The following is a 228,760-nucleotide window of genomic DNA, read 5'->3' as shown; positions in this document are numbered from 1 at the left end:
CACGTCCGGCAACATCGTCGGGGTCGCGATCGTGTCCGGGCTGTACGCTCTTGTCTCGCTGATCTGCACCCTTCTCCTGCTCCGCCGTACCGGATACAACGCGAGCGAGCTCTCGACAGCCGAGCAGGCGGACTTCGACGAGCTCGAACTCGAGAACACCCTTGCCGGCAGCGCGAACTCGTCGAAATCTGAAGCAGGTGAAATTACTTCAGGTCGGGCAACCGTCTAGGCCAGCGACGGCAGCGCCTGCTCGGACAATTTCAACACTTCGAGAAGAGCCGGTCTGTCGTCTCCCTCTCGCCAGGCGATACGCAGTTGAAGAGGAGGAGGTGGATCCATGACGGGGACAAAGACCACATCCGGGTTCACGATGCTGTGGGCTACCGAGGAAATGGTCAACGAGCATCCGATTTCCGCGGACACCAACGCGATCAACGACATCGAATCCGGTGCCGTCTGCACGATTCGAGCCAGGAACCCTGCGTTTTTCGCCGCAGTGAGCAGAGACTCACGGAGAATCGACCCTGGTTCCGCCGGAAGCGTCACCCAATTCTCGGACTCCAACTCGATCAACCGAACCGATTCCCTCGACGCCAACGGGTGGTCTTTCGACATGGCAACCAGAAAGTCTTCCTCGGCGATCAACCTCGACGTGATCCCGAGCGGCGGGACGGTCCACCGCACCATCCCGATGTCGAGTCGTCGATCGAGCAGCATCAACAATGCCTCGTTCGCGAAAGCGGAACTGTCGAGAACGAATTCGATACCGGGATTCGTCTTTCTCACCAATTTGGCCCACCGCCCGACGAGCAGATGTGATGAGGTTCCCGCAAAACCCAGGCGAACGCGACCTGTCGTTCCCTTGCCCGCCGCGGACACCGCGATCTCGGCCATCCGGCACGCGTCCAGAATCTCGCGCGCCGGTAGCAGCAGCGCTTCGCCGGCAGCAGTCAACCGCACAGTTCGAGTACTTCGATCGAACAACGACGAACCGAGCTGTTTCTCGAATTGCCTGATCGTTCGACTCAGTGGCGGTTGCGCAATCCGAAGCCGCTGCGCCGCACGGCCGAAATGTAGCTCCTCAGCCACCGCGAGAAATGCGTTGATCTGATGAATTTCCACCCGACATTGTTGCGCCACGCCGGCCGACCCTGTCAAGTTTCCGAAACCGACCGAGTGCGCGAGAACGCAAGAAGAGGTACACACGTGGACAAGACCCTCTCGATGAAAGAAGCCGTCGGTCGATACGTAGGAGACGGCATGACCGTTGCGCTGGAGGGATTTTCGCATCTCATTCCCTTTGCCGCGGCACACGAAATCATCCGGCAGGGCAGGAAGGACCTCACGCTGTGCCGGATGACGCCGGACATCGTTTCCGATCAGCTCGTCGCCGCCGGCTGCGTCCGAAAGCTGGTTGCTTCGTTCTTCGCCAGCGGGTCCGCGGGTTCTCTGTACGAGTTACGCAGACGAATCGAGAACCAGGACCCGCTCCCCCTCGAGGTCGAGGAATACAGCCACTACGGCATGGTCTGCCGGTATCAGGCTGGAGCCGCCAGGCTTCCCTTCTTCCCGCTACGGTCGTACGCCGGGAGTGATCTGCCCGCGCTCAACCCACAACTCAGACTCGTCGACGACCCGTACGGCGGCGGGAGCGTCTACGTTGTGCCGCCACTGAATCCGGATGTGACGATCATCGGTGCACAGCGAGCGGATACGTCCGGGAACGCACAGATCTGGGGCATCGCCGGGGTACAGCAAGAAGCCGTGTACGCCGCGAAGAAGGCGATCGTCGTTGTCGAAGAACTGGTCGACGACGAGGTCATCAGGTCCGACCCGAGCCGAACTCTGATTCCCTCGCACGCAGTCGACGCGGTTGTCGTCTGCCCGCGCGGCGCGCACCCGTCGTACGCACAGGGATACTACGACCGCGATTGCGGCTTCTACCGACGCTGGACCGAAATTTCCAAAGATCCTTCACTGCTGAGAGATTGGCTCGACGACTGGGTGTACGGACTCGACAGTCACAGCGAGTATCTCGCCAAACTCGGAGCAGAATACTGGTCAGATCTCGAGGTCGGATCAAAACTCTCCACACCAGTCGACTACGGGAGCAGACTATGACCACCACGATCGACACCGGTACGACCACCTCTACCGAAACCATCGTCGCCGTCGCGGCACGTGAATTAGCGGGTAAGCGCCGAGTCTTTGCCGGAGTCGGGCTACCAACGCTCGCAGTCGATCTCGCGAGGCGAACGTCGAATCCGGATGTCGAGCTGATCTACGAGTCCGGGGTGTGCGGCGCGCACCCGTCAGCCATGGCCGAGGGTATCGCCGACTCCGTGGTTGTCTCCGGTGCCGAATCCGTGCTGAGCATGGCCGCGCTCTTCGGCTATGTCCTGCAAGGTGGCAACGTCGACGTCGGATTTCTCGGGGCCGCTCAAATCGATCGAACGGGCAGTCTGAACACGAGTTTCATCGGTGACTGGAAGAACCCGACGGTCAGACTGCCCGGAGCGGGCGGGGCTGTCGAGATCATCGCGAACGCCGCCGAAATCTTCGTCGTGATGCGTCGCCACGACCTCAGTTCCTTTCCGGCCGAGCTCGACTTCTGCACCTCACCAAGCCCTGCCCGCGCCCTCGCCAGCGGAAAGGGCATCATGCCGGCAGGTGCAGGAGTGACCAAGGTATTCACCAACCTCGGCGTCCTGACACACCAGGGCCCTGGCGGCGAACTGGAGTTGACCAGCGTCCACGAGGGAATATCTGTCGATCAGGTACGGGAGTCGACGGGATGGGACCTGGCCGTCGCCGACCATGTCACCGTCACCACCCCACCGTCGAGCACGGAGATCGATCTGCTCCGTAACACGATCGACAAGGTCAGGCTGTACCTGCGCTGACACTGTCCCGGAGCCTGCCGACGGCATCGACCAGCACGGCTTCGGGATACGTCGCGAAACACAGTCGAGCGCTTCGGCTGAGGTCCGCTTCGACTGCGAACGCCGAACCTGGGACAAAAGCGACGCCGTATTTCAGTGCGACCCCCAGGAGTTCGGTGGTGTCGACGTCGTCGAGAAAATCCATCCAGCAGAACATGCCGCCGCGGACCTCGGAAAAGCGTGCACGACCACCCAATTCCGTCTCGGCCGCCGTGACCATCGCCTTCGCTCTGGCTCCGTACCCTGCCCGGAGCCTGTCGAGATGCGCGTCGAACCACTCGCGGTCGGAGAAGAGGTCAGCGGCGATCTGCTGAGTGAGCGAAGAACCGCACAGATCGGCGCCTTGCTTGATCAGCTCGACGGCCTCGCAGACTTGCCGATCGCCGTGCAGCCAGCCCACGCGTAGCGCCGGCGCCAGCACCTTGGAGGCACTGGACAGCCGAATCACCCTGTCCGACAGAGCCGCCAGCGGTGCGGGCGGCGGGTCACCGAAGTAGAGTTCGCCGTACGGGTCGTCCTCGAGAACCCAGAATCCATATCGGTCGGCCAGCGCAGCCAGGTGCGCTCGGCGCTGTGCGGAGAGCACCGCGCCGCGTGGGTTGTGGAAATTGCTCACGGTGTGAACAACTTTGGGCCGAAGACCGGCATCGAGTTTCGCCTCGAGCGCGGCGGTGTCCATCCCGTGCTCGTCCAGCTGGACCGGAACGAGACGGGCCTGCGCCGTCCGAAAGACCTGCAGCGCACCGGTATACGCCGGCTCCTCCACGACCACAACGTCACCGACGTCGAGGAGCACCTGCGCGAGCAAGCTCAAACCTTGCTGAGAACCGTGTGTGATCACAACCTCGGACGCGTCGAGCGATCGCTCGATTTTCGTGGATTCGCGCTCGGCGATCACCTCACGGAGGCGCCGCAGGCCGGAGGTCTCACCGTACTGGACGGACGAGGGGTCACCGAGTGCGTCGTGTGCCGCCTTCGAGATGCGTTCCCGCGGAATGAAATCGGGGTCAGGTAGTCCGCCGGCCAAACTGATGACGTCGGGTTGGGCAGTCAGGGTGAGTAGATCACGAATTGCAGAACTACGGAGTCCGTCCATGCGAGCGGACAGCGCGGCGTGTGTCATGTGAAGCTCCCAGGCACGCAGAATGAAGGTCAGAGGAATAACACCCTGAGCCGTCCTGGGTCAACGGGGCGGGAGAGCGCCGAGATACCGACCCTTGATTCGGTCGGTATCTCGACTATCTCACCAACGCTTCAGTATGTGAAACCTAATTCCCACATTGTAAGAAGTTTCGTTCATCAGAGGCTCTTGACTGATCTCAGTCCAGGTCGTCGTGACGCATGAGCTGACGAGCAGCTTCGGTGATCGACCCGGTCAACGACGGGTACACCGAGAACGTCTGAGCCAGGTCGTTGACCGACAAGTTGTTCTGCACGGCGATCGCGATCGGCAGGATCAGTTCCGAAGCGGTGGGTGCGACCACAACACCGCCGATAACCACGCCGGTAGCCGGGCGGCAGAAGATTTTCACGAAGCCGCGACGCAAACCGGACATCTTGGCACGCGGGTTGGTATTGAGCGGCAACATGACGGTGCGAGCAGGCACCTCTCCGTTGTCGATCGCCGCCTGCGAAACACCCACCGTTGCAATTTCGGGGCGCGTGAAGACGGCCGACGCCACAGTCTTCAGCTTGATCGGGCTGACGCCTTCACCGAGCGCGTGGTACATCGCGATGCGTCCCTGCATCGCAGCCACCGAGGCGAGCGGAAGCAGCCCGGTGCAGTCACCTGCTGCGTAGATACCGGAAACCGTGGTGCGCGAAACCCGGTCGACACGCAGGTATCCACCCTTGTCCAACTCGATGCCGACCCGCTCCAGGCCGAGACCGTTGGTGTTGGGGACGGAACCGACGGTCATCAAAGCGTGGCTTCCTTCGACCGTGCGGCCGTCGGAGAGTTTGACGATGATGCCCTTCTCGGTGCGCTCGACGGCGTCCGCGCGGGCATGCTTGACGAGGGAGACACCGCGCTCGGCGAGGGCGTCCTCGAGTACGAGTGCGGCATCGGCATCCTCGCCGGGCAGAACACGGTCACGACTGGACACGAGAGTGACCTTGACGCCCATCTCGGTGTACGCGGAGACGAACTCGGCACCGGTGACACCGGAACCGACCACTACCAGGTGCTCGGGCAGCTCGTCCAAGTCGTAGAGCTGACGCCACGTCATGATTCGCTCACCGTCGGGCTCGGCTCCCGGGATGATGCGGGGGCTGGCGCCGGTGGCGATCAACACGACGTCTGCGTCGATGGTCTTCTGCTCGCCGCTTCCGAGCGTCGCGCGAACCTGGTGAGCCGCCATTCCGAGGAGCGGATCGGTCAGTTCGGCGGTACCGGAGAGAACCTCGACGCCAACCGTCTGCAACCGTGCGCGAATGTCCGATGACTGGGACAACGCGAGACTCTTGACTCGGGAGTGGATCTTCGGCAATGAAACCGAAGCCTGCTCCGGATCCAAGGTGATGCCGAGATCGGATGCACGACGCATGTCGGTGCGGATTCCGGTGGACGCGATGAATGTCTTCGACGGAACACAGTCGAACAGCACACACGCACCGCCGACGCCGTCCGAATCGACCAGGGTGACCGTGGCCCCGTGCTGCGCGGCTACCAGTGCCGCCTCGTAGCCGGCGGGTCCGCCACCGATGATCACGATCCGGGTCATGTGTCCTCCAAGTCCTCGCGTGGCCGGCAGGGGTCTCCCGTCGACCAGTGTCACGCTATTCGAGCACCACGTGTCGCGCAGTGCTTGTACCAGATTACTTGCGTCCGGTGGTCCGCTTCGCCACACCCTCGGACCACGGTTTAGGCTTGCGCCCGTGTCGATTTATGCCGCCTACGGTTCCAACATGCATCCCGAGCAGATGTTGTTGCGCTGCCCACACTCGCCCATGTCCGGGACAGGGTGGCTGCGAGGCTGGCGCCTGACCTTCAGCGGCGAGGACATCGGCTGGGAGGGCGCTCTCGCCACCGTGGTCGAAGATCCCGACTCCAGTGTTTTCGTGGTTCTCTACGACGTCCCGGAAGAGGACGAAGTAAGCCTGGACCGCTGGGAAGGCGCCGAACTGGGTCTGCACCGCAAGATCCGAGTGCGAGTCGACACGGCCGGCGACGCGGTTCTCGCGTGGCTCTACGTCATGGATGCGTACGAAGGCGGACTGCCGTCGGCCCGCTACATCGGCGTGATGGCCGACGCCGCCGAGATTGCCGGAGCGCCGGCCGAGTACGTGCGTGAACTGCGGACGAGAAACAGCCGCAATGTCGGTCCTGGTAACGGAGTTAACGATTAGGCACGGTAACGGAGTTACCGACTAGATAGCTGTCCTGCTCAAAGCAGCAGGAAATACGCGAGCACCGCGAGTGCAGCGAGCACCACCACAATCGCAATGCCGACGAGTACGCGCTTGGAACTGCGCGACTCCGATTCGCCTGCGAAAACTGCAGTTTCCGGGTCGGCTGTTGCCACCCCGGCTGCAGTTTCAGCCGCCACCTTCTCGCGTCCCAGGGTGTCGAACACCTCGGTCACGTCATGTGAAGGCGGCAACCCGATCGGCACGATCGTGTGCGACGTCGAGGTGAATCCGGCAGCGAGGATCGCGGCTCCCAGCGCGGCCGACTGCTCGGGTCCGGGGCCGAGTTCACATCTGACGCCGAGCTTTTCGGCAATCCCGGCAGCTATGGACATCATGGCCGCTTTGTCCGTCGCCGGTTCTCCGTCACCGGTGACGACTACGGCGTCCAGGTTCTCCGGCATCCAACCGAACGCGCCCAGTGCCGTCGCGAGGCGTGAACTCGGCGAACTCCCGTCGCCGGCAAAGCCGAATGCGCGGCCCGCGGCGACACCCGAACGCACCAGTGTGACCGCGGCCCCGGTGTCGTCCACGTGATAGATGCCGATGAGCGTGCCGGCGAGTGCCGCGATTTCCGACTCGAACCACGCCGACACCGCCTCGGCGTCCGAGACGAGTGTGACTCGTTCGAGGCCCGCGTAGACCAGAGAATCCTGCATGAGGGCAGCAGTGGACGAGTCCCAGCGCGACGGGTACGTGGCGACGATGTCGGGGGCTCCCCCGCTTCGACCACCGCGATCGGGCAGCGGCTCGCATTCCTGCAACAGACAGCGAATCGAGGTCGCCACCAAATCCTCGGCGCGGTAACGAGTATCGGCCGTTCCTGCGACGCCGCTCGGGTCCCCGACGCGACCGACAAAGCCCGACCAACTCTCGGCGAACTCACGACCGGCACCCAGTTGCTCGGTGCCACCGAGCACCGTCGTTCCGTCCTTGCGTTGATTGAGGATCGTGTCCCGAACCAACACCACCGGATCGGCCGAACCCGGATCGTTCGACGCAACGACAGCCGTCGACACCAATGTGCCGATTCGCACTCCCACACCTATGGACATGCCCGTACCTTCACTCGAACGACACGAAAAACGGTACCCCCGACGGGAACCGGAACTATCCCAGAACCAGGCTCGTGAGAACCTTTACACCGACGCCGAGTGCACGCTCGTCGAGATCGAAAGTGGGTTGGTGGATGTCGAGCTGATCGCCTTCACCCGACCACACTCCGAGCCGCGCCATGGCACCCGGCACGGTTTCGAGGTACCACGAAAAGTCTTCGCCACCACCGGATTGCGGGGTGTCTGCCAAAGCATCTTGTCCGACGGTCGCGATGGCGTCCTCGAACATCCGAGTGGACACCTCGTCGTTGACGACCGGTGGCACTCCGCGACGATAATTGAGTTGGTAGCGAACGCCGGTGGGTGCGAGCAGTCCGTGGACGATTTCTTCCACGAGCGGTTCGAGCAACTCCCACGTGTCGTGATCGCCGGTACGTACCGTGCCCGTCATCATGCCGGTTTGCGGAATCGCGTTGGGCGCCTGACCTGCACTGACCGCGCCCCACACCATGACGGTGCCGGTACGCGGATCGATACGACGGCTGAGCATTCCCGGCAGCCCGGTCACTACGGTGCCGAGTGCGTAGATGAGATCCGTGGTCAGGTGCGGCCTCGACGTGTGCCCACCCGGAGAATCGAGGACGACCTCGATGGTGTCTGCAGCAGAGGTGATCGCGCCCGGACGCATTCCCACCTGGCCTGCCTCGAGTCGCGGATCGCAGTGCAGAGCAAAGATTCTGGACACACCGTCGAGCGCGCCGGCCGCGATGACGTCGAGTGCTCCGCCAGGCATGACTTCCTCGGCAGGCTGGAAGATCAGCCGAACCCCGACGGGAAGTTCGGGCAGTGTGGCCAGAGCCAATCCGGCGCCCAGCAGGATGGTGGTGTGGGCGTCGTGCCCGCATGCATGAGACACACCAGGGACCGTGGACGAATACGTCGCCCTTGTCGCCTCCTGCATTGGCAAAGCGTCCATGTCGGCGCGAAGCGCGATTCGTGGACCCTCCGGTCCGATGTCGCACGTGAGGCCGGTGCCACCGGGAAGGATCTTCGGCGACAACCCAGCGGCAGTGAGGCGGGTCGCGACGAATTCGGTGGTCGCGTATTCGCGGCGAGCCAACTCCGGGTTGGCATGGATGTGTCGACGCCACGCGACGAGGTCGTCGGTGTGCGCGTGAATCCACGTATCGATTGCCGCGTTCACCGGCGATCTACCCCTTCCAACAGACGGGCGCGTTGTTCTGGATCGGACGCTACCCGGACAGCAGTGCGGGCCAACGCAATTGCACCGTCGACTACCGCTCGATCTGCGGAGGTGGTGATACACGCCGCCGCAAACTCCGGCTGATGTGTCACTGCCCCCGATGAATCCAAGCCTATGACCGGGTGAATTCCCGGAATCACATTGGTCACATTACCCATATCCGTACTACCCAGCGGACGGGAGCGCTCCCATTCCACTGCCAGTGGCACCCGCCCGAGATCGACGATCTGTTCACGGTACGCCGCCGCCAGCCACGGATCGGGGGTCAACTCGGTGTAAGTGGGCGATACCGTGCGGATTTCGTGGGTGCATCCGGTGCCGAGTGCGCCCGACGCGAAGCAGGCGCCGGCGCGCTCGGACAGATTGGCCAACGACGCGGCCGTCTCGGCACGCAGGTAGTAGAGCAGTTCGGACCGAGCCGGCACGATGTTGGGAGCCGTGCCGCCGTCACTGACGATTCCGTGAATCTGCTGGCCTGGCTGCAGGTGCTGACGCAACAGTCCGACCGCCACCTGCGCGAGCGTCGCTGCATCGGCGGCATTTCGACCGAATTCCGGCGCAGCAGACGCGTGCGCCTCGCGACCGTGATAGCTCACGGCGATGTCCGCCAAGGCCAGCGAGGTGGCACCGATGATGTCGATCGGTCCTGGATGAACCATCATGGCCGCGCCGACGCCGTCGAATGCACCACGCTCGAGCATCAAAACTTTGCCGCCACCGGTTTCCTCCGCCGGAGTACCGATCACTCGGACGGTGATCCCCAGTTCATCGGCTACGGTAGCCAACGCGATGCCGGCTCCGACCGCGGCTGCGGCAATGATGTTGTGCCCACAGGCATGACCGATCTCGGGCAGCGCGTCGTACTCGGCGCAGATCGCGATGACCAACTCTCCGCTGCCGTAGGTGGCATCGAAAGCCGTCGGCAGATCGACGATCCCGCGAGTGACCGCGAAACCGTGCTGCGCCAGCAGGTCCGACACTTTGGCAGCGCTGCGGAACTCTTCGAAGGCGAGTTCCGGGTCGCTGTGAATCGAATGCGACAGCGCAATCAGATCGGCCTCTACAGACCTGACTGCGCTGTCGACATTCTGATTCACGCGATCATTGTCTCACCCGAAGGAGAAGTTGCTCTTGTCAGTCACCTGAGCGAGGTCCGCAAGTGCATCGCGGTGGATGCCTGCCTTGATTCCCGCCAAGTTCTTGCCGTGAGTCGACGTCAGTGCCGACGCCTTGGCCACTGCTGCCGCGAGCACTCCGTCGCCGTCGACCGTTTCCTGCACGATGCCGGCAGCAAGCGCGTCGGCGCCGCCGAATCGACGCCCCGTCGTCATCGCGTCGACCGCCGTCTGCTTGGGCAGACGACTGTTCAGCAATGCAGACATCCCGACTGTGAACGGCATGTTCAGTCCGACCTCGGGAAGGCAGTAGAAGCCGCGGTCCGCGCGCATGATCTGGAAATCGTGCGAGGACGCGAGCATGGCGCCGGCGCCGAATGCGTGCCCCTGCACGGCCGCGACCGTGGCCATCGGGAAGGTCAGCAGCCGGCTGTAGATGGTGTGGACCTTGTCCAGGTAGCCGGGAAGACCGTCGAGATTGCCGAAGATCCACGTCGTGTCCAGGCCGTTCGTGTAGAACTTGCCCGTCGCCGTGGTCACCAGGGCTGCCGGCCCCTCGCGCGCTTCGACTTCGTCCAGCTTGCTGTGAACAGCGTCGATCCACTCGGGGCCGAAGCGGTTCTCGTTGTCCGTTTCGCCCTCGTTGCCGAGGTACAGGATGAATACGTCGCCGTCGCGTTCGAGATAAGGCATGGATGGGAGAGTAACGCCCGCCAACTCACCCGGCGAACCGACCCGACTCCTCAGTAGGGTTGCTCACATGGGAACGATCGCCGAGGCCGCCGCCGCTGCTCTGTCCGCCATGACGGGTTCTTCGTCACCGTCAGTCGCCATCGTGCTCGGGTCGGGGTGGACCGACGCCGCAGACGTGTTCGGCGACGCCGGTGCGGACGTGACGGCTGAAGTCTCGATGGCCGATCTGCCTGGCTTCGCCCCACCGTCGGCGCTCGGGCACGCGGGCACCATTCGTTCGGTGCGCGTCGGGAACTCCGAAGTCCTGCTGCTGCTCGGGCGCGCGCATGCGTACGAGGGCCACGATCTCGCCACCGTCGTCCACCCGGTCCGGACGGCCGTCGCCGCGGGCGCCGACACGGTCATCCTCACCAACGCGGCCGGCGGTATTGCTGAAAACTACGCCGTCGGCCAACCGGTGCTGATCAGTGACCACCTGAACCTGACGGCCCGGTCCCCGCTCGTCGGCGCGGAGTTCGTCGACCTGGTCGACGCCTACTCGCCGGAACTGCGCGCGCTGGCTCGCTCGATCGACCCGGGCCTTGCCGAGGGTGTTTACGCCGGGCTTCCCGGTCCGCACTACGAGACTCCGGCCGAGATTCGAATGCTTCGTACACTGGGGGCCGATCTGGTCGGCATGTCGACGGTTCACGAGACCATTGCAGCCCGCGCGCTCGGCGCCCGCGTTCTCGGCATCTCGATGGTCACCAACCTGGCCGCCGGAATCACGGGTGCCCCGCTCGACCATCAGGAGGTGCTGGCGGCAGGCCAAGCGTCGGCAGCCCGGATGGGAGTGCTGTTGCGTCAACTGGTCGAGCAACTGTGACACCTACCCACGTCACCGAGTGGATCGACGCCGATCCGGACCCAGTCACCCGCGCAGAACTGACAGCCCTTTCGGAACATGAACTGGCCGAACGCTTTTCCTCACCACTGGCGTTCGGCACCGCTGGGCTTCGAGGGCCGGTGCGCGGCGGCCCCAACGGCATGAACCTCGCGGTCGTCATCCGGACCACGGCCGGACTGGCGGCCTGGCTGACAGCTCGCTGCCAGGGCGGCTCCCGCGTTGTCGTCGGCCGCGACGCTCGGCGCGGTTCCGAGGAATTTGCTCTCGCCGCCGCTGAAGTCATGGCGGCAGCCGGGTTCGAGGTGACCCTGCTCCCCCGTCCATTGCCGACACCGCTGGTGGCGTTTGCGGTGCGCAGGCTCGGGGCAGCGGCGGGTATCCAGATCACCGCCTCCCACAATCCTGCTGCCGACAACGGCTACAAGGTGTACCTCTCAGGTGGGGCGCAACTCGTCTCCCCCGCCGATCGTGAAATCGAGAGCGAGATCGCCCGCATCGGTGGCGCCGCCGACGTCCCTCGAATGCCGGTGTTTCCCGTCGACGATTCCCTGGTCGAGGAGTACATCGCGCGCATCGCGACCCTCCCGCACGGCGACGCCCGCTCGATCCGGATTGCGCTCACGGCAATGCACGGCGTCGGCGGCGAGACCGCGATATCAGCTCTGCGAGCAGCGGGATTCGAGGATCTGCACGTCGTGGCGGAGCAGTTCGATCCTGACCCCACGTTTCCGACCGTCGAGTTCCCCAATCCCGAAGAGCTCGGCGCCGCAGACCGCCTGCTCGCACTCGCCCGACGTGTCGACGCGGATCTGGCGATCGCACTCGACCCGGATGCCGACCGCTGCGCCGTCGGAGTTCGCGACGGTGATCAGTGGCGCATGTTGCGCGGCGACGAAACCGGGATCCTCCTGGCCGACCACGTGCTGAGCACGGCGCCCGAAGATTCGTTGGTGGCGACGACGATCGTCTCCTCGACTTTGCTCTCGAAGTTGGCGACAGCCCGCGGAGCGCGGTTTGCGCAGACACTCACCGGGTTCAAGTGGCTCACGCGCGCCGGCGACGGTCTCGTCTATGCCTACGAGGAGGCGATCGGGCACTGCGTCGATCCGGATGTGGTGCGAGACAAGGACGGCATCTCGGCTGCCGTACTGGTGGCCGATCTGGCTGCCACCCTCGCGGGCAGCAACAGAACCCTCTTGGATGTTCTCGACGACTATGCCGTCGAATTCGGACTGCATTGCGGGGACCAAGTATCCCGCCGCGTCGAGGATTCGAGCGACATCACCGAAATGATGGAACGGTTACGCGCCGATCCGCCCGGTCAACTCGCGGGTGAGTCCGTCACCATCGAAGACTTGTCCCTGGTTCGCGGCGGTATGCGCACCGACGCAGTGATATTCGACGGACCGTCGATCCGCGTGGTTGTGCGACCGTCCGGCACCGAGCCCAAGCTCAAGTGCTATCTCGAAGTCGTGGTCCCGGTGGCGAACCGCGACGACCTCACGATCGCGCGCGAGCAGGCGAAGGCTCGGCTGGCCGAACTCCGAACCTTCGCCCTCTCGCTCTAGCGGGGTCCGAACTGCCGATCGCCGGCGTCACCGAGACCGGGGACGATGAAAGCGTTCTCGTCGAGTCCGTCGTCGATGCTCGCGATGACCAGACGCACCGGGTGTCCGGAGGCTGCCAGCGCGTCGACGCCGGCCGGAGCAGCCACGACGCACACTGCCGTGACATCGGTCGCGCCACGCGCAACCAGCAAGTCGATGGTGTGCACCATCGAACCACCGGTCGCGAGCATCGGATCGAGCACGAATACCGGGATACCGGACAGATCCGCGGGCAGGGATTCGAGGTACGGAACCGGCTGATGTGTCTCTTCGTCACGAGCCATTCCGACAAAGCCAACGCCGGCCGACGGAATCAGTGCACTGGCTTGTTCGACCATGCCCAGGCCGGCGCGCAGCACCGGTACCAACAACGGCGGCTTCGCAAGCCGAATGCCTGTCGTCGCTGCTACCGGGGTGTCGACCGGGAACTCCTCGACCTCCGCGTCACGCATGGCCTCGTAGACCAGCATGTGCGTGAGCCTGCGAAGTGCTGAACGAAACGTCGCGTTCTCACTGCGTGCATCACGCATTGTGGTCAAGAGGGCCGCCGCGAGCGGATGGTCGACTACGTGCGTTTGCATGACAATCAGAATAGTTCCTCTGGAACCGAAGCACCCCGCGCGGCGTCCAAGAAGGAGTAAGCGCAACGGGGGGAAGACAAGTTGACAAATCTGGATCTACACACCGAAGGCATCGCGGAGTTCGCCGCGCGGTTGGGCACTGTTGCCGACAACGTCGCGCAAGCGCGACAGGACGCGGCCGGCGGCGATCACACGGCTCTGTCCTCGGTGCTGGGGCTGATCGGTGGAGACTTCGTTGGCGTCGCGGGCCGAGCACAACAAGCGCATGTCGACGACATCGATCGACTGTCCGCCGTGATCGTGGGCGTCCAGTCCGCCACGCTTGACGCCCACGCCACCTATCTCGACTCCGAGGAATCCGTACGAACGGCTCTCGCTGAAGCTGCACGCTCATGATCGACGTCGACGCTCTCGCTCGACCGATCATCGATCTGGTCGACACTGTCGGGACCGGTGTCGCCGGCCCGGGCGGACCCGACGTCGGAATCCGAATCGCTTCGGACGCCCTCGAGATCGCCTACCAATTGGGAAGAGCCGCACTGAGCGAACTGGCGCCCTCACAAAGTTCGGATGCCCTCACCGCCGCGGTGACCAAAACCGAGCAGGCGCAGACGTCGACGCAAAACCTCGCCGATCGCGGGAGCAACATCGCCGGCGTCGTGGACGAAGCCACAACGTCCGTGTCCGCGGGAATGACCGAACTCAGTGAGATTCTTCAGTCCTTTCTGACCCTCGCGATCAAGGCCGGGCCGACGCTCGCGACGCCGACGGGGCAATTGATGTTGCTGTCGGCCGCGTTGGAGCACCTCGCACGGGCGGTGTCGGTAGTCGAGCGGGTACGCGGCGAACTGGCCGGATCGACCGACAAGATGTCCGCGCTGATCCCACCCGTACCGATACCGGAGTCCGCTCCAGGAGTCTCCGGTTCGCCGGGCGCCTCCGGTTCCGCAGGTGGTTCCGGTTCCGCAGGTGGTTCCGGTTCCGCAGGTGGAGTAGAGGTCGAACTTCCCGACGGCTCGATAGCCACCGCACCGAACGCCGAGGCCGCTGCCGCCGTACGCAACGCGCTCACTCAACAGGGCGTCCCATACGCGTGGGGAGGCACGACACCTGGAGTCGGGCTGGACTGCAGCGGGTTGACGCAATGGGCGTACGGCCAGGCCGGAGTCGATATTCCGAGGTTGGCCCAGGAACAAGGAATCGGGAACCAGGTCGATCAGAACAATCTGATGCCGGGCGACCTCGCGGTCTGGGACGGACACGTCGCCATGGTGATCGGCAACGGCCAGATGGTCGAAGCCGGGGACCCAGTCGAAGTCAGTTCCATTCGAACCACGAACAGCGGCATGGGCTTTCACGGCTTCTACCGTCCGACAGAATGACAGGAATCATGTCCGAGACCATGCGGGAATCACCGTCGATCATCACAGCCGTTGCCGTCAACCGCGCCGGAACCATCGCGGTCCGCGCCACGGAGCACGCCGTTCCCGTGGACCTGCGGATCAGCCAGGGTGAACTGCGGTACGGCGGCGCACGGTTGGCGCAGCAGATACTCGCGCTGTCCTCGAAGGCGGCAATCGAAGCCGGTGTCCGCCATCGTGTGGAGCTCGAGGAGACCGGCGTCCCGGCGGCGATCCTCGATCGACTCGGTCTCGCGACCCGAGACGAACTGGCTGATGTCGACGCCACAGAGGACCAGAGCCTGCCGTCGAGCTGGATGCGTTCGATATGAACGAGATGGATCGAATCATGGAGTTGGCGAAACACCGGACCGGGCTGTTGCAGGACGCCGTCGACGGGGTCAACGCTCTGCGGGCAGTCGTCTCGGGCGACGGTGGGATAGTCACAGCGACTGTCGACGGGCTGGGCGCTCTGGTCGACTTGCGGATCACCGATGCGATCACCGCCATGGATTCGCGCACGGTCGCCGCACTGACGGTGGCAACCATTCACCAGGCAGTTCGGCAATCCAATGATGAACGAGAGCGACTGGTGGGTGAGCTCCGTGTGTCGCTGAAACAAACGTGACCAACCCCCGCTATGCCTTTCGCTCTGCGGTGGATAGGCTTCCGCCCATGGCTGGAGACATCGTCCCTATCGAAATCGGACTCACCGACGGAGACCTCGTCACTTTGTGGGCACCCCGCTGGCGCGAGGGCGACGACGAGTGGGAAGCGTTCCTCGGCCATGAGGAAGACCTCTACGGGTTCTCCTCCGTCGCGGAACTCGCGGCCTTCATCCGCACCGACTCGGACAACGACCTGGTCGAGCATCCGGCGTGGGCCGTCGTCTCCGGACTGTCGGCAGCCGAACTCGAGCCGGAAGAGAACTTCACCTTCGACTTCGTCGGCGTGCCCGAACTGGCTGCAGGTGACCCTGAGGCACTGGTGGTCTCGGAACTCGAAGACACCCTGAACATGGCTCGCAACATCGGTGAGGTGTGCGAACTCGACGCGGTCATCCGCTTCTTCAGCGGCCATCCGGTACTCGGCGCGCTGGCCACCGGCGCCGGCACCTTCGAAGGTCGCGAAGGACTGGAGCTGTGGGATCAGGTCGGCGCTGCAATCGTCAAGGACTGGGACGCCGTCCTCGACGCCATCGACAAGGTGGTCACCTCCCCGAAGGTCGACGCTGCCGCCGTCGCGGTCGCCGAAGCTGAACTGCTCGCCGCTGCCGAGAACACCGTCGACGCCGACGATGTCGCCGAGGAGGGCGAGGACGAGGAATTCGACGAGGACGACCTCGACGAGGAGGAAGACGAAGTCGAGACCTTCTGGGGCGAGGTCGGTGTCGACCCGATCCGCATCATCACCTCGGCCGAGACGTTCTACACTCTGCGCTGCTACATGGGAGATCAGGCGATCTTCCTCGGCAAGGACGGACTCATCACCGTCTTCCGTAGCGAGCGCGCGCTCGCTCGCTATCTCGCCGACAACCACGAACACGATCTCTCGCAGGTCAGCACGTACGGCGAAATTCAGAATGCTGCCGTCGACGGTTCACTCGAAATCGAAGTCACGGACGAGAACGTCTACGTTCTGCCCGGCATCGCCGACGACCTCGCGCAGGGCCCGGACGTCGTCGACGCCGAGCAACTGGAACTGGCCGTCGAATTGTTCACCGATGCAGCGGATTTCGCCGCCGACGACTCCACCGAGGAAGTTCTGTCCGCATCGAACGAGCTGGGTTGGTACGTCTCGTACCTCCTCAACCCCGATCCGTCGCGGATGGCTCCGAGCGCACCGTTCACCAAGGAATCCGAGACCTGGCGCGAACTCGAGCGTGAGTTCGAGACCCGGCTGCGACCCGAGTAGACGGGTGAACGGCCTCTAACCGATGAGCACGGCGTAGCCCGGCTTGATGACGTCGTCGATCAACGCGAGACGCTCGTCGAACGGGATGAAGGCCGACTTCATAGCATTGATGGTGAAGCGTTCCAGATCGGTCCAGCCGTAACCGAAGGTCTCGACCAACGCCGCCATTTCCCGGCTCATGCTGGTGTCGCTCATCAGCCTGTTGTCGGTGTTGACGGTCACTCGGAAGCGCAAGTCCGCCAACAGTCCGAACGGATGGTCCGCCAAGGCGGCTACGGCTCCGGTCTGCACGTTCGAACTCGGGCACAGTTCCAGGGGAATGCGCATGTCACGGACGTAGTTCGCGAGTCGGCCCAGTTCTGCCCCACCTTGGCCGCCTACGTCGATATCGTCGACGATCCGCACACCGTGGCCCAACCGGTCCGCTCCGCAGAACGCGATCGCTTCGTGGATCGACGGCAATCCGAAGGCCTCACCCGCGTGGATCGTGAAGTGGGCGTTCGCATCACGCATGTATTCGAAAGCGTCGAGATGCCGGCTCGGTGGGTTTCCGGCCTCGGCGCCGGCGATGTCGAACCCGACCACCCCGCGGTCCCGGAATCGCACGGCGAGTTCGGCGATCTCCCGCGACCGGGCGGCATGCCTCATCGCCGTCAGGAGACACCCGATTCGGATCTCCCGTCCGGCGACCCTGGCAGCGGATTCGCCGGCTCGGAAGCCCTCGAGCACGTGCTCGACGACCTCGTCCAAACTCAGGCCCTGTTCCAGGTGCTGCTCGGGCGCAAAACGGATTTCGGCATAGACGACGTTGTCGTCGGCCAGATCCTCGGCGCACTCGCGCGCGACCCGTGCAAGTCCTTCCGGGGTCTGCATCACGGCGACTGTGTGCGCGAACGTTTCGAGGTAGAGCTCGAGTGATCCACTGTCAGCGGCAGTTCGGAACCATTGTGCCAGTTCGGATGCCGAATTCGCCGGTAGCTCGTCGTAGCCACACTGCTCGGCCAGTTCGAGAACAGTCTCGGGTCGGAGCCCTCCGTCGAGATGGTCGTGGAGAAGAACTTTGGGTGCGCTGCGGATCGTGGTCAACTCCGGTGCGTTCATTCGCCAACGCTAACGCGAATCACCCACAATTCGCTCGATGAGCAGCGGCCGCGAAACGGTGTCGGGTTCGGTCCCGATCGACCAGCCACCGCCGAGGCTCCGACGCGCTGCATCAAATCTCTCGGGAGTGTCCGTGTGCAGTGTCATCAGCTTCTGCCCGGCGCGGACCACTTCGCCGGGCTTTGCGTGCATCTCGATGCCGGCACCGGCCTGCACGGCTTCACCCTGCCGTTCGCGTCCGGCTCCGAGTTTCCAGGCTGCGACGCCCACCGCCATGGCGTCGAGTCGGGTCAGCACGCCGTCTCGATCTGCGGTGACGACGTCGCTGTGCCGGGCCACCGGCAGTACTGCGTGTGGGTCCCCACCTTGTGCGCCGATCATCGCGCGCCATCGGTCCATGGCTGTGCCGTCGGCAAGTTTGTCTGCCGGGTCGATACCGTCGATCCCGGCCGCGGACAGCATTTCCCGAGCCAGAACCAGGGTCAGCTCGACGACGTCCGACGGACCACCGCCGGCCAGCACCTCGACGGATTCTCGTACTTCGAGAGCGTTGCCGGCCGTCAATCCCAGCGGAGTGTCCATGCCGGTGATGAGGGCGCTTGTGCGCACACCGGCGTCGTTGCCCAATTCGACCATCGTGCGCGCCAGCTCTCGGGCGTCGCCGAGGTCCTTCATGAACGCCCCGGAACCGACTTTGACGTCGAGCACCAGGGCGCCGGTCCCCTCGGCGATCTTCTTGCTCATGATCGAACTTGCGATCAGCGGAATGGATTCCACCGTTCCGGTCACGTCGCGCAGCGCGTAGAGCTTTTTGTCGGCCGGGGCCAGGTTCGCTCCGGCAGCGCAGATCACGGCGCCGATTTTCGGGTCCGAGAGAATGTCGACCATCTCCGCCGCCGTGAGGTCGGCGCGCCAACCCGCAATGGCCTCGAGCTTGTCGAGTGTTCCACCGGTGTGGCCCAGTCCGCGTCCCGACAACTGCGGGACTGCAAGACCGCACGCAGCTACGAGGGGCGCGAGCGGAAGGGTGATCTTGTCCCCCACTCCACCGGTCGAATGTTTGTCGACGGTGGGCAGCGGCAAGTCCGAAAAGTCCATCCTCCCGCCGGATTCGATCATCGCCTCGGTCCATCGACCGGTCTCCGCCCGCGACATTCCGCGGAAATAGATCGCCATCGCGAGCGCCGACATCTGTTCGTCGCCGACGACCCCCTGCGTGAACGCCTGAACTATCCAGTCGATCTCGGTCCCAGACAGTTCGCGGCCGTCACGCTTGGCGCCGATGATCGAAACTGCGTCAAACATGGCGGAGCCCCTCTGCTTGTTCCGGCCCGAAAGCATCGGGCAACAGCTCGCTCAGCGGCCTGAAGCCGCTGCTCGTGTCGACAAGCATCTCACCCCCGCCATGCTCGAGAAGAAGCTGCCTACACCTGCCGCAGGGCATCAGAATCGAGCCGTTCGCGTCGCAGCACGTGAAGGCCAGCAGCCGCCCACCCCCGGTGGCGGCCAAGTTACCGACGAGTCCACATTCGGCGCACAGACTCAAACCGTATGAGACATTTTCCACATTGCATCCTGAGACGATACGACCATCGTCTACCAGGGCCGCTGCACCAACCGCATACCCCGAGTACGGCGCATAGGCCTGCCGCATGACCACTTGCGCGTTGTGCCGCAACAACTTCCAGTCGATGTCACCCATGGTTCGCTATCCAATCACGCTGACTGAATGGATGCAGAAACCACGCCGTAACCGTCTCCCGGAGATTGGAAAGGCAAACCTTACAAAGAGTTTGGCACGCGTACGAATCCCGCATCTGATTAGTTCCCGGTTTCACATAGGTTTAGAGTCTGAGTCAAGTCGGTTCAGGATCCCGTCGAGCCCGGGCTGAGGTACATCGAAGCTCTCTGCAGGCTCGACGCGTCCACCAATGACGTTGGAGGCACAGCACTCGATGAGTACTACGACTGAAGCCGCTCCTCAGAAGGAGCGCACGAGGTCGCTTTACCGGGGCGACCCCGGAATGTGGTCCTGGGTTCTACACCGGATCACAGGCGTCGCTACTTTCTTCTTCCTATTCGTACACGTTCTCGATACGGCACTCGTTCGGGTCAATCCCGATACGTACGACGCCGTCATCGACACGTACAAGAACCCCCTCGTCGGCCTCATGGAGATCGGCCTCGTCGGCGTAGTCCTTTACCACGCCCTCAACGGCGTGCGCGTGATGTTGGTGGACTTCTGGTCGAAGGGCCCGAAGTACCAGCGCGTCATGCTCTGGACCATTCTGACGATCTGGTTCCTGGTGATGATCCCAGGCGCCGGACGCATCCTCATCAACATGTTTGCGGAGCACTGACATGGCGACTACTCACGGACCCGAAGCCAAGAGCCTGGGCACCTCATACGATCGTCCCGCAAGCCTGGACAACCCGCGGTCCCCGCGTGCGAAGGCTCGGAACAACTTCGAGTTGTACGCATGGCTGTTCATGCGCTTCTCCGGCGTCGCCCTGATCGTTCTGGTCCTGGGCCACATGTTCATCATGCTGATGCTCGACGGTGGCGTACACCGTCTGAACTTCGCATTCGTCGCAGGTCGCTGGTCCAGCCCGTTCTGGCAGTTCTGGGACTTGACGATGTTGTGGCTGGCACAGCTGCACGGCGGCAACGGCCTGCGCACGGTCATCGCGGATTACTCCCGCAAGGACTCCACGCGCTTCTGGCTGACCACGATCCTCGTTCTCTCGATGATCCTGATCATGGGCCTGGGCACGTACGTCATCTTCACCTTCGACCCCAATATCTCGGCGAGCTAGGGGAGCACAGACTTCATGCAGGAACATCGTTATGACGTGGTCATCGTCGGCGCCGGCGGCGCAGGCATGCGTGCGGCAATCGAAGCTGGCCCCCGTGCCCGCACGGCCGTACTGACCAAGCTCTACCCCACCCGCAGCCACACCGGCGCGGCACAGGGCGGCATGTGTGCCGCACTGGCGAACGTGGAGGAAGACAACTGGGAGTGGCACACCTTCGACACCGTCAAGGGCGGCGACTACCTCGCCGACCAGGACGCCGTCGAGATCATGGCCAAAGAGGCCATCGACGCGGTGCTCGACCTCGAGAAGATGGGTCTGCCGTTCAACCGCACGCCCGAAGGCAAGATCGACCAGCGTCGATTCGGTGGCCACACCCGTGACCACGGCAAGGCACCCGTCCGCCGTGCGTGTTACGCAGCCGACCGCACCGGTCACATGATCCTGCAGACGCTCTACCAGAACTGCGTCAAGCACGACGTCGAATTCTTCAACGAGTTCTACGCGCTCGACATCGCCATCACCGAGACCGAGGACGGCCCGGTTGCCACCGGTGTCATCTGCTACGAGCTCTCGACCGGCGAGCTGCATATCTTCCACGCCAAGTCGATCATCTTCGCGACCGGCGGCTCGGGACGCATGTACAAGACGACGTCCAACGCACACACCCTCACCGGTGACGGCATGGGCATCATCTTCCGCAAGGGCCTGCCCCTCGAGGACATGGAGTTCCACCAGTTCCACCCGACAGGACTCGCCGGTCTCGGCATCCTGATCTCGGAAGCTGTCCGTGGTGAAGGAGGCATTCTCCGTAATGCCGACGGTGAGCGCTTCATGGAGCGCTACGCCCCCACCATCAAGGACCTCGCTCCGCGTGACATCGTGGCTCGTTCGATGGTCCTCGAAGTCCTCGAAGGCCGCGGCGCCGGCCCGAACAAGGACTACGTCTACATCGATGTGACGCACATCCCCGAGGAAGTTCTCGACGAGAAGCTCCCCGACATCATGGAGTTCTCGCGCACCTACCTCGGCGTGGACCCCGTCAAGGAGCCCGTGCCCGTTTACCCGACGTGCCACTACGTCATGGGCGGTATCCCCACCAAGATCAACGGTGAGGTTCTGCGCAACAACGACGAGGTCGTCAAGGGCCTGTACGCCGCCGGCGAATGTGCCTGCGTCTCCGTGCACGGTGCAAACCGCCTCGGCACCAACTCGCTCCTCGACATCAACGTGTTCGGCCGCCGCGCCGGCATCGCTGCCGCCGAGTACGCGAACTCCACCGAGTTCGTCGACCTGCCGGAAACCCCGGCTGCGATGGTCGAAGACTGGGTCGGCGTCATCCTGTCCGATCACGGCCACGAGCGCGTTGCGGACATCCGCACCGAACTGCAGCAGTCGATGGACAACAACGCCTCCGTCTTCCGCACCGAAGAGCGCCTCACCCAGGCACTCGAGGATGTGCGAGCTCTCAAGGAGCGCTACAACCACATCACGGTCCAGGACAAGGGCAAGCGCTACAACAGCGACCTGCTCGAGGCCATCGAGCTGGGCTTCCTCCTCGAAATGGCAGAGGTCACCGTCGTCGGTGCCCTCAACCGCAAGGAATCGCGCGGCGGCCACGCTCGCGAGGACTTCCCGGATCGCAACGACGCCGAATACATGAAGCACACGATGGCGTACAAGGAGGGTGACGGCCTGCTCTCCGACATCCGTCTGGACTACAAGCCGGTGATCCAGACCCGCTACGAGCCGATGGAGCGTAAGTACTGATGTCTGCGCCTGCTGTAGATGCACCCAAACTCCCCGCTGTTCCCGAGGGGGCCGTCATGGTCACTCTCAAGATCGCGCGGATGAACCCTGAATCGGGCGAGGGCCAGCACTGGGATAGTTTCCAGGTTCCGGCACTGCCCACCGACCGTCTGCTCAACCTGCTGCTGTACGTGAAGGGCTACCTCGACGGCACCCTCACGTTCCGTCGCAGCTGCGCACACGGAGTCTGTGGATCGGACGCCATGCGGATCAACGGTGTGAACCGTCTGGCCTGCAAGCTGCTGATGAAGGACATGCTCCCCAAGGACGGCAAGCCTGTCACCATCACGGTCGAGCCCATCAAGGGCCTGCCCGTCGAGAAGGACCTGGTTGTCGACATGGAGCCCTTCTTCGACGCATTCCGCGCCGTGAAGCCGTTCCTCATCACCAGTGGCAACGAGCCCACTCGTGAGCGCATCCAGAGCCAGCACGACCGTGCTCGTTTCGACGACACCACCAAGTGCATCCTCTGCGCATGCTGCACCACGTCGTGCCCCGTGTACTGGAGCGACGGCAGCTACTTCGGTCCCGCTGCCATCGTGAACGCACACCGGTTCATCTTCGACAGCCGTGACGAGGCCGCTTCCGAGCGTCTCGACATCCTGAACGACAAGGACGGCGTGTGGCGTTGCCGCACCACGTTCAACTGCACCGACGCGTGCCCTCGCGGCATCCAGGTGACAAAGGCTATTCAGGAAGTCAAGCGAGCGCTGCTCTTCGCTCGTTAGGCCTTCGGCCTGTGCGCGGTTAGGGAGTCTCCGGACTCCTTGACCGCGCACAGCTATGTCGGGGGCATGTTGAGCGGAGTCACGACCTGAACCGGTGACGTCGTAAAGCCGAAGTGGGCGCCCATGGCACCGTGTTCTTTCATGACCACCTGACAGGCAGTGCGAAGATCCGCCCGCAGATCGTGGTGGAGTACCGCCGATATTCGCCTCTCCCCCAGCAACTTTCGATTGTCTCCGTCGAGATCGTGGGCGACGAAGACGGAGCACTCCCGGTTCGCTTCGTCGAACGCGTCGACCGTGGCCAGGTTTCCACCACCGATCGAATACACAGCCCGGATCTGCGGATCGGATTCGAGCGCCGCCCGCACCAGTTTCCTACTCGTCTGATCCAGACCGTCACTGTTCGGAATGTCGATCAAACGTCGATGCGGAGCCGAGACGCGCATGGCGGAGCGAAATCCCATCTCCCGTTCTTCCTCCCCTCGAAAGAACCCGCTGCTCATGCTGACCAGCACGTTGCCGTCCCGATCCCCCAGCCACTGATCTATCAAATACGCGGCAGTGGCTCCGGCGGCTCGGTTGTCGATGCCGATGTAGGCGGCTCGCCTGCTGCCGGCAACGTCGGTCACCAATGTGACGACCGGAATCTTTGCCGCTACGAGCCGATCGATCGCCGCCACGACCTCCGGAGTGTCGGGAGCCTTGACGATGACACCGTGGGACCCGCGTCGGCGAATCTTGTCGAGCGTCGATGTCATCGCTTCTACCGAACCGGTTTCACGAAAGTGGAACCGGGACCGCACCACAGCGGGCGCAAGGGTCGGCAGTTCGGCCTCGAGCGCGTCGCGGACGGCGTCGGAAAACCGTGCGGGAGTTTGCAACACGACGTCGACGATGAATGTTCGACCGACCAGTTTCAGTTGCGAGCGTTGACGTTCCAGGTCCGTGATCGCCTGGCGAACCTCCGATCGTGTGCCCTCGCGAACTCCAGGACGGTTGTTGAGCACCCGGTCGACGGTGGCCTCACTCAGGCCCGACTGTTGGGCGATCTCTCGCACTTTGAATCGATGCGCCACAACTACCTCACAATGATGGATATTTGATGGTTTTTCGCTGTTGCTCGAGGTCTTCGTCACAGCCAGACTAAACCCATGACTTCTCCGCCGGGCGTAATCAGGCCCGCACTCCTAGCCGACACTGTCGTACTGGTCAGTGGTGGCTCACAAGGCGTCGGTGCCGGCGTCGTGCGTGCCGCTGTCCGTGAGGGCGCTCAGGTGGCTTTCACCGGCCGACGCCCGGACGTCGGAAAGACTCTCGAGGCAGAACTTCCAGGAACCCACTTCATCGAAGCCGATGTGGCGCAAACGGATTCCGCGCTCGCCAGCGTGGCCGAGACGATCTCACATTTCGGCCGCGTGGATGCCCTCGTCAATTCTGCCGGGCTCACCTCGCGCGGCACGCTGCTCGACACCACCGAAGAACTCTTCGACCAGCACATCGCTGTGAACCTTCGCGGTCCGTTCTTCACGATGCAGGCAGCAGTCAAAGACATGCGCGAGCGTGCGGCCCCCGGGTCCATCGTCAACATCATCTCCACGTCCGAACTCGGTGGGCAGCCGTATCTCGCGCCGTACGTGGCAGCGAAGGCCGGGCTGGCGGGGCTGACCCGCAACGCCGCCCATGCGCATCGCTGGGATCGTATCCGGATCAACGGTCTCGACATCGGGTGGACACACACCGAGGGAGAAGACCTCACGCAGAGAGCTTTTCACGACGCCGGTGACGATTGGCAGGAACGTGCGGGCAGCACCCTCCCCATGGGCAAGCTCGGACAGGTCGACGAAATCGCCGACTTCGTCGTCTTCCTGCTCTCCGATCGCAGCGGAGTCGTGACGGGTTCGATCATCGACTGGGACCAGAACGTCTTCGGAGGGCTGGACTGATGGGCGCTCGCATCGGAGTCATCGGGCTCGGAAGAATCGGCAGCTACCACGCCCGAAACCTGCTTGCGATGGACGGCGTCGACTCGCTGGTGGTCACCGACGCCGACGCGCGCCGAACCTCGGACGTGGCAACCGAACTCGACGTAGAGTTCGCTGCCGATCCCGACGCACTGTTCGCTTCAGGAGTCGACGGCGTTCTGATCGCCGCGTCGTCGAGTTCACATGCCGATTTGATCGAAGCCGCTGTCCGCCGAGGAATCCCGACGTTCTGCGAAAAGCCGGTCGCCGACTCCATCGAATCTTCTGTTCGTGTACTCGAGGCTGTCGAGCAGACCTCGGTACCGGTCCAGATCGGATTTCAGCGCCGCTTCGATCCGTCATTTGTGGCGGCGCACGACGCGGTTCGATCCGGAGAGCTCGGTTGGATCCACACTCTCCGATCGACCACCCTCGATCCCGCTCCCCCACCGATCTCCTACATCGAACACTCCGGCGGCATCTTCCGCGACTGCTCGATCCACGATTTCGACATCGTCAGGTGGGTCAGCGGCCGCGAAGTCACCACGGTTTTTGCCACCGGCTCGAACCAGGGTGATCGCGCGATCGCCGATGCCGGTGACGTCGACACCGCTGCAACGGTTCTCACCTTCGAAGGCGGGACCATCGCGGTCGTGTCGAATACTCGCTACAACGGCCGTGGCCACGACTGCCGGCTCGAGGTACTCGGCTCGAGAGACTCCGTCGCTGCGGGACTCGACGACCGTTTGCCGCTCCGCTCGCTCGACCCCGGAATCTCGTTCCCCTCGAAGGAGCCGTACACGTTCTTCATGGACCGCTTCACCTCCGCCTACCGTGGGGAACTCGAAGCATTTCTCGGCGTTGTCGCCGGGCGTCGGGAATCACCGTGTACGCCGGCAGATGCGGTCGAGTCGGCCTGGATTTCCGAAGCTGCAACGTACTCACTGCGCCAGGGTAGGCCCGTGGCGATCACCGAAGTCAAAGATCTGTTCCTTCACCACAAGAATGAGGCACACACATGAGCACTCCCCGCATCGCCGGCGCGCCGATCTCCTGGGGTGTGTGTGAAGTCCCGGGTTGGGGCTACCAGCTCGACCCCGCGCAGGTTCTCCGTGAAATGCGCGAAGTCGGTCTTGCGGCAACGGAAATCGGCCCGGAGGGCTTTCTGCCGACAGCACCCGCCGACATGGCCAAGGTGCTCGCAGATCACGACCTGAGCGCAGTCGGCGGATTCGCACCGGTTCTGCTGCACGATCACGATCATGATCCGGTGCCAGGCATCTCCCCGATCCTCGACGGTTTTGTCGCCTCGGGTGCCGAGGTTTTGGTACTCGCTGCCGCGACGGGTTCCGACGGCTACGATTCACGTCCGGAATTGGACGAGCAGAGTTGGAAAACCCTGCTGCACAATCTCGATCGGCTCACCGATGCCGCGGCAGAGCGTGGCATTCGAGCAGTCGTCCACCCTCACGTCGGAACGATGATCGAGCAGCGCGACGAGGTCCTGCGCGTGCTCGACGGCTCGGCCATTCCGCTGTGTCTCGACACCGGCCATCTGTTGATCGGCGGGACCGATCCGGTCGACCTGGCGCGTCAAGCTCCCGAGCGCATTACTCACGTACATCTCAAGGACGTCGACGATGCCCTTGCAACACGCGTTCGCAGTGGCGAGCTCACCTACACGGACGGCGTCAAGGCGGGAATGTACCGTCCGCTCGGTGGTGGAGACGTCGACATCGCCGGTGTCACGGCCATCTTGCAGCGACACGGTTTCGACGGGTGGTACGTGCTCGAGCAGGACACAATCCTGACCGAGGCGCCATCGGACGAGGGACCGGTGCGCGACGTGCGAGCCAGCGTCGAGTATCTGCGGTCGGTTCTGTGACGCCTACCCCGCTGAGAATAGGCATTCTGGGAGCCTCACGTATCGCCGAGAACGCGATGATCAAACCTGCAACGGCCACCGGGCACCGCCTGGTGGCCGTTGCCGCACGCAATTCCGAGCGTGCCAGAGGCTATGCGGCACAACACGGGATCGAGCGGGTGGTCGGTTCGTACGCGGAACTGATCTCGGATCCGGAGGTGGACGTCGTCTACAACGCACTGCCCAACAGCCTGCACGGACCGTGGAATCTCGCCGCCATTCAGGCCGGCAAACACGTACTGACGGAGAAACCGTTTTCGAGCAACGCAGTGGAAGCACAGGCGGTAGCCGAGGCAGCACGCGTGAGCGGAGTGACGCTGCTCGAGGGTTTCCACTACCTCTTTCATCCGGTGAACCGGCGCCTGCTGGATCTGGTTCGGAACGGCGTCGTCGGCGAGGTAACTCGGGTGGAAACGGTACTGCGGATGCCGACCCCCGCCGAGACGGATCCGCGGTGGGAACTCGCCCTGGCGGGTGGGTCGCTGATGGACCTGGGCTGTTACGGATTACATGCTTCCCGGATGCTGAGTGACGTGTGTGGTGGAACGCCGGTGGTGACCGAGACACGCCACGAGGAATACGTTCCGGGAGTCGATTCGTGGTTCGACATCGAGCTCGAGTATCCGGGCGGCGCTGTGGCATCCGTGGTGACCACGATGTTGGACGAGCGGTATCACTTCACCTTCCGAGTCTTCGGGACGGAAGGAGACGTCCTGGTGCACAACTTCCTGCAGCCGGACGTCGACGACCGCGTCTCCGTCACGGCAGGTGGGCGCACGATCGTCGAGCATCTGGGTACGACGTCGTCGTACACCTACCAACTCGAGGCCCTGGCCGATCATCTGGCCGGGGACTCGACACTTCCCATCGGCCCGGCCGACGCGGTCGCCAACATGGCGATGATCGACGAGGCGTACATGCATTCCGGCCTCGGGGTTCGGCCGACTACCACCCTCTGACGAAACGACTGCTGCCTCGGTTCGAATCGAACCGAGGCAGTAGTCGTGAGGATTTGATCTAGCGGCGAAGCTCGTGGGTCAGTGTCTCGAGCTCGTCGCCGCCTGCCATCTCCTTGGTCAGTTCTTCGAGCGAGATGTCGTCGTACTTGGCGTCGAGCTTCTGCCGTCCTCGGTTGAGGAGTACGAAGTGATCGCCGACCATGTACGCGTGGTGTGGGTTGTGCGTGATGAAGATGACGCCGAATCCCTGTTCCTTGGCAGCGGTGATGTAGCGCAACACCATTCCTGATTGCTTGACGCCGAGCGCTGCTGTCGGCTCGTCGAGAATCAGCACGCGCGCGCCGAAGAAGATGGCGCGGGCGATGGCAACACACTGGCGCTGACCGCCGGAGAGGCTGCCGATCGGTGCGTCGACGTCGGGCAGTTCGATGCCCATCTTCGACAGTTCCGAGAGCGTCGTCGCACGCATGGCGTTGGCATCGAGCGACTTGATGAAGCCGCCCTTACGCAGTTCCTGCCCGAGGAAGAAGTTGCGCCACACCGGCATCAGCGCCACGACGGCGAGGTCCTGATAGACCGTCGCGATGCCTTTGCCGAGGGCCTCTTTCGGAGAGTGGAACGTCGTCGGTTCGCCGTCGACGAGCAGTTCACCTTCGCTCTGCTGGTGCAGGCCGGCGATGATCTTGATCAGCGTGGACTTGCCTGCGCCGTTGTCACCGAGCACGCCGGTCACTTCACCCGCGCCGACGCGCAGGTTGATTCCCTTGAGCGCGATGATGTTTCCGTATTGCTTACCGACGTCCTTGAGCTCGATCAGTGGCACGTTGCCTCCCGAGTTCGAGAGGGCGGGAACTTCAGCTGTGGTACTCATGTGTCACCTTTTCGCAGCGTAGTTGCGGAATGCGTTGTTGGCGATGACCGCGAACAGCAGCATGGCGCCGAGGAAGAACTTGAACCAGTCCGGGTTCCAGCCTGCGTAGACGATGCCCTGGTTGGTCATGCCGAAGATGAATGCGCCGATCGCAGCGCCGATCGCGGTTCCGTAACCGCCGGTGAGCAAGCAACCGCCGATGACTGCGGCGATGATGTACAGGAACTCGTTACCGACACCCTGACCGGACTGGACGGTGTTGAACGAGAACAGCAGATGCATGCCGACGAACCAGGCAGCAAAGCCGACGGTCATGAACAGACCGATCTTGACTGCCGTCACCGGCACACCGATCGCGCGTGCGCTGTCCTGATTGCCACCGACCGCGAAGATCCAGTTGCCGATCTTGGTCTTGAACAAGATGAACGTGGCAATCGCGGTGAACAGCAGCCACCACACGACGGTAATCTTGACGGACACGCCGAAGACCGAGAAAGACGACGCGAATACCTTTTTGGCGGAATCGAATCCGGCCATGTCGGAGACGCTTGGTGTGGCCACCTGACCACTCACGAGCTTGGTGACGGCCAGGTTGATGCCGGTCAGCATCAGGAACGAACTCAAGGTGATGAGGAAGCTGGGAATCTTCGTCTTCATGACGAGGTAACCGTTGAGGAATCCGACCGCGAGCGAAACGACCAGCGCCAGAATTGCGCCCACCCACAGATTGAGGTGCAGGTTGTAGGCGATCATGGACGCTGCCAGCGAGGATGTGGTGACAGCGACGCCGGCAGAGAGGTCGAACTCGCCGCCGATCATGAGCAGGGCGACCGCGCAAGCCATGATGCCGATCGTGGAGCTGGAGTAGAGCACTGTCGCAAGCGCTTCCGGCGTACGGAACGGTGCCGCGACGATACAGAAGAAGATGAAGATGGCGATGGCGCCGACAAGTGAACCCATCTCAGGGCGGAGCAACAGACGCTGAATGCGCTTCTGCTCCTTCACCCGTTCATCGGTCACGACTTTGTGGGCGGCAAGGTCGAGATCTGCCTGAGTGGACATGATTTCCCTTCCGTGCTGGACAGGCGCACGGCGGGCGGATTCTCAGCCCTCCGTGCGCCCGGATCAGCGAGTTCCGTTCTTGGCGTACTCGGCGACCGAGTCGATGTTGGTGTTGTCGATGAACGCGGGTCCGGTCAGGGTCGGCAAGCCGCCGCCGATCACGTTGCCGTTGTTGAGGTAGAGCCACAGCGAATCGATGGCGAGGTAGCCCTGCAGGAAGGGTTGCTGGTCCACTGCCCACTGCACGTCACCGGATTTGATGGCGTCGACGAGGGCCGCGTTGGTGTCGAAGGTGACCACCTTCGCCTTGCTGCCTGCGTTGTCGACCGACGTCACGGAGGTCAATGCAAACGGCGCACCGAGAGCGAGGACTCGATCGATTGCCGGGTCCTGCTGAAGCTTCGCGGTGATGGTCGACTCCACCGACGGCATGTCCTTGCCGTTGACGTTGAGAATCTCCGTTGTTCCCTTGAACGACTTCTTCACACCGGCACAACGTGATTCGAGGCTCACGTTGCCCTGCTCCTGAATGACGCACAGCACCTTGGTCGCGCCTTCGGTGTTGAGTCGCTCGCCCGCAGCTTCACCGGCAATCGACTCGTCCTGACCGAAGTACTCCTTGACGCCCATGTCCTTCCAGGTTTCGAGGCCTGAGTTGAGGGCGACCACCGGAATGCCCGCGGCGGTGGCACTTTGGACCGCTGCAACCATGGCGTCGGGCTTCGCGAGGGTGACGGCAATCCCGTCGACCTTGCTGTCGATCGCACTCTGAACCAGGTTTGCCTGGTTGGGTGCCTCGGGATCGGCGGAGTACCGAAGTTCGATGTTGTCCTTCGCCGCTGCGGTTTCAGCGCCCTTGCGCACCAGATCCCAGAACGTGTCACCGGGAACTTCGTGGGTGATCATCGCAATGGTGGCTCGGGGCGTGTCCGCCGTACCCGCGCCCATTCCGGATCCGGAGGAATCCGGCTTTCCGCCGGTGCTTGAACAGGCGGCCAAACCCAAGACCACGACTGAGGCTCCGGCCAGTACGGCAACGCTCTTGCGTCCCGTGAGAAACGACATGTGAACTCCCTCTCGACATCAACCAACGGCCCGCGAACGGATGGTGCTCGGTTGTATGTGAAAGATGTAATACCCGTCACAGTCGAATGTCAATAGTTTGTTCTGACATTAGGACTGCTTATCAAAGATCGGACGACCGAATGCAGTGGAAACGCCAGGTCAACGCACTGCCGGTCCAGTTGAACCTCGAACCACTAGTTGTGGCTGCGCGACTATGTCCTTGCCCAAGAGTCCACTTCCGCCGTCGAGACGTTCGGAGATCCGCTCCACCGCTGCGCCGCCCAGAAACGCCGTGTCCTGCCCGACGCTGGTCAGCTCGATGTGCGCCAAGCCGGCCAATGCGCTGTTGTCGAATCCGATCACGGAGACGTCGCCAGGCACCGAGACCCCGGCACGCAGGAAGACGTCGAGAACTCCGAGCGCGCAGCGATCGTTGAAAGCGAAGACCGCACTCGGAAGCCGTTGTTCGACCATCGACCGCGCGGCATCTGCGCCGAACTCCTCCGTGAGCCCGCCAGGAAGGATCCGCGGTTCCAGGCCGGCCGCCCACATGGCTTTCCGGTAGCCCTGACGCCTCTCCTGAGCGCCGGGGCCGCGCCCGCCGTCGACATGAACGATCGAACGGTGCCCGAGCTCGACGAGGTGATTCACGGCCATCACGGCGCCCGCCTCGTCGTCCGTGCGGACAACGTCCACATGCGCTGACAGCATCTTCCGCGCGAGCACGACAACGGGAACCTTGCCGGAGAGGTCGACGATCTCCGATTCCGGTGCCTGTGAACCCAACAGCAAGATCGCCTCGCATCGGTCGTCGAGCAGGGTGCGCACTGCACGCAAGCCTGGCCTGCGGGCCGAGACGGCACTGAGAACGACGTCGTAGCGCAACCGTTCGGCTGCGTCGTAGATCTCGTCGAGCAGTTCCGCGTGAAATGTTTGCGCCGCAACGTAACTGACGCCGATCAAGCGGCTGCGATGTTGACGCAGCAGTCGCGCCGCGTTGTCGGGTCGATAGCCGAGTCGGTCCGCGGCCGCCTTGACTCGTACACGCGTCGCATCACTGGCCCCTGGCACGTCACGAATGACGATGGACACCAATGCGCGTGACACTCCCGCCAGATCGGCAACATCCTGCAAGGTCGGGCGTCGACTGTTCACCTCAACAGACTAGATCGTTCCAGCCAATACCTGCACAAGCGTTGACGCGCGCCGCAACCGGCGCTTTACTGGCACTACTAGAACGATCTAGTTCATCATTCTCACTCCGAACGGAGCCCCCATGTCTGCCTCTGTTGCAGTCGGTCTCATCGGCGCCGGATGGATCGGCCGTTTCCACGGCGAGTCCGTCGCGCTGCGCGTCCCCGTTACCCGTCTCGTCGCCGTCGCCGACCCCGCCCCGGACGCTGCGGCGTCATTGATCGAGCGCGTCAGTCCTGGCGCTCGCGCGTACACCGATGCCCTCAAGCTGATAGCCGATCCGAACGTCGAAGCGGTGCTCATCAGTACGCCCGCACCAACTCACACCGATCTCGTGGTGGCCGCTGCGGAGGCCGGCAAACATGTCTTCTGCGAAAAGCCGATGGCCTTGACGCTCGAGGACGCCGATCGCGCAATCAGCGCATGCGCCACGAACAACGTTGCGCTGCAGGTCGGTTTCAATCGGCGCTTCGCCGCTGATTTCGCGGCGGCCCACGAAGTGATCACTGCCGGCGGGATCGGGACCCCGCAGCTACTGCGTTCTCTGACCCGCGATCCGGGCATCACCGCCGACGTCGCTGCTCGGGTCAAGCCGTGGACCATCTTCAACGAGACGCTGATTCACGACTTCGACGCTCTGCTCTGGCTCAACCCGGGGGCACGCGTCGTCGAGGTGTTCGCGCAGGCCGATGCTCTCATCCATCCGCAGTACAAGGAGGAGGGGTACCTCGACACGTCGATGGTTCAGTTGCGCTTCGACAACGGCGCCCTCGCGTCGGCCGAGGCCAACTTCCAGGCCACCTACGGTTACGACGTACGCGGCGAAGTTTTCGGTTCCGGTGGAATGGTGAGTGCAGGCGAGGTCACGCGGACCGCGATGCGCCATTACAGCTCACCGGGCGTTCTGGCCGACACACCTCGGGTGAACATCGAACTGTTCCATGACGCTTATGTCGCCCAGCTGGAACACTTCGCCGATTGCGTCCGCTCTGGTACTGCGCCGTCGGTTGGCGGTCTCGATGCCCGCAATGCGCTGAAAATTTCCTTGGCTGCAAAAGAATCCGTAGAAACCGGGCTACCGGTGTCGTTGCTGTCGGTGTCGCGGTGAGCCCCTTCGACTTGGCGGTCTCCGCCGAAATGACGTTCACCGAACTCCCGGTCGTCGAGCGTGTTCGGCGGATCTCGGAGGCGGGGTTCGCGGCTGAGATCTGGAGTTGGCAGGACAAGGACCTCGACGCTCTTGTCGCCACCGGAGCTCAATTCTCCTCGATGACCGGCTACCTGCACGGCGATTTGTTCGACGAGGCGGGCAGCGCCGAACTGGTACGCACGGCGCAGCTGTGCCTCGCTCCGGCAGCGAAACTCGGCGTTCCACGGCTGAACTTCCATACCGGTGAGCTGATCGACGGGCAGGCCGCGCGCCCGCAGTATCGAACTACCGGAGCGATGTGGCTGACCGCCGGCCGAGCGCTCGAGAAGATCGCACGACTGGGCGAAGACGCCGGAGTTGTCTTCTGCCTCGAGAACCTCAATACGATCGTCGATCACCCCGGTGTACCGATGGCCCGCGCCAAAGACACTCTGGCACTGGTGGAATCCGTCTCACACCCGAACCTCAAGATGATGCTCGACCTTTACCACGCGCAGATCGGCGAAGGGAACCTCATCGAACTCGTGCGGCGTTGTGGTGACAACATCGGAGAGATTCAGGTGGCCGATGTACCAGGCCGCTGCGAACCTGGAACCGGCGAGATCAACTACCCCGCCATTGCACGCGTTCTCGCCGACCAGGGATACACCGGCACAATCGGTTTGGAGGGCTGGGCGTCGGGAGACAGTGACACCGCACTCGCTGCCTTCCGGAAGGCCTTCACACTCTAGGCCTCCCCAGGGAACGTGATCCCTACCTGACGGCGGATCTCGTCGAGGATGTCGAGCGTCGCAACAGCCGCGTCGAGCGGATGGACCGGCGAGTCGACATCCCCGGCGGTGATCCTCCGCGCGGCCTCGGCAGCCTCGAACGCGAGACCGCCGACGTATCCGTCGACCGGGTCGTCGTAGCGCGCAGATCTTCCGTCACCGAACCGGACTGTGAACGCGCCGGGACGATAGAACGTCGAATCCAGAACGATCATCCCCTTGTCACCGCAGATCGACGCAGTGTTGGGTGTGTCAGCGAGGATTGTGGTGCTCAAACTGGCCTGAGCCACACCGGCCCAGGAGAGCACCGCGGAAATCTGGCCGTTCACTTGGCCGGTCGCCGGCTGGCCGAGCGCGAAAACCGTACTCGGAACACCTAGCACTCGATGCGCCAGACTGACCGGATAGGTCCCGAGGTCGAGAAGTGGCCCGTCCGCAAGCGCCGGATCGTAAATACGGTGATCGGTCTCGAACCGTTCGCCGTGATCGGCCAGAACCGTACGTATGGTTCCCAGAAGTCCAGCATCAAGGACCTGGTCGATCACGTCGAACTTGGGCAGGAACGCCGTCCACATCGCCTCCATACAGAACAATCCGAGCGCCGTTGCCCTCTCCTGAATGGCACGCCCCTGCGCTCCGTTCAAGGCAAGTGGTTTTTCGATCACGACATGCTTGCCGTGATCCAATGCCGCCATCGCACAATCGAAATGGGCTGTGTGCGGCGTTGCTACATAGACGACGTCCACCTCCTCGGACGCAAGCAAAGCGTCGTAGCTACCGTGAGCGCGTCGGATTCCCCACTGATCCGCGAATGCCTGAGCACGGCCGAGTCCGCGCGAAGCAACGGCCGTCACATCTTGAGTCGTGTTGGTCTGCAGGGATTGCACGAAGCGCTGCGCAATCCAACCCGGCCCGAGGATCCCCCACCGCAAAGTCGGGGCGTCGATCGGATCGGGGACCCGGGTGCGCGGGAGTTCCAGAACTGTAGAAGAAGTCATGCGTCGAACTGTAGAGTCGAATCTCGAAATATGTAAGGACATTATGTTGTCCAATTAAACTCTCTGGAAGTAGGAACGCCATGTCGATTCGTGTCGGTGTGATCGGAACCGGCGTCATGGGCGCCGACCACGTCCACAATCTGCATTCCACGGTCTCTGGGGCAACGGTCTCCGTGGTCGCAGACCTCGATCGGGAGCGAGCAGGATCGGTAGCGTCGGCAGTCGGAGCACGGTGGGTGACCGATCCGGTGAAACTGATCAACGACACCGAGGTGGACGCCGTAGTCATCGCTTCCCACGATTCGACGCATGCCGACCTCGCCCTTGCGGCGATCGAAGCCGGAAAGCCGGTTCTGTGCGAAAAGCCTCTCGCAGTGACAGCACAGGACTGCCGACGCGTCGTCGCGGCCGAGAACCCCGAAAGTCCGCTGGTGAGCGTCGGATTCATGCGTCGATTCGATCCGGGATACGTGGCGCTGAAGGCCGAAACACATTCAGGTCGTATCGGAAACCCACTGATCGTGCACTGCTCGAGTCGGACAGTCAGCGCCTACCCGGGTGGCAGTTCGGAATCCACGGTGACCAACTCCGCGATTCACGAACTCGACATCGTGCCGTGGATCTTGAACTCCCCCGTCGTTGCGGCCAGTTGGCACTGCGGACGTTCCAGCTCGCTGGTGACCGATCGCCAGGATCCACAGATGATCATGCTGCGCACCGCCGACGGCGTACTCACCACGGTCGAGGTCTTTCTCAACGCGCGGTACGGCTACGACACTCGGTGCGAGGTCGTGGGCGAAATCGGCGCAGCTCGTCTCGCCGAACCTGTGGTCATCCACACCGACGCGGATCGATCACACTCGTACGTTTATGCGGCGGATTGGATTCCGCGTTTTGCCGAGTCGTATCGGCGCCAACTTCAAGAGTGGATCGACGCGTTGAGCGCCGGAAGACCGTCGACGTTGGCCACAGCAGCGGACGGCCTACGGGCAAATCTCGTGGCAGCTGCCGTGATCAAGTCGATGTGCTCCGAGGGAGCAACTGTCTCGGTCGAGCCCGTGAGGGACAGTTCCTGAGGGCTTTTTGATGGATTTCAGGGGTAGTTTCGATGGCTTCGCCTTGGCAGTCTTTGAGGTACCACGCCTTGTGAACCCGCAGGAAAGGTCCCCGAATGACTCAACCGCTGACCGACCACACCGTGCCTTTCGCGGGTAGGTTGCACCGAGAAGACTGCAACATCGACGACTTCGCCGCTTTGGTCGCGCACGACACAAACCTGGCCGATTACCCATACGCCCATTCAGTGGCCGACGGCGTACTTCTGTACCGCTCGCAAGCACTGGTCGAGCAATCGTCGAATCCTGAAATCCGGGCCGAGATCCAAGACGAGATCGCCCGGGCGTTACTCACCGGCCCCGGAATCACAGTCTTTCAAGGCGCGTTCGACGCGGAGATACTGGATCGCGCTAACGCGGTCTTTCGTGAACTCATTGCGCGCCAACACGAATCCGGCGCAGTGCCTGGAGATCACTTCGCCAAACCCGGAGCCAATGACCGAATCTGGGGCGCACAGCTGAAGTTGGCGCTCGAAGATCCCAGTGCCTACGTCGACTACTACTCGAACAGCATTCTCGCTTTGGCTTCGGAAGCGTGGCTCGGCCCCATGTACCAGGTGACGTCGGACGTCAACGTCGTCAATCCTGGTGGCGCCGCCCAGAACCCGCATCGCGATTACCACCTCGGCTTCATGTCGAGCGACGTCGCTGCGAAGTTCCGGGCGCACGTTCACCGTTTGTCCCCTGCCCTCACCTTGCAAGGTGCAGTCGCACATGTGGACATGCCGGTCGAGACGGGGGCGACGAAGTATCTGCCGTACTCCCAGCAATTCGAATCCGGATACCTCGCGTTCGAGCGTCCCGAGTTCAGGGAATTCTTCGAAGCCAACTACGTCCAATTACCTTTGGAGAAAGGAGATGCCGTCTTCTTCAACCCTGCACTGTTCCACGCCGCCGGCCACAACAGGTCTGCGGACGTTCTGCGTATGGCAAATCTTCTCCAGGTGTCGTCGGCTTTCGGTCGCGCCCTCGGAACCATCGACCGGGAGGCGCTCGTCAACGCGATCTATCCGGCACTGGTAGCCCTCAGCGAAGCAGGTTCCGACGAGTCCGTTCGTTGGGCCGTCGCCGCCTCCGCTGAGGGCTACGCCTTCCCGACCAATCTGGACCGCGACCAACCGATCGACGGCCTCGCGCCTCAGACGCAGGCTGAACTTGTGACAGAGGCGGTTCGCGAGCGGATCGCACCTGGTCGACTGGCCGATCTACTGAAGGCACAGTCAGAGAGACGAATGAGCTGAGGGACGGCAGCGCTGAAGAGGCGTGGGCCGCTTAATGCCGGTCAGTCGGTACGCTTGTGGGCATGGGGTGGGACTTGTTAGTACTGTTCGCCATGTTCGGCCCGTTGGCGGTGTTCGGTTGGGCCGCTGTTCGGGCGAAGCGCCGCGGGCTCGGGGGCTCGTTCGTCGGGCCATTTCAGGAGATGTTCGATCCCGGTGCTGCGCGAGCCCAGACCGTCATCGAACAGATCGCGGAACTGCCGGATCCTGCGGACTCCGGCGACCCGGACAACGACGACGACGTGCCGTACACAGTCACCTACGAGGGTGTTCGGCTCCACATCAACCCTGGTAAGGCTCGAGAGCGCGGAGGCGGCGGGGCCAGCAAGCGAGCTGAGTAAAAGTCGCACCGGATTCAACATGCCCTATCTGTTTTTGGACGTGCAGCACAGGGAACTTACTGTTCGACAATGTGGGCGAGGGAGAACTGGTTCAGTCAGGGCCGGCGCAGTTGATAGGTGACGCCGTTCTCCAACTCGTCCGAGCTGAATGACTTCGGAGAAAAGTGGCCCAAGCTCACCTCGTAGTTTCTCTGGTTTGCGGGGATGGCATCAAAATGTGCGGTGTAGGAGCAGCTGCTCATTCCGTCAGGAAGTTGATCGATTGCCTCGACCTCGAGTGTCGACCTAGCGGACGCAGCGCCACTGCCCCCGAAGATTTGAATCTGGTCGTTCGGAGCCACACGGATCGTGTCGATCACGCACTCTCCAGAGCCGGCCTCGATCTGCTCTGCCTGACCGGTCACCGTCAATGTGGCGGCAAAGGTTTTCGGCACATCGACATTAGTGGTACAGCTTGTCAGCATCAGCGCTCCCACAGAGCCCGCTGCCGCAGCCGCAATCTGTGCAGACCTTCGCCTCATAGTCGTCAACGGTAGAGCGTCCGAGGCGTCTCTGTGCTCGGTTGCCGAAACCGAGGAGTCACGCGCGCTCCCTCGCTGGCCGACCGAACCACTTGGACAGCTGAGTATCCAACTCCGCCTGCATATCCCCGACCCATGCCACATGACCGTCCGGTCGAAGCAGAACGGCCGGAGCGTCCAATTCAGCGCTGGTGTCGACGACGTAGTCGACACGGTCGTTCCAACCGTCGACCGACAATTGGCCACCCTGGTCGAGCAGAAGTCCACGGCCGGTGCGCATCAGGTCGTACAGGGTGCCGCGCGTCAACGCGATGTCCCGCAGCCTTCGACCGAGTAGGTCGTCGCCTTCGCCGAAGTCGTAGCGAATCGAGATCGCAGTGATCTTCTCGGTCAGATAACGCTTGACGTCCTCGAATTCCATCAACTCGGAGACCAAGCGACGGACAGCTTGCGGGCCGGCGGCGGCGGAGATCAACTCCGCCTGCGCACGCGTGTTGTCCAGTACGTCGGCAGCCACCGGACGCCGTTCCGATTCGTAAGTGTCGAGCAAGCCCTCCGCGCCCAGCCGTTGATCTCGGCGGCAAGCTTCCAGCCCAGATTGAATGCGTCCTGGACACCGAGATTGAGGCCTTGACCACCCACCGGTGGGTGGATGTGAGCGGCATCGCCGGCGAGGAACACCCGGTGACCCCGGTAGTGCTCAGCCAGACGGGTGGCGTCACCGAAGCGCGAGAGCCACCGCGGCGAGTGCACACCGAAGTCGGTGCCGGCAATGGCTATTAGCTGTTGCTTGATGTCGTCGAGGGTGTCGGAACCGCGCGACCGTCGGCAACTTCGGCCGCGGGTATGACGGCCTACGAGGTAGCGCGCGTGAAGTGTTGTGCCGTCTGACAATTCCGCTGTGACGTTGTCACTGTCTTGACGGATTGCGGCGACGCGCTTCCCTCGCTGAAGGTCCGCGCCGACGTCGGTGGCGTGTTCGGCAAGCATTCTGTCGATCTCGGGCTGAGCTATGCCCAATACGTATCCGTGCCCAGTATCGAGGTGAGCGGGTGCTGGTTTGCTGATCCCCGCGAAGAATCCGCCGAGCGGGTACTTGCGGCCATGCACTAGGAATCTGTCCAGCAACCCGCGCTGTTCCATGATTTCGATGCTGCGGACGTGAATGCCGAGGGCACGGACGAACCGGGTCGGCTCCTCGTCCTTGTCAACGACAACGACGTCGACGCCGTGTAGCCGGAGCTCGCCTGCCAGCATCAGTCCAGTTGGTCCGGCACTTTATCGGCGCTCCAACACCGCAGCGCCTGTACCGTGCGGGAGCCGCCAACTCTCGATCACCGTCAGCACCAGCATGAGTCCGAGAACACCCAGCGTCAGCGAAAACGGCACTCCTCCGCCAAAATCGCCGGACTCGGCCAGCGGTGTACAGAGCGTGATCACCAACGCGGACAGCGCAATACCCAGACCGGACGCCAGCTCCTGCAGCGTTGCATGCAAGGTATTGGCATCGGTCAGCTCCCCCGAGTCGACCTCGGCGAACGCCAAGCTGTTGTACGCGGTGAACCCGATGGATCGCAGAGCTCCACTGAAGAACAACGCGACGGCGATGACTACGTGCGGTGTCGACGACGAAATCAGCGCCAGCGCAGCGAAGCACACCAACGACAGAACGCCGTTTCCCACCAGAACTCGTCTGATCCCGAACCTGCGCATGAGCGGAGTGGTGAGCGGTTTGATCGCGATGTTCCCCACAAACAGAGCCATCACCAGCAGACCTGACTTGAACGCCGACATTCCGAATCCCACTTGGAACAACAACGGCAGCACAAACGGCACGCCCATGATCACGAGCCGGTACAGCGAGCCGCTCGACGCGACAATCCGAAACGATCGGAGCCGGAGGACCCCGAGCGCAATGAGCGGGTGATCCGACCGGAGGAGGTGAATGACGGCCAAGCTCAACAAGATCAGAGCCGCAACGATACCGAGGCCCACTCGAATCCAATCGGTCCCGGAACTGAGCACGCTGTCGAGTGCCACAACGAGTACAGCGACGCCTGCTCCGATCACCACCAGACCCAGCCAGTCGAGGCTTCGTTTCTGCGCTTCCCGAATATCGGGCACCATGCGCAATGCCAGGAGAAACCCGACGATCCCGATCGGAACGTTGATCAGGAATATCCAGCGCCACGACGCGATCGACACGATGGCTCCACCCACAGCGGGCGCGAGGACCGGCGCTGTGAGCGCCGGCCACGTCAGGTAGGCGATGGCCCGTACGAGTTCCGCTTTCGACGTCACCCGCAATACTGCGAGCCGCCCCACCGGCACCATCATGGCGCCGCCTACCCCTTGTAGTGCGCGCATTCCCACCAGCATCGGGAGGGACGTACTGAGCGCACATCCCACCGATGCCACAGTGAAAACGGCTATGGCAGAGACGAACACCCGCCGCGTTCCGAATCTGTCGGCCATCCATCCGCTCGCCGGAATCAGGACTGCCAACACCAAGAGATACGAAGAAACAGCGACATTGACGTCGACGGCATCGACTCCGAAGGATAGGGAAATCGACGGCAGCGCCGTTGCGAGAATCGTCGCGTCGAGCATCTCCATGAACAGCGCTGCTGCCACGAGCAACGCCAGCCCTCGGGGAAATGTCACTGCACCAGAGCCTTTCGGAGGAACTGTCGATCAGCCGAGAGTGATCCAGCCGCCGGAGGACACCGAGGCGACCATCGCGTCCAGAGCGTGCGCCGACGCGACTGCATCAGCGATGGTCGCTCCCTGCGGCGCTCCGTCCACGATCGAGGAGATGAAGTTGCGGGCCTCGATCACTTTCAGGTCGTCGTAGCCCATCGCGTTGGCCGCGCCAGGCTGGAAGCGGCCGAACTCACCCGACTCGGGGCCGACCAAAACCGTCGTGACGGATTGGTCCTGGTACTTCGAGCCGAGGCTGGTGCCCAGTTCACCCATTCGGCGGTAATCCCAGAACACGGCACCCTTCGTGCCGTGAATCTCGAATCCGTAATTGTTCTGCTCCCCCACGGCGACGCGGCAAGCTTCGAGAGTGCAGCGGCCACCCGAACCGAGGCGCAGCAGTGCGCTGACGAAGTCTTCGTTCTCGACAGCCCCCATCTCCCCGCCGCTGGCCCGTGCATGTCCACTGGTTGCGGCGGACGGACGCGCACGCTCCGGGATGAAGATGGCAGTATCCGCAACAAGGGCGTCGACGTCGCCGAGTAGATGACGGATGAGATCGATACCGTGCGAAGCCAAGTCACCCAGGACGCCGGCGCCGCCGCGCTCGCGTTCGTATCGCCAACTCAAAGCGCCTTCGGGATGCGCCGCGTAGTCGCTGAGGAAGCGAAATCTCGAATGCGTGATCGTACCTAACTCCCCCGACTCGATCAGGCTTTTGGCCAGGGCCACGGCCGGCGCATTCCGATAATTGAAGCCGACGCTCGACTGCACACCGGCCTTCGAGACAGCCGCAGCAACAGCTTTCGCGTCTTCCGTGGACAACCCGACGGGCTTCTCGATCCAGATGTGTTTGCCGGCCTGTGCCATTGCGACACCGATTTCACGATGCAAGAAGTTCGGGGCCGTGATGCTCACCGCGTCGATCGCCGGATCGGCCGCGATATCGCGCCAATCCTGGGTGAAAGCTTCGAAACCGAATTGGTCCGCCGCTTCCTCCCCTCGGCCCGGCACCTCGTCGGCGACGGCAGCCAGACGGATCACGGGCAGCTGGGGATAGTGCTGCCGCAGACGCAGATACGCCTGCGTATGCACGCGGCCCATCCATCCGAATCCGGCAACTGCTACAGAAATGCCTGTCATGAGGCTCCGTTCGGGTCAAATGATCGAAGGATCGCAGAAATTCTGGGGTCACAAATCACCCCCACTGACTCAGTCAGGCGGGTACTCGTGTCACCGGGATCGGGATCTAGCGGTCGACCACAGTGGTGTCGAAGTAGTAACGCGACGCTCGGTAGCAGTGGCTGCCGTACTCGACGGCACTACCTGAATCGTCAAATGCAGTGCGGCTCATGGTCAAGAGGGCAGCGCCCACTTTCTCGTCGAGCAATCCTGCCTCTTCGCGAGTCGCCGCCCGGGCGCCGATTCGCTGGCGCGCCACACGGATGTGAACGCCGCGAGTCCGCAAGGTTTGGTAGAGCCCCTGCGTCTCCAACTCCTCGGGATCGGGTGCGATGTCCACCGGAATGTAATTGGTCATCACTGCCAGCGGTTCGCCGTTGGTGCTCCGCAGTCGCCTGATGGTGGCCACCTCGGCGTCAGGTTCGAGGTTGAGTTCCGCGGCTACGTCCTCGCCGGGAACTCCTACCGTGAACTCGAGTAGCTTGGTCGTCGGCGCCTGGCCTGCCCTCGCCAGGTCGTCGAACAGACTGGTGAGCTCGACAGGGCGGTGCACCGGACTCTGCACCACCTGAGTTCCGACTCCCCGCTTGCGAACAAGTAGGCCCTTGTCCACCAGTTCCTGGATCGCGCGTCGTGTGGTCGGACGCGAGAGATTGAGCCGTTTCGCTAACGCAAGTTCGTTCTCGAAGCGATCGCCTGGGGCAAGGTCGCCACCGAGAATAGCGCCCTCGATTGCCTGGGCCAGCTGAAAATACAGCGGCACCGGGCTCGAGCGGTCCAACTCGACGGCGAGTGCTGCGACCACGGTCAACTCCGATCTCCGACTTGGGAAGGCGCCGTATCGACGCTACTTCTCTCGGCAGTGTATGCGAACACTAACATTCACTTGACGGCAAGTCATAATGTCCAGACAAACTATTGACAATCGCTGTGTCGCGGCGCACAGTTTCAGTCATACATCGGTGCCCTGCGTGGGCAACCCACCACGAACTCTCGGGAGTCAGTCTTGACAAGCATCAACACTCACCAGAGCGGGTCACACATCCCTGACGCACCCTTCGACGTGCTTGCCATCGGCCGATCGGGGGTGGACATCTACCCACTTCAGACCGGTGTCGGACTCGAGGACGTCGAGACGTTCGGCAAGTTCCTCGGCGGCAGCGCAGCCAATGTCTCGGTGGCGGCCGCGCGCCTCGGTCGGCGAGCAGCATTGATCTCCGGCGTCGGCAACGATCCCTTCGGGAAGTTCGTCACACGCGAATTGGCACATCTCGGTGTCGACAACAGGTTTGTCGTCACCAATTCCGAATACCCGACACCGGTGACGTTCTGCGAAATCTTCCCCCCTGACGACTTCCCCCTGTACTTCTACCGCAAGCCGCATGCGCCTGATCTTCGGATCACCCCGCAAGACATCGACCTCGACGCCGTTCGAACAGCCTCGCTGTACTGGTCGACTGTGACGGGGCTGTCCGAAGAACCGAGCCGCAGCGCACACTTCGCCGCCTGGGAAGCCCGCGAACGCCGCCCGCTGACAGTTCTCGACCTGGACTACCGCCCGATGTTCTGGTCGACGCCGCAGGAAGCGACCACTCAGGTACAGCGCGCCCTCAAACACGTGACGGTAGCCGTGGGAAATCGTGAAGAGTGCGAAATCGCGGTCGGTGAGACCAACCCGAACAAGGCTGCGGACGCACTTCTCGACCTCGGAGTCGAACTGGCCATCGTGAAGCAGGGCCCGAAGGGTGTACTCGGCAAAACGCGAAAGCAGTCGATCACCGTGCCGCCCAACACCGTCGACGTGGTCAACGGACTGGGAGCAGGCGACAGCTTCGGCGGATCACTGTGCCACGGACTGTTGGCGGGGTGGCCGCTGGAGAAGGTACTGCGCTACGCCAACGCGGCCGGCGCGATAGTCGCATCTCGGCTCGAATGCTCCACTGCGATGCCGACCGCCGAAGAAGTCCACGATCTCGCCGAAGCAACAGCCACGGAGGCAGTCAATGTCTGACAAGCTCGCCGCCCGCCCCCTCGCCACCACCTACGCCGAAGTGACGGAACTGCGTGCGAGCGATCCGCAGATCATCGAAAAGGCCTGGGCAGCAAGAACTCCTCGCGCCACTGTTCGAGGCAACGGCCGACTCATGATCGTCGCTGCCGATCACCCGGCGCGTGGGGCGCTGTCCGCCGGTGGCAAGCCGACAGCGATGAACAGTCGTACCGATCTCCTGGACCGGTTGCGCACTGCACTCGACAATCCAGGAGTCGACGGTGTTCTCGGCACTGCGGACATTCTCGACGATCTGCTCCTCCTCGGCGCCCTCGACGACAAGGTCGTCTTCTCGTCGATGAACCGCGGCGGCCTGGCAGGCGCGAGCTTCGAACTCGACGACCGCATGACGGGTTACACAGCGGCCGGTACCGCAAAGTTCGGCATGAACGGCGGAAAGATGCTGCTGCGCATCGCACTCGACGACGCGGGCACCTTGCCCACCATGACGGCATGCGCCGAAGCCGTGGACGAACTGGCCGCGGCCGGACTGATCGCGATGCTCGAGCCGTTCCTCTCCAGTCGCGTGAACGGCAAGGTGGTCAACGATCTCAGCCCCGACGCCGTCATCAAGTCCATCCATATCTCCCAGGGCCTCGGCTCCACCTCGGCGTACACGTGGATGAAGTTGCCAGTCGTCGACGAGATGGAACGGGTCATGGATGCGACGACTCTCCCGACGCTCCTGTTGGGCGGCGATCCGCAGATCGCGCCGGAAGAGACTTACGCAAAGTGGGACGCTGCCCTTCAGCTGCCATCCGTGCGCGGATTGATAGTCGGGCGCGCCCTGCTCTACCCACCTGACGGTGACGTGACCGCGGCCGTCGACACCGCAGTCAAGCTCGTCCACTAGAACCGACCTGGCAGGAGCAAGATGTTCAGCAAGTACTACGTCCCCGCCGAATCTTCCGCCGACGGTGATTTCACCACAGTGGTCACGCCGGAGTCCGCCGGGTGGACCGAATCCAGCTTGTGGACACTCGAACTCACCCCTGGTGCGAACGTCCACCTGCAGTCCGGCGAGAACGAGATCATCGTCGTTCCACTGGCGGGTTCGGCCGTGGTTGTTGCAGAGGGGACGGAGATTCCCCTGACTGGCCGCGCATCGGTTTTCGACGGTCCGAGCGATTTTGCGTACGTAGGACGCGACGCCGACTACTCGGTCAGCAGCACTGACGGAGGTCGCTTCGCTCTGTGCGGAGCCCGCGCCGGCGCCAAGCTTCCCCATCGATACGGTCCCGCTTCAGGAGTTGCAGTCGAGCTCCGCGGTGCCGGGAACTGCAGCCGACAGATTCACAACTTCGCCACCGCAGACACCTTCGAGGCCGACTCCATCATCGCGTGTGAGGTCATCACCCCCGGCGGGAACTGGTCGTCGTATCCCAGCCACAAACACGACGAGAACAGCGACGTCGAATCGGCCCTGGAAGAGATCTACTACTTCGAGATCGACCGAAGCCCTACCGGCACCGAAGGATTCGGCTACCACCGGGTTTACGGAACCGCCGAGAGACCTATCGAGGTGCTCGAGGAAGTCCGCTCCGGCGACGTCGTCCTCGTGCCGCACGGCTATCACGGCCCGTCCATCGCAGCTCCGGGGCACCACATGTACTACCTCAACGTCATGGCAGGTTCGGGCGAGATCCGGGCGTGGAACATCTGTGACGATCCGCAACACACCTGGCTGCGCGGAAGCTGGGATCACCAGGACATCGACCCTCGACTGCCGTTGCAGTCCCACAACTGACGGAAGTGAAAGCTGTGGCACCCACCAACAACACAACCGGCAATCGTCTACCTCGCGACGAGCCGACCGTTCACCTCACCGTTTCCCAAGCTGTCGTCCGCTTCCTCGCCAACCAGTACACCGAACGCGACGGCCAGCGCACCAAGCTGTTCGCCGGCTGCTTCGGAATCTTCGGGCACGGGAACGTCGCCGGGTTGGGGCAGGCACTCTTACAGGCCGAGATCCAGGACCTCGACGCCGGCCGCGAGCCGACACTCCCCTACGTGCTCGGCCGCAACGAACAGGCGATGGTGCACTCGGCAGTCGCCCACGCCCGCATGAAAGACCGCCTGCAGACGTGGGCAGTCTCGTCCAGCGTCGGCCCGGGCGCCACCAACATGATCACCGGCGCGGCACTGGCCACCATCAACCGTCTACCTGTATTACTCCTGCCCGCAGACACTTTCGCGACTCGCGCCAGTGCCCCGGTCTTGCAGGAACTCGAACTCCCGTCGAGCGGTGACGTCACAGTCAACGACGCTTTCAAACCGGTCTCGCGCTACTTCGATCGGGTATGGCGCCCGGAGCAGTTGCCGAGCGCTCTGTTGGCCGGCATGCGAGTTCTCACCGACCCCGTCGAGACCGGCGCAGTCACCATCGCCATCCCGCAGGACGTACAGGCCGAGGCGTTCGACTGGCCCGAGGCGCTCTTCGCCGAACGAGTCTGGCACGTGGCCCGCCCGCTCCCCGAGCGATCGGTGATCGAACGCGCAGCCACGATCATCCGTTCGGCCCGCAAGCCACTGATCGTCGCGGGCGGCGGCGTGATCTACAGCCAGGCCACCGAATCTCTGGCAGCGTTCTGCGCGCAGACCGGAATTCCCGTGGGGCAGAGCCAGGCCGGCAAGGGTTCGCTGGTCTACGACCATCCACAATCCGTCGGAGCAGTGGGGTCCACTGGCACCACCGCTGCAAACGCACTGGCCACCGGGGCGGACGTCGTCATCGGAATCGGTACGCGGTACAGCGATTTCACGAGCGCATCCCGCACCGCCTTCACCAATCCCGACGTTCGCTTCGTCAACATCAACGTCGCTTCATTGGATTCCGTGAAGCAGGGCGGTGTCAGTGTGGTCGCCGACGCCCGTGAGGCTCTCGACGCCCTGGCGCTCGCGCTGAGCGACTACCGGGTGGACGACGAGTACGCGTCCAGGATCGGTGAACTCGCTCGCGATTGGGATGCTGTCGTCGAATCCGTCTACAACCCGGCCGAACCTGCGGCCGACGGCTCGCTGAACCAGAATCAGGTGATCGGCCTGGTCAACACTCTGTCCGATCCACGTGACGTCGTGGTGTGCGCTGCCGGGTCCATGCCGGGTGACCTCCACAAGCTTTGGCGTACTCGCGATTCGAAGGGCTATCACGTCGAATACGGATACTCCTGCATGGGATACGAAGTTGCCGGCGGCCTGGGCGTCCGGATGGCCTGCCCCGATCGCGACGTGTTCGTGATGGTCGGTGACGGTTCCTATCTGATGATGGCCACCGAATTGGTCACCGCTGTGCAGGAACGCCTGAAGGTCATCGTCATCCTGGTGCAAAATCACGGATTTGCCTCCATCGGTTCGCTGTCCGAGTCGCTCGGTTCCCAGCGCTTCGGCACGCAGTACCGCTACCGCTCGAATGACGGACGTCTCGACGGAGGGGTTCTCCCGGTCGATTTGGCCGCGAACGCCGCCAGCCTCGGCGTCGACGTCATCCGCGCCAACACCGCTGCCGAGTTCGCCGACGCAATCAAGGTTGCCAAAGCAAGCGAAACCAGCACGGTCATCCACGTCGAAACCGATCCGCTGATCGGCGCCCCGGACAGCGAATCCTGGTGGGATGTACCAGTATCGGCCACCTCCGAACTGGAGTCCACCAAGAACGCACGGACAACTTACGAGTCCTGGAAGAAGATCCAGCGACCGTACCTACGCCCATCCGACTGACCACACCCTCAGACTTTGCCCGCGAAAGGAATCTAGACATGAGCGCGATTCGCGTTGGATCAGCCCCCGACTCTTGGGGCGTGTGGTTTCCGGACGATCCTCAGCAGACCCCTTACACACGATTCCTCGACGAGGTATCCGCCTCGGGATACGAATGGATCGAACTCGGCCCGTTCGGATACCTTCCGACCGATCCAGCCAAGCTGGCTGACGAACTCGGCGCCCGCGGCTTCAAGCTTTCGGCCGGTACCGTTTTCGAACACCTGCACCAAGACGATTCCTGGGATGCCGTCTGGAATCAGATCAAGGACGTCGCCAAGTTGACCGCAGCCGTCGGCGGAAAGCACGTGGTGGTCATCCCTGAGATGTGGCGCGATCCTTCCACCGGAGCGGTACTCGAAGACCGCAATCTGACTCCCGAACAGTGGCGTAAGAAAACCAACGGCATGAACGCTCTCGGGAAGGCGATGCTCGAGGAGTACGGCGTCATGGCGCAGTACCACCCACATGCCGACAGTCACGTCGACATCGAGGACAACGTCTACAAGTTCCTCGAAGGGACCGACGAGCGTTTCGTGAATCTGTGTCTCGACACCGGCCACATCAGCTACTGCGGCGGCGACAATCTCGCAATTATCGACAAGCATCCGGAGCGCATCGGGTACCTACACCTCAAGCAGGTGGATCCGGCGATCGTCGCCAAGGTGGAGGCCGAGGACCTGCCGTTCGGCGAGGCCGTCAAACTCGGTGCCATGATCGAACCGCCGCGCGGAATCCCCGACATGCCACCGCTTCTGGAGGCCATCGAGAAGCTCGGTATCGACGTGTTCGCGATCGTCGAGCAGGACATGTATCCCTGCCATCCCGACACACCGCTGCCCATCGCGCTGCGCACCCAGAAATACCTGTCCACCTGTGGCGTCCCCGCCGTCCGTTTCAGCTGAGCAACACAATCGAGGAGTACCACCGCATGTCTGACAACCAGGATCTCCGGATCGCAGTGCTCGGCGTCGGCATCATGGGGGCCGATCACGTCGACCGCATCACCACCAAGATCGGCGGAGCCCGCGTTACCGTCGTCAACGACTACTCGCTGGCCCGCGCCGAGGAAATTGCAGCACTGACGCCAGGGGCGCGCGTCGTCGTCGACCCGTTCGATGCCATCGCAGCCGAGGACGTCGACGCCGTTGTTCTTGCAACCCCGGGCCCGACCCATGAGAAGCAGGTTCTTGCCTGCCTCGAAGCGGGCAAGCCTGTTCTCTGCGAAAAGCCGCTGACCACCGACGCGGACAGTTCGCTGGCGATCGTCAAAGCCGAAGCAGCGCTGGGCAAGAAGCTGATCCAGGTCGGCTTCATGCGGCGATTCGACCATGAATACACCCAGCTCAAGGATTTGATCGACAGCGGCGATCTCGGTCGCCCGCTCGTGGTGCACTGTGCGCATCGCAATCCTGCGGTTCCGAAGGGTTTCGACAGCGCGATGATCGTCAAGGACTCACTCGTCCACGAGGTCGACGTGACACGTTTCCTGCTCGACGAAGAAATCACCTCCGTCCAGATCATTCGCCCGGCGGCGAATTCGCTGGCCCCCGAAGGTATTCAAGATCCGCAGATCGCGATCTTCGAGACCGCGTCCGGTAGGCACGTCGACGCCGAGGTTTTTGTCACCACCGGCGTCGCCTACGAGGTGCGCACCGAGGTTGTCGGCGAACTCGGCAGCGCGATGATCGGACTCGACGTGGGGCTGATCCGAAAGACCAAGCCCGGCAACTGGGGTGGGCAGATCACCCCAGGATTCCGCGAACGCTTCGGGCAGGCGTACGACACCGAGTTCGCCCGCTGGATCAAGGCCGTCAAGACCGGCGCCGACACCGGTCACTACATCGACGGCCCCGGCGCCTGGGACGGCTACGCCGCGGCCGCCGTCTGCGCTGCCGGCGTGAAGTCACTCGAGTCGGGCCAACGCGTCGTTGTCGACATGGTTCCGCGAGCCTCGTTAGCCGGAGCGTAAACGATGAAGGTCGCGCTCGATCCCACACCGTTCCACCACGATTACTCACTGCTCGAACTTCCTCGAGTTGTTGCCGATCTCGGGTACGAGTACCTGCAACTCACTCCGCACGTCGACATGATCCCGTTCTTCAATCACCCGAAGGCTGACGACGCGCTCGTCGCCAAGTTCCGGAAGGCCTGCGCGAGCGCGGGAGTCGGCATCGCTTCGGTGCTCCCGGTCCTTCGCTGGTCCGGCCCGGACGAGGACGCCCGCGAAGCAGCAGTGCGGTACTGGAAACGCGCCATCCAGATCACTGTCGACCTCGGCGTCAACGTCATGAACACCGAATTCTCCGGCCGCCCCGAAAAGGCCGAAGAGTCCGAGCGTGCGTTCTATCGTTCGATGGAGGAACTGATTCCGATCATCGAACGCGAGGGCATCGACGTCCTGATCGATCCACACCCGGACGATTTTGTCGAAGACGGACTTGCCGCGATCCGCACGATCCGCGGCGTGAACTCCAAGAACCTCGGCATGGTGATCGTGGCGTGCCACCAATTCCACATGGGTGGGGACCTTCCCGCCATCATGGAGGCCGCCGGCGACATGGTCCGTCTCGTTCATGTGGCGGACACCATGGATCATCACCGATCCCACGGACTGCGCTACATCACCAACCCGCCAGGCAATGCCGTTCGAGTGCATCAGCATCTCAAAATCGGTGACGGAGATGTCAACTGGGACGAATTCTTCGGTGGTCTCGGCAAACTCGGCTTCTACGAACGTGACAACACCGTGATGGTGTCGAGCGTCTTCGCCGAGAACGAAAACGCGCACGAGGTTTCCCGGTACCAACGCGAGACGATGAACGATTACGTCGCCAAGTACGCCTCCCCGAACTCCTGAGCCACCAGACCACTAGGAAATACCATGACCATCACTGATACTCGTGTCATCGCGCACTGGTTGGACGGCAAGCCGTTCGCCGGAACATCCGAGAACACCGCCCCCGTCACCAACCCCGCCACCGGACAGATCACCGGCCGACTGGCCCTGGCGAACCTCGAGGACGCCCGCGCCGTCATCGACGCGGCTGCCGCGGCCTTCCCCGCCTGGCGTGACACCTCACTGGCCCGGCGCACACAGATTCTGTTCAGCTTCCGCGAACTCCTCAATGCTCGCAAAGGTGAACTTGCCGAGATCATCACAGCCGAGCACGGCAAGGTTCTCTCCGACGCCCTCGGCGAAATCGGCCGCGGACAAGAAGTGGTCGAATTCGCTTGCGGAATACCGCATCTCCTCAAGGGCGGATACACCGAGAACGCCTCGACGAAGGTCGACGTCTACTCCATCCGCCAACCCCTCGGCCCAGTCGGCATCATCTCCCCCTTCAACTTTCCCGCGATGGTCCCGATGTGGTTCTTCCCGGTCGCCATCGCCGCTGGGAACACCGTGATTCTCAAGCCCTCGGAGAAGGACCCCACCGCCGCTATCTGGCTCGCCGAACTCTGGGCCGAAGCCGGTCTGCCTCCCGGCGTCTTCAACGTCCTCCAAGGTGACAAACTCGCCGTGGACGAACTTCTCGAAAACAAAGCAGTCAAAGCGATTTCGTTTGTCGGATCCACCCCTATCGCCCAGTACGTCTACGCCACCGGCACCGCCAACGGAAAACGCGTCCAAGCACTGGGTGGCGCCAAGAATCACGCCATCGTTCTGCCGGACGCGGACCTCGACCTCGCCGCCGACGCAATGGTCAACGCCGGATTCGGCTCAGCGGGCGAACGATGCATGGCGATCTCCGCCCTCGTCGCAGTCGGCGACATCGCCGACGAACTTGTCGCCAAGATCGTCGAACGCACCACGCCCCTCGTCACCGGCGACGGCACCAAGAACTCCGACATGGGTCCGCTCGTCACCAAGACCCACCGCGACAAAGTCGCGTCCTACGTCGACGCCGGTGAGAAGGACGGCGCCACCATCGTGGTCGACGGACGCACAGTTCAGGCCGATGGTGGACCGGACGGCTTCTGGCTTGGGCCCACCCTCATCGACCACGTCACCACCGACATGTCGATCTACACGGACGAAATCTTCGGACCTGTCCTGTCCGTCGTGCGTGTCGATACCTACGACCAAGCTCTCGAACTGATCAACAACAATCCGTACGGTAACGGCACCGCCATCTTCACCAATGACGGCGGCGCTGCCCGACGCTTCCAGAACGAGGTGGAGGTCGGTATGATCGGCATCAACGTCCCCATCCCGGTTCCCATGGCCTACTACAGCTTCGGCGGCTGGAAGAACAGCCTCTTCGGCGACACCCACGCCCACGGGACCGAAGGTGTTCATTTCTTCACGCGCGGCAAGGCCGTCACCAGTCGCTGGCTCGACCCCAGCCACGGCGGTATCAACCTCGGCTTCCCCGAGAACAGCTAGCCGGCAGGACATTTGTGGCCGAGACTCTCGAAGAGGCTCGGCCACAAATGTTTTCGACAGGGCTACGCGACCGTGGGGTGGTATGTCAGTACCTGCACTCCGGATTCGTACCGACGATCGTCCTTCAACTCGTGGACGATCTTGTCGTCCGATTCGGGGAATACCCTCCCGCCGGACCCGAGAATGACCGGGAAGACCATCAGGCGCAGCTCGTCGACCAAACCGGCCGACAGCAACGCGTGGACGAGCGTCCGACTTCCCGCCACCAGAATCTCGCCGTCGACCTGCTCCTCGAGCTTCGGGACGGACTCCTCGATGGGACCGGTGAGCGCCGTCGAGTTGTTCCATTCCAGCGGCTCGGTCGAACTCGTGACGACGTACTTGGGCATCTCGTTCATCTTGTCCGCGAAGCCTTGGTCGTCCTCGCGCTCAGGCCAGGCACCGGCAAAACTCTCGTAGGTCCGTCGACCGAGTAGAAGCACGTCCGCAGCGAGGGTTTCGTCGAGTTTCAACGTCATCTGATCGCCCTCCTGGTATGGAAAGACCCATCCCGTGTGCGCATAGCCCGGTTCACCACCGGGCGCTTCCATGACCATGTCCAAAGACACGAATTCCGTCACCACGATATTGCCCATACCGATCCTCTGCCGTCAGTGCGTGTGCGCCATTCGAGTAGTCGACTACCCCACTGTTACAGACTCTGTGTGGTGGTGGAACTCATCGGCGGCGATCTTCGATCGTCAGCACACAAAGACGTCAGCACAAAACCCAGGCGCCGTTCTCTTTGATCAAGGTGATGTCCTCGCGCATCGTCGCGGACGGATCCTCGGTGCTGTAATGGCGAGTGTTGGCCGTCGCCGAATCCCCGTTCACCACGATGTTCTCCACACCGTCCAGTCTCAGACTGGCAAGTGCGTCGTCGAACGGCGACTCTTCGACACGGGGGCTCTCGCTGCGCATCGACCTGCATTGAGTGCTGTCGACTGCCTCCCAGTCCCTTTCGGCCATGAATTCGAAACTCTGACCGACGACGGCAGAGATTTGGCTCTCGGCCGACGGTTCCGAATCGCCGGAACATCCCACGACAGCGGCTGACGTTCCGATGAGTGTCAACGCCGCGAGCGTCCGGCGTCCACGTATGACTGCGAGGTTCATCCGTCCACTATGACCGACGTACAAACCGAATCGCCTGTTTTTGATCCCGCGCTTGCGTGGCGATTCGGACGTTCCCTCGCGTTCGCATACCCTCGTATATCGATGATGTGGCGTCGAAAGTGTGCAGTGGCAGTGGCCGGAACAGTGCTCTCAGGGAGCATTGCGTTTTCCGGCGTCGTTGGTAGCTCGGGAATCGCCGGCGCCGAACCGGCCCTGCCGCCGCCGACCACCACCGAGGCTCCGTTCACAACACCCAACACGGACAGCTGCCCGTTCACGAGTAGCCCGGCACCGGCGATCGATCTCTCCGAAGCACCCGCGCCCGGATCCACGGTCCCAACTGCTGTCCCGATCCCGGAAAGCCCAGTCGGTGGAAACAAGCTCGGCGAGTGTGGTGTTGTGCTCCCAGACGGCGCTCCCGTGCTCCCGGCCGACATCGCAGCATCCGGATGGGTACTCGCGGACGCTGAAACCGGTGAGGTCCTCGCCGCCAAAGATCCGCACGGTCGCTACCGCCCGGCCAGCACCATCAAGATGCTGTTGGCTCTCGTTGCGCTCGACGAACTAGATCTCGACACCGAAATCACCGCAACGGCCGAAGACGCGGACGCTGAAGGTAGTGCCGTCGGCATCGGCAAGGGCGGTAAATACACCAATCGGCAGCTGATGCAAGGTCTGGTCATGGCGTCGGGAAACGATGCCGCGCATGCTCTTGCCCGCCAACTCGGCGGTGACGCTGCAGCCGTGTCGAAGATGAATGCCCTCGCCGCCGACCTCGGCGCCCTCGACACCCGCACGGCCACTCCGTCCGGACTCGACGGCCCGGGGATGAGCAGCTCACCGTACGACCTGGCCGTGATTTTCCATACCGCACTGCAGAATCCGACCTTCGCCGGCCTGATCCATACCGAGACCGTCGAGTTCCCCGGTTTCCCCAAGGACCCGACAATTCCCGATGATCAGGACCGGCCCGGATTCACTCTCGCGAACGACAATCAGCTGCTCTACAACTACGACGGCGCATTGGGCGGTAAGACCGGCTTCACCGACGACGCCCGCCACACGTACGTGGGTGCTGCGGAGCGCAACGGCCGGAAACTACTGGTGACATTGATGGGCGGCGAAGCCAAGCCGATCCGTCCGTGGGAGCAAGCTGCCCGTCTACTCGACTACGGATATGCACTCCCAGCGCGGACGACCGTCGGCTCGTTGACGGACCGTTCGACCGACGACGCCACTCCCGACGTCACCCGCACACCGTCTGCCGCTGCACCTGGCTCGATCTCGGCAGCGCCAACCGCCACCGACAGCGAGTCGGACACCACTGACCGCATCCTCATCGGCGCGGTCGGTGGAGTGGTGGTGATCGCGCTGGTAGCGGGCGCAGTTGCCCTGAACCGTCGACGGCGCTAACGCGGCCGACGACGCAGGAAGCCCGAAAGACCCAGGCCGGCAACCGCACCCGTTGCGATCAATGCAACAGCACGCGACGGCGAGGCACCATCACTGACAACCACGCGCGGCGAGATCACAGCGGGATCGGGCGGAGGAACGAAGGCCAGAGCCATACTTTCCTTCGTCGTCGCCGCCCACGCCGTGCAGAACAGCAGCATCCTCGACGCCGTGAACACGAATACGAGCAAACCGATGATCGGGCCGAATGCCACGCCTGCCGGACCGCCGGTGACGGCAGCGAGGTAGATCGCACCCACCTGCTTGAAGATCTCGAACACGACCGCGGCGATGAGCGCTGCCTGCGCGGCGCTGCGCAGCGTGACAGGCTCGCGCGGTAGCCGGGCGATCACCCACAGGAAGACCGCCCATGTCGCTAGCAGTGACAGCAACAGTGAAACGATTCTTAGCCCCACACCCACGCCGGTGATGTTCTCGAGGTTTAGCCATTTCACGATCTGAGTCGCAACCGGCCCGCTGCTCAGCGCCGACATTCCAAGCGAGACGACCATGGCGAGGGCCAGACCGATAAGGGCCCCTGCGTCACCGAGTTTGGTACGCACGAAACCCTTCGGCTCGCGCTTGCTCTCCCACATGGCCGTCAGCGCGTCGCGAACATTTGCCATCCAACCGAGACCCGCGTAGGAGGCACCCAGGAGACCGAAGATTCCGACGCTGGCGCGCGAATCGATAGCCGAATCGATCAGTGTGTTGATGGTGTCACCCAAGCTGCCCGGAATGCTCTTTGTGATCTGCTCCTGAATCGACTCCAGGTACTCGGGATGGCCGGCCAATACAAAACCGGCCACTGCGAACGCGACCATCATGATCGGAATCAACGCCAGAACGCTGAAGTACGTGATTCCCGCGGCGTAGTAATCGCCCTTTTGCTCTTGGAACCGTCCAGCGGCGCGAACCAGATGATCGAGCCAGGGTCGCGCTGCCCGTTGCTTCTCGAGAAAGCTGGGTGCGTCGTCGTCCGTGTCAGCCATTGCCGTCCCCCTCATGTTCGGTCAGGCGTCGTGAGTCCGAATTCGCGTCGGTCAGCCCTTCGGTGCCAGGAATCCGACCTTGTCATAGACAGCGGCGAGAGTGCGTGAAGACACCTCGCGGGCGCGGTGCGCTCCGGCCGCGATGATGCGATCCAGCTCCGCCTCGTCGGCGAGGTAACCGTCCACCTTCGCTTTGAGCGGGGTGACGAACTCGGTCAGGACATCAGCGGTGTCGGTCTTGAGGTCGCCGTACCCCTTACCTTCGTAGCCGGCCACCAGAGTCTCGATCGGTACTCCGGAGAGAGCCGACTGAATGGTGAGCAGGTTGCTGACGCCGGGCTTAGCCTGCGGGTCGAAGCGAATCTCGCGCTCGTTGTCGGTGACGGCCGACTTGATCTTCTTCGCCGACACCTTCGGATCGTCGAGCAGATTGATCAGTCCGGCTGCACTGGCAGCGGACTTGCTCATCTTCGCGGTCGGATCCTGCAGGTCGTAGATCTTTGCCGTGCCCTTGATGATCTGCGGTTCAGGAACGACAAACGCCTTGCCGTAGCGGGTGTTGAACCGGCCTGCCAGATCGCGTGCGAGTTCGAGGTGCTGGCGCTGATCCTCACCCACCGGGACTCGCTGCGGGCGGTACAGCAGGATGTCCGCGGCCATCAGAACCGGATACGTGAACAAACCGACACTGGCGTTGTCGCTGCCTTGCTTGGCGGACTTGTCCTTGAACTGCGTCATACGACTGGCTTCACCGAAACCGGTGATGCAGTTCAGGACCCACGCCAACTGCGTGTGCTCAGGTACCTGACTCTGCACGAACAGCGTCGCCCGATCGGGATCAATACCCACTGCGAGGAGCTGAGCCACCGCAAGCTTGGTGCGACGACGCAGTTCCTTCGGATCCTGCGTCACCGTGATGGCGTGAAGATCCGGAATGAAGTAGAAAGCATCGAAATCGTCCTGCAACGGAACCCACTGCTGCAGCGCACCCAGGTAGTTGCCAAGGTGGAAAGAATCCGACGTCGGCTGGATTCCGGAAAGCACGCGAGGCTTTGCGGTGGGCTTCTGTTCTGCAGGGGTCGACATGGTTCCGATCTTTTCACGAGTGGAAATCAGTGCAGTGGCGTGGTGCCCGGGTAGTCGAGTTCGACGAGGTCTTGACCGGTGGCGCCGAGGTCGTCCTCACCGAACTGGTAGACGGTCCGAAAAACGACGGGTGCCCATTCTTCGGCGTAGAAGTCCATAGTTCCGCGGAACCACTCCAACTGATCCTGTTGCTCGGACAGTAGAGAACCCGCGCCTCGGATCACAACTACATATCCGGCGCCCAATCCGAGTACATCGTCGAGATCGCGCATGACGTCGTCGAAAGCATCCTTGTTTCGCCCGAAGTGGGACGGAAACTGGAAGGCCGCCGCGAACTCGTCGAAAACCTGAGCCGTGGTCCGCATCGTCTCGCCACGAACCACCCGAACGACAAAATCCTCGACACGGAGTTCACGCGCAAGATCATCCGCGACCGCTTGCTCGCCGCGCAGGGCCACCGAAGCCACGTCGGAAGACGGATCCAGCCACTGCGGCACGCTGACGGTAGACGAGTCGGACATCAGCGAATCCTCACAAACGTGCCGTAGTGATCGAGGGTATACCACGCCGAACCGTCGTTGCCGGTGACGATTCGCTCGGCGTCGCGGCCTTGGCCGTTCTTCTTCGCGTTGACGTCCCATTCCTGATAGACGACCCGTCCACCGCCGGCACCGACAGCGGGTAGACGCCCCTCGCTGTTGCGGAAGGTAATGCCGCCCTTGGTGCCCGGTGCATTTGCAGAATCCGGCCACCTCCCGGCGTCGATCTCCACCAGCGTGGCGAGAACTCGCGCCGGCGCATCGTTGTTTGTCTGCTGCGTTGTCTTGGCAGCAGAACTCGACGGGGCAGCCTTGGTGGTGGCGCCAGGCTTGGCTTGAACACTCGAGGACTGAACGCTCAAGGACTTGGTGACCGACGACGTCCCGGACGACACCGACGACGCCGAGCTGTCGGAATCGCGCGAAGAAAGCGTCACCGCCAGCACAAGCGCCACCACGGCAACGACGACAGTGATGATGGCGTTGCGCGTTTTCGCGCTCGGCATCTTCAGACCTTCAGACATGCGCGTTCCTACCGGTACGAGACGGTGACAGGTGCGTGATCCGACCAACGGAGGTCGTAGGACTCAGCGCGTTCCACAACCGCGACCTTGGCCCGCTCGGCGTAGCCGCGGGTGGCAACCTGGTAATCGATACGCCACCCCGAGTCGTTGTCGAATGCCTTGCCGCGGTAGGACCACCACGAGTAAGGGCCATCAACACCAGGGTGAAGGGTGCGGAAGACATCGACCCATGTGGAATCCTCCGCGAACAGTAGGTCCATCCATGCACGCTCCTCGGGGAGGAATCCCGAAGACTTTTTGTTGGTCTTCCAGTTCTTGAGGTCGAGTTCGGTGTGCGCGATGTTCCAATCGCCGCTGACCACCACGTGGCGATCGGCAGCCTCGGCCGCTGCGGCGGTGGAGGCGAGGTGAACCGCGAAGGACGCCATGAAGCGTTCCTTCTCCTCCTGCTTCGGCGTGAGCGCCTCACCGGAGGGCAGGTACAGGCTCGCGACGGTCAGATCGGCGAAGTCGGCTTCGATGTATCGACCGGCGTCGAGAAATTCGTCGTCCCCGTGACCGATCCGCACCGCGTCAGGCTCGATGCGTGAGAGCACCGCGACTCCGTTGCGTCCCTTCGCGGACGGCTCGGCGGAGACCAGGAACCATCCGTTGCCGAGTGCTGGTTCGAGGGTCTCACGAAGCTGATCGTCCGACGCACGCGTTTCCTGAAGGCAGATGAAATCCGCCGAGGTCTTCTCCAGCCAGTCGAGCATGCCCTTGCGGGCAGCTGCTCGAACGCCGTTAACGTTCACGGACGTGATGGTGCGGGGAGCAAGAATGTGGGAGTCAGCAGTTTGTGGCACGGCAAGCACCGTAGCCGATTCCACCGACGCGGATGGGCGCCCACCTCAGCGCACGGCCCCACGCTGCAGAATCACTGCAATCGCCAGCACGACAAGACCCGCGACCGCCAGCAAAGACCCCACTGCCGCCGGCGCCGTGTACCCGTAACCGGCCGCGATCACGACGCCGCCGATCCACGCTCCGAAGGCATTGGCGATGTTCAGCGCGGCGTGATTGAGAGAAGCAGCCAGGGTCTGAGCGTCCTCGGCGACGTCCATCAACCGTGTCTGCAGACCCGGAACCATCGAGGACCCCGCGAGCCCGATGAGGAAGACGAAGATCAGTGCCGTGTACGGATTGCGCACGGCCACCACGAAGACAGCGAGGATCACCACGAGGGATCCCATGGACAGGAACAAGCCCTTCATCAGTGCGCGATCCGCGAGGTAGCCGCCGACGAAGTTGCCGGCAACCATGCCCAGCCCGTAGAGCATGAGTGCCAGGGGAATGAACGAAGCGCCGAGCCCGGACACGTCGGTGAGCGTCGTACTGATGTAGGTGTAGACGGCAAACATGCCGCCGAACCCGACCATGCCCACGATCAGCGTCATCCACACCTGGACGCGGCCCAGCGCTCCGAGTTCGGTGATCGGATTTGTCACCGGCATGCCGTCCAACCGCGGAATCCAGACGAAGAGCGAAGCAACGGTTGCCACGCCGATCACGGCGACCAAAGCGAAGGCGCTGCGCCAGCCGAGTGCCTGACCGATCCAGGCGGCGACCGGTACCCCGATCACGTTGGCCACGGAAAGACCCATCATCACCATCGCCACGGCCTTCGCACGTTTGCCCGGTTCGGCCAGGTGAGCTGCGACCAGCGCGGCGACTCCGAAGTACGCGCCGTGCGGCAATCCGGCGACGAAGCGAGCCATCATCAGCGTCGTGTACGAGGGCGCGAAAACCGAAGCGGCATTGCCGACGGTGAAGGCGACCATGAGTGCGATCAACAGCGTGCGGCGCGGTACCCGTGCGGTGAGAGCAGCAATCAGCGGAGCACCGACGACAACGCCGAGCGCGTAGGCGGAGATCACGTGGCCTGCGATGGGTTCCGAGACACCGAGCCCGGATGCCATTTCCGGGAGCAATCCCATGGCGACGAACTCGGTGGTGCCGATACCGAAACCGCCGAGGGCGAGAGCGAGCATCGCCGGACCTCTGGCGGAACGAACCCCGGGTGTCGAGGCGTCAAAACGGGAGAGGGTAGACGAAGTCACTGATCAATTGTGATCTCACATCTGGTTGAACTTCCAAGTGAGAGCGGGTGAGTTCACTCACGTGAGACCGCGAACACAAATGGGACGCCCGGTTTCCCGGACGTCCCATTCGAAAGGTGAAGCGGTGAATCTACTTCGCGGCCATGGCCTTCTGCAGGTTCACGTCGAGCGCGCCGAGGAACTCCTCGGTGGTCAGGTAGCCCTGATCGCCGCCGACCAGCATCGAGAGGTCCTTGGTCATCTGGCCGCTTTCGACGGTCTTGATGACAACGTCTTCGAGCGCCTGCGCGAAGCCGATGACCTCGGGAGTGCTGTCGAGCTTGCCACGGTGCTCGAGCCCACGGGTCCACGCGAAGATGGACGCGATCGGGTTGGTCGAGGTGGGCTTGCCCTGCTGATGCTGACGGTAGTGACGCGTCACGGTGCCGTGAGCAGCCTCTGCCTCACAGGTCCGTCCGTCCGGGGTGAGCAGAACCGACGTCATGAGGCCGAGCGAGCCGAAGCCCTGGGCCACGGTGTCGGACTGGACGTCGCCGTCGTAGTTCTTGCATGCCCAGACGTAGCCGCCCTCCCACTTGAGTGCGGAAGCGACCATGTCGTCGATGAGACGGTGCTCGTAGGTCAGACCCGCGGCATCGAACTCAGCCTTGAACTCGGTCTCGTAGACGTGCTGGAAGATGTCCTTGAAGGCACCGTCGTACGCCTTGAGAATGGTGTTCTTGGTGGACAAGTACACCGGGTAGTTCTGCTGCAGTCCGTAGGTGAGCGACGCGCGAGCGAAGTCACGGATGGACGTGGTGAAGTTGTATTGCCCCTGGACGACGCCGCCCTCTTCGGGGAAGTTGACCAGTTCGTGCTCGATCGGTGCGCTGCCGTCCTCAGGCGTGTAGGTGATCATCACCTTGCCGGGGCCGGGGACCTTGAAGTCTGTGGCGCGGTACTGGTCGCCGAATGCGTGACGGCCGATGATGATCGGCTTGGTCCAGCCCGGAACGAGTCGCGGAACGTTGGAGATGATGATCGGTGCGCGGAAGATCGTGCCGCCGAGAATGTTGCGGATCGTTCCGTTCGGGGAACGCCACATCTTCTTGAGACCGAATTCCTCGACACGTGCCTCGTCCGGCGTGATCGTGGCGCATTTGACGCCGACGCCGTGCTTCTGGATCGCGTGCGCTGCGTCGATGGTGACCTGGTCGTCGGTCTCGTCGCGGTACTCGATACCGAGGTCGTAGTACTCGAGGTTCACATCGAGATACGGATGGATCAACTTGTCTTTGATGAACTGCCAGATAATGCGCGTCATCTCATCGCCGTCGAGTTCGACGACGGTGCCCTCAACCTTGATTTTGGACATGGGTGCTTCGCGTCCTCCTAGGAAGTTTCCCTGGTTACACGGTTGCGGTCACACTTTGTGAGTGGGTCCGCGAACGGTTCGATTATCAAACCTAGACGGTGTGGACTGATCTCGGGAGATGAGTCCCAAACAAGACAAGCGTACTGCTAACCCGTGAGGCCGCAACCGGCAGGTCCACCCATCGGTCTCTACTCGCGAGTAACTTTTGCCTGCTAGTGGGCTGCGTCGCTCTGCCTCGCGTGCGGTTGCGGCTCACATTTCGCCCCGTGTCAGGACTGCGCTCACTTCCCGGTAGAATCCGACTTGGTCATGAGTGCCAGCGTCAAGCCCCGGCTCGCTGGACGGCAACCCTCCAACCGCGGTGGGGTGCCCCGGGTGATGACCAGGTTTCCCGACGTGGATCTGCTCGCGCAGTTCCACCGCAATTCGGGTGACAAGCGCGGGTCCGACAGGGACGGACCCCAGACCGGGCCGAGCCCCACGGAGGTATTTCAGTATGTGTCGCACTTGTAGATAGACCCCAGCACGGGGCGGCGATCCTTCGCCCCCGTCCGACATCTATCCGTCAGACCACTGGAGTGAACAAATCATGACCGACAACACAACCGACGCCGCAACAGCTTCGGATCCGACCGCGAACTGGTCGTTCGAGACCAAGCAGGTGCACGCCGGGCAAACAGCGGACACCGCCACCAATGCGCGCGCTCTGCCGATCTACCAGACCACCAGCTACGTCTTCGACAGCACCGATCACGCTGCCGCCCTGTTCGGCCTCGCCGAGCCCGGCAACATCTACACACGAATCATGAATCCGACGCAGGACACCGTCGAGCAGCGGATCGCTGCCCTCGAAGGCGGAGTCGCCGCACTTCTGCTCTCCTCGGGTCAGGCCGCCGAGACCATCGCGATCCTCAACATTGCCGAGGCCGGCGACCACATCGTCTCGAGCCCGTACCTGTACGGCGGCACGTACAACCTCTTGCATTACACCCTTCGTAAACTGGGCATCGAAGTCACATTCGTCGAGGATCCTGACGATCTCGACCAGTGGCGCGAAGCCATTCGCCCGAACACGAAGGCGTTCTACGGCGAAACGATCGCCAATCCGAAGAACCACATCCTCGACCTACCCGGCATCTCGTCGCTGGCCCACGAAAACGGTCTTCCGTTGATCGTGGACAACACCGTGGCGACGCCGTACCTGCTCCGCCCGCTCGAACACGGCGCCGACATCGTCGTTCACTCCGCCACGAAATACCTTGGCGGACATGGCACCGCGATCGCCGGCGTCATCGTCGACGGTGGCACCTTCGACTGGACGCAGGGTCGTCACACGAACTTCACGACGCCTGATCCCAGCTACCACGGCGTCACCTTCGCAGACCTGGGCGCGCCGGCGTTTGCACTCAAGGCGCGCGTCCAACTTCTGCGCGATCTCGGCTCCGCCGTGGCGCCGTTCAACGCGTTCCTCATCGCGCAGGGCATCGAAACCTTGAGCCTGCGCATCGAGCGCCACGTATCCAATGCACAGAAGGTCGCCGAATTCCTCGACGGCCACGGCGAGGTGGCCTCTGTCTCCTACGCGGGCCTCCCCTCCTCACCATGGTTCGAACGTGGAAAGCAGCTGACGCCCAAGGGAACCGGCGCCATCGTCACCTTCGAGCTGCCCGGCGGTATCGATGCGGGCAAGAAATTCGTCAACGCCCTGACGCTGCACAGCCACGTCGCCAACATCGGTGACGTTCGCTCACTCGTCATCCACCCCGCGTCGACGACGCACTCGCAGCTCACACCCGAAGAGCAGCTCGCCTCCGGTGTCACGCCCGGACTCGTCCGCCTCGCTGTCGGTATCGAAGGAATCGACGACATCCTCGCCGATCTCACCGTCGGCCTGGCTGCGGTGGCAAACTCGTGACCGTGAACGAATTGCAGCCCAGGATCGACCTCCTGCCCCCGGCCGACGGTCAGGTGGGGTTCGTCGACATCGGCGCCCTGGAACTCGAAAGCGGCGCGGTACTCCCATCCGTTTCGCTCGCCGTTCAGCGGTGGGGTGAGCTGTCCCCGAACCGCGACAACGTCGTACTCGTCGAGCACGCACTGACCGGAGACTCGCACGTCACCGGACCGATCTCCGCGAATCAGCCATCCCCCGGCTGGTGGAACGGGATGGTCGGCCCCGGCGAACCGATCGACACCGGCGAATGGTGTGTCCTCGCAACCAATGTCCTCGGTGGTTGTCGCGGCACGACCGGTCCCAGTTCACTGGCCGACGACGGCAAGCCCTGGGGCAGCCGCTTCCCGGAAATTTCCATCCGGGATCAGATCGCGGCGGAGAAGAAGCTCCTCGATCTCCTCGGGATCGACCAGTTGGCGTCGGTGGTCGGCGGGTCCATGGGCGGCATGCGCACCCTCGAATGGGCAGTTACCTACCCGGACAGCATTCGGTCCGCGTTGGTTCTCGCAACCGGTTCACGGGCCACCGCAGATCAGATCGGCACCCAGACGACGCAGATCGCGGCCATCGTCTCCGATCCCGACTGGCAAGGCGGTAACTACCACGGATCGGGTCGGGCACCGCGCGCCGGACTCGGCATCGCTCGTCGCATCGCGCACCTGACGTACCGCACCGAGTCCGAACTGGACGCACGCTTCGAGAACTCCGCTCAGAACGACGAAAACCCTTGGAACGGTGGACGATACGCTGTGCAGAGTTACCTGGAACATCAGGCGGACAAGCTCGTCGACCGCTTCGACCCGAGCACGTACGTCCTCCTGACCGAGGCTATGAATCGGCACGACATCGGCCGTGGACGCGGCGGCGTTGCAGCGGCGTTGGCATCGATCACGGCACCGGTCGTAGTAGGCGGCGTGGATTCGGATCGGCTGTATCCCCTTCGTTTGCAGGAGGAGATCGCCGACGGAATTTCCACGTGCAGCGGCCTCGAGATTCTCAAGTCCAAGGACGGCCACGACGGCTTCCTGACGGAGGCGGACGCTGTCGCCGGACTCCTTCGCCGAACGATGGAGTTCGCACGCACGGCTCGCTGATCCGGCACAGAGCCACATTTTCAGGATTCGTCAATGTCGGGAAAACCACAGCTGATCTGCGGGTTTTCCCGACATTTTCATTGGCCAACGCGAGCCGGCGCGGCTAGCATCGGCGAACGTGAATCAGCCATGCTCGACGCGCCTGCAGGCTACGTACATTCCCGAGCACATGTCCTTCGCGTTCTGGGGTGACGCAGACCCGGCAGCGCGACTGTCGGCACTGGGGATGCCGGCCGGGTCGCCAGGCGTGTGCAGGCTTGCGATCCCGGTCGACGAGTCGATCACAGCAACCGACGTCGAAGCACAACTGCTCGACCTCACCACCGCGATCGATGCGTTCCACAACCTCGATGCAGGTCGCGGCGACCTCGGACCGTCGTTGCTCGCGTGGAAGCGCGTCATCGAGACCGGCGCACATGACATCCCGACCGCAGCGCATGCAGCGATCGACCGCGACGACACGAAGATCCGAAGCGCCCGGTCCACAGTGCGGTTGTTCACGGCTGCGCGTACAGCCGTGGACAGCCTTCGCCGAGCGAAGATTCAGGCGACTCTGCGCCCGTATCAAGTGCAGGGAGTTGCCTGGCTGACTGCGCTGTCGGGTTCGGGCGGTGGGATCTTGGCCGACGAGATGGGTTTGGGTAAGACACTGCAAGCGATTTCGATGATCGCGATCCGCGCCGACGACGGTCCACATCTGGTTGTGTGTCCCACCTCGGTGATCGGAAACTGGCGCCGCGAGATCGAGCGCTTCGCTCCGCATCTGCCACTGCATGTTCATCACGGGACTGCTCGCGCACTTCCTACTCGTATCCCCGCCGGCACCACGGTTCTGACCAGCTACAGCGTCTTGCGTTCCGACGCGGCCCAATTGACCCCGATCCACTGGAGTTCGGTGATCTTCGACGAGGCGCAGCAGATCAAGAACCCCGCTTCCCTCGCTGCGAAAGCGGCAATGCAGTTGTCGGCCGACGTCAAGGTGGCGATGACCGGCACGCCGGTGGAGAACCGCCTCGAGGAGTTGTGGTCACTCTTTCGCGTTGCCAATCCCTACGTCCTCGGAACTCGCGCACGTTTTCGTCAACGCTTTGCCGTACCGATCGAATCCGGTCGATCCGCCACTGCGGCGACCAGGCTTGCCGCGGTCATCGATCCTTTCATTCTGCGCAGAACCAAAGACACGGTGGCCAAGGATCTTCCGCCCAAGCAGTTCGCCACCGTCTCGTGCACTCTGACGTCGGAACAGGCGCGCATCTATCGGTCGGCAGTTGCCGATGCTTTCGACACCGGATTGGGTACGGGAATTGCCCGGCGCGGCAACATTCTTGCGCTGCTGACCACCCTCAAGCAGGTATGCAATCACCCCGCGCAGGTCACCGGCGATACGGACGACCTCTACGGAAGATCCGGAAAGCTCGACCGCGCAACGGAAATGATCGCCGAGATCGTCGACGACGGCGACCGCGCGTTGATATTCACGCAGTACCGGACGATGGGCGAGATGCTCTCGCGGCACCTGGGATCCGAATTGGGAATCGGTGCCGTGCCTTTCCTCCACGGCGGCCTGAACACCGACAAGCGCGACGGGATGGTCGACGCGTTCCAGAACGACACGGATTCCCCGCCGGTTCTGATTCTGAGCCTGCGCGCCGCCGGCTTCGGCCTCAACCTCACCCGCGCGAGTCACGTCGTGCACTACGACCGGTGGTGGAACCCAGCCGTCGAAGATCAGGCAACCGACCGGGCACACCGCATCGGCCAGAAGCGCACCGTCAACGTCCACACCTTGGTGACGGGCGGAACCGTGGAGGATCACATCGCAGCGATGCACGAGTCCAAACGAGCTGTAGCCGATGCTGTTTCCGGGAACGTCGAGGCCGCCCTGGCAGATCTTCCCGACACCGAACTGCGTGAACTTCTCGAACTCGACGGCGCGGTGATCATCTGATGGCCAACGAATTCGGTGTCACCGCGTGGGGTCGAGCGTGGCTGCGCACGGTGGAGCGGACCGCGGCATCCGGTCCGAACCCGTCACTGCCGACGGCTCGTACCCTCGCACGCAACGGGTCGGTGGACTTCACCGTGGTCTCATCGGGGTCCGTCGTAGCCGAGGTGAGCACCAAAGCAAAAACCTCGTCGGTGACAATTAGTGTCCCACTCTGGACCAAATCCGAAATATCTGCGGTGAAGAGCCTTCTCCGCTCGGCGGGAAAGGCCAATAGGTCCGTCTCCACCGGCGAACTACCGGACAGCGTCGTCACTGAACTGCAGGCTCGAAATATCGCAGTAGCCGTTGATCTTTCGGAGTGCACTGCCAGCTGTAACTGCTCAGGTCGACGCTCGCCGTGCGTTCACCATCTCGCAGCGATCTACGCCCTGGCCGGGCGGATCGACGAGGAACCGGTCCTCGCAGTGACGCTGCGGAGTGCACCGGACAAGGCCGGAAAGAAATCGGCATCCACACAGTCAACGGAGTGGATCTCATTGAGCGACATCGACATCCGCTCGTTTTACGGGGACTGACCTTCTCAGTCGGTACCGAGCGGATCGATGGTCAGGGCAAGCGTCGCGATCAATGCTCCCATGACGCCCATCGCCGCAGTGTCGAAAACTCTTCCGCGCACGGCAAGCAACCCCACACGATTCTCGGGAACGAACCACCGAGCGGCAGCACCGATGATGACGGCAACACCGAAGACGAGGGCACCGCGGCGCCACCGGTCGGCCAGCACGAGAACAACAGCTGCCGCGATCACGGCAAGGACCGCGAGCATGGGCAGATTCTTCTTCGCGAGGCCGACCAGTGAGGACATCGGTCTCAGACTCCGGCCAGAACCCGCTCGGCGCGCTCGACCACGTTGGTGATCAGGAACGCGCGGGTCAGCGGCCCGACACCACCGGGGTTGGGTGAGACGAAGCCGGCGACCTCGTTGACGTCGGCTGCGACGTCGCCGCGCAGGCCGTCGTCGGTGCGACTGACGCCGACATCGAGGACCGCTGCTCCGGGCTTGACCATGTCCGCGGTGATGAGACCGGGAACGCCGGCGGCAGCGACGATGATGTCGGCGCGGCGAACCTCGGCTGCGAGATCGCGGGTGCCCGTGTGGCAGAGCGTGACCGTGGCGTTCTCGCTACGACGCGTCAGCAATAGTCCGATCGGGCGACCGACCGTGACACCGCGTCCGACGACCACCACGTGTGCGCCGGCAATCGGCACCTCGTAACGGCGCAGGAGATGCAGGATTCCACGCGGGGTGCACGGAAGGGGCGCTTCCTTGCCCAACACCAGTCGACCGAGGTTGACCGGGTGCAAGCCGTCGGCATCCTTGTCTGGGTCGATGCGCTCGAGGGCCGCGTTCTCGTCGAGATGCTTGGGAAGGGGCAACTGCACGATGTAGCCGGTGCACTCGGGATTGGCATTGAGCTCGTCGATCGTGGCATTGAGCTGTTCCTGCGTGATGTCGGCAGGCAGGTCGCGTCGCAAAGAATTAATACCGACCTTGGCGCAGTCGTTGTGCTTGCCGCGCACGTAAGCAGCGGATCCGGGGTCGTCGCCTACCAGGATGGTGCCCAAGCCGGGCGTGATGCCCGCTGCCTTCAGAGCGCTCACCCGCACCTTCAGGTCTTCGAAGATTTCGTCGCGGGTAGCTTTGCCGTCGAGGATCGTTGCAGTCACGGCGACCATTGTTCCAGGTTAGGGTCGATGAGTGACAACGGCTCCGGAACTACGCGGCCCGAGAGTGGTCCTCTCCCCCGTCGCGCCCGATCATCACGCCCGTCTGCGGGCAATTCACCTGCACCCGGACGTCGTGCAGTGGTGGCAAAATCCCGACGACGACTGGCCTGCGGCGCCAGAAGCCGGCACCACGCGCTACAGCATCTTCTACGACGATCAACTGATCGGCTTCATCCAGTGGTACGAAGCTGAGGACAACCCCGACTTCCGCCACGCCGGGCTCGACTTGTTTCTCGATCCCGACTTCCACGGTCAAGGGTTCGGTCGCGAATCGATTCGGGTGCTGTGTGCCCATCTGGTCGACGACCTCGCATTCCACCGTCTTGTCATCGACCCCGAGGTCGACAACTCCGTCGCCATCGTGTGCTACCGATCTGTGGGGTTCAAGGACGTCGGGGTGATGCGCGAGTACTCACGAGATCGCCACGGTGTGTGGAAGGACGGACTGCTGATGGATCTGCTCGCACGGGAATTCATCCGCTGATCGACAGGAACTCGCCCGAAAGGACAGACATCATGTTGCTGGACAAGGAATTCACGGCCACCTTGCAGAAGAGCGACGCCAAAGGCGGGTGGACTTATGTGATCTGGCCGGAGTCCGCCGAGTTCTTCGGCACCCGCGGCCTGGTCAAGGTGCGCGGGACGATCGACGGACATCCGTTCCAGAGTTCGTTCATGGCGTTGGGAGACGGCAACCACAAGCTGCCGGTCAAAGCCGACCTGCGCAAAGCTATCCGCAAGAAAACGGGCGAACTGGTGACCGTGCGACTCGAGGAGCGCTTGCAGAGCTAGGCGCCACTACTTCATGTCGACGACAAGACCGTGCGCCGACGCGTACGCCACCGCCTGCATCAACTCGATCTGCGCGTTTCCGACGGACGCGGATGTCCACAGGCTCGGATCGATCCGCGCACCGCGCAGGTCTGCACCTTCGAGTTTGAGTCCACCCGTGCGAGCACCCGATAGATCCGCCGACGCCAGCACCGCGCCGCGCATGTCGGCTCGAACCAGGTTCGCTTCACGGAAGCGGCATGAGGTGAAGTCGATCTTCCTCAGGTCCGCCCCGCCCAGTGAAGTCAACGAGAAGTCGACTTCGTCGAGCGTCAACGGCCGGATGCGGCAACCGTCGAACGTCGACCCGAGCAGACTGCAGTTTCGGAACGTGCTGTGCCACAGGCTGGTCCGCGCAAAATTGCACGAGCGGAACGCCGTTCCCGTATGTGCGGACTCGCCCAGATCGGTGCCGGTGAAATCGCAGTCGGTGAACACCACCGACTCCGTCGTGATTCCGGTGAGGTCGGCGTCTCGGAAATTGCAATTGGTGAAAGTGCGCTGACGCCACTTCTGCCCGGCCAGTCGCGCGTCTGAATAGTCTTCGCCGACGACGTCGTCGGATTCTTCGGGGAGCATGCCGTCCATACTGCCCCGCCGCACCGACACCGTTTCGACCGCCTAGGTCTCGCAGGCCACGCCGTCACCGTCACGATCGAGCTTGGAAGAATAGCCGGGATCGCCGCGGTAGATCGGGGCAGCACCGGCCGCTCGCACCGCCGAGCAGTTGGCGTAATAGACCCCCGCATCGGGCACCTTGGCCGGCGGAGGAACGTAGGCGGGTTCCGTTGTCTTCGGGGGCGTGTAGGCCGGAGCGGGCGGAACATACGGCGTTGTCGTGGTCACCGGAACCTGCGGCACCAGCGGCACTATTGCCACGGTTGTGGTCGTGGTCGGCAGCCTCGTCGCCGTAGTCGTGGTCGGCGGGACGGAAGACGTTGTGGTCTTCGTGGTCGACGGGACAGTGCTTTTGGTCGTCGTCGCCGCAGCTGTCGTCGAAGAGGTCGCGGCAGGCGTCGTCGATTCTTCCGACCTGCCCGCTCCCGTCGCCGCAGCGATGGCAACCAGCCCCACGACTGCTGCGCCGGCGATCCACGGCCACTTACGCCGCTTGTTGCCTTCTTCGGCGTTTGCGTCCGGCGCCGTCGATCCCGGTGCACCGAAGACCTGCGTCGGAGTACCGAATGCTTGAGTGGGTGCGTCGACGCCCTTGGGCCGTGTCTGCGCGGTCCACTGCTGACCGTCCCAGTAACGGTCGATCGTGGGGTCGAAGGGGTCGGGGTTCCAACCTGCGGGAGGGTTCATGAAATGTCCGTTCTGAGAAGAGTGCCGGAAATAGATTCGCACGGACTGGCCGGTTTGTTACCAATTTGCCCACACTTCTCGACTGCTCTTCTCGCCCACGCGGGCATCAATTCGCCGCCCGGTACAGTTCCTCGGGTGTTCCGAGTGATGTTCCACGAGCCCCGCATCCCACCCAACACCGGAAACGCGATCCGCATGGTCGCAGGTACCGGTTGCGAACTCCACCTGGTCGGCCCTCTCGGGTTCGACTTGTCGGAGCCGAAGCTCAAGCGCGCAGGCTTGGACTACCACGATCTGGCGACTGTCACGGTCCACGAAAACCTGACCGCTGCCTGGGAAGCCGTCACCCCGGCTCGTGTGTTCGCCTTCACCGCGCACGCGACCACGTCGTATGCCGATATCGCTTACCAACCCGGCGATGTCCTGCTGTTCGGGCCCGAACCCACCGGGTTGTCCGAGGAAGTGTTGGCCGACGAACACATCACCGAGCGCCTGCGTATCCCGATGCTTCCCGGACGCCGATCCCTCAACCTGTCCAACGCTGCCGCCCTGGTGACGTACGAGGCCTGGCGTCAGCACGGATTCAAGGGCGCCGTCTGATCGACGTCAGTAGACGTCTCGGACGTAGCGCTTCTCCGCCGAAAGAGCCTTCACATACGCCTCGGCACTACGAGGGGCCAGTTTTCCGTGTTGAGCAACTACCCCGTTGAGGGCGTTGTCGACGTCCTTGGCCATCCGGTTGGCATCGCCGCAGACGTAGAAGTGTGCACCCTTCTGCAGCCACTCCCACAGCAGCGCACCCCGCTCACGCATCCGGTCCTGCACGTAGACCTTGTCGGCTTGATCCCGGGAAAATGCGAGGTCGAGTTCGGTCAGGAAACCGTCTTTCCGCAATTCTTCGATTTCTTCGCGGTAGTAGAAGTCGGTCGCGGCATGCTGTTCCCCGAAGAACAGCCAGTTCGGACCCGTGTGCCCCAACGCCCGGCGCTCGTGCAGGAAAGCGCGGAACGGCGCGATGCCGGTCCCTGGGCCAACCATGATCATCGGGGTCTCGGGATCGGACGGAGGCCGGAAGTGAGTCGACTTCTGCACGTAGATTCCGATGTCATCACCGTCAGCATGATCTGCGAGATACGTCGAGCACACTCCACGGCGTGGGACGCCCGCGACGTTGTATCGGACGGCGGACACCGTCAACTGCACTTCACGTGGGTTCTCTTTCGGACTGGAAGATATCGAATACAACCGCGGCTGAAGCGGTTTGAGTAACGAGAGCCATTCGTCCGTCGAAGCACGAACGGGCGACTGCGCAAGTACGTCGACGGACTGTCGTCCCCACGACCAGTCTTTGAGCGTGGAGATGTTCTCCGGCTTCATCAACTCGGCCAGGTCCGCATCGCGAGTTCGTTGATGCACGAACCGAAGCATGTCGCTCGAGATTCGAGTGATCTCCAGGCGTTCGGTGAGCGCGGTACGCAAGGCCATCTCACCGTACTGCCCCAGTTCGACGGTCTCCTCACCGTCGAGGCCGGTAAGGGTGAGCCACTCGTCGACAAACGGGGAGCTGTTTCGCGGCCAGACTCCGAGAGCGTCGCCGGCTTCGTAACTGACCGTGTCGTCCGGAAGGTGGAAGCCCAACTGCCGCACGTCTTTGGAAGAGCCTGGCCGGTTGAGCACGACATTGCGCGTCAAAGCTGTAGTCAGTGGCGCCTTCTTGTTGTACTGCGGTGGCACCGCTACCGCCGATGAAATCGGCGCGGCCACAGCAGTTATGCCGGAATTCTTCTTTGCAACGACGACGTCGGTCGTCCCGCCAGCCGCCGCGCCCTGCAGTTCGGCCGTGACCGCGTCGAGCCATCCAGCGGCTGTGTCTTCGAAATCGGGCTCGCAGTCGGCACGATCGACAATACGACTGGCTCCCAGTTCAGCAAGGCGGGCGTCGAGTTTTCGTCCGTGTCCACAGAAGTCGTCATAGTTCGAGTCACCGAAAGCGATGACTGCATACCGTGTTTCGCCCATCCGAGGCGCTGTGTCAGCAACCAGGGCATCCCAGAAACCGCTGCCGTTGTCCGGGGATTCGCCGTCACCGGAGGTACTGGTGATCAGCAGGACCTCTCGGGCGGCCGCCAGGTCGGCGGCCGGGAACTCGTCCATTGCGTGCATCACCACGGGTAAGCCGACTTCCCCGAGACGAGCAGCGCAGGCCGCGGCAAACTCCTCCGCGTTTCCGGTCTGCGACGCCCAGAGCACGACGATCGGCGCCCGCTCGGAGGCAGTGTCCATACCCGATGACAACGCGGGGCCGTCAGTGCCAGGGAGTGAGGTCCGTGAGTACAGGCCGGCCAAGACACCGTCTACCCACATCCTCTTTTCGGCATCGAAGGGTGCAGCCGGAGGCAAGGTCGGCACCCCGGCAGTGCGATCGGCATCCGCACGCAACGCCGCGAGAAGACCTGCCAGGTAGCTCTGCTGGAGCGGATCGAATACCACTGCGGGTGTTCCTGTTTGACCGATGACATCAGCGAGGACATCGGTTCGCGACAAAGCCCGATCAGCCGCCACGGGAGCCACCCGCGGCGATTCGGCGAGCTCTGTTTCGGGTGTGTTCACGGCGACCTTCGTCATAGTGACGGCACAGGCCTTGAACTCCGGTTGCTGGGAGGCAGGGTCAATGGCGTCGTTGGTGACGGCGTTGATAGAGAGGTACTCGCCGAAGGCGTCGTTCCAGTGAAACGGTGCGAAGCAGTTTCCCGGACGCACTCGGTCGGTGACCACGGCCGGGAGCACTGCGCGGCCACGGCGTGAGGCGACCTCGATCGCGTCCTTGTCGACGACGCCGAGTCGAGCGGCGTCGTCGAGATGGATCTCGACAAAGGGCCCGGGGTTGAGTTTGTTCAGCTTGGCCACCATGCCGGTCTTGGTCATGGTGTGCCACTGGTGCGCAAGACGACCGGTGTTGAGCAGGAACGGGTAGTCGTCGTCGGGCATTTCGGCGGGAAGCATGTGTGGCCTGGCGAAGAACATCGCGCGGCCGGTGGCGGTGGGGAACGCGAGGCGCGGAGTGCTGCCGTCCTCTCGGACCAGAAGCCTCTGACTGACGCCGTCATTGAGGTACCGGATGGGATGACGGTCCTGATTACTCTCGGGCGGGCATGGCCACTGGATCGGTGACTTGCGGAGGCGCTCGTAGGTGACGCCGCGTAAGTCGTAGCCGGTCTTCGGATTCCAGAACTGCTTGATCTCCTCGAACACCTCTTCGGCGCTGGTGTAGGTGAACGCCTCGGCATAGCCCATCTCGCAGGCGATTCGGGCGATGATCTGCCAATCAGGCAGCGCCTGCCCGACCGGATCCAGTGCCTGTTGGAAGAGCGTCAGGTTGCGTTCGGAGTTGATCATCACTCCGTCGGACTCTGTCCACAGTGACGCCGGCAGCAGGATGTCGGCGTATTCGTTGGTCTCGGTACCCAAGAACGCATCCTGGGTGATGACGAGGTCAGCCTTCTCCAATCCGTCGATGACGGTCTTGCGGTTGGCAACCGTCGCAACAGGATTGGTGCAGATGATCCAGCACGCCTTGATTTCACCCGCCGCCATTCGGGAGAACAGGTCGATGGTCCCACCGCCGGTTTCGGTGCGCAGCGAGCCCGCGGGGATCCCCCATCGCTCCTCGACGAAGTCGCGATCGGCGTCGACCATCACGGCACGCTGACCTGGCAAACCTGGCCCCATGTAGCCCATTTCACGCCCACCCATGGCGTTCGGCTGCCCCGTCAACGAGAACGGACCGCTACCAGGCGTGCAGATCGCACCAGTCGCCAGATGAAGGTTGCAGATGGCGTTGGTGTTCCACGTGCCGTGGGTGCTCTGGTTCAAACCCATTGTCCAACAGCTCATCCAGTTGTCGGCCTCACCGATCCATTGTGCTGCGGTGCGAATGTCGACTTCGGGGATGCCGGTGATCTCGCTGACCTTCTCCGGTGTGTACTCCTCGAGGAAGCTGGGTATAGCCTCCCAGCCTTCGGTGAATTCGGCGATGAAGTCCGGATCGGTGTGCCCGTTCACGACGAGCAGGTGGAGAAGTCCGTTGAGTAGTGCGAGATCGGTGCCGGGAGCGATCTGCAGGAACAAGTTCGCCTTGTCTGCGGTGGCGCTGCGTCGAGGATCCACGACGATCAACTTCGCGCCGGCCTTGACCCGCTCCTGCATTCGAAGGAAGAGGATCGGATGGCAGTCCGCCATGTTCGCGCCGGTCACGAAGAACACGTCAGCATGTTCGAAGTCCTGATAGGAACCGGGCGGTCCGTCGGCGCCGAGCGATTGCTTGTATCCGGTGCCGGCACTGGCCATGCACAGCCTGGAATTCGATTCGATCTGATTGGTGCCGATGAAGCCCTTGGCCAGTTTGTTCGACAGGTACTGGGCTTCGAGAGACATCTGCCCGGACACGTACAACGCAAACGCGTCGGGGCCGTGCTCGTCGATGATTGCCCGCAGGCGGTGGGCCGTTTCGGTGATGACTGCGCTCATGTCCGCAGCTTCGATCGCCTCACCTCGGTGCGGGCGCCGATACGCAGATTCCATGCGCCCCGGTCCGGCGAGCATGTCCGCCGTCGTGGTGCCCTTGGTGCACAAACGTCCGAAATTGGCGGGATGTGTCTTCAGACCGGACGACTTCGCGGCCTTCCGACGCCCTGTCTCCGGATCGGTGATGATGTCGAGGACAAGACCACAGCCCACCCCGCAGTACGCGCAGAGGGTGTCGACACTGGTGGTAGTGAGTTGAGCGCCCATCGATTCATGCATCCCTTCGACCGAGGATCAAGGTCGACTTCTATCTTCGGATGCAGTTGTTTCGGGAGTTCATGCCCGATGTTGCGTATCAATCACTCTTTCCTCACCGCGGCCTTCGGACTGATGTGCGGTCCTGGAACCAACAGTCGTCGACGGGCCGGGATCCGCGAATGCCCAGTTCTACGCCCTGCCGCCGAATCGAGCGATGTAGTGCCAGACCTTTTTGACGTCCTGCGGATCGTAAGAGCCGCGCCGGGCGAGACCCAGGACGGCAGGCGTCAGTCGACCATCGAGCGCAACCTCTCGGGCAATGTCGACGACGGTAGCTCCCCGATAGTCGGGATGTTCGGCGACCTCGTCGGCGTCGACCGCGTAACCGTCGTGCCACAACACCGGGCACGTGAGCGAGTGGGCGATCTCTTCGATCCGTGTGCCCCGGTAACTCGGATCCAGAACGAGCGCCTCGACGTCCGTTCCGATGTCGACGACGCCGTGAACGTGTGCCTCGATGTAGTGGTCGAGCGGATCCTCGAACTCGGCGGCTACGGCGGCGTCAACCAAGCTCATCGCTTCCGCCGTTCCGAAGAGGCCGGGCTCGAAGACGCTGTCCGGAAAGCAGAAAGTGGTGCGGTCGAGCGTGTGCTCGGCAAGCCGGAAGTAGGACGAGCCGAACCGAGGAGATGCCCCGTACAGATCGGCGGAAAAGTTCAATGATCCGTACTTCGGCCGTTCCGACGGCTCTCGCTCGTCGTAGGCTCCGCCGAAAATCCGACTCTCCCAACGCCAACGGTCGCCGCCGTGGTGTGCCGTCAGTCCGCCGTTGCTCGTACGAGTCTCGAACTGGGTCACGTAGGTGCCTTGACGTGCGATCGAGGCCAGTGTCAGACCACTTTCGAACGGGAAGTCTGGATGAAAGTGCAACGTCACCCGGTGATTTCGATCCAACGGGCCACCCTTCGAGAGACCGCGCACGTGCGCAATCGCGGCAGACGCGGGAGTGGAATCGACAGGCATACGCCCATTATCCGGATACGGAAGCAGCACCGGTGAAGAAGTCGACCAGTGAGTGCGGTGCGCCTTCACCGAGGCAGAGATCAAGGATCACGTGTGAGTCCGCGCATTCCTCACGACCGTCGCCACGCGGTGGGAAGAACTCGACTCCGCGAAGTACTCGTTCCTCAATCAGGTGACAGCACAACTGCGCGACCACGACGACCGCGAGCAGTTTCTGGCAGGCATCAACCTCATCCTCGCGGGGATCGACACCGTCAGATAGCAGCCGCAGCCGTCAGCGTGAATGAACAGCGGTGTTGGAACCGAGCGCGATGTCGAGGAAATCTCGTGCCGCACCGCGCAATCCGCGATCGGGATCCCAGACGGCCTGCAGTCGCCGCGGCATCCGCAAGCCGTCGACGTTGACCGCGACCAGTCGGCCGTCCGTCAGGTCGGCCGCAACTGCCAGCGACGACAGAACGGCCGGGGCGTTGCCTGCCACCACCGCAGCCTTGACGGCGGTGCACGAGGTGAGCTCGAGCAACGGCGGCACACAATCGGGAACAGCATTCTCGAGCGTCAGACGCGTCCCGGACCCTGACTCGCGCTGAATGAGCGGTGTGCGCGCGAGATCCGCGACCGGAACAGGCACTCCGTTCGCCCAGTCATGCCCCGGCGGCACAACCACGACGAGGTGATCACGCGCCACCTCGCACGACGCGAGCGCTGACGGCACATCCGGCCCTTCCACAAATCCGATATCAGCCTTACCTGCCTGGACTTGAGCAGAGACGTCCGAGGAATTGTGCAAACTCACCGACGCCACGACGTTGGGGAACTTGTGGCGCATCGCAACCGTCCACCCGGGGACCAGATACTCGGCGATGGTCATGCTGGCCGCGACCGTGACGGCAGCGTCGCGTTCACCGCGAAGAGCGGCAACTCCCGATGCCATTTCCTCGGCACTGACGAGGATGTGGCTGGCCCATTCGAGAATCAGTCCACCCTCGGCGGTGGGACGTACACCCGTCGCAGCTCGATCGAAGACCTTGATTCCGAGCTGACGCTCGACCGAACGCACGCGCGCACTGACTGCCTGCTGACTGAGCCCGTGCTCCCTGCCGGCAGCACCCATGCTGCCCAGACGCCCTACGGAAAGCAGGACGTCGAGGGCGCTGAGTTCCGGCACCCGAGGAGACAACGACATAGACCAAGATTAGACCCACAAGGCGGATTTGTGGGCATTCAAGGACAACCGGTCTACCGGTACGAACCGGATGAGACGACAGTGAAATACATGACCACCACAACGAGTCCCACCTTCGCCCACATCACCCCGAACTGGTTCGCGGCCGCGATGGGAACGGGAATCGTCTCGGTGGCCGCCGCTTCGCTCGAACCGGAGATCGAGGGCTTGAAGCTGGTCTCGGAAATCTTCTGGGTTCTGGCGGTTCTCGTACTGTGCGCCTTGATCGGCGCATTTGCCCGCCATTGGTCACAACATCGATGTCAGGCCCTCGCCTACCTGCACAGCCCCGCGATGTTCCCGTTCTACGGAGCCGTCGCCATGGCCCTACTGACCGTGGGATCGGCAACCGGCATCACCGGGCCGGACTTCCTCGGCCACGACGTGGCGATCACCGTCTCGCTGACTCTGTGGATACTCGGCACGGCACTCGGCCTGGTCACCTACGTCGTGATGATGATTCGTCTCGTTCGAGATGCTGGGATGGCGACGGCAATGCCGTTCTGGCTCATGCCCGTCGTACCTCCGATGGTCTCGGCCACCACCGGCGCAGCGGTCAGCACCCACATGCCCGAAGGCGCTCCGCGCATCGCGGTACTGATCTTCTGCTACATCCTGTTCGCTCTGGCACTGACCGCCGCTATCGGCATTCTGATAGCCGTCGCGAGGCAGTTCGCACGCAACCGCTCGGCCGGCGTTGATGTGATCCCGTTCAATGCCATTCCCTCGCTGTGGATTCCGTTGGGCGTGATCGGACAGTCGATCGCAGCATCCAACCTGTTGGCCGCCGCCTCACGGCATGCACTCAGTACCGAGCACGCCGACACCCTGCACGAATTCGGAATCGCATACGGAACCGTCGTCGGAATCATCGGCGTCATCGCATTTGTCACCGTCACCACCGTGACCATCCACGCACTGCGCCGCGGCTTGGACTTCTCGCTCGGCTGGTGGAGCTTCACCTTCCCCATCGGAGCATGTGCAGTCGGAGCGAATGCCTTCGGAGTCGCCACCGGTTCGACGCTGATTCTGGGAATCGCACTTGCCCTGCTGACCGTGCTGATCCCCATCTGGGCAACCGTCGCGGTCCGGACCGTCCGATCGATCCGCAGTGGAGCTCTCCCGGCGGCTGCATGAATTCGCACCGATGAGTTTTGCCTCGCCGTACGGTCTGTACTCACGTAGACCATTGTCGAGAGCGGGAGTACACGGTGAGTCAGTTGTTACGAGTGCAGAATTTCAGCATTTCCAGTGACGGAATAGCGTGCGGTCCGGACCAAAGCTTCGAGAGCCCGTTCGGCCTCGACCACGGTGAAATGTTTGCGTGGGCGGGAGCTACGGCCAGCTGGCCCAATCGCACCGATCCCGGCGGCAGCCGAGGCCTCGACGACTACTTCACCCGGGACTTCTCCAACAACATCGGTGCCGAAATCATGGGCCGCAACAAGTTCGGCCCTTACCGCGGTCCGTGGGAGAATCTCGAGTGGCAGGGCTGGTGGGGCGACGAGCCGCCGTTCCACACCCCGGTTTTTGTCTTGACCCACCACGTGCGGCCCTCGTTCACGCTCTCGGACACGACATTCCACTTCGTCGACGCCGACCCGGCGACGGCTCTCGCGCAGGCACGCGAGGCAGCACAAGGCAAGGACGTTCGGCTCGGTGGCGGAGTCAGCACCATCCGGCAATTCCTCGACGCAGACCTTGTCGACGCCATGCACGTGGTGGTCTGCCCGATCGAATTCGGATCAGGTCTGCGGCTGTGGGAGTCACCCGACGAGTTACGAGATCGCTTCAACCTCGAAATAGTGCCGAGCCCGAGCGGCGTGACGCACCACTTGTTCTGGCGAAAGTGACCTGTTGGGGCAGCTCCGGAAAACTGAAGCTGCCCCATCGGTCACGCCCTAGGCTCCGGTCTCGACCTGGCGCCCCGACTGGTACCACGCCATCGTTCCACCGGCCACCGAAACCGCATTGATGCCGCGAGCCTGCAAATACTCTGCCGCTTGCAAGCTACGGCCACCGACAGCGCAGATGACGTAAACGGTTTCGGCGTCTGGAATCTCGCCCACGCGAGCGACGAACTCGCTGAGCGGAATGAGCGTCGCACCCGGAACTCGAACCTGAGCGAACTCGTCGGCCTCACGGACGTCGATCAACGGCTCACCCGCTGCCAAAGCCGTGTCCAGTGCATTCAAATCGACTTCCAACATTTTTTCTGCGCCCGCCTTCATGTTCGCTGCTGTCCGAATAGACGGTACTCGCGCGCGTTCCTCCGACTCCCCTTGCGATCTGACAATGACCAATACCGTCCCCGGAAAGTCCGGTTTTCGGCGTCGTCCACGGTGTGGAAAGTGCTCCTGCTGATCGCCGTCTACCTGGCCTTCTATCTTGCGGTCGGGCAGGTAACCTCCCGTGTTTTTGCAGAGCAGATCGAGACGGACAACGTCGTCGCGAGCGCCTCCAGCATCATCATCGGCGCCGCAGCCGTCACCTCTCTACTCACGGTCCGCTTGGTCGTCTTCGGGGTAATCGCCATCTTTCTCATCCGGGATCGAATCGGCGAAGAACGGCCCACACGCGTCTCGGCCTGACCGACCACGACCGTACAAGACATACTTGTGCCCATGCCTTCTCGAACCACATACTCGATCGCCGTCGTGACTGCATCGTGTGTACTGGCGCTCTCGGGTGCCGTCACTCATGCCACCGCGGGGGTTCCGGCTACTCCCGACGTGTCTGCGACCGAGACCGTCGTACAGCAGTCGGTCAGTGAGATATTCGCGAATACCGGTTCCCACGAGGTCACCGAGGAATCGGTGACGGGGTATCAGCTCTTCTATCCCACCGATATCGCCACAGTCGAGGAACGGCATCCCGTCGTCACCTTCGGCAACGGCAGCTATGCGACTTACGAGGAGTACGAAGCGCTCCTGCAGCATCTCGCTTCTTGGGGTTTTGTCGTTGTGGTGGCCGACAGCAGCGTCACCGGCGACGGTACCGAGATCTTGGGAGCTGCCCAGTACGTCGTCGATCAGGACACCAACGCGGAAAGCATCTTTCACCAGCGGATCGACACTGACAACATTGCCTCGGTCGGGCACTCCCAGGGCGCCGGTGGCGCGATCAACGCGGCAACCCAGTCCGCGAATCTGATCACCGCCACGGCGGTACTCGATTTGCCTGATCCGTGGTGGGCCTCGCGACCTGTCGACGTGATCGACGTGGCCCAGTTGACCGGACCGACGTTCTTCATGACCGGCGCCGACGACCCGGTCTCCACCGCCGATCCGCAAGCTGAGTACTTCGACAAAACCACTGGGCCGGCCGTCCGCGGCAGACTGCTTGGAGTCAGCCACAATTGGGCCGCAGACGGTGAAGGATTTCGTGGCTACCTCACCGCGTGGCTGAGGTTCACCCTCAGCGGTGACCAGACTGCGGCCCAGGCATTTGTCGGCGACTCGGCGGAAATTCTCACCGATTCCCATTGGGACCGGCAAGCCGTCAAGGGTTTGTGATGACGATCTTGCCGTAGGCCTGCCCTGATTTCTGTTGCTCGAACGCGTCAGCGAGGCGGTCGAGGCTGTAGGAAGAATCGATGACGAGGCTGTGGACAGAGCGTCCCGTGATCACATGCCAACTGCTGACTACAGCCTCAGCCCGCCTGGCACCTGGATTCGGTTCACAGCCCGGCCTCGAGTTCCGCGGCCCTCCGCAAGTCATCAGCAAGTTCCGGTCCACCGATCCCCGTCTGCCCCACACGAACCAACAGTTCTCGGGCCAGATCCAGCTCACCCTGGCGGACCGCCACGTCGGCCCGCAGCACCAGTAACTTCACGAGCTGCACGGCAGTCGGCTCCTCGTCGCTGCGATGAAGTGCCCGGTCGAGGACCTTCACCGCCAGATCAAGGTCCTGCTTGGAATCGGCGAACAGAGAGCCCATATGAATCGCCCGATCGAACGTCTCCTGCGGCAACGGCCTGTGCCGTTGATCCTCACTGATCGGCTGGGCGATCTGGATGGTGTTCCCACCGGGATCGGTCATTAGGAACTGACGGACCCCGTAGCTCATATCCTTCAACGCACCCACCCGCGGTACCCCCTGCGTGGGCACTGACCCGAAGGTCTCCTCCAGTCCCTGTATGAAGATCGCGTACAGGTAGTCGACGTCATCGGTGTTGACCAGGCAGCCATGCGAGGAGGACACCGGATTGAAATCTTTGTCTCCGTAGAAGTTCAGCTCGATACCCCCACGCTGCACGGTCAGAAACTGGTACGGCGCACTCTGCCGGAACGTGATCTCAAACCCCAAAGCAGTGTAGAAATCGGCCACCGGATCAATCGAGCGGGCCATCAGCGCGGGAATCGTCTTCTCAGTCATGCACCCGACGATAAGGATCGAATCCCCCTCGCGCACATAAAAGTGAGAACCCCAACTTTCCCTGGTCATCCGCTGATCAGCGCTATCTAGAGGACTCCGGTAGCGCCGACCACTACATCAACAATTCGTCGATTGGCAGCATCTGTTCGGATTGGTACGTAGACCAAGAGATTTGGTCGGATATCCTCGGGCAGAGCGTGATCCACAGGTTTCAGGCCGCCGGTTGCTGCGTCGAATCGCCTCACCGTTGGTAGCTGAATTCGACGGATTACTGGGGGTTCCCCTGCGCCGCGAGATATGCGGCCCAACTGGTGTCCGCATACTGGGCCCACTTGTGCGCCGTCTTAGGAGCGATACCGAAGAGATCGCTGACGACGACGGCGTCGAGGTGGGTGACGTTGGCGATCATTGCCGAGTTCCGAGCAGCGCGGGTGGGCAGCCCGTGCTGTTTCAGCTGACGCCACAGAACTTACATCAGATGCTTGTCACCGCGCCTGTCGAAATTCGTGAGAAGTACCGGCAGTTGAAGGAGAAGAAGCTGTTCACCGCCCTGGCGATGTGTCGGCCTGCCGCCAAGAGAGGCATCGGCGGAGTGGTACCGACTGCCCTGAAATACCTGGCAAAGCGGCATCAGTACCTCACCGCTCAAGCAGAAGACGTGCTGGTTCAGATTCGGGACCTGGTCGCGGCGGCGAATCCGACGTTGTTGTTGGCGAAGGGGGTCGGCCCCTCGACGGCGGCGCAGTTGCTGATCACTGCGGGTGGCAACCCGGAGCGGCTTCGCAGGGAAGCGTCGTTCGCTGCGTTGTGTGGGACTGCTCCTGTTCCGGCGTCGTCGGGAAAGACCGTCCGCTATCGGCTATCTCGTGGTGGTGATCGGGATGCGAATTGCGCGCTACACACGATTGCATTGGTGCGCATCGTACTCGTGAGGTCGTTGTTGCCCACCGAGCCAACGGCAGGCAAACCTCCGGACTTATCCGGATTTGAAAGCGTGCGATTGCGCGGGAGGTCTTCCAGCATCTCAACCATCCATTCGCCGTTGCCGGGATTGATCCAGCGCAACACCTTCATTCGGAGGTTGTCGTGACGGTTCCGTGTGCGACGAGGATCGCTGTGCTCATGGAGTTCCCGTTCGAATCGAAAGCGCTTTGGGTTCAGCGCATTTGGGTCCGCGGCCATGTTCAGCCGCGACATATTCACCAATGAGGCAGCTGACGGTCGCTGCGGTTGGTGAATCGATCGCCACTCAAGCGACAACATTAGGGACGATTGTGACCCGCGCCACATGTTCGGAGGTCAGAGTTCGGTCTCGCCTTTGTCCTCTCGGCACAAAACTGTCCTTGTCCTCTCGGCACAAATCGGTGGCCGGAATCCGGCGTTAACGGAAGTCTCGCGATTTGGCCGTGACTCGCAGATCCATCAGCTGCATCCGGTCTGCCACGACGGTGACAGCGCCTTCTGCATTTTGCACCTTTCCTCGAATAAGCAACGCCGGCGCCGTATTTGCCAGTTTTCGATACTTTGCCCACAACCCCACCGAACACACGACGTTGACCATGCCGGTTTCGTCCTCGAGGTTGATGAACGTGACGCCCGCAGCTGTGGCCGGACGCTGCCGGTGTGTGACAGCTCCCCCCACCAGCACACGGTCACCGTCCGGGATGTCGAGAAGTCTCGAAGCCGGCACCACGCCGAGCGCGTCCAGCTGTGGGCGGAGGAATTGTGTCGGATAGGTGTCGGGAGATACTCCCGTCGCCCAGACATCCGCCGCCGCCAATTCGACGTCGCTCATGCCGGGCAAGGTGGGAGCTGTGACCGACGCACCGATACCGGGCAAGCGGTCGGGGCGCTCCCCCGCCGCAGCGCCCGCTGCCCACAGCGCTTCTCTACGTGAGATACCGAAGCTGGCTAGCGCACCGGCGGTCGCCAGCGATTCAGCTTGTGCGGTAGTCAGTTCCACCCGCCCGGTCAGATCGAGAAACGACGTGAACGGTCCACCGAGGTCGCGCTGTTCGACGATCTTCTCGGCCAGTGCATCGCCGATGTTGCGCACCTCCCCCAATCCCAGCCGAACCTCGAATCCACCTGCCTCGACGGTGGCGTGTGCGAGGCTGACGTTGATATCGGCACCGTGTACCTGCACTCCGTGCCTGCGCGCATCGGCAACCAGGGACTGTGGTGAGTAGAAACCCATGGGCTGCGCGCGCAGAAGCCCGGCGCAGAACGCAGCGGGGTGATGGAGTTTGAACCACGAGGAGTAGAAGACCAGCGCGGCGAAACTCTGTGAATGGCTTTCCGGGAAACCGAAATTGGCAAACGCATAGAGCTTTTCGTAGATCCGGTCGGCAACCTCGTCGCCGATGCCGTGTAGGTCTCGCATGCCCTGGTACAGCCTCGCCCGCAGTTGCTCCATCTTCTCGGTCGAGCGTTTCGATCCCATTGCCCGACGCAATTGGTCGGCCTCGGACGGTGTGAAACCCGCAACGTCGACGGCCATCTGCATCAACTGTTCTTGGAACAGCGGAACTCCCAGCGTGCGTTCGAGTGCCTTCTCGAGCGATGGATGGTCGTAGGACACAGGTTCGAGTTTGTTGCGCCGACGAATGTACGGATGCACTGATCCGCCTTGGATCGGCCCCGGACGGATGAGCGCGACTTCGACCACCAGGTCGTAGAAGTTTCGAGGCTTCAGACGCGGCAGTGTCGCCATCTGCGCACGTGATTCCACTTGGAACACCCCCACCGAATCTGCCCGCTGCAGCATCTCGTACACCGCTGTTTCCGACAGATCGAGTTGCGCCAGATCGACTGTGATGCCTTTGTGCTCGGCCACGAGATCCATCATGTAGTGCAAAGCGGAGAGCATGCCGAGGCCGAGCAGATCGAACTTGACCAGCCCAGCGGCAGCACAATCATCCTTGTCCCATTGCAGGACACTGCGATTGGCCATCCGCGCCCACTCCACCGGGCAGACGTCGGCGATGGGACGATCGCAGATGACCATGCCGCCTGAGTGGATGCCCAGGTGCCGCGGATAGCCTTCGATTTGCGCCGCCAGTTCGAGTACCGGACGCGGAATATCGGTATCCGCGTTCTTGTCGATACCACCCCACCGGCCGACCTGCTTACTCCACGCATCTTGCTGGCCCTGCGAAAAGCCCAGCGCCCGAGCCATGTCCCGCACCGACGACTTTCCTCGATAGGTGATGACATTGGCGACCTGCGCGGCGTACGTACGCCCGTACTTCGCGTACACGTGCTGGATCGCCTCTTCCCTGCGGTCGGACTCGATGTCCACGTCGATGTCGGGCGGGCCGTCACGTTCGGGCGCAAGAAACCTCTCGAACAGCAATTTGTTGCGAACCGGATCGACATTGGTGATGCCGATCGCGTAACACACCGCCGAGTTCGCGGCGGAACCTCTTCCTTGACAGAGGATGTCGTTGTTCTTACAGAACGAGACGATGTCATGTACCACCAGGAAGTATCCGGGAAAATTCAAACCCGCGATGATGGCAAGCTCGTGTTCGAGTTGTTTGTATGCCTTCGGTGCACTTTCCGGTGGACCGTAGCGTTCCATTGCCCCCAACATGGTGAGCTCACGCAACCACGACGCCTCGGTATGACCGGCGGGAACGTCGAACGGTGGCAATTTGGGTGCAATGAGCTTGAGATCGAAAGCGCACTCGCGTCCCAGATCGGCGGCGCCACTGACTGCCTCGGGATAGAGCGAGAACAGTGTCGCCATCTCCGCGCCGGACCGCAGGTGCGCTCCGCCGGTAGGGGCCAACCATCCGGCCGCCTCGTCCAAACTTTGACGCGATCGCACAGCTGCCATCGCCATGGCGAGGCGTCGACGCGGCGGAGCGGCGAAGTGCGCGGCGGTGGTCGCCACCGTACGTAATCCACGCTCTCTCGCCAGTTCGGCCAGAACTGCATTGCGCTCGTCGTCCTCCGCCAACCCATGATGGGTGAGCTCCACCGACACTCGCCCTGCCCCGAAACGCTCGACCAGATCCTGCAAGGCCTCCGCCGCAGCTTCGCGACCACCCGACGTCAAGGCTTGCCGCACATGACCTTTGCGGCACCCGGTCAGGATCTGCCAGTGCCCACCGGCCGCTTCGGTCAGCACGTCGTAGTTGTACTGCAGTTTGCCCTTCTCACCGCCGGCCAAATGCGCGGTAGCGATCTCCCGAGAGAGCCGGCGATACCCTTCCTGCCCACGGGCAAGTACCAGGAGGTGCGTTCCACCGGGATCAGCCGACCCGGTTCTGGGTACCGAATCCAGAGACAACTCGGCCCCGAACACGGTGCGCATTCCCCATTCACGTGCGGCTTCCGCAAACCTCACCACGCCGTAGAACCCGTCGTGATCCGTGACGGCGATAGCTTCGAGTCCGAGACGCACTGCTTCCTCGACCAGCTCTTCCGGCGGCGATGCGCCGTCGAGGAAACTGAAGGCCGAGTGAGCGTGCAACTCTGCATAAGGAACCACGCCGGTGCCACGGGTGAGCTCACCTGCGTGGTACTCGCCGCGCTTTCGCGACCAGGCGGGGCTGTCACTTCCATCGCCGGGGAACAAATCCTCATGTTCCACGCGGCCGGGCCGCCCTGAAAGCACCCGTTCCATCTCGGACCACGTCGGCGGCCCATTTCCCCAACCCACACTGACCTCGCACCTGATCGAGCCGGCCGTCACGGACGACCGACTGCTCGAGGATGCCGAAAGGGAAGACGCACCACATGCATCGAACTGATGTTCGATGCAGATTAAGTCTGACAGGTCACTCACTCGCAGTCAACAGAGCGAATCTCAACCCTCACCGTCTCGTCACATTCAGATGTACGCATGTCTGCACTCCGTTCACTTTGGAACCAGACCATTAGCGGCGTTCATCATCTCCATCCACACTGTTTCCAGGAGTGCTACTAGTATGTCGTTCTCGCGCAACACACGTAGGTTGACGGCCGTCGCCGGCGCCGTCGCCGTTCTGGCCGCTGCCGGCTGCAGCAGCAGTGCCGACGAGGCCACAGGCTCGAACGGCACGACCGTCGATCGCGCCTCGACCGGCGAACTGTCCTCGAACGGTGGTGCTCGTCGCATCGACGGTGATCAGTCGGCCGCAGTGCGCGACGCCGTCAACGCTTCCGGCGCGAAGAACGTCATTCTCTTGATCGGCGACGGCATGGGCGACTCGGAGATCACGGCCGCGCGCAACTACGCCGAGGGCGCTGCCGGCAGCTTCCCCGGTCTCGACGCCCTGCCGATCACCGGCCAGTACACGCACTACGCACTGACCAAGGACGGCAAGCCCGACTACGTCACCGACTCCGCAGCCAGCGGATCGGCGTGGTCCACCGGCACCAAGACCTACAACGGCGCGATTTCCGTCGACATCAAGGGTCAGGCCCAGTCGACCGTCCTCGAGATCGCCAAGGCGAACGGCAAGGCCACCGGCAACGTCTCCACCGCCGAGGTGCAGGACGCCACCCCCGCAGTGCAAGTCGCGCACGTCAGTGGCCGCAAGTGCTACGGACCGGAGGCGACGTCCAAGTCCTGCCCGGAGAACGCCCTCGAGAACGGCGGCAAGGGATCGATCAGCGAACAGCTCCTCGACACCCGCGCCGACGTCACCTTTGCCGGTGGCGCCAAGTCCTTCGCCGAGACTGCAAAAGCCGGTGACTGGCAAGGCAAGACGCTCAACGAGCAGGCCGCAGCCCGCGGCTACCAGCTGGTGAAGAACGCCGCCGAGATGAACGAGGTCGGCAAAGCCGATCAGGATGCGCCCGTGCTCGGCCTGTTCGCCGAGGGCAACATGCCCGTCCGCTGGGAAGGATCCGTCGCCACCCGTGACGGCTACCTGCAGCCCGCCGAAACCTGCGTCGACAACCCCAAGCGAACCTCCGACGTACCGAAGCTCGCGGACATGACTCAGAAGGCCATCGATCTACTGAAGGTCAACGACAACGGTTTCTTCCTCCAAGTCGAAGGTGCCTCGATCGACAAGCAGGATCACGCAGCCAACGCGTGCGGCCAGATCGGTGAAACCGTCGACCTCGACGAAGCGGTGCAGAAGGCACTCGAATTCGCGAAGACCGACGGAGAAACCCTGGTCATCGTCACAGCCGACCACGCTCACACCAGTCAGATCGTCACCAACGTCAGCGCCGACGACATCGCCAGCATCGCCAAGGACCAGAACATCCCGGCCGAGCGCGCCCAGGAAATCGTCTACCCCGGCCTGACCCGCAAGCTGACCACCAAGGACGGCTCGGAGATGACGATCAGCTACGGAACGTCCGAAGATCCGGCCGTCGAGTCCGAAGGACATACCGGAACTCAGTTGCGCGTAGCAGCTTTCGGCCCCCATGCGGCCAACGTCAGTGGCCTCACGGATCAGACCGATCTGTTCTTCACGATGACCGACGCGCTGGGTCTCGACCGTTCCAAGGTCGCAGCGCACTGACCTGAGAAACACCCGACCCGGTAATTCCTGGGTCCAGTCACACCAGAGCGGCCAAGGCGCGCACCCGATCTTCGGGTGCGCGCTTCGGACAACTGGTGCACTTGCCTTCACCGGGCACCTCGTAGATCAGGCAGCACGACGCCCGCTGCGTGAATCTGCGCCGCCCGGATGCCACCGTCATCAATGGATTACCAACGCGTACAACACTTTCGTTGCGGTCGACATCGACGAAACGCGGTGCGGGAATGCCCGGGTTCTCACCGCGGAGAACATCGATCAGACCGGCAGCAAATGCACTTCCGCGCTCCCGCGCGCTACCGGCTGCGTCAAGGCTGCGATTGGCGATGGAGTCCGTCGTGATCGCCCACAGCGCCTGCTGCCGAACGCCGGACACGTCGGCGAGTACCTCGATCACGGGACCGAGCGAGGCGAACATCGCGCGACCCAACTCCGCCACACTCTGCGAGATCGGGATGACCGAACCGGCAGCAAACCCGCCCAGATAACCGTTGTCACGCAGGAAGATCCGTCCACCATCCAGCGACGGATCGGCCGCGAACCCGGTAACCATTCCGGTTCCGATCGGAATGCCAGTCAACGTGGAACTGGCCGAGTACCACCACAACGTGCCGTTCACTCGAACGTCCGCACTCCCCCATCGCCTGGCCGTGTCGGCGACGCGAGCTGCCAACCACTGGGGGTCGGTCATCAACACCGCGGGCACCGTATCCGGATATGCGGTCAGGTCGTCGAAGAACGGCACAGCTGCTGCCATACGGGCGTAGATCCCGGCTATCGATTCCGTCATGCCAGCCCCAATATCTCCATCCGCGGGCGTACTCCGCGTTCGACTCGCGCCCTGATACCGAAAACCTCGGCCAACAACGGCTCGTCCAACACCTCGACGGTAGACCCACACGCGCGGAGTTCACCATCGGTGAGCACGGCAAGGTTGTCGCAGTACTCGACTGCCAACCGTAGATCGTGCATCGTGACCACAACCGCGATCCCCGCCGAAGCAAGCTCGGCCAGCAGTTCCATCACGATCAGCTGGTGTCGAAGATCGAGATGATTGGTCGGCTCGTCCAACAGCAGAACCTTGGGCTCCTGAGCCAACGCGCGAGCTATCGAGACACGTTGCCGCTCACCACCCGACAGGGTCGACACGTCTCGTCCGGCAAGCTCGACCAAACCGACCTGTTCGATGCACCGATCCACGATGGCGGTATCGCGCTCCGTGCTTCGGTCCAACCAGCTGCGGTGCGGAGTTCGTCCGAGTGCGATCGACTCACGAACCGAAAGACCGGCCGAGACAGTAGGTTCCTGGACGCTCGCCGAGATGGTTTTGGCGATGTCCTTGCGCGAGAGCGTCGTCGAGTCGGTCTGATCGATCAGAACTGCGCCACTTGTTGGCGTCAAAGCGTTGTAACAGCAGCGCAGTGCCGTCGTCTTGCCACTGCCGTTCGGCCCGACCAAGCCCAACACTTCTCCGGGGGAGACCGCAAAAGTAATGCCGCGCAAGACTTCGCGGTTGCCGAGCCTCGCCCGGGTCTCGACGAGCTCGAGCAGAGGCGCAGCTTCGGTGCCCTTCGTGAGTGTCACTGTTCGAGCCTCCGATACTGCCGATAGAGCATCCAGACGAAGATCGGCGCACCGACGAGGGCAGTGATCACCCCGACCGGGACTTCAGTGGATTGCGCTACTGACCGCGCAGCGGTATCTGCGGCAACCATGGCGACAGCGCCCAGCAGAGCTGCGGCAGGGAGAAGTCGAATTGCTCTGGTGCCGACGATGAAGCCGGCCAGATGTGGGATCAGCAGACCGATGAATCCGATTCCACCGGCAACGCTGACTGCCGCGCCGGCCAGTACGGAGACCGCAAGCAAGGACAACACACGGAACCTTCTGACGTTCATACCGAGCGCAGCAGCCCCGTCGTCACCGGTCTGCAAGACGTCCATCCATTGCGAACTGAACAGAAGCGCGGCACCGACGACGACCAGCGCCATCGTCGGGAAGATCAGCGTCGACCATCGCGCATCTCCGAATCCGCCGGCAATCCAGTGCATCACCGACGTCACGTGCCGATCATCGGCCAACACCAGGATGCAAAAGGTGATGAGCGCCGAGAATATCTGGGCGAGCGCGACACCCACCAAAATGATCGCGGTCGGCTGCGGATACCGGCCGCCGATCAGCAGCGCGAGGAACAACGGGATCATCGCCCCGACGAATGCTGCGACCGGAATCGTGAAAACCCCGAGGAGGCCGGCACCGAAACCCAGCACCGACACAAGCACCACCATGAATCCCGCACCCGACGAAACTCCGAGCAGATACGGGTCGGCAAGAGGATTTCGTGTGACAGCCTGAGCCACAGCCCCCGACATCGCCAAGGACGCACCCACCACCGCAGCCGTGAGAGCACGCGGTAGGCGAGAATCGATCACGATCGACTCCCTCGCCGCGGTCCACCACGTCTCGAAAGTCCCTGGCGCCAAACGGGCTCCGACTATCGCCCAGACATCACCGACGGGAATGCGAACCGATCCCAAAGAGACTGCCAACCCCAGTACGATCGCCAAGGCGACGGACAAGCCGACGAGCAGGGCACTGTACCCGTAACGCGTGCGAGTCACTTCGCCGCGTCAGCGCCCGGATGGAAGGCCGTCGCGATGGTCTGTGCCGAACGCACCAACCGCGAACTCTCGAACAGGTCCGCGAGAGGAACCACGACGAACCGGTTCTGCTGCACAGCAGGGGTGGTCGCCATCAACGGCTGGGCACGGAGGAAGTCGATCTTCTGCTCGGCTGTCTTGTCGCCGTAGTCGATGACCACGATCGCCTGGGGTGCACGCTCGGCAACAGCTTCCCACGATGCGTCGATGTAGGGCTTTGTCCCTTCGGCGAAGATGTTCGAGACACCGGAGTATTCCGCGACCAATTGACCGACGCCGACTCCGCCGATTGTCGTCGGAACCTGGTCACCGCTGTCGTAGAAGAAGGTCGGCACCGGCGCTGCGTCCCCGACCGAAGCGCGGACGGAATCGAGACCACTGCTGATCTCCTCGGCAACCTCGCGGGCCGAATCTTCGACGCCCAGGAGTCGACCGAGTTGTGTGTAGTCGTTCTCGAGCAATCCGATGTCGGGGAAACCGGTGCCACAGTATTCGGAGAACAGGAAGGTGTTGATTCCGCGCTCGCCGAAGGCGTCTCGTGAACGCCCTTGCTTCTCGTTGAAGGCACTGGTCATTCCTCCGACCACGAAGTCCGGATCGACGTCGAGGACCTGCTCCATGCTGGGGAAGGTGTCGGACAGGCTGGGAATCTTGTTGAACTGATCGGCGGTCTCCGCAGTTGGCGGGTTGTCGCTGTATGCCCGACCGACAATCCGATCACCCGCGCCGATCTCGATGAGGGCTTCGGTGACGTGTCCGTTCAAAGACACGATGCGCTGCGGCGGCGAATCGAAGGTCATCTCGCGATCGCAGTTGGTCACGGACACCGACTGTGCGAAGGATTCCGCAGCAGACGCGGACTCTGATTCCTGACCTTTGGAACAACCTGCCGAAACCAAGGCGACCGCTATGAGAACGGCGGCGGCGCGGGACGGGGAGAACTGAAGTGACACGGGGACCTCGTAAGGGCTCTGAGCCACGAATGAGAATCCGACAGACAACTCCGCCCGCACGCTGATCCTCGGCCAGAGCTCCTGCTGGACTTCCTTTTCGTAGACCACGACGAATGGATGTCGCACACCGCGCGGTGGGTAATCGGGCTTGCCGACGCTCGGCGACTACCGAGAATCGACCTACCGTTGCGGGTCAGCGCCGGATTCGGACCGGCTTCCCCCACACGCGTGGCTTGCAAGTGCTTCGAGCAGTATGCATGACGTTTCCGATTCAAGACCAAACGCCCACTACAGTCGATCTGGCCAGACGCCCCCACACACCGGAGTTGATACATGACACGCTGGGCCCAAACCGTCGTCGCCCGGAAATGGTGGGTACTGAGCCTCTCGGTTCTGATAGTTCTCATCAGTGGGGTGTGGGGACTCGGAGTGTTCGGCAAGCTCAGCCAGGGCGGATTCATCGATCCGGGCAGCGACTCCGCGAAGGTCGCCGACATCATCGAAGACAATCTCGGCCCACAGACCCCGGACATCATCGCGATCTATTCGCCCACAGGCGGTAACACTCTGGACGACATCGGGCCGGCAGTGACGGCCGCCGTCGACCAGTTCAAAACGGAAGTGCCGACGGCGTCGGTGAAGTCGTATTGGGGAACGGACGCGGCAGCCAAGGCGAGCCTGCTCTCGAACGACGGGTCTATGGGCGCCGTTGCGATCACGTTGGCACCGGACTCGGGAGTCACGCCGGCCACTTTCGCCGATCTCTTGCCGAAGCTCGAAGTCGAAGGCGCCGAGGCACAATTCGCGGGTAACACCGTCGTCGGCGTCGCTTTCAACACCAAGCTCGAGAAAGACCTGGTTGTCGCCGAGGCCATCGCCATTCCGATCACTCTGGTGCTGCTGGTCTTCATCTTCGGAGGCATCGTCGCCGCCGCGGTTCCGGTGTTCGTGGGTGTACTCAGTGTCCTGAGTGCATTGGCGGTTCTCCGAATCCTCACACTGATCACCGATGTGTCCTCGTTCTCGATCAACGTCGCTTCACTTCTCGGGTTGGGACTGGCGATCGACTACGGGCTGTTCGTGGTCGGTCGGTTCCGAGAAGAACTGAATTCGGGCTCGGATCCGGGAGCTGCTGCCCAGCGAACGGTTCTGACGGCAGGTCGTACCGTCATGTTCTCGGGTCTACTGCTGATCTGTGCGTTCAGCGGCATGCTCGTTTTCCCCCAGGCCGTCATCCGGTCTCTGGGCTTCGGCGCGATCGCTGCGGTACTGAGCGCGGCCGTCCTGTCGCTGACCGCTGTGCCTGCGCTGCTTGCCATCCTGGGTCACCGCATCAACGCCCTGACGTGGCGCAAGGACGCGGCACAACGCGGCGAGGAACGCTCGCGCAAGTTCTGGGGCCGCGTCGTCACGTGGGTGATGAAGCGTCCGGTGGCGGTTTCGGTGACGATCGTCGCCGTGCTGCTCGTGATGGCCTCGCCTTTGCTCGGTGCCCGTCTCGGAGAGCTCTCGTACACCGCTCTGCCGGACAACGACCCCGCTCGCGTCGCGATGGACACGTTGGTCAGCGACTTCCCACAGACCGGAAACGGTGCGACGATGATTTTGCAGGCCGAGGATGGCAACACTCTCACCCCGGCCGAAGGTGCAGCGATCGCCGAGTCCGCCGGTCAGGTCGAGGGCATCGGTCAGGCAACCGTCGTAGCGAGCACCAATCAACTCATCGCGGTTCAGGCTCTGTACAGCGAGGGTTCCACGCCCCAATCGCAGAGCGCCGCAGTCACGGATCTGCGCGCGATCTCTGCTCCCGACGGGACGGAATTGCTTGTGGGCGGCGGCCAAGCCATGGTCGACGACGGCAACAACGCCGTCCTGCACTGGCTACCGGTGATGGTGCTCATCATGGTCGGATCGACCTTGATCCTGTTGTTCCTTGCGTTCGGGTCGGTGGTCCTGCCCATCAAGGCGGTGCTGATGGCAGCCCTGAGCCTCGCGACCACCTTCGGCGTCCTGACCTTCGTCTTCCAGGATGGACACGGCGTCGAGCTCCTCGGGGTCAGTCAAACTCCTCTGGAGGCGACGTTTGTCGTGCTCATCCTCGCGGTCGTCTTCGGATTGTCCACGGACTACGAGGTTTTCCTGATGTCACGGATGGTCGAGGCCAAGAACGCGGGTGCGACGACAGAGGAAGCGGTCAAGTTCGGAACCGAGCGCACCGGCCGCATCGTGACGGCTGCCGCCTTACTCCTGATCGTGGTGACCGGAGCCTTCGCGATGTCCGGGCTGTCGGTGATGAAGTTCCTGGGCGTCGGCATGATCGTCGCACTGATCGTCGACGCGACCATCATCCGCATGTTGCTCGTACCCTCACTCGTGAAGTTGATGGGCGAAGCAAACTGGTGGGCTCCCGCGTGGATGAAAAAGGTTCACGCGAAGGTCGGCATCGGCCACTGATCTCGGGCCACTGATCGCGCACTAGTGGATTTCCCTGACCGGGCAGTCGTCCTCGAGGATGACTGCCCGATCGTCAGAATCGCTCCGCAGGGCGATGTTCTCCGAAGCTGATTTCGTCAGACTTGGAGCATGACAATTTTCGAATGGATCCTTGCAATCCCCGCTCTTGCGCTTGCCGTCGCGTTCTTGTTCTCCGGAATCATCACCGCGGGCATCGACTTCGACGCCGAGGACGGTGTCATGACGCACTGATGTTCGTTTCCCTCTAGCCGCCAATCTTACTTTGGAGTAAGTTACCGACTATGGCCACATACATCGTCACTGGCGGTACCGGATTTCTCGGACGAGCTGCACTGCCACTCCTGCTAGAGCGTGATGAAACTGCTCAGATCCACGTGCTGGTCAGAGCCGGTTCCGTCGCCAAACTCGAAGAACAGGTGTCGGCAATTCCCGGCAGCGATCGCGTGCATCCGCTCATTGGAGATCTGACCGAGCCTGGGCTGGGCATCGACTCTCCCCCGCTTGCCGACCACGTCCTTCACCTCGGCGCGATCTACGACATCACCGCCGGAGACGAGCAGGCTTCGACGAATGTCGAGGGCACACGCTCCGTGGTCGAACTTGCCGCACAGCTGGGAGCCACCCTTCATCACGTGTCATCAGTCGCAGTTGCGGGCGACTACCCGGGAACCTTCAGCGAAACCGATTTCGATTGCGGTCAAGGCTTTCCCACTCCGTACCACCGAACCAAATTCGAGGCGGAGAAAATCGTTCGAGAACGAGAAGGCCTCACCTGGCGTGTCTATCGCCCGTCGGCCGTGGTCGGTAACTCCGTCACCGGAGAGATGGACAAGATCGACGGTCCGTATTACTTGTTCCCCGGGCTGGCACTGCTCGCGAAACTACCCGCAGCACTCCCCGTCCCGATCCCCAACCTCGGCGCGACCAACGTGGTGCCGGTCGATTACGTGGCCGCCGCCCTCGTCGAATTGATGCACGTGCCCGGCCATGACGGTGAAGCATTTCATCTAGTGAATCCGAAACCTCAACCGGTACGCGAAATTTATGCCGGACTCGCCAAGGCCGCCGGAGCGCCGCGGCCCGCGCTCAGCCTGCCGGGCGTGATCGCCAAACCCTTCGTCTCGCCGTTGCCGATCGATTCGGCAGAATCGGCACGAAAGGTCTTCCTCGATCGCATCGGCATGCCTGCAGCATTACTCGACAACATGACGATGGCGCCGACATTCACCTCCGCGAGAACCGTTGCCGCCCTCGCCGGATCAGGACTGACGGTCCCCGAGTTCGGGTCGTACTCGACTGTGCTGTGGAAGTACTGGCGCGCAAGCCTCGATCCCAATCGCGCACGCCGCAACCATCCCGAAGGACCACTTGTCGGTCGGATAGTTCTGATCACCGGTGGCTCGTCCGGAATCGGCAAGGCCTCTGCCATCGCCGCCGCCCAGAAAGGCGCCACCGTTCTCCTGATCGCCCGGCGGGCCGACGAACTCGACGCCGCGGTACAGGAGATTCGATCAGCCGGGGGCAAGGCGTTCGGTTATCCCTGCGACATCACCGACGACGAGTCCGTCCAGCACACGATCAAAAGCGTTCTGACAGAACATGATCACGTGGACATGTTGGTAAACAACGCCGGCCGATCCATCCGGCGCGGCATTTACCACTCCACGGATCGTTTCCACGACTACGAACGAACGATGGCCGTGAACTACTTCGGCGCTGTGCGATTGGTGCTCGCGTTGTTGCCGACCATGCGTTCTCGCCGATTCGGCCACATCGTGAACATCAGCAGCGCGGGAGTTCAGGCGGCGACGCCCCGATTCTCGGCCTACGTGGCGAGCAAAGCTGCCCTGGACGGTTTCTCGGACGTAGCCGCCTCCGAAACCCTGGCGGACGGAATCACTTTCACGACCATCCACATGCCGCTGGTCGAAACGCCGATGATCGCTCCGACCGGCGAATACAACAACAGCCCGATCACCAGCCCGGAAAAAGCTGCGGCAATGGTGATCCGCGCACTGATCGACCGCCCCAAGCGCATCGACGTGCCACTAGGGACTTTGGGCGATCTGGGAACTCTGTTCGCACCGCACACCAAGGACCGGATTCTCAACCAGATGTACCAGGCCTTCCCCGATTCTCCGGCGGCAAAGGGGCAGGTAGACAAGGAAACTCCGGCAGACGATCCGGCAACACCGGCGCGACAGCACCATTCGCGCTCGCGCATCCGCAAACTCGGCCGACGTGCTGCCCGACTCGTGCCCGGGACACACTGGTGACAGGTGGTGTGACTTCGCCCCCGGAGCGCATTGGCAAGAGGAACGGACAAGAGGAACGGATCTGTGGGTTCAGTCGGCGAATCCTCACCGGGGCCACGCTGACGAAAGCAATCAACCACCAGTTGCACAGGGTTGCGTATCGGTGCCTGATCCCGGGACCACCAGACCAGACTCGTAGGCGATGACGACAGCGTGCGTCCGATTCTGAGCACCGAGCTTTGCCAGCACATTTCCAACGTGCGTCTTCACCGTCTCCAGGCTCACCACCAGAACCTGAGCAACATCCGAGTTGGACAGCCCGGTGGCCATCAACCGCAATACCTCTTCCTCCTTTGCTGTCAGCGCTGCATTCGGGAACGCCTCAGCGGAAACCAATGGGCGGGGCGTAACCATCCGGCGTAGCGCGGCAGGGAACAGGATCACTTCGCCCGCCGCCACCACACGTACTGCCGCTGCGATCTGCGGGACTGGGAGCCGCTTCAGCACGAAGCCACTCGCGCCCGCACTGAGTGCGGCCGTGACGTAGCCATCGTTTTCGAAAGTGGTGATTACCAAGACTTTCGGCGGTTCGGTGCACTCGACCTGGAGGTGCCGAGTTGCCTCTATACCGTTGCGCAGCGGCATCCGCACGTCCATCAGCACCACATCCGGACGAAGTTGCCGCGAAAGCTCGACTGCTTCGATACCGTCGGAGGCCTCGCCTACGACCACAATCCCGGGCTGAGCCGCGAGCAGCATACGCAGGCCGCTGCGGGTAACGTCGTCGTCATCCGCAATCAGCAGTGTGACTGGCATGCTTGCAGGGTTGGACGCGTCCTCGCTCCAATTGGCTTCAGTCATCGTGCCGACCGTACCGGCAACTGAACACTCAACCGCCAGCACTGGGCTCCGTCCGGTCCAGCCTTGAACTCGCCGTTCAAGAGTCGTACACGCTCGGCCAGACCTGCCAAGCCGCGCCCTGATCTTCGAACTACGTCTGCGTTTCCCTCGGTCCCCGCCCCGATGCTGTTGACCACTCTGAGCTCGACACTCTCCAACGCGACTGCCACCGTGATGTCGATCGGCCCGCTGCCCCCGTGCCGCAGAGCATTGGTCGTCCCCTCTTGCAGGATCCGGTACGCCGCGCGAGAGAGTGTCCCCTGGATCTGTGAAAGGTCACCCGACAGGTTCACCTCCACAACCGCCCCCGCATGCCGTAACCGGTCAATTAACTCGGGCAAGTCCGACAGCGTCCGAGAAGGTACAGCCCCAGGCCTCTCCTCGCGAAGTACGCCCAGTACGTAGTCCAGGTCCTCGAGCGCTGCCCGTGTCGACTCCTCGATGCTACGCATGGCGGCCCTAGCGGCGGCAGGATCGGAGGCGAGCACCTCGCCCGCCACCGCCGCCTGGATCGTGGCGGCGGTGAGCGTGTGCCCGATCGAGTCGTGCAACTCGTGAGCGACCCGATTACGTTCGGCCAGTTGCAGTTCACGTTCTTCCGCCAGCGCGAGCCGTTCAGCCGTGGACGGCCCCAACAGTCGTGGCGCCAGCCATCGCAGCAGTGTTGCCACCAGGACACAAATTCCTACCGCAAGCAGGATGCAACCGGCCGCCACGACCCAGGTCCATCCACCCGTCACGTCTACCGACGTATCGAACAGACTGATTCGCGCCGTGCCGCCGAGCCAGTTCCCCGGGAGCGAAATCCCCATGATGAAAAGGACGATGGTCGCGAGCGCCGCCATCCAGCCCACCATGACATGCAGGACAATCCAGAGCGGGGCACGCCAACGATCAATGTCCGAGAGGTTGGGAGTACGGTGTCCGAGCGCTGGGCTCGGCAGCGACACCTGCAGCAGTCGGCGGGCGGACACGATGAGCGCGCGTCGCACAGGATGCGCCAGGCCGAGTGCTCCTACCAGAGTCACCCATATGAGCAGGACTGAAAACACCCGAACGAACTCGGGTGTGGATTGCCACGCGAGAGCAGGCAACATCGCAACCACTAGAAGTGGCAGGCTTGCCAACACACCACCAAAGGCGAAAAGCACAGCAGAGTATGTAGAGCCCCGCATCAGCGGTCGTAATCCTGTGATCATGATTCGACAAGTATGACCGGGCCGCTCGGCGATGGCCTCCCCCAATCGAGGGAGATAGTTTTCCCGCGTCGGAGCGATGCGCGACCAATCCTCCTGCAGACAGGATCGTGTCCAGACCGATCAACCTCTCCAAGGAGTTCTACTGATGCGTCGCCACAGTCGACAGGGCCAACCTCCCTCACCTCAAGAACGAAGCCGGAAACGGCACCGCGCCCTCTGTTCCGTCGCAATGACTCTCAGCATCGTCACCCTCGGTGCGTGCTCGTCGACCGCCGATACCGCCGCTGCGGGACACGATACGGTTCAACGCTCCCTCGACGCACTGGTGAGCGAGGACGGACTACCCGGCGCTCTCGCAAGCACCCAAGACCGAAACGGCAACTCCCACAACTACACCGCAGGAGTCGGTGACCTGACCACCGGATCAGAGGTACCCCACAACGGCCAGATACGAATCGGCAGCAACACCAAAACCTTCACCGCAGTAGTGGTCCTGCAACTGGTCGCCGAAGGAAAGATCGAACTCGACACCCCCTTCGAGACCTACCTACCCGGACTCGTCCGCGGAGAAGGGATCGACGGCCACAACATCACCATCCGCCAACTCCTTCAACACACCAGCGGACTCCCCAACTACAGCAACTACCTGGAAGACGAAGTCCGATACTACGACCCACGCGAACTTCTCGACATCGCGCTCGAACATCCCGCCGACTTCGCCCCAGGAACGAGTTGGAAGTACAGCAACACCAATTACATACTCGCCGGCCTACTCATACAGAAGATCACCGAAAAGCCCCTCACCGAGGAGATGGACCGGCGAATCATCTCGCCAATCAAACTTCAGCACACCTACTTTCCTGAACCATACGACGAGAAGATCTCGGAACTCCACCCCCGCGGCTACTACCGGGAGTCATCGGACGCGCCTCCGGTCGACGTCACAGAGATAGACCCCTCGTGGGGATGGGCCGCGGGGCAATTGATCTCCACCACCTCGGACCTCAACCAGTTCCTCCACGCACTCCTCGACGGACGACTTCTCCCCGCAGCCCAACTCGACCAGATGCGCACCACCGTCCCCGCGGAGGAAACCTTCGGGCCCGAGGCTCGCTACGGACTTGGACTGGTCAGCCGTCCGCTACCGTGCGGCGGCCTGTCCTGGAGCCACGGCGGCAGTTTCCCTGGCTACGAGACACGCGGGGGCGCTACCGACGACGGACGTGAAGCGAACATCGCGGTCACCATGCAAGTCGCCGACGATGGCACCCGGAGAAAACTCGAACATGCGGTGGATATCGCCCTTTGTCGCTGAGTCCTTCCTGTCACCCACCAAAAGCCGCCTACTCCGGAATAGCTCGTCAATTCGACAGTGTCTGCCACGAGAGGCCGGACTCCGAGGTGCAGCCAGCTACACCTCGTACGCTCCGGCACGCACCACCGAGAGACTGCACTTCGCACCATGGAGGACGCGTACGCACGTCAATACTGTTCTCTGCATGTGGAACTCACCATGAGATCCGACGAACAGGAGACCACAACCAATGACCACCCTTCGACGTCGCTCCCTGCTCACCGTGTTTCCGGCAGTCACCGCTGCAGCCCTCATCTTGGGCGTGAGCGGATGTGGTGACGCCACTGATTCCACTGATTCCACTCGGCAAAGCGACGCTGCCGTGCAACAGGCGCTCGACGGCGTCATCGAGCAGGGGATCCCCGGCGCACAACTCGTGATCTCCGACCCGTCACGGGGCACGCGCGTCCTTCGTGCGGGAATGGGAAACATCGCCACCGGCGAGCCTATCCCCGATGATGCGCGGGTCCGAATCGGCAGCAACACAAAGGCCTTCGTCGCGACCGTCGTCATGCAACTCGTCGACGACGGACTGCTCGACCTCGACATGAGCATCGAGCACTACCTGCCCGGAACCGTCGTAGGCAACGGGAACGACGGCAACCGAGTCACCATTCGAGATCTCTTGCAGCACACCAGTGGACTGACGGACTACCTCGCCGCCGGCGGAGCACGGCCGGCAGACATCAAGCCCGGCCAGCTGCTGGTGGGGACAAGCGCACAACCATCGGAGCACTTCTCCCCCACTGAACTGGTCGATATCGCGATGTCCCTTCCACCCGGCCCGGCCGCCAAAGACAAGGCTGTCTATTCGAACACGAACTACATTCTGCTCGGGATGCTCATCGAGAAGGTCACAGGACGCCCTGCCGCGCAGGAGATCACCACCCGCATAATCGATCCGCTCGGACTGACGGACACGTATTTTCCCGCCTCCCGCGAGACACAGATCCGCGGTTCTCATGCACAGGGCTATCACCCGATCGGCGGTATTCAGGTCGATGTCACCGATGGCGACGTGTCGTGGGCCGACACCGCAGGCGCGATGGTCGCAACCGGCGCCGACCTCAACACTTTCTTCACGGCTTTGCTACGCGGCGACCTCGTCTCGAATGACAGGCTCGCCGAGATGAAACACACCGTTCAGTTCGACAGGAGCCCGCAGGACAGCTACGGACTCGGACTAGTCCGCGTGAACAGCTCCTGTGGGAAGGAGATCTGGGGTCACGGCGGCGGAATCCCCGGCTTCGGCACCTCGGGCGGAGTCGATACCACAGGACGCGCTGTGACTCTCACCCTCAATCACATCCCGATGAGCGAGGACGCCTTCGTAGCAGCACAGCGAGTTGTCGACGCAGCGATGTGCGAGGAGTGAAGGAAACATATTCGTGCACGACTTCGCGCGCAACATCGAACAACGATTCTTCCCGATCGAACGATGTCCCGACCCCTACCAATCCTCAGGAGTTCTACTGATGCGTAACAATATTCGAAAGGGCTTCGCTTCCTCAGATCGTCGGCAGGACCGCAAACGGCACCGGACCTTCTCGGTCGTTACCGCGATGGCCCTCGGTGCCATGACGCTGGCGTCCTGCTCGCCGTCATCCGCCCTCAGTCCCGATACCGTCGGTTCTTCCTCCACCGAGCCTGACGCGGTTCAACGCTCCCTCGACGCATTGGTGAGCGAGGACGGACTACCCGCCGCTCTCGCAAGCGTCCAGGACCGAAACGGCAACTCCCGCAACTACACCGCAGGAGTCGGTGACCTGATCACCGGATCAGAGGTACCCCACAACGGCCAGATACGAATCGGCAGCAACACCAAAACCTTCACCGCAGTAGTGGTCCTGCAACTGGTCGCCGAAGGAAAGATCGAACTCGACACCCCCATCGAGACCTACCTACCCGGACTCGTCCGCGGAGAAGGGATCGACGGGCACAACATCACCATCCGCCAACTCCTCCAACACACCAGCGGACTCCCCGAGTACGGTATACACGTCAATGACGAAGAGATCAGATACCGATACGCCGACCCCCACGATTTGCTCGACATCGCCTTCCAGCACCCCGCCGACGCACCGCCCGGAGCGAGTTGGGGGTACAGCAACACCAACTACATTCTGGCCGGCCTACTCGTACAGAAGGTTACCGGCCGCCCCCTCGCCGAGGAAATAAATCGACGTATCTTCGCGCCGATCGGCCTGCGCGACACCTACTTCCCGCCGCCGGGCGACATGACCATCCGGGGACCCCATCCCAAGGGCTACCACCGCACCGCACCAGACAGCCCACTGAGTGACGTCACAGAGATGGACCCGTCGTGGGGATGGGCCGCAGGGCAGCTGATCTCCACCACCTCGGACCTCAACCAGTTCCTCTACGCGCTCCTCGACGGACGACTGCTCCCCGCAGCCCAACTCGATCAGATGCGTACCACCGTCCACGTCGGCGGACCCACCGGACTCGAGTACGGCCTCGGGCTCACCAGCAGGACTCTCTCGTGCGGCGGGGTCTACTGGGGCCATGGCGGCGACATAGTCGGTTACGAGACCCGCGGCGGCATCACCGACAACGGGCGCGCCGTGAACCTTGCGGTGACTGCTCTTCCCTCGACTGCGTCCGCCACGCAACAAGTCGTAGACACCGTGGACAAAGCTTTGTGCAGCTAAAGCTCTGGTGACAGCGTCACCCGGAATCTCACCCGAGTGACGCTGTACTGACCGACGAAACATTCGGTCGGTTATTGGCCGAACGGACCAATGCGGCCAACGTGTCCGCTGCCACACTTCATCAGTCCATGCGGCACAACGCAATTCAGGAGGCATGATGAAGTCGGAACGCGCCACAGTTGAGGAACCCTCGCATAGCGGCGGCAAGTCGATACAAAACATATTGGACAACAAGTCAATTCGTCGAACAACGACTATGACTGTTGGGCTGCTCAGTACGATCTGGATGATCGACATGATCGATCGCGTGATGATCGGGCTTGCACTGCCGATGATCGGAGACGAATTCTCCCTCAGTAATACGCAATTGGGCGGAGTCGTGTCGATCTTCGCCATCTTTTACATGCTCGGGCAGGTCCCCGGCGGCATGCTGGCCGACCGATTCGGACCCCGGCCACTGTTGATCGTCGCCTTGATCCTGTGGTCGGTGTTCACCGCACTGACAGGATTCGCCTGGGGACTCGTCTCACTGATGGTCATGCGTGCGATGTTCGGGCTCAGCCAGGGTCTCTTCCCAGCAGCGTCGTTCAAAGCTCTGGCTGAGCGAACCCGCCCGAAAACCCGCGCCACGGCCATGGGCTTCATGATCGGTGCAAACAACCTGGGCCCCGGCATCGCACCACTGATCATCGCCCCAGTTCTCATGGCCGTCGGTTGGCGGGACGCATTTTGGCTGGTGGCCATAGTCGGCGCCGTGATCGGCACAGTCGTCTGGTTGGTGCTCCCGGCGCCGTTGGACACAAAGATCACGGAAGATCCGGAGGCTGCACTGCAACCGCTAGCCAGTGAACATTCACGCGCCGCGGTGTTCAAGTCCGTTTCGGTCTGGAAGTTCGCACTTCTGTTCTGCCTGGCCAACATGGCCGGATACGGGCTGTTGACCTGGGTGCCGAGCTACCTCCTCAACGAAAAGGGGCTCTCGCTGATCGATACGGGAATCTTCGCCGCGATCCCGTTCATCGTCACGGCATTGGCCATCGTCGTCGGTGGACGTCTGGTGGACAAATACTTCCACGACAGCGCGCGCATCCTGCTCGTTCCGTGCATGGCCACCTCCGCCATTCTGCTGTTCTTGATGACTACCACCGATACCGTCGCGATGTTCACCTTCTATCAAACCCTCGCGATGGGCGTAAGCGGACTGTGCTCGATGTCGATCTTCGCCCTCCCGTTACGGGCATTGCCCGCCGAATTCCTCGGTTCCGGAATGGGTTTGATCAACGGTTGTGGACAGCTTGCCGGTTTCATCACCCCTCTCGTGATGGGATGGATGGTGGACCAGTTCTCGTACATGGCCGCGTTCGGAGTCCTGGTCGGAGCGACGGCTGCGGCGGCGTTGGTGGCCATGATCGTTCCGCAGACCCCGGCGAAGTTCTGAGGACTGCCATGTGGTCCGGCGAAGTGGCCGCTGAAGGCCGATCCCAGCAGTGGCCACTTCGCCGATCCGGACCTGACCCCGGTGCTAGCTCGTCATCTCACTGCATCGAACCCGTTGCGCGAGCGCCGAAGTGCACGCCCTGCCAGTTTCCCCGTCGGCACCCCGTCCGACAGTGCCGGTTGCCCATTCACCAGAACGTGCCGCATTCCGGTCGCATACACTCTTGGGTTGTCGTATGTCGCAAGATCCTCAACCTGAGAGGGGTCGAAGATCGCCAGATCGGCGTATCCCCCTGGCGCAATGTAGCCCCGCTTCGACAAACCGAAGTTTTCAGCGGGAAGGCTGGTCATTCGGCGAACGCATTCCTCGACTGATAGCCCGCCAACGCCGCGGGTGTAGCGGCTCAGAATACGGGCGAAAGTTCCGAATGAACGGGGGTGGACGGGTTGCCCCGCGAAAAGAGTCTCCATGCTCTGAGCATCGGCATCGGAACCAACCGAAACCCAGGGACGCTCGAAAGCAATTCGCGTGTTGTCCTCCGACGCAATGAAATAGGCAGCTTCGGCTGTGGGGAGAGCGTCGAGAACAGCCAGTATGGTGTCCACCGGGTCGTGATGCCCCATCCTCCGAGCAATAGATCCCAGAGCTTCCCCCGCTCGGATCCCGAGTGCCGGTACCTCGGACAAGATCGTCACCCCATCGGCACCTCCGGACGCAGCGAAGAGATTCTCCCAGTCCTCGTCCTCACGATGGATCCTCTCGCGGATCTGGTCTCGGACACCGGTCGAGTTCAGTTGCGTGCGCCCGGCCGTCGTGTCACGACACCGAAACTCCGGTGGCAACGCGGCACTGAGCAGCGTGTTTCCTGCTTCGTACGGATACACGTCCGCGGTGATTCGCACACCGTCCTCGCGAGCCTTCTCAACCAATTGCAAGGCCTCGGACATTTTGTGCCAGTGTGACTTACCAGCAACCTTGAGGTGGTAGATCTCCCCGCGCGCTCCTGTCGTTCGAGCGATGTCGATCAGTTCCTCGATGCTTTCGAGAAACCTCTGCCCTTCGCTTCGGAGATGGCAGATATGGACGGCATCGTGTCTGGCGAGCACCTGGGAAAATGCTCGCAACTCGCCGGTATCCGCATAGCTTCCGGGTGGATAGATCAGAGCCGAACCCACTCCGAGAGCTCCATTTTCAAGCTCCTCGTCGAGCAGGGCACACGCTTCGGCCAGCTCTTGTTCACTCAACAGACGATTGTCCACACCCGCAACCACCATGCGCAGATTCGCTGCGCCGACGAAGCTCGCCACGTTGAAACCGACGCCGTTCGTCTCCAAGGATTCGAGAAAATCGTGCAACCTCGGCCAATGCGATTGCACCCCAGGTGGAATCGCACCCATTCCGAGCATCGCCGGAGTCATCGAACCCGTGACCGGTCCGAGAGACACGCCTTCACCGAAGATTTGGGTTGTGACCCCCTGATACAAGTCCGACAATCCTCTTGGGTCTTGCTGCAGCGTGAGGTAACTATGACTGAGCACATTCACAAAACCGGGAGCCACCATGCAACCGCGAGCATCGATGTCGCTCGCCCCCGGCACAGAACCGATCGTTCCGACTTGCACGATCGTGTCACCGGCGATCGCAACATCCGCTTTCCTGGGCGGGCCCCCTCTACCATCGAGCACAGTCCCGTCCCGAACGACGATTGTCGGCAGCATCACGTCTCCTCCACGGTGGCCTTGCTGTCGCGAGATGCGACCCTGTTCACTCTGCTCAATCGTGGAAGCGAAATCTTGTTCCAGACACACATACGCGATGCAAAATTGGTGCCGCCCTACCAAACTGGCACATGGTTCCGATCATGCCATCGGTTAGCCGACGACCCTGCGGATCTCGCTCTCGGAGGCATTGGCGCCCGTGCAGACAACAGCAACGCGCTTGTCAGCGAAGGTGTTCGGATGCGCATAGACCGCAGCAAGCGCGGCCGCACCGGCGCCTTCACTCAAAGTGTGAGCGTCGTAGAGCAACGCCCGCTGCGCGAGCGTGATGTCGTCGTCCGTGACGAGCAGGAAGCCTCCGAGCCGTTCACGCAAAACACGTTGAGTCAGTGCGAACCCGGCACCGGTCGCAAGCCCTTCGACACGGGTGGTGTTCGGGCGCTCGACGCACGTGCCGGAACTCCATGAGTCATGTGCGGCTCGCGCAGCCTCCGACTGCACTGCGAACACCTCTAGGTGCGGTGCGAGCGCACTGGCGACGAGACACGCCGCCGCGGCACCGCTGCCGCCGCCGACTGGGACTACCACCGCGTCCAGATCGGGTTGTTGTTCGACGAGTTCGACGTAAGCAGTAGCGACACCGGCAAGGATGGCCGGCTCATTGGCGGCGCTGACGAGACGCAGGCCGTCACGTTCGCTGATGAACTCAGCGTGAGCACGCGCCTCGTCGAAATTCACACCGTGCTCGATGAGCTCGGCTCCGAGCATGCGGACAGCGTGAGCCTTGACTGGATTCGCCCCAACCGGCATGACGATCACACACCGCACGCCCGCACGCGCTGATGCATACGCCAAGGATTGAGCATGGTTTCCGGTCGAGTAGCCGACAATCCCCCGCGCCCGCGCCGCCTCATCCAGTCCTGCCACCAGATTCAGTCCACCGCGCACCTTGAACGCACCCGTGGGGTGCACGTTCTCGTGTTTGACGAACAATTGGCTGCACGAGCCCGCATCCAAGGTCGGGTGCGATATCAGGGGCGTGACCGGTAGATGCCGTCGGACGACCTGACTGGCACGCTCGATGTCTGCCCGTACGGGTGGATGTAGCTGGTTTGAAGCCGTGAGATCAGATGCCGGTGCCATGTGATTCACCCTGCCAAACACCGATTCATAGATCCAATACAAGTTTTTACCGAAAGCATCGAAATCTTCTATGATTTAGACATGCTCGATCTGATTCGCCTGAGGGTCTTGGTTGCTATCGCACAGGAAGGATCGGTGACGGCCGCCGCCGATTCACTGGGATACGCACAGCCCTCCATCAGCCACCACCTACGACATCTCGAATCGGAGGTCGGAGTTCCGCTGTTCCAGCGAGCGGGTCGCGGACTGCGCCTGACGGACGCCGGCGCAGTACTGGTTCGGCGAGCCACCGAGATCCTCGGCCACGTCGACGCAGCAGTAGCCGAAGTCCAGACGTACGCAGGACTGAGGGCCGGGCGGGTACGACTGGCCGCATTCCCGTCAGCCCTGGCGAGTTTGATTCCGCAGGCGATGGCAGCGTTCACGTCCCGTTACCCCGATGTGTCCATCAGCCTCGTTGATGCAGAACCACCCAAAGCACTTGCAATGCTTCGCAACAACGATGTCGACGTAGCTGTTGTCTTCGCGCACGAGGACACCCCTGAAGTCGGGCTCAAGCATGTCGCGCAGACGACTTTGCTGGAAGATCCGTTGTACCTGATCACCTCCGCGCGGGATCCAGGTGCCGCCAGCGAGCTCAGTGGCTACTCCAGTGAGACCTGGATTGCCGGTTGCCCTAGCTGCCGAGCCCACCTCCTCACCGCTTGCAATCGCGCTGGATTCATTCCGCGGATCGAGTTCGAGACCGACGACTACGTCGCCGCCCAAGCGCTGGTCGCCTCAGGAAGCGGGGTCAGCACCCTTCCGGCCCTCGCTCTCCAGGCACATCGGAACCCGGATATCCGCGCTCACCGCATTCCCGGCGAGCGACGCACTATCTCTGTCGCGACCTACGGGAAACCTCCACTTGCTCCCGCCATCGACGCGTTCGTCAGAACTCTGACAGCGATATCCGAATCCATGCGTGAGCGCGTCGAACCGGATGGGCACGTCAGTCGATGACGACCCTGGGCGGCTCGATCACGACCGCCCGCAATAGCCGGTGACCTCAGGTCCGGCCGACCACCGCGACTATCAGTGCGGCAAGTTCGCTTCGAGCATCGTCGGGCGAGAGCGCTCCCGCTACAGCAGCATGCGAGAGTGCCTCTGCAGCACCGAATATTGCAGTCATCGAAGGTTGCGCAAGCCCGCCGCCCGCACCAAAGGAAGTCAGCACCTCCCGACAGCGTTCGGAATACGCGTGTTCCGATTCACGCTTGACCCGCTCCAGCTCGGGCGAACCCTCCAGCGCTGCAAGCACACCCGTCAGTTCACGCCCCTGCGCCAGCGAACATCCGACGTAGGAGTCTGCGATGGCATTCGCGCGTCCGCTCAAGGACTCATCCGCGGCATCGAGATACTCCTCGAGCATCACCGTCTGACGATCGTCGAATTCCTTGAAGAGGGCTGCCAACAACGCGGCGCGGGAGGCGAAATGGCTGTAGACAACCGGCTTTGCAACGCCGGCACGTTCAGCCAACCGACCAAGGGTCAGCGCGTCCGCGCCCTCCTCTCGCACCAATGCCCACGACACCTCCACGAGCTGTTCGTACCTGCCGGCTCGCGACAGTCTCGTACGTGCCATCGGACACCTCCTTGCGCTATATACCAATAGTAACCTACTCTTAGTACATAAGCGCACCATCTACCGAAGGAACGCTCATGACCACACTCGTCGTAGTCTCCCACTCCGATCCACAGTCGCTTACCCAGCATGTCGCCCGTTCTACCGCCGACGCGATCCGCGACCGCGGCGGCGACGTCGACATCGCGGACCTACATGCCGAGAGTTTCGATCCCCGATTCTCCGAAGCCGATGTGAACCTGTTCCGCGGCAACGGGTCTCCTCCGGCCGATGTTGTAGCCGAGCAGGACCGAATCGATCGTGCAGACGATCTGATTCTCGTGTTTCCGATGTACTGGTGGTCGATGCCCGCACTACTCAAAGGTTGGATCGATCGAGTCTTCGTCAGCGGATGGGCGTACGAATTCACCCCGGGAAGCGAATTCGTGAAGAAACTGGACCGACTCACCGTCCACCTGATTCCGGTCGCAGGTGACGACGCTGAGAGTTTCGACCGACACGGCGTGTACGAGGCCTTCCGGACACAGATCGAGCGCGGCATCATCGAATATTGCGGTGCCACACTGGGATCGACAACCTTCGTTCACGAGTCGGACACGAAGAGCCGAGACGTCCTCGCCGCAGAAATCCAAGACCTCAGCGAAAGCATCGCGTCCCGTGTCGCCTACCCTGCGACCGTGACTTCCCGTTGACGGTCAAAAACGGTCAACTGACGCTTGAGCGGCCCGTGGCCGCCCAGTAGCGAAGCGTATCCCCCGTATGACCGAGGTTGCGCGACAACTGATCAGCTGGGCGCACGCTGTCGAGTAGACCACCGCACCCTTCGATTGCCTTACGCGAACCCTCGTTCGTTTCGTCGCAGGTAATCAGGACGCGACTGAGCCCCACCGGGTCGCCGGCATACGTGAGCACCTCACGCAGAGCAGTCGACGCTATACCTTTCCGGCGTTCCGACGGCCGGACCCCGTAGCCGATATGGCCACCGACATCGGCCAAGAACTCATTCAAACTGTGTCGCAACTGGATAGCACCGAGATACCTGCCGTCTCGAACGATCCACCAGTTGGTTGCCGGAACAATATCGGGCCCCGGCAACGCCTCAGGCTGCGCCAACAACTCCTGCACCCATTGCCCGAATCCATCACGGGACGCAAGGTCGAGATCTAGACGTTGCGCAACTCCCAACGCCGAACCGGGCTGATCCGCCTGCGGTCCGCCCCACTCGTCACGCGACTCCAACCAGGACACCCACAAGGCCTCGTCAGGCGCAACCAAATCGACAGTCATAGCAGCGATGCTACGTCGCACCCGCAATGATCGAGACTTCGCCTCATCGCGTCGAATCGATCGCAAAAACACATAGTGTGCATGTATGAGTGGACGTTTCACAGCTGGGGTCCTTATCGTCGTCGTCAGCGTCGTCGCCGTTGCGCTGGTTTGGGCCGGCGTTCGAGACTATGAATCTTTCACTCCACCGGTCGCGACCGCGGTCGATCGGGCGGACTGTCTCGCCCCTGATATCGCCGCCGCGCTCGTAGCCCCCGAGGCACGCGACAGCAGCATCGCTCTTCGCCCTGAGGGAAGTGGTTACCCACCTCCTGATTTCAGCCCCGTTGCCGTTGTTCGATGCGATCGCGGAGAAACGTCCGACGGTGGGTTGACCATCGACTCCATACGCCTCGAGGGGGACATCCACGCGGTGGACGATGCATTCCGCGAACAGTCTCGTCGATTTACTGCCAACGTCCAGGCCAGTTGCGCATACCGTCAGCTCTCGCCAGCCGGTTTGTGGCTGCTAGACGACGCAGGAGCAGCCATACGCCCTACCTGGCCGACCGAGCCCTGTGGCCTGCAAGAGCAACCATACGCAGCCCTGAGCCAATTACATGAGGTCAGCCACGAGCAGCATCTGGTCGACGGCATATCCTCCGATGATGCGGGAATCTGCCCCGACTCGATCGGTCTGCCGTTCGAAACGACCACTGAAACTGACGTGGATCGCATGGCAGAGCACGACGACACGTACATACGCCCACTGACCGAAACACCCTTGACTACGCCGATTTCCGACGTCGGCAGACTACGGGTGTGCCGCTATTCCACCGAACCGCCGCTGCCCGAGTCCCGAATCCGCTTGTCACGCCAGCAGAGTACGGATCTGATGGAGGTTGCATCCACCGCGCCACCTGCAGGCCCATGCGATCTCATCGCCCATCACATCGCTTCGATCGACGTACTTCGTCCCGACGGATCGGGCGGCACGCGGATCGCAGTCGAACTCGACGGATGCCAACGTGTAAACCTCCTCGGACAACGTCAATTACCGCCCGCAGTCATTGCGCTCCTGTTGCAGTAGCGCTGACCCACGCCCGAGTTGATCGAGACTGATCGTATAAAACCGACGAGGGAATCACAGATCTCGAATCGCCGTGACGACAACCGGCCTGACCGGCTTGGGCGCCGCGCCGCAACTCGGTGGACGCGGCGCGAGTTCGGAGACTGCAGTCTCCACCGCCCATCGCCGGCCGTCCACATGTGCGACGACGCATGTCCCGTCACTCGCCTGCTCGATGACAGCCAAGTCGCCGATTCCACAGCTGATTTGTTGTCGCACAGCAATTTCCGAAGCCTGCCCCGCAGGAGACCAGCAACTCCGTCCACGCAGGCCTGGCAAATGGACCTGATCTCGGGAAGCCATCTCCACGGCCGTGACACTCTCACGTACGGACAGACGGCCGTATGTATTGCCGCTCGGCAGCAGGATCATCGACGGCGCAAATCGGTGCCCGCCGGTATGCGAACACTCCCACACGTGGGGTCCGAAGGACGACATCAGCGCTGCGGCAATCGGCCTGCCGAATACAGCGCAGCACTGGTCGCGCTTGCCGTGAGCGCAGACCAATACGACTGGCTCGGTCACTTGCTCGCCCAATCCTGGTGACGGCCCATCCAACAGGAAGAAATCGACGTCGAGTAAGTCCATCGGCGAATCGACGTGCATCCTTTCGCACCATGAGTCGCTCGGATCGGAGCGCGCAAGCAGGACGGTGTGTCCATCAGTCATCGGATCGGTGCGCCCGGGTCGCCGAACGAACATGATTCGTACGTTCGCTGCGTCGGCTCGTCGGCTCAGCTCGGCGGCGAGCTCCTCCCCCAACGCCGTTCCGTCCAGCACGTCACGACCCCAGGCTGCGTTGAATTCGAGACACACCCAACCCCGCACGACGGCAGCGCTGCCTGCCAGCGGTTCGTCGACAGCAGACAGCGCGGAACAGGTTTCGGCTTCGATCACGAGGCCCATTGTGTCAGCCGCACTGGGTGTCGATTCGCAAGTCCCTGTGGCTCAGTGACGCGGCAGCTCAGTAGAACTTCTTGCCCTCCGCTAGCTGGTTGACGAATTTCTCGATCCGCCTGGCTCGCGTCTCCGGACGCTTTGCCTCCTGCAGTCGGTACGCGATGGTGAATCGGTTGGTGGAATTGAGCGTCGCGTAGAACTCGCGAGCCTTCGGGTTTTCGGCAAGCGCATCGAGAAAGTCTTTCGGGACCTCGGCCTTGGCTGCTCCCTCGTACGCGCGATCCCAGCGACCGTCGGCCTTGGCCTTCTCGATCTCGGCGATGCCGGATGGCTCGAGAAGTCCCGCGGCGTCGAGGCGGGCGACGATCTCGACGTTGCGTTTTGACCACGGACTCCGCGCGGTGCGTCGCGAAAACTTCTGCACGAAGAAATCGTCGTCGATTCGCCGTGCGAGGCTGTCGATCCAGCCGAAGCACAGGGCAACGTCCAACGCTTGGTCGTAGTCGATGGAGCTGTGCGTCGAGGTCTTCTTGGCCATTTTCAGCCAAAGGCCGGGGACCAACTCGTGGTTCTCGGACATCCATCGACGGAACTTTTCTCCGTCAGCGAAATATTCGGTATCGAGTTCGACTGCCATCAGTGCTCCTCACATTCGCGATACCCATACTCTGACAAAACCTTGCGACAAATATCCGAGAGTTCCGAGTGCGAGCACCCATTTGGCAATACTGATGGTCGAAGCGGTGCGAACCCTCGAGTCGGTGATGCTGTCACGATGATCGAGGAAACGAAGTCCGACCACGTTCTCGACGTAGTCACCGGCCGCCGACAGTACCGGTGCTACGGCAAGGACGCGCCGAGTTGCGGAGGAAAGGGGAACCCGCTCCCCGAGTCGCTTGCCTGCTGACCGCAAAGCCATCGCGTAGATCGCGGGATGTACGAAGTCGGGGTAGTAGTGACTACGAAATCGCGCCGTGGCCTCCGCGTCCATGGAGTCCAATATCTCGACGTACCGGCGAGCGGAAAACGCCGTCTGCACTTCCAATACTTTGGGAGCCACCGGCCCGAGTAGGCGAGCAATATTCGCTTGTGAGACAACAAAAGCGGTCGTCCACAGTGCCATCGCCTTCGCAGATCTGGTTGGTGCCATTCCACGATCGTGCCATCTTCGCACAACAGAACGGAACGGCCCGACGGAAAAGCTCGCCGAAAATGTGCATGAGGTTGCAGAAAGCGGGCATCCCGTATCGATCATCGGTCCGATAGCGGGGAGCGCGCATGTCACCCAAGTCCAACCCGACTGTTCTGTTCATCCACGGACTCTGGATGCACCCGACCACCTGGGATCCCTGGGCGCAGGTTTTCAACGCGCAGGGGTACTCCACGATGGCGCCGGGGTGGCCAGGGGACGCGTCGACTGTGGGTGAGACGCGTGAACACCCGGAGGACATCGCGGGACACGGCATCGACGACGTGACGGATCACTACGCCAAGGTGATCGCCGATCTCGACGAACCACCGATCGTGGTGGGGCATTCGTTCGGAGGTTTGATCGCGCAGAAACTGCTGGGCCAGAAGTTGGCGACCGCGGCAATCGCCATCGACCCGGCTCAGCCCAAAGGGGTGTTGAAACTTCCCCTCGTTCAACTGGGCAGCGTCTTCCCTGTCCTGTCCAACCCCGGGAATTACCGGAAGGCGTACTCACACAACAGAGAGTCGTTTCACAAGTCCTTTGCCAGCGCCGTGTCCAAGGACGAGTCCGACGCCTTGTTCGAGCAGTATGCGATTCCCGCCCCTGGTCGGCCCTTGTTCGAGGCAGCACTCGCCAACTTCGCGCCTCACAGCCCCGCTGCAGTGGATTTCAACGCGCAACGTGGACCACTTCTGATGATCGGCGGCGGCAAGGATCGCACAGTCCCGAAAGCCAGTTCGGACAGCTCGTTCAAGAAGTACGCCAAGGCCCCAACGGTCAACGAATACAAGGTCTTCGGCGATCGGGGGCATTCTCTGACCATCGACCACGGCTGGCGTGAGATCGCGGACTACAGTCTTGCCTGGCTCGACAAGCAGGGCATGAGCCCGCCGCAAGGCAAGCACGAAAGTCAGTCTCAGCCGAAAGCTTGAAAACGACGACGGTATACCTGCGGCGAAATTCCGAGATGCGTCGAAAATGCTCGGCGTAGGGATTCCGAACTGCCGAATCCCGCCAACTGCGCGGCTTCGGTCACCGAGTGGCCGGCATCGAGGAGCGCCTTCGCCGAATCGAAACGGATCAACTCGACGTATTTGGCCGGCGTCGTACCGAGTTCCTCGCGAAAGAGCCTTGTCAGATGCCGCGGGCTCAGGTGCGCCAGAGCAGCCAGTTCGTCGACCGAGTACTCCCCCGCCGGATCGGCCGCCACCGCATCGACCACTGCGCGAAGCGCGGGCACGCGGGGCCGCGGCCCGCTCAACGACGGCGAGAACTGTGACTGCCCACCTGGACGCTGGAGAAATACCACCAGAAGCTGCGCGACGCGTCGGGCCATTTCTGCACCATGATCTCGCTCGAGCAATGCGAGCGCGAGGTCGATCCCGGCGGTCACACCCGCAGACGAGAACACCGTGCCGTCCTCGATGAAAATTGCGTCGGGAACTACCGTGATCTGCGGATAGGCGCGCGCCAGCGTTGCCGTGTGTTGCCAATGCGTCGTTGCGCGGCGTCCGTCGAGCAGTCCACTCGCCGCAAGGATGAAAGTCCCGGTACAGATCGAGGCAACCCGACCCGAACGCCCCGCCAGGTCACTTGCTGCCTCGCGCAGTTCCGGACTCACCGGCGTGGACGGGAACACGTCGCCACCCATGACAAGCAACGTCTCGAAGGAACCGGAATCTGCGACGTCACAGTCGACCGGAATGCGCATCCCGGTCGACGAGTCGACATCGTGTCCACCCACCGAGCAGATCACCAACTCGTAGTTCGCTCCGCCACGATTGGCTTCTGCGAACACCTCACTCGGACCTGCGACGTCGAGCAGTTTGACGCCGTCGAACACCAGAACGGCAACTCGATGCACTGCGGTCACGATGCGCTCTCTTTCGTCCTGATCTGTGGACAGTATGGCCGAGATCAGGGTGCGCCCGCGTACGTGCTCGACCGACACTGGGATAGACCGAGAAATTCGCAGCAGCGACAAGCAGAGCAGGTACCGATGACCACGATCATTGCCGGTGTGAAAATCCCCGATTCGAAGATGGCTGCCGACGCCACCGAACTCGTTCGAGATACGTCGTCCGAGTTACTGTTTCACCACTCGCGACGCGTCTTCCTCTTCGGATCGCTGCAGGGAGCGCGTCTGGGACTGCACGCCGACCCCGAATTGCTCTACGTCGGCGCCATGTTCCACGACCTGGGGCTCACCGAGAAATTCCGAGACAGTACGGCACGATTCGAATTGGACAGCGCCGACGAAGCGCGGCGATTCCTCACCGGCTACGGAGTCGACGAAACCGACATCCGCAAAGTGTGGGAAGGCATCGCGCTACATACGACGCCCGAGGTTCCCTCTCGATTGGAACCCGAAATCGCCTTGGTGACAGCGGGTGTGGAGACCGATGTACTCGGAATCGGATACAGCGAACTCGACCAGGCCGACATCGACGCCGTCACCGCTGCCCACCCCCGCCCGGATTTCAAGAATCAGATCTTGAAGGCCTTCACCGACGGTTTCAAGCACCGCCCCGAGAGCACGTTCGGAACGGTCAACGGCGACGTGCTCGAACATTTTGTACCGGGATTTCGGCACATCGATTTTGTCGAGGTCATCCAGAACTCGGCTTGGCCCCAATAGAACTCGATTTCAGCCGGCCGCCTCACTCATCGCAGCGGCATCTTCTGCCCCGAACTTTTCCTCGAGAGTCTCCGGCGAATAGTCGAGGTCGATCTCGGCGACGTCGCGCCCGCGCGCAGACTCGATCGCCGAAAGTCGGCGCTGCGCACGGTCTGCGGCATACTCGAGGAACTCCTGATTGTCCAAACCGAACGGCTGCACCTCGAATTGATCGTTGACCCAGTTGATCATTCCGAGCGCCATGGGCATGAGTTCACCCATCCGCTGCTGGACGACGTCCCAGTTGTGATCGTCGGCGGCGACGTGCCTTCGGCAGGTGAACGTCCCCCAAGCCATGTGCCGTCGTTCGTCGTCACCGATCTTTCGCACCAATTGCTGCATGCCAGGCAGGATTCCGCGCGTCGCACAGACTTTCTGCCAGGCGTAGTAGCCCGTCAACGCCAGACTGCCCTCGATGACGTGGTTGTACGTGACGCTGGCACGCACCTGGTTGACCGGGCTGGGATCTGTCTCGAGAATGCGTAGCGACGACGGCAACTCCTCGTAGAACAGTTGCCGGTAGTACGGATTGTCAGCGACGTAGGAATGCAGGTCACTGGTCAATCCCACTTCGTCCATCCACAGCCGAAAGACCTGGGTGTGCTTGGCTTCCTCGAAACAGAACTGCGTCAAGTACATCTCGTCGCCGAACCTGCCCTCGGTCGACATCGCTTTCATGAACGGTTGAATGTCTTCGGTGACGGCTTCTTCACCGGCAATGAACTGCGCGCACAGGAAGGTTGCGCTGCGCTGCTGCTCGCTGCTCAACTCCTGCCAGTCGCGGGCGTCCTGGGAAAAATCGAGGTCGGTTGGGTTCCAGAATTTGGCATTTCCCTTGGTGAACAATCGGAGTGGGAACGAATCCCAGTTCAACCCTCCCGACCGAAGAGTACTGAAACCTTCTCGCCCCGGCGAGGTGACAGTCATGACATTCCTTCTTCCCGAACCGAAGACAGATGCCCCAACAGCATGCCCGCAGAACTGAAACGTGAATCAGTTTTGGCGAAATTCGATCTATTCCATCAGAGAAACGCCCTTGGTTTCCATCACTGCGAAGAGCTTGGCGTTCATCTGAGCCGCCAGATCCGGGCGATACGAGCCGATATTGAGCGGATTGGCTAGATTGTTCAGTTCCAAGGGGTCGGCTTGTAAGTCGTAGAGTTCGTATTGCGGCGCAGCAACTCCCGCCGGATCGAAGTACATCGTGTACTTCCATCGACTCTCACGTATGCACCGGATGTGATTGGGCTGCGTGACGATGTTCTGACCGTCGGGCGTCGCACAGTTCTGATCGTCGTAGGTGAACAGAATCGTGTCCTGAACCTGTGCGCTGGGACTTTGCGGGTAGGCGGCGGCGTCGACGACGACCGGTGTCAGATCGGTGCCCAAGAAGTTCCACGATTCACGCGCGGGCGCTTGGGCGAGAGTGGCGAGCGTGGGCATCACGTCGATCAACGACGCCAGGGCGTCGGTGCGAACGGGCTCGGGAAACAGCAAGGGGTTGCTGATGACCAGTGGAACGCGCAGCGTTTCCTCGTAGGCGTTGAACACCTTCTGCCGCAAACCTCCGTGGCTCATCCCCATCTCCCCGTGGTCGGACATGCGAACGATCACCGTGTCGTCGAGCATCTGTGGAGTGGCCTCGATCGCGTCGAGCACGCTGCCGATGTGTTCGTCCACAACCTTGTGCATGTAGGCGTAGAAGTTGATGTAGTTGCGCGCCTGATCGGGTCCGAGCAGCGGCCCGAGCCCGGCTGCGAGCAGCAATTCCGACTGAACCTGTGCTGTCGGTTTGTGATTGAGCGCCAGGATCTCGTCGAAGGTGGGCGGCAGGTCGATTCCTTGCTCGAAGGCGCCTGGTGCGTCCGATCCGTAGTTGTCGCACGTTCCGTTCATCGCATTCCAGGTCTGGGGGTACGCGAGGACATCGTGCGGGTTCACGAACGAGACGATCAGCGCCCAGGGCTGTCCGGACGTGACTGCCGGTCCGGAGAGAAAATCGACTGCCTCCTCGGCAACACGGCGGTCGTGGTCTGCGCACCCGCCGCCGAAATGATCCGGATTGGTGTCCTGGCCCGCGTCCGGCGGAATCCACCCTTCGAAGCCGAATCCCGCCACGTCCTCGCTTGTCGGATCACCGCCGTCGACGCCTTTGCTCAGATGCCATTTCCCCCGGTACTGGACGTTGTAGCCGGCCGACGCCAGCAGCTTTGCCATGTTCTGTTCGGAGACCTGCAACTGTGGCTCGGTGGGTGAAACAGTGCCGCCTTCGGTGAGCGTTCTTGTGACCCCGTGCTGCGCGGGGTAGAGGCCGGTGAAGAACGTACTGCGACTCGGCGAGCACATCGCGGTATTGCACACCGCCTGGTCGAACGTCAGCCCGTGATCGGCAATCCTCTTGCGGTTGGGCAGATTCTGATCAGCCCAGCCTTGCGGCCAGTACATCGGCCGGCGTTCCTGATCGGTGATGATGACAACGATGTTGGGTTTCTGTGGAAACCGATCGGCGGGCGCTGCTTGTGCCGGCGCCGCGCTCACCGCGCCGGTTGCGACGTCTGCCACTCCGGCGAGGACAAGAGCACCGACACCACCGAGGAACGTCCGGCGCGGCAATGAATGACAATGCGAGACTGGAACGTTCTCTGGATTCACGGGCATCGTCCTCTCGGAGGCGTTGTCGCCCCAGAGTTGACCGAATCAGTGTTCGCTACACATACTCGAGCAAACTTCCTGAGCGCTGATCAGCTCGATTACCCGATCCGCACAGCGCAGCGGATCGGGTGTCCGGCCGATGCCGAGAGTGTCGACTATCGAAATCGTCCGTCGCACATCAGCCTCCTCGACGCCCCACGACCAACCGAAGTCATGATTCCAGAGCAGAACTGCGTTTTTCCCCGGATGGTTTCGGGCATGAACGGGGAGAACGATCACCGCATCCATGCTCGGACCCTGCGGCCATCGAACTGTCTCACCGTGAACGGATCGTGCTACCGCGTCGACGTATTCGTGCGCGGACCAGTCGTTGCCGTTGGTGTGCATGGAAGTACATTCGGTGCCGCACGCGTTGTGGATGGGTTCTTCCCGGAACTGATCGGATATTCCACTTTCAGGAAATGAACGGCAACACAACGGATTCGAATTGGCGATGACCGTCGCGGTGGACGCTGTGGCCGGTGCGGAAGGAGACCAATTCGCAGCGCGCGACGGTGGCTGCAACAGCGTCGAGGCGAACGGGGTCCACCATCCCGCCCAGACCTCCACGCAGGAACAACATGTCGGCCTCGATGAGCGGCAAGCGATCCCACCACTGCGGATCCGGTCGGCGGAACTGCTCGAGCGCGGACCGCGTCATCGAGCGATCGAACGTCAGCGCGGCTCGCGGATGCCGCACCAAACTTGTTGTGGCGTGCCACAGTTCTGGCGCACTCGGCAATTTCCTCGCGAATACCTGTTCCGGGTCACCTGCGCGTAGTGGCAACGGCGCTTCCTCGATGACCAACTTCCGCACAACAGTGGGACGTTTCTGAGCGATCAACGACGCCGCGTGCCCGCCGAGCGAATGGCCGACCAGATCCACCTGGTCGAGTTCGAGATGATCACACACGTCCATGACGTCGTCTGCGAACTCGTCGAACAGATACGACGACGCCCGAGCGCTGCGGCCGTGGCCGCGAAGATCGACCGAGACAACTCGTCGGTTGCGTGATCGCAGGGTCCGCGCGAACTTGTCCCAGGTACCGCTGTCGCCGCCCATCCCGTGCACGAGGACTACCGCAGGCAGATCGGCCGCACTGGGATGCGAGCCGGAATCGCGGTAGCTGATCTGGACCCCGCCGGCACTTCGTACGTTAGCGACACTCACGAGTTCCCAGGATAGACCTGTCCTCGCGGATTGCTGACGTGGTCAGCCGAGGCGGCAACTCCCCCGGTCTCGTGACCTCGTCGTAGCGAGCCAGCCCGATCCTCGCGATGTTGCGCAGCGCCTCGCTTGCATCGGCGAAGTATCCGCAATGCCCTCGAACGGCACCGGTGTTGAAAACAACGGCTCCGTGCTGCGCTCGGACTGGAGACGGGCCGTGCCCGAGACGACCGATCTTCACGCGTGGGAAGTACCGGATCCAGTCCGACGGCCCCAGCGCAGCCCAGAGATTTCCGGCAAAGCACAGGTCTTCGCGCGAACCGGTCCCCATTCCCGGGCTGCCGATCACCACACAATCGTCCACCCGTGCCGACGGGAGGGCGAGTCCGCACACCACCGCCCCATAGCTGTGTCCGACGAGCGTGACATGCGCCGAACGCGGCAAAATACGAGTCAATCGCGCCAGATCGATCGCACCGCGTTCTGCAAGGGTCCGCGAGAACGACTCGAGAAATCCCCACGGCGTCCGGTAACCGACCCACACGATCACTGCGACGCGGTCGTTCGGCCCGAGCGTTCGGAGCATCCTTCCCAGTGTCCATCCGCTCGCTCGCGGTCCTGTCGGACGGTTCTCGTCGAAGTAGTTTCCCAGGCCGTTGTCGTTGCCTGGCACGAAGATCACGATGTGCTCAGCTGTGGCGACGTCCCCGAACACCTCCACGATCCGGCCTTCGCCGGCTTCGTCGTACGCCAGAAGTTGTGCGTCGCGTAGCTCCGTCGGCTGGTAGTGAAGTCGATCGGTTCCGGAAACGTCAGATCGGCCCGCCGTTTTCATGACACTCCTCGCGAAGAGTTGCAACGACGAGAATCATTGCAACAGTGAGTTTTTGAATGTCATCAACGCTAGGTGCCCGACGGCGTCAGTACGATGGCGCCAGCGCCCCTACTGTCCGTACAGCCGACTCGACCGTGTCCGGTACAGCTGGCTGTACCTGTGAACTCATTCGTACACACCCTCCACCGACCATCCACCGCCTTCACAGATCATCAGCAGCGCCCGCGATTCCTCCAGCAGAACCTGAGCCCGCGCCGCCGTGCGCGCCGAGGCTGCGTCCCACCATCGCTCGTCCACCGGCCAGGGCCCGGCCCATCCCCGCACTGCCCATTCCTTGCTCCCCCACTTCAGCCTTCCCGGCTGCGAACTGAAGACTCCGCGCTCGGTGACGTACACGGCGTTGCCGGCCACATCCCCCAGCCATACCTTGGGATTGTCGACGAAGATCGAGCCTGGAGACGGCTGCGGCAGACGACCAGGCCACGGGGCTGTCGGATCATGGGCAGCTACCCGCTCGTCACCCAAGGGCAACAAGGTAATTCGTTCCGAGGGCCCTCGACCTCCGCTCAGGACACCGACCTGAACCGATTCGCCGCCCAGAAGACCTTGCACGCGCACCAATGCTCGCCTGGCTCGCTCCTCCTCGTCGCCGACACCGCCCCACAGTCCCAACTGCAAGGCACCGGCACTGACCACCTCCACTGGTTCCAGACGCAACACTGCTATGCCTGCGGTCGGCCGGGTCTCACTGCGCCCGGTGAGCCAGCCGTCCAGTTGCCATCGCACTCGATCGGCCGTTCCCTCCGGTGTCAGAGGTTCGGCGCAACGCCAAGTCCGAGAAAGATTTTCACCGTTACCCGTGCTCGCCGAAATCGACAGACGCGTACACGCCACCGCGGCGGCGGACAGCTTGTCGTGCAGCAGACTTGCCAAGGCACGCCCGGCAAACGCTGCGGCATCCACCCGCTCGATCGAGGGATCGTAATGCTGCTCCACTTCCAGGTCCGGCGGAAGCGTCCGCGCCGACGGTGGCCGCTCGGGTTCACCACGCGCCGCACGATGCGCGAGCACCGCATCGGCACCGAAACGCGAAGCGACGTCCACTGCCGGTAAATCCGCGAAAGCACCGATGGTCCTGATCCCGAGCCTGCGCAGCAGATCAACCAACTCTCCGCGATGCGGCGCAGAGAGGCTGGGCTCGGCCGCCAACTCCGGCATGGGTAGCGGCGCCAGAAACCGTGCTCCCTCCCCCGGCGGCACCAGCGCTGCCCGGCGCGCGGCAATGACCGCTGTGGACAGCTGATCCGCCACACCCACCTGGCTCTCGACGCCCGCAGCAGATGCCTGATCCACCAATCGTTCCGCCGCGGCTTCCTCCGAACCGAAGTACCGACTGACACCTCGCGCACTGAGCACCAACAAACCAGGACGGAGTACCTCGACGCCCGGTGCCACCGCATCGATGGCCGCGGCCACCGGCTCGAACAATCTGGCGTCGCGTTCCGGATCTGCCGTCGCCACATACAGTTCCGGGCAGCGGGCCTGCGACTCGCGTCGTCGCAAGCCTCGGCGAACTCCCTCCGCGCGGGCCGTCGCCGAACATGCGATCACCCGATTACCCGAGGTGACCGCGACGGGATGCGTTGCCGGAAGATCGGCCAGCGCTGCCGCTGCCACCGCCGGCCAGTCCGGACACCACAACGCCAGAACTCTGCTCACAGTGACACCACCTGCGACGACACCACCCGCTCCGACACCACCCGCTCCGACACAGCCTCCACCGGCTGAGAAGGCACCCACTCGACCCGCCCGGCTGCACTACAGATGTCCAGGCGCGTGGTCCGGGGCTGGAACGAGCGCCCCCGTGCACGAACCGCGAGGCTCAGGGAACTGAGCCGACCACGCCCCAACTCCCGGCCCTGACCGAACCCACCGTAACCATGGACCCGAGCGTCCAACCGAACCTCGGCTCCGTCCCAGTGACCTTCGGTGACAACAAGAGTCGAGCCCTTGCTCCGAGCGCGTGCCACTACCGCCCGCGCACGCGACGGGGATACCGATGCACCCGCCAATCCCAGAATCACCAGATCCATACCGTCGAGCAGCACAGCGGCGATCTCGACCGGATCCGGCCCAGGCGCCGGAACGAGTGCCAGACGTTCCAGTTGCGCACCCATCTCGTACGCCGCCAGCAATCCCAGTCGAGGCTGCCCGATGACTGCCACATGCCCTCCGGACGCCGTCACCGAGGCGACCAATCCCACAAGCAAGGATGCCGCGCCCTCGACGGACACCACGGTTCCCCGCACCAAACCGCCCTGCGGTAACAATGCGGCGATGCCCTCCGGCACCGGGAGAACACCGGCCTTGTGAGCCCGGTCCAATACCGGCCTGCCCCTGTCCGCAACACTCTCGGACGCTGCTGCACCTGTCCCGGAAACACCGGTCGCGGACACACCGGTAACAGACACACTCGGTCCGGAGAACGACGTATCGCCCCGAGACGGAATGGACGCGATCTGTCGGCGGAGCTGTGCCAGCCGATCCTGACGGGACAACCCCGCCGCATCTGCCGACAGCTCTACCAACTCGGTCACCTCGGTCATCCCCATCCTCCGGAACACCGGAAAAAACTCACTGGTCGCAATCCATAACCAGCCGGCAAACCGCGGGGAAGTCGGGTTTGACATGCATCCAACGAACAGCAATTTCGAACATATTTTCGAACTGTTTTCAGTAAACCGTGTCGTCCCCGACACGTCAAGCAGAGCAAAAAACCCAGTTCACAGGAGCCTCGAGCGTCACAGTGGCATCAATCCATTAACCTTGAGATGTGACAGCTCAGGAGCAGACCGGGAGGGGCATCGGGCCCGAATACCTGCTGGCGGGGCGGTACCGACTCCGCTCCAAGATCGGCGACGGAGGGATGGGCGCCGTCTGGCTGGCCCGCGATACCCTCCTCAGCCGCGACGTCGCGGTGAAACAGGTCACAAGCACGGAAGGCCTCGACACCGAAACGGCCGAAGAGGTCCGCGAACGTACATTGCGCGAGGGGAGGAACGCCGCAAAGCTCACCCATCCCCACTCCATCGCCATGTACGACGTCGCAATCGAGTCCGGCGAGCCCTGGTTGGTCATGGAGTACTTCCCGGCCCGCAGCCTCGCCCAGGCCATGAATCTGGCCGACGCATTGCCACCACTCGAAGTCGCACAGATCGGCGCGCAGATCGCTGCGGCACTCACCGAAGCGCACGCCGCCGGCATCGTCCACCGCGACATCAAACCCGGCAACATCCTGATCGCAGACCGAGGCAAGTCCCTCGGCACCGTCAAGATCAGCGACTTCGGCATCGCCCGCGCAAAAAGCGACGTGTCCGACACCCAGGACGAGGTCATCACCGGCACTCCCGCGTACTTCGCACCCGAAGTTGCCCGCGGCGACGACCCCACCGAGGCCAGCGACGTCTTCTCACTCGGGTCGACGCTCTACACGGTGATCGAGGGTCAACCGCCCTTCGGTATCGATTCGGACGCGATCGCCCTACTGCATCGTGTCGCCAAGGCCGAGATCTACCGACCCACCAAGTCCGGACCGCTCACCGACGTTCTCCTTCAGCTCCTCGAGCCGGACCCCACCCGCCGACCGACGATGGCTCAGGCACGCGATGCCCTCGCTGCAGCCGCGACGGGCGGCGGCACGATCGAGCAGTTGATCGACGCTCCCGTCTACTCGTCCGAGGGCGCCGTACCGGCCTGGGCTCACCGGACCACACAACTTGCCGACCCACGCCGCCGCAATCGCCTGACCGGCTCAACGATCACCGGACTTCCTGCAGTGCAACAGAACACGCCACTGCGGAACGTTCCCAGCCCGATGGACATGTTCTCCTGGCCACCGCGAATACCGACCGGACCCGCCGATGCCAGCACCCGCGACAAGGTAGTGGCCTGGGCTCCCCTCGCCATGACCGGCATGATTGCCGTCATCATCTTGGCCGCATTGATCGTCGTAATCCTGGTGTTCACGGTCTGACCGGTGTTCACACTCCGACTGCACGCTTCACGCAGGCAGAATGTTTGCGTTGAGGTGAAACACGTTGTCCGGGTCGTACTTCGCCTTGACTGCGGACAATCGCGCATACTTCACCGCGCCGTAGGAGGCTCGCACTCGGTCCTCGTCGACATCGGTCATGAAGTTGACATACCCGCCTTGATTGGACGAGAACGGACGCAACGCCTCCCAGGTCTCACGCACCCACGATCGGTCCAATTCCAGCGTTCCGGCATCGGTGGCCGTCGCCGTCATGTTGCACACGTAATGTGGTGTGCGAGAACCACCGAACGCAGTCTCGTCCTCGCCGATGGAAGTGAAAGCTCCCTGTAGCGGAAAGATCGGCATGAAGGACATCGGCGAAGATTTCTTGCCCGCTTGTTCGGTCAGAACATCGATCACGTCGTCGGAGAAATCCACCAGGTCCAAAGCCTTCTCATAGGCGTACGCACCCCACGGTTCCGAGTCGTCGAGCATCGACTGCAAACCGGTGTACGGAATCGGGGTGACGAACTCGAAAAGCGTCGGCACCCCCTCTCGAATCGGCGCAATCGCATTCGAGTGTTCCTCTTCCGATCCGAAACCGGCTACCAGTAACGCGTATCCGGGAAGCAGGTGAAACTGATCCGGGACAAACGGTGCCGGCGGCGCGGACAAACTGACCGCAAGCATTGCACCGGCGTTTCCCGGCAGGGCCGGCACCACCTCGCGGCACAGACGAAGCGCTGCCGGCCCGTCCTCCATCCCCCAGAAGAACAGTCCCAGATGCACTTCCGGACCGATCTCGCTCAGACGGTACTCGAATTCGGTGACCACTCCGAAGTTTCCGCCGCCGCCGCGCAGTGCCCAGAACAAGTCGCTGTGATCGTTCTCGGAGGCTCGCACGATCGAACCGTCGGCGAGCACCACCTCCGCCGACACCAGATTGTCGATCGCCAGGCCGAGCGTGCGGGTCAACCACCCCATGCCACCACCGAGCGTCAGGCCACCGACGCCGGTATCACTGATCACTCCGCCGGTCACCGCCAACCCGTGTTCCTGCGTCGCCGTGTCGAGGTCGGCAATCGTCGCACCACCACCGACCCTGGCTCGCTTCGCTGACGGGGCGACGCTGACTACGTTGATCGCACTGAGATCGATCATCACACCGCCTTCACACACCGATGTGCCGCGGTAGGAATGCCCGCCACCTCTGACCGAAACCTCCAACGAATGGGCTCTGGCAAATGCAAGTGCCACAGCCACATCCGACGCCGACCGGCACCGGGCGATCACCGCCGGACGATGATCGATCTGCCCGTTCCAGATCGATCTGGCGTCGTCGTACTCCGGATCTCGGGGGTCGAACACAGAACCTGTGATCGCCGATTTCAGTGGTGCGAACTCGACCGTCGTCATCACGCACCTCCCCCATCGGGTGTCGCGGTGACCAGCAGGTACTCCCACTCCATCACGAAGGGCTCGCTTCCGCTGCCGTACTTTTCCGCCAACTCGAACAGATCTCGGTCCAGCGCCTGCGTTCGGTCAGGATCGTCGCCGATGTTCCGGTACACCGCGATGGTCGGACCGTAGTTCTTCTTGAAGAAATCACGAAAATCTTCTGGCCCGCCGAATCTGCCCACACGCAGTACGTCTGTCCTCGTGGCAACATCGCCGAGCAGATCACGAACATGGTTCTCGTCGCCCCACAAAGGCGCCGGCTCCGAACCAGGAGGCGGCGGCGGAGCGTACGGCTTCATCGTCTTGAACATCTCGCCGATGAATCCCGTCGGAGTCCAACTCAGCACTCCGATCTTTCCGCCGGGTCGGCATACTCGCAGAAGTTCGTCCGCGGCGCGCTGATGATGCGGGGCGAACATCACGCCGACGCACGAGATCACCACGTCGAACTCGTTGTCGCCGAAGGGAAGAGCCTCGGCATCGGCCTCCCGCCAATCGAGTTCGACACCCGCGATCGCCGCGGCCTCCTTTCCTGCCACGAATAGTTCGGGAGCCAGGTCGGTGGCGATCACTTGCGCACCCAGCGCAGCAGCCGGAATGGCGGCGTTGCCGGATCCCGCGGCGACGTCAAGCACCCGATCTCCTTTCTGCACGCCGCATTCACGTACCAATACAGGTCCGAGTTCCGCGATGACCTGCGTCGCTACCGCCGGATAGTTACCGAGACCCCACATTGCCCGGTGCTTGGCCTTCAGCTCCCGGTCCAGCCCGAGCATTCCCGTTGATTCACTCATTACCGTTCTCCTTCAATATTTTTCGTACTCGGAGCCCAACAACCTTGATGCCGTTACTTCGACGCTACGACGACGGTTCGCTCCTCTCCAGTACGAAATCTGTACCGGAGCACCCCGGAGGCCTACGATCGAGAGATGGGGTCCTCGTACCACCAGTTCTGCCCCGTCGCCAAGGCGATGGAGCTGCTCGACGAGCGGTGGACACTGCTTCTCCTCCGCGAACTGATCATGGGAAGCGAGCATTTCAACGATCTCCGCCGCGGGCTTCCGCGAATGTCACCGACTCTGCTCTCCACCCGGCTTCACCAGCTCGCGGTCGCCGGAATCGTGGAGCGAGAAGAAACCGACTGCGTCGTCAGCTATCGTCTGACCGACGCCGGCCGCGAACTGCGTCCTGTGGTCGAAGCTCTCGGCATCTGGGGCACCCGGTGGATCGGTGAACTGGGCGACGAGGATCTGGATCCGAAACTGCTGCTGTGGGACATGCATCGCCGCGTGGATCATTCCGTGGTGCCCGACGGCAAGACCGTCGTGCACTTCGCGTTCTCCGGAGTGCGTGGACATTCGCGAAACTGGTGGCTCGTCATCAATTCCGGCGAGGTGGACATGTGCGATATCGATCCAGGTTTCGACGTTGCAGTGTCGGTCTCTGCGGGCTTGCGACCGATGACCGAGATCTGGCGCGGTAACCTGACCTGGTCGGACGCCATACGGTCTGGTGACGTCACCATTTCGGGGCCGACAGCGTTGCGTCGTAGCTTGCCTTCGTGGTTCGAACTCTCGACTTTCGCATCGATCCCGCGCCCCGCATAGCGCACGCTCACCAGCCCCGTTCCGTCCTGTTACAGAGCTGTTGCAGACCGTGACACCGTCGACGAACGGTGACCATCTGTCGGTGACACTGACCGAGCAGTCTCCGTTGTATGCCCAGCCACCGCGGAATCATCCGCTTCGTCGCACTCGGTGCAGTCGTGCTCGCTGCGGTCACGCTCAGCGCGTGCTCGTACACACAAGAAGCACAGCCCAAGAGCGGTAACTACCTTGCCACTCAGCCTGATTCAGGACCTTCAGGCGGCGAGATCGAGGACGGCATCAGCTTGCAGGACACTCACGAGCCCGCGCTGGCCCGGCTCGATTCCGCACTGCTCGCGGCGCTGCAGTCGGCAGCCGCCGACGCACAGACATCCGGGGTGGACATGCACGTCACGTCGGGTTGGCGGTCCGCGGCATACCAACAGCGACTGTTCGACGAAGCCGTCGTCAAGTACGGCAGCGTGGACGAAGCGTCCAAGTGGGTGCACTCCCCGAGCCTGTCGAAGCATGTCAGCGGACAGGCCGTCGACGTCGGACCCACAGACGCCGACGACTGGCTCATACAGCACGGCAGCGATTACGGCCTCTGCCAGACCTACGCCAACGAGATGTGGCATTTCGAATTGGCAACCACTCCCGGTGGGGAATGCCCGCCACAACTGAGTACCCCTTCGGACGAGAGAGCAGAAGGCTGATCATGACACGAGTCAAACCAGCGAGATTGGTTGCCGCACTGGCACTCTTGATTCTCGGAGTCATCGAATTCGAATTGGCGGTCAACACTACCGGTGGTCAGATCGTCGACCAACAACTCATGGTGGTTGCGGCCACCTCCGAACGCCTCAGCGTGTTCTCCGCCGAGTTCATCGGCCTCGTCACCCCGATACTGATAGTGGGAGGAGTGCTCGTGGCGCTCATGATCACATTGCGCAACAACCCGATTGCGCTAGCTTTACGCGTCTTCGTCGTGACCCTCGGTCCCATCACGACGGCCTGGGTTCTCAAACAATCGTTGGATCGACCGGACCTGAACGGTCTGGTGATGCACAATTCCTTCCCCAGCGGCACTTTGACGGCCATCGCTGCTCTGGTCTGCGCGATCGTGATCGTCATGCCCTCGAGGTGGCGGGCAGTCGTTGCGGTCAACGGCGCGCTGATCACCATCGGAACCGCTATCTCTGTCGTCGTGCTGCAATGGCACCGGCCGAGTGACGTGATCGGTGCGCTACTGCTCGTCGGCTGCTACACCCTCGCTGTGTCGGCATTTCCGTTGAACACCAGCGTCGCACGGTATGCGGTGCTGGCAGACTCAGGCAACGAGCGACTCTCGCGAGTGTGACCCCCTGTACCCTTGGCTGACCGAGATTCCTCCGACCGCAGAAGGCCCCTGATCATGGCGAGTCCAAGGTGAGCTCATGGTGAGCATTCTTTTCATAGAAGACGATCCGGCCGTGGCCGAGGCAATCACGTTGGGACTGAACCGACTCGGGCACAACGTCTGCCATCGCCCCGACGGTAACGGTGATTTCGACGACGCCCTGGGCGCCACGGACCTCGTCCTACTCGACCTCGGGCTGCCGGGAGCCGACGGTTACGAGATCTGTCGACGTATCCGCACCCGCAGTTCGATCCCGATCATCATTCTGACCGCTCGATCCGACGACATCGACACCGTTGCCGGTCTGGAAGCCGGCGCCGACGACTACGTCGTCAAACCTGCCAGTCCGCGCGTCCTCGACGCTCGGATCAAAGCCGTCGTACGGCGCTCGGTACCCGCAACTACGCGTCCAGATGTGGCGCCGGGCGCAGAGACGTTCGGCGACCTGGAATTGGATCGGTCGTCATTGCAGGTCCGCAAGGCCGGGACGCTGCTGACCCTGACTCCGACCGAACTCCGACTGATACTGGCGCTGACCGAGAACCCCGGACAGGTTCTCAGCCGCAGGCAGTTGTTGTCCGCCGCCTGGGACCAGGAATACCTGGGCGACTCACGAATCGTCGATGCAGCAGTGCAGCGACTGCGCGGAAAGATCGAGGACGACCCAGCCGCACCGACCGTCATCGAAACGGTGCGCGGGTTCGGGTATCGCTTCAACACCAGCCCAGCCCGATGAGACCGACCTGGCTTCAGGTCGACGGTCTGCGGACCAGGCTCGTGCTCGTGTTCATCGCAATCGTCGTGATCATCGCCGGGGCAACCGCAGGCGTCGTCTCGTTCATGGCGCGGTCGTGGATCTATTCCAACGCTCAGGACGTGGCAACGGCACAATTTCGCGACGAACTGCAGTACAGCAACGGAACGCCGGTAGACGGGTTGACACCTGACAACCTCCAACAGATCTTCCAGTCCGACATGACGCTGATCGTCGACGGCGAAGTCATCCGTCAAGGATCAGTAGATGCGGCAACGATCCCACCCAGCTTCGACGACGGTTTGGACAGTCCCAAACTGATCCGCTTCGAGAGACTCGACTCCCAGCGCATCATGTTGGGAATGTCCGTCAATGTCGTGGACATGAGCGCAGACGACAGCTACGACAACGAGACACTGGTCAAAGCCGTCACCATCCGGCCGCTGGTAGGAGTACAGGACAAGTTCGACGATCTACTTCGTGCTGTCGGCCTCACCCTCGCCGCGGGCGTGTTGGTGAGCGGTCTGCTCGGGCTATGGATCGCGTCGACGCTTGTCCGTCCGCTCAAACGCCTGGACGAAGCCGCCGCACGTGCCGCCGACGGTGACCTGAGCGTCCGGCTCCCCGAAGACGGAGTAGCCGAACTCGCCCAGGTCACAACAACGTTCAACAACATGGTCGCTCGCAACGAAGCGGTCATCCGAGGTCTGGAAGAATCGGAAGAGCAGTCGAGAAGGTTTGTCGCCGACGTCTCCCACGAGCTTCGAACGCCGCTGGCCGCATTGGTTCCGGTCAGCGAAATTCTCCGTGAAGAGATCCCCAATCTTCCGCCCGACACCGCTGCTGCCGCTCGCATCGTGAGCAGTGAGATCGGCAAGCTCACTCGACTGGTCGAAGACCTCATCGAAATGTCTCGCCACGACTCTCAGCAAGCGCACCTCGTCCTCGACGACGTCGACCTCGTCGAATTGACCGAGCGCACACTCGAGAGCCGCGGTTGGATCGAAACCGTCGAACTCCGCGCACTTGAAAATGTCAGTGCCAGAGTCGATTCGCGTCGAATCGACATAGTCGTCGCCAACCTCGTCGGTAATGCACTGCGCCACGGAGCGCCCCCGGTTCGCGTCGAGTTGAGCGTCGAACCCGGTTTCTCCGTCATCACCGTCGTCGACCACGGCCCCGGCATCTCACCGGAAGATCGGCAGGCGATCTTTCGGCGGTTCTACAAGGTCGACACCGCTCGCGGACGCAGCGAGGGCAGCGGACTCGGACTCTCCCTCGCCGTCGAGAACGTGCACTTGCACGGCGGCACCATCGGCGTCGACCAGGTGGATGGCCGCACGGTCTTCACGGTTCGCCTGCCCCGTCGCTGACCCCCTTCCCGAGCGAACGTACCTTTCAGCGCACCCAAGGCGATCGTCGTACCGTTCGCTCGAAAAGGGGTGGGCACGTCGCAACCCAACATCGTCCGCATCCGACCAAATAGTGGGATTGTGGTTTCAACATGTGAAACTGCGCGCGTAGCCTGGGCATCGTCGAACAGCGCAGAAATCGGAGGGCACCATGACGCAGGCGTCGCGGTTGGACAAGACGGCAGTCTCCCCGAAGGCATGGACGATGCTCGGAATCGGCGTCGCAGCCCAGGCAGCAGGCACCGTCTTCGTCAGCACCCCAGCCTTCCTGATCCCACTGCTGCATTCCGAGCACGGCCTCTCGTTGACGCAGGCCGGAACCCTGGCCGCTGCACCCACTTTCGGCATGGTTCTCACGCTGGTGGCGTGGGGAGCGATGGCTGACAGATTCGGCGAGAAATGGGTCATCTCCATCGGGCTCGGCCTGACGGCGATCGCCGCGCTGGCCGCGACCACCACCGACAACTACACCCTCCTCGGGATCGCATTTCTGCTGGGCGGAATGGCTGCGGCGAGCACCAACGCTGCCAGCGGACGTGTTGTGGTCGGCTGGTTTCCCAAGGATCGGCGCGGCCTCGCCATGGGAATCCGGCAGATGTCACAGCCCCTGGGCGTGACCATTGCGTCGCTGACCATCCCGACTCTCGCGGCGAACGTCGGAATCGGTTCGGCCGTCGGGCTGTCGGTAGCTCTCAACGGCGTTCTCGCCCTGATCTGCGCCGTCGCATTGATCAATCCCCCGCGACCGGCGGCGCGGCCCACAGATATCCCGGCCGAAACGGTAAATCCCTATCGCTCGAACTGGTTCCTCTGGCGCATCCACGTCGTCTCGGCACTGCTGGTGTTTCCGCAGTTCACCCTCTCGACGTTCGGTCTGGTCTGGCTGATCAGCGAGCAAGGATGGGACGCTGCGCCCGCGGGTCTCCTGATCGGCATCTCTCAGTTCGTGGGCGCGCTCGGACGCATCGTTGTCGGCATCTGGAGTGATCACGCCGGAAGCAGAGTGGGCCCGCTGCGGTTGGTAGCGGTTTCTGCATCTGCGGTCATGTTGGCAATGGCAGCAGCCGACGCAGCGCCGTGGGGTGTTCCGGCATTGATCCTGCTGTTGGCAACCACCGTCAGCGTCGCCGACAACGGGTTGGCGTTCACATCCGTCGCCGAGGCTGCCGGGCCGAAATGGCAAGGAAAAGCGTTGGGCGCACAGAACACCGGGCAGTTCATCGCTGCGTCAGCAGTGGGCCCGGTGGTGGGTGCGCTGATCGGCGCGGTCGGCTACCCGCTCGCCTTCGCGATAGTCGCAACGTTTCCAGCCGCGGCAATCCCCTTGGTGCCCAGCCGAGATCGCGACATCAGCGTCTAGTCCCTCATCGGATTCGGTTGCACTGCAGGTCCCGTCAGATCGCAATGCGGCTTGCAGGCAACCGAATCTGCTTCCTGAACTGGCTCTACTGTCGGAGTACGGATCAGCGTTGCGGCGATCACCGCACCGACCAACAGCAGCGCCACACAGATGTACATCGCGTACCGGAAACCGTCGGAGAAACTCGTCGGATCGACCAGGCTCTCGGCGTCGATACCCACGAGCGCAGGCAAGGCCGCAACGGCAAGAAGTTGGCTCGTGCGGGCAACGGCATTGTTCACACCGGACGCGATTCCCGACTGCTCCACCGGCACCGAGCCGAGCACCGCGGCGGTCAACGGCGCCACCATCACCGCCAGGCCGAGCCCGAACACCAGAACTCCCGGCAACACGACGGTCAGGTACGACGCTTCCGGGCCGATACGTGTCATCAGCACCAACCCCACCGCGGCAACGGCCGGGCCGACCGTCATCGGCAATCGCGGTCCGTGGGTCTGGGCGTAACTTCCCGCCCTCGACGACAACAGCAAGAGCGCCAAGGTGATCGGCACGGTTGCGACACCGGCTGCCACCGGCGAGTACCCGGCAACCAATTGCAGTTGCAGCACGAGCAGGAAGAACACACCGCCCAGCGCCGCATAGACCGCAAGTGTCACCAGATTGGCTGCGACGAACATCCTCGAGCGGAACAGCGACGGCGGCACCAGGGCGCTTGGTGAGCGTCGTTCCACCACGACGAACAGGCACAGAGCGATCACTCCGATCAGCCCGACTATCGGGTTGACCTCGATCAGCCCGTACGTCAGGGCGCCGAGACCGACTACTGCGCAGACGGATCCGACCACATCCAGATGCTCGGGTGGATTCGGATCCCAGCTCTCCGGCACGTGGCGCACCGCTGCCCACACCACGACGATCGCCAGCGGAATGTTGAGGAGGAACACCGACCGCCATCCCGCCACTTCCACCAGCCAACCACCGAAAAGCGGTCCGATGGCGCCGGCAACACCACCTAAACCCGACCACAATCCGATAGCTGCGCCGCGGTCCTCTTCACGAAGTGACGCGGAGATGATGGCAAGGCTGCCAGGCGTCAACAGCGCCGCGCCCACGCCCTGCAGGATCCGTGCAATCACCAGAAACGTGATGTCAGGTGCAATTCCGCAGAGCAACGACGCGACCGCGAACCAGACCGTCCCCCACACGAATACCCGTCGCCGACCCCAACGATCTCCGAGGGCTCCCCCGAGCAGTATCAGCGACGCCAATGCCAAGGTGTATCCGCTGAGCGTCCACTGCAGTCCGGCGACACCGGAACCTAATTCTTCACCGATATGCGGCAGAGCAATGTTGACGACGGTGCCGTCGAGGAGAGCCATGCTGGAGCCGAGAACGGTAGCGGCGACAACCCAACGCCCACGCCTCGACGCGAGCGCCAGTGGTTCCGTCATCGGTCAATGGTGCGCCTTCACACGCAATCGCGAAAGAGCGCGCGGAAATTCAGTCGATCTGGCGGCGATGTGCCCAACGCGTCAGCGCATTGCGATTGGACTGCTGAGTCTTTCGCAGGACATTCGATGCGTGAGTCTCGACGGTCTTCACAGAAATCACCAAGTCCTCGGCGATTTCACGATAGGTGTACCCACGTGCCAGCAAGCGCAGTACCTCGAGTTCGCGCGGAGTCAGCGAGTCGAGTTCCGGATCGAGTTGCGGCTCCGGCGCATTGGACCGTCCGGTGAAGGAGTCCAGTACGAAGCCTGCCAGGCGCGGACCGAACACTGCGTCACCACCGGCAACGCGTCGTACGCCTTCGGCAAGTTCGGATCCCGAGATCGTCTTGGTCACGTACCCGCGCGCACCGCCGCGGATCACCGCGATCACGTCTTCGGCCGCGTCGGAAACGCTGAGCGCCAAGCACACCGGACCGGAATCGATTCCCCGCAGAACCGCCACTCCACCACCGTCGGGCATGTGGACATCGAGCAGAACGACGTGCGGCTTCGTCGAGTTGATACCCGCGATTGCCTCTGCGACGCCGCCGGCCTCACCGACGACGTCCATGTCTGCTTCGCGCGAGAGTTCCGCCCTCACCCCGGAGCGGAACACTGCATGATCGTCGACAAGGAATACGCGGTACGGGGGCGGCGCAAGCGAAGTCACTGGGGCTGTTCCTCGGGGTTGTCGACACGGTCAGCGGTCTGGTCCCACTTTAGAGCAGAGTCACGGAGCGGCATGTGCACACGGATCTCGGTGCCTTTTCCGATGTCGGACCGAACCACCACCCGGCCACCCCGACGTTCGATGCGACCACGAATCGACTTGGCCAACCCCTGACGATCCTCCGGCACCGCATTGACGTCGAATCCGACGCCGCGATCACGCACGAACACACTGACCTGGTCGCCCTCGACCTCGGCAAACAGATTGATTTCCTTCTCCCCCGAGTGCTTTGCGGAGTTGACGAGAGCTTCGCGCGTCGCACCGAGGAGCGCGGTGAACGCCTCCTTGGGCAGACCGTTCTCGACGCCCTCCCCTTCGAGTTGCACGTCGCCGACCGTGACGGGGCGGACCGTGACACCGTGTTGGTCTTCCACTTCGCCGGCGATGATCTTCAGGCCTTCCGTCAGGCTGGTGTGGTCGATGTCCCCGCCGCTGAACAACCACTTACGCAGCTCGCGTTCCTGACCACGGGCCAGTCGCGCAACTTCTTGCGGATTGTCGGACAGCTTCTGAATCAGCGCCAAAGTCTGAAGCACGGAGTCGTGCAGATGCGACGCAATCTCTTCACGCTCGTCGTTGCGAATTCGGGCTGCACGCTCGGCGCCGAGAGCACGCCACATCCGCAGCCACAACGGCACGGTCAACAATCCGACGCCGATGAGCGTGACCACCACAGCCAACAGGGACGATCGCAACGCTTCGAGGTCGACCTGCGCCAGTACGACGACACCAAGACCCAGGACGATCAGCGTGGCTCCCCCGACCACCCGCGCCCACGTGAGGACGGTGGGCCGCTGTGGCAAGCCGATGACGGTGCGCGGACCGTCGGAGTCGAATTCGCGCCACACCAAGGCAGCACCGATCGCTACGACGAAGAACGGCGCGAGCACCGAACCCGCCGTGCCACTGAACAACCACGACAACGCCGCAGCGCCGCCCAAACCGAGTGCGATCAATCCGTACGCCCGCTGCCGCTCGGCGGCGGACGGCTTCTGGGTGTCCGTGCCGGCTGAGGTGAAGATCCAGAGGGCGCCGTAAATCACGATGCCGGACCCGGCCATCGCCGCGAGAATCGCGAAGGCGACTCGAACTTTCAGGACGTCGATCCCGAGATGATCGGCGATACCGCCCGCGACACCGGCGACGATGCGGCCGCCTGAGCGCCGCTCCAACTTTCGCAGCGGAACGCCGCCCGGGACAGGCACACCCTTCTTCATGGGTACGGCGGGCGCCGGTACCCCGTTGACAGGCGGGCCTCCGGGAAACCCGGGAGCGGGTCCGCTCACGAACGGCGGATCTGACACATATTGCACATAGTCGATACTGGCACGAACCACGCAGACACACATCAGGGTCCAACCCTGAATCAGGGCGCTGCCCCTGGTCACGATCACCGGAAAGATCAGGGTTGGCCCTGATGCGCGGAGGCCGCCTCGGAAGCCAGGATTGATTCATGAACAATCCGACTTTCCAAGAACAGATCCAGGATCTGTGGCGGACCCGCCCCGTGCGTCTGCCGGCACAAGGTCACGTGGCCGGGGTATGCGCCGGAATCGGATACCGGTACGGCATCGACCCCATTCTGGTACGCGTGGCGTTCGTGGCCTCCACCATTTTCGGTGGCTCAGGCATCCTTCTCTACCTCGCCGGCTGGTTGGTACTCGCCCGCGCCGGTGACGGATCGTCCCCAGCGCAGTCGTTGATGGGCCGCGGACACAGCTCCGACTCCAGCACCAAGACCATCGTCTTGTTGGTGGCACTCGCCATCGCGGCTACGACCGTCGGGCCCGTCGGCGTCGGCCTGGGTGGTTCCGGTCTGATCGGGCTGATTCTGATGGTTGGGGGCCTGTGGCTGCTCTACCAACGAGCACCCATCCCGCCTGCCCTGCCACAGAGCACATCACCGTACGTCGGTGCGGGTACTGCGTATCCAGGCACGGGATTCACGCCCGGGCCGTTCACTCCCGGATACTTCGCACCCAATCAGCCGCCCGTGTACACGCCGTACACCAAACTTCCCGACAGCTACGTGCCCGAGGAACGATCGGCCGAGCAATCGCAGCAGTCACCGCAGTCCCAAGCCGGTCATCCGACGATTAACCTCTCGAAGGACCCGAGATCTTCTGTCACCACCAATCCGACCGAGGTGATCGGCGAGGCCGCCATCACACCACCCTCCTGGGATCCGCTCGGTGTTGCACCGTTCGCCTGGGATCTCCCGGATCCGGCAGTCAAGGCCACGCCGCTGCTGCCTTTGCCACCACGTAAGCGTCGCTCGCGTTGGACGCTGACAGTGCTCGGACTCGCGATCATCGTCGCCGCCGTCACCGGGGCGGCGGGCGCGGCAACCGGCAACGACTGGTTCACTCCCGGCCGAGTCGGTGCGGTCGGACTGGCTGTGATCGCACTGGGCCTGATTCTCGGGGCTTTCTTCCGAAAGGGATACGGCCTGCTGGTCGTCACCGGACCACTCGTGGGTTTCGTACTGCTGGCCTCGTTGGTCTACCCGATCGAGTTCGACGCCTCGGGTGAGCAAAGATGGACTCCGGCAACAGCTTCCGAGCTGGATCCGTCGTACTCCGGAGCCTTCGGCAGCTTCACTCTCGACCTCGACGGAGTCGAGTTCACCGAGGACAAGACCATCGACGTCGCGGCGTCGTTCGGTGAGTTCACTGTCTTGGTGCCGCCAACCGTCAACGTCAAGAACAGCTGCACCGTCGTCATGGGTGACGGATCCGGGTGCCTCGACGGCGGGGTACACCAGGGCCGTGAGGTGACACCGGACTCACCCACACTGACCATCAACGCCAAAGCAACGTTCGGCAGCCTGAAGGTGACGCAATCATGAGCGACTACGACGAGACCACAGACCAGGACGAGACCCGAGAATCCAAGCGCCCCTCAGCACTTCTGCTGATCGCAGGGTTGGCCGCACTGTTGATCAGTGTGTGGGCGTTGGTCGGCCCGTTCTCCCTGGCGCCGGCAACGAATATTCAATTCCGTTGGCTGTTCGTCGGTGCCGCCGTCGTGGCAGGACTACTGCTGGTGATCCTGCCGAATCGACGAAACCGCAAGTAAAACTGCTGTGCGCCTTTATTAACCGCGGGGGGTTAACAAAGGCGCACAGTTGTTTTTACTCCCACTCGATAGTTCCCGGCGGCTTGCTCGTCACGTCGAGGACTACGCGGTTCACATCTGCAACCTCGTTGGTGATCCGAGTCGAGATGCGCTCGAGGGTCTCGTACGGCAGACGCGTCCAGTCCGCGGTCATCGCGTCTTCACTGGAGACCGGACGCAGCACGATCGGATGACCGTACGTACGGCCGTCACCCTGCACGCCTACGCTGCGGACGTCGGCGAGAAGAACCACCGGGCACTGCCAGATCGTTCCGTCCAAGCCTGCAGACGTAAGCTCTTCGCGCGCAATGGAATCTGCCTGACGCAGGATCTCGAGACGATCGCGGGTGACCTCACCGATGATGCGGATGCCGAGCCCGGGACCGGGGAACGGCTGGCGCCCGACGATCTCTTCCGGCAGGCCGAGTTCGCGTCCGACTGCACGGACCTCGTCCTTGAACAGCAGACGCAGCGGTTCGACCAACTTGAACTGCAGGTCTTCCGGAAGTCCGCCGACGTTGTGGTGACTCTTGATGTTTGCAGTTCCCGTGCCGCCCCCGGACTCCACGACGTCCGGGTACAGCGTGCCCTGGACGAGGAAGTCGACGGTCGCACCGTGAGATGCGTTCTCGCCCAGAACATCACTGACTGCGCCTTCGAAGCTGCGGATGAACTCGCGGCCGATGATCTTGCGCTTGGTCTCGGGATCGGTGACGCCTGCCAATTCTCCGATGAAGGTGTCGGCAGCATCCACCGTGATCAGACGCGCACCGGTCGCCGCGACAAAATCCTGCTCGACCTGGGTGCGCTCACCAGCGCGCATCAAACCGTGATCGACGAAGACGCATGTCAGCCGGTCGCCGATTGCGCGCTGGACCAGTGCGGCGGCAACAGCGGAGTCGACGCCACCGGACAGACCGCAGATGGCGTGTCCGTCTCCGACCTGCTCGCGAACCTGCTCGATCAGCGCGTCGGCGATGTTGGATGCCGTCCATGCCGCCGGGATGCCTGCGATCTCGTGTAGGAAGCGGCTCAGGACCTGCTGACCGTGCGGTGAATGCAGAACTTCCGGGTGGTACTGCACACCGGCGAGCTTGCGGGCGCGGTCCTCGAACGCTGCGACGGGAGCACCATCGCTGGTCGCGGTCACCTCGAAGCCGGAAGGCGCTTCGGTGACGGCGTCGCCGTGGCTCATCCATACCGGCTGCGTCGCGGGAAGTCCGTCGTGGAGCAATCCGCCGGATACCGCAATGTCGGTACGGCCGTATTCACGGGTACCGGTCTCGGCAACGGTGCCGCCGAGGGCGCCTGCCATTGCCTGGAATCCGTAGCAGATTCCGAAAACCGGGATGTCGTGATCAAAAAGTGCGGGATCAAGCTTGGGAGCACCGTCTGCGTAGACACTCGAGGGCCCACCCGAGAGCACAACAGCCAAGGGGTTCTTGGCCACGATCTCCTCGACGGTCGTGGTGTGCGGAATCACCTCCGAGTAGACCTTGGCTTCGCGAACTCGCCGTGCGATCAACTGCGCGTACTGCGCCCCGAAGTCGACGACAAGAACTGGTCTCTGCTGCTCGATATCTGCCACAGGTGCAGTCTAATCGCCGCAGCCAGCGCTTCTGCGCACGCATGGACTCAGTCCGCTCCTCGGCCGAGCAGGCGCGAGGTGCGTCACTACAAAGCCTGACCCTCAGAACTGCGAGGCAACCGCACATCGACCTAGACCACCGTCCAGGTCAACGGCACCTCAATCCGCTACACCTTAGCTTTGGCAATCAATTCAGCGGCATCATCGCAGGCCAGGGCCCGAAATGGACGAAGGGCGAATTTTCTGGACGTTTGACCGATTCCCCTGAACCAAACGTCCAGTAAAGGTAATCTCGCCCGTCAAGTGATCAGGATCACGATCGCGAACGGCCGGCGCCGCCGAACGGCGCTCACCTCGAGGAGGACCTGTGCGTCGATTCATACGACGACTCGCCATACCTGTCGCGGCTGTGACGGCAGCCGCCGGACTTCTGGTCCTCGGCACGCCGGCCACTGCTGACGAAGCCCCGCCGACCAGCTTCACCGGCACGACCGACAACCTGACCTTCACGAAGAGTGTCATCGGGAACGCGGCAGTTCACCCAGGCGACACCGTCACGTACAAGACCGAGATCAAGCACAACGAAAGCGGCATCGAACGGTCGATCGCAAAGATCCGTGACATACCTCCCGCAGGATTCGTCCTCGTGCCGGGCAGCGCCAAGGCCACCTACCTAGGTGTGACCAACCGGGCCACGATCAGCAACGAATCAGATGGCGGAGTCTCCGCGAAGTGCTCGAGCGGCTGCACCTTCCTGGTCGGTGGATTTGTCGTCAAGAAGAACCAACCTGTCACGCTGGAAGCGACCTACACGGTCCCCGTCGGCACAGCCTTCGGGACGTACGACAGCGGCATGCTCTTCGATGTCAATGCCTTCAGCTCACAGCAGGGCCTCAACCCGATCAATGTCAACGTCCAGGTAGTCGACCCGTCGGTCGCCACCGGAACCACACTGGTTGCACCGGCAACGGCGAAGGTCGGCACTCCGGTCGACCTGACCGCGACAGTTGCGCCGTCCAACGCGACCGGCACCGTCCAGTTCAAGGACGGCGGAAACGACATCGGCTCACCGGTCACGGTTTCGAGCGGTAGCGCCACCCTCTCCCACGCCTTCGCCAGCGTCGGCGCACACGACATCACCGCCGCGTACAACGCCGGGTCGGGATTCCACAGTTCGACCTCCGGAGTCCAGACCGTCCACGTCTCCGCGGACACCACCACCACGATCTCGGCTCCGAACGCCGCGTTGGTCGGTGACAGCATCACCGTGAGCGCCGTCGTCACACCGGCAAACGCCGTGGGCACGGTGCAGTTCAAGGACGGCGATACCAATCTCGGCGCACCGGTAGCAGTTGCCAACGGGACGGCTTCCCTGACCCGCAGCTACGACGCTTCCGGCACACACAGCTTCACCGCAGTGTTCACCGGCGAGGCCGGCTACGGCGATTCCGTCTCCACCGCAACCCAACTCGACGTCAGCGATCCCGACTGGGGAACCACGACAACAATTGTCGAACCGCTCACCGCAATAGTCGGTGAACCGACCAACCTCTCGGCCACCGTCTCCCCCATCCCGAGCAGCGGAACCGTGACGTTCAAGGTCGACGGCAGCGAGGTCGGTACAGCACCCGCCGGTACGGGTGACGGTGTTGCCATTCTCCCGCACACCTTCGCTGCAGCCGGTGCCGCGTCCGTGGTTGCCGAGTTCTCCGGCGGAACCGGATTCATCGGCTCCACGTCCACCTCGTTCACGGTGAACGTGACCGATCCCGAGCCCGCTCGCGCGGACACCACGACGACTCTGACCGTCAGCGGCTCGGCTCAGGTCGGAAAAGCATTGCAGCTCAAAGCCACTGTTGCACCCGGAACAGCAAACGGAATGATCCAGTTCAAGTCCGGCACGACGCCCATCGGCGCACCGGTTGCCGTCGTCAACGGTGTCGCGACGCTCACGCACACCTTCGACGACGAGGGAACTTTCGGTTTCACTGCCAACTTCGTCGGCGACGCCGGTTGGAAGAACTCCGTTTCCGGCCCGACCGTCGTGCAGGTCGGCACCGCACCGACAGACGGCGGCGGCACCGGAAGCGTGGACACCGGTTCGCTCGGCGGTCTCATCCCGCTCTTCGGAAGCTAGTCACCCACATCAGCTTTGGACACCACTCCCGTACCGAACTCAGGAGAATCCATGTTCGTGCATTCCAGACGCCGCATCGCGGCGCCGATCGCCGCCACGGCACTAGCCAGTGGCGTCATCCTCGCGGGAATCCCCGCATCGGCAGCCCCGGTGACAACAACCTTCGGAACGAGTTGCCTCGCAACCCCGTCCGCTGTCGCCGGCCCGACCACGCAGTCCCAGTCCGGCTCGGTCATCGTCGACGCGCCGGATTCCATCGGAGCCGGTGAAACCTTCGAGGTCACCATCCAACCGGGTCCCATCGCCTTCCCCGGCTCCGCTTCGGGGGCGACCGTCCAGAACGTCTCCCGCATCAAGGTCGACGTCGACGTTCCCGCGAACGCCACCTTGGTGGAAGCCACCATCGTTCCCGGAACTTCGGCAGGGCTCAGCGGTGTCGCGCCGAACATCCTGCGCGTCAACGAGAACGGCAACGTCGATCCCAACGGAACGATTCTGCGCCTTTCCGGAAACAACCAGGTCATCGGTAACAGCCCGAGTTCGAGCACCAGCTCCGAAGGCGGAATCGTCGTCAAGGCCACTGGCAAGAACGTCGACGGCTCCAACAACGCCGACGGCTACACCCAGTTCCAACTCCCCCAGGTCAAGGCAGTTCTCAAGGCCGGCGACTCGGGAGAGGTAGCCATGAAGGTACGCACCGGCGGTAGCGCAGGAGCCTGGAACAACGATCGCAACTTCCTCACGTTCCTCCCCAAGGCCACCCTGGTCATCACCGCCTGGGCGCCCACGCGGTGCACCCCGCGTGACGCCGAGAACGGTCCCCTCAACAGCGGCGCAGGCCCCCTCGCCACCACGCGAATCATCGAGGCGGACAAGGCAACCACCACCACGGTCGTCGGACCGGCCAACGCCAAGAATGGAACGCCCGTCACGCTGTCAGCCAACATCAGTGGCGGCGCAACCGGCGGAACCGTCCAGTTCTTCGACGGCGACAACCCACTCGGCGACGCGGCGTCGGTAGCGGCCGGATCGGCCAGTATCTCCCCGACCTTCACCGAGGACGGGCCGCACTCCATCACCGCGAGCTACAGCGGCGCACCCGGGTTCCTGGCGTCCACTTCGGCGTCGGCCAAGATCGTGACCGTCACGACGGACGCGCCGCCTGACGCTGTGACCACTACGGCCACGGTTTCGCCGTCGACCGCGAAGGTCGGTCAGGACGTGAACCTCACCGCCAAGGTCGATCCGCAGGGTACCGGCGGCACCGTCGACTTCATCGTCGACGGCACCGAAACGCTCACCGCCACGGTCGGAACCGACGGAGTTGCCATCGCTCCGTACACCTTCACCTCGACCGGAACGCACAAGGTTGTCGCGAAGTTCACCGGCTCACCCGGATTCGCGCCGTCCGCTGCCCCGGCATTCCCGGTCAGTGTCACGACACCGACTCCGGCTGACGTCGAGACGACCACGGTTCTCGACGCCGTCGGAACCGTCCAGAAGAACACCGCGGTGACGCTCAAGGCAACGGTCGATCCGGCCGGCGCAACGGGCAAGGTCCAGTTCAAGGTCGGTGACACTCTCATCGGTGGGCCAGTCGACGTGGTCAACGGCGTCGCGACGGTACCGGCGACGTTCTACAACTCCGGGACCTACAGTGTCACTGCCGAATTCGTGGGCGCTTCAGGCTACACGTCCTCCGCATCCGCGCCGCAGGCCCTGACCGTCCCCGGTGATACGGACGGTGGACCCGGAGGCGGGACCGGCAGCCTCGACCTCGGCACCCTGTTCGGGTCGCTAGGAGGCTGACACTCTGTAACAGAGATGGGGCGTGTCGTCGAATCTTCGACGACACGCCCCATCTTCGTTTCGCGGCGACCCTATCCGGCTGCAGGCTCCGCCGGAACAGCGGTAGCAGTCTTGCCGCCGGTGATCTTCACGATCGGCAGAACCAGCGCGGCCGGAGCCGACGCCGGCACCACGGGCGACTTGGGTGCGATCGGAGCCAAACGCTCGTAGCCGCTGCCCTGAGCCGGACGCAGGTCCGTCTCCCCCTTGTTCGGCCACAGCGAGGCCGAGCGCTCGGCCTGAGCGGCAATGGTCAGCGACGGATTCACACCGAGGTTGGCCGAGACCGCTGCGCCGTCGACGACGCTGAGCGTCGGGTAGCCGTAGACGCGGTGGTAGGGATCGATGACCCCATGATCGGAATCCGACGCGATAGCGCAACCGCCGAGAAAGTGCGCCGTCAGCGGAACGTTGAAGATCTCGCCCCACGTACCGCCGGCGACGCCGTCGATCTTCGCGGCAACTCGACGCGTCGCCTCGTTGCCCTCCGGAATCCACGTCGGGTTCGGCTGCCCGTGGCCCTGCTTGCTGGTGACCTTACGTCGACCGAACAGGCCCTTCTTCGTGTACGTGGTGATGGAGTTGTCGAGGTTCTGCATGACCAGTGCAATGATCGTGCGCTCGCTCCAGTCCTTGACCGTCAGCATGCGCAGCATCTGGTACGGGTTCTTCGCGACCACACCCAGGAACTTGATCCACCGTGGTGTCGTGCCGCCGCCGTCCGTCATCAAGGTCTGCAACAGTCCCATCGCGTTGGAACCCTTGCCGTAGCGGACCGGCTCGATGTGGGTGTCACTGCTCGGGTGGAACGACGACGTGATCGCCACTCCGCGAGTCAGGTCAAGAGCAGGATCGACCTTGTACTTGCCTGCGCCGACGATGGACTCGGAGTTCGTTCGTGTCAGCTCACCGAGCTTGTCGGAAAGCTTGGGCAGCGCTCCGGTGTCCTTCATGTCGAAGAGCAGATGCTGAGTGCCCCACGTTCCGGCCGCGAGAATAACGTTCGCAGCCGTGTACGTGCGACGGTTCTTGCGTCCGAGTGCACCGGTTCGCTCGGTGAACACGTCCCACGAACCGTCGCGAGCCTCACGAAGTCCGGACACGGTGGTCATCGGAATGATCTCGGCCCCAGCTGTCTCGGCAAGGCCCAAGTAGTTCTTGAGGAGAGTGTTCTTCGCTCCGTGACGGCAGCCTGTCATGCACTCGCCACACTCGATGCAGCCGGTGCGCTCGGGTCCGACGCCGCCGAAGTACGGGTCCTTCGCCTTCTTGCCCGGCTCACCGAAGTAGACGCCGACGGGCGTCTGGATGAACGTGTCTCCGACGCCCATGTCGTCGGCGACCGACTTCATGATCTCGTCGGCGGGCGTCATGTGCGGGTTGCGGACCACACCGAGCATCTTCTGAGCCTGCTCGTAGTACGGCGTGAGTTCACTGCGCCAGTCGGTGATGTGCGCCCACTGCTGGTCCTGAAAGAACGGCTCCGGCGGCTGGTAGAGCGTGTTGGCGTAGTTCAACGACCCGCCGCCGACGCCCGCGCCGGCGAGAATGAGACAGTCGCGCAACAGGTGTACGCGCTGAATGCCGAAGCAACCCAGCTTCGGAGCCCAGAGGAACTTCTTGAGATCCCAACTGGTCTTCGCGAAGTCTTCGTCGGCATACCGTCTGCCGGCTTCGATAACGCCGACCTTGTAGCCCTTCTCCACGAGACGAAGCGCGCTCACGCTTCCGCCGAACCCGGATCCGACGATCAGAACGTCGTAATCCGTTGCCCGTTGCTTGCCCATCAGGACACCTCCACCGTGAACCGTAGTTACCCGCCAGTATGCACCTATTCCTTGTGACTACCACCACAAGGGGTCTCATAAGCGTAACCGCAAGTATCAGGAACGGACGAAAGTCCTGGACAACGAACTGTGGCCCCGGTTCACGAAGAACCAGGGCCACAGAAAGGTACAACTAAGCGCGGACCGTCAGTCCGACCTTCTGGAACTCCTTGAGGTCGGAGTACCCGGCCTTGGCCATCGACCGACGAAGACCGCCGACGAAGTTCAGCGACCCGTACGGGTCATCCGACGGACCGCTCAGAACCTGGTCGAGACTCGGACGCTCACCGTAGGAAACCGGTAGAAGCGCTCCACGAGGAACCGAAGGATGAGCCGCAGCGGACGGCCAGTACCAGCCGCCACCCGGCGCCTCGGCGGACACTGCCAGTGGCGTTCCCAGAACTGCAGCGTCGGCACCGCAAGCGATGGCCTTCGCCAGATCACCCGAAGTTGCGATGTCACCGTCGGCGATCACATGGACGTAGCGTCCACCCGTCTCGTCGAGGTAGTCGCGCCTGGCTGCTGCGGCATCGGCAATGGCCGTGGCCATCGGAACACCGATACCCAAGACCTCACCGGTGGTGGTTGCGCCCTCGGTGGAGCCGTACCCGACGATGACGCCGGCAGCGCCGGTACGCATCAGGTGCAGGGCCGTGCGGTGGTCACTGACCCCACCCGCGACAACCGGAACGTCGAGTTCCGAGATGAACGTCTTGAGGTTGAGCGGTTCCTGCTCGGTGTGCACGACGTGCTCGGCCGAGATGATCGTGCCGTGGACGACCAACAGGTCGATTCCGGCCTTGATCAGCTCAGGCGTCAGTGCGCGCGCATTCTGCGGGCTGACGCGAACAGCAGTGGTGACCCCCGAATCACGGACCTGCGCGACCGCAGCGGCCAGAAGACCAGCCTGCAGCGGTGCCGCGTGCAACTCCTGCAGGTAACGGATGGCCGCGTCGACGCCACCGTCCTTCTCGGCGATCTCGACGAGACGCCGGAGCTTCTCCTCGACATCGGGGTGACGGCCCCACAGGCCCTCACCGTTGATGACCCCGAGGCCGCCGCGCTTACCCAGCTCGATCGCGAAGGTCGGCGAGACCAACGCGTCGGTGGGATGTGCGAGGACTGGAATATCGAACCTGTAAGCGTCGAGCTGCCAAGCAGTCGACACCTCCTTCGACGAACGAGTTCGCCGGGAGGGAACGATGTTCACATCGTCCAACTCGTAGGTACGTCGGGCCGTTCGACCCATGCCGATCTCAACGAGGTCGCGCACGCGCGCCCCTTTCTCGTGTACTGGTTGCTAACGAGCGGTGTAGTTGGGTGCTTCGACAGTCATCGTGATGTCGTGCGGATGGCTTTCCTTCAAACCGGCCGCCGTGATCTGGACGAACTGAGCGTTCTGCAGGTGCTCGATCGTCGCCGACCCCGTGTAGCCCATGGCGGCGCGCAGACCACCGGTGAGCTGATGCGTCACCTGGGAGAGCGGGCCACGGAACGGAACACGTCCTTCGATGCCTTCCGGAACCAACTTGTCCTCGGAAAGTACGTCGTCCTGGAAGTACCGGTCCTTGGAGTAGGACTTGGCCTCGCCACGCGACTGCATCGCGCCGAGCGAACCCATGCCGCGGTAGCTCTTGAACTGCTTGCCGCCGACCAGGATCAGTTCTCCGGGCGATTCAGCGGTACCGGCCAGGAGCGAGCCCAGCATCGCAGTCGACGCACCCGCGGCAAGAGCCTTCGCGATGTCACCGGAGAACTGGAGTCCACCGTCAGCGATGACGGGCACACCGAGAGGCTTGCACGCGGCAACCGCTTCCAGGATGGCCGTGACCTGAGGGGCACCGACACCGGCGATCACGCGGGTGGTGCAGATGGAACCAGGTCCGACTCCGACCTTGACAGCATCGACGCCGGCTTCGACGAGCGCCAAGGCACCCGCGCGCGTAGCGACGTTGCCACCGATGATCTGAACCCGCTCGCCCAGTTCACGCTTGAGCTTGGCGATCATGTCGAGCACGTTGGACGAATGCCCGTGTGCACTGTCCACCACGAGTACGTCCACACCGGCATCGGTGAGCGCCATCGCACGCTGGAAGGCGTCGTCGCCGGCACCCACTGCAGCGCCGACGAGCAGTCGACCGTCACGATCCTTGGTGGCGTCGGGATGCTGCTCGGTCTTGACGAAATCCTTGACCGTGATCAGACCGGTGAGCTTGCCGTTTCCGTCGACGATAGGCAGCTTCTCGATCTTGTGCCGACGGAGAAGGCCCAGTGCTACGTCAGCTGTGACGCCTTCCTGAGCGGTGATCAGCGGCATCTTGGTCATGATCTCGACGACCGGGCGGTTCTGGTCGACCTCGAACCGCATGTCACGGTTCGTGACGATGCCGACCAACTGGCCGGCGTCGTCGGTGACCGGCAGACCGGAGATGCGGAAGCGAGCGCACTTCGCGTCGACCTCGCCCATCGTGTCGGTCGGCTTACACGTGACGGGATCGGTCACCATGCCGGCCTCGGAACGCTTGACGGTCTCGACCTGCCCTGCCTGGACGTCGACCGACGAGTTGCGGTGCAGTACACCCATGCCGCCGGCGCGTGCCATCGCAATTGCCATGCGCGACTCGGTGACGGTGTCCATCGCAGAACTGACCAACGGGATCCGCAGACGGATGTCGCGAGTCAGTTGACTGGACGTGTCGACCTGGCTCGGGATGACGTCGGACGCGGCAGGCAACAGCAGCACGTCGTCGTATGTCAGTCCCAGCATCGCGACCTTGTTGGGGTCGTCTCCTCCGGTGTGTACATGTCCTGCAGAACTACTCATGCGGTCAGGACCCTCCATGGACCTAGATTCGCCCAGGGCGACCGCTGTAGCAGCCGCCTCGAAACGGATTACGAAAGCTGGATATCGGATAGAAGGCACCTGCACAGAAAGATATTCCTGGCACCTTTTCCCGGCGTTGCACACCATGGTATCGGCTCACTCAAAGGTCCGAACCATCCCACCCACGCTGCGGGTACGGGGAACAAGTGGCGCTGACCCCCCTGACCTGCGTACCGTGGTGCTGTGCGTGATCAACTGCCCCCCGGTCTGCCGCCAGATCCCTTCGCCGGCGACCCAGCTGACCCCTCCGCGGCTCTCGATGCCATCGAGCCGGGCCAACCACTCGACCCCCAAGAACGTCAGGCCGTCGAAGAGGATCTCGCCGACCTCGCCGTCTACGAGGCACTCCTCGCCCACCGCGGTATCCGTGGGCTCGTCGTGTGCTGTGAAGACTGCCAACAAGATCACTACCATGACTGGGACATGCTGCGCGCAAACCTGCTGCAGCTCCTCGTGGACGGAACCGTCCGCCCCCACGAGCCCGCCTACGACCCGATGCCTGAGGCATATGTCACGTGGGACTACTGCCGCGGATATGCCGACGCGTCGATGAACGAGGCGATGCACGGCGACGGTTTCGACAGCTGAGCGAAACCCCACCACGTTCATACGAAAGTGGCCGACAAGCAAATTGCTTGTCGGCCACTTTCGTATGACTCGGAACGGTGAGATCAGGGCGGGGGTGAAGAAGAATCACCCGACGGCGACGAGGCTGGGGCCAGGGACGTCGTTGTCGTAGTTGTTGTCGTCGTGGTAGTGGTTGTCGTCGGCGACGATGACGGAGTAGACGAGGCTGAGGTCCCACCCGGCTGCTGCGGGATCGTCGTCACCGTTGTGGTCTCGCCGCCGGGCAACCGGAGATCGAGCGGTGAGACAGGACTGGTCGTATTTCCGGCACTGGTCGTGGCTGCGCCGGACGTTGCGGCCTGCGGACCGCTCGTCGAAGGTGGTGCGGCGGGCGACGTGGTCTCCTGGACCTGCGTCATCAACTTGCCCCACCGCTCGACGAGATCCGTCTTGTCCTGCGAGTCCTTGACCGAATCGGCACGGTGAGCTGCGTTGTCCAACACCATCTTTGCCGCGGGAATGTCCCCGGCAGCCAATAGACGCTCGGCCTTTTCCAGCTCGGATGTCGTGTCGATTTTCGCCACCGTCGAATTTGCCTCGTCGGCGAAGACGACCTGCTTGACGCCCCAGAGAGTGTCCCCGGGTTGCGCGTCGTACGCCATCGCCGTGGCGCCACCGAAGACCACTGCTGCCACAGCTGCGGCGGCGGCGATCGGGCGAACCACGCGCAATCGGGAACGGGAACGTGAACGCTGACGATCGGAGAAGCCGGACGGCGTCGCTGTGATCGCAGCGATGACATCATCCAACAAGGGACCCTCGGGCATTGGAGTCGCAACGACATCGTCACGCCATTGCGAGAGAATCAACGCAAGTTCGTACTGTTCGGTGCTATCGGTTGCTACCGGTCCACCACTCGAAATGGATTCGATCAGCGCATCGTCACGCCGAACCGCAGCCAAATCCACTGGCGTACCGTCGTCGGCGAGATCACCGAGATTCGAAGCGTCACGCTCCTCGTCTCTAGCCAAAGCTCTCACCTGCTTTCGTTACTTCTTTTTTCAGTTTCGCGATCGCCCTGTGCTGAGCGACTCGTACAGCTCCGGCGGTACTACCGACGGCGACGGCCGTTTCCTCGGCCGACATCCCGACCACCAGGCGAAGTATCAAGATTTCTCGATGCTTCTCCGGAAGTGTGCCGAGCAGTTCATGCATCTGTCTGCTGGATTCCGAATCGAGTGCTCGCTGTTCGGGACCATCATCGAGTGCTATTACATCCGGTACTTCGGAAACGGGCTCCGACTTGTTACGGGCGGAGCTTCGGTGTGCGTCCGCAACCTTGTGTGCCGCAATTCCGTACACAAAGGCCATGAACGGGCGTCCCTGGTCTTGATAACGCGGCAGCGCGGTCATCACGGCCAGACACACTTCCTGTGCGACGTCGTCAGCGGACAGGTGTCCCCGCTCGGCCGCACCCACTCGACCGCGGCAGTAGCGCACCACCATCGGTCGGATGTTCTCCAGAACCAAAGCTAGAGCTGTTCGGTCGCCCTGCGCAGCAGCGGCGACCGCGGTGTCCAACTCATCGCTCGTATTTGTCATCGTCAGCGAAAATCCTGGCGTTACAGTGGCACCTCCCGAGCGGGTGTGCTCCCGCTCTCAGCGGAACCCTCTAAGAGTAACCATCCGGACCGACTGGTCTCCGCATGCCCGCCCAGCAGTCGCGATATCGAATCACCCCTGTCTGGAATGTTCTGCGAACACTTCGGCGGAGCGGCTACGACAAAGGTAGGAGTGATCCACCGCGCATCGCAATCAGATCGCCGATCTCACGGGCACTAGGCGAGGTCCTCCCACCGCTCACACCCTCGATCAACATCGACGACGCCCAGGCCAGGGGCAGCAGGCCGTACTGCCGACACCGTGCGAGCACATCCACTGCCGACTCCACGGCCGCGCTTGGGTCCGTTCCGGTCAGAGCGGCGCTACGCAAGAGATCCGACTTCACGCGGTGCCGGACAGACTCCGATTCCCCTGACAATTCGACGGCGCGTTCTGCGTGTCTGCCGGCGCGCGCGAAGTCACCCCCCGCCAGCGCCAGTTCCGCCGAGACCCATTCGATCCGAATTTCCTGCCGCCACAGCCGACCGTCGACAACCAGAGCACAGTCGTCGTCGAGACGACGCCGACACTCCTCCAACAGACGCCAGCCGAGCGGGAGCCGGCCACAGCCGAGGGCGTCCGCGGCCAGACCGGTCAGCGCATCACAAGCAGCCTCCGGGTTGACGGGCAGGCCGTCGACTATCGCCAGTGCGCGACCGTCCCAGGCGGACGCGAGCGCATGGCGTCCGCTTTGACGAAGAAACGACGCTCTCGTGCTGGCAGACAGAGAGGCAAGGACTCGATCCGAATGCGTCGAGAACATCGAGGTGCGCCGGTCCAGGACGTCCAAGGTCGCCCGCGCTCGGGCGTAGTACCCCTGACCACCCAGAACTACTGCCGTTGTCCACCAATCCCGGGTGGAGCGAGGCGACGGGAGCCGGTCGCGGTCCGGATCCGCGCCGAATGCGGCGGACTCGAGGGCCCCAGGGTGTACAGCTGCTTCAGGGGGCGCAGCTGATTCAGTGGCCGCCGGTGATGCAGTGGCCGCCGGTGATGCAGTGGCCGCTGGTGATGCAGGGCGCTCAGGTGTCGACACAGGTAGATCATCGCAGCAGCCCCAGCAGACAAGCGCACGACCGATGCCGTAACCGCACAGAAACACGAAATGGCAAGTTTGTCAGAGTTAATCAGGTATTCAACTGAGATTTACCAAATGTACTCGTAATGGTATTTAACGGGCATATATCCGTGACGTTAACTGCGCATTACTTATTGGACAGACGTCCTAGTTGAAACTTGGGCACTAAGTCCCGAAATGGAGCAAAAACCCGACTCACTCAGTATCGGACAAATGACGCAAACTGAGCCGGATCGCTGAGTGATTTCACAGGAGGATCAGCACCAAACATATCCTGATCTGCGGGTTTCGCAACTCGCGCAGCCAGATTTCCCGGTCAGCACCACGATCGACCCGGCCCCAACATCGGCGCAGCACAACGCACGAAGGACCCGAAATGTAAATATATACTTCGTTAACTCTCGCATTTCGATATATGCCGATCACCACTGAACGAGCCTATTGACGCGATTTACTCAGCACCCTTACGGTTAGCAAGCGTGAACGATTCAGAAGGCCCGGATAACCTCCGGGCAACTTGGTCCGCTCGTTGATCAACACGAGCTTGCAGTAAGGAGTCAACATGCCTGCACCGAATCACCTTCCAGGCCCCAACGCAGACATCTGGGACTGGCAGATGCACGGTCTGTGCCGCGGAGTCGACTCCTCGATGTTCTTCCATCCCGATGGCGAACGCGGTAGAGCACGTGCCCAGCGCGAAACCCGCGCAAAAGAAATGTGCCGTCAGTGCCCGGTACTGATGCAGTGCCGCAGCCACGCGCTGACCGTCGCCGAGCCGTACGGCATCTGGGGCGGAATGTCGGAAACCGAACGTGAACTACATGCGCGCCACCGTCGCACCACTCGCATAGCGTCCTGATACACGCAGGTCGATAGCACAAGGCCCCCGAGAGTTTCGGGGGCTTTTGCATGCCCACATCAGTTCGTGAAAAGAATTTCCGACAACCGACCCATCCTGTCGACAACCGACTCCGAATGCCTTCTGACAGTGCACCTCAGCACATCCCTTCAGGAAGGCAGACCCATGAACACCTCTACTCGAGTTCTGGCAGTCACCGCAGCAGCCTCTTTCGCCGTCTTCGGCGTCGTCGGTTGCTCCTCCGACGACAACGATTCGTCGACCGACACCTCCAGCGCCGCCATGACGTCTTCGCCCATGGGATCGAGCATGTCTCCCAGCAGCGCGATGGCGGAGCCCGCTTCTGATCTGGTCGGCGCCGGTTGCGCGGACTATGCAGCTGCAGTGCCGAGTGGTGCCGGATCGGTCAGCGGAATGGCCCAGGATCCGGTTGCCACAGCGGCATCCAACAATCCGTTGCTCACCACCTTGACCGCGGCGGTCTCCGGCCAGCTCAACCCGGACGTCAACCTGGTCGACACCCTCAACGGCGGCGAGTTCACCGTCTTCGCACCGATCGACTCGGCATTCGCCAAGATCGACCCGGCCACGATCGACAGCCTCAAGACGGACAGCGCCACGCTGACCAAGATTCTCACCTACCACGTGGTTCCCGGCCAGATCGCCCCTGACGCGATCGACGGAACGCACCCCACCGCCGAGGGTGGAACGGTCACCGTCACCGGATCCGGTGACAACATCAAGGTCAACGACGCAACCGTCGTCTGCGGTGGAGTCAAGACCGCAAACGCCACCGTCTACCTCATCGATTCGGTGCTGATGCCGCAGTAGTCCCCACCTGCTGTGCGCCTTTATCAACCCCCCGCGGTTAATAAAGGCGCACAGCGGCCAACGGCGGGCCGAGAGAAAAGAACCGGACATGCACGCTACGGTTGTACGCGATGAAGCGAGACAACTCTTCGTGAGCGAGCCAGACCATGCGTCGGATGCGGCCGACGCATGCCCGACGGATAATTCTGCGGCCCGCACCGCGCGAATCGTGGAATCACGCGAGCTGGCAGTGATCCTCGCGAACGTTGCCGGCGGCGACCAGAGCGCCTTTGCCGAGTTCTACGACCGAACCAGCTCCCGCGTCTACGGCATGGTTCTCCGTGTACTCCGTGATCCAGGCTTCTCCGAGGAAGCTGTCCAAGAGGTCTACCTCCAAGCTTGGAAATCGGCCCACAGTTTCGATCCGGCCAAGGGGTCCGCACTCTCCTGGCTCCTGACGCTCGCTCACCGCCGCGCGGTGGACCGCGTCCGCTCCGAACAGTCCAGTTCGGATCGACAGGCCCTTTACGACACCACGAATGCGACACCCGAGTTCGACGTCGTCAGCGATGAAGTGACACGAAGAGACGAGCATCGTGCTGTCACCGACTGTCTCGAGACGCTGACGGACACTCAGCGCCAATCGGTGACTCTCGCCTACTACGGCGGCCGAACGTACCGCGAGGTGGCCGAAGATCTCGGCGTGGCGATTCCCACGATCAAGTCGCGAATTCGCGACGGACTACTGCGCCTACGTGGATGTTTGGGGGTGATGTGAGATGGACGAAGAGCTGATCGACTACGCGTACGCCTACGCGATCGATGCGTTGGACCTCGACGAGCGCCGTGAGGTCGACAGACGACTCGCCGCTTCGGACTCCGTGACCCGAGCCGAATTCGACGCCCAGGTCCGACTCACCGCCGAAACCATGGCCGCGATGACCGTCGTCGATGCCGTCGAGCCCCCGCCGTCACTGCGCAGCAGCGTCCTCGCCTCGATCTCGGAACAGACCACTGCTGCCGACGCCCCGGTCTCCCTGGCCGAGCGTCGTAACCGTCGACGCCCGTGGACCATGGCGATTGCCGCGGCCGCCGCAGTCGCAATCCTGGTCGGCGGCATCGGAATCGGACGCACGCTGTCCGACAACACACCGCCGCAGAACGCCGCATCCGAGATCATGGCAGCACCCGACGTTCATGCCACCACGCGTGAGATCCCGGGCGGCGGTAGTGCCACGACGCTGTTCTCCCCCTCCGAAGACGCGGCAGTCCTCGTGATGAACGATGTGACTCCCCCCAGTCCGGATACCGTCTACCAGATGTGGCTGGTGCCGGGCGACACCGACAGCACCACGATGATCCCGATGGGGACGATGGCTCCGGGCGACGTCAAACCCACTACCCAGGTGGTGCTCGACGGCATCGGCCCGAACACGAAGTTGGCGTTCACGGTCGAACCTCCCGGCGGATCGCAGCAGCCGACCAGCGAGCCGTTCGCGACGATCCCGCTCATCTGATCACCAAACGAAATAAGAGATCCCCCACCGGATTCCGGTGGGGGATCTCTTATTTGTCGAAACTACGAGCAGCGAGTTAGTGGCTGTGACCGTGTCCGGTGTCGGCAACTTCCTCGGTCGGCTTCTCGACGACGGCGCTCTCGGTGGTGAGGATCATGCGCGCGACGGAAGCGGCGTTGACCACTGCCGAACGGGTGACCTTGACCGGGTCGACGACGCCGTCGGCAAGCAGGTTGCCGTAGGTGAGGGTGGCGGCGTTGAAGCCTTCGCCCTTGGTCATCTCGGCGACCTTGCTGACAACGACGGAACCGTCGATGCCTGCGTTGCTGGAGATCCAGAACAACGGAGCGTTGAGGGCTTCACGGACCACGGCTACGCCCGTGGCCTCGTCGCCCGACAGACCGAGGTTCCCGATCAGAGCCGTACCGGCCTGAACGAGCGCCGATCCACCACCGGGGACGATGCCCTCGGCAACTGCCGCCTTGGCTGCGTTGACCGCATCCTCGACGCGGAACTTACGTTCCTTCAGATCGGTTTCGGTGGCTGCGCCGACCTTGATGACGGCAACGCCGCCGGACAGCTTTGCCAGACGCTCTTCGAGCTTCTCGCGGTCCCAATCCGAATCGGTGTTCTCGATCTCGCGACGCAGCTGCGCAACGCGGGTAGCGATGTCGTCAGCGGTGCCGGCACCGTCGACGATGACCGTCTCGTCCTTGGTGACGACGACGCGGCGAGCACCACCGAGCAGTTCGAGTCCGGCTTCCTTGAGCGACAGGCCGACGTCGGTGTTGATGACGGTGCCTGCGGTGACGACTGCGAGGTCGTCGAGGAATGCCTTGCGACGATCACCGAAGAACGGCGCCTTGACGGCGACGGCCTTGATGGTCTTGCGGATGGAGTTGACCACCAGGGTGGAGAGAACTTCACCCTCGATGTCCTCGGCGATGATCAAGAGCGGCTTGCCGGATTCGGCAACCTTCTCGAGCAGCGGCAGGAAATCGGGAAGTGAGCTGATCTTCTCGCGGAAGAGCAGGATCAGCGCGTCTTCGTAGACGGCCTTCTGCGCATCGATGTCGGTGACGAAGTAAGGCGAGAGGTAGCCCTTGTCGAACTGAACGCCTTCGGTCACAACGAGTTCGGTTGCAACGGTGGAGGATTCCTCGACTGTCACGACGCCGTCGGTTCCGACACGGGTGAGTGCCTCGCCGACGAGCTTGCCGATCTCTTCGTCACGCGAGGAGACGGTGGCGACCTGAGCGATCGACTTCTCGCCCTCGACGGGGGTGGCTGCGGCGAGCAGTTCCTCGACAACCTTGTCGGCTGCGGCGTTGATGCCGACGCCGAGCGCCATCGGGTTTGCGCCCGCTGCGATGTTCTTGAGTCCGCCGCGGACGATGGCCTGGGCCAGGACGGTCGCGGTGGTGGTGCCGTCGCCGGCAACATCGTTGGTCTTGGTGGCGACGCTCTTGACGAGCTGTGCGCCGAGGTTCTCGAAGGGATCTTCGAGCTCGATCTCACGGGCGATGCTCACACCGTCGTTGGTGACGGTGGGGCCGCCGAATGCCTTGGCGAGCACGACGTGGCGTCCACGCGGGCCCAAGGTCACCTTGACGGCGTCGGCAAGCTTGTCGACTCCGGCTTCGAGAGCGCGGCGTGCGGTCTCGTTGAACGCAATTTGCTTGGACATCTGTTCTGTCAGCTCCTGAATCTTCGGGGCGTGAACGCATTCCGCCCCGGGATCCTGTGTGGACTCCGGGGCGGATCACGTGTGTCTTACTTGGAGACGACAGCCAGCACGTCGCGTGCCGACAGGATCAGGTATTCCTGGCCGGCGTACTTGATCTCGGTTCCGCCGTACTTGGAGTAGATGACAGTGTCACCCTCCTTGACGTCGACCGGGATGCGGTTGCCCTGCTCGTTGACGCGGCCTTCGCCGACTGCAACGACGGTGCCCTCCTGGGGCTTTTCCTTGGCTGTGTCAGGAATGACCAGGCCGGAAGCCGTCGTCGTTTCAGCCTCGTTGGCCTGGACGAGGATCTTGTCCTCGAGCGGCTTGATGTTGACGCTCGCCACGATGAGCCCTCCACTTTGGGGTATGTGCGTCCGAGGCGATCCTCGGACAGCTGTTTGGGTATGCCGTTTACGGCGCGTCACTGCAGTCCCGTCGTCGCGGGTGCCGGAACTCGATCAGCGCCAATTGGCACTCTATACGTGAGAGTGCCAACCCTCAAGGACTGGGCGCATTTTTTCTCTTCGTCCAGAGCGAAACAGGACAGCCGTCCACCACGTTCACCTATTGTTCACTTCGTGACGAACATCAATCGCCGTAGTTTTCTGACCTTCGCTGGACTCGGCGCCGTCGGCGCGGTCGGCCTTGGCAAGCCGTGGGGCCTCCAATACGCGGGCGCGTCGACCATTCCGACGTCAGGGCCTGGCACCACTCTCGAGTCCGTGTCCACCCCCGTCAGCAGCAGCGGCTACACCAAGCTCACTGCCGGGCCCGGTTGGGCGAACATCGTGCGCAGCGAGTTGGCCGAGCCGAAGTCAGGACGCGAGGACCGCCGCACCGCCCTCGCCTCGCTGGTGCAGCTGACCGACGTCCACATCGTCGACGCCCAGTCCCCCATGCGATTCGAGTACGTCCACCAGATCACCGGCTCGGCGTTCCGCCCACAGGAGACCCTGACGGCGCACGGGCTGATTTCACTTGTCCGACGAGTCAATTCGATCGGCAGTGGCCCACACACGTCGCGCCCCTTCGATGCCGTTGTCACCACCGGCGACAACACGGACAACAAGGAATTTGCCGAACTCGACTGGTTCCTCACCTCCCTCAACGGCGGAACCGTCGTTGCCAACACCGGCGCCAAGGATCGCTACGAGGGCGTGCAGAACTCGGGCGCGGATCTGTACTGGAACCCTGAGTCACCGATGCTCGACATGTACAAGAAGGCCGGTTTCCCCGAGATCCCTGATTTCTTCGGTGCCGCTTTCACTCCCGTATCGAGCCCCGGCCTGAACACCCCTTGGTATTGCGTGTTCGGCAATCACGACGATTCGGTGTCCGGAACGGTGCCCAGCGGCATCCCGCCGCTCGAAGCGATGTACACGGGATCTCTCAAATTCGAGGTGCCCGGTTCACCGGAGCAGGCCAAGCAGATCGACATCGCCACCAAGTTCGATCCCAGTGCGATTCCCGGAATCCTGTCCGCCTTCACGACGCCGCCGCGCCAAGTCACCCCCGACCCGTCGCGCGCGCCGTTCACACCGCGACAGTTCATTGCCGCACATCTTGATCCCGCGCACACCGGCCCCGGCCCCGTCGGGCACGGTTTCGCCCCCGACGCCGGCGAAACCGGTATCGGCTACTACTCGTTCGAGATCGCACCGGGCGTCGTAGGCATCAGCATGGACTCCACCAACCGAGCGGGCTTCGTCGACGGTTCGTTGGGCGCCGCTCAGTTCCAGTGGATCGAGAACACCCTGCGCGCCGGCAGCAGCACCTACTACGACGCAGCGGGCTCTCGCGTCACCGAGTCGCGCAGTGACACCTACTTCGTACTGTTCAGTCACCACACGAGCGACACGATGGACAATCTCATTCCCGACCCCGAGAACATCCTCGAGCCTCGTTTCCGCGGTTCACAGCTTCTCGACTTGCTGCACCGTTTCCCGAACGTGCTCGCCTGGGTCAATGGACACACTCACGAGAACAAGATCACCCCGTGGCCCGGCGCGACCCCCGAGCAGGGTTTCTGGGAGATCAACACCGCCTCGCACATCGACTACCCGCAGCTCGGACGCATCGTCGAGATCGCAGACAACCACGACGGAACGGTGTCGTTGCTTGCGACGCTCTTCGAGGCGGAGAGCCCCAATTCCGTCGACTACAGCGACCAGTCGGCGGCCGGGCTCGCCTCGCTGTATCGGGAACTGTCGTTCAACGACATCCACCGCGACCCGAAATTGACCGGTACCGGCGTCGACCAGAACGTCGAATTGTTGGTTCACACCGGACGATGACCCCGATTGCCGCAGTGTCCTAGGCGATTTCAGGTCCGCTCGAACTCGAGCGGTGCGCTTTCGCCCACGACACTGCGGCAACGACGAATCGAACTCCGAATCCGATCAACACCAGATTGCAGACGATCTGAAGGCTTACGAGCCCCCGGGCCAAATCGGTCTGCGCAGCGATGTCGCCGAAACCGACGGTCGAGAAGACGGACAGCGAAAAGTACAGCGCCGCCATCCGTGACAGCGGTTCGGTAAAACTGCCGGGGCTTGCATGCTCGACCGAAAAATAGGTGATGGACACCAACAACAAGTATGTCGGCATCACCACCGCCACTGCTTCGACTGCCTGCAGAGAAGGCACATCGGAACGCAGAATTCGCCACACCTGCCAGGTGGTCACGGCAAGCACCGCGGCGCCTCCACCGATCAAGAGGGAGATCGCACCCGCCGTGTGAACGTCGACCCACGGTAGGAAGAAATATGCGCAACCGACGGCGATCACCGTCAACGTGGGTCGCAGCACGGCGCCACGGATCAGCGCGCGCCGTCGTTGCCGATCGATGTGGGGAGAATCGCCTTTTTTCTGCATGAATCAATGATCGACAATTTCGCAGGTAAAACCACCCTTTCGGTCCGAAAAGGGCGTCACAGAGACGAAAAGCATTGAGCAATCCTCACGAACCTTCTGTAACGTTCATATAACGGCGGTCGATTGAACATTGACCGATATTGACTGTGAGGAGGTGCGCGATGAGTTGTTCACTGGGAATTTCCACTGGATCTTCCGGTGTCTATTCAGCCCTCGTCGACACCGATACCAGCACAAACGCGCCAGGAGCCGTGCCTGCCGAGACCCGATTCGTCTCGGCCGATCAGGCCAATTCCAACGTCGGCGACCTCGTCCGCGCTTCCATCAAGCTGATGACGACGCAGGTAACGGACGGATCTGCGGCGCCGCGCTCGATCGGTGTCAGCTATCGCACGGACGATCAACTCGCGAGCATCAGGTCATCGCTCTCCCGCTCGCCGAAGCAGGTCCGTGCCATCCCTGAACCTGCCGCCGTACACGCTTACCTTGCCGAGACCGGGAAGACCGAGCGGTACGACACGACAGCACAGGTGGACGTCGGCGATCAGGGCCTGACCGTGTCCGTCGTCGACCACACCGGTGAAGTTCTGCATTCCGACCGTATCGACGCCCTCGCGGGGGCCGGAATCGACCGGGCACTCGTCGAGTTCGTGACGGAGAAGGCTGCAGGGCAACTGCGCCGGTACACGGACGCGGAATTACTTGCCGCCCGGTGCCACGTCGCGAAGGAACAACTGTCCACGGCCGCCAAGGTCACCATCGACCTTCCCATCGACTCGACGCCGATCTCGCGCGACGAGTTCGAGGCCATCATCGCCCCGGACATCGAGCGCGCTGTCGCCTTCATTCGTGAAGTCGTGAACGGCTCGCCGCGGCCGGTCGGTGCCGTCGTACTCATCGGCGGTGGTGCCCACATTCCAGCCGTGCGGTCCGCCGTCGCCGCTGCCGTCGATCTCCCCCTGGTCGAGATCGACGAGCCTGAGACTGCGGCAACCAAAGGTGCTGCGCTCCTTGCAGATTCGATCACCGCAATCCGTTTCCCCTTGCTGGGCCCCGGAGGTGCACAGCGCCCCGGATCCACAGCCAAGGTCTCGGGCGCTTTGATCGGCGCGCTGGTCGTCGGTGGACTTGTACTGGGTTACGGCGCAAAGGAATTGGTGCCGACCGATGACACCGCCGTCTCGCCCGTAGGAACCGGTTCGACCTCGACGACGGTGAGCCCCGAAGCGACGCCGAGCACCGGTTCGACGATCATCCCGTCTCATGATCCTCTACCGTCGGTAGCGGGCAGCACGTACCCGCAGTACGGTTATCCCACAACACCGTTCGACACACAGCCGTACGACACACACACGTACACAACGCATCAGTACACGCTGCCGCCGGCGCCGATACCGGACACCTCGACGACAACGCCGTCCACCACGCCGCCGACCACGACAACGACCACTCCGAGTTGGCCGACCATCCCTGGAATCACGCTGCCCGATCCGCCCGCATGGTGGCCGACGCTCCCGGACACGGAGGCGACGCCACCCATCGATCCGACCGAGGGAAACCCGGGCGGCGGTCTCGGCCCGGGCGAGAGCGCCGGCGAAAACCCGACGACACCGGAAAATCCCGGATCCGGTTCCACTGAAACCGAAATCACGCCCCCCGGTGGTGGTGATCCGAACACGTCAACGCCCGAACCCGGTGCCGCGACCACACCGGATCGGGAACCGGCCCCAGCCGGTTGATTCTCAGTCGGTTAGTTCTCAGCCGGTTGACTCTCAGCGCATCAACTGGCTGACCGAGACCGACAATCCCGGGTCGGTCGCAACACTCAATTCCGAAGGGCCTGCTCCGTTCCCGATGAGGTGGGCGGCCAACGAAGCGATCATGACGCCGTTGTCCGTGCAGAGTCGAGGTTTCGGAATTCGCAACGTGATTCCAGCTTCGGCGCAGCGCTGCTCGGCGAGTGAGCGGATACGTGAATTGGCCGTGGCACCGCCGCCGAGAACCAACGTGTCGACTCCGACGTCCTTGGCTGCACGCACTGCCTTCATTGTCAGTACGTCGGCAACCGCTTCCTGGAACGAGGCAGCGATGTCCGGGATCGAAAAGGACTCGCCTGCGCGCTCTTTCGATTCGACATAGCGAGCGACCGACGTTTTGAGTCCCGAGAACGAGAAGTCGTGCCGCGAATCGCGCGGGCCGGTCATGCCACGAGGAAACGCGATTGCGTTCCGGTCTCCCTCTTGCGCAGCAGCATCGAGTGCCGGTCCGCCGGGAAATCCGAGTCCGAGCAGTCTGGCCACCTTGTCGAAGGCCTCGCCGGCGGCATCGTCGACAGTCGTACCCAGTTCGACAATGGGCTTACCCAGATTTTCGACGTGAAGCAGGTGCGTGTGACCACCGGAGACGAGCAAAGCGACGCACGAGGGCAACGGACCGTGCTCGAGAGTGTCCACGGAGACGTGACCACCGAGGTGATTGACCGCATAGAACGGGATTTTCCACGCTGCCGCATAAGCTTTCGCGGCGGCAACACCGACCAGCAGCGCGCCGGCCAGGCCAGGTCCGATAGTGACGGCAAGCGCGTCGGGCTTCTCTATACCTGCGACGGCAAGGGCGCGGCGCATCGTCGGCACTATCGCCTCGAGATGAGCCCGCGAAGCTACTTCGGGAACCACTCCGCCGTACCTGGCGTGCTGATCCACGCTCGACGCCACCTCGTCGGCCAACAGGTCGCAGGTTCCGTCGCCGTTCCAGCGAACGATACCGACTCCTGTTTCGTCGCAAGAGCTTTCGACACCCATGACGATCATGCTTGCTGCTCCTCAATTTCGCGGACACCGAGCACGGCGGGCCGTCGCATCGTGTACGCATCTGCCCCACTGGGCTGGTAGTACCTCTTTCGCGTTCCGACGATCTCGAATCCTTCACGCCGGTACAGCGCGATCGCAGGTTCGTTGTCGGTACGCACTTCCAGGAACACCGGGCACTGCCGTGAATCCGCCAGCGTCAGAAGCACATCGAGCAACGCGCTGCCGATTCCCACCCGCTGAGCCGAAGGATCCGTACCAATGGTGTGAACCTCGGCCTCCATGTTCGGCGACGCCCCCAACAGGGCAACTCCGGCGTAGCCGAGTACGTGACCGTCGGGTTCTCTGGCAACGAAGTAATGATTATGTGCACCCGCAAGTTCCGAGACGAAGGCTTGCGCGCTCCAGGGCCCGTCGCCCGCGAACAAGGCGCGTTCCAACTCGGCGCACCGATCGGCGTCATCGACGTTCATCGGCTCGATGCTGTACTTCATTTGCCGTGTCTCACTTGCCACGTTCTGCGAGGGTCTTCGCGTCCGGGCGTCGAAGATACAGCGGCTCGAGCGGGGCCGGAACCGAGCCGGCCAGAATCTCGCGAGCAGCGACTGTCACCAACCCGGCTGGTGACGGCGTCTCGGCCGGTTCGACGGGAAGATCGAAGAAGTCCACGTGCGAAGCGGATCCGGCAATCCGCGTCGAAGGCGAAGGATCAACGTCGCCGGCGGAATTCACAGCCGGTCCTTCGACGCGCGCTCCGCCGTCATAGCGCGCCCAATAGATCTCGCGACGCCTCGCGTCGGTCACGACGAGCAAGCTCTCCGTAGTCGGTACCGCAGCCGCGATGGCGTCGAGGCTGCAGACGCCGTACACGGGAACACCGAGAGCATCGCCGAAGGCAGCGCCCGTCGCCATGCCGACACGCAAGCCTGTGTACGGCCCCGGCCCGACACCCACTACGACGGCGTTCAACTCTGCCGGCGTGAGCCCTGCCTCGGCGAGGCATTCGAGGACGTGGGGAGTCAAGACCTCGGCGTGCGCACGTGGATTGACCGTGACACGCACGGCAAGCGTCTGCGCCTTGTCCGGTGACGAAGCCGACAGGGAGACGACTCCGGCAGTGACTGCCGGAGTGGAGGTGTCAATTGCGAGAACAAGCACGATTTCTCAGGGTACTCGCACGTGAAGAACTACTTCCGGCCCGGGAGGGTCAGCCGTTTCACGACGTCCAGGCCCAGCTCGCCGTCCGCACATCCGATTCGGGTTCCCGATGAAGCTGAACTCGGAGGTGCCGTTCGACGAGCCTTTCCACGACATCACCACCCCATTCGACCACCACCACTGCATCAGTGAGGTCTGTGTCGAGGTCGAGAGCATCGAGTTCGTCGAGTGCGTGCGGTCCGCTGTCGCCCAGCCGGTATGCATCGACGTGAATCATGCCGACGGGAACGCCGCCGCCGGGGCGGGCGCCCGGACGATGCTCACGCGCGATGACAAACGTGGGGGACGTCACCCGGCCCTGCACCCCGAGGCCTGCTCCGATTCCGCGAGTCAACGCGGTCTTGCCTGCCCCGAGCGGTCCGTCGAGCACCACCAGGTCGCCGGCAGCAAGCCCTGCCGCCAAGCGTCGGCCGAAAGCCTCGGTGTCCTCGGCCGTTTCCAACGTGATCTGTCCGGATTCGGGAAGTCCGGTTGAGTTTTCAGCCGACATCGGACCGCTCTTCGACCTGCGCACGCTGCACCAGTGTGTCGATTGCGTCCGTCACGATCGCCGGGAACTCGAGCTGCACCAGATGGCCGGCCCCGTGAACTCGCACGAGTTCCGATTCGGGAAGATCGGCAGCGAGACGCTTGGAGCTGATGAACGGAATCATCATGTCTTGATCGCCGCAGATCACGACTGCCGGTGTGTGCGCGAGGACCTCGAGGGACGCGGACTCGTCGTGCAGTTCCAACGTCCGCAGGAAATTCACGATGGTCACGACCGAGGTCCGGTCGAGCATGCCGTCCGAGAGTTCATGCAGCCGCGGGCTGACATCGGTGCCGTACGACGCCGCGCGCAGGATCGGCGTGATCAGTACTCGCGCAGCGCCCCGGGCGTGCTGAACCACCCCTGGTGAGGTGCGCACTGCCAACCGGAATCCGTCGATGATCGGGTTCTGCAGATTGCGGGTCAGACCGGTCTCGGCCAGGCCTGCCGCAGTCGTCGCGACCAGCCCGACGCCGATGACTCGGTTCTCGAACCATTCGGGTCGCTGGCCGGCGAGCGCGAGTACCGTCATGCCACCCATCGAGTGACCGACGAGAACTATCGGACCCTTGGGTACCTTGGCCTCGACGACGGTCGCGAGATCGCGGCCGAGCTGCGAAACCGTACAACTCTTCGAGCGTGGCATACCCGAATCTCCATGTCCGCGCTGGTCGTAGAACACCATGCGAACCTTGTTGCCCCATCGCTCTTCGAGCTGACGTCGCTGGAAATGCCAGGACAGCGCACTCAGGCAATATCCGTGCACGAAAACGACTGTCAGCGGAGCGTCATCCGGTCCCACTTCGCGAACTGCCAGCTCGACGCCGTCCTCGGTGCGCACAGTGCTCTTGCGGTCGCGCGTCATGAGGTCGAAGTCCTCGTCGGCGTAGATTTCCCGGCCCGGACGCGTCGCGGTCTTGAATGCGTTCACGCCGGCCATCGAGCCGAGCGCCACGGCGCTGAGCAGGCCACCGAGAATGCTCATCTTTCCTGCAGTCTTCATGACGTCTCTCCCCCGATGTACGTACGTACGGTGCGTCCACGTATTCCGGTCACGACCTCGTAGTGAATGGTGTCGAGTACGTCGGCCCAGGCCTGCGCGTTGGGTTCGCCGTGATCGCCGTTGCCGAAGAAGATCGCGGTGTCACCTTCGCGAACTCCGTCGCCGTCCGGCCCCAGGTCCACCAACACCTGGTCCATACAGATCCGCCCGACCGCCTGGCGACGCTTACCGCCCAACTGGACTTCGAACTTGCCGCTCAGTGAACGAGACAAACCGTCGGCGTAGCCGACGGGCAGCAGCGCAAGAGTGGTGTCGTGCGGTGCGACCCACTGATGCCCGTAGGAGACGCCCTCTCCGGCGGCCACCTTCTTCACCAGAATCACCTTCGCTCGCAGCGTCATCGCCGGTCGTAAACCGAAATCTCCGAGTTCAGGCACCGGAGACAATCCATATATCGCGATTCCGGGTCGAACCATGTCAAATCGCAGGTCAGGGCGGGTAACCGTCGCTGCCGAGTTGGAAAGATGAACAACTTCGGGGTCGAATCCGTGGGCACGGACGTCGGCAACCGCGTCGATCAGGCGCTGCTTCTGCATGTCGATGACGTCGTGATGTGGCTCGTCGGAGTGCGCGAGGTGCGAGAACACTCCGCGTAGCCGGATCGTGCCCTCGTCCCGGGCAGCGGCGAGGTCGTCGAGCATCTGCGGCCACTCGGTTCTCGATACGCCGTTGCGATTGAGACCGGTGTCCACCTTGAGCGTCACCGTCGCCGGTAGTCCCAGCACCCGTGCCGCGTCGACCACAGCAGCCAGGTGTCGCGGCGAGGAGACCCCGATCTCGACGTCGGAGCGGATCGCCGACACGAAATCGGCGTCTAATCCGTGCAGCCAGGCCAGGACGGGAGCGGTGATGCCTGCCTCGCGAAGAACCAAAGCCTCGGTGATGGTGGTGACGCCGAGTTCCCGGGCTCCGGCCGACAGTGCCGTCCGTGCGACCGCAACTGCGCCGTGGTTGTATCCGTCCGCCTTGATGACCGCCATCAACGCTGCATCCCCGGCAAATTCACGCAGGACTCGCACGTTGTGCGCGATAGCGTCCAGATCGACGACTGCCTCCGTCTGCGGCCCTACAGCGGTGTCGAGCTGGCTCGACTTCCCCTCTGCAGGCTCCTTCGGTGCTCTTCCCTGGGCAAGCGTCATGGCGACAATCCTGCCACCCACACAGGATCGGACACGTGTTCGGGTTTGAACACGATCAGTTCTGGGCAAAGGAGCGGAGCACACGCACCGACTCGCGCAGTCCTCCCAGCAGGGGTGACGCCGAAATCGGTGCTCCGGCGACATCGCTCTGATCGCCGGCCGCGGCGATATTCGCAGCCAACGCGTGGGCACGTGCGCCGACGGCCCCGGCTTCGAGAGGGCTCAGACCCGCAGCCAGCAACGCGCCGATCACGCCGGAGAGGATGTCACCCGAACCTGCCGTCGACGCCCAGGAGCCGCCGGCGTCGTTGACCAGGACCTCACCGCCCGGATCCGAGATCACCGTCGTATGGCCCTTCAGTAGAACCGTGACTCCGAGTCGTTCGGCGAGCGCGCGCGTGGCTGCGATTCTGTCGTCGCCGAGGGGTGTGAATCGTGCGAACTCGCCGGCATGGGGCGTCAGAAGTGTCGGCGCGGTCCGTGCTGCGACAAGTTCGGGACGCTGAGCCAATAGGGTCAATCCGTCCGCATCGACAACGACGGGCACGTCGGTAGCGAGCACCGACGCGAGAAGGCGCGCGGCGTCGTCGTCGGTACCCATTCCGGGGCCGACCACCCAGGCTTGAACACGCCCCGCGGCCTCGAACGTCTCACTGGCGATCACCTCCGGGAACCGGGACAGCACCTCTGCGGCTCCGTGCCCGGCGTAGCGGACCAGACCGGAGGTCGCGGTCACCGCGGCGCCGGTACAGAGCACGCCCGCGCCGGGATACTGCTCACTTCCCGCAACGATGCCCACCACACCCTGCGAGTACTTGTCGTCCCCTGGACCGGGTACCGGCCACAGCGCGCCGACCTCGGCCGGATCGAGTGAACCGAACTCCGGTTCACCGACGCTCAATCCGATGTCCACCAGTTCGACACGACCACACAGCGGAGCCGCGAGTACGTGTACCGGCTTGAGCGCACCGAATGTGACCGTCACATCAGCGCTTACCGACGGACCGTCCACTGCGCCGGTGTTCGCGTCGACGCCGCTCGGCAGATCGACCGCCACGATCGGCGCATCCACCTGGCCGACGAGCTCAGCCGCATTCGGCCGCAGTCCGCCGTGCCCGGAAATCCCGACGATGCCGTCGATCACCAGATCTGGCGACCCGACTTCGGCGGCGACTCGGCCACCGGCCTTCAGAAGAGCGTCGAGGCCCGCCCGATGAGCGCGGGCCGGGTCGAGCAAGACGGCCCGGACACTCACACCTCGTTTGCGGAGCAACGCACCGGCCCACAGGGCATCGCCGCCGTTGTCGCCGGTACCGACCAGAAGCGTCACGGACCGATGTGCGACTGATCCTGTGCGCGAAAGTAGTTCGTCCGCCACAACTCGTGCGAGACCGTAGGCTGCTCGACGCATCAGCACCCCGTCCGGCAGCCTGTCGAGCAGTGGCGCCTCCGCTGCTCGCACCTGATCGGCTGTGTAGAACCCACGCATGTCGGAACCCTTCAGTTGCCGTCGCTACCCTCGGAACCATGAAATCACGTCTTCGCCCGGCAATCGCGGGACTCGTGCTCGCTCTCGGCTTGGTCGGGTGCAGCTCCACCACCGACTCCACACCGTCCGCGCCGGAAACGACGGCCAGTGGGACCGTGGTCACCATCTCCGGGATGGCATACTCCCCCGCTTCCATCACCGTGAGCGTCGGCGACACCGTCACGTGGGTGTTCGACGACAACGGAATGGCCCACGACGTCAGCGGCCTCGGTGACGCCAAGGGCAAACTCCGCAGCCCACTCAAGAAATCGGGAACCTACACCTACACGTTCACCGAACCCGGAACCTACGACTACACCTGCACACCTCATCCCGAGATGCGCGGAACCGTCGTCGTTCAAGCGCAGTAAAGCACTCGGGCCCCGCAGTCTTTCGACTGTGGGGCCCGAGTTTTTAGCGAAAGCTATTCGACCGTAACCGATTTCGCCAGGTTACGCGGCTTGTCGACATCGTATCCGCGCGCCGCAGCAACCTCGGCCGCAAAGATCTGCAACGGAACCGTGGACAGCAACGGCTGCAGCAGAGTCGGTGACGCCGGAATCTCGATCAGGTGATCCGCATGCGCCGCTGCGACGGTGTCGCCTTCCTCCGCGATGACGATCGTCGTTGCACCGCGTGCCTTGATCTCCTGGATGTTCGACACCAACTTCGAGTGCAACACAGCGCGACCCTGCGGCGACGGCATGACGACGATGACCGGCAGGCCCTCCTCGATCAGTGCGATCGGGCCGTGCTTGAGCTCGCCGGCGGCAAAGCCCTCGGCGTGCATGTAGGCAAGCTCTTTGAGCTTGAGTGCACCCTCGAGCGCAACCGGGTAGCCGACGTGGCGACCCAGGAACAGCACGGTCGACGCGTGCGCGAACTGGCGTGCCAACGCGCGCACCGGTTCTGCCGTCTCGAGTACCTTGCTGACCAATGCGGGCATCGCTTCGAGGTCTGCGTACTCGCGGGCGACTTCGTCCGGGTACTTGGTGCCGCGCGCCTGCGCCAACGCCAAACCGACGAGGTAGTTCGCGGTCACCTGCGCAAGGAACGCCTTGGTGGACGCGACCGCGATTTCCGGTCCTGCCCGGGTGTAAAGGACGGCGTCGGCCTCACGCGGGATCTGCGCACCGTTGGTGTTGCAGATCGCGAGAACCCGCGCCTTCTGGTCCTTGGCATGCTTGACAGCTTCGAGCGTGTCGGCCGTCTCCCCCGACTGCGAGATCGCGACAACAAGCGTCGAGCGATCGAGAACCGGGTCGCGGTAACGGAATTCGCTGGCGAGTTCGACCTCGACAGGTAGACGCGTCCAGTGCTCGATCGCGTACTTCGCCAACAGACCGGAATGGTAAGCACTACCGCAAGCGACGACAAACACCTTGTCGACGTCGCGCAGTTCCTGATCCGACAAACGCTGCTCGTCGAGGACGATCTTTCCGTTCTCGAAGTGCCCGAGGAGCGTGTCGGCGACAGCAGTCGGCTGCTCTTCGATCTCCTTGAGCATGAAGTAATCGTGACCACCCTTTTCGGCGGCCGCGAGATCCCAGTCGATGCGGAACGGGCGTCCCTGCGCCTCGTTGCCCGCAAAGTCGGAGATCCGGTAGCTGTCGGCAGTGATCACCACTGCTTGATCCTGCCCGAGTTCAACAGCATCGCGTGTGTGCTCGATGAACGCAGCGACGTCGGAGCCGAGGAACATCTCGCCCTCACCGACACCGACGACGAGCGGGGTGGAGCGGCGTGCAGCAACAATCGTGTCCGCGTGATCGGCGTGCGTGAAGACGAGTGTGAACGCACCTTCCAACCGACGAACCACCGACAGCGCACTCTCGATGAAGTCACCGGCAGTCGGCCCCTGCCCGTAGGCCATGGCAACCAGGTGAACTGCGACCTCGGAATCGGTGTCGCTCTGCAGTTCGACGCCTGCAGCCTCGAGCTCCGCGCGCAGCGGGGCGAAATTCTCGATGATTCCGTTGTGAACGACAGCCAGCTTGCCCGAGGCATCACGATGCGGGTGCGCATTGCGGTCCGTCGGACGCCCATGCGTCGCCCAACGGGTATGGCCCATACCGGACGTACCGACAAAGTGATCCGCACCGTACTCGCCGAGCTCCGCCTCGAGGTTGGCCAACTTACCGGCCTTACGCTCGATCTCGACCCCACCGGTTCCGTCGAGAATCGCGATTCCCGACGAGTCGTACCCGCGATACTCCATTCGTCGCAAAGCCTCCACCACAACGCCCAGAGCTGGGCGGTGGCCGACGTATCCCACGATTCCGCACATGGTGACTCAGGGTACTTGGACATCAGTGGTGGGCGCATTTTGCGGTTCCGAAGACATCCCCCACCTGCTTGCAGCGTCCGCTCCGCATACACGAGGCAGCTCATCGGATAACGTCTTCAACCGTGGCACCGAAACTGAAGACACTGACCCGTGAGCTGTCCAAGCGCGGCCCGCACCGAGTTCTCCGCGGCAACCTCGCCCTGGCCGGACAGCCAGGTGTGGTGTACACGCCCGAAACCGGTTTCAATCTCCCCGCCGTTGCCTTCGCGCACGGGTGGATGGTCGGGTCACACAAGTACGAGCAGACACTCCAGCACCTCGCTTCCTGGGGAATTGTCGCAGCGGCGCCCGACAGCGAACGCGGTCCGGTCCCGTCACATCTCGGATTGGCTGCAGATCTGCGGGCGACGCTCGATATCTGCGTCGGCGTGCGACTCGGCCCCGGCCAGATCAGCGTCCAACCCGATCGGGTCGCGTTTGCCGGTCACGGCATGGGCGCGGGCGCGGCGGTACTGGCCGCAGCGCAGCGCGGGGATGTCGGTGCGGTAGCCGCACTGTTCCCGGCCCCGACAGCACCCAAGGCAGAGAACTACGCGTCGAAGATCACAGCGCCCGGCTTGATCCTCGCCGGCGAAGACGACGTCGATTCCTTGACCAGCAATGCCCGCCCGCTGAGCGTGGAGTGGGGCGGTCCCGTCGTCGCACGCACCGTGAACGACGGCCAAGACGCCGGCCTGATCGAAGGCCGACGACTCCTCGGCGCCCTGGGGCTCGGTGGATCCGAGCGCAAGACACAGTCCGCCACACGGTGCCTGCTCACGGGCTTCCTGTTGTTCCATCTGACCGGCGACAAGAAGTACAAGGACTTCGCTGATCCCGACGTCGAGATTCCGCACACGGCGCCGTTGCTCCCGGTCGACCCTCACTCCGACGCGCGGGCCAGCCAGCTGTTGCGTAAGTAGGGGTCCGTGCCCGCCTCCGGCGGCGGGCTCGGCTTCATCGGCGGGCTCGGCGGCGTCGGCTCGGACGCGGATCGCAGATACGGGCCGGCTCTGACGGCCCCATCCGTGTCGTTCTCGGCAGATGTCGTTTCGGACCGCGGCGACGGCGGCTCCTGGCTCGATTCCTCGCTTGCAGCGGCCGCTCTGCGCTCACGGAAGTCGTCGAGTTGAGAATCGAGGGTTCGACGGATCGCTTCGAACGGCGCGTGTACGGACCTCACAGCGGACCAGCTCCGGCCAGCTCCGCACCCGTCTCTCCGTCGGGGACCGCGATCGACTCGTCAGGGACTGTGGCAGGCGGCTCCGGGTCCGGCGCAGGCGAGAATTCGGTGGTGGTTTCAACCGGCACCTCGGGCTGAGGAATATCGCGGTGGGGAATTTCGGGCTGGAGTGTCGCGGGCTGGGACGCTTCTTGCGGGTGCGTCTCCTGCATGGCCGCCTCCTGGACGGAATCGAAAACTATTCTCGGCCAACCATTTTCGTTCAAATCCACGGTGACCGACACAGAGTTCCCGTCGGCGCCGGCGACATCGAGACTCACCCCACGACCGTCGGGCGCAATCGAGAAGCCCCACGTGTTGCCGCCGATCGAGAAAGAGATCGGCGCAGCCGCAGCACCGGATGCGTTCGTCTCGGCAATCGGCAAGGTTGACGGGAACGCGTCTGTCACCCACTGCGTCGCGGCATCAAAAGCATCTCCTACGGCGCTCGCACACTGCGCACACGCCCTGTCGAATTCGTCGCGAGCATCCAAGTACGCCGAACGAAAAACTGTGTCCAGCCAGGGCGCTGAGCCTCGACCGCTGGAAGCGATACGGGCCAGCTGATCGATCTCCCCCGCACCCAGACCGCCGATGGTCGCCCGGTCCAGGCTGGCCACCTTGAAAGCCTTGTCTGCCAGAGCCCTTCGAACAGTCTGTGCGAGTTCGTCGGCCAGCGCGATCAACAATGGCGCCGAATCCGCATCGGACCGAGCGTCTCGCCGCGCCGCGAAGGCCTGATCTACGACCGCATCCACGCCGGAAATGTTCCACACCGCAGGAAGGTTCTCCGCCAGGACCGTCAGCATCGCGATCTCCGCGACCGAACCATCCACCGCCCCAGCCATGTCCGACACGTCTCGCGCCAGGGGCTCGAAATCGATGCCGGCCTCTGCGCGATACGAATCCTCGTAAGACGTGAGCACTCGTTCCTCGAAACCCAACCGAGTGGCCAGGTCGTGAAATCGGTCGAAGAACTGCAATCCTCGAGCGCCGGCGTCCAGAATTTCGTCGGGATGTACGAGTGAATCACGCAGTGCAAGAATATCTTCGAGAATGTAGTAGCCGTTCGGTGCTGCCTGAGCTGTGGGGCTGTTCGGTTTCACGAGGCCGACCCGTCAGAGTCCCGCAACCGCTGCGCACCCTCACGGTCCACCTCAGCGATCACCTGAGCCGAGGAGAAAAGCCGGCGCCCCAGCGTATCGAGAAGGTCGGCACGCCCCGTCAAGCGAGAATTCAGGACCGCCAATGCCGACGCCAATGCGGCTCCGTGCTCGACGTAGTCACGGCCCGAAACGGCGCCGCCCCATCGCAAACGCCTGATCGGTTCCGCAGAATCGCGCAGACCCTGAGCCACCGACACCGCGTGGTGTGCCAATTCGTCTGTTCCAGCACGGTCGACGTCCACGAGCGCCCCCAAGTTTCAGCGGAACCACTCGCAAGTCGAGCGGCCTTTGACTCCTTGGACGCAGCCGGGCGCAATTACGTTCCCTCAAAAACGCGAACGCGTAACGAAGAACTACACCGAACCGACGATCTCAGCCAATTCGTCGGCCAACTTCTGCGCGAGCGGAAGTTCGGTGGCCTCGACCATGACGCGGACCAGTTGCTCGGTCCCGGACGGGCGCAGGAGCACTCGACCACCGTCACCGAGAACGCTCTCGGCGTCCGCGACTGCTGCGAGTACCGACGGCGACGCTGCGACCGTCGCCTTGTCCCCGACCTTCACGTTGATCAGCACTTGCGGGAGGGTGGTCATCGTTGCGGCCAGTGCGGATGCCGACTTACGGGTACGAGCCATGCGTCCGAGCAGTCGGAGACCGGTGAGAATCCCATCGCCCGTGGTGCCGAACGCCGGCAACACAACATGGCCTGACTGTTCGCCGCCGAGGCTGTATCCGCCCGCGCGCAGTTCTTCCAAGACGTAGCGGTCGCCTACGGCAGCCGTCACGATGTTGATACCGGCCTCGCGCATGGCGATGTGCAACCCGAGATTGCTCATGACGGTCGCGACGAGAGTGTTCTCGACCAACTCGCCGGCCTCGTTCATCGCGATCGCCAGAACTGCCATGATCGCGTCACCGTCGACCACCGCGCCGGTCTCGTCGACGGCCAGGCAGCGGTCGGCGTCGCCGTCGTGCGCGAGCCCCAGGTCAGCCCCGTGATCGACCACGGCTTTCTGAAGATTCTCCAGGTGTGTCGATCCGCAACCGTCGTTGATGTTGAGGCCGTCGGGATCGGCGCTGATCGCGATGACTCGAGCACCCGCTGCGGCGTAGGCAACCGGCGCGAGCGCGGAAGCAGCGCCGTTGGCGCAGTCGACGACAACGGTGAGTCCAGCGAGTGGCTCGCTCGCCGCGGTCGCCAGATGCGCCAGGTACAACTGAGCGGCGTCGTCGACCGTACGGACTCGGCCGATCCCGGCACCTGTCGGAAGGACAGGTGGTGCGGTGCCGTCGAGTGCATCCTCGATCGCCACCTCGACGGAGTCATCCAGCTTGTGTCCACCGGCTGCAAAGATCTTGATTCCGTTGTCCGGCATGGGATTATGCGATGCCGAAATCATGACACCGAGACTGGCGTCGAGCTTTGCCGTCAAGTATGCAACTGCGGGAGTCGGAAGAATACCCACGTCGAGCACGTCGACGCCTGCGGAACTCAACCCGGCCGTCACCGCGGCTTGAAGCATCTCACCGCTGGCGCGAGGGTCGCGACCGATCACGGCGGTCGGACGTGCATCCGAGGTGTCGGCTGTCAGTACGCTCGCTGCGGCAACTGCCAATCTCAATGCAAGATCTGCAGTCAGATCCGAATTGGCAAGTCCACGAACACCATCAGTACCGAACAACCGACCCATAGAACGACTCCTGAATCCTGAGAACCTCGAAAATGGAACTTCGAGAATGGAATTTCTTCGAGAAACACAAGAGCGGGCGTCCGGTAACGATGGACGCCCGCTCGTGTGGTGAACAGGTGCCGAAGCAGACCCGTTGGGTCAACCTCGGCAAAGCATCAGCGCTTGGAGTACTGCGATGCCTTACGGGCCTTCTTCAGGCCGTACTTCTTACGCTCGACCGCGCGGGCGTCACGCGTCAGGAAGCCTGCACGCTTGAGAGCCGGACGATCATCAGGGGTTACCTCGATGAGTGCGCGCGCGATAGCCAGACGCAGAGCGCCTGCCTGACCGGACGGGCCGCCACCGTGCAGCAGTGCAATGATGTCGAAAGACTCGGGACGCTCGACGAGCACCAGCGGAGCCTTGATCAGCTGCTGGTGAACCTTGTTGGGGAAATAATCCTCCAACGTACGGCCGTTGAGCTTGAACTGACCGGTGCCGGGAGCCATCCGGACGCGAACGACAGCCTCCTTGCGGCGACCGACGGTCTGGACCGGGCGATCGAGGACGATCGGTGCGAGCGTAGCTGCAGCAACCTCTTCGACGACCTCGACTGCGTCAGCGGAAACAAGCTCTTCCACTGCTTCGATGTTCTCTTCGGACACGTTCTGCTCTTCCGGCGATGTCACTGTGCGACCTGCTTGATCTCGAACGGCACCGGCTGCTGCGCGGTGTGGGGGTGATTCGGGCCCGCGTAGACCTTGAGCTTGCTGCTCATTGCGCGGCCGAGCTTCGTCTTGGGGAGCATGCCGACAATGGCCTTCTCGACGAGACGATCGGGAGTCCTGTCGAGGACCTCACCGACAGTGCGGGACTTCAGGCCACCCGGGAATCCGGAGTGGTGGTAAACGTTCTTGCCCTGGAGCTTGTTGCCGCTGATGGCAACCTTCTCAGCGTTGATGATGACAACGAAGTCACCACCGTCGATGTGCGGCGCGTAGGTGGGCTTGTGCTTGCCACGCAGCAAGTTCGCTGCCTGAACGGCAAGACGGCCGAGCACCACGTCAGTGGCGTCGATGACGTGCCACGAGTGGGTCACATCTCCGGCCTTCGGGGTGTACGTAGACACAGATCTTCCTCGTCTTAATTCATTCCACTGCTGACCATGTGCGTATCGCGTAAACGATCCTCGGCGGCCAGTTGAGACCCGAGAACCGCCGGTCTCCACGCATTTCTGCCGGAGCCCTACGGCACGCCACCGATAGACGATACCGGTCTACCCACTGCCAGGTCAAAGCGCGGCCAGGTCAAAGCGCGGCCATCCCGTCCAACCGCATCCTCGCCGAGCACAACGGTGTGAGCGATCGATACGCGGATCGACACCCGACTGCCCCGGCGACCTGTCGGTACCGGGGCAGTCGGGTGTCATCGCGACATGATTACTGTCAGCGACCGAACCCGTTTGCGGCGATCCGATCAGCTTCCTGCATCTTCTCGGAACCGCTTGCCGTCGCTCCGGCGATCTGCGCGAGAACCATGTTCAGTTCTTCGGAGGCCTGGGCCCAGCGGCGCTGTGCGTCGTTCCACGCTTCGGAACCTGCGCCTTCCCAGCCTGCTTGCAGCTTGTCCACGACAACTTTGATGTCGCCCTGCTTGTCGTTGATCGCTTTGGCCTGCTGTTTCATCTGATCGGACAGCATTGCGAGGCCGCCGAAGTCGTACTTGATCCTGTCGGACATAACTGCTCCCGGTTCGGTGTGACTGGAGAGAACTTGTGAGAACTACTGGGTGAGAACTGCTTGATCGAACTGCGAAGAGCTGACGGTCAGGACATGTTCACCGTCGCGCCGCGAAGCGAGCTGACGTTGTCGTCTTCGGTCGAGTCGAAGGTTCCCGCAGACTGCTTGATCTGCTCGCAGATATCGGTCAGAGCAGTGTCCAACTTCAGGGCCGCGCTGTTGTATCGCTCCATGATTCCTGCGTATTCGACCTGCGCCGCGCCGTTCCACGAATTGTGCGAAGCGTCGGCCTCCGACCGAACAGCGTTGACCAGTCCCCTGATGTCACCGAGATGTCCGTCGATGGTCCCCGCCGAATCGATCAATTCAGCGGTAGTTGCGGTAAAGCCCATGTCGTCCCCCTGGATTCGGTGAGTACCGTTCGGTATCGGCGATCACACACGACGGCTTGTCCGTCGGACGTGCACCGGGGTCGAGCGGAACTCCCTGATGTGCGCTACACATACTTTGACGCGACCTCCGTGCCAACGGTTCCGGCCCGACCGAAGAATATTTTCAGAACCGACCGATCCAGGGTCACGGTGTGAATTCGAGTGAGTGCCACGTCCGCAGGCAGTCCGCTTCGAGACTGTCCCACTCTCCGAGAAGATACTGGCAGCCGATACTCACTTGCCGTCCGTTGTCGACGTACACGTGCCAACGCACCTCGGAGAAATCGTCCGGAAACTCGACGTACACCACTGCCTGCTTTCCTGCACCATCGTCGAGCACGGAAAACTCTCCGAACCGCAATGGGTCCTCGAACGCCGAAAACTGCTGACGCAAAGCAGCTTCCACGGAATTAAAGCCCGCACCTTCGGCCAGGCGTTTCTCGATGACCACGATCTTGCGATCCGCACCGGAGCTGGGCAACAAATCGGTACGCCCACTCGAGGCCCCTCGCGGCACAAGTTTCCAATCGGAAGGCAGTTCTGCTGCAACGCTTCCCAGGTCCACACGCACGAGTTCCGGCGTGGCGCCGGACTCGACCGACGGAATCGAAGTCTTCGGGGCAGGCTTTTCCTGCTCTCTCGACGCTTCCACGATCTCAAATTTGTCTTCCGCCGTAGCTGCAACCGACTCCGCCGACGGAGAATCGCTTCGATCTCGAGGGGACACCACGATCGTTGCCGCGACCGCAGCGACAACGGCGCCCACTACAAGCGCCACAGCGAACCGTCGACGGCCTCCGAGCCGCCCACCGACACGACGCGACAAAGGGGCATTCGACTCCGCGCGAGGAACCGACATCGCAACGTCCGGAGCACCTACCCACCCGGCACCAAAAGCCGAATTGTCGACGATTCGGCCGGAACTGTCCCGCTCGGTTGTCTGGCGAACGAGCGTCTGAGGATCCACCAGAGACGAAGCCACCCGACTCTCGTCCAGAATTCGAATGCTCGCGTGACCGTGAACATTCGTCGCCCCACGTTCGAGCGAAGCCGCAACCGCATGGGAGCGCGGCCCGACCAACACCACAGCGTCCCGAACCGACAAGTCCCCGATTGCGGAAAACATCCCCGCAACATCTGCGATCTCCGAACTTTGTGCCCCGTCGATTCGTAGTTCACCGTCGACCTCAGTGACTACAGAAGCGACCACCATTCCGCCGCGCAGTTCGAGGACGACACACCGCGATCGCCAGGCCGTATGAGCCGACCTCGCCGCCGCGATCGACGTCGGCACGAGGACGACGTCGTGCGCCACTCGCCGTGCGGCATCCAGCAATCGCTGCCTGCGCGGGACGCCCCAATCCGAGGGATGACTGAGATAAAGAATGTCTGCATCGACGATTCCGCACCCCTCCATCGCACTGGAGATCAGCCTGGCCAACTCCAACACGGTCGGGACAATCCGACCGCCGACGTCGACATAATCGTCGTCGACGAAATCGATCGCATTGACACCGGCCACACCGGGCTCCGACGCCGGTTCGCGTCTGAGGTCTGCACTGCAACAGAATTCGCGTTGACCTGATACGACCCAGATGTTAGACGCACCCCAATGTACCGAGACCGACACCGCGGACGGAACGGTCACAGCGGTGGCATCCACGGAACTTGGACAAGTTGGGTTTGCGAGCGAGAAACGTAGACCCCACGGCCTTCCGGCATTGCCGACGCGCGGACAGTACCGACGAGATTTCCCTCGTCACGACTTCCGCTCATAATCAATCCGGCCGGTGCCATGTCGCGGATTCTCGCAATCACCGGTTCATACAGAGCTCTGGCGGCGCCACCGGAACGGCGGGCAATCACAAGATGCAAACCGATGTCCTTGGAATGTGGGATGTATTCGAGCAACGGAGCCACCGGGTTGCCACTCGATGTGGCTACAAGGTCGTAGTCGTCGATCAGTACGTAAATCTCCGGCCCGCTCCACCACGACCGTTCCCGAAGTTGCTGCTGTGTCGTCTCCGCGTTCGGCATTCTAGCGGCAACGATCCGAGCCAGGTCGACCATCAACTCACCGAATGTCGTCGACGACGCCGCGTACCCACCGAGGTGATTCCCTTCGACCACTCCCAGCAGCGAATGCCGGTAGTCACCGATGATCAGCTTGGCCTGAGCCGGCGTATTCGACGCGATGATCCCTTCGGCTATTCCGCGCAAGAGAGATGTCTTCCCACACGCGGTGTCGCCGAATATCAAGAAGTGCGGGTGTTCCCGGAAGTCCATGTACACCGGGGCGAGGTCGGTCTCACCGAGTCCGATCGGTACGGTGAGACACCGACCGTCGGCCGCACTCGGTGAGGGCCACCGGACCCCGACAGCTTCGAGAAGTTCTGCCCGCGAGTAGGAATCCGGAAGCATCCGCACGGTCGGCGCCGGACGCGAATTCGACATGGCTGCAATACGTTCGACGGTCGCCGCCACAGCCGCACTCGAGTTCCCACTACCTGGCGTACCGTCGATTCGAGGTAGTCCGGTGAGAAGGTGAAGTCCGTCGCGAGTGATGCCACGACCCGGTCGACGTTCCGGCACCAGGCTGGCTTTCTGCCGACCCGCATCCGAGTCTCCCGGATCACCCAATCGAAGTTCGATACGAGTACCCAGTAGATCCTTGAGTGCCGGCCGGATCTCGGCCCACCTCGACGTTGTGACGATCACGTGCACACCGAAGGACAAACCTTGACCGGCGAGCATGTTTATCTGAGGCTCGAGTGATTCGAAATCCGAACGCACGCTGGGCCAACCGTCTACAACGAGGAAGACGTCACCGTACGGGTCCTCCCGGAGTCCCGCAGCCACTCCTTCCCCGGTGGGATCAGCTGTTCGCAATCTACGGAAATCGGCCATGGATTCGATGCCGAGGTCACGAAACAGTCGCTCTCGTTTGGCGACCACCCCGAGTACCTCGGCAACGGTGCGCCGGACGCGGTCGGAATCCAAGCGGTTTGCCACCGATCCGACGTGCGGCAGATCTTTCAATCCGAGAAGCGTTCCACCGCCGAAGTCGAGGCAGTAGAACTGAATCTGTTCCGGCGTGTGCGTCATGCTCAGAGATAAGATCAGCGTGCGCAACGCCGTCGACTTTCCCGACTGCGGGCCTCCGACGATCGCGAGGTTGCCCGTCGATCCGTTGAGATCGGCGACGAGAAGATCGCGGCGCTGATCGAACGGCCTGTCGACTATGCCGAAAGGTGCGCTCAGATTTCCGCGAGGTTGATCACCGGCCGCCCACCGCGGCAACAACTGGTCAAGCGTCGGAGATGACCCGAGCGGCGGGAGCCACACCTCATGCGCACGCGGACCGTGACCGCGCATGCGGTCGACGAGTACTCCCAGGAGAGTACGTGCATCGTCACCGATTTCACCCATGTCGACGACGTCGGGCTCGACGGGAACGACAACAGCTTCCGGCCCGATCACCGGCGTCGCGGTAAACGGCAGCGGCGCGAGTCCGACGGGAGAATCGACCGAGAATCGAGTGCGCACTATCCGCTCGCCCTCGTACGGGCCTGACACGTAAGCACCTTGGAAGCGAACGATCTCAGCCGAATAGGACTTCAGGTATCCCGCACCGGGTGTGCCAGGCAGGTGATAAGCATCGGGAACGCCGAGAACGGAACGAGACTCGTTCGCCGAGAACGTTTTCAAACCGATCCGATACGAAAGATGGCTGTCGAGACCGCGTAGCTTACCTTCGTCGAGCCGCTGACTGGCCAACAGCAGGTGAATGTGAAGTGACCTACCCAATCGCCCGATGGCCACGAACAATTCGGCAAATTCCGGCTGTTGACTGAGCAGTTCGGAAAACTCGTCGACAACCACGAAGAGTGCAGGCAACGGATCGAGTGCAGCGCCGGCCAGCCTCGCCTTCTCGTAGTCGGAGACGTTTGCGAAGTTTCCTGCCGCACGAAGCAGTTCTTGTCGACGGTTCATTTCGCCCGCGAGAGCGTCCTTCATACGATCGACCATCGCCAATTCCTCGGCAAGGTTGGTGATGATCGCAGCAACGTGCGGCGCCTCCTCGAGGCCGAGAAAGGTTGCACCACCTTTGAAGTCGATCAGGACGAGGTTCAATGCGTTGGGTGAGTGCGTCGCGATCAGGCCGAGCACCAAGGTTCGCAGGAACTCCGACTTACCAGAACCGGTGGCTCCGATGCACAACCCGTGCGGACCCATACCGTTCTCGACCGACTCCTTCAGATCCAGTTCGACAGGGTTTCCGTCTTGTCCGACACCGATAGGCACGCGGAGTCGATCACGCCCCTGACGTGGCAGCCAGCCATGCTCAGGATTGAACCTCGCAATGTTTCCTATCCCCAACATCTGGCTCCAGGTCCGAAGGGACCGGTCGTCGTCAGCTGCGTCGACGGCGTTCTGTGATGCCGCACGGAACGGTGCGATGCGACGTCCGAACGACTGCGCCAGGCTGGTCGTCGCGGCGTCGGGCGTCGCAAAGTTCTCGACTCCTGCGCTGCTCACCGCACCGATCTGATCGCTACCGACGACGAGTCGCAAACCGCGCCCCGCCGCCAGTCGCGGGCAGAACCCGCACAGGTCGAGGACGGTCACCGAGTCGAGCCCGGATTCGGACAACAGGCCGGTGTCACCTTCGAGCAAGCCACCGTCTACGACCAACACGAGATGCGGAACACCCGCACTCGCCGGAGTGTTGCGAGCGAATCGAGCACGCATCGAAAGCGGTTCCCCGAGGGAGCTTTCGAACTCGAGATACGAACCGAACACCATGCGTGAAGCGCCGGCGCCGTCCTGAGAAACCGGGTGTTGCACGTGCGGGAGCCACTTGACCCACTCCCACTCGGATTCGGTATCGGGTCCGCACACCACCGCAACTTGGACCGTGTCCGGACCGTGGAAAGTGCACAGCTGCATCAACATCGAGCGGACAAGCGCACGAGCGGAATCTCGCTGCCCCTCGATGGACATCGCAGCAAATCCGCGAAGTGAGACGGCAGTCGGCAGGTCCTGTACAACCGAATGCGCACGGACGAATCGCCGAAGTGAGACAGCAGCGACGGGTTCGAGATCCTCGACCGGCCCGGTCTCCGGAGATACGAGTCTGGTGGCCAATCGCTGTGTACCCAGACCGACCCGAACGTGGCAGTAGTCCGAGTCGGTGATCTGACGCTCCCACATCCGCACAGTTCCGGCGAGTGTCCAGAGCAGTGACGGCTCGGGATTGCTCCATTGAAGAGCAGCACGCTGCGCGCCGGACGTCGCAGCGACATCGCTGCGCATCTGATCCAGGTACCGCAGGTAGTCCTTCCGGTCCTCGTTTGCTTCGGACGCTCTTGCTCCACCGCTACGACCGCCCCCGGCGAGCATCCCCAGCATCGACACCATCATCATGACCGGAAACAGCAGGGACATCGGATTGCGCGCCATGCCGGAAGAGAACATCAGCGCCACCATGCCGATCATGGCAACCACCATGATCACCGGAAGCAGTTTGGTCAGTAGGTTTCCCGGCGTGACACGAGGAATCTCCGGTGGGGCCTGCAGCGTCACCTCGCCGCCCGGTGTGCGCGGCGATTCACGGCGCGCTCGACGCGCAAATCTGACAGTACTCAAATTCACCAACCCCCATCGGTGCTGCGCTGTTGCCGCCATGCGCCTCGTCCGACTACCACCGGCCCGCCCCCCAAGGCGTGATCGCGCAATTGCAAAAGAGTAGATCACAACACCGACACGCAGGTCGGTGCCACCTGTTGTCGGAGCTGTCTCCGACACGAGCGCGCAGTTCATGTCGTATTGTTCGGGTGAACTGGGGTGACGCGAAGGGGGAATCGCGTCATCGGAGGGGACAGATCTTGACCAGCACCACTACAACCAGCGCTGCGAATACCGGAAACGGACGACGCGCGACTCATTCTGCCGAGCTGTGCAGGTTGACGGTACTTTCAGCGCATTCGCAGGTGGATCTTGCGGTGCCGCTTCGTGTTCCACTCGCGGTGGCCATTCCGGGCATTGTGGACACAATTGTCAACCACAGCAATTTCAACGAGTTCGACCACAGCACCGAACAATTCGAGCCCGTCGACTGGACTCTGTCGAAAGTCGGCAGGGCACCACTGTCACCGACGCTGTCGCTGCACGAGCACGGAATACGCGATGGGGAATTGCTCGTACTCGAGGCTGCGGACACGGCGGCCCCACCTCCACTCTTCGACGACATCATGTATACCGTCGCGGCCACGGACGCAGACATCTACCGACGCTGGACTCCGGTCACCGCGCGCATTGTCGGCTCGGCCACCGCCCTCGTCGCTTCGCTCATCGCGGCCCTCGCCCTGGTCCTCGGCTATACGGGACTGATAGGCGCCGTCTGCGGCGGAGTCACGTCCTTGGTGCTCACCGTCGCCGCCGTCGTGACAGCGCGCGTGTACGGAGACACTGCAAGTTCCGTCACGCTCGGATGCGCGTCGGTGCCGCTGGCGTTCGTCTCCGGCGTACTCTGCGTGCCCGGCACTGTTCTTTCGGCTCATCTGCTTCTCGGTTCGGCATTTGCAGCCGCGGTAACTCTGATCTGCCTCCGCTTGTGCGGTGCCGGATTAGCGGTTTTCACCGCACTTCTCGTCGTCCTTCTCGCGGCGGTGGGCACCTTTGCCGTCACGACGACGCTTCCCGAGGCGCGCACCGCGACCGTCAGCGGCGCGGCGATTGCCGCCGCATTGATCGTTCTCACGTTCACCGCTCGACTGTCGATGTTGTTCGCGCGACTACCGCTTCCCCCGGTTCCGACGCCGAGTAATCCCCTCGACGACGACCGCGACGGACTGCCCGAGCCCGAACTACCCGGGCTGGCCGAGTTGGCCGAAAGGGCAGGGCGGGCCCGTAGCTATCTGACCGGTCTGATCGCGGCCACGTCAGTAGTCGCGCTCACCGCTGCCGTCGCACTCGCGTGGTCCTGGTCTGGTCAGGAAATCGTCTGGCCGAACCTTGCTCTCGCGTTCGCGACTTCCGTCGTGCTGATGTTTCGTGGGCGCACCTACGCGGGCGCGCAGCAGGCGATCCCACTCATCACGGCCGGGATCTCGGTGATTCTCGTTCTCCTGGGTGACATGGCATGGGCGCATCGCGACTATGCGATGGTCATCTTCGCCATCACGATGATCGTTCTCCTCCTGGCACTGATTCTGGGAATCCTCGCCCCCCCAGAACACATTCAGCCCCGTGATGCGACGAGCAGCAGAACTGTTGGACCTCGCTGCGATTGCAGCAATCGTTCCGCTGATCTGCTGGGTCAGCGGACTCTTCGCGCTCATGCGTGGCCTCTGAGCGATCGGTGATCGATGGTGATTCGACGTGCAACAAACATCTGCGCCAGTCTCGTGATCGTTGTCTTCAGCGTTCTCGCCGGGGCGGGTGGCGCATCGAGCGCGGTTCCTTCCCCCATCGATCCTGCAATGCTGCCGGAGGACGGTCCGCCCGCACCTCCACAACCCACCGAACAAAGAACCCTGTGCATCCCAGCCGTGGCAGGTGGTGACGGTGCGGACATTCCACGTTCTCAACAAGATCTGGGATTCGATTCGGTGTGGCCGATCACCCGAGGGGCAGGACAGCGAATTGCCGTCATCGACACCGGCGTCAGCGGACATCCCCGGCTACCGTCGCTCGAAGGCGGCGGTGACTACGTCGGGACCTCCGATGGCACCGACGATTGTGACTCACACGGAACAGTCGTGGCCGGTCTCATCGCCGCCGAGCAAGTCGAGGGTTCCGGATTCTCCGGAGCTGCGCCGGACGCACAGATCATCTCGATCAGGCAGTCCAGTGCCGCTTTCTCGGTGGCCGGCCAACGCGAAGACCCTGCTGTAGCCGAGAACTCATCTGGGTACGGAAACGTCGACACCATGGCATCGGCCGTCCGTCACGCTGCGGACATGGGTGCAAGCGTCATCAACATCTCCGAAGTCGCCTGCAAGCCTGCCGGGGACGGGATCAACGACCAACGACTCGGCGCTGCAATCGAATACGCCGCGATCGCGAAGAATGTCGTAGTCGTCGCAGCTGCAGGTAACGTCGGATCCGGAGGTTGCAAGAACCAGAATCCGCCGCCGGATCCCCTCAATCCCCGAGCCGATCCATGGAACTCGGTTGTGACGATTGCCAGTCCGGCCTGGTACGACGACTATGTCCTCACAGTGGGGTCGGTAGACCCCAATGGCGCCGCCAGCTCCTTCAGCCTCGGCGGTCCATGGGTCGACGTGGCGGCGCCCGGCACCGGAATCACCTCACTTCACCCGACGTCGCCTGGTCTGACCAACGGAGTCTACGGTTCCGACGGCGCCGTACAGTCGTTCAACGGGACCAGTTTCGCTGCGCCCTATGTCGCGGCAACCGCCGCACTGGTCCGGTCGGTTCACCCGGAACTGACTGCACTTCAGGTCATGCGACGTATCGAAGCCACCGCCCACGCTCCGGCGCAGGGTTGGAATTCCTACATCGGTCACGGCGTCATCGATCCGCTCGCCGCGGTCACGGGCGAATTGGCCCCAGGGGAACGCGTCAAGGTCAACCATCAGTCGGTATCGATCGATCCCCTACCCACGCCACCGACCCCCGATAACCGATCTCGCGACGCGGCACTCGTCGGAGCCGGAACCGTCGGTACTCTCGCCTTACTGGCACTGTTGGCGTCGATGCCCATTCGTCGAGTAATTCGTCGGCGACTTCCCGAACGACGGAACGTCGATCTCTGAACTGTCAGACGCGTTCAGTTCACCGGAGCGGCCGGCGCTGAATCGGGGGCGACTCCGTCGTGAGCTATCAGTGCATTGCTCTTCTCGAGCGCAGGACCTGATGCAAGTAGATCGAGCATCTGCCAAGGCGCGCGATCAGGCGTTCGCGTCAATCCGAGCGCGCGAGCCGAGGTTTCGTCCGGTACTCCGTATTTCACACCGGTATCGGCTACGTAGAACACTCCGTCGTGTCTGGTGCTGTTCGTCTCGATTCCGGTCGCTTGAACAAACCCGCCGAAGCCCTGTTCGACATGGACACTGTCGAGATTGTCACCCGATCCGTCCGCCTGCGCCAAGGACACCAACTTGCCACCCTCCGGGATCGGAACCTGCAATCCAGCGATGAGTTTCAGCGTTGCAGAACTACTTTCGCCGCCCTCGACGGCAGGTGAGGGAGCCCATTCCAGACAGCCGACAGGTGCGTCGTGATCATCGACGATCGCTGGAGCCACCAGCGGTAACGAGTCGACGGCCAGCTCACTCACCGAGGGAATACGACTGATGGCATCAGGGGTGACGCTCGTGATCCCGGTGGCGCCCTGCGAATCCGAGAAGTAGATCAGTTGGGCAACTGCCGCACCGACCTTCTGGATACCGTTCTCGAGTACCACGTAGTACTGCGGGTCCGCACCCACCGAAACCTGGACGACGGAGCCGACAGTCTTGTTCTGCAGAGGAAACCGGGGCGCTGATCCCAGTTCGGGAATTCGCGGAGCCTCGACGCGCGGAACTTCGGGAATCGAATTCAGGAATCCGGTACTGATCGGTCGCGCCTGTGCCCCTTCCATCCCCAAAGCCCGCATGATCGCCGGATTGTCCACATCGATTGCCGCTCGCTTCCCGTCGTACACGAGAAAGTGAACGGAACCCGACTTCATCAGAAATGCACGGTCATTCGTCAGATATGTCGTGTTTTCATCGACTTTGGACGAGCCGACCAGCACCGACGTCGTCAACGATCTTCTCCCGTCCGATCCGACGGAATCGCATACCGTCCACATGGCGTTGGTCGGGTCGGCCGATTCCGGCAGCGCGGACGGTGCGCCGGGAATGCCGACGAGCGCGCCCCGGGGTTTCGCCTCGACCTCGGATGCCTTGACTATTGCCGGTTTTCCTGGCGAACCCAGAATCAGTCGAGCGGAAGCCAAGTTCAGCACAGGGCGAAAAGTACCCTCCATGGCGACGAACATTGCGCCCGATTCTTTTGCGACGACAATGTCGGCATCACCGATCTTGTCCTGTGGCCGAAACAGGGCGAGTACTGCGCAACCCGCCAATCCCAGTGCGGCGAGGACTATTCCGACGGTGAAGGCGCGCGACTGTGACCGCATCGGATCGTGAAGCATCCGTACGTCTCGTCTTACCAGCGCATGTTCCATCCGCCTGACCAAGAAACGGTATCCGTTGACCTGCCAGCGCGTGGTAGGTGTTGCAGCCATCATTCCCCCCGTGCCTTACATCCCCTTGCGAAGACACAGTACAGTTTCGCTGGGGCGGAAATTTCGGGTAGTAGGCAGGTCAGGTATCGGGGAGGAACCGTGGACCGATCGCGGTTGAAGCATTGGCCGTCGTCGCACAGGATTTCGGCGCGCGAATTCGTGTCGGCACAGATTCTCGGAATCGGTGCGGGCGGAATCGCGATGGTCAGTGGACTGAATTGGCTCTGGGCGCTGGCAATTGGTTGTGTGGTTGCCGGATCAATGCTGCTCCATGTGGGCGGTTGGTCGGTAATGTCCTGGATTGCCAGGTACTTTCGCTATCTTCGCCACAAGAACGTGGACGGCGGAACGATCGTCAGTTTTCACACCCCCTCCGAGCAGTCGATCGGGCTGTGGGTGGACGGATCTTCACTCGTTGCTGTCGTCGAGATCGCTCCCCCACGCGATTACCTGACCAGGATCGGGCGTCATTCGTTCGACGCGTCCCACCTTCTGCCCACGGCTGCGCTCGTGGATTGTCTTCATCAGCACGACATCTCGCTCACCGGCATCGACATTGTCAGTCACGGATATCGCGCCGCATCCGGCACCCCGGCCACCGAAGTCTACGAACGTCTCATCGGACCACTACCAGCCACTGCCACCAGAAGTGTTTGGCTTGCAGTACGTTTCGACGCTCTCGAGGGCTCTGCAGCAGTCGAGCGCCGCGGCGGGGGCGAACAGGGCGCGGGCCGCGCGATCGCTGTTGCCGCCAATCGTGTCACCCGGGTTCTCGATTCAGCGGGATGCAAGGCGCGGATCCTGACCGCACCGGAAATTGCCTCGTCCACTGCCCAGGTGACGAGAGGAGTCGCCAGCGACGAGATCATCGAAACGTGGCGAAGTACCCCATTGCCCGGCGTATCCAACGTGGGATACGGGATCGAGCCCCGCTTCATCACCACCTCGACCCTGACTCAAGTATGGGCAGTGGCAACGGTCGGGACATCCGTGACAATTCGGTTGCGCCCCACCGGCGAACGCGGAGAGGCAAAGGTCAGCGCGACATGCCGCTTCACCACGCGCAATCCACCTGAGAACGCACCGCTGGCCGGTTTGGTTTCGTTACGTGGGCGCCAACGCGACGGATTGCTGACCAACTTGCCGACCGCCCTGACTGCGCTGGACCAGATCACGCCGCACATCCGCATGGACGCGGGCACACTCGACTCACTCGCTCTACCTCTTGCCGGGTGCGGCCAGCTCATCGGCTCGGACCGAAACGGGCACGGTGTCACGGCCAGGATTTCGGGAACCGGCGTCAACACAGTTTTTGTCGCCGGCGAACTCTATCTGGCTCAGCAATTGATCTTCAGAGCCATCGCGACCGGCGCACGAGTACTCATCCACACCGATCGACCGGAAGCCTGGACCGCGCTCACCGACTCCATGGGAGTGCCCGACCGACTCCGCGTGTCCGGTCAGGGCGGTGGTCCTGAGGGCGCCTTCAACACTGTCGTGTTCGACGGAGTCGAGGGTCTGCCTCCGCGTGCCGGCGTGACCGCGATCTACGTGTACGGACATCCGCGCCAATGGCCTCGGATCGATCCTGAAATTTCGATAGTCCAGCCACTCGCACTCGGCGACAAGATCACGGTCGAAACCGGCCGCAGTCGCGTCGAACTGACCCTGGTGACCATTGCTTCCGAGACCTCGTTCATCGGCCGTCCACGAGCCGGCGACGCTCACCAGATGGCGTGATCGCGGCGGTTCCCGATCAGCCAGGGTATGGGTCACTCGCACGCTGCGTCCGCAATCCACTCCCCCACCAATGCAATTCACGAATCATCTTCTCGGTCGCATCGATCGCGATCGGATCGATGCCGTACGGCATGTGTCCGAATTGCTTACGTACCCGGTGAATGGTCACGCTTTGACGCACCGAGACCATGTGCAACTCCGCCACTACTTGCCTCAGCTGTTCGACGGCCCGAACACCACCTGAAATACCGCCGTAGGACACGAAGCCGATCGGCTTGGCCCGCCACTCGTGTTTCACGGAATCGAATGCGGTCTTGAGGGCAGCCGGATACCCGTGGTTGTATTCGGAGGTCACGGCAACGACAGCGTCGGCGCGCCCGATTCGCTTGCGGAAAACCTCCGTGGCAGGTGAATCCGAGAAGTCCTGGGGCAACGACAGCTCACTGAGGTCGATCACCGACACGTTCCACGACGGGTTCGTGGTTGCGCGCTCGACAAACCAATCCGCCACTGCTCGTCCTATTCGACCTTCGCGGACCGAGCCTACGATGACTTCGACGTTCAAAGGTGCCATGAACATCGATGCTAGCGACCTCTCACGCCGTGATCCCGTCCGTGATGAGTGCGGCCAATTCCCGATACGCGCTGGCATCGTCCAATCCCGTTGCCCGATAGACCGCGCGTTGCTGGATCCGAACCATTGTCGCCGCGGCCGCGTCGGCAACAAATGACGCGTGTACCTGCCGGAATGCGCCCAAATCCACCCCCTCCACGATCAGTGCTCGCACACGATCCGCGGCGATCGACGTGTTCTTCTCGTAAACCTGGCTCGCCGACGCCGATTCAGCGAGGTCTTCCATGAATTGACGGGACGCCGAGGACAACTGATCACCGACTGCTTCGAGATAGACCGCGACTCGACGAGTGGGTGTCGCCTCTGCAGCCACGGCACTCTCCACCGCATCGGTCGCCGCACGGAAGAAGTGAACCGTTACTGCGCGCACCAGATCCTCTTTGCCGGCCGCCACGGTGTACAAGGTGCTCTTGGAGCAGTGCAGACGAGCTGCGATCTCGTCGAGCGTGAGGTGGGCGAAACCCTCGCTCAAGAACAGCTCGACCAATTGATCGAACAGTTCTGCCCTGCGCGCAGTCGTCTTGTGAACCAGCCTTGCCATACGCAAGACAGTACTGCAGTATCGTTCTCAGTACTACTACCTAGCTAGGAGCCGACCGTGCCCGTCGAACGCCTGATGCCCAGCCAAGAAGCTCGCGATCTCATCGAACTGACGCGTGATGTCGCGGACAAGGTACTCGCGCCCAAGGTCAACGAATACGAGAAGGCCGAGAAGTATCCCGACGGAGTGTTCCCTGCACTCGGACAGGCAGGCCTACTGAGCCTTCCGTATCCCGAGGAGTTCGGTGGCGGCGATCAGCCGTACGAGGTCTACCTCCAAGTCCTCGAAGAGATCGCCTCGCGCTGGGCCGCGGTTGCCGTTGCGGTAAGCGTGCACAGCCTTTCATGCTTCCCGCTGTTCACCTTCGGGACCGACGAACAGAAGAACCGCTGGCTTCCGGACATGCTGGGTGGCAACACCATCGGCGCATACAGCCTCTCCGAAGCGCAGGCCGGATCCGACGCCGCCGCGTTGTCGTGCAAGGCGACCCCCACCGAAGGTGGTTACCGCGTCAACGGCTCGAAAGCCTGGATCACCAACGGCGGCAAGGCGGACTTCTACAACCTCTTCGCCCGCACCAGCGACGACGGCTCGCGCGGCATCTCCTGTCTCCTGGTGGACAAGGACACCGAGGGCCTCAGCTTCGGCAAGCCCGAAGAGAAGATGGGGCTACGCGCGGTCCCCACTGCCTCGGCGAACTACGACGACGCCTTCATTCCTGACGAGCGGTTGATCGGACAGCGCGGCCAGGGTCTCCCGATCGCCTTCAGCGCGCTCGACTCCGGCCGACTCGGAATCGCTGCTGTTGCCGTCGGAATCGCTCAGGGCGCGCTCGACGACGCGGTCGCTTACGCGAAGGAGCGCAAGGCTTTCGGCAAGCGGATCATCGATCACCAGGGACTCGGATTCGTGCTCGCAGACATGGCTGCCGCAGTTGACTCCGCACGTGCCACCTACCTCGATGCAGCCCGCCGCCGTGACGCCGGAGTGCCGTATTCGCGCAATGCCAGCGTCGCAAAGCTTGTTGCCACCGACGCGGCAATGAAGGTCACTACCGACGCCGTTCAGGTATTCGGCGGGTACGGATACACCCAGGACTTCCCCGTCGAGCGCTACATGCGCGAGGCCAAGATCACGCAGATCTTCGAGGGCACCAACCAGATTCAGCGACTGGTCATCGCGCGCCAGCTGGCCGGATAGCCGCCCGATGAAAATGCCCTCCCACACAGAGTGGGAGGGCATTTTGCATGAAGGTGATCAGTCGCCGCAGCACCCGCCCGAAGACGGAATCTCGCGGGTCTCACGGGTAATCGCGTTGCGGGCAGCCAGTTCCGAGTAGTCGGGGTAGTCCACGCGGACCAACGAAAGTCCGTGCGCCGGCGCAACGAGGATGGAACTGGACCGCGAAGTTTCGTCGAGCAAACCTGCCACCCAGTCGGCGGTGCGCCGTCCCTCACCGACGGAGAGGACTGCGCCTACAAGACTCCGCACCATCGACCAGCAGAATGCGTCAGCATTCACGTAAGCCGTGAACACCGTGCCCTCTTGTGCCCAGTCGAAACGTTGCAGCTCCCGCACCGTCGTGGCACCTTCTCGACGCTTGCAGAATGCCGCGAAGTTGTGAAGGCCGAGAAGCCGATTCGACGCCTCCTGCATCGCGCCGAGATCGAGTGGTTTGGGGTACGACACGGTGTCGCGTGCGCGCAGGGGTTCCACTCCGAATGCCGCGTTGGTCACCCGGTACTCGTAATAGCGTCGCACCGCCGAGAATCGTGCGTCGAAGTCGCCGGGAACCGCCGAGATCTCTTTGACCCGAACATCCTTGGGCAGGAAGCGCGCCAGTCTGCGCACGAGCCGCGACGGATCATCCGGGAGCATGTCCGCCGGGACGTCGACGTGCGCGACCTGACCCGTCGCATGTACCCCGGCATCGGTCCGGCCGGCAACCGTCAGCTGAACCGGTTGTCGTAGAACGGTTCCCAACCTGTCTTCGATCTCACCGCACACCGTGCGCAGGTCGGTCTGGCGGGCCCAACCCGAGAAGTCGGTACCGTCGTACGAAATATCGAGCCGCAATCGAACGAGCCCGCCGTCCCCGATGGGGGCGGCGGGCTCGTTCGATTCAGCGTGTGCCGAAACCAAGGGAACTAGTCCTTCTTGGCCTCTTCGGCTTCGGGAGCGTCGGCCGCAGTAGCGGTCTCGTTCTCGATAGCCTCGACGACTGCGTCAGCGTTCTCGACCTCAGCCTCGGTCGCGTCGGCCTCTACGGCCTCGACGACGTTCTCTGCGGCGGGAGCGTCCTGCGAGGACTTGACGCGACGAGCGCGATCGGCCTCGGAGGTGACGGTCTTTTCCTTGACGAGCTCGATGATTGCCATCGGAGCGTTGTCACCCTTGCGGGGGATCGTCTTGATGATGCGGGTGTATCCACCGTTACGGTCCGCGTAGAACGGGCCGATCTCGGCGAACAGGGTGTGAACGACATCCTTGTTGCGGATGACCTTCAGCACCTCACGACGGTGAGCCAGCGTGCCGGCCTTTGCGTGCGTGACGAGCTTCTCGGCGTAGGGGCGCAGTGCCTTGGCCTTGGACTCGGTGGTGGTGATGCGGCCGTGCTCGAAGAGCGCGGTAGCCAGATTGGCGAAAATCGCCTTCTGGTGGGAAGCCGACCCGCCGAAGCGGGCACCCTTCTTGGGCTTGGGCATGATTGATCTCCTAGTAAAGGACCTGAGCTGCTACAGCTGTTCGGTCTCGGCGTAGTCCTCGGTACCCTCGGCATCGCCGAAGGAACCGGCATCAGTGTCACTCCACGTTCCGGTGGCGGGGTCGTACCCGGCAACGGTGGTGGGATCGAAGGATGCGGGGCTGTCCTTGAGGGACAGGCCGAGCGAATGCAGCTTGACCTTGACCTCGTCGATGGACTTCTGTCCGAAGTTGCGGATGTCGAGCAGATCGGACTCGGTACGGCCGACAAGCTCACCGACGGTGTGAACACCTTCGCGCTTGAGGCAGTTGTAGGAACGGACCGTGAGGTCCAGATCCTCGATGGGGAGTCCGAAGGAAGCGATGTGATCGGCCTCGGCGGGCGAGGGTCCGATCTCGATGCCTTCTGCTTCGACGTTCAGCTCACGGGCCAGGCCGAAGAGCTCAACCAGGGTCTTGCCCGCAGAAGCGAGCGCGTCCCGTGCGGTGATGGAGTTCTTCGTTTCCACGTCGAGAACGAGCCGATCGAAGTCGGTGCGCTGTTCGACGCGAGTGGCCTCCACCTTGTAGGTGACCTTGAGCACCGGCGAGTAGATCGAGTCGACCGGGATACGGCCGATCTCGGCGCCGGACGCCTTGTTCTGGACGGCGGGGACATAGCCGCGACCGCGCTCGACAACGAGCTCGATCTCCAGCTTTCCCTTGTCGTTCAGGGTGGCGATGTGCAGATCAGGGTTGTTCACGGTGACGCCTGCCGGGGGCACGATGTCGCCTGCGGTAACAGCGCCGGGGCCCTGCTTGCGGACGTACATGGTGACCGGCTCGTCCTCTTCGGAGTTCACGACGAGTCCCTTGAGGTTCAGGATGATGTCGGTGACATCTTCCTTCACGCCCGGGACGGTGGTGAACTCGTGGAGAACGCCGTCGATACGGATGCTGGTGACAGCAGCGCCGGGGATCGACGAGAGCAGCGTGCGGCGCAGCGAATTGCCGAGCGTGTACCCGAAACCTGGCTCCAGGGGCTCGATGACGAACTTCGAGCGGTTATCAGCGATGACCTCTTCGGTCAGCGTGGGTCGCTGAGAAATGAGCATTGGTATTTCCTCCTGTACGGACGTCCACTATTTGACGCCCACGATGGGAAAGGGCCTGCGGCCCTGTGAGCGGTTGAGGAGTCCGGAGACTCCTCAACCACTCACGGGGTGCGAAGCGCCTTACTTCGAGTAGTACTCGACGATGAGCTGTTCCTGCAGAGCGATGTCGATCTGCGCGCGCTCGGGAAGCTGGTGAACCAGGATCCGCAGACGCGAGCCGACAACCTGCAGCCACCCGGGAACCGGGCGATCGCCGACGGTCTCACGCGCAACCTGGAACGGAAGCGTGGAGAGCGACTTCTCCTTGACATCGATGATGTCGTACTGCGAGACGCGGTAGCTCGGAATGTCGACCTTCTTGTTGTTCACGAGAAGGTGACCGTGCGTGACCAGCTGACGTGCCTGACGGCGCGTGCGAGCGAGGCCTGCGCGGTACACGACGTTGTCGAGACGCGACTCGAGGATGCGAAGCAGGTTCTCGCCGGTCTTGCCGGGGCGGTTGTTCGCCTCCTTGTAGTACAGGCGGAACTGCTTCTCCATGACGCCGTAGGTGAAGCGAGCCTTCTGCTTCTCCTGCAGCTGGAGCAGGTACTCGCTCTCCTTGATACGCGCGCGGCCGTGCTGTCCGGGCGGGTACGGGCGACGCTCGAATGCCTGGTCGCCTCCAACGAGGTCGACGCGCAGACGACGCGACTTGCGGGTGATGGGTCCGGTATAACGTGCCATTTTCTTCTACCTATCCTTCCCGCTATACCCGACGCCGCTTGGGCGGACGGCAGCCGTTGTGCGGCTGGGGGGTTACATCGGAAATGGTGCCGACCTCGAGGCCAGCAGCCTGGAGGGAACGGATTGCGGTCTCGCGACCGGATCCCGGTCCCTTGACGAAGACGTCAACCTTCTTGACACCGTGCTCCTGCGCCTTACGGGCAGCGCTCTCAGCAGCAAGCTGAGCGGCGAAGGGAGTCGACTTACGCGATCCCTTGAAGCCGACGTGTCCCGAAGACGCCCAGGAAATGACATTTCCGGCGGGGTCCGTGATGGACACGATGGTGTTGTTGAAGGTGCTCTTGATGTGAGCGGCGCCGTGCGGGATGTTCTTCTTATCCCTGCGGCGCGTCTTCTGGGTCTTCTTCGGACCGGTGCTACGTGACTTCGGGGGCATTACTTCGCCTTCTTCTTGCCGGCAATGGTGCGCTTCGGACCCTTACGGGTACGGGCGTTGGTCTTGGTGCGCTGACCACGCACGGGCAGACCACGACGGTGGCGCAGGCCCTGGTAGCAGCCGATCTCGATCTTGCGACGGATGTCGGCCTGAACCTCGCGGCGAAGGTCACCCTCGACCTTGAGCGACTCCTCGATGTACTCGCGGAGCTTTGCCAGGTCCTCGTCCGAGAGGTCCTTGCTCCGGAGATCCGGGCTGACGCCGGTGGCGTCAAGGATTTCCTTGGAGCGGGTACGGCCGATGCCGTAGATGTATGTCAGTGCGATCTCCATGCGCTTTTCGCGAGGAAGATCAACACCAGAGAGACGTGCCATGGTGGCATTTCCTTATCGGTGTGCGGAGGTCTGCTCCCAGCCCTTCCCCTGTGCCTCTTGCCGAGTACCGACGCCCGAAGGCGCAGATGATCTCATCAACTAACTCAGTGGGGCCCCGGCCTCCGTGCCGGGGGTGAACCATTGTCCGACCTTGGCGATCGGTGAACGATCGCGTGGGGTCTCGTCAACAATGGCTGGTACTGGGAGGTCTTCTTTGCTTGTTGCCAAGCAGATCTTCGAAAAGCTAGATCTAGCCCTGACGCTGCTTGTGACGCAGGTTCTCGCAGATCACCATGACTCGACCGTTACGGCGAATCACTTTGCACTTTTCGCAGATCTTCTTGACGCTCGGCTGAACCTTCACGTCTTCTGATCTCCTGTTTTGTCGCAGCCCTCCGCGATGAACCGCGGCAGACATACTTCTCCCTGACCCAGGTCAGGTCCGGGAAGTTCGTTACTTGTAGCGGTAAACGATGCGTCCGCGCGACAAGTCGTAGGGCGAGAGCTCTACGACAACGCGATCTTCCGGGAGGATGCGAATGTAGTGCTGACGCATCTTTCCGCTGATGTGGGCGAGGACCTTGTGGCCATTCTCGAGCTCAATGCGGAACATCGCATTGGGCAGCGGCTCGACTACTCGTCCTTCGACCTCGATGGCCCCGTCTTTCTTAGCCATATCCTCCGCGATCCGTTTGGTTTGGCATGCTTCGTGCATCGGCTTGCGTTACATTGGCACGCAATGGAAAGATCGTCGACAATTCGCAAGCCCGAGCCCGGAGCAATCCGGGCGTAAGCACGCGAACTATCGACGCGCATAGCGCACCGCCTAGCCATGTTACGCGATGTAAACGACCAGGCCAAATGCGCCTCCGTCAGGGTGACGACGCACACCACTCCCCCATCGAAAAAGTCCCAGCCTCGCAATGAGGCTGGGACTTCTCGAACGTGAATCACGCTCGCTGCCAACACTTGTCAGCGACGGCGTCAACTACTCCGGCCGGAGGGTAAGAATCCGCGGCCCATCTTCGGTCACGGCGACTGTGTGTTCCCAGTGCGCTGCACGGGAACCGTCGGTGGTCACGACAGTCCAGTCGTCGTCGAGAATCACCGTGTCGGTGGTGCCGAGCGTGAGCATCGGCTCGATCGCCAGGCACGATCCGACAACCAATTCAGGACCCTTACCCGGGGCACCTTCGTTGGCGAGGAACGGATCCATGTGCATTTCCCGACCGATTCCGTGTCCACCGTATCCGTCGACGATGCCGTAGGAACGACCGTGCAACTTCTCGGCGGCATGGGTGCCGACCTCGATCGCGTGCGAAACATCTGTCAGACGGTTGCCTGCGATCATCGCCGCGATCCCGGCTTCCATCGAAAGCCGAGTTGCCTCGCTCAGTTCCTGATCGGCGACGCTGATCTCGCCGACACCGAACGTCCAAGCAGAGTCACCGTGCCAACCGTCGAGGATCGCACCGCAGTCGATCGAAACGAGGTCACCTTCGGCCAGGATGTCCTGAGCCGAAGGGATCCCGTGAACGACGCGATCGTTGACCGAAGAGCAGATCGAACCGGTGAAGCCGTGGTACCCGAGGAACGAAGGCACGGCGCCGGCGTCACGAATGACGGATTCTGCGACCGCGTTCAGTTCCAAAGTGCTGACACCGGGCTTCGCCGCAGCGCGCACCGCCACCAAAGCCGAACCCACGATCGCACCGGCAGCAGCCATCGCGTCGAGTTCGCCCGCGGAGCGGAACGGAACAACCTTGCGCTTACGCCCGAAGACCATTACTTGCCCAACGCTGCCAGTGCGCGTGCGTTGACCTCTTCGACCTCGCCGATCGCGTCGACGGAGACGATGCTGTCCTTGTAGTAGTCGAACAGCGGTGACGTCTCGTCGCGGTAGACCCGGAGACGGTTGCGGATGACGTCCTCGGTGTCGTCGGCACGACCGCGGGCGAGCATGCGCTCGACCACGATGTCCTCGTCTACGACGAAGGACAGAACACCGTCGAGCTTGGTGTCGAGGTCCTTCAAGATTCCCTCGAGTGCCTGAGCCTGTTCGACCGAGCGCGGGAAACCGTCGAGAAGGAATCCGTTTGCTGCGTCCGGTTCTGCGACGCGAGCCTTCACCATGTCGTTGGTGATCGAACTCGGTACGAGTTCACCGGCGTCGATGTACTTCTTTGCTTCTACACCGAGAGCGGTGGCCTGACCGATGTTCGCGCGGAAGAGATCGCCCGTCGAAATGTGGGGAACGCCGAACTTCTCGGACAAGATAGCGGCCTGGGTGCCCTTGCCGGCACCGGGAGGACCAAGGAGGACAAGTCTCACTTGAGGAACCCTTCATAGTTACGCTGCATTAGCTGACTCTCGATCTGCTTCACGGTGTCCAGACCGACGCTGACCATGATCAGCACCGCGGTGCCACCGAACGGCAGGTTCTGCGCGCCGCCACCATTCCCGATATCGAGGAACAGGTTGGGCAGAACAGCAATGGTGCCGAGGTAAATCGCACCCGGAAGGGTGATGCGACTCAGCACGTAGTTGAGGTAATCCGCGGTCGGTTGACCGGGTCGGATACCGGGGATGAAGCCACCGAACTTCTTCATCTCGTCGGCGCGCTCTTCGGGATTGAAGGTGATGGCGACGTAGAAGTACGTGAAGAAGACGATCAGGCCGAAGTAGATCGCGATGTACACCGGGTTGGCCGGGTTCACCAGGTAGGTGTTGATCAGGCGCTGCCACCAGCTGGGGTCGACCGCTGTGCTGGCCGAAGTCAGCTGTGCGATCAAGTTCGGGAGGTACAGCAGTGAAGACGCGAAGATCACCGGGATGACGCCGGCCTGGTTGACCTTCAGTGGCAGGTACGTCGAGGATCCGCCGTACATCTTGCGTCCGACCATCCGCTTTGCGTACTGCACCGGAATGCGGCGCTGACCCTGCTCGACGAAGACGACACCGGCAATGATCAACAGCGCTGCGAGGCAGACGAAGGCGAAGACCAGCGGACCGCGGCTGTCGAGAATCGACTTGCCCTCGCTCGGGATACGCGATGCGATACCGGCGAAGATGAGGAGCGACATACCGTTGCCGACGCCGCGTTCGGTGATGACCTCACCGAACCACATGACCATGGCAGCACCGGCAGTCATGACCAGCACGATGATGACAAGACCGAAGATCGACTTGTCGGCGATGATGTCGTCACAGCCCTGGAGCAACTGTCCACGTGCCGCGAGGGCAACGATGCCAGTCGACTGCAGGATGGCCAGAGCGATGGACAGGTAACGCGTGTACTGCGTCATCTTGGCCTGACCGGACTGGCCTTCTTTTCGAAGTTCCTCGAACTTCGGGATCACCACGGTCAGCAGCTGCACGATGATGCTTGCCGTGATGTACGGCATGATGCCGATCGCAAATATCGACATCTGGAGCAGAGCGCCACCGGAGAACAGGTTGATCAGCGAGTAGATACCTGCTGAGTCACCGGAGTTGGCGATATCGATGCACTGACGCACGCGGCCGTAGTCGACACCTGGGGACGGAATTAGAGCGCCGACCCGATACAGAGCCACCAAGCCGAGGGTGAAGAGGATCTTCCGCCTCAGGTCTGGGGTCCTGAGGGCCGAGACGAAGGCGGAAAGCAAAGATCCTCCTGGCACGACGGTAGGGAGACAGATCGTTTTGACCTGTCGAACTTTTGAACTCTAACAGTGAGCATTTGGGAACTAAGCGGGCAGACCACGAAACCGGGTAAGCCGAAGATACATTTGCCACTCGGTGACCAGAATACTGACCTATCCGAGCAAGCACGACCAATCTGTGACACGACCGCGTAGACGCCGATGGCCGCAACGCAGCAAACGCTGCGCTGCGGCCATCGGACTAGCTAAGCGTGATCACTCACAGCTCGGTAGCGGAACCACCGGCAGCAGCAATCTTTTCCTTGGCGGAACCGGTGAACTTGTCGACGGTCACCTGAACGGCAACAGTCAGTTCGCCGTCGCCCAGAACCTTGACGAGCTGGTTCTTGCGGACTGCGCCCTTGGTGACGAGATCCTCGACCGTGATTGCTCCACCTTCGGGGAACAGACGGGCGATGTCGCCGACATTGACGACCTGGTACTCGGTGCGGAAGGGGTTCTTGAAGCCCTTGAGCTTGGGCAGACGCATGTGAAGCGGCATCTGTCCACCCTCGAAGCCCACGCGCACGGTGTTACGTGCCTTGGTGCCCTTGGTACCGCGACCTGCGGTCTTACCACGCTTGCCGCCCTCACCGCGTCCAACACGAATCTTGTTGGACTTGGATCCGGGAGCGGGGCGCAGGTGGTGCAGTTTGATGGTCATGGTTAGACCTCCTCAACTGTTACGAGGTGGCGCACCACGTTGATCAGACCGCGGTTCTGTGCGTTGTCCTCACGAACAACGGTCTGACGGATGCCCTTGAGACCGAGCGTGCGCAGAGAATCCTTCTGGTTCTGCTTGGTCCCGATGATGCTCTTGATCTGAGTGACCTTGAGATCTGCCATTACTTCACACTCCCAGCAGCCTGTGCGCGAGCGCGAAGCATGCCGGCGGGTGCAACCTCTTCGAGGGTGAGGCCGCGGCGAGCCGCAACTTCCTCGGGACGCTGCAGACCCTTGAGCGCAGCAACGGTCGCATGCACGACGTTGATGGCGTTGTCGCTACCGAGCGACTTCGACAGGATGTCCGCGATTCCAGCGCACTCCAGCACGGCGCGCACAGCGCCACCGGCGATAACACCGGTACCGGGGCTTGCCGGGCGAAGCATGACGATGCCGGCAGCAGCCTCACCCTGGACGGGGTGAGTGATGGTGTTGGCGATCATCGGGACGCGGAAGAAGCTCTTGCGAGCCTCCTCGACACCCTTCTGGATGGCCGCGGGAACTTCCTTGGCCTTTCCGTAACCGACGCCGACCAGTCCGTTGCCGTCTCCGACGATCACCAGAGCGGTGAAGCTGAAGCGACGACCACCCTTGACGACCTTGGAAACGCGGTTGATCGTGACAACGCGCTCGATGAACTGTGACTTCTCCGCAGCGTTTCCGCCACGGCCACCGTCGCGACGGTCACGGCCGCCACCACGGTTGTCCCCACGAGCGTTGCTGTTGTCACCGCTGTTGGGGCCATTCTGTCCGGCGGGTCCGCTTCCGCCGTCACGCCTTTGACGTCCCGGCATCAGGCTGTCCTTCCGTTGAAAATGTTGGTCATCAGAACTTCAACCCGCCTTCGCGAGCCGCGTCTGCCAAGGCCGCGATGCGACCGTGGTAGCCGTGTCCACCGTGGTCGAAGACAACTGCTTCCACGCCGGCAGCCTTGGCGCGCTCGGCGATCAGCTGACCGACCTTCGCGCTCGCAGCCTTCTTGTCGCCTTCTGCCACGCGCACGTCGGCTTCGATGGTCGACGCGGAGGCCAGGGTGTGGCCTGCCAGGTCGTCCACGAGCTGGACGTGGATGTGGCGCGAGGACCGGTTGACGACCAAGCGAGGACGCTCGGGCGTGCCGGAGACCTTCTTGCGGAGACGGAAGTGACGACGCGTCTTCGAGAGACGACGCTTGGTGGACGCATCCTTGCCCAGCGGAACCCGCTTGGCTTTCTGGTTTGCAGTCTGGCTCATATCACTTACCCGTCTTTCCGACCTTGCGGCGGATCTGCTCACCCTCGTAACGCACGCCCTTACCCTTGTACGGGTCCGGACGACGGAGACGACGGATGTTGGCCGAGATCTGCCCGACCTTCTGCTTGTCGATGCCGGACACCGAGAACCGGGTGGGCGACTCGACGACGAAGGTGATGCCTTCGGGAGCCTCGATCGGCACCGGGTGGCTGAAGCCGAGCGCGAACTCGAGGTCCTTGCCCTTCAGTGCCACACGGTAACCCACACCGTGGATCTCCATCTTCTTCGTGTAACCCTCGGTAACACCGGTGATGATGTTCGCAACGAGGGTCCGCGACAGACCGTGCAGCGCGCGGCTACGACGCTCGTCGTCGGGGCGCGTGACGCTCAGCGAGCCGTCCTCTGCCTTTTCGATTGCGATGGGCTCGGAGATGGTCAGCGCGAGGGTGCCCTTGGGACCCTTGACGGTGACATCCTGGCCGCTGATCGTGACGTCAACGCCCGCGGGGACGGTGACCGGAATCTTTCCAATACGCGACATTGTGGTGGCCTCCCTTACCAGACGTAGGCGAGGACTTCCCCGCCTACTCCTTGATTGGCCGCCTGGCGATCGGTGAGCAGACCGGACGACGTGGAGATGATGGCCACGCCGAGGCCTCCGAGGACCTTGGGCAGGTTGGTGGACTTCGCGTAAACCCGGAGACCGGGCTTGGAAACGCGACGCACGCCGGCGAGGCTACGCTCGCGGCTGGGTCCGTACTTCAGGTCGACGATGAGGGTCTTGCCGACCTCAGCGTCTTCGGTACGGAAATCGGAGATGTAGCCCTCACGCTTGAGGATCTCGGCGATGTTCGCCTTGATCTTCGAGTGGGGAAGCTTCACCTCATCGTGGTACGCCGTGTTGGCGTTGCGCAGACGCGTCAAGAAGTCTGCGATGGGGTCAGTCATGGTCATAGGTCGACCTCGACACCTTTCTCGCTGTGGTTCCCATGCAACACCGGACGAATCCGATCGTGGGCCTCCAGCAATTCGGCTGGGCCGTCCGACTTGTGTCAGACGGCGTAAGTTACCGCACCGAGCTGAACGCATGCGTCAGCCACGGCAACCGCTCTAGTGTAGGGAACTTTGTCGCGGGTGTCCACTGGGATACCGAGTCGTCTACCTCACCGCCGCCCGGAAGACACTGCCGGGCTAGGTAACGAGGCGTCCCGAAATCCGAACTGCTCGTTCGGGACCGAAGATCGACATCGACGGCCGATGGATCGTTTCGACCCAGAGTTGCAGCGGGACAGTTTTTTCAGGATCAGCACGATGCACACTTAGCGCACATCTCGGTTGAAACGGCGAATGGGCGTGGGCTCCAAAGGAACCCACGCCCATTCACATGCGTGGTGTGACGAAGCCCGAGGGCCTCAGATCACCAAGAGCTCTTGCGAACTCCGGGAAGCTCGCCGGCGTGAGCCATCTCGCGAACGCAGATACGGCACAAGCCGAACTTGCGGAACACCGAGTGCGGGCGACCGCACCGCTGGCAGCGGGTGTAGGCGCGAACCGCGAACTTGGGCTTCTTGTTGGCCTTGTTGACCAATGCCTTCTTAGCCATACGCTCAGTTCTCCTTGAACGGGAAGCCGAGGTGCTTGAGCAGTGCACGGCCTTCTTCGTTGTTGGTTGCGGTGGTCACGACGGTGATGTCCATACCGCGGGGGCGATCGATCTTGTCCACGTCGATCTCGTGGAACATCGACTGCTCGTTGAGGCCGAACGTGTAGTTGCCGTTGCCGTCGAACTGGTTGCCCGAGAGACCGCGGAAGTCGCGGATACGGGGCAGAGCGACAGACACGAGGCGGTCCAGGAACTCCCACATGCGGTCGCCACGGAGGGTGACGCGTGCGCCGATGGGCATACCTTCGCGGAGCTTGAACTGCGCGATGGACTTACGTGCCTTGCGGATCTCGGGCTTCTGGCCCGTGATCAGCGACAGGTCCTGGACAGCGCCGTTGATCAGCTTGGCGTCACGGGCAGCGTCGCCGACGCCCATGTTGACGACAACCTTGACGACGCCGGGGATCTGCATGACGTTCGAGTAGTCGAACTCGCTGTTGAGCGCGTCCTTGATCTCAGCGCGGTAGCGTGCCTTGAGGCGCGGCTGGACCTTGTTTTCGGTGGAGGTCATGTCAGATGTCCTTCCCGTTCTTCCGGGAAACCCGAACGCGCTTGCCGGACTCTTCGTCGGTGCGGTAGCCCACGCGAGTGGGGTTTCCGTCCGAGTCGACGACTGCAACGTTGGAAACGTGGATCGGGGCTTCCTGCGTGACGATGCCGCCGGAGGATGCTCCGCGCTCGTTCGCGGAAACCGCGGTGTGCTTCTTGATTCGGTTCACGCCTTCGACGAGGACCTTGTCGGTCGCGGGGTAGGCCTGAATGACCTTGCCCTTCGCTCCCTTGTCCTTGCCGGCGATGACCAGAACGGTGTCACCCTTGTGCACCTTCATCACAGCACCTCCGGGGCAAGCGAAACGATCTTCATGAACTTCTTCTCGCGCAGCTCACGGCCGACGGGTCCGAAGATGCGGGTTCCACGGGGATCGCTGTCAGCCTTGATGAGCACTGCGGCGTTCTCGTCGAACTTGATGTAGGAACCGTCCGGACGACGGCGCTCCTTGGTCGTGCGAACGATGACGGCCTTGACGACCTCACCCTTCTTGATGTTTCCACCGGGGATTGCGTCCTTGACGGTGGCGACGATGACGTCACCGATCCCGGCGTAGCGACGTGACGAACCGCCGAGAACGCGGATGCAAAGGATTTCCTTGGCACCCGTGTTATCAGCGACGCGAACTCGCGACTCCTGCTGAATCACTTGATCTCCCTAGACCTGGAATTTCGTGCGCAACGGATTACCGACCCGGTGCGCGCGGTCATTGTTGCCACCTGCGTCGTGTCTGAGCTGCAGTCCCACCGACTGACGTCGGGAGACGATCACTGCAAGCACCGTTCGAGCTGCGCACGTGAAGACACACCTCTGCCACAGGCAACCGTTCTATTGTAGGGAAGGGTTCGCCGATTACCAAATGAGCTCCTGACCGGATCACTCGAGCTAGACCGCTGCCAGCACCCGTCCGACCGTTTGGGATGATGACCGGACTTGGTCGAGTGGGGGTGTCGGTTATGCGATGGTCGGTGATCCCGATGACAGGCATTGCCGACGTGAATGGCGCACCACTCGACGTCCTGCAGGTGGGGTTCGATCCCCTGCCCGACGACGGACCTGCCATCGTCAGCTGTCGAATCATCCAGGTGAGGACTGCCGCAGATGTAGTCGCAGGCATTCTCGATCAGTTCGAGGCGGCCGCTCTCGCGCTTTTTCCCGCATGGTTGCCCGGGGGAGATTCTCTCGACTCCGCCAGCTCGTTGGACGTACGGGCGGCTCGCGCCCTCTCTGCCCGTTTGGCGTCCACGTCCGAGCATTTCGGTCCGTTTGTCAGGCGAATCGCCGAATCTTCGGTGTCCGGTCAGCGCCCACGGCCGGAAGAATTCTCTCGAGAGACTCGCGTAGGCGGTCTGGTCCGAATCCTGGCCAGGTCTTATCACCGTGACCGATTAGCCGTGCTACTCACCGCCCCGGACGGCCTGACCTTCGAACAGCAGCGTGCGCTGGCCGCGGCGTGCGAGTGGTTACATACACATGGCGGGTTGACGATCTGGCTGGCGGACTCGCCGATTCCGGATATCGACCGCTTCCCCGTGGTGACCGTCGCTTGGCAACCGTTGACAACACCCGCCGACCTCGCACCACCGCCAGTGATCAGCACGCCGAGTACTGCCGCTTCTGCCGCGACGCAGCTCCGCTTCCCTCCCGTATCCGGGCGGCCACATCCGGCCAGCGCGGCCGAACTGACACTCGAGGCCGCACTACTCCATACCCAATGGGCAGCGGGCAGATTGTGGAATCCGACATACCAGCCCAATCCGCTCGATGCACCGATCCGTGTGGATCTGCTGTGGAAGGACGAGAAGTGCGTCGTAGAAGTAGACGGCGACGACCATCGAACTCTCTACAAATATGCCGCAGATAGGTTGCGGGACAATGCTCTTCACCTGAACGGCTACATAGTTCTGCGATTCACCAATCGGCAGATCTTCGAAGACCTCAGTGCCGTTCTCGACACCATCGGGACACTTCTCCACACTCGACGCGGCGCAATACATGGCACTCCCAGCTCACCAGCACTATCCGAATCCGAAAGGACCCTGCAGTGACCCACTCCGACCTGACCCCTACCGAGGCACTGATCCTCCTTGTCCTCATGTCGGAATCGCGTGAGGTGCCGAACCCGGAACTCAAGAAGCTCGGACCGGAACTGCGCCCGGCAAGTCGGGAGAAACTCAATGCGCTGGGCCTGATCGAGAGCAATACCGAGGTGCGGCCGTTCACTCACATCCTCACCGATCGCGGCTGGGCAGTGGCGGCCGAGTTGATCGGCGCCGACGCCCCGACCGGGTCGCTCAGTCCGATGAAGGCGCTCTACACGGTCCTGGCCGGTCTGCGTCGACATTTCGATCGCACCGATCTGCGCCCGTCCGAGGTCTTCCTGCCCCGGTCCGAAGCCCCCGAAACGGGAACGGCGACGGCGACGGCGACGAACGAGCGCACCGAAGGCGAGGAAGTCGAGAACCTGATCGTCAGGACATACGCCGAATTGGCGGCCACCCCCGGCGCCTGGGTCCGGCTCGCCAGGTTACGACCAGCTCTCGCCGGTACGTCGCGCACGGAATTCGACCGTGCGCTTACGCAGCTCCAACGCCGACCGAACGTCAATCTGATCCCGGAAGAGAACCAGAAAACGCTCACCAGCGACGACCGCGACGCCGCGCTGTTTCTGGGCAACCAGCACAATCACCTGATCTCGATCGAGGCGAAATGACGCCGGAAGAACGCAAAGCACTCGAGTCGATCAGACTCAGCTGGGCGCCGACGCCGGAGGATGTCTGGCGGCCCCAGACCGATCTCCATGTCCCTGGTCTGCACGAACACGCCATGACCGATGTCCTGGCCGCATTCCACGACGCCGGACGCAGTAGCGACTCGAGCCCATTGGGTGTGATCGTGCACGGCCCGGCCGGTTCGGGGAAAACCCATCTCCTCGGCCAGGTTCGCGAGAAGGTGCAGCAGGAAGGCGGCTACTTCTTCCTGATCCGATTGCTCGACGCCGAAGGTTTCTGGCGTTCGGTTCTGGTTGGCATGCTCGACGATCTCGGCCGACCCGCGATCGATCACTCGACGCAGCTCGAGTGCCTGATCGACCGCCTTGCGGGCGAAGCGGAGGTGAACGACGAGGTTCGACGATCCGTTCTCGGGCTCGACGAACTGACTCCCCCCGCATTGGAAACATTCGTCGCGGCGGTGTACCGCAAGCACCCACGCCACCGCCGGTCGTCGCAGCACACACTGCGTGCGCTGGTCCTGTTGTCTTCGGCAGACCCGACACTCCAGGACACGGGCGATGCTTATCTGCAGTCGATCGAGAGCGTCGAACCCGCGGAATTCGCACGCTGGGGTATCAGAGTGGCAGTGCTCGGACACCAGGGCATCGCAGAGAACATCTCCCGGCTTCTCGCGATCACCGGCTCGACCGTGCTCGCCGTCGATCAGATCGACACCTTGGTGGCCCAATCACGCACGGGCGCAGATCAAGTCGACGATCAGATGACCGAGGACCTCCTGGTCGAACAGATCGCTCACGGTCTGATGTCGCTTCGCGAAACGATGTGTCGGACGGCCTCGGTCGTGTCCTGCCTGTCAGCCGCGTGGGAACTGATCGCCACCCGGGCGACCGCCTCCGTCCAGGACCGATTCCGCTTGACCACTCCCCTGCAGCGCATTCCGTCCTCGGACATCGGACGGATGCTGCTCACGCGACGCTTCGCTATCGGCTATCACGAACTCGATTTCGAGCCGCCGTATCCCACCTGGCCGGTCGCCGAGAGCGCGTTCGGCCAGGCACCCGATTACACCCCACGACAGCTGCTCATCAAGGCCGACAAACACATTCGTGCCTGCCTGGCGGCCGACGAGGTTTCCGAGCTGGATTCATTCGACAGCACCACGGGCGGCGATTCTGTCAACGTCGCGGTCTCACCGCCCTCGGGCCTCGATGAACTCGACGCTCGCTTTGCCAAATTGATCGCGGCAGCACCTGGCTCCTCGGTCTTGGGCCCGTCCGTCGAAGACACCGAGTTGCCTGCGCTGTTGAGTGCCGGTCTCATGGCATGGATTCACGAGTGCCAAGTCGACGACGACGCTCTCATCATCGATCCCCCACCAGGCGCAAAACCGGCACTGCACGCCCGCATCAAACATGTGCAAGCGACAGAGGCCGAGGAACACTGGGCATTCCGGGCGATTTCGGCCACCAACAGTAAAGCCGTTCTGAGCCGTATCCAAAAGGCATGCACTTCTGCCGGTTTGGCACAGGGCGTCGCGAAACGCCGACTCTTCCTCATTCGCAACGATGCGTGGCCGTCCGGTCCCAAGACCATTGCGACCGTCAACGCATTCGAACAAGCTGGTGGCCGAACCGTCCCGCTCTCCATTAGGGACGAGGCGATGCTGCGAGCACTCGGCACTCTGCTTACGGAAAACTCTGCAGGCCTGGAGAATTGGCTGATCGCCAGGAAGCCCGCACACGATATCGCGTTGTTCCGCACCACACTTGCGGCCCTCGCCTCAGCTGGGACGCCCACGGTTCCGGACAACGATCCGCCGGCGACGCCAGGCCCGTCTGACGACACTGTAGCGGTCCCCCGCATTCGGGAACCGGAGGACGCGGAACTGGCAATCCCACCGGACTCCATCCCGATCGGGGCGACGGTGGGCTCCCGACGACCGGTGTCGGTCAAGCTCGAGGCGCTACGCAAGCACACCGCGATCTTTGCTGGCTCCGGCTCTGGCAAGACGGTCCTCATCCGCCGTTTGGTGGAAGAGTGCGCCATGCAGGGAGTTTCGTCGATCATCATCGATCCGAACAACGACCTCTCACGCTTGGGAACAGCGTGGCCCCCGAACACGCGACAATGGGATTCTGCGGATGCGGCCAAGGCCGACGACTATCTCGAAAACACCGAGGTTCTCGTCTGGACACCGCGGCGGACCGGAGGGCGACCGCTGAGTCTGCAGCCGCTTCCTGATTTTGCCGGCGTCATCGACGATCCGGACGAACTCGGCGCCGCCATAGACTCGGCTGTCGCCGCACTCGCACCGCGCGCTAACGCAGTCGGCGGAACTTCCCGGTCGAAGCTGATGCGAGCGGTGCTACAACAGACCGTCCAAGACTTCGCACTCCGGTCACGTAGCAGTGAGCTCGCGGACCTGATCGATCTGCTCGAGAATCTGCCGGAGGGTACGAGCAACCTTCGAGACGCCACGGTTCTGGCTGCCGAATTGGCCGAGAACCTCAAGGCATCCACGGCCAACGATCCGCTCTTCGGTGGATCCGGCTCTCCGATGGACCCAGGGCTGCTGCTCACTCCGTCGGCCGGAAAACGAGCCCGGGTGTCGGTGATCAACCTCTCGGGGCTGACCTCGGACGAACAACGCCACGGCTTCGTCAACCAGCTGCAAATGGCGTTGTTCGCCTGGATCAAGAAGAACCCGGCCGGTGAACGGCCCCTCGGCGGACTGTTCGTCATGGACGAGGCACAGAACTTCGCACCCTCTGGCAAGACGGTCGCCTCAACCGAAAGCACCTTGGCGCTGGCATCTCAGGCTCGCAAGTACGGCCTCGGCCTGGTCTTCGCCACCCAGTCCCCGAAGGGCCTGCACAATCGCATTCCGGGTAATGCCTCCACCCAGTTCTACGGGCTCCTCAACAGTCCCGCACAGATCGACGCGGCCAAGGAAATGGCCCGGGTCAAGGGTGGCGACGTCGCTGATATCGGACGCCTACCCACCGGGCAGTTCTACACCGCCATCGAAGGCTCCGGATTCCAGAAGACTCAGACACCACTGTGCCTGACCTACCATCCCAAGAGCCCACCCACCGAAGAAGAGGTATTGCTGCTCGCTCGAGGTGGAGCCGCTACCGACTGACCGAGCGCCAATGGATACAACAAAATGGTCCGCCTCACGAAAGTGAGGCGGACCATTTTGTTATTCGATCAGCTCGAGGCTTCGATCAGGCTTACTTGGCCTTTTCGAGGACCTCGACCAGACGCCAGTGCTTCGTCGCGGACAGCGGACGGGTTTCCATCAGCTGAACGCGGTCGCCGACGCCGGCAACGCCGTTCTCGTCGTGCGCCTTCACCTTGGTCGTACGGCGGATGATCTTGCCGTAGAGCTTGTGCTTGACGCGGTCTTCGAGCTCGACCACGATCGTCTTTTCCATCTTGTCGGACACGACGTATCCGACACGGACCTTACGGCTCGCGCGCTCTTCTGTGCTCACTGCTTTTTCCTCACTCATGCCGCGTCACCTGCATCCGGACCCACAGCGAGTCCGAGCTCACGCTCACGCAGGACGGTGTAGATGCGCGCGATCTCGTGACGAACGGTGCGCAGTCGTCGGTTGTTGTCCATCTGGCCGGTGGCCATCTGGAAACGAAGGTTGAAAAGCTCTTCCTTCGACTCACGGAGCCGGGTGACCAGCTCGTCTTCACTGAGCTCGCGGAGCTCTGCTGCTGGGGTTCCAGTAGCCATCAGAACTGCTCCTCTCTGGTCACGATCCGGCACTTGCACGGGAGCTTGTGCATCGCGCGGCGCAGGGCCTCACGAGCAATCTCCTCGTTGGGGTAGGACATTTCGAACAGAACGCGTCCGGGCTTGACGTTGGCAATCCACCACTCGGGCGAACCCTTACCGGAACCCATTCGGGTTTCGGCCGGCTTCTTCGTGAGGGGGCGATCCGGGAAGATGTTGATCCAGATCTTGCCGCCACGCTTGATGTGCCGGGTCATCGCGATACGAGCGGACTCGATCTGCCGGTTGGTGATGTATGCGGGCTCGAGAGCCTGGATACCCCACTCGCCGAAGGTGACCTGGGTACCGCCCTTGGCGGCACCCGAACGGCTCGGGTGGTGCTGCTTGCGGTGCTTGACCCGCCGTGGGATCAACATGCGTCAGCCCTCCTGATTCTGTTCAGTTGCGGGAGCATCGGCGGTTGCGGTCGCTGCGCGACCGGCCTCGGTGCTGGTCGCAGTGGTACCGGTGGCACCGGAACGACGCGGACGGCTCGGACGCTCACGACGCGGGCGATCCCCGGCCGGTGCTGCGGCCGCGTTGGCGGCGAGCTCACGCTTGCCACCGACGATGTCGCCCTTGTAGATCCAGACCTTGACGCCGATGCGACCGAAGGTGGTCTTGGCCTCGTAGAGGCCGTAGTCGATGTCCGCACGAAGCGTGTGCAGGGGCACACGGCCTTCGCGGTAGAACTCCGACCGGGACATCTCGGCGCCGCCGAGACGACCGGAGCACTGAACGCGGATTCCCTTGACGTTGGGCTGACGCATGGCCGACTGGATGGCCTTGCGCATTGCACGACGGAAGGCAACGCGGTTCGAGAGCTGCTCGGCCACACCCTGTGCGACGAGCTGTGCTTCAGCTTCTGCGTTCTTGACCTCGAGGATGTTCAGCTGAACCTGCTTGCCGGTCATCTTTTCGAGCTCGGAGCGGATGCGATCGGCTTCGGCGCCGCGGCGGCCGATGACGATGCCCGGGCGTGCCGTGTGGATGTCCACGCGGACACGGTCACGGGTGCGCTCGATCTCGACCTTCGCGATTCCCGCGCGCTCCATGCCGGTGGCGAGGAGCTTACGGATCGCGACGTCTTCCTTCACGTACTCCGCGTACTGCTTGTCTGCGTACCAGCGAGACTTCCAGTCGGTGGTGATGCCGAGGCGGAAGCCGTGCGGGTTGATTTTCTGGCCCACTACTGAGCACTTCCCTTCCGGCGATTACGGGTCGATGTTCCGGTCTTCGGCAGGCTCTCCACGATCACGGTGATGTGACTGGTGCGCTTGCGAATACGGAACGCACGTCCCTGTGCACGCGGCTGGAACCGCTTGAGGGTCGCGCCCTCGTCCACGAACGCCGTAGCAACGACAAGCGTGCTCGGGTCGAGGTCGAGGTTGTTCTCGGCGTTGGCTGCTGCGGAGGCGATCACCTTGGCGACCGGCTCGCTCGCTGCCTGCGGCGCGAACTTCAGGATGTTCAGGGCGTCTTCAACGGAGCGCCCGCGAACCAGGTCCACAACTCGACGTGCCTTCATCGGAGTAACACGCACGTGGCGTGCTACAGCCTTGGCAGTCGGGTTGGCGGTTTCGGTGTTGCTCATCGCCTCTTCGCCTTCCGATCATCCTTGATGTGACCCTTGAACGTGCGGGTCGGTGCAAACTCTCCGAGCTTGTGTCCGACCATCGAGTCGGAAACGAACACGGGGACATGCTTACGGCCGTCGTGAACCGCAAACGTGTGGCCGATGAAGTCCGGGATGATTGTCGAACGACGGGACCAGGTCTTGATGACCTGCTTGGTTCCCTTTTCGTTCTGTACATCCACCTTCGCGAGGAGGTGGTCATCGACGAACGGGCCCTTCTTAAGGCTGCGTGGCATCCTTCACTCCCTCCTAGCGCTTGTTCTTGCCGGTGCGGCGGCGACGGACGATCATCTTGTCGCTTGCCTTGTTCTTGCGGGTACGGCCTTCCGGCTTACCCCACGGGCTGACCGGGTGGCGTCCACCTGAGGTCTTGCCCTCGCCGCCACCGTGCGGGTGGTCGACCGGGTTCATCACGACACCACGAACGGTCGGGCGCTTGCCCTTCCAACGCATACGGCCGGCCTTGCCCCAGTTGATGTTCGACTGCTCGGCGTTGCCGACCTCGCCGACAGATGCGCGGCAGCGCACGTCGACGCGACGGATTTCACCGGAAGGCATACGCAGCGTTGCGTAGTTGCCTTCCTTACCGAGGAGCTGGATGCTGGCGCCTGCGGAACGAGCCATCTTGGCTCCGCCGCCGGGACGCAGTTCCACACCGTGGATGGTGGTACCAGTCGGGATGTTGCGCAGCGGCAGGTTGTTGCCCGGCTTGATGTCGGCGCCTGCACCGGACTCGATCGGTGAACCCTGCACCAGGCCCTTGGGGGCGATGATGTAGCGCTTCTCACCGTCTGCGTAATGCAGGAGTGCGATGTTTGCTGTGCGGTTGGGGTCGTACTCGATGTGAGCGACCTTTGCCGGGACGCCGTCCTTGTCGTTGCGACGGAAATCGATCAGTCGGTATGCACGCTTGTGTCCGCCGCCCTTGTGACGGGTGGTGATACGACCGTGTGCGTTACGTCCACCGCGACCGTGCAGCGGGCGAACCAGCGACTTCTCGGGGGTCGACCGAGTGATCTCGGCGAAGTCCGAGACGCTCGAGCCACGACGGCCCGGTGTTGTCGGCTTGTACTTACGGATTGCCATGAGTCTTCTCGTCCTCTATGTCTCGTCAAGTCCCGGCGCTTACGCGACCGGTCCTCCGAAGATCTCGATGGGCTTGCTGTCAGCGGACAGGGTCACGAGCGCGCGCTTGGTATCCTTGCGCTTGCCGTAACCGAATCGGGTCCGCTTACGCTTGCCCTGACGGTTGGCGGTGTTGACGCTGGTCACCTTGACGCCGAAGACCTTCTCGACGGCAATCTTGATCTGCGTCTTGTTCGAGTCCGGGTGCACCAGGAAGGTGTAGGTGCCTTCCTCGATCAGTCCGTAGGACTTCTCGGAGATGACCGGAGCGAGCAGGATGTCGCGGGGGTCAGCGATGGTGCTCACTTGGCGTCCTCCTTGTTCTGAGCGCTCTCTGCGGGCCCGTGGATGAACGCGTTGAGTGCCTCGACGCTGAACACGACATCGTCTGCATTGAGCACGTCGTAGGTGTTGAGCTGGTCGGGTGCAATGGGATGCACGCCTTCCAAGTTCTGCACGCTCTTCCAAGCGGCTACATCCTGGCGACCCACGACGAGCAGCAGCTTCTTGCGATCCGAGATCTCGCCGAGGAACGCGATTGCGCCCTTGGTCGAAGGCGTCTGCCCTGCAACCAGTTCGGTGATGACGTGGATGCGCTCGTTGCGTGCGCGGTCAGAGAGGGCTCCGCGCAGAGCGGCTGCCTTCATCTTCTTGGGGGTGCGCTGGCTGTAGTCACGCGGCTGCGGGCCGTGAACGGTTCCGCCGCCGACGAACTGCGGTGCGCGAGTCGAGCCCTGGCGTGCGCGGCCGGTGCCCTTCTGGCGGTACGGCTTCTTACCACCGCCGCGGACTTCGCCGCGGGTCTTGGTGGAGTGGGTTCCCTGACGAGCAGCTGCGAGCTGCGCGACGACAACCTGATGGAGAAGCGCGATGTTGGCCGGAGCGTCGAAGATCTCAGCGGGGAGGTCGACGGTGCCGTTGGTCTTGCCGCCGGCAACCTTGACGTCCAGGGTCAACTTGGTCTCGGTGCTGGTCATGCCCGTGCACCACCCTTCACTGCACTCTTGACGATCACGAGGCCGCCCTTGCGGCCGGGGATCGCACCCTTGATCAGCAGCAGACCGTTCTCGGCATCCACCTTGTGGACCGAGAGGTTCTGCGTCGTGATGCGGTCGCTACCCATGCGTCCGGACATGCGCATGCCCTTGAACACGCGGCCGGGAGTTGCACAGCCACCGATGGAGCCCGGGCGGCGGTGAACAGCCTGGGTACCGTGCGACGCGCCCTGTCCCTTGAAGCCGTGACGCTTCATGGTTCCGGCGAAGCCCTTGCCCTTGCTGGTTCCGGTGACGTCGACGTATGCGCCGTCCTCGAAGACCTCGGCGGTGAGCTCCTGGCCGACCTCGTAGTCGGAGGTGTCCGCAACGCGGAGCTCCACTACGTGGCGACGCGGGGTCACACCAGCCTTGGTGAACTGGCCGGAAGTCGGCTTGTTCACCTTGCGCGGGTCGATGGCGCCGAACGCGAGCTGAACGGCGCTGTAGCCGTCACGCTCTTCGGTACGGATCTGGGTTACGACGTTCGGCCCAGCCTTCACGACGGTCACCGGGACAACCCGGTTGTTCTCGTCGAAGACCTGGGTCATGCCGAGCTTGGTGCCCAGGATTCCCTTGATCTTGGTTTCAGTCATTGTTTTTGTCTCCGCCGTCACTGAATGTTCACGTCGACACTGGCCGGAAGGTCGATGCGCATAAGCGCGTCAACCGTCTTCGGCGTCGGGTCGAGAATGTCGATCAGCCGCTTGTGAGTACGCATCTCGAAGTGCTCGCGCGAGTCCTTGTACTTGTGCGGCGAGCGGATGACGCAATATACGTTCTTCTCGGTCGGCAACGGCACAGGTCCAACGACGCGGGCACCCGTACGGGTTACCGTCTCGACGATCTTGCGCGCTGACGCGTCGATCGCCTCGTGGTCGTAGGCCTTGAGCCTGATGCGGATCTTTTGTCCCGCCACGCTTAGTGTCCTTTTCTTGCCGCGTTTCGTAGCCCGCCTGGTCAGGCTCGAGCTACCTCGTCTGCACAGTCCTTGCCTGGACGATGACACGACGAACACTGAAGCGATCGGGACCAAGTCCAAGTTTTTCGGGAGTACCGAATATTCGGATCGAGATCAGGATCTGCTGCCGCTGTTCGTTTGTCATTGTTCTCCGGTACACGCGGTCGGGCGTGTCGCCTTCTCACTCATCCTGCGCCGGACAATCTTTCGATCATCTGGCGCGTGATGCGTACCGGACGTGTTCGATGTCGAACACAAAGTAGGTACTGCTTCCGTCCTGCATTACTTCTCGTCTTGCATGTCTTGCATGGTCACAGTCGTTGACCCGATTACCCTGACGGGATCTGCGATCGATCGTCTGTGACGTCTTACCCTTACCCGATCACGACCGCAAACGACCGCGTCCCGGACAAGGCAACCCGACCAGTATGCCGTACCTGGCCCGATTCCTCAACTCCCCTGAACCAGCCTTTCCGAGTGAGCTGCGCGACAACTATCTTACTCAGAAGTAAGGTGGGCCCATGACTACTTCCAGCCCCACCTATCGCGGATGGCAGAAATTGCCGGACAACGCCCTCGGACATGCAGTTTTCTCGGCGGCGATGTCCATTCGCGTGCCCTACTTCGCCTCCGTTCTCCCCCGGGTGACCCAGTTGGAACCAGGGCTGTGCGAGGTCCGCTCCCCCAAGTGGTGGGGCGTCCGCAACCATCTCGGCACCTTTCACGCGATCGCAGCATGCAATCTTGCGGAGGTCGCAATGGGCATGCTGAGCGAAGCAACGGTTCCCAACACACACCGCTGGATCCCCAAGTCGATGAAGGTCGACTACCTCGCCAAGGCCGAGACGGGTTTGCGTGCGGTCGCTCGGCTCGGGACCTTGCCGGACTTCGCGACGATCGACAGCGGCACCGAACTGGTCGTTCCCATTTCGATCTTCGACCGGGACGGCAAGGAAGTAGTTCACGCCGAAATCACCACGTGGGTCACCCCCAAGTGAGCACCCCCGCAGACGCTCACGAACACGACTGCATCGCAAGCTGATTCGCCCGCCAGCAGGTTTCACAGAACTAGGGACCACCGCAGGTTTCGGCGGATGACGATCGTGGAACACCTCCCCGAACGGCGATGGTCGGTCGGGGTGCCGGTGTCCGGAGGTGATTTACGTTCCGGATACCTCATTGTCGACCTCGCGTCACGCCGAGCACCGGGAGGCCTCGTGGAAGAGTTCTTGACCACAACGAGTTCCGAAGCAGGCACGGAGACCTCGGCGTATCCGGACGGGGCGGAGGGCTTGGACGGCTTCCGGCGCGACCTCGACGCCATCGACGCTCTACTTCTCGAGACGGTGCGCGAACGGCTGGAACTCTGCCTGCGCATCGGCGAGTGGAAGCGCACGCGTGAGGTTCCGATGATGCAACCCGGCCGCGTCCGCCTCGTGCAGGAACGGGCACGCGAATTCGCCCGTAATCACGGCCTTTCCCCTGACTTCTTCAACTCTCTGTACGAGCTGATGATCGCCGAGACCTGTCGACTCGAAGACCTGGTGATCAACGCACCCGTTGAGGAGGAGGACACTGTTCGGGAATCCGTCGGACCGAGATCAGGATCATCGACATGAGTTCCCGCACCCTTCTGGTGGACAATTACGACTCGTTCACCTACAACCTGTTCACCCTGTTGACCGAGGTCAACGGGGTTGTGCCCACCGTCGTCCGCAACGACGCGGACTGGGATTCCCTCGATCTCGCGTCGTACGACAACGTGGTCATCTCCCCCGGTCCCGGTCGGCCGGATCGCGAGCGTGATTTCGGAATCAGCCGCCGTTTCATCGAGGAAGCGCCCCTCCCTCTTCTCGGCGTCTGCCTAGGTCACCAGGGTCTGTGCGAGTTGTTCGGTGCAGACGTGGTGGTTGCACCCGTCCCGATGCACGGCCGGATCTCGCTGATCGATCACGACGGTTCGGGCATCTTTGCCGGACTTCCGTCGCCTTTCCGAGCTGTTCGCTACCACTCGTTGACCGTCGAGAATCTGCCGAATGCCTTCGTTCGTACCGCGTGGACGTCCGACGGTCTGCTCATGGGTGTCCGACACCGGACCAAGCCGATGTGGGGCGTGCAGTTCCATCCGGAGTCCATCAGTACCGAATTCGGCATCGATTTGCTCGCGAACTTCCGCGATCTGTCTGTCGGACGAACCCTGGATTCGGTGATCCGACCCGAACCGGTTCCGCAAACGCCCGACTTGCGACCAGCGATCAACTACGACGTCGACGACGTGACCCTCGATTTTGCCGTGGACCCGTCGGCGGCCTTTGCCGCACTGTTCGCCGACGGCCCCAACGCGTTCTGGCTCGACCGCGCGGCAACTGCGGAGCCGAGTGCACGCTTTTCGATTCTGGGCGATTCCGCGGGCCCGCTGGCCGAGTTCATCACGTACGACGTGCAAGCCGGGATGCTGACTGTCAGCCGAAAAGGCCTGTCCGACGAGCACATTCGAGTTCCGTTCTTCGACTACTTGGACGCGCAACTCGCCGCGCGCTTCGTGCCCTCTCATCCGGAACTCGATTTCAACCTCGGCTACGTGGGCTATCTCGGCTACGAACTGAAAGCGCAGACCGGAGGGCGGGCAGTCCATCCGGCACCCACTCCTGATGCCGCCCTGGTGTTTGCCGATCGCGCCGTCGTCATCGATCACACTGCCGGCCGCACTCACGTTTTGAGGTTGCGCGAGAAAGTCCGCGACGCCGGCCACGACGACTGGCTCGAATCGACCATCGACGCCCTGGCGCGGATCGGCGCGGACCTTCCGGAACGCACCCCAGTTCCGCTGATCAGCGAGACGGTCTGGACACAGGCTCGACTTCGGCATGATCGCGATCAGTACCTGTCATTGATCGGTACGGCCCTCTCGGAGATCCGGGCAGGTGAGTCGTACGAAGTGTGTCTGACCAACATGGCCAGCGTCGACGAGACGATCGACGCGCTGCGGGCGTTCGAGTATCTACGCTCGATCAATCCGACGCCGTACAGCGCACTGCTCGACTTCACCGGCATCTCGGTCGTTTCGGCCTCACCTGAGCGGTTCCTACGTGTCGACGCCGACGGCAACGTCGAGTCCAAGCCCATCAAGGGCACTCGCCCGCGAGGCGTCACACGGGCGCGCGATGCTGCCCTTCGGCAGGACCTGCTCGACAGCGAGAAGGACCGCGCCGAGAACCTGATGATCGTCGACCTCACTCGAAACGACCTCACCAAGGTCTGCGTTCCGGGAAGTGTCCACGTTCCGAGGCTGTTCGCGATCGAGTCGTACTCGTCCGTTCATCAAATGGTGTCGACCGTGCGTGGACATCTGAGTCCGGGATCGTCGGCAGTGGACTGTGTCCGTGCCGCTTTCCCCGGTGGATCGATGACCGGCGCCCCGAAGGTACGGACCATGGAGATCATCGACCGCCTCGAATCCGGCCCGCGTGGGGTCTACTCGGGATCGATCGGGTACTTCGCCCTCGGTGGCGCCGCGGACCTCTCGATCGTGATCCGGTCGCTGGTCTGCACCGAGAGCGGCGTGACCTTCGGAATCGGCGGTGCCATCACTGCGTTGTCCGACCCGGAAGAAGAGTTCGACGAGACCACGGTCAAGGCCTCCACGCTGCTCCGTGCGCTCGATGCGGTGTCCTCTCGGGTCCTCGAGTACGGCGGGTAGAACCAGCCATGACGGCGGCATCAGGTACTGCGACGGTGGTCGGCGGGCGAGGTGCCGTCGGAGCCATGTTCGTCGAACTGCTTCGCGCCGATGGCTTGACGGTCACCGTCGTCGACCCAGCAGGCTGCGACGCTGACGGGGATGTGCTCGTCGGAGACATCACGGCGCCGAGTGACCCGGTCCTCGATCTCATGGAGTCCTCGAGCATCATCGTGCTCGCCGTTCCCGAACAGGTCGCCCTAGCTGCGCTGCCGACGCTTCAGACATCCGACGCTCTCGTCGTGGACACGCTGTCGGTCAAATCGAGGATGGACGCAGCAATCGCCGACGTCGGCCGGGTACAGGAGTTTCTCGGACTCAACCCCATGTTCCGCCCGTCGCTGGGCCCGCGCGGTCGATCCGTCGTCGCGGTGCCGTACGTCAACGGTCCGCAGTCCGAGAGATTCCTCGACGTCGTGCGCTCGTGGGGAGCGTCGGTCGCGGTGATGGACGCCGATCGACACGACCGATTGGCCGCAGCGACCCAGGTACTGACCCACGCGTCGGTGCTGGCATTCGGCGTTGTCCTGGCCGATCTCGGACTTTCCGCGGACGAACTCCTCGCGGTCGCCCCTCCCCCGCATCGGACCTTGCTCGCGCTCCTGGCGCGGATAGCCGGCGGCGAACCGGAGGTGTACTGGGACGTGCAAGCGGGCAATCCATACGCGGAAGCCACAAGAAAAACGCTGTTCGACGCCGCCACACAGGTGGACACGGCGGCCGGGACCCTCGGCGACTTCACGACGCTGATGAAAGTGGCAGAGGCAGCGCTCGGTGAACGCTCAGGTGAATTGAATGCGGAGTGCCAAATCCTGTTCGATCGCATCGCCGAAGGGCACAGAGAGTAGGGCACGATGAGACCTGGAGTGAGTCCGCCGAGCCTGCCGGATTACGACGCCTCCGATCCCGTCGAGAGTGCGATCGTCAACCGGCTTGCGAGCAACTGGGCGCGCCGGGCGACAGTGAAAAAGGCGGAGCCTGAACTGGACGACCTCTTCGACCCCTCGCTGTCCGACTACCCCGAAGCACTTCTCCCGTTCGCGGAGCATCCGACCTACCTGGCATTGCGTCCCGAGCAGAAGCAACGCCTGCAGGCCTGGGCATGGATCGCGTTCAACAAGAACGTCATGGACATCGAGAAGTACGTCGTCAACCCAGGGTTCGACGTTCTCGCCGAAGACCGCCTCGGCGTCGGGCTCGGAGATAGTGCTGCTGTGGCGGTCAATCAGGCGATGGTCGACGAGCAATATCACACGCTCATGCACTTCAACGCCAGTTCAGCGACCCGTCGAGGCAGAGGCTGGGAGCTTCCGTCGAAGACATTGCCCGACGTCCTGACTGTGCGTACCCGCGCGCTAGCCCTCGACGCAGCCGACGGCCCGCGCAAGGTCGCGCTGACCGAGTTGGCGTTCATGACCGTCGCGGAGGTGTCGATCACCGCGTATCTCGACCTGATCTCGGACGACCCGGGAGTCCAGTCGATCAATCGGGCGACGATTCGGTTGCACGCGCGCGACGAGTACTGCCATGCCTCAATCGCAGGGGAATTGGCCGTACTGGTCTGGGCTTCCCTGGATGGCGGAGATCGCAGCTATCTGCTGGAAGGCTTCGAAGGCGCCATGCGTGCATTCAGCAGGACCGACTTCGGCGCGTGGCGAGCAATCATGGAAATCGAAGCCATACCCGGCGGGCAGAAGATGCTCGATGATGTCGGATCGGAACCGCGCAACGAGCTGTTCGTGCAGGACTACAGCGGAATATCGTCCCTGCTCCATAAGTTGCAAGTTACGCCGGCAGTAAAAATCGCTGCAAAATAAGATCTTTCCAGTTAATCCTGTGCAATAAAAGAAAGTGCCCTCAACGAACCCGATCCAACAATATTCCGCAACTATCGGGCACTCCCGACCACTCAGCTAGAGAAGATCGTGAGCGAATCCATACCAGACGGACTTCTCACGAAAAGACGGGAAGATCCCTCGCACTCTGCCTCCGACCCAAGACACGAGAAGAGAGTTGTCCGGAATTCTTGTCATACATTCGATAAAGAGGCCATAAAATTGCATGCAGAAGACTGTCCGCTGCAATCAAGAACGTCAACTTCCAATTCGATACACCGTGATGCTCGAGGGTTTTCTTTGACGCTCGGTTATATCGGGCATACACACGCGGCGAACTAACTCCACGTCTGCCCGAAACCTTCGCGGCCATGCTGGAAATCTGCCCGACAGCGCAACGAACATGCGTCATGCAGAGGGATAGATCAATATCCTCGTGAATATCGGTTCGATCGCTGACCGCGTCCCTGACGGCCAACCAAGCCGATCGACGCATCGCCATGTTGCTGCCTGGAACTGCAACAACGGGCCGAACTGCGTCCTCGGCCCCGCGACCGAGTCGCCAATTCGTCCATCGGCGCTGAAGGCCGGCGATCGGAGATTCATAAAGGTAAGTCAGGCCGGTTACGCCCGAGAAATCGTCGCGGCGCTCGAAAAATTCGTGTACCGCGACTGCCCAATCTTCCCCCACGATCGTATCTGCATCGATACGCCCGATAATGTCTCCACTCGCCGCGTCAAACCCCTTGTTTCTCGCATGCACCACCCCGGGGCGCGATTCAATGAGAAGCCGAACTTTGGTGCAATTATTTTGATACTTCTTGATCAACTCGGAAGTGTCGTCCGAGGAATTATTGTCAACAACGATAATTTCGTCGACATATTCACCTTGAGCGATGAGCGCTTCGATGCATGTTTCGATGTATTCAGATTCATTAAAAGCCGGAACAACCACCGACAACGTCGCGTTCGCCATTTCCCAACGATATCGTGAATCTCTCCACAAGACTTTGAGCAGCGGCCCCGGGGGACCCACCGGGAGGAACCGGAGGACTTTCATCACCGGTCAAATCAAAGACCTTCGTGCGACGCAGTCGAATACCCACCTGCGTAGATGCACTACAAATCGATTTGGTCATTCGTTCAATTAGAGGAGATCTTTACGTTACAGAAAGAACTTTGTGATTCTTACCACAAGGTGAAATCGAAGGTGAGAGTTGCTGGCAGAAGCCACAGGCCCCCTGTCATGCGTCCGATTGTCCGAGTGTCGGTTTGACCCTCCGGTAACATCTGAGCGGAGATCACGGATAGAAGACAGAAGGCATCTGTGCGCCCGTCGGGAGCGCGTGCCCGTTCCGACAATGCAGACAGCGGAGTGTTGATGCCCTTTTCCACGGACGCAGCGGTACTAGTGGAGGACGTACACAAGTCCTTCAAGAACGTGCACGCGCTGCGAGGGATCAACTTCACCGCCCCACGCGGGACAGTGCTCGGCATCTTGGGTCCCAACGGCGCAGGCAAGACAACCACGGTGAAGGTCCTCTCCACGCTCATTCGCCCTACCAGTGGACGCGCGATGGTGGCCGGCTACGACGTCGTACGCAATGCTCCAGAGGTTCGACGCTCCATCATGATGACCGGGCAGTTCGCCGCCCTGGACGATTCACTCACCGGCCGCGAGAACATCGAGCTGTTCGGCAGGTTGATGGGGCTCGACCGAATGTCAGCAAAGGTGCGCGCTGCCGACCTGCTCTCTCAATTCGACCTAGTCGAGGCTGGATCCCGAGTAGTCAGGAACTACTCCGGCGGTATGCGCCGACGAATCGATATCGCGTGTGGCCTGGTTGTTCGCCCCGAGGTGGTTTTCCTCGACGAGCCGACCACTGGCTTGGATCCGCGCAGTCGGCAGAGCGTCTGGTCGCTGGTTCAGTCACTGAAGGAGCAGGGAATCACCGTGCTCCTGACAACCCAGTACCTCGAAGAAGCAGATTTACTGAGCGACAACATCATCGTCATCGACAAAGGCGCAGTCATTGCCGAGGGGACTGCTGACCAATTGAAGGCTCGAACCGGCGCAAGCTTCTGCGAGATCGTGCCCGCAGATCTCAAACAGCTGCCTCACGCGGTCCATGCGCTGGGCAATCTGGTCCCCCGCGACTTCAGATTCGATCTGGCACAAGAGAGCGGGCGGATCGCAATCCCCGCACCTGTCGGCGCAGGAACGCTCTCCGAAGCACTGCGTCGTCTGGACCACGCACGGATTCCGCTTGCAGACATTGCGCTTCGTCGTCCGTCACTCGATGATGTCTTCCTTTCACTCACAGGTGAACAGCACGTGAGCGAGACACCGTGACGACAACTACAAAATTCGGGGTCGATCAAGTGACTGTCCGCGGGGGCACTCGCAGCAAGATTGCAGTCCCCGAGGCATTGAGCGTTGGCAAGCACCGCCGACCACATCCGTCAGCGATCAATCAGTGGTGGGTGCTGACGGCACGCACCGTCAAATCCATGGTGAAGCGCTACGAACTACTGATCGCGGTAGTCGCGCCATTGATCTTCACGATCGGTTTCTACCTTCCGTTGAAGTTCGTCATGCAACTTCAGGGCATCAACTATGCCCAGTTCTTGATGCCGATCATCGTGCTGCAAGCCATGGCATTCACATCGATCTCCGCCGCTCAGATGTCTTCGACCGAGTCGATCACCGGCTTCAGTAACCGCATGAAAACCATGCCGGTCGTCGGCCCCGTACCGCTGTTGTCTCGTCAATCGAGTGGCTTCGTCCGTTCGACGGTCTCACTCGCCGCGGCATTGACTTTCGGCCACTTGATCGGTTTCCGATTCTCCGCAGGCGTGGGTCAGGCAGTTTTGTTTTGTGCGATCGCCCTCGCGTTCAGTACTTGTCTGTCCTTCGCCGGTGATGCAATCGGTTCACTGTCGAAGAGTCCACAAGCCACCAGTCAGGCGCTGACACTCCCCCAATTGATTCTGGGGATGTTGTCCTGCGGTTTCGCGCCCGAGACTGGCTTTCCCGAATGGATTCGGCCGTTCGTGCGCAATCAACCGGTATCGCAGTTTTCATTCGCCATGCGTGATCTTGCGCAAGGCGGAGTCACCTGGGGCGTCCTGTTTCCCGTCGTTGCGTGGACGATCGGGTTGATCGTCTTCTTCGCGCCACTCGCGTTCTGGGCAAGTATGAGGCGGTCATGAGCGAACCGACAGATCGTTTCATGGCGGCCGTCCGCCCCGCCGAGGGGTTCAACTTTCCCTACCCGGACAAAGCGCTCCCTGAGAACTCGTTCAAGGCTCTGGTCGTGCACAGCGGGATTCAGGCCAAACGTTTGTTGCTCACCTGGCTGCGCGATCCATCTACCACCATTCAAGCTCTTGTGTATCCAGCGTTCATGCTGTTGATGTTCCGAGTCGTCTTGGGCAATTCGATTACAGCAGCGACTGGCCAATCGAGCATCTTCGGAACGGTACCGCTGATCATCCTCGTTGGCGCCATGTTCGGCTCGATTGCGAGCGCAGTCGGACTCAAAGGCGAACGAGCATCTGGACTCCTGAGCCGGTTCTGGACTCTCCCGGCGCATCGTGCCTCGGGCCTGGTCGGACGCATGATCGCCGAAGCAGTGCGAGTTCTCGTCACCTCCATCGTCATCCTTGGTGTCGGCTATCTGTTGGGATTCAGATTCAACCAGGGTCCCCTGGCCGCAGTGGCACTCTTGGCATTGCCGATCGTTTTCGGCATCGGCTTCGCGATGATGGTCACGGCGCTGGCAACCGTGGCGGACAATCTGCCGCTTGTGGAGATCGTGTCGATCTCCTGCACGCTGTTGATGTTCTTCAACTCCGGCTTTGTACCGGTGATGGCTTACCCGAAGTGGCTGCAACCAGTTGTTGCCGAGCAGCCAATGTCCGTGGCAATCGATGCGATGAAAGGCCTCTCCTTGGGGGGCCCCGTCGCCGAACCCCTCCTCAAGACATTGGCCTGGGCGGTCGGGATGGTGGTGGTGTTCATCTATCCAGCGATACTCGGATACCGACGCGCCGCTTCGGACTGATAACCATCTGGGTATTGCCTGGTGAATCCGTACGCGCGGTAACGTCTACGGCTGACCATCCGAATTACAAGTAGTTCAGACTCACGAAACACGATTGCCGAGCAGTTCCGGCAGCACAGTTGAACCAACCGAAAGGCGTTGTCTTGACTCGAAAATTTCGGTCCCCCTGGAGGCGCACCGTCGTAGGTGCACTGATGGCGGCAAGCGTCGTCCTTGTTTCCAGCAGCGTGGGCATCGCCGGTGCCGCGCCCACTGCACACCAGGGTGGGGGAGATGCTGCACAGGACGATTCGGACGGGTCGTACATCGAATCTGTCGAGCGAGTCAATGATCGCCAGATCGTCGTAAATGTCTACGCAGCATCGATGGACAAGTCGGTCCCCATTCAGGTGATCTTGCCTGCAGACAACTCTCAGCCGCGCCCCATTCTCTACCTGCTCAACGGCGCTGACGGTGGAGAAGGCACAGCAACGTGGGACCGCCAAACTGATGTGGTTGATTTCTTCGCCGACAAGAACGTCAATGTTGCGATTCCGGCCAAAGGCCTGATGTCGTACTACACCGACTGGGAGAAGGAAGATTCCGTCCTCGGAAAGAACATGTGGAGCACCTTTCTGGGCAAGGAGCTTCCTCCACTTCTGAACAAGGCACTCGGCAGTAACGGCGATCAGTCGATTGCAGCTATCTCGATGTCTGCGACCTCTGTTCTGAATCTCGCGATCGAATACCCAGGGTTCTACAAGTCCGTTGCGTCCTATTCAGGTTGTGCACAGACCAGCGACCCGATGGGGCAGGCCTTCGTTCGAGCAACCACTGAATGGATCGGCGGAGTTGGCGACATTCAGAACATGTGGGGCCCCTTCGATGGTCCGGGATGGGTAGAACACGACCCGGTCGTCAACGCGGAGAAGCTGCGTGGCACTCCCCTGTACATCAGCACGGGTAGTGGCCTGCCCGGTTTTCCGAACGATACCCCGGAGAACCCTCGCATTCAGGACGGACGAGCAGCGATGTTCGACCAGATTGTTGTGGGAGGACCGATTGAATTCGCGACTAGCATCTGCACCGGAAACCTCGCTCGACGTCTTGCCGACCTCAATATCCCGGCAACTGTGGACTTCCGTCCCGTAGGCACGCATTCGTGGGGTTACTGGCAAGACGATCTGCACAAGTCATGGCCGTTCATCGCCCAGTCCCTCGGGGTCTGATCCCGAGACGCAGATTTTGGGAGCAAGAAGCAAAGCGAACAACCAGATTCAGCACGCGAGGAAAGAATTGAAGCGATTCACTCTGGTCACGCTGGCGTCATTGGCGGCCTGTGCCGTTCTGGCTGGAACGCCAGCAGCAGTATCAGCAGATCCGGCCGAACCTACACCCGGATTGTCCAGTGTGGCGCCCTCCCCTGTCGGCGCCAACGACTGGGGGTGCAAGCCAAGTCTGGAACATCCCCGTCCGGTGGTACTCGTACACGGAACCGGGATGAGTATGACCGACACCTGGGATGTTTTGGCGCCTCAGCTTGCCGATTTGGGCTACTGCGTCTTTGCGCTGAATTATGGTGGTGTGCGGGAAATTCTGAATCCCAATGCTGTGCATTGGGGGATCACCGACATTGCAACCTCCGCAGAGGAGCTTGCAGTGTTCGTTGACTCGGTGAAGTTTCACACCGGTGCGACGCAGGTGGATATCGTCGGTCATTCCCAGGGTGGCGTCGTTGCTCGCCAGTACCTCAAGTTCAACGGTGGAGCGACCCCTGCAGATCCGTCGAAAAATGCCGTGCACTCGCTCGTCAGTCTGGGCGCGACCAACCACGGGACTACATTCGGTGGTCTTCAAGCGAACGCACGATCGTTGTCTGCGATGGGTCTCCCTGGCGATCTACTCGTCCAGGCGATCTGGGGGCCGGCCGGTGTCCAGCAACTCAGCGGAACACCGTTCTTGACCGCGCTCAACGCCGGTTCCGAGACGCAACCCGATATCGAGTACACCGTAATCGCCTCAGCTCACGACGAAATCTCGACGCCACCCGAGGCAACTTTCCTTAGTCCGGGTGATGGCGCCATAGTGCATAATGTCTGGACTCAAGACAACTGTGCCGGTAACGCGGCGTCCCACGGGCAGTTGGTCAGCGACCCTCACACGCTTGATCTCGTCAAATCAGCGCTTGACCCCGAGTACCGCCCGCTCCCTTGCGAATAGGCGCGTCAGGCAGGTAGACAGCAGGACCGAAGTAGTCTGGCGGCGCGGAGAAATCCGACGCCGCCAGACTATTTTTTGTATCTTCGTACAGGCCGCGGATCTGGCTCGACGGAGGGACGCCTAACCAGGCCCGCGGATCGTGGGCGAGGAGATCGGGTCAGGAATTCAGCGCAGCGGCAATCATCGGGCCGATCTCCTCCAGACCCTCTGGCGTCATCATCGAAACATGGTTCACGTTTGCCCGACGAACATCGATTTCGCCGTCGATCAGTGGACGCCACGGATCGACCCCGTCGGCCTCGGTTTCATTGGATCCCACGAACAGCACCGGCCCCGTGCACGTGGCCGGTTCATACTCCCGTGTCAGCGCCGACGTTCGCGCGATGCTGGAGAACAATCGCCTGATATCACTGGCATTCAGCCCGATAGCTCCGCCATTCACTGCGGTCAGGACATCACTGGCACAGTCGATCGACAGGTTCTCGAGGTCCTCGTCATCCGGAATTACGACGCCCAAGCCAGCAACTTCGTGCCTGACCATCGTCGCAAAAGCTTCATCATCCAAGCTCAAGGGCGAGCCGTCCAAAATGACCAAGGCACTTACCTTCTCGCCCAAGGCCTCGAGCCTTGCCGCGATTCCATGTGCGACAACTCCACCGAACGACCAACCCAGAAGTCTGTACGGACCCTGCGGTTGCACTGATCGGATCTCCGACACATACCGATCTATGTAGTCGGTCAGTGCAGTCGCGGAAAAGTCCTCCTCGGTCAACGCTGGTGTCTGCAGCCCGTATAGCGGCACCGATCTGTCGACGAACGCGGCGAGAGGTGCGTACGGCCAGGCCAGCCCGACCATTGGGTGCACGCAAAACAGTGGAAGCTCAGATCCGCGTGCACGCAAGGGCAATGTGACTGCGAGTGCGGCATCAAGATCCAGTTCAAATCCCACGTGCATACCGGTAACCAACTTGTCGGACATCTCCGACACAGTCGAACTGGTGAATAGCATGCGTAGCGGAACCTCAGCCGAAATCGCTTGGCCCAACTTCGCTGCCAACTGCGTCGCGATCAGGGAGTTTCCGCCCAATTCGAAGAAATCGTCATCGAGACCGACCCGATCGATACCTAGCAATTCCTCGAAGACAGAAGCAACGAGTCGCTCGACCTCGGTCACCGGAGCCCTGAACACCGCAACCTCGAACACCGGCTCCGGCAACAACTTCCGATCCAACTTCCCCGAAGCATTCAACGGGAACGCATCCAACACCATGATCTGCGACGGCACCATATACGACGGCAACACCGACCCCAACGAATCCACCAACGCCGCAGTATCAACCACCGCACCCGACGCCGGCACCACATACCCCACCAACTGATCACCGGTCACCGTCGACACCACAGCCACCGACGACACAGACACCGACACATCGGCCACCAACGCCGACTCGATCTCCCCCAACTCGATCCGCTGACCACGGAACTTCACCTGGAAATCGGTACGACCGATGTACTCGAGCTCACCCGACCCGCCCCACCGCACCAAGTCCCCCGTGCGATACATCCGATCCCCACCACTGCCATCGGTGAACGGATTCGCCACGAAGCGATCCGCCGACAAATCCGGACGAGAAACATACCCACGAGCCAACTGATCACCCGCCAGATACAACTCACCCGCAACACCCACCGGCACCGGACGCAACCGCGAATCCAACACGAACACCTGCGAATTCCACTGCGGCACACCAATAGACACCACACCACCATCGACGACACCCGTCACATCCGCGAACGTGATCGACACCGCAGCCTCGGTCGGACCATACAGATTATGAACCCGAGCACCCGACACCACACCGAAATCACGCACCGCCTGCGCCGGCAACGCCTCACCGATGACGAACACATCACGCAACGAACCCAACAACTCCGCAGACACCGCACCCGCGAACACCGACAACATCGTCGGCACGAAATCCGTCACCGTCACACCCTGATCAGCGATCACCGACGCCAAATACCCCGGATCCCGATGACCGTCATGAGTAGCCACCACCAACCGAGCACCCACCGCCAACGGCAAGAAGAAACCCCACAACGACACATCGAACGTCGTCGCCGTCTTCTGCAAATACACATCCGACCCAGTCAGAACATACCGACCCTGCATCCACGCCATCTGATTGACGATCGCCGCATGCGAAACCGCCACACCCTTCGGCTTCCCCGTCGAACCCGACGTGAAAATCACATACGCAGCATTCGAACCCCGCAACGGCGAAACACGATCCACATCAGAAACAGGCGCATCCGAGAACCCGGACACATCCAACTCGTCGATCAACACCACATCGAACTCACCCGGCAACACCACACCGTCACCAGCAGTCGACAACACACACACCGGCGCCGCAGTCCCGAGAATATGACCATTGCGCTCGACCGGATGATCCGGATCCAACGGCACATACGCCCCACCCGCAGCAACCACCGCATACATACCCACCACAAGATCAACCGACCGGCGCATCGCCAACGCCACCAACGACTCCGGCCCCACACCCACCGAAATCAAATACCGCGCAAGGCGACTCACCCGAGACCCGAACTCCGCATACGACAGCGACTGCCCCTCGAACACCACCGCCACCGCACCCGGCGTCGCCGCCACCTGCCCGAAGAACCCATCGAGCAACAACGCACCACCAGTCAACTCGTGAACAGTGTCATTCCACCCCTCGAGCACCAACGAACGCTCAACAGAATCCAGAATATCGATGTCACCCAGAACGATTGACTGATCAGCAACGACGGCACCGAGGATCCGCCCGAACCTGTCCGCGAACCCAG

At 62.5% G+C, this 228,760-nt stretch carries 228 protein-coding genes, 1 pseudogene and 2 riboswitches (1 of these 231 cut by a window edge); of the genes and pseudogenes, 96 read left to right on the top strand and 133 right to left on the bottom strand.

Going from position 1 to position 228,760, the window contains the following annotated elements; genetic code table 11:
• Nucleotides 1-229 carry the end of an MFS transporter gene (locus QM716_RS07030; RefSeq protein ID WP_283303470.1) on the top strand. Its footprint begins 1,187 nt before the window's first position, so the window shows 229 of its 1,416 coding nt (coding positions 1,188-1,416); its start codon lies beyond the left edge, outside the window; the stop codon is at nt 227-229.
• Here QM716_RS07030 and QM716_RS07025 read toward each other — a convergent pair.
• Nucleotides 226-1,122 carry a LysR substrate-binding domain-containing protein gene (locus QM716_RS07025; protein WP_283303468.1) on the bottom strand — a complete coding sequence of 299 codons (897 nt, stop codon included), beginning with the start codon at nt 1,120-1,122 and terminating at the stop codon, nt 226-228. The two genes, QM716_RS07030 and QM716_RS07025, sit on opposite strands and share 4 nt — an antisense overlap.
• 84 nt (nt 1,123-1,206) lie before the next feature.
• On the opposite strand from QM716_RS07025, the gene QM716_RS07020 reads away from it, so the two are divergent.
• On the top strand, nt 1,207-2,121 hold the full coding sequence (locus tag QM716_RS07020; RefSeq protein ID WP_283303466.1) for a CoA transferase subunit A: 915 nt from the start codon (nt 1,207-1,209) through the stop codon (nt 2,119-2,121).
• The gene (locus QM716_RS07015) at nt 2,118-2,903 is read left to right on the top strand and encodes a CoA-transferase subunit beta (RefSeq protein WP_283303464.1); all 786 of its coding nucleotides are present in this window, start codon (nt 2,118-2,120) and stop codon (nt 2,901-2,903) included. Before QM716_RS07020 ends, QM716_RS07015 begins: the two co-directional genes overlap by 4 nt.
• Here the strand turns inward: QM716_RS07015 and QM716_RS07010 are convergent.
• Nucleotides 2,884-4,065 (bottom strand): aminotransferase-like domain-containing protein, encoded by a 1,182-nt coding sequence (locus tag QM716_RS07010; protein WP_283303462.1) that lies wholly within the window; start codon nt 4,063-4,065, stop codon nt 2,884-2,886. The genes QM716_RS07015 and QM716_RS07010 overlap by 20 nt on opposite strands.
• Before the next feature lie 196 nt (nt 4,066-4,261).
• The gene (locus tag QM716_RS07005; RefSeq protein ID WP_283303460.1) at nt 4,262-5,665 is read right to left on the bottom strand and encodes an NAD(P)H-quinone dehydrogenase; all 1,404 of its coding nucleotides are present in this window, start codon (nt 5,663-5,665) and stop codon (nt 4,262-4,264) included.
• 154 nt (nt 5,666-5,819) lie between these two features.
• Between QM716_RS07005 and QM716_RS07000 the strand changes: the two genes are divergently transcribed.
• Entirely contained in the window at nt 5,820-6,290 is a 471-nt protein-coding gene (locus QM716_RS07000; protein ID WP_283303458.1) for a gamma-glutamylcyclotransferase family protein, read from the top strand.
• A gap of 38 nt (nt 6,291-6,328) precedes the next feature.
• On the opposite strand, the gene QM716_RS06995 is transcribed toward QM716_RS07000, so the two are convergent.
• The 4 genes from QM716_RS06995 to QM716_RS06980 are packed head-to-tail and all read right to left on the bottom strand — an operon-like array spanning nt 6,329 to nt 10,477.
• Nucleotides 6,329-7,405: a hypothetical protein gene (locus tag QM716_RS06995; RefSeq protein WP_283303456.1), complete on the bottom strand. Its 1,077-nt coding sequence runs from the start codon at nt 7,403-7,405 to the stop codon at nt 6,329-6,331.
• Nucleotides 7,406-7,460: 55 nt separating this feature from the next.
• On the bottom strand, nt 7,461-8,609 hold the full coding sequence (locus QM716_RS06990; protein WP_283303454.1) for a M20 family metallopeptidase: 1,149 nt from the start codon (nt 8,607-8,609) through the stop codon (nt 7,461-7,463).
• Nucleotides 8,606-9,766, bottom strand: coding sequence for a M20 family metallopeptidase (locus QM716_RS06985; protein WP_283303452.1), 1,161 nt, complete (start codon nt 9,764-9,766; stop codon nt 8,606-8,608). Before QM716_RS06985 ends, QM716_RS06990 begins: the two co-directional genes overlap by 4 nt.
• Nucleotides 9,767-9,778: 12 nt before the next feature.
• Entirely contained in the window at nt 9,779-10,477 is a 699-nt protein-coding gene (locus QM716_RS06980; protein ID WP_192712553.1) for an enoyl-CoA hydratase-related protein, read from the bottom strand.
• Nucleotides 10,478-10,544: 67 nt separating this feature from the next.
• On the opposite strand from QM716_RS06980, the gene QM716_RS06975 reads away from it, so the two are divergent.
• A complete protein-coding gene (locus QM716_RS06975) occupies nt 10,545-11,342 on the top strand; it encodes a purine-nucleoside phosphorylase (RefSeq protein ID WP_283303450.1) in 798 nt (265 codons plus the stop codon).
• Nucleotides 11,339-12,931, top strand: coding sequence for a phospho-sugar mutase (locus QM716_RS06970; protein ID WP_283303448.1), 1,593 nt, complete (start codon nt 11,339-11,341; stop codon nt 12,929-12,931). Before QM716_RS06975 ends, QM716_RS06970 begins: the two co-directional genes overlap by 4 nt.
• Here the strand turns inward: QM716_RS06970 and upp are convergent.
• On the bottom strand, nt 12,928-13,551 hold the full coding sequence (gene upp / locus QM716_RS06965) for a uracil phosphoribosyltransferase (RefSeq protein ID WP_007727319.1): 624 nt from the start codon (nt 13,549-13,551) through the stop codon (nt 12,928-12,930). The two genes, QM716_RS06970 and upp, sit on opposite strands and share 4 nt — an antisense overlap.
• An 81-nt stretch (nt 13,552-13,632) precedes the next feature.
• On the opposite strand from upp, the gene QM716_RS06960 reads away from it, so the two are divergent.
• The 5 genes from QM716_RS06960 to QM716_RS06940 are packed head-to-tail and all read left to right on the top strand — an operon-like array spanning nt 13,633 to nt 16,865.
• Entirely contained in the window at nt 13,633-13,947 is a 315-nt protein-coding gene (locus tag QM716_RS06960) for a type VII secretion target (protein ID WP_283303446.1), read from the top strand.
• Nucleotides 13,944-14,933: a C40 family peptidase gene (locus QM716_RS06955; protein WP_283303444.1), complete on the top strand. Its 990-nt coding sequence runs from the start codon at nt 13,944-13,946 to the stop codon at nt 14,931-14,933. Before QM716_RS06960 ends, QM716_RS06955 begins: the two co-directional genes overlap by 4 nt.
• The gene (locus QM716_RS06950) at nt 14,930-15,283 is read left to right on the top strand and encodes a hypothetical protein (protein WP_502941971.1); all 354 of its coding nucleotides are present in this window, start codon (nt 14,930-14,932) and stop codon (nt 15,281-15,283) included. Before QM716_RS06955 ends, QM716_RS06950 begins: the two co-directional genes overlap by 4 nt.
• Complete coding sequence (locus tag QM716_RS06945; protein ID WP_283303442.1) at nt 15,280-15,579, top strand: YbaB/EbfC family nucleoid-associated protein; 300 nt, start codon at nt 15,280-15,282, stop codon at nt 15,577-15,579. The genes QM716_RS06950 and QM716_RS06945 overlap by 4 nt, the downstream gene beginning before the upstream one ends.
• A gap of 47 nt (nt 15,580-15,626) precedes the next feature.
• Nucleotides 15,627-16,865: a SatS C-terminal domain-containing protein gene (locus QM716_RS06940; RefSeq protein WP_283303440.1), complete on the top strand. Its 1,239-nt coding sequence runs from the start codon at nt 15,627-15,629 to the stop codon at nt 16,863-16,865.
• 15 nt (nt 16,866-16,880) lie between these two features.
• Here the strand turns inward: QM716_RS06940 and QM716_RS06935 are convergent, their stop codons facing one another.
• From QM716_RS06935 to QM716_RS06925, 3 genes are read right to left on the bottom strand one after another with little or no spacing between them, the layout of a single operon-like run.
• Complete coding sequence (locus QM716_RS06935; protein WP_283303438.1) at nt 16,881-17,966, bottom strand: adenosine deaminase; 1,086 nt, start codon at nt 17,964-17,966, stop codon at nt 16,881-16,883.
• Between the two features lie 9 nt (nt 17,967-17,975).
• Nucleotides 17,976-19,271 carry a thymidine phosphorylase gene (locus QM716_RS06930; protein WP_283303436.1) on the bottom strand — a complete coding sequence of 432 codons (1,296 nt, stop codon included), beginning with the start codon at nt 19,269-19,271 and terminating at the stop codon, nt 17,976-17,978.
• Nucleotides 19,264-19,668, bottom strand: a complete 405-nt coding sequence (locus QM716_RS06925; RefSeq protein WP_283303434.1) for a cytidine deaminase — start codon at nt 19,666-19,668, stop codon at nt 19,264-19,266. Before QM716_RS06925 ends, QM716_RS06930 begins: the two co-directional genes overlap by 8 nt.
• 253 nt (nt 19,669-19,921) lie before the next feature.
• On the opposite strand from QM716_RS06925, the gene sdhC reads away from it, so the two are divergent.
• The 4 genes from sdhC to QM716_RS06905 are packed head-to-tail and all read left to right on the top strand — an operon-like array spanning nt 19,922 to nt 23,317.
• Nucleotides 19,922-20,326, top strand: a complete 405-nt coding sequence (sdhC, locus tag QM716_RS06920; protein ID WP_020969155.1) for a succinate dehydrogenase, cytochrome b556 subunit — start codon at nt 19,922-19,924, stop codon at nt 20,324-20,326.
• A 1-nt stretch (nt 20,327) separates the two neighbouring features.
• Nucleotides 20,328-20,783, top strand: coding sequence for a succinate dehydrogenase hydrophobic membrane anchor subunit (locus tag QM716_RS06915; protein WP_003940699.1), 456 nt, complete (start codon nt 20,328-20,330; stop codon nt 20,781-20,783).
• 15 nt (nt 20,784-20,798) lie between these two features.
• Entirely contained in the window at nt 20,799-22,550 is a 1,752-nt protein-coding gene (sdhA, locus tag QM716_RS06910; protein ID WP_283303432.1) for a succinate dehydrogenase flavoprotein subunit, read from the top strand.
• On the top strand, nt 22,550-23,317 hold the full coding sequence (locus QM716_RS06905) for a succinate dehydrogenase iron-sulfur subunit (RefSeq protein ID WP_003940925.1): 768 nt from the start codon (nt 22,550-22,552) through the stop codon (nt 23,315-23,317). Before sdhA ends, QM716_RS06905 begins: the two co-directional genes overlap by 1 nt.
• A 53-nt stretch (nt 23,318-23,370) precedes the next feature.
• Here the strand turns inward: QM716_RS06905 and QM716_RS06900 are convergent, their stop codons facing one another.
• Nucleotides 23,371-24,393, bottom strand: a complete 1,023-nt coding sequence (locus QM716_RS06900) for a LacI family DNA-binding transcriptional regulator (protein WP_283303429.1) — start codon at nt 24,391-24,393, stop codon at nt 23,371-23,373.
• 75 nt (nt 24,394-24,468) lie between these two features.
• Between QM716_RS06900 and QM716_RS06895 the strand changes: the two genes are divergently transcribed.
• The 4 genes from QM716_RS06895 to QM716_RS06880 are packed head-to-tail and all read left to right on the top strand — an operon-like array spanning nt 24,469 to nt 28,161.
• The gene (locus tag QM716_RS06895) at nt 24,469-25,260 is read left to right on the top strand and encodes an SDR family oxidoreductase (RefSeq protein WP_283303428.1); all 792 of its coding nucleotides are present in this window, start codon (nt 24,469-24,471) and stop codon (nt 25,258-25,260) included.
• Nucleotides 25,260-26,300 (top strand): Gfo/Idh/MocA family protein, encoded by a 1,041-nt coding sequence (locus QM716_RS06890; RefSeq protein ID WP_283303426.1) that lies wholly within the window; start codon nt 25,260-25,262, stop codon nt 26,298-26,300. Before QM716_RS06895 ends, QM716_RS06890 begins: the two co-directional genes overlap by 1 nt.
• Complete coding sequence (locus QM716_RS06885; protein WP_283303424.1) at nt 26,297-27,163, top strand: TIM barrel protein; 867 nt, start codon at nt 26,297-26,299, stop codon at nt 27,161-27,163. The genes QM716_RS06890 and QM716_RS06885 overlap by 4 nt, the downstream gene beginning before the upstream one ends.
• Nucleotides 27,160-28,161 (top strand): Gfo/Idh/MocA family protein, encoded by a 1,002-nt coding sequence (locus QM716_RS06880; protein WP_283303423.1) that lies wholly within the window; start codon nt 27,160-27,162, stop codon nt 28,159-28,161. Before QM716_RS06885 ends, QM716_RS06880 begins: the two co-directional genes overlap by 4 nt.
• 58 nt (nt 28,162-28,219) lie before the next feature.
• Here the strand turns inward: QM716_RS06880 and QM716_RS06875 are convergent, their stop codons facing one another.
• From QM716_RS06875 to QM716_RS06860, 4 genes are all read right to left on the bottom strand, one after another.
• A complete protein-coding gene (locus QM716_RS06875; RefSeq protein ID WP_283303421.1) occupies nt 28,220-29,032 on the bottom strand; it encodes an ATP-binding cassette domain-containing protein in 813 nt (270 codons plus the stop codon).
• 3 nt (nt 29,033-29,035) lie between these two features.
• Nucleotides 29,036-30,094, bottom strand: a complete 1,059-nt coding sequence (locus tag QM716_RS06870; RefSeq protein WP_283303419.1) for an ABC transporter permease — start codon at nt 30,092-30,094, stop codon at nt 29,036-29,038.
• Between the two features lie 63 nt (nt 30,095-30,157).
• Nucleotides 30,158-31,159: a substrate-binding domain-containing protein gene (locus tag QM716_RS06865; protein WP_283303417.1), complete on the bottom strand. Its 1,002-nt coding sequence runs from the start codon at nt 31,157-31,159 to the stop codon at nt 30,158-30,160.
• Nucleotides 31,160-31,318: 159 nt separating this feature from the next.
• Nucleotides 31,319-32,314, bottom strand: a complete 996-nt coding sequence (locus tag QM716_RS06860) for a LacI family DNA-binding transcriptional regulator (protein ID WP_283303415.1) — start codon at nt 32,312-32,314, stop codon at nt 31,319-31,321.
• 121 nt (nt 32,315-32,435) lie between these two features.
• On the opposite strand from QM716_RS06860, the gene QM716_RS06855 reads away from it, so the two are divergent.
• Both QM716_RS06855 and QM716_RS06850 read left to right on the top strand, forming a co-directional pair.
• Nucleotides 32,436-33,461: a Gfo/Idh/MocA family oxidoreductase gene (locus QM716_RS06855; RefSeq protein WP_283303413.1), complete on the top strand. Its 1,026-nt coding sequence runs from the start codon at nt 32,436-32,438 to the stop codon at nt 33,459-33,461.
• Nucleotides 33,458-34,234 carry a TIM barrel protein gene (locus tag QM716_RS06850; protein WP_283303411.1) on the top strand — a complete coding sequence of 259 codons (777 nt, stop codon included), beginning with the start codon at nt 33,458-33,460 and terminating at the stop codon, nt 34,232-34,234. Before QM716_RS06855 ends, QM716_RS06850 begins: the two co-directional genes overlap by 4 nt.
• Here the strand turns inward: QM716_RS06850 and QM716_RS06845 are convergent.
• Nucleotides 34,231-35,271 carry a Gfo/Idh/MocA family protein gene (locus QM716_RS06845; protein ID WP_283303409.1) on the bottom strand — a complete coding sequence of 347 codons (1,041 nt, stop codon included), beginning with the start codon at nt 35,269-35,271 and terminating at the stop codon, nt 34,231-34,233. The genes QM716_RS06850 and QM716_RS06845 overlap by 4 nt on opposite strands.
• An 80-nt stretch (nt 35,272-35,351) precedes the next feature.
• Here QM716_RS06845 and QM716_RS06840 point away from each other — a divergent pair, with 80 nt between their 5' ends.
• From QM716_RS06840 to QM716_RS06830, 3 genes are all read left to right on the top strand, one after another.
• The gene (locus QM716_RS06840) at nt 35,352-36,347 is read left to right on the top strand and encodes a Gfo/Idh/MocA family oxidoreductase (RefSeq protein WP_283303407.1); all 996 of its coding nucleotides are present in this window, start codon (nt 35,352-35,354) and stop codon (nt 36,345-36,347) included.
• Between the two features lie 95 nt (nt 36,348-36,442).
• Nucleotides 36,443-37,627 carry a phytanoyl-CoA dioxygenase family protein gene (locus QM716_RS06835; protein WP_283303405.1) on the top strand — a complete coding sequence of 395 codons (1,185 nt, stop codon included), beginning with the start codon at nt 36,443-36,445 and terminating at the stop codon, nt 37,625-37,627.
• Between the two features lie 62 nt (nt 37,628-37,689).
• Complete coding sequence (locus QM716_RS06830) at nt 37,690-38,007, top strand: hypothetical protein (protein ID WP_283303403.1); 318 nt, start codon at nt 37,690-37,692, stop codon at nt 38,005-38,007.
• A gap of 95 nt (nt 38,008-38,102) precedes the next feature.
• On the opposite strand, the gene QM716_RS06825 is transcribed toward QM716_RS06830, so the two are convergent.
• From QM716_RS06825 to QM716_RS06805, 5 genes and pseudogenes are all read right to left on the bottom strand, one after another.
• Nucleotides 38,103-38,471, bottom strand: a complete 369-nt coding sequence (locus tag QM716_RS06825) for a hypothetical protein (RefSeq protein WP_283303401.1) — start codon at nt 38,469-38,471, stop codon at nt 38,103-38,105.
• A 115-nt stretch (nt 38,472-38,586) separates the two neighbouring features.
• Nucleotides 38,587-39,785, bottom strand: a pseudogene (locus QM716_RS06820) (FAD-dependent monooxygenase).
• Between the two features lie 21 nt (nt 39,786-39,806).
• Nucleotides 39,807-41,192: an MFS transporter gene (locus tag QM716_RS06815; RefSeq protein WP_283303399.1), complete on the bottom strand. Its 1,386-nt coding sequence runs from the start codon at nt 41,190-41,192 to the stop codon at nt 39,807-39,809.
• 30 nt (nt 41,193-41,222) lie between these two features.
• Nucleotides 41,223-42,371 (bottom strand): Gfo/Idh/MocA family protein, encoded by a 1,149-nt coding sequence (locus tag QM716_RS06810; protein WP_283303397.1) that lies wholly within the window; start codon nt 42,369-42,371, stop codon nt 41,223-41,225.
• A gap of 106 nt (nt 42,372-42,477) precedes the next feature.
• A complete protein-coding gene (locus QM716_RS06805; RefSeq protein WP_283303395.1) occupies nt 42,478-43,215 on the bottom strand; it encodes a GntR family transcriptional regulator in 738 nt (245 codons plus the stop codon).
• A gap of 201 nt (nt 43,216-43,416) precedes the next feature.
• On the opposite strand from QM716_RS06805, the gene iolC reads away from it, so the two are divergent.
• Genes iolC through QM716_RS06765 form a run of 8 tightly spaced genes read left to right on the top strand, consistent with a single transcriptional unit; the run spans nt 43,417 to nt 52,606 of the window.
• On the top strand, nt 43,417-44,421 hold the full coding sequence (gene iolC / locus QM716_RS06800; RefSeq protein WP_283303394.1) for a 5-dehydro-2-deoxygluconokinase: 1,005 nt from the start codon (nt 43,417-43,419) through the stop codon (nt 44,419-44,421).
• Nucleotides 44,414-45,313 carry a Cgl0159 family (beta/alpha)8-fold protein gene (locus QM716_RS06795; protein WP_283303392.1) on the top strand — a complete coding sequence of 300 codons (900 nt, stop codon included), beginning with the start codon at nt 44,414-44,416 and terminating at the stop codon, nt 45,311-45,313. The genes iolC and QM716_RS06795 overlap by 8 nt, the downstream gene beginning before the upstream one ends.
• A gap of 21 nt (nt 45,314-45,334) precedes the next feature.
• A complete protein-coding gene (iolB, locus tag QM716_RS06790; protein WP_283303387.1) occupies nt 45,335-46,207 on the top strand; it encodes a 5-deoxy-glucuronate isomerase in 873 nt (290 codons plus the stop codon).
• A 14-nt stretch (nt 46,208-46,221) separates the two neighbouring features.
• The gene (iolD, locus tag QM716_RS06785) at nt 46,222-48,177 is read left to right on the top strand and encodes a 3D-(3,5/4)-trihydroxycyclohexane-1,2-dione acylhydrolase (decyclizing) (RefSeq protein WP_283303385.1); all 1,956 of its coding nucleotides are present in this window, start codon (nt 46,222-46,224) and stop codon (nt 48,175-48,177) included.
• Nucleotides 48,178-48,215: 38 nt separating this feature from the next.
• On the top strand, nt 48,216-49,121 hold the full coding sequence (locus QM716_RS06780) for a sugar phosphate isomerase/epimerase family protein (RefSeq protein ID WP_283303383.1): 906 nt from the start codon (nt 48,216-48,218) through the stop codon (nt 49,119-49,121).
• A 26-nt stretch (nt 49,122-49,147) separates the two neighbouring features.
• Nucleotides 49,148-50,188, top strand: coding sequence for a Gfo/Idh/MocA family protein (locus QM716_RS06775; protein WP_283303381.1), 1,041 nt, complete (start codon nt 49,148-49,150; stop codon nt 50,186-50,188).
• Nucleotides 50,189-50,191: 3 nt separating this feature from the next.
• On the top strand, nt 50,192-51,076 hold the full coding sequence (locus QM716_RS06770; protein WP_283303379.1) for a sugar phosphate isomerase/epimerase family protein: 885 nt from the start codon (nt 50,192-50,194) through the stop codon (nt 51,074-51,076).
• A gap of 24 nt (nt 51,077-51,100) precedes the next feature.
• Nucleotides 51,101-52,606, top strand: a complete 1,506-nt coding sequence (locus QM716_RS06765) for a CoA-acylating methylmalonate-semialdehyde dehydrogenase (RefSeq protein WP_283303377.1) — start codon at nt 51,101-51,103, stop codon at nt 52,604-52,606.
• A gap of 62 nt (nt 52,607-52,668) precedes the next feature.
• On the opposite strand, the gene QM716_RS06760 is transcribed toward QM716_RS06765, so the two are convergent.
• Both QM716_RS06760 and QM716_RS06755 read right to left on the bottom strand, forming a co-directional pair.
• Nucleotides 52,669-53,241 carry a dihydrofolate reductase family protein gene (locus QM716_RS06760; protein ID WP_283303375.1) on the bottom strand — a complete coding sequence of 191 codons (573 nt, stop codon included), beginning with the start codon at nt 53,239-53,241 and terminating at the stop codon, nt 52,669-52,671.
• Nucleotides 53,242-53,362: 121 nt separating this feature from the next.
• Nucleotides 53,363-53,761, bottom strand: a complete 399-nt coding sequence (locus QM716_RS06755) for an Rv0361 family membrane protein (RefSeq protein WP_283303373.1) — start codon at nt 53,759-53,761, stop codon at nt 53,363-53,365.
• A gap of 102 nt (nt 53,762-53,863) precedes the next feature.
• Between QM716_RS06755 and QM716_RS06750 the strand changes: the two genes are divergently transcribed.
• Nucleotides 53,864-55,174: a D-alanyl-D-alanine carboxypeptidase family protein gene (locus QM716_RS06750; RefSeq protein WP_283303371.1), complete on the top strand. Its 1,311-nt coding sequence runs from the start codon at nt 53,864-53,866 to the stop codon at nt 55,172-55,174.
• Here the strand turns inward: QM716_RS06750 and yhjD are convergent.
• The 7 genes from yhjD to QM716_RS06715 form a co-directional block, all read right to left on the bottom strand.
• A complete protein-coding gene (gene yhjD / locus QM716_RS06745) occupies nt 55,171-56,205 on the bottom strand; it encodes an inner membrane protein YhjD (RefSeq protein WP_283303369.1) in 1,035 nt (344 codons plus the stop codon). The genes QM716_RS06750 and yhjD overlap by 4 nt on opposite strands.
• Nucleotides 56,206-56,256: 51 nt before the next feature.
• A complete protein-coding gene (gene trpS, locus QM716_RS06740) occupies nt 56,257-57,291 on the bottom strand; it encodes a tryptophan--tRNA ligase (protein WP_283303367.1) in 1,035 nt (344 codons plus the stop codon).
• Nucleotides 57,292-57,317: 26 nt separating this feature from the next.
• The gene (locus QM716_RS06735; protein ID WP_283303366.1) at nt 57,318-57,812 is read right to left on the bottom strand and encodes a barstar family protein; all 495 of its coding nucleotides are present in this window, start codon (nt 57,810-57,812) and stop codon (nt 57,318-57,320) included.
• Nucleotides 57,812-58,354: a guanyl-specific ribonuclease gene (locus tag QM716_RS06730; protein ID WP_283303364.1), complete on the bottom strand. Its 543-nt coding sequence runs from the start codon at nt 58,352-58,354 to the stop codon at nt 57,812-57,814. The genes QM716_RS06735 and QM716_RS06730 overlap by 1 nt, the downstream gene beginning before the upstream one ends.
• 8 nt (nt 58,355-58,362) lie before the next feature.
• A complete protein-coding gene (locus QM716_RS06725; protein ID WP_283303363.1) occupies nt 58,363-59,208 on the bottom strand; it encodes an exodeoxyribonuclease III in 846 nt (281 codons plus the stop codon).
• Nucleotides 59,209-59,244: 36 nt separating this feature from the next.
• The gene (locus QM716_RS06720; RefSeq protein WP_502941969.1) at nt 59,245-60,453 is read right to left on the bottom strand and encodes an MFS transporter; all 1,209 of its coding nucleotides are present in this window, start codon (nt 60,451-60,453) and stop codon (nt 59,245-59,247) included.
• Nucleotides 60,454-60,583: 130 nt separating this feature from the next.
• On the bottom strand, nt 60,584-61,807 hold the full coding sequence (locus QM716_RS06715; RefSeq protein ID WP_019747659.1) for an NADP-dependent isocitrate dehydrogenase: 1,224 nt from the start codon (nt 61,805-61,807) through the stop codon (nt 60,584-60,586).
• Nucleotides 61,808-62,112: 305 nt separating this feature from the next.
• Nucleotides 62,113-62,253: riboswitch (SAM riboswitch) on the top strand.
• Nucleotides 62,254-62,396: 143 nt separating this feature from the next.
• Between QM716_RS06715 and QM716_RS06710 the strand changes: the two genes are divergently transcribed.
• From QM716_RS06710 to QM716_RS06695, 4 genes are all read left to right on the top strand, one after another.
• Nucleotides 62,397-63,722, top strand: coding sequence for a bifunctional o-acetylhomoserine/o-acetylserine sulfhydrylase (locus QM716_RS06710; protein ID WP_283303360.1), 1,326 nt, complete (start codon nt 62,397-62,399; stop codon nt 63,720-63,722).
• Nucleotides 63,719-64,855, top strand: a complete 1,137-nt coding sequence (metX, locus tag QM716_RS06705) for a homoserine O-acetyltransferase MetX (RefSeq protein WP_283303358.1) — start codon at nt 63,719-63,721, stop codon at nt 64,853-64,855. The genes QM716_RS06710 and metX overlap by 4 nt, the downstream gene beginning before the upstream one ends.
• A gap of 118 nt (nt 64,856-64,973) precedes the next feature.
• Nucleotides 64,974-66,803 (top strand): DEAD/DEAH box helicase, encoded by a 1,830-nt coding sequence (locus QM716_RS06700; protein WP_283303356.1) that lies wholly within the window; start codon nt 64,974-64,976, stop codon nt 66,801-66,803.
• Nucleotides 66,803-67,378 carry a hypothetical protein gene (locus QM716_RS06695; RefSeq protein ID WP_283303354.1) on the top strand — a complete coding sequence of 192 codons (576 nt, stop codon included), beginning with the start codon at nt 66,803-66,805 and terminating at the stop codon, nt 67,376-67,378. The genes QM716_RS06700 and QM716_RS06695 overlap by 1 nt, the downstream gene beginning before the upstream one ends.
• A gap of 5 nt (nt 67,379-67,383) precedes the next feature.
• On the opposite strand, the gene QM716_RS06690 is transcribed toward QM716_RS06695, so the two are convergent.
• Nucleotides 67,384-67,668 carry a DUF3017 domain-containing protein gene (locus QM716_RS06690; RefSeq protein ID WP_230812347.1) on the bottom strand — a complete coding sequence of 95 codons (285 nt, stop codon included), beginning with the start codon at nt 67,666-67,668 and terminating at the stop codon, nt 67,384-67,386.
• A 5-nt stretch (nt 67,669-67,673) separates the two neighbouring features.
• On the bottom strand, nt 67,674-68,531 hold the full coding sequence (locus QM716_RS06685) for a bifunctional methylenetetrahydrofolate dehydrogenase/methenyltetrahydrofolate cyclohydrolase (RefSeq protein ID WP_283303351.1): 858 nt from the start codon (nt 68,529-68,531) through the stop codon (nt 67,674-67,676).
• Nucleotides 68,532-68,562: 31 nt separating this feature from the next.
• Between QM716_RS06685 and QM716_RS06680 the strand changes: the two genes are divergently transcribed.
• Together QM716_RS06680 and QM716_RS06675 are read left to right on the top strand one after the other, a co-directional pair.
• Nucleotides 68,563-69,075 carry a GNAT family N-acetyltransferase gene (locus tag QM716_RS06680; RefSeq protein WP_283303349.1) on the top strand — a complete coding sequence of 171 codons (513 nt, stop codon included), beginning with the start codon at nt 68,563-68,565 and terminating at the stop codon, nt 69,073-69,075.
• Nucleotides 69,076-69,107: 32 nt separating this feature from the next.
• The gene (locus tag QM716_RS06675) at nt 69,108-69,383 is read left to right on the top strand and encodes a DUF1905 domain-containing protein (RefSeq protein WP_283303347.1); all 276 of its coding nucleotides are present in this window, start codon (nt 69,108-69,110) and stop codon (nt 69,381-69,383) included.
• 6 nt (nt 69,384-69,389) lie between these two features.
• On the opposite strand, the gene QM716_RS06670 is transcribed toward QM716_RS06675, so the two are convergent.
• Together QM716_RS06670 and QM716_RS06665 are read right to left on the bottom strand one after the other, a co-directional pair.
• Nucleotides 69,390-70,010 carry a pentapeptide repeat-containing protein gene (locus QM716_RS06670; protein ID WP_283303345.1) on the bottom strand — a complete coding sequence of 207 codons (621 nt, stop codon included), beginning with the start codon at nt 70,008-70,010 and terminating at the stop codon, nt 69,390-69,392.
• Nucleotides 70,011-70,043: 33 nt separating this feature from the next.
• The gene (locus QM716_RS06665; protein WP_283303343.1) at nt 70,044-70,727 is read right to left on the bottom strand and encodes an excalibur calcium-binding domain-containing protein; all 684 of its coding nucleotides are present in this window, start codon (nt 70,725-70,727) and stop codon (nt 70,044-70,046) included.
• 135 nt (nt 70,728-70,862) lie between these two features.
• Here QM716_RS06665 and QM716_RS06660 point away from each other — a divergent pair, with 135 nt between their 5' ends.
• On the top strand, nt 70,863-71,327 hold the full coding sequence (locus QM716_RS06660) for a tRNA (cytidine(34)-2'-O)-methyltransferase (RefSeq protein WP_283303341.1): 465 nt from the start codon (nt 70,863-70,865) through the stop codon (nt 71,325-71,327).
• 6 nt (nt 71,328-71,333) lie between these two features.
• Here QM716_RS06660 and QM716_RS06655 read toward each other — a convergent pair whose 3' ends face one another.
• The 3 genes from QM716_RS06655 to QM716_RS06645 form a co-directional block, all read right to left on the bottom strand.
• Nucleotides 71,334-75,518, bottom strand: coding sequence for a bifunctional nitrate reductase/sulfite reductase flavoprotein subunit alpha (locus QM716_RS06655; RefSeq protein ID WP_283303339.1), 4,185 nt, complete (start codon nt 75,516-75,518; stop codon nt 71,334-71,336).
• 180 nt (nt 75,519-75,698) lie between these two features.
• On the bottom strand, nt 75,699-76,532 hold the full coding sequence (locus QM716_RS06650) for a DUF3626 domain-containing protein (protein WP_283303337.1): 834 nt from the start codon (nt 76,530-76,532) through the stop codon (nt 75,699-75,701).
• A gap of 274 nt (nt 76,533-76,806) precedes the next feature.
• Nucleotides 76,807-77,718 (bottom strand): LysR family transcriptional regulator, encoded by a 912-nt coding sequence (locus tag QM716_RS06645; protein WP_283303336.1) that lies wholly within the window; start codon nt 77,716-77,718, stop codon nt 76,807-76,809.
• A gap of 90 nt (nt 77,719-77,808) precedes the next feature.
• Here QM716_RS06645 and QM716_RS06640 point away from each other — a divergent pair, with 90 nt between their 5' ends.
• Both QM716_RS06640 and QM716_RS06635 read left to right on the top strand, forming a co-directional pair.
• Entirely contained in the window at nt 77,809-78,894 is a 1,086-nt protein-coding gene (locus tag QM716_RS06640) for a TDT family transporter (RefSeq protein ID WP_283303334.1), read from the top strand.
• 74 nt (nt 78,895-78,968) lie between these two features.
• The gene (locus QM716_RS06635; protein WP_283303332.1) at nt 78,969-79,610 is read left to right on the top strand and encodes a dihydrofolate reductase family protein; all 642 of its coding nucleotides are present in this window, start codon (nt 78,969-78,971) and stop codon (nt 79,608-79,610) included.
• A 48-nt stretch (nt 79,611-79,658) separates the two neighbouring features.
• Here QM716_RS06635 and QM716_RS06630 read toward each other — a convergent pair whose 3' ends face one another.
• Nucleotides 79,659-79,967, bottom strand: a complete 309-nt coding sequence (locus tag QM716_RS06630) for a rhodanese-like domain-containing protein (RefSeq protein ID WP_230813203.1) — start codon at nt 79,965-79,967, stop codon at nt 79,659-79,661.
• Nucleotides 79,968-80,108: 141 nt separating this feature from the next.
• On the opposite strand from QM716_RS06630, the gene QM716_RS06625 reads away from it, so the two are divergent.
• Together QM716_RS06625 and QM716_RS06620 are read left to right on the top strand one after the other, a co-directional pair.
• The gene (locus tag QM716_RS06625) at nt 80,109-80,348 is read left to right on the top strand and encodes a hypothetical protein (protein WP_283303329.1); all 240 of its coding nucleotides are present in this window, start codon (nt 80,109-80,111) and stop codon (nt 80,346-80,348) included.
• 33 nt (nt 80,349-80,381) lie between these two features.
• A complete protein-coding gene (locus QM716_RS06620) occupies nt 80,382-81,272 on the top strand; it encodes a poly(ethylene terephthalate) hydrolase family protein (RefSeq protein WP_283303327.1) in 891 nt (296 codons plus the stop codon).
• Here the strand turns inward: QM716_RS06620 and QM716_RS29330 are convergent.
• The 3 genes from QM716_RS29330 to QM716_RS06610 all read right to left on the bottom strand — a co-directional run bounded on the left by QM716_RS29330 (nt 81,259) and on the right by QM716_RS06610 (nt 82,544).
• Nucleotides 81,259-81,477, bottom strand: a complete 219-nt coding sequence (locus QM716_RS29330) for a zinc-binding dehydrogenase (RefSeq protein ID WP_502941968.1) — start codon at nt 81,475-81,477, stop codon at nt 81,259-81,261. The two genes, QM716_RS06620 and QM716_RS29330, sit on opposite strands and share 14 nt — an antisense overlap.
• Nucleotides 81,437-82,135 (bottom strand): DUF8817 family protein, encoded by a 699-nt coding sequence (locus QM716_RS06615; protein ID WP_283303326.1) that lies wholly within the window; start codon nt 82,133-82,135, stop codon nt 81,437-81,439. Before QM716_RS06615 ends, QM716_RS29330 begins: the two co-directional genes overlap by 41 nt.
• Before the next feature lie 268 nt (nt 82,136-82,403).
• Nucleotides 82,404-82,544: a hypothetical protein gene (locus tag QM716_RS06610; protein ID WP_283303324.1), complete on the bottom strand. Its 141-nt coding sequence runs from the start codon at nt 82,542-82,544 to the stop codon at nt 82,404-82,406.
• 69 nt (nt 82,545-82,613) lie between these two features.
• Here QM716_RS06610 and QM716_RS06605 point away from each other — a divergent pair, with 69 nt between their 5' ends.
• Nucleotides 82,614-83,225: a transposase gene (locus QM716_RS06605; RefSeq protein ID WP_283303322.1), complete on the top strand. Its 612-nt coding sequence runs from the start codon at nt 82,614-82,616 to the stop codon at nt 83,223-83,225.
• A 291-nt stretch (nt 83,226-83,516) separates the two neighbouring features.
• Here the strand turns inward: QM716_RS06605 and QM716_RS06600 are convergent, their stop codons facing one another.
• Nucleotides 83,517-86,804, bottom strand: a complete 3,288-nt coding sequence (locus tag QM716_RS06600; RefSeq protein ID WP_283303320.1) for an error-prone DNA polymerase — start codon at nt 86,802-86,804, stop codon at nt 83,517-83,519.
• A 268-nt stretch (nt 86,805-87,072) separates the two neighbouring features.
• Between QM716_RS06600 and phoA the strand changes: the two genes are divergently transcribed.
• The gene (gene phoA, locus QM716_RS06595; RefSeq protein WP_283303318.1) at nt 87,073-88,605 is read left to right on the top strand and encodes an alkaline phosphatase; all 1,533 of its coding nucleotides are present in this window, start codon (nt 87,073-87,075) and stop codon (nt 88,603-88,605) included.
• A gap of 37 nt (nt 88,606-88,642) precedes the next feature.
• On the opposite strand, the gene QM716_RS06590 is transcribed toward phoA, so the two are convergent.
• From QM716_RS06590 to QM716_RS06575, 4 genes are read right to left on the bottom strand one after another with little or no spacing between them, the layout of a single operon-like run.
• Nucleotides 88,643-89,413, bottom strand: coding sequence for a (2Fe-2S)-binding protein (locus QM716_RS06590; protein WP_283303317.1), 771 nt, complete (start codon nt 89,411-89,413; stop codon nt 88,643-88,645).
• Nucleotides 89,410-90,207, bottom strand: coding sequence for an ABC transporter ATP-binding protein (locus tag QM716_RS06585; RefSeq protein WP_283303315.1), 798 nt, complete (start codon nt 90,205-90,207; stop codon nt 89,410-89,412). Before QM716_RS06585 ends, QM716_RS06590 begins: the two co-directional genes overlap by 4 nt.
• Entirely contained in the window at nt 90,204-91,244 is a 1,041-nt protein-coding gene (locus QM716_RS06580) for a FecCD family ABC transporter permease (RefSeq protein ID WP_283303313.1), read from the bottom strand. Before QM716_RS06580 ends, QM716_RS06585 begins: the two co-directional genes overlap by 4 nt.
• On the bottom strand, nt 91,241-92,236 hold the full coding sequence (locus tag QM716_RS06575; RefSeq protein WP_283303962.1) for an ABC transporter substrate-binding protein: 996 nt from the start codon (nt 92,234-92,236) through the stop codon (nt 91,241-91,243). Before QM716_RS06575 ends, QM716_RS06580 begins: the two co-directional genes overlap by 4 nt.
• Nucleotides 92,237-92,352: 116 nt before the next feature.
• Nucleotides 92,353-92,500, bottom strand: a riboswitch (cobalamin riboswitch).
• Between the two features lie 69 nt (nt 92,501-92,569).
• Between QM716_RS06575 and QM716_RS06570 the strand changes: the two genes are divergently transcribed.
• The 3 genes from QM716_RS06570 (at nt 92,570) to QM716_RS06560 (ending at nt 96,987) form a co-directional block, all read left to right on the top strand.
• On the top strand, nt 92,570-94,690 hold the full coding sequence (locus QM716_RS06570; RefSeq protein ID WP_283303311.1) for an MMPL family transporter: 2,121 nt from the start codon (nt 92,570-92,572) through the stop codon (nt 94,688-94,690).
• Between the two features lie 129 nt (nt 94,691-94,819).
• Nucleotides 94,820-94,942 (top strand): hypothetical protein, encoded by a 123-nt coding sequence (locus QM716_RS06565; RefSeq protein WP_283303309.1) that lies wholly within the window; start codon nt 94,820-94,822, stop codon nt 94,940-94,942.
• Between the two features lie 50 nt (nt 94,943-94,992).
• Nucleotides 94,993-96,987: an SDR family oxidoreductase gene (locus QM716_RS06560; protein WP_283303307.1), complete on the top strand. Its 1,995-nt coding sequence runs from the start codon at nt 94,993-94,995 to the stop codon at nt 96,985-96,987.
• Nucleotides 96,988-97,098: 111 nt separating this feature from the next.
• On the opposite strand, the gene QM716_RS06555 is transcribed toward QM716_RS06560, so the two are convergent.
• The gene (locus tag QM716_RS06555; protein ID WP_283303305.1) at nt 97,099-97,827 is read right to left on the bottom strand and encodes a response regulator transcription factor; all 729 of its coding nucleotides are present in this window, start codon (nt 97,825-97,827) and stop codon (nt 97,099-97,101) included.
• Nucleotides 97,824-98,894 (bottom strand): sensor histidine kinase, encoded by a 1,071-nt coding sequence (locus QM716_RS06550; RefSeq protein WP_283303303.1) that lies wholly within the window; start codon nt 98,892-98,894, stop codon nt 97,824-97,826. Before QM716_RS06550 ends, QM716_RS06555 begins: the two co-directional genes overlap by 4 nt.
• A gap of 400 nt (nt 98,895-99,294) precedes the next feature.
• Between QM716_RS06550 and QM716_RS06545 the strand changes: the two genes are divergently transcribed.
• From QM716_RS06545 to QM716_RS06530, 4 genes are all read left to right on the top strand, one after another.
• Nucleotides 99,295-100,380, top strand: coding sequence for a serine hydrolase domain-containing protein (locus QM716_RS06545; protein WP_283303301.1), 1,086 nt, complete (start codon nt 99,295-99,297; stop codon nt 100,378-100,380).
• A gap of 229 nt (nt 100,381-100,609) precedes the next feature.
• The gene (locus QM716_RS06540) at nt 100,610-101,794 is read left to right on the top strand and encodes a serine hydrolase domain-containing protein (protein ID WP_283303299.1); all 1,185 of its coding nucleotides are present in this window, start codon (nt 100,610-100,612) and stop codon (nt 101,792-101,794) included.
• A gap of 100 nt (nt 101,795-101,894) precedes the next feature.
• The gene (locus tag QM716_RS06535; protein ID WP_283303297.1) at nt 101,895-103,091 is read left to right on the top strand and encodes a serine hydrolase domain-containing protein; all 1,197 of its coding nucleotides are present in this window, start codon (nt 101,895-101,897) and stop codon (nt 103,089-103,091) included.
• Between the two features lie 295 nt (nt 103,092-103,386).
• Nucleotides 103,387-104,529 carry an MFS transporter gene (locus QM716_RS06530; protein WP_283303295.1) on the top strand — a complete coding sequence of 381 codons (1,143 nt, stop codon included), beginning with the start codon at nt 103,387-103,389 and terminating at the stop codon, nt 104,527-104,529.
• Nucleotides 104,530-104,621: 92 nt separating this feature from the next.
• Here QM716_RS06530 and QM716_RS06525 read toward each other — a convergent pair whose 3' ends face one another.
• The gene (locus QM716_RS06525; protein ID WP_283303293.1) at nt 104,622-105,974 is read right to left on the bottom strand and encodes an N-acyl-D-amino-acid deacylase family protein; all 1,353 of its coding nucleotides are present in this window, start codon (nt 105,972-105,974) and stop codon (nt 104,622-104,624) included.
• A gap of 426 nt (nt 105,975-106,400) precedes the next feature.
• Nucleotides 106,401-107,390 carry a threonine ammonia-lyase gene (locus QM716_RS06520; RefSeq protein WP_283303291.1) on the bottom strand — a complete coding sequence of 330 codons (990 nt, stop codon included), beginning with the start codon at nt 107,388-107,390 and terminating at the stop codon, nt 106,401-106,403.
• 81 nt (nt 107,391-107,471) lie between these two features.
• Here QM716_RS06520 and QM716_RS06515 point away from each other — a divergent pair, with 81 nt between their 5' ends.
• Complete coding sequence (locus QM716_RS06515) at nt 107,472-108,392, top strand: LysR family transcriptional regulator (RefSeq protein WP_283303289.1); 921 nt, start codon at nt 107,472-107,474, stop codon at nt 108,390-108,392.
• A 46-nt stretch (nt 108,393-108,438) separates the two neighbouring features.
• Here QM716_RS06515 and QM716_RS06510 read toward each other — a convergent pair whose 3' ends face one another.
• Nucleotides 108,439-109,014 (bottom strand): TetR/AcrR family transcriptional regulator, encoded by a 576-nt coding sequence (locus QM716_RS06510; protein ID WP_283303287.1) that lies wholly within the window; start codon nt 109,012-109,014, stop codon nt 108,439-108,441.
• Between the two features lie 77 nt (nt 109,015-109,091).
• Here QM716_RS06510 and QM716_RS06505 point away from each other — a divergent pair, with 77 nt between their 5' ends.
• Nucleotides 109,092-109,706, top strand: coding sequence for an NAD(P)H-dependent oxidoreductase (locus QM716_RS06505; RefSeq protein WP_283303285.1), 615 nt, complete (start codon nt 109,092-109,094; stop codon nt 109,704-109,706).
• A gap of 13 nt (nt 109,707-109,719) precedes the next feature.
• On the opposite strand, the gene QM716_RS06500 is transcribed toward QM716_RS06505, so the two are convergent.
• Nucleotides 109,720-110,301, bottom strand: a complete 582-nt coding sequence (locus QM716_RS06500) for a GNAT family N-acetyltransferase (RefSeq protein ID WP_283303283.1) — start codon at nt 110,299-110,301, stop codon at nt 109,720-109,722.
• An 85-nt stretch (nt 110,302-110,386) separates the two neighbouring features.
• Between QM716_RS06500 and QM716_RS06495 the strand changes: the two genes are divergently transcribed.
• On the top strand, nt 110,387-111,370 hold the full coding sequence (locus tag QM716_RS06495) for a hypothetical protein (RefSeq protein WP_283303281.1): 984 nt from the start codon (nt 110,387-110,389) through the stop codon (nt 111,368-111,370).
• Between the two features lie 54 nt (nt 111,371-111,424).
• On the opposite strand, the gene QM716_RS06490 is transcribed toward QM716_RS06495, so the two are convergent.
• Genes QM716_RS06490 through QM716_RS06480 form a run of 3 tightly spaced genes read right to left on the bottom strand, consistent with a single transcriptional unit; the run spans nt 111,425 to nt 113,459 of the window.
• Nucleotides 111,425-112,315, bottom strand: a complete 891-nt coding sequence (locus QM716_RS06490) for a ferredoxin family protein (protein ID WP_283303279.1) — start codon at nt 112,313-112,315, stop codon at nt 111,425-111,427.
• Between the two features lie 58 nt (nt 112,316-112,373).
• The gene (locus QM716_RS06485) at nt 112,374-112,946 is read right to left on the bottom strand and encodes a YdeI/OmpD-associated family protein (protein ID WP_283303277.1); all 573 of its coding nucleotides are present in this window, start codon (nt 112,944-112,946) and stop codon (nt 112,374-112,376) included.
• 9 nt (nt 112,947-112,955) lie between these two features.
• Nucleotides 112,956-113,459, bottom strand: coding sequence for a hypothetical protein (locus tag QM716_RS06480; RefSeq protein ID WP_283303276.1), 504 nt, complete (start codon nt 113,457-113,459; stop codon nt 112,956-112,958).
• Nucleotides 113,460-113,587: 128 nt separating this feature from the next.
• Here QM716_RS06480 and QM716_RS06475 point away from each other — a divergent pair, with 128 nt between their 5' ends.
• Complete coding sequence (locus tag QM716_RS06475; RefSeq protein WP_283303274.1) at nt 113,588-114,433, top strand: alpha/beta hydrolase; 846 nt, start codon at nt 113,588-113,590, stop codon at nt 114,431-114,433.
• On the opposite strand, the gene QM716_RS06470 is transcribed toward QM716_RS06475, so the two are convergent.
• On the bottom strand, nt 114,418-115,374 hold the full coding sequence (locus tag QM716_RS06470) for a GlxA family transcriptional regulator (RefSeq protein ID WP_283303272.1): 957 nt from the start codon (nt 115,372-115,374) through the stop codon (nt 114,418-114,420). The two genes, QM716_RS06475 and QM716_RS06470, sit on opposite strands and share 16 nt — an antisense overlap.
• Nucleotides 115,375-115,500: 126 nt before the next feature.
• On the opposite strand from QM716_RS06470, the gene QM716_RS06465 reads away from it, so the two are divergent.
• Nucleotides 115,501-116,139, top strand: a complete 639-nt coding sequence (locus QM716_RS06465) for an HD domain-containing protein (protein ID WP_283303270.1) — start codon at nt 115,501-115,503, stop codon at nt 116,137-116,139.
• Between the two features lie 9 nt (nt 116,140-116,148).
• On the opposite strand, the gene QM716_RS06460 is transcribed toward QM716_RS06465, so the two are convergent.
• The 7 genes from QM716_RS06460 to imuA' form a co-directional block, all read right to left on the bottom strand.
• Entirely contained in the window at nt 116,149-117,105 is a 957-nt protein-coding gene (locus tag QM716_RS06460; RefSeq protein WP_283303268.1) for a R2-like ligand-binding oxidase, read from the bottom strand.
• A gap of 87 nt (nt 117,106-117,192) precedes the next feature.
• Complete coding sequence (locus tag QM716_RS06455) at nt 117,193-118,830, bottom strand: sulfatase family protein (protein WP_349307345.1); 1,638 nt, start codon at nt 118,828-118,830, stop codon at nt 117,193-117,195.
• A 45-nt stretch (nt 118,831-118,875) separates the two neighbouring features.
• Nucleotides 118,876-119,217, bottom strand: a complete 342-nt coding sequence (locus QM716_RS06450; RefSeq protein WP_283303264.1) for a DUF6292 family protein — start codon at nt 119,215-119,217, stop codon at nt 118,876-118,878.
• A 67-nt stretch (nt 119,218-119,284) separates the two neighbouring features.
• Nucleotides 119,285-120,040 (bottom strand): alpha/beta fold hydrolase, encoded by a 756-nt coding sequence (locus QM716_RS06445; RefSeq protein WP_283303263.1) that lies wholly within the window; start codon nt 120,038-120,040, stop codon nt 119,285-119,287.
• Nucleotides 120,027-120,872, bottom strand: a complete 846-nt coding sequence (locus tag QM716_RS06440) for an alpha/beta hydrolase (protein ID WP_283303261.1) — start codon at nt 120,870-120,872, stop codon at nt 120,027-120,029. The genes QM716_RS06445 and QM716_RS06440 overlap by 14 nt, the downstream gene beginning before the upstream one ends.
• A 165-nt stretch (nt 120,873-121,037) precedes the next feature.
• Nucleotides 121,038-122,591: a DNA polymerase Y family protein gene (locus tag QM716_RS06435; RefSeq protein WP_283303260.1), complete on the bottom strand. Its 1,554-nt coding sequence runs from the start codon at nt 122,589-122,591 to the stop codon at nt 121,038-121,040.
• The gene (gene imuA' / locus QM716_RS06430) at nt 122,588-123,478 is read right to left on the bottom strand and encodes a DnaE2-dependent mutagenesis accessory factor ImuA' (RefSeq protein ID WP_283303258.1); all 891 of its coding nucleotides are present in this window, start codon (nt 123,476-123,478) and stop codon (nt 122,588-122,590) included. The genes QM716_RS06435 and imuA' overlap by 4 nt, the downstream gene beginning before the upstream one ends.
• Before the next feature lie 227 nt (nt 123,479-123,705).
• Here imuA' and QM716_RS06425 point away from each other — a divergent pair, with 227 nt between their 5' ends.
• Nucleotides 123,706-124,905, top strand: a complete 1,200-nt coding sequence (locus tag QM716_RS06425; RefSeq protein WP_283303256.1) for a serine/threonine-protein kinase — start codon at nt 123,706-123,708, stop codon at nt 124,903-124,905.
• Between the two features lie 27 nt (nt 124,906-124,932).
• On the opposite strand, the gene QM716_RS06420 is transcribed toward QM716_RS06425, so the two are convergent.
• Together QM716_RS06420 and QM716_RS06415 are read right to left on the bottom strand one after the other, a co-directional pair.
• Complete coding sequence (locus QM716_RS06420; RefSeq protein ID WP_283303254.1) at nt 124,933-126,321, bottom strand: FAD-binding oxidoreductase; 1,389 nt, start codon at nt 126,319-126,321, stop codon at nt 124,933-124,935.
• Nucleotides 126,321-127,157: a class I SAM-dependent methyltransferase gene (locus QM716_RS06415; protein WP_283303252.1), complete on the bottom strand. Its 837-nt coding sequence runs from the start codon at nt 127,155-127,157 to the stop codon at nt 126,321-126,323. The genes QM716_RS06420 and QM716_RS06415 overlap by 1 nt, the downstream gene beginning before the upstream one ends.
• A 135-nt stretch (nt 127,158-127,292) precedes the next feature.
• Between QM716_RS06415 and QM716_RS06410 the strand changes: the two genes are divergently transcribed.
• The 6 genes from QM716_RS06410 to QM716_RS06385 all read left to right on the top strand — a co-directional run bounded on the left by QM716_RS06410 (nt 127,293) and on the right by QM716_RS06385 (nt 132,874).
• Nucleotides 127,293-127,970 carry a winged helix-turn-helix transcriptional regulator gene (locus tag QM716_RS06410; RefSeq protein ID WP_283303251.1) on the top strand — a complete coding sequence of 226 codons (678 nt, stop codon included), beginning with the start codon at nt 127,293-127,295 and terminating at the stop codon, nt 127,968-127,970.
• A gap of 110 nt (nt 127,971-128,080) precedes the next feature.
• On the top strand, nt 128,081-128,665 hold the full coding sequence (locus QM716_RS06405) for a M15 family metallopeptidase (protein ID WP_283303249.1): 585 nt from the start codon (nt 128,081-128,083) through the stop codon (nt 128,663-128,665).
• A 2-nt stretch (nt 128,666-128,667) separates the two neighbouring features.
• Nucleotides 128,668-129,309: a phosphatase PAP2 family protein gene (locus QM716_RS06400; protein WP_283303247.1), complete on the top strand. Its 642-nt coding sequence runs from the start codon at nt 128,668-128,670 to the stop codon at nt 129,307-129,309.
• A 76-nt stretch (nt 129,310-129,385) separates the two neighbouring features.
• A complete protein-coding gene (locus QM716_RS06395) occupies nt 129,386-130,084 on the top strand; it encodes a response regulator transcription factor (protein ID WP_283303245.1) in 699 nt (232 codons plus the stop codon).
• Nucleotides 130,081-131,475, top strand: a complete 1,395-nt coding sequence (locus QM716_RS06390; protein WP_283303243.1) for an ATP-binding protein — start codon at nt 130,081-130,083, stop codon at nt 131,473-131,475. The genes QM716_RS06395 and QM716_RS06390 overlap by 4 nt, the downstream gene beginning before the upstream one ends.
• Nucleotides 131,476-131,665: 190 nt before the next feature.
• A complete protein-coding gene (locus tag QM716_RS06385) occupies nt 131,666-132,874 on the top strand; it encodes an MFS transporter (RefSeq protein ID WP_283303241.1) in 1,209 nt (402 codons plus the stop codon).
• Here QM716_RS06385 and QM716_RS06380 read toward each other — a convergent pair.
• From QM716_RS06380 to QM716_RS06370, 3 genes are read right to left on the bottom strand one after another with little or no spacing between them, the layout of a single operon-like run.
• A complete protein-coding gene (locus tag QM716_RS06380; RefSeq protein WP_283303239.1) occupies nt 132,871-134,325 on the bottom strand; it encodes an MFS transporter in 1,455 nt (484 codons plus the stop codon). The two genes, QM716_RS06385 and QM716_RS06380, sit on opposite strands and share 4 nt — an antisense overlap.
• A 49-nt stretch (nt 134,326-134,374) precedes the next feature.
• On the bottom strand, nt 134,375-135,034 hold the full coding sequence (locus QM716_RS06375; protein WP_003940972.1) for a response regulator: 660 nt from the start codon (nt 135,032-135,034) through the stop codon (nt 134,375-134,377).
• Nucleotides 135,031-136,311: an ATP-binding protein gene (locus QM716_RS06370; RefSeq protein ID WP_283303961.1), complete on the bottom strand. Its 1,281-nt coding sequence runs from the start codon at nt 136,309-136,311 to the stop codon at nt 135,031-135,033. Before QM716_RS06370 ends, QM716_RS06375 begins: the two co-directional genes overlap by 4 nt.
• Before the next feature lie 236 nt (nt 136,312-136,547).
• Between QM716_RS06370 and QM716_RS06365 the strand changes: the two genes are divergently transcribed.
• Nucleotides 136,548-137,942 carry a PspC domain-containing protein gene (locus QM716_RS06365; protein ID WP_283303237.1) on the top strand — a complete coding sequence of 465 codons (1,395 nt, stop codon included), beginning with the start codon at nt 136,548-136,550 and terminating at the stop codon, nt 137,940-137,942.
• Nucleotides 137,939-138,172, top strand: coding sequence for a hypothetical protein (locus QM716_RS06360; protein WP_283303236.1), 234 nt, complete (start codon nt 137,939-137,941; stop codon nt 138,170-138,172). The genes QM716_RS06365 and QM716_RS06360 overlap by 4 nt, the downstream gene beginning before the upstream one ends.
• A 55-nt stretch (nt 138,173-138,227) precedes the next feature.
• Here QM716_RS06360 and guaA read toward each other — a convergent pair whose 3' ends face one another.
• Nucleotides 138,228-139,799 (bottom strand): glutamine-hydrolyzing GMP synthase, encoded by a 1,572-nt coding sequence (gene guaA, locus QM716_RS06355; RefSeq protein ID WP_020969072.1) that lies wholly within the window; start codon nt 139,797-139,799, stop codon nt 138,228-138,230.
• A gap of 367 nt (nt 139,800-140,166) precedes the next feature.
• On the opposite strand from guaA, the gene QM716_RS06350 reads away from it, so the two are divergent.
• Together QM716_RS06350 and QM716_RS06345 are read left to right on the top strand one after the other, a co-directional pair.
• Complete coding sequence (locus QM716_RS06350; RefSeq protein ID WP_283303232.1) at nt 140,167-141,936, top strand: Ig-like domain-containing protein; 1,770 nt, start codon at nt 140,167-140,169, stop codon at nt 141,934-141,936.
• A gap of 51 nt (nt 141,937-141,987) precedes the next feature.
• Nucleotides 141,988-143,745, top strand: a complete 1,758-nt coding sequence (locus QM716_RS06345) for an Ig-like domain-containing protein (RefSeq protein WP_283303230.1) — start codon at nt 141,988-141,990, stop codon at nt 143,743-143,745.
• Nucleotides 143,746-143,816: 71 nt separating this feature from the next.
• On the opposite strand, the gene QM716_RS06340 is transcribed toward QM716_RS06345, so the two are convergent.
• The 3 genes from QM716_RS06340 to guaB form a co-directional block, all read right to left on the bottom strand.
• Nucleotides 143,817-145,571 (bottom strand): GMC oxidoreductase, encoded by a 1,755-nt coding sequence (locus tag QM716_RS06340; protein ID WP_283303229.1) that lies wholly within the window; start codon nt 145,569-145,571, stop codon nt 143,817-143,819.
• Nucleotides 145,572-145,743: 172 nt separating this feature from the next.
• Nucleotides 145,744-146,883, bottom strand: a complete 1,140-nt coding sequence (locus tag QM716_RS06335; RefSeq protein WP_003940976.1) for a GuaB3 family IMP dehydrogenase-related protein — start codon at nt 146,881-146,883, stop codon at nt 145,744-145,746.
• Between the two features lie 27 nt (nt 146,884-146,910).
• Complete coding sequence (gene guaB, locus QM716_RS06330; protein WP_283303226.1) at nt 146,911-148,434, bottom strand: IMP dehydrogenase; 1,524 nt, start codon at nt 148,432-148,434, stop codon at nt 146,911-146,913.
• 243 nt (nt 148,435-148,677) lie between these two features.
• Here guaB and QM716_RS06325 point away from each other — a divergent pair, with 243 nt between their 5' ends.
• Complete coding sequence (locus tag QM716_RS06325) at nt 148,678-149,082, top strand: DUF5319 domain-containing protein (RefSeq protein ID WP_243620887.1); 405 nt, start codon at nt 148,678-148,680, stop codon at nt 149,080-149,082.
• A gap of 83 nt (nt 149,083-149,165) precedes the next feature.
• Here the strand turns inward: QM716_RS06325 and QM716_RS06320 are convergent, their stop codons facing one another.
• The 3 genes from QM716_RS06320 to QM716_RS06310 all read right to left on the bottom strand — a co-directional run bounded on the left by QM716_RS06320 (nt 149,166) and on the right by QM716_RS06310 (nt 151,513).
• On the bottom strand, nt 149,166-150,101 hold the full coding sequence (locus tag QM716_RS06320) for an anti-sigma-D factor RsdA (protein WP_283303223.1): 936 nt from the start codon (nt 150,099-150,101) through the stop codon (nt 149,166-149,168).
• On the bottom strand, nt 150,085-150,663 hold the full coding sequence (locus tag QM716_RS06315; RefSeq protein WP_003940953.1) for a sigma-70 family RNA polymerase sigma factor: 579 nt from the start codon (nt 150,661-150,663) through the stop codon (nt 150,085-150,087). The genes QM716_RS06320 and QM716_RS06315 overlap by 17 nt, the downstream gene beginning before the upstream one ends.
• Nucleotides 150,664-150,838: 175 nt before the next feature.
• Entirely contained in the window at nt 150,839-151,513 is a 675-nt protein-coding gene (locus QM716_RS06310) for a hypothetical protein (RefSeq protein WP_502941991.1), read from the bottom strand.
• A gap of 850 nt (nt 151,514-152,363) precedes the next feature.
• On the opposite strand from QM716_RS06310, the gene QM716_RS06305 reads away from it, so the two are divergent.
• The 4 genes from QM716_RS06305 (at nt 152,364) to QM716_RS06290 (ending at nt 154,987) form a co-directional block, all read left to right on the top strand.
• Nucleotides 152,364-152,660, top strand: a complete 297-nt coding sequence (locus QM716_RS06305; RefSeq protein WP_003940939.1) for a WhiB family transcriptional regulator — start codon at nt 152,364-152,366, stop codon at nt 152,658-152,660.
• A gap of 165 nt (nt 152,661-152,825) precedes the next feature.
• Nucleotides 152,826-153,491: a fasciclin domain-containing protein gene (locus QM716_RS06300; RefSeq protein ID WP_230812285.1), complete on the top strand. Its 666-nt coding sequence runs from the start codon at nt 152,826-152,828 to the stop codon at nt 153,489-153,491.
• 88 nt (nt 153,492-153,579) lie between these two features.
• Complete coding sequence (locus QM716_RS06295; RefSeq protein ID WP_283303218.1) at nt 153,580-154,248, top strand: sigma-70 family RNA polymerase sigma factor; 669 nt, start codon at nt 153,580-153,582, stop codon at nt 154,246-154,248.
• Between the two features lies 1 nt (nt 154,249).
• Nucleotides 154,250-154,987, top strand: a complete 738-nt coding sequence (locus QM716_RS06290; protein ID WP_283303216.1) for an anti-sigma factor — start codon at nt 154,250-154,252, stop codon at nt 154,985-154,987.
• Nucleotides 154,988-155,063: 76 nt separating this feature from the next.
• Here the strand turns inward: QM716_RS06290 and groL are convergent, their stop codons facing one another.
• A complete protein-coding gene (gene groL / locus QM716_RS06285) occupies nt 155,064-156,674 on the bottom strand; it encodes a chaperonin GroEL (protein ID WP_283303215.1) in 1,611 nt (536 codons plus the stop codon).
• A gap of 86 nt (nt 156,675-156,760) precedes the next feature.
• Entirely contained in the window at nt 156,761-157,060 is a 300-nt protein-coding gene (gene groES, locus QM716_RS06280; RefSeq protein ID WP_003940763.1) for a co-chaperone GroES, read from the bottom strand.
• Between the two features lie 234 nt (nt 157,061-157,294).
• On the opposite strand from groES, the gene QM716_RS06275 reads away from it, so the two are divergent.
• Nucleotides 157,295-159,010, top strand: coding sequence for a TIGR03767 family metallophosphoesterase (locus QM716_RS06275; RefSeq protein ID WP_283303213.1), 1,716 nt, complete (start codon nt 157,295-157,297; stop codon nt 159,008-159,010).
• Between the two features lie 19 nt (nt 159,011-159,029).
• On the opposite strand, the gene QM716_RS06270 is transcribed toward QM716_RS06275, so the two are convergent.
• On the bottom strand, nt 159,030-159,590 hold the full coding sequence (locus tag QM716_RS06270; RefSeq protein ID WP_283303211.1) for a potassium channel family protein: 561 nt from the start codon (nt 159,588-159,590) through the stop codon (nt 159,030-159,032).
• 161 nt (nt 159,591-159,751) lie between these two features.
• On the opposite strand from QM716_RS06270, the gene QM716_RS06265 reads away from it, so the two are divergent.
• The gene (locus QM716_RS06265) at nt 159,752-161,329 is read left to right on the top strand and encodes an Hsp70 family protein (RefSeq protein ID WP_283303209.1); all 1,578 of its coding nucleotides are present in this window, start codon (nt 159,752-159,754) and stop codon (nt 161,327-161,329) included.
• A gap of 33 nt (nt 161,330-161,362) precedes the next feature.
• On the opposite strand, the gene tsaD is transcribed toward QM716_RS06265, so the two are convergent.
• Genes tsaD through QM716_RS06230 form a run of 7 tightly spaced genes read right to left on the bottom strand, consistent with a single transcriptional unit; the run spans nt 161,363 to nt 167,835 of the window.
• Nucleotides 161,363-162,400, bottom strand: coding sequence for a tRNA (adenosine(37)-N6)-threonylcarbamoyltransferase complex transferase subunit TsaD (tsaD, locus tag QM716_RS06260; protein ID WP_283303207.1), 1,038 nt, complete (start codon nt 162,398-162,400; stop codon nt 161,363-161,365).
• Complete coding sequence (gene rimI / locus QM716_RS06255) at nt 162,397-162,891, bottom strand: ribosomal protein S18-alanine N-acetyltransferase (RefSeq protein WP_283303205.1); 495 nt, start codon at nt 162,889-162,891, stop codon at nt 162,397-162,399. Before rimI ends, tsaD begins: the two co-directional genes overlap by 4 nt.
• 10 nt (nt 162,892-162,901) lie before the next feature.
• A complete protein-coding gene (tsaB, locus tag QM716_RS06250; RefSeq protein ID WP_283303203.1) occupies nt 162,902-163,555 on the bottom strand; it encodes a tRNA (adenosine(37)-N6)-threonylcarbamoyltransferase complex dimerization subunit type 1 TsaB in 654 nt (217 codons plus the stop codon).
• Between the two features lie 58 nt (nt 163,556-163,613).
• A complete protein-coding gene (gene tsaE / locus QM716_RS06245; RefSeq protein WP_283303201.1) occupies nt 163,614-164,105 on the bottom strand; it encodes a tRNA (adenosine(37)-N6)-threonylcarbamoyltransferase complex ATPase subunit type 1 TsaE in 492 nt (163 codons plus the stop codon).
• Nucleotides 164,095-165,147, bottom strand: a complete 1,053-nt coding sequence (locus QM716_RS06240) for an alpha/beta fold hydrolase (protein WP_283303199.1) — start codon at nt 165,145-165,147, stop codon at nt 164,095-164,097. The genes tsaE and QM716_RS06240 overlap by 11 nt, the downstream gene beginning before the upstream one ends.
• Nucleotides 165,144-166,346, bottom strand: a complete 1,203-nt coding sequence (gene alr, locus QM716_RS06235; protein WP_283303197.1) for an alanine racemase — start codon at nt 166,344-166,346, stop codon at nt 165,144-165,146. The genes QM716_RS06240 and alr overlap by 4 nt, the downstream gene beginning before the upstream one ends.
• Before the next feature lie 55 nt (nt 166,347-166,401).
• On the bottom strand, nt 166,402-167,835 hold the full coding sequence (locus QM716_RS06230) for an NAD(P)H-hydrate dehydratase (protein WP_283303195.1): 1,434 nt from the start codon (nt 167,833-167,835) through the stop codon (nt 166,402-166,404).
• A 38-nt stretch (nt 167,836-167,873) separates the two neighbouring features.
• On the opposite strand from QM716_RS06230, the gene QM716_RS06225 reads away from it, so the two are divergent.
• A complete protein-coding gene (locus QM716_RS06225) occupies nt 167,874-168,245 on the top strand; it encodes a cupredoxin domain-containing protein (protein ID WP_283303194.1) in 372 nt (123 codons plus the stop codon).
• Between the two features lie 53 nt (nt 168,246-168,298).
• Here QM716_RS06225 and glmS read toward each other — a convergent pair whose 3' ends face one another.
• Entirely contained in the window at nt 168,299-170,161 is a 1,863-nt protein-coding gene (gene glmS / locus QM716_RS06220; RefSeq protein ID WP_283303193.1) for a glutamine--fructose-6-phosphate transaminase (isomerizing), read from the bottom strand.
• 122 nt (nt 170,162-170,283) lie between these two features.
• Here glmS and QM716_RS06215 point away from each other — a divergent pair, with 122 nt between their 5' ends.
• Nucleotides 170,284-171,123 carry a poly(ethylene terephthalate) hydrolase family protein gene (locus tag QM716_RS06215; protein ID WP_283303192.1) on the top strand — a complete coding sequence of 280 codons (840 nt, stop codon included), beginning with the start codon at nt 170,284-170,286 and terminating at the stop codon, nt 171,121-171,123.
• 6 nt (nt 171,124-171,129) lie between these two features.
• Nucleotides 171,130-171,333 (top strand): hypothetical protein, encoded by a 204-nt coding sequence (locus QM716_RS06210; RefSeq protein ID WP_283303190.1) that lies wholly within the window; start codon nt 171,130-171,132, stop codon nt 171,331-171,333.
• Nucleotides 171,334-171,379: 46 nt separating this feature from the next.
• Here QM716_RS06210 and QM716_RS06205 read toward each other — a convergent pair whose 3' ends face one another.
• The 9 genes from QM716_RS06205 to eccCa form a co-directional block, all read right to left on the bottom strand.
• Entirely contained in the window at nt 171,380-172,528 is a 1,149-nt protein-coding gene (locus tag QM716_RS06205; RefSeq protein ID WP_283303188.1) for a hypothetical protein, read from the bottom strand.
• The gene (locus tag QM716_RS06200) at nt 172,525-172,830 is read right to left on the bottom strand and encodes a hypothetical protein (protein ID WP_283303186.1); all 306 of its coding nucleotides are present in this window, start codon (nt 172,828-172,830) and stop codon (nt 172,525-172,527) included. Before QM716_RS06200 ends, QM716_RS06205 begins: the two co-directional genes overlap by 4 nt.
• A 111-nt stretch (nt 172,831-172,941) precedes the next feature.
• Nucleotides 172,942-174,279, bottom strand: a complete 1,338-nt coding sequence (gene glmM, locus QM716_RS06195) for a phosphoglucosamine mutase (protein WP_283303184.1) — start codon at nt 174,277-174,279, stop codon at nt 172,942-172,944.
• A 155-nt stretch (nt 174,280-174,434) separates the two neighbouring features.
• The gene (rpsI, locus tag QM716_RS06190; protein ID WP_230812265.1) at nt 174,435-174,947 is read right to left on the bottom strand and encodes a 30S ribosomal protein S9; all 513 of its coding nucleotides are present in this window, start codon (nt 174,945-174,947) and stop codon (nt 174,435-174,437) included.
• The gene (rplM, locus tag QM716_RS06185; protein WP_019747566.1) at nt 174,944-175,387 is read right to left on the bottom strand and encodes a 50S ribosomal protein L13; all 444 of its coding nucleotides are present in this window, start codon (nt 175,385-175,387) and stop codon (nt 174,944-174,946) included. Before rplM ends, rpsI begins: the two co-directional genes overlap by 4 nt.
• A gap of 316 nt (nt 175,388-175,703) precedes the next feature.
• Nucleotides 175,704-175,997, bottom strand: a complete 294-nt coding sequence (locus QM716_RS06180; protein ID WP_003940975.1) for a WXG100 family type VII secretion target — start codon at nt 175,995-175,997, stop codon at nt 175,704-175,706.
• An 86-nt stretch (nt 175,998-176,083) separates the two neighbouring features.
• On the bottom strand, nt 176,084-176,389 hold the full coding sequence (locus QM716_RS06175) for a WXG100 family type VII secretion target (protein WP_283303181.1): 306 nt from the start codon (nt 176,387-176,389) through the stop codon (nt 176,084-176,086).
• Nucleotides 176,390-176,573: 184 nt separating this feature from the next.
• Nucleotides 176,574-177,950, bottom strand: coding sequence for a type VII secretion-associated protein (locus tag QM716_RS06170; protein ID WP_283303179.1), 1,377 nt, complete (start codon nt 177,948-177,950; stop codon nt 176,574-176,576).
• Between the two features lie 122 nt (nt 177,951-178,072).
• Nucleotides 178,073-182,077 carry a type VII secretion protein EccCa gene (gene eccCa / locus QM716_RS06165; RefSeq protein ID WP_283303177.1) on the bottom strand — a complete coding sequence of 1,335 codons (4,005 nt, stop codon included), beginning with the start codon at nt 182,075-182,077 and terminating at the stop codon, nt 178,073-178,075.
• A gap of 239 nt (nt 182,078-182,316) precedes the next feature.
• On the opposite strand from eccCa, the gene eccD reads away from it, so the two are divergent.
• Both eccD and mycP read left to right on the top strand, forming a co-directional pair.
• Nucleotides 182,317-183,795, top strand: coding sequence for a type VII secretion integral membrane protein EccD (gene eccD, locus QM716_RS06160; protein ID WP_283303175.1), 1,479 nt, complete (start codon nt 182,317-182,319; stop codon nt 183,793-183,795).
• Between the two features lie 6 nt (nt 183,796-183,801).
• Complete coding sequence (mycP, locus tag QM716_RS06155; RefSeq protein WP_502941990.1) at nt 183,802-185,211, top strand: type VII secretion-associated serine protease mycosin; 1,410 nt, start codon at nt 183,802-183,804, stop codon at nt 185,209-185,211.
• A gap of 14 nt (nt 185,212-185,225) precedes the next feature.
• On the opposite strand, the gene eccB is transcribed toward mycP, so the two are convergent.
• Nucleotides 185,226-186,692 carry a type VII secretion protein EccB gene (gene eccB, locus QM716_RS06150; RefSeq protein WP_283303171.1) on the bottom strand — a complete coding sequence of 489 codons (1,467 nt, stop codon included), beginning with the start codon at nt 186,690-186,692 and terminating at the stop codon, nt 185,226-185,228.
• 96 nt (nt 186,693-186,788) lie between these two features.
• On the opposite strand from eccB, the gene eccE reads away from it, so the two are divergent.
• Nucleotides 186,789-188,429 carry a type VII secretion protein EccE gene (eccE, locus tag QM716_RS06145; RefSeq protein ID WP_283303169.1) on the top strand — a complete coding sequence of 547 codons (1,641 nt, stop codon included), beginning with the start codon at nt 186,789-186,791 and terminating at the stop codon, nt 188,427-188,429.
• Between the two features lie 16 nt (nt 188,430-188,445).
• On the opposite strand, the gene QM716_RS06140 is transcribed toward eccE, so the two are convergent.
• Together QM716_RS06140 and QM716_RS06135 are read right to left on the bottom strand one after the other, a co-directional pair.
• Complete coding sequence (locus QM716_RS06140) at nt 188,446-189,003, bottom strand: NADPH-dependent FMN reductase (protein ID WP_283303167.1); 558 nt, start codon at nt 189,001-189,003, stop codon at nt 188,446-188,448.
• A gap of 22 nt (nt 189,004-189,025) precedes the next feature.
• Complete coding sequence (locus tag QM716_RS06135; protein WP_283303166.1) at nt 189,026-189,604, bottom strand: TetR/AcrR family transcriptional regulator; 579 nt, start codon at nt 189,602-189,604, stop codon at nt 189,026-189,028.
• 57 nt (nt 189,605-189,661) lie between these two features.
• On the opposite strand from QM716_RS06135, the gene QM716_RS06130 reads away from it, so the two are divergent.
• Nucleotides 189,662-190,804, top strand: coding sequence for an acyl-CoA dehydrogenase family protein (locus QM716_RS06130; RefSeq protein WP_283303164.1), 1,143 nt, complete (start codon nt 189,662-189,664; stop codon nt 190,802-190,804).
• Nucleotides 190,805-190,861: 57 nt separating this feature from the next.
• On the opposite strand, the gene truA is transcribed toward QM716_RS06130, so the two are convergent.
• The 21 genes from truA to rplN form a co-directional block, all read right to left on the bottom strand.
• Nucleotides 190,862-191,746, bottom strand: coding sequence for a tRNA pseudouridine(38-40) synthase TruA (gene truA, locus QM716_RS06125; protein WP_283303162.1), 885 nt, complete (start codon nt 191,744-191,746; stop codon nt 190,862-190,864).
• A gap of 5 nt (nt 191,747-191,751) precedes the next feature.
• The gene (gene rplQ / locus QM716_RS06120) at nt 191,752-192,309 is read right to left on the bottom strand and encodes a 50S ribosomal protein L17 (protein ID WP_283303160.1); all 558 of its coding nucleotides are present in this window, start codon (nt 192,307-192,309) and stop codon (nt 191,752-191,754) included.
• A 30-nt stretch (nt 192,310-192,339) separates the two neighbouring features.
• A complete protein-coding gene (locus QM716_RS06115) occupies nt 192,340-193,401 on the bottom strand; it encodes a DNA-directed RNA polymerase subunit alpha (RefSeq protein ID WP_283303158.1) in 1,062 nt (353 codons plus the stop codon).
• A 120-nt stretch (nt 193,402-193,521) separates the two neighbouring features.
• Nucleotides 193,522-194,127, bottom strand: a complete 606-nt coding sequence (gene rpsD / locus QM716_RS06110; RefSeq protein ID WP_003940769.1) for a 30S ribosomal protein S4 — start codon at nt 194,125-194,127, stop codon at nt 193,522-193,524.
• Nucleotides 194,128-194,149: 22 nt separating this feature from the next.
• Nucleotides 194,150-194,563: a 30S ribosomal protein S11 gene (rpsK, locus tag QM716_RS06105; protein ID WP_003940683.1), complete on the bottom strand. Its 414-nt coding sequence runs from the start codon at nt 194,561-194,563 to the stop codon at nt 194,150-194,152.
• The gene (rpsM, locus tag QM716_RS06100; protein ID WP_003940834.1) at nt 194,563-194,937 is read right to left on the bottom strand and encodes a 30S ribosomal protein S13; all 375 of its coding nucleotides are present in this window, start codon (nt 194,935-194,937) and stop codon (nt 194,563-194,565) included. Before rpsM ends, rpsK begins: the two co-directional genes overlap by 1 nt.
• A gap of 250 nt (nt 194,938-195,187) precedes the next feature.
• A complete protein-coding gene (gene rpmJ / locus QM716_RS06095) occupies nt 195,188-195,301 on the bottom strand; it encodes a 50S ribosomal protein L36 (RefSeq protein ID WP_003938068.1) in 114 nt (37 codons plus the stop codon).
• A gap of 90 nt (nt 195,302-195,391) precedes the next feature.
• Complete coding sequence (gene infA / locus QM716_RS06090) at nt 195,392-195,613, bottom strand: translation initiation factor IF-1 (RefSeq protein ID WP_003418601.1); 222 nt, start codon at nt 195,611-195,613, stop codon at nt 195,392-195,394.
• Nucleotides 195,614-195,925: 312 nt separating this feature from the next.
• Nucleotides 195,926-196,723, bottom strand: coding sequence for a type I methionyl aminopeptidase (map, locus tag QM716_RS06085; protein WP_003940806.1), 798 nt, complete (start codon nt 196,721-196,723; stop codon nt 195,926-195,928).
• The gene (locus QM716_RS06080) at nt 196,723-197,268 is read right to left on the bottom strand and encodes an adenylate kinase (protein ID WP_003940868.1); all 546 of its coding nucleotides are present in this window, start codon (nt 197,266-197,268) and stop codon (nt 196,723-196,725) included. The genes map and QM716_RS06080 overlap by 1 nt, the downstream gene beginning before the upstream one ends.
• Nucleotides 197,265-198,584, bottom strand: coding sequence for a preprotein translocase subunit SecY (gene secY, locus QM716_RS06075; RefSeq protein ID WP_230812251.1), 1,320 nt, complete (start codon nt 198,582-198,584; stop codon nt 197,265-197,267). Before secY ends, QM716_RS06080 begins: the two co-directional genes overlap by 4 nt.
• A 256-nt stretch (nt 198,585-198,840) precedes the next feature.
• A complete protein-coding gene (gene rplO / locus QM716_RS06070) occupies nt 198,841-199,284 on the bottom strand; it encodes a 50S ribosomal protein L15 (protein WP_283303153.1) in 444 nt (147 codons plus the stop codon).
• Between the two features lie 2 nt (nt 199,285-199,286).
• Nucleotides 199,287-199,466: a 50S ribosomal protein L30 gene (gene rpmD / locus QM716_RS06065; protein WP_003940751.1), complete on the bottom strand. Its 180-nt coding sequence runs from the start codon at nt 199,464-199,466 to the stop codon at nt 199,287-199,289.
• Nucleotides 199,466-200,137, bottom strand: coding sequence for a 30S ribosomal protein S5 (gene rpsE, locus QM716_RS06060; protein ID WP_003940718.1), 672 nt, complete (start codon nt 200,135-200,137; stop codon nt 199,466-199,468). Before rpsE ends, rpmD begins: the two co-directional genes overlap by 1 nt.
• A gap of 31 nt (nt 200,138-200,168) precedes the next feature.
• Nucleotides 200,169-200,576, bottom strand: coding sequence for a 50S ribosomal protein L18 (gene rplR, locus QM716_RS06055; RefSeq protein ID WP_230812249.1), 408 nt, complete (start codon nt 200,574-200,576; stop codon nt 200,169-200,171).
• A gap of 1 nt (nt 200,577) precedes the next feature.
• Entirely contained in the window at nt 200,578-201,117 is a 540-nt protein-coding gene (gene rplF / locus QM716_RS06050; RefSeq protein ID WP_003940970.1) for a 50S ribosomal protein L6, read from the bottom strand.
• Nucleotides 201,118-201,131: 14 nt separating this feature from the next.
• Complete coding sequence (gene rpsH / locus QM716_RS06045; RefSeq protein WP_003940873.1) at nt 201,132-201,530, bottom strand: 30S ribosomal protein S8; 399 nt, start codon at nt 201,528-201,530, stop codon at nt 201,132-201,134.
• Between the two features lie 463 nt (nt 201,531-201,993).
• Entirely contained in the window at nt 201,994-202,179 is a 186-nt protein-coding gene (locus QM716_RS06040; protein WP_003940698.1) for a type Z 30S ribosomal protein S14, read from the bottom strand.
• Nucleotides 202,180-202,183: 4 nt separating this feature from the next.
• Nucleotides 202,184-202,750 carry a 50S ribosomal protein L5 gene (rplE, locus tag QM716_RS06035; RefSeq protein WP_283303149.1) on the bottom strand — a complete coding sequence of 189 codons (567 nt, stop codon included), beginning with the start codon at nt 202,748-202,750 and terminating at the stop codon, nt 202,184-202,186.
• Between the two features lies 1 nt (nt 202,751).
• Nucleotides 202,752-203,069 (bottom strand): 50S ribosomal protein L24, encoded by a 318-nt coding sequence (gene rplX / locus QM716_RS06030; protein ID WP_283303147.1) that lies wholly within the window; start codon nt 203,067-203,069, stop codon nt 202,752-202,754.
• On the bottom strand, nt 203,069-203,437 hold the full coding sequence (rplN, locus tag QM716_RS06025) for a 50S ribosomal protein L14 (RefSeq protein WP_003940951.1): 369 nt from the start codon (nt 203,435-203,437) through the stop codon (nt 203,069-203,071). The genes rplX and rplN overlap by 1 nt, the downstream gene beginning before the upstream one ends.
• A 329-nt stretch (nt 203,438-203,766) precedes the next feature.
• Between rplN and QM716_RS06020 the strand changes: the two genes are divergently transcribed.
• From QM716_RS06020 to QM716_RS06010, 3 genes are read left to right on the top strand one after another with little or no spacing between them, the layout of a single operon-like run.
• Nucleotides 203,767-204,837, top strand: coding sequence for an endonuclease domain-containing protein (locus tag QM716_RS06020; RefSeq protein ID WP_283303145.1), 1,071 nt, complete (start codon nt 203,767-203,769; stop codon nt 204,835-204,837).
• Nucleotides 204,834-205,502 carry a hypothetical protein gene (locus tag QM716_RS06015; protein WP_283303143.1) on the top strand — a complete coding sequence of 223 codons (669 nt, stop codon included), beginning with the start codon at nt 204,834-204,836 and terminating at the stop codon, nt 205,500-205,502. The genes QM716_RS06020 and QM716_RS06015 overlap by 4 nt, the downstream gene beginning before the upstream one ends.
• Nucleotides 205,499-208,666 carry a helicase HerA domain-containing protein gene (locus QM716_RS06010; protein ID WP_283303141.1) on the top strand — a complete coding sequence of 1,056 codons (3,168 nt, stop codon included), beginning with the start codon at nt 205,499-205,501 and terminating at the stop codon, nt 208,664-208,666. The genes QM716_RS06015 and QM716_RS06010 overlap by 4 nt, the downstream gene beginning before the upstream one ends.
• 91 nt (nt 208,667-208,757) lie before the next feature.
• Here QM716_RS06010 and rpsQ read toward each other — a convergent pair whose 3' ends face one another.
• Genes rpsQ through rpsJ form a run of 11 tightly spaced genes read right to left on the bottom strand, consistent with a single transcriptional unit; the run spans nt 208,758 to nt 214,025 of the window.
• Nucleotides 208,758-209,039, bottom strand: a complete 282-nt coding sequence (gene rpsQ / locus QM716_RS06005) for a 30S ribosomal protein S17 (protein ID WP_003941020.1) — start codon at nt 209,037-209,039, stop codon at nt 208,758-208,760.
• Nucleotides 209,036-209,272 carry a 50S ribosomal protein L29 gene (rpmC, locus tag QM716_RS06000; protein ID WP_003940734.1) on the bottom strand — a complete coding sequence of 79 codons (237 nt, stop codon included), beginning with the start codon at nt 209,270-209,272 and terminating at the stop codon, nt 209,036-209,038. The genes rpsQ and rpmC overlap by 4 nt, the downstream gene beginning before the upstream one ends.
• Nucleotides 209,272-209,688 carry a 50S ribosomal protein L16 gene (rplP, locus tag QM716_RS05995; protein WP_283303128.1) on the bottom strand — a complete coding sequence of 139 codons (417 nt, stop codon included), beginning with the start codon at nt 209,686-209,688 and terminating at the stop codon, nt 209,272-209,274. The genes rpmC and rplP overlap by 1 nt, the downstream gene beginning before the upstream one ends.
• Nucleotides 209,689-209,691: 3 nt before the next feature.
• On the bottom strand, nt 209,692-210,501 hold the full coding sequence (rpsC, locus tag QM716_RS05990) for a 30S ribosomal protein S3 (protein ID WP_283303126.1): 810 nt from the start codon (nt 210,499-210,501) through the stop codon (nt 209,692-209,694).
• A complete protein-coding gene (gene rplV / locus QM716_RS05985; RefSeq protein ID WP_005239634.1) occupies nt 210,501-210,905 on the bottom strand; it encodes a 50S ribosomal protein L22 in 405 nt (134 codons plus the stop codon). The genes rpsC and rplV overlap by 1 nt, the downstream gene beginning before the upstream one ends.
• Entirely contained in the window at nt 210,902-211,183 is a 282-nt protein-coding gene (gene rpsS / locus QM716_RS05980) for a 30S ribosomal protein S19 (RefSeq protein ID WP_003940820.1), read from the bottom strand. Before rpsS ends, rplV begins: the two co-directional genes overlap by 4 nt.
• Nucleotides 211,184-211,196: 13 nt before the next feature.
• Nucleotides 211,197-212,033 (bottom strand): 50S ribosomal protein L2, encoded by an 837-nt coding sequence (gene rplB / locus QM716_RS05975; RefSeq protein ID WP_230812247.1) that lies wholly within the window; start codon nt 212,031-212,033, stop codon nt 211,197-211,199.
• Nucleotides 212,034-212,072: 39 nt separating this feature from the next.
• Nucleotides 212,073-212,378 carry a 50S ribosomal protein L23 gene (gene rplW, locus QM716_RS05970; RefSeq protein ID WP_003940990.1) on the bottom strand — a complete coding sequence of 102 codons (306 nt, stop codon included), beginning with the start codon at nt 212,376-212,378 and terminating at the stop codon, nt 212,073-212,075.
• On the bottom strand, nt 212,375-213,049 hold the full coding sequence (gene rplD, locus QM716_RS05965) for a 50S ribosomal protein L4 (RefSeq protein ID WP_283303121.1): 675 nt from the start codon (nt 213,047-213,049) through the stop codon (nt 212,375-212,377). Before rplD ends, rplW begins: the two co-directional genes overlap by 4 nt.
• Nucleotides 213,046-213,702 carry a 50S ribosomal protein L3 gene (rplC, locus tag QM716_RS05960; RefSeq protein ID WP_283303119.1) on the bottom strand — a complete coding sequence of 219 codons (657 nt, stop codon included), beginning with the start codon at nt 213,700-213,702 and terminating at the stop codon, nt 213,046-213,048. Before rplC ends, rplD begins: the two co-directional genes overlap by 4 nt.
• A gap of 17 nt (nt 213,703-213,719) precedes the next feature.
• Nucleotides 213,720-214,025, bottom strand: coding sequence for a 30S ribosomal protein S10 (rpsJ, locus tag QM716_RS05955; protein WP_003938093.1), 306 nt, complete (start codon nt 214,023-214,025; stop codon nt 213,720-213,722).
• A gap of 563 nt (nt 214,026-214,588) precedes the next feature.
• Between rpsJ and QM716_RS05950 the strand changes: the two genes are divergently transcribed.
• The 5 genes from QM716_RS05950 (at nt 214,589) to QM716_RS05930 (ending at nt 219,623) form a co-directional block, all read left to right on the top strand.
• A complete protein-coding gene (locus QM716_RS05950) occupies nt 214,589-215,065 on the top strand; it encodes a hotdog fold domain-containing protein (protein ID WP_283303117.1) in 477 nt (158 codons plus the stop codon).
• A gap of 96 nt (nt 215,066-215,161) precedes the next feature.
• On the top strand, nt 215,162-215,686 hold the full coding sequence (locus QM716_RS05945; RefSeq protein ID WP_283303116.1) for a chorismate mutase family protein: 525 nt from the start codon (nt 215,162-215,164) through the stop codon (nt 215,684-215,686).
• A complete protein-coding gene (gene pabB, locus QM716_RS05940; protein WP_283303114.1) occupies nt 215,683-217,767 on the top strand; it encodes an aminodeoxychorismate synthase component I in 2,085 nt (694 codons plus the stop codon). Before QM716_RS05945 ends, pabB begins: the two co-directional genes overlap by 4 nt.
• Before the next feature lie 8 nt (nt 217,768-217,775).
• Nucleotides 217,776-218,654, top strand: coding sequence for a prephenate dehydrogenase/arogenate dehydrogenase family protein (locus QM716_RS05935; protein WP_283303112.1), 879 nt, complete (start codon nt 217,776-217,778; stop codon nt 218,652-218,654).
• A gap of 6 nt (nt 218,655-218,660) precedes the next feature.
• A complete protein-coding gene (locus QM716_RS05930) occupies nt 218,661-219,623 on the top strand; it encodes a diiron oxygenase (protein ID WP_283303110.1) in 963 nt (320 codons plus the stop codon).
• A gap of 136 nt (nt 219,624-219,759) precedes the next feature.
• Here the strand turns inward: QM716_RS05930 and QM716_RS05925 are convergent, their stop codons facing one another.
• Entirely contained in the window at nt 219,760-220,617 is an 858-nt protein-coding gene (locus QM716_RS05925; protein WP_283303108.1) for a glycosyltransferase family 2 protein, read from the bottom strand.
• A gap of 405 nt (nt 220,618-221,022) precedes the next feature.
• Between QM716_RS05925 and QM716_RS05920 the strand changes: the two genes are divergently transcribed.
• The 5 genes from QM716_RS05920 (at nt 221,023) to QM716_RS05900 (ending at nt 225,907) form a co-directional block, all read left to right on the top strand.
• Nucleotides 221,023-221,994, top strand: a complete 972-nt coding sequence (locus tag QM716_RS05920; RefSeq protein ID WP_020969036.1) for a daunorubicin resistance protein DrrA family ABC transporter ATP-binding protein — start codon at nt 221,023-221,025, stop codon at nt 221,992-221,994.
• Nucleotides 221,991-222,854, top strand: a complete 864-nt coding sequence (locus tag QM716_RS05915) for an ABC transporter permease (protein ID WP_283303106.1) — start codon at nt 221,991-221,993, stop codon at nt 222,852-222,854. Before QM716_RS05920 ends, QM716_RS05915 begins: the two co-directional genes overlap by 4 nt.
• The gene (locus QM716_RS05910; RefSeq protein ID WP_283303104.1) at nt 222,851-223,708 is read left to right on the top strand and encodes an ABC transporter permease; all 858 of its coding nucleotides are present in this window, start codon (nt 222,851-222,853) and stop codon (nt 223,706-223,708) included. Before QM716_RS05915 ends, QM716_RS05910 begins: the two co-directional genes overlap by 4 nt.
• 194 nt (nt 223,709-223,902) lie before the next feature.
• Nucleotides 223,903-224,916, top strand: coding sequence for an alpha/beta hydrolase (locus QM716_RS05905; protein ID WP_283303102.1), 1,014 nt, complete (start codon nt 223,903-223,905; stop codon nt 224,914-224,916).
• 67 nt (nt 224,917-224,983) lie between these two features.
• Nucleotides 224,984-225,907: an esterase/lipase family protein gene (locus QM716_RS05900; protein WP_283303100.1), complete on the top strand. Its 924-nt coding sequence runs from the start codon at nt 224,984-224,986 to the stop codon at nt 225,905-225,907.
• Between the two features lie 157 nt (nt 225,908-226,064).
• Here QM716_RS05900 and QM716_RS05895 read toward each other — a convergent pair.
• The coding region (locus tag QM716_RS05895) for an amino acid adenylation domain-containing protein (RefSeq protein ID WP_283303098.1) at nt 226,065-228,760 on the bottom strand (2,696 nt) is incomplete at its 5' end.

The sequence above is a fragment of the Rhodococcus sp. IEGM 1409 genome (genome assembly GCF_030056735.1).
Lineage (GTDB): Bacteria > Actinomycetota > Actinomycetes > Mycobacteriales > Mycobacteriaceae > Rhodococcus_F.
Note: the sequence above shows the minus strand (reverse complement) of the source record. Positions and strands in the feature narration are given on the sequence as shown.

What these genes read in the sequence shown, in the direction of transcription:
- QM716_RS07015 (WP_283303464.1), top strand. Translation starts at nt 2,118, where the DNA reads ATGACCACCACGATCGACACCGGTACGACCACCTCTACCGAAACCATC.
- QM716_RS07010 (WP_283303462.1), bottom strand. Translation starts at nt 4,065, where the DNA reads ATGACACACGCCGCGCTGTCCGCTCGCATGGACGGACTCCGTAGTTCT.
- QM716_RS07005 (WP_283303460.1), bottom strand. Translation starts at nt 5,665, where the DNA reads ATGACCCGGATCGTGATCATCGGTGGCGGACCCGCCGGCTACGAGGCG.
- QM716_RS06995 (WP_283303456.1), bottom strand. Translation starts at nt 7,405, where the DNA reads ATGTCCATAGGTGTGGGAGTGCGAATCGGCACATTGGTGTCGACGGCT.
- QM716_RS06980 (WP_192712553.1), bottom strand. Translation starts at nt 10,477, where the DNA reads ATGCCTTATCTCGAACGCGACGGCGACGTATTCATCCTGTACCTCGGC.
- QM716_RS06975 (WP_283303450.1), top strand. Translation starts at nt 10,545, where the DNA reads ATGGGAACGATCGCCGAGGCCGCCGCCGCTGCTCTGTCCGCCATGACG.
- upp (WP_007727319.1), bottom strand. Translation starts at nt 13,551, where the DNA reads ATGCAAACGCACGTAGTCGACCATCCGCTCGCGGCGGCCCTCTTGACC.
- QM716_RS06955 (WP_283303444.1), top strand. Translation starts at nt 13,944, where the DNA reads ATGATCGACGTCGACGCTCTCGCTCGACCGATCATCGATCTGGTCGAC.
- QM716_RS06950 (WP_502941971.1), top strand. Translation starts at nt 14,930, where the DNA reads ATGACAGGAATCATGTCCGAGACCATGCGGGAATCACCGTCGATCATC.
- QM716_RS06945 (WP_283303442.1), top strand. Translation starts at nt 15,280, where the DNA reads ATGAACGAGATGGATCGAATCATGGAGTTGGCGAAACACCGGACCGGG.
- QM716_RS06940 (WP_283303440.1), top strand. Translation starts at nt 15,627, where the DNA reads ATGGCTGGAGACATCGTCCCTATCGAAATCGGACTCACCGACGGAGAC.
- QM716_RS06935 (WP_283303438.1), bottom strand. Translation starts at nt 17,966, where the DNA reads ATGAACGCACCGGAGTTGACCACGATCCGCAGCGCACCCAAAGTTCTT.
- QM716_RS06930 (WP_283303436.1), bottom strand. Translation starts at nt 19,271, where the DNA reads ATGTTTGACGCAGTTTCGATCATCGGCGCCAAGCGTGACGGCCGCGAA.
- QM716_RS06925 (WP_283303434.1), bottom strand. Translation starts at nt 19,668, where the DNA reads ATGGGTGACATCGACTGGAAGTTGTTGCGGCACAACGCGCAAGTGGTC.
- sdhC (WP_020969155.1), top strand. Translation starts at nt 19,922, where the DNA reads ATGAGTACTACGACTGAAGCCGCTCCTCAGAAGGAGCGCACGAGGTCG.
- QM716_RS06915 (WP_003940699.1), top strand. Translation starts at nt 20,328, where the DNA reads ATGGCGACTACTCACGGACCCGAAGCCAAGAGCCTGGGCACCTCATAC.
- sdhA (WP_283303432.1), top strand. Translation starts at nt 20,799, where the DNA reads ATGCAGGAACATCGTTATGACGTGGTCATCGTCGGCGCCGGCGGCGCA.
- QM716_RS06905 (WP_003940925.1), top strand. Translation starts at nt 22,550, where the DNA reads ATGTCTGCGCCTGCTGTAGATGCACCCAAACTCCCCGCTGTTCCCGAG.
- QM716_RS06895 (WP_283303428.1), top strand. Translation starts at nt 24,469, where the DNA reads ATGACTTCTCCGCCGGGCGTAATCAGGCCCGCACTCCTAGCCGACACT.
- QM716_RS06890 (WP_283303426.1), top strand. Translation starts at nt 25,260, where the DNA reads ATGGGCGCTCGCATCGGAGTCATCGGGCTCGGAAGAATCGGCAGCTAC.
- QM716_RS06885 (WP_283303424.1), top strand. Translation starts at nt 26,297, where the DNA reads ATGAGCACTCCCCGCATCGCCGGCGCGCCGATCTCCTGGGGTGTGTGT.
- QM716_RS06875 (WP_283303421.1), bottom strand. Translation starts at nt 29,032, where the DNA reads ATGAGTACCACAGCTGAAGTTCCCGCCCTCTCGAACTCGGGAGGCAAC.
- QM716_RS06870 (WP_283303419.1), bottom strand. Translation starts at nt 30,094, where the DNA reads ATGTCCACTCAGGCAGATCTCGACCTTGCCGCCCACAAAGTCGTGACC.
- QM716_RS06865 (WP_283303417.1), bottom strand. Translation starts at nt 31,159, where the DNA reads ATGTCGTTTCTCACGGGACGCAAGAGCGTTGCCGTACTGGCCGGAGCC.
- QM716_RS06855 (WP_283303413.1), top strand. Translation starts at nt 32,436, where the DNA reads ATGTCTGCCTCTGTTGCAGTCGGTCTCATCGGCGCCGGATGGATCGGC.
- QM716_RS06845 (WP_283303409.1), bottom strand. Translation starts at nt 35,271, where the DNA reads ATGACTTCTTCTACAGTTCTGGAACTCCCGCGCACCCGGGTCCCCGAT.
- QM716_RS06840 (WP_283303407.1), top strand. Translation starts at nt 35,352, where the DNA reads ATGTCGATTCGTGTCGGTGTGATCGGAACCGGCGTCATGGGCGCCGAC.
- QM716_RS06835 (WP_283303405.1), top strand. Translation starts at nt 36,443, where the DNA reads ATGACTCAACCGCTGACCGACCACACCGTGCCTTTCGCGGGTAGGTTG.
- QM716_RS06830 (WP_283303403.1), top strand. Translation starts at nt 37,690, where the DNA reads ATGGGGTGGGACTTGTTAGTACTGTTCGCCATGTTCGGCCCGTTGGCG.
- QM716_RS06825 (WP_283303401.1), bottom strand. Translation starts at nt 38,471, where the DNA reads ATGCTGACAAGCTGTACCACTAATGTCGATGTGCCGAAAACCTTTGCC.
- QM716_RS06810 (WP_283303397.1), bottom strand. Translation starts at nt 42,371, where the DNA reads ATGACAGGCATTTCTGTAGCAGTTGCCGGATTCGGATGGATGGGCCGC.
- QM716_RS06795 (WP_283303392.1), top strand. Translation starts at nt 44,414, where the DNA reads ATGTCTGACAAGCTCGCCGCCCGCCCCCTCGCCACCACCTACGCCGAA.
- iolB (WP_283303387.1), top strand. Translation starts at nt 45,335, where the DNA reads ATGTTCAGCAAGTACTACGTCCCCGCCGAATCTTCCGCCGACGGTGAT.
- QM716_RS06780 (WP_283303383.1), top strand. Translation starts at nt 48,216, where the DNA reads ATGAGCGCGATTCGCGTTGGATCAGCCCCCGACTCTTGGGGCGTGTGG.
- QM716_RS06775 (WP_283303381.1), top strand. Translation starts at nt 49,148, where the DNA reads ATGTCTGACAACCAGGATCTCCGGATCGCAGTGCTCGGCGTCGGCATC.
- QM716_RS06770 (WP_283303379.1), top strand. Translation starts at nt 50,192, where the DNA reads ATGAAGGTCGCGCTCGATCCCACACCGTTCCACCACGATTACTCACTG.
- QM716_RS06765 (WP_283303377.1), top strand. Translation starts at nt 51,101, where the DNA reads ATGACCATCACTGATACTCGTGTCATCGCGCACTGGTTGGACGGCAAG.
- QM716_RS06760 (WP_283303375.1), bottom strand. Translation starts at nt 53,241, where the DNA reads ATGGGCAATATCGTGGTGACGGAATTCGTGTCTTTGGACATGGTCATG.
- QM716_RS06755 (WP_283303373.1), bottom strand. Translation starts at nt 53,761, where the DNA reads ATGAACCTCGCAGTCATACGTGGACGCCGGACGCTCGCGGCGTTGACA.
- QM716_RS06750 (WP_283303371.1), top strand. Translation starts at nt 53,864, where the DNA reads ATGATGTGGCGTCGAAAGTGTGCAGTGGCAGTGGCCGGAACAGTGCTC.
- yhjD (WP_283303369.1), bottom strand. Translation starts at nt 56,205, where the DNA reads ATGGCTGACACGGACGACGACGCACCCAGCTTTCTCGAGAAGCAACGG.
- trpS (WP_283303367.1), bottom strand. Translation starts at nt 57,291, where the DNA reads ATGTCGACCCCTGCAGAACAGAAGCCCACCGCAAAGCCTCGCGTGCTT.
- QM716_RS06735 (WP_283303366.1), bottom strand. Translation starts at nt 57,812, where the DNA reads ATGTCCGACTCGTCTACCGTCAGCGTGCCGCAGTGGCTGGATCCGTCT.
- QM716_RS06730 (WP_283303364.1), bottom strand. Translation starts at nt 58,354, where the DNA reads ATGTCTGAAGGTCTGAAGATGCCGAGCGCGAAAACGCGCAACGCCATC.
- QM716_RS06715 (WP_019747659.1), bottom strand. Translation starts at nt 61,807, where the DNA reads ATGTCCAAAATCAAGGTTGAGGGCACCGTCGTCGAACTCGACGGCGAT.
- QM716_RS06710 (WP_283303360.1), top strand. Translation starts at nt 62,397, where the DNA reads ATGACCGACAACACAACCGACGCCGCAACAGCTTCGGATCCGACCGCG.
- QM716_RS06695 (WP_283303354.1), top strand. Translation starts at nt 66,803, where the DNA reads ATGGCCAACGAATTCGGTGTCACCGCGTGGGGTCGAGCGTGGCTGCGC.
- QM716_RS06690 (WP_230812347.1), bottom strand. Translation starts at nt 67,668, where the DNA reads ATGTCCTCACTGGTCGGCCTCGCGAAGAAGAATCTGCCCATGCTCGCG.
- QM716_RS06675 (WP_283303347.1), top strand. Translation starts at nt 69,108, where the DNA reads ATGTTGCTGGACAAGGAATTCACGGCCACCTTGCAGAAGAGCGACGCC.
- QM716_RS06670 (WP_283303345.1), bottom strand. Translation starts at nt 70,010, where the DNA reads ATGGACGGCATGCTCCCCGAAGAATCCGACGACGTCGTCGGCGAAGAC.
- QM716_RS06665 (WP_283303343.1), bottom strand. Translation starts at nt 70,727, where the DNA reads ATGAACCCTCCCGCAGGTTGGAACCCCGACCCCTTCGACCCCACGATC.
- QM716_RS06655 (WP_283303339.1), bottom strand. Translation starts at nt 75,518, where the DNA reads ATGGGCGCTCAACTCACTACCACCAGTGTCGACACCCTCTGCGCGTAC.
- QM716_RS06650 (WP_283303337.1), bottom strand. Translation starts at nt 76,532, where the DNA reads ATGCCTGTCGATTCCACTCCCGCGTCTGCCGCGATTGCGCACGTGCGC.
- QM716_RS06645 (WP_283303336.1), bottom strand. Translation starts at nt 77,718, where the DNA reads ATGTCGTTGTCTCCTCGGGTGCCGGAACTCAGCGCCCTCGACGTCCTG.
- QM716_RS06640 (WP_283303334.1), top strand. Translation starts at nt 77,809, where the DNA reads ATGACCACCACAACGAGTCCCACCTTCGCCCACATCACCCCGAACTGG.
- QM716_RS06630 (WP_230813203.1), bottom strand. Translation starts at nt 79,967, where the DNA reads ATGTTGGAAGTCGATTTGAATGCACTGGACACGGCTTTGGCAGCGGGT.
- QM716_RS06620 (WP_283303327.1), top strand. Translation starts at nt 80,382, where the DNA reads ATGCCTTCTCGAACCACATACTCGATCGCCGTCGTGACTGCATCGTGT.
- QM716_RS29330 (WP_502941968.1), bottom strand. Translation starts at nt 81,477, where the DNA reads ATGACTTGCGGAGGGCCGCGGAACTCGAGGCCGGGCTGTGAACCGAAT.
- QM716_RS06615 (WP_283303326.1), bottom strand. Translation starts at nt 82,135, where the DNA reads ATGACTGAGAAGACGATTCCCGCGCTGATGGCCCGCTCGATTGATCCG.
- QM716_RS06610 (WP_283303324.1), bottom strand. Translation starts at nt 82,544, where the DNA reads ATGATCGCCAACGTCACCCACCTCGACGCCGTCGTCGTCAGCGATCTC.
- QM716_RS06605 (WP_283303322.1), top strand. Translation starts at nt 82,614, where the DNA reads ATGCTTGTCACCGCGCCTGTCGAAATTCGTGAGAAGTACCGGCAGTTG.
- phoA (WP_283303318.1), top strand. Translation starts at nt 87,073, where the DNA reads ATGTCGTTCTCGCGCAACACACGTAGGTTGACGGCCGTCGCCGGCGCC.
- QM716_RS06590 (WP_283303317.1), bottom strand. Translation starts at nt 89,413, where the DNA reads ATGACGGAATCGATAGCCGGGATCTACGCCCGTATGGCAGCAGCTGTG.
- QM716_RS06570 (WP_283303311.1), top strand. Translation starts at nt 92,570, where the DNA reads ATGACACGCTGGGCCCAAACCGTCGTCGCCCGGAAATGGTGGGTACTG.
- QM716_RS06565 (WP_283303309.1), top strand. Translation starts at nt 94,820, where the DNA reads ATGACAATTTTCGAATGGATCCTTGCAATCCCCGCTCTTGCGCTTGCC.
- QM716_RS06560 (WP_283303307.1), top strand. Translation starts at nt 94,993, where the DNA reads ATGGCCACATACATCGTCACTGGCGGTACCGGATTTCTCGGACGAGCT.
- QM716_RS06555 (WP_283303305.1), bottom strand. Translation starts at nt 97,827, where the DNA reads ATGACTGAAGCCAATTGGAGCGAGGACGCGTCCAACCCTGCAAGCATG.
- QM716_RS06545 (WP_283303301.1), top strand. Translation starts at nt 99,295, where the DNA reads ATGACTCTCAGCATCGTCACCCTCGGTGCGTGCTCGTCGACCGCCGAT.
- QM716_RS06540 (WP_283303299.1), top strand. Translation starts at nt 100,610, where the DNA reads ATGACCACCCTTCGACGTCGCTCCCTGCTCACCGTGTTTCCGGCAGTC.
- QM716_RS06535 (WP_283303297.1), top strand. Translation starts at nt 101,895, where the DNA reads ATGCGTAACAATATTCGAAAGGGCTTCGCTTCCTCAGATCGTCGGCAG.
- QM716_RS06530 (WP_283303295.1), top strand. Translation starts at nt 103,387, where the DNA reads ATGATCGATCGCGTGATGATCGGGCTTGCACTGCCGATGATCGGAGAC.
- QM716_RS06520 (WP_283303291.1), bottom strand. Translation starts at nt 107,390, where the DNA reads ATGGCACCGGCATCTGATCTCACGGCTTCAAACCAGCTACATCCACCC.
- QM716_RS06515 (WP_283303289.1), top strand. Translation starts at nt 107,472, where the DNA reads ATGCTCGATCTGATTCGCCTGAGGGTCTTGGTTGCTATCGCACAGGAA.
- QM716_RS06510 (WP_283303287.1), bottom strand. Translation starts at nt 109,014, where the DNA reads ATGGCACGTACGAGACTGTCGCGAGCCGGCAGGTACGAACAGCTCGTG.
- QM716_RS06505 (WP_283303285.1), top strand. Translation starts at nt 109,092, where the DNA reads ATGACCACACTCGTCGTAGTCTCCCACTCCGATCCACAGTCGCTTACC.
- QM716_RS06500 (WP_283303283.1), bottom strand. Translation starts at nt 110,301, where the DNA reads ATGACTGTCGATTTGGTTGCGCCTGACGAGGCCTTGTGGGTGTCCTGG.
- QM716_RS06495 (WP_283303281.1), top strand. Translation starts at nt 110,387, where the DNA reads ATGAGTGGACGTTTCACAGCTGGGGTCCTTATCGTCGTCGTCAGCGTC.
- QM716_RS06490 (WP_283303279.1), bottom strand. Translation starts at nt 112,315, where the DNA reads ATGGGCCTCGTGATCGAAGCCGAAACCTGTTCCGCGCTGTCTGCTGTC.
- QM716_RS06485 (WP_283303277.1), bottom strand. Translation starts at nt 112,946, where the DNA reads ATGGCAGTCGAACTCGATACCGAATATTTCGCTGACGGAGAAAAGTTC.
- QM716_RS06480 (WP_283303276.1), bottom strand. Translation starts at nt 113,459, where the DNA reads ATGGCACCAACCAGATCTGCGAAGGCGATGGCACTGTGGACGACCGCT.
- QM716_RS06475 (WP_283303274.1), top strand. Translation starts at nt 113,588, where the DNA reads ATGTCACCCAAGTCCAACCCGACTGTTCTGTTCATCCACGGACTCTGG.
- QM716_RS06465 (WP_283303270.1), top strand. Translation starts at nt 115,501, where the DNA reads ATGACCACGATCATTGCCGGTGTGAAAATCCCCGATTCGAAGATGGCT.
- QM716_RS06460 (WP_283303268.1), bottom strand. Translation starts at nt 117,105, where the DNA reads ATGACTGTCACCTCGCCGGGGCGAGAAGGTTTCAGTACTCTTCGGTCG.
- QM716_RS06450 (WP_283303264.1), bottom strand. Translation starts at nt 119,217, where the DNA reads ATGCACACCAACGGCAACGACTGGTCCGCGCACGAATACGTCGACGCG.
- QM716_RS06440 (WP_283303261.1), bottom strand. Translation starts at nt 120,872, where the DNA reads ATGAAAACGGCGGGCCGATCTGACGTTTCCGGAACCGATCGACTTCAC.
- imuA' (WP_283303258.1), bottom strand. Translation starts at nt 123,478, where the DNA reads ATGACCGAGGTGACCGAGTTGGTAGAGCTGTCGGCAGATGCGGCGGGG.
- QM716_RS06420 (WP_283303254.1), bottom strand. Translation starts at nt 126,321, where the DNA reads ATGACGACGGTCGAGTTCGCACCACTGAAATCGGCGATCACAGGTTCT.
- QM716_RS06415 (WP_283303252.1), bottom strand. Translation starts at nt 127,157, where the DNA reads ATGAGTGAATCAACGGGAATGCTCGGGCTGGACCGGGAGCTGAAGGCC.
- QM716_RS06410 (WP_283303251.1), top strand. Translation starts at nt 127,293, where the DNA reads ATGGGGTCCTCGTACCACCAGTTCTGCCCCGTCGCCAAGGCGATGGAG.
- QM716_RS06405 (WP_283303249.1), top strand. Translation starts at nt 128,081, where the DNA reads ATGCCCAGCCACCGCGGAATCATCCGCTTCGTCGCACTCGGTGCAGTC.
- QM716_RS06400 (WP_283303247.1), top strand. Translation starts at nt 128,668, where the DNA reads ATGACACGAGTCAAACCAGCGAGATTGGTTGCCGCACTGGCACTCTTG.
- QM716_RS06395 (WP_283303245.1), top strand. Translation starts at nt 129,386, where the DNA reads ATGGTGAGCATTCTTTTCATAGAAGACGATCCGGCCGTGGCCGAGGCA.
- QM716_RS06390 (WP_283303243.1), top strand. Translation starts at nt 130,081, where the DNA reads ATGAGACCGACCTGGCTTCAGGTCGACGGTCTGCGGACCAGGCTCGTG.
- QM716_RS06385 (WP_283303241.1), top strand. Translation starts at nt 131,666, where the DNA reads ATGACGCAGGCGTCGCGGTTGGACAAGACGGCAGTCTCCCCGAAGGCA.
- QM716_RS06380 (WP_283303239.1), bottom strand. Translation starts at nt 134,325, where the DNA reads ATGACGGAACCACTGGCGCTCGCGTCGAGGCGTGGGCGTTGGGTTGTC.
- QM716_RS06370 (WP_283303961.1), bottom strand. Translation starts at nt 136,311, where the DNA reads ATGAAGAAGGGTGTGCCTGTCCCGGGCGGCGTTCCGCTGCGAAAGTTG.
- QM716_RS06365 (WP_283303237.1), top strand. Translation starts at nt 136,548, where the DNA reads ATGAACAATCCGACTTTCCAAGAACAGATCCAGGATCTGTGGCGGACC.
- QM716_RS06360 (WP_283303236.1), top strand. Translation starts at nt 137,939, where the DNA reads ATGAGCGACTACGACGAGACCACAGACCAGGACGAGACCCGAGAATCC.
- QM716_RS06345 (WP_283303230.1), top strand. Translation starts at nt 141,988, where the DNA reads ATGTTCGTGCATTCCAGACGCCGCATCGCGGCGCCGATCGCCGCCACG.
- QM716_RS06340 (WP_283303229.1), bottom strand. Translation starts at nt 145,571, where the DNA reads ATGGGCAAGCAACGGGCAACGGATTACGACGTTCTGATCGTCGGATCC.
- guaB (WP_283303226.1), bottom strand. Translation starts at nt 148,434, where the DNA reads ATGAGTAGTTCTGCAGGACATGTACACACCGGAGGAGACGACCCCAAC.
- QM716_RS06315 (WP_003940953.1), bottom strand. Translation starts at nt 150,663, where the DNA reads ATGACAAATACGAGCGATGAGTTGGACACCGCGGTCGCCGCTGCTGCG.
- QM716_RS06305 (WP_003940939.1), top strand. Translation starts at nt 152,364, where the DNA reads ATGCCTGCACCGAATCACCTTCCAGGCCCCAACGCAGACATCTGGGAC.
- QM716_RS06300 (WP_230812285.1), top strand. Translation starts at nt 152,826, where the DNA reads ATGAACACCTCTACTCGAGTTCTGGCAGTCACCGCAGCAGCCTCTTTC.
- QM716_RS06295 (WP_283303218.1), top strand. Translation starts at nt 153,580, where the DNA reads ATGCACGCTACGGTTGTACGCGATGAAGCGAGACAACTCTTCGTGAGC.
- QM716_RS06290 (WP_283303216.1), top strand. Translation starts at nt 154,250, where the DNA reads ATGGACGAAGAGCTGATCGACTACGCGTACGCCTACGCGATCGATGCG.
- groL (WP_283303215.1), bottom strand. Translation starts at nt 156,674, where the DNA reads ATGTCCAAGCAAATTGCGTTCAACGAGACCGCACGCCGCGCTCTCGAA.
- QM716_RS06270 (WP_283303211.1), bottom strand. Translation starts at nt 159,590, where the DNA reads ATGCAGAAAAAAGGCGATTCTCCCCACATCGATCGGCAACGACGGCGC.
- QM716_RS06265 (WP_283303209.1), top strand. Translation starts at nt 159,752, where the DNA reads ATGAGTTGTTCACTGGGAATTTCCACTGGATCTTCCGGTGTCTATTCA.
- tsaD (WP_283303207.1), bottom strand. Translation starts at nt 162,400, where the DNA reads ATGATCGTCATGGGTGTCGAAAGCTCTTGCGACGAAACAGGAGTCGGT.
- rimI (WP_283303205.1), bottom strand. Translation starts at nt 162,891, where the DNA reads ATGAAGTACAGCATCGAGCCGATGAACGTCGATGACGCCGATCGGTGC.
- tsaE (WP_283303201.1), bottom strand. Translation starts at nt 164,105, where the DNA reads ATGTCGGCTGAAAACTCAACCGGACTTCCCGAATCCGGACAGATCACG.
- QM716_RS06240 (WP_283303199.1), bottom strand. Translation starts at nt 165,147, where the DNA reads ATGAAGACTGCAGGAAAGATGAGCATTCTCGGTGGCCTGCTCAGCGCC.
- alr (WP_283303197.1), bottom strand. Translation starts at nt 166,346, where the DNA reads ATGACGCTTGCCCAGGGAAGAGCACCGAAGGAGCCTGCAGAGGGGAAG.
- QM716_RS06230 (WP_283303195.1), bottom strand. Translation starts at nt 167,835, where the DNA reads ATGCGTGGGTTCTACACAGCCGATCAGGTGCGAGCAGCGGAGGCGCCA.
- QM716_RS06225 (WP_283303194.1), top strand. Translation starts at nt 167,874, where the DNA reads ATGAAATCACGTCTTCGCCCGGCAATCGCGGGACTCGTGCTCGCTCTC.
- glmS (WP_283303193.1), bottom strand. Translation starts at nt 170,161, where the DNA reads ATGTGCGGAATCGTGGGATACGTCGGCCACCGCCCAGCTCTGGGCGTT.
- glmM (WP_283303184.1), bottom strand. Translation starts at nt 174,279, where the DNA reads ATGGGTCGGTTGTTCGGTACTGATGGTGTTCGTGGACTTGCCAATTCG.
- QM716_RS06180 (WP_003940975.1), bottom strand. Translation starts at nt 175,997, where the DNA reads ATGTCCGACAGGATCAAGTACGACTTCGGCGGCCTCGCAATGCTGTCC.
- QM716_RS06175 (WP_283303181.1), bottom strand. Translation starts at nt 176,389, where the DNA reads ATGGGCTTTACCGCAACTACCGCTGAATTGATCGATTCGGCGGGGACC.
- eccB (WP_283303171.1), bottom strand. Translation starts at nt 186,692, where the DNA reads ATGATGGCTGCAACACCTACCACGCGCTGGCAGGTCAACGGATACCGT.
- QM716_RS06140 (WP_283303167.1), bottom strand. Translation starts at nt 189,003, where the DNA reads ATGGCACCTTTGAACGTCGAAGTCATCGTAGGCTCGGTCCGCGAAGGT.
- QM716_RS06135 (WP_283303166.1), bottom strand. Translation starts at nt 189,604, where the DNA reads ATGGCAAGGCTGGTTCACAAGACGACTGCGCGCAGGGCAGAACTGTTC.
- rplQ (WP_283303160.1), bottom strand. Translation starts at nt 192,309, where the DNA reads ATGCCCAAGCCCAAGAAGGGTGCCCGCTTCGGCGGGTCGGCTTCCCAC.
- QM716_RS06115 (WP_283303158.1), bottom strand. Translation starts at nt 193,401, where the DNA reads ATGCTCATTTCTCAGCGACCCACGCTGACCGAAGAGGTCATCGCTGAT.
- rpsD (WP_003940769.1), bottom strand. Translation starts at nt 194,127, where the DNA reads ATGGCACGTTATACCGGACCCATCACCCGCAAGTCGCGTCGTCTGCGC.
- rpsK (WP_003940683.1), bottom strand. Translation starts at nt 194,563, where the DNA reads ATGCCCCCGAAGTCACGTAGCACCGGTCCGAAGAAGACCCAGAAGACG.
- rpsM (WP_003940834.1), bottom strand. Translation starts at nt 194,937, where the DNA reads ATGGCACGTCTCTCTGGTGTTGATCTTCCTCGCGAAAAGCGCATGGAG.
- infA (WP_003418601.1), bottom strand. Translation starts at nt 195,613, where the DNA reads ATGGCTAAGAAAGACGGGGCCATCGAGGTCGAAGGACGAGTAGTCGAG.
- map (WP_003940806.1), bottom strand. Translation starts at nt 196,723, where the DNA reads ATGGTCTTCGGGCGTAAGCGCAAGGTTGTTCCGTTCCGCTCCGCGGGC.
- rplO (WP_283303153.1), bottom strand. Translation starts at nt 199,284, where the DNA reads ATGACCATCAAACTGCACCACCTGCGCCCCGCTCCCGGATCCAAGTCC.
- rpmD (WP_003940751.1), bottom strand. Translation starts at nt 199,466, where the DNA reads ATGGCAGATCTCAAGGTCACTCAGATCAAGAGCATCATCGGGACCAAG.
- rpsE (WP_003940718.1), bottom strand. Translation starts at nt 200,137, where the DNA reads ATGCCGGGACGTCAAAGGCGTGACGGCGGAAGCGGACCCGCCGGACAG.
- rplR (WP_230812249.1), bottom strand. Translation starts at nt 200,576, where the DNA reads ATGAGCCAGACTGCAAACCAGAAAGCCAAGCGGGTTCCGCTGGGCAAG.
- rplF (WP_003940970.1), bottom strand. Translation starts at nt 201,117, where the DNA reads ATGTCGCGTATTGGAAAGATTCCGGTCACCGTCCCCGCGGGCGTTGAC.
- rpsH (WP_003940873.1), bottom strand. Translation starts at nt 201,530, where the DNA reads ATGACCATGACTGACCCCATCGCAGACTTCTTGACGCGTCTGCGCAAC.
- QM716_RS06040 (WP_003940698.1), bottom strand. Translation starts at nt 202,179, where the DNA reads ATGGCTAAGAAGGCATTGGTCAACAAGGCCAACAAGAAGCCCAAGTTC.
- rplE (WP_283303149.1), bottom strand. Translation starts at nt 202,750, where the DNA reads ATGACCTCCACCGAAAACAAGGTCCAGCCGCGCCTCAAGGCACGCTAC.
- rplX (WP_283303147.1), bottom strand. Translation starts at nt 203,069, where the DNA reads ATGAAGGTGCACAAGGGTGACACCGTTCTGGTCATCGCCGGCAAGGAC.
- QM716_RS06020 (WP_283303145.1), top strand. Translation starts at nt 203,767, where the DNA reads ATGACAGGCATTGCCGACGTGAATGGCGCACCACTCGACGTCCTGCAG.
- QM716_RS06010 (WP_283303141.1), top strand. Translation starts at nt 205,499, where the DNA reads ATGACGCCGGAAGAACGCAAAGCACTCGAGTCGATCAGACTCAGCTGG.
- rpsQ (WP_003941020.1), bottom strand. Translation starts at nt 209,039, where the DNA reads ATGAGTGAGGAAAAAGCAGTGAGCACAGAAGAGCGCGCGAGCCGTAAG.
- rpmC (WP_003940734.1), bottom strand. Translation starts at nt 209,272, where the DNA reads ATGGCTACTGGAACCCCAGCAGCAGAGCTCCGCGAGCTCAGTGAAGAC.
- rplP (WP_283303128.1), bottom strand. Translation starts at nt 209,688, where the DNA reads ATGTTGATCCCACGGCGGGTCAAGCACCGCAAGCAGCACCACCCGAGC.
- rplV (WP_005239634.1), bottom strand. Translation starts at nt 210,905, where the DNA reads ATGAGCAACACCGAAACCGCCAACCCGACTGCCAAGGCTGTAGCACGC.
- rpsS (WP_003940820.1), bottom strand. Translation starts at nt 211,183, where the DNA reads ATGCCACGCAGCCTTAAGAAGGGCCCGTTCGTCGATGACCACCTCCTC.
- rplB (WP_230812247.1), bottom strand. Translation starts at nt 212,033, where the DNA reads ATGGCAATCCGTAAGTACAAGCCGACAACACCGGGCCGTCGTGGCTCG.
- rplD (WP_283303121.1), bottom strand. Translation starts at nt 213,049, where the DNA reads ATGACCAGCACCGAGACCAAGTTGACCCTGGACGTCAAGGTTGCCGGC.
- rplC (WP_283303119.1), bottom strand. Translation starts at nt 213,702, where the DNA reads ATGACTGAAACCAAGATCAAGGGAATCCTGGGCACCAAGCTCGGCATG.
- QM716_RS05950 (WP_283303117.1), top strand. Translation starts at nt 214,589, where the DNA reads ATGACTACTTCCAGCCCCACCTATCGCGGATGGCAGAAATTGCCGGAC.
- QM716_RS05945 (WP_283303116.1), top strand. Translation starts at nt 215,162, where the DNA reads ATGACGATCGTGGAACACCTCCCCGAACGGCGATGGTCGGTCGGGGTG.
- pabB (WP_283303114.1), top strand. Translation starts at nt 215,683, where the DNA reads ATGAGTTCCCGCACCCTTCTGGTGGACAATTACGACTCGTTCACCTAC.
- QM716_RS05935 (WP_283303112.1), top strand. Translation starts at nt 217,776, where the DNA reads ATGACGGCGGCATCAGGTACTGCGACGGTGGTCGGCGGGCGAGGTGCC.
- QM716_RS05930 (WP_283303110.1), top strand. Translation starts at nt 218,661, where the DNA reads ATGAGACCTGGAGTGAGTCCGCCGAGCCTGCCGGATTACGACGCCTCC.
- QM716_RS05925 (WP_283303108.1), bottom strand. Translation starts at nt 220,617, where the DNA reads ATGGCGAACGCGACGTTGTCGGTGGTTGTTCCGGCTTTTAATGAATCT.
- QM716_RS05920 (WP_020969036.1), top strand. Translation starts at nt 221,023, where the DNA reads ATGCCCTTTTCCACGGACGCAGCGGTACTAGTGGAGGACGTACACAAG.
- QM716_RS05910 (WP_283303104.1), top strand. Translation starts at nt 222,851, where the DNA reads ATGAGCGAACCGACAGATCGTTTCATGGCGGCCGTCCGCCCCGCCGAG.
- QM716_RS05905 (WP_283303102.1), top strand. Translation starts at nt 223,903, where the DNA reads ATGGCGGCAAGCGTCGTCCTTGTTTCCAGCAGCGTGGGCATCGCCGGT.